198 protein-coding genes, 1 tRNA gene and 24 pseudogenes (1 of these 223 cut by a window edge) are annotated in these 229,960 nt (G+C 61.3%); 98 read left to right on the plus strand and 125 right to left on the minus strand.

The window, feature by feature from the left end; translation table 11 throughout:
* The first annotated feature begins 243 nt into the window (after positions 1–243).
* The 7 genes from IVB07_RS07560 to IVB07_RS07590 all read left to right on the plus strand — a co-directional run bounded on the left by IVB07_RS07560 (position 244) and on the right by IVB07_RS07590 (position 5,900).
* Entirely contained in the window at positions 244–1,206 is a 963-nt protein-coding gene (locus IVB07_RS07560) for a sulfonate ABC transporter substrate-binding protein (RefSeq protein WP_026232614.1), read from the plus strand.
* Between the two features lie 38 nt (positions 1,207–1,244).
* The gene (locus IVB07_RS07565; protein WP_018453876.1) at positions 1,245–2,198 is read left to right on the plus strand and encodes a sulfonate ABC transporter substrate-binding protein; all 954 of its coding nucleotides are present in this window, start codon (positions 1,245–1,247) and stop codon (positions 2,196–2,198) included.
* An 8-nt stretch (positions 2,199–2,206) separates the two neighbouring features.
* Positions 2,207–3,373 carry an FMNH2-dependent alkanesulfonate monooxygenase gene (gene ssuD, locus IVB07_RS07570; RefSeq protein WP_245288374.1) on the plus strand — a complete coding sequence of 389 codons (1,167 nt, stop codon included), beginning with the start codon at positions 2,207–2,209 and terminating at the stop codon, positions 3,371–3,373.
* Positions 3,370–4,176 (plus strand): aliphatic sulfonate ABC transporter permease SsuC, encoded by an 807-nt coding sequence (ssuC, locus tag IVB07_RS07575; protein WP_018453878.1) that lies wholly within the window; start codon positions 3,370–3,372, stop codon positions 4,174–4,176. The genes ssuD and ssuC overlap by 4 nt, the downstream gene beginning before the upstream one ends.
* Positions 4,177–4,196: 20 nt before the next feature.
* On the plus strand, positions 4,197–5,033 hold the full coding sequence (locus IVB07_RS07580) for an ATP-binding cassette domain-containing protein (protein ID WP_018453879.1): 837 nt from the start codon (positions 4,197–4,199) through the stop codon (positions 5,031–5,033).
* 31 nt (positions 5,034–5,064) lie between these two features.
* Positions 5,065–5,646: a flavin reductase family protein gene (locus IVB07_RS07585; protein ID WP_026232615.1), complete on the plus strand. Its 582-nt coding sequence runs from the start codon at positions 5,065–5,067 to the stop codon at positions 5,644–5,646.
* Between the two features lie 98 nt (positions 5,647–5,744).
* Positions 5,745–5,900 (plus strand): hypothetical protein, encoded by a 156-nt coding sequence (locus IVB07_RS07590; RefSeq protein ID WP_007596165.1) that lies wholly within the window; start codon positions 5,745–5,747, stop codon positions 5,898–5,900.
* Positions 5,901–5,930: 30 nt separating this feature from the next.
* Here the strand turns inward: IVB07_RS07590 and IVB07_RS07595 are convergent, their stop codons facing one another.
* The 10 genes from IVB07_RS07595 to IVB07_RS07640 all read right to left on the minus strand — a co-directional run bounded on the left by IVB07_RS07595 (position 5,931) and on the right by IVB07_RS07640 (position 17,092).
* Entirely contained in the window at positions 5,931–7,079 is a 1,149-nt protein-coding gene (locus tag IVB07_RS07595) for a M20 family metallopeptidase (RefSeq protein ID WP_085349193.1), read from the minus strand.
* 164 nt (positions 7,080–7,243) lie between these two features.
* Positions 7,244–8,494: a vanadium-dependent haloperoxidase gene (locus IVB07_RS07600; protein ID WP_247767536.1), complete on the minus strand. Its 1,251-nt coding sequence runs from the start codon at positions 8,492–8,494 to the stop codon at positions 7,244–7,246.
* A 290-nt stretch (positions 8,495–8,784) separates the two neighbouring features.
* Positions 8,785–10,170: a sigma-54 dependent transcriptional regulator gene (locus tag IVB07_RS07605; protein ID WP_026232617.1), complete on the minus strand. Its 1,386-nt coding sequence runs from the start codon at positions 10,168–10,170 to the stop codon at positions 8,785–8,787.
* Between the two features lie 44 nt (positions 10,171–10,214).
* Positions 10,215–10,565 (minus strand): flagellar motor switch protein FliN, encoded by a 351-nt coding sequence (fliN, locus tag IVB07_RS07610; protein WP_007596160.1) that lies wholly within the window; start codon positions 10,563–10,565, stop codon positions 10,215–10,217.
* Between the two features lie 3 nt (positions 10,566–10,568).
* Complete coding sequence (locus tag IVB07_RS07615; RefSeq protein WP_018453885.1) at positions 10,569–11,189, minus strand: FliH/SctL family protein; 621 nt, start codon at positions 11,187–11,189, stop codon at positions 10,569–10,571.
* Positions 11,189–12,280 carry a flagellar motor switch protein FliG gene (fliG, locus tag IVB07_RS07620; protein ID WP_018453886.1) on the minus strand — a complete coding sequence of 364 codons (1,092 nt, stop codon included), beginning with the start codon at positions 12,278–12,280 and terminating at the stop codon, positions 11,189–11,191. The genes IVB07_RS07615 and fliG overlap by 1 nt, the downstream gene beginning before the upstream one ends.
* Positions 12,281–12,297: 17 nt before the next feature.
* Entirely contained in the window at positions 12,298–13,905 is a 1,608-nt protein-coding gene (fliF, locus tag IVB07_RS07625; RefSeq protein ID WP_085349194.1) for a flagellar basal-body MS-ring/collar protein FliF, read from the minus strand.
* 192 nt (positions 13,906–14,097) lie between these two features.
* Positions 14,098–14,373 carry a DUF1153 domain-containing protein gene (locus IVB07_RS07630; RefSeq protein WP_002714638.1) on the minus strand — a complete coding sequence of 92 codons (276 nt, stop codon included), beginning with the start codon at positions 14,371–14,373 and terminating at the stop codon, positions 14,098–14,100.
* A 354-nt stretch (positions 14,374–14,727) separates the two neighbouring features.
* Positions 14,728–15,435, minus strand: a complete 708-nt coding sequence (locus tag IVB07_RS07635; protein ID WP_085349195.1) for a flagellar hook capping FlgD N-terminal domain-containing protein — start codon at positions 15,433–15,435, stop codon at positions 14,728–14,730.
* A gap of 13 nt (positions 15,436–15,448) precedes the next feature.
* Entirely contained in the window at positions 15,449–17,092 is a 1,644-nt protein-coding gene (locus IVB07_RS07640) for a flagellar hook-length control protein FliK (RefSeq protein ID WP_247767537.1), read from the minus strand.
* Between the two features lie 348 nt (positions 17,093–17,440).
* Here IVB07_RS07640 and mnmA point away from each other — a divergent pair, with 348 nt between their 5' ends.
* The 4 genes from mnmA (at position 17,441) to IVB07_RS07660 (ending at position 20,125) form a co-directional block, all read left to right on the plus strand.
* The gene (gene mnmA, locus IVB07_RS07645; protein WP_018453891.1) at positions 17,441–18,622 is read left to right on the plus strand and encodes a tRNA 2-thiouridine(34) synthase MnmA; all 1,182 of its coding nucleotides are present in this window, start codon (positions 17,441–17,443) and stop codon (positions 18,620–18,622) included.
* Positions 18,623–18,700: 78 nt separating this feature from the next.
* Entirely contained in the window at positions 18,701–19,339 is a 639-nt protein-coding gene (locus tag IVB07_RS07650) for a class I SAM-dependent methyltransferase (protein WP_018453892.1), read from the plus strand.
* 44 nt (positions 19,340–19,383) lie between these two features.
* The gene (locus tag IVB07_RS07655; protein WP_063994841.1) at positions 19,384–19,740 is read left to right on the plus strand and encodes a hypothetical protein; all 357 of its coding nucleotides are present in this window, start codon (positions 19,384–19,386) and stop codon (positions 19,738–19,740) included.
* A gap of 308 nt (positions 19,741–20,048) precedes the next feature.
* Positions 20,049–20,125: transfer RNA gene (locus tag IVB07_RS07660), tRNA-Met, on the plus strand.
* A gap of 1,307 nt (positions 20,126–21,432) precedes the next feature.
* Here IVB07_RS07660 and IVB07_RS07665 read toward each other — a convergent pair.
* A complete protein-coding gene (locus IVB07_RS07665; RefSeq protein WP_247767538.1) occupies positions 21,433–23,037 on the minus strand; it encodes an AAA family ATPase in 1,605 nt (534 codons plus the stop codon).
* Between the two features lie 357 nt (positions 23,038–23,394).
* Here IVB07_RS07665 and IVB07_RS07670 point away from each other — a divergent pair, with 357 nt between their 5' ends.
* The 4 genes from IVB07_RS07670 (at position 23,395) to IVB07_RS07685 (ending at position 27,443) form a co-directional block, all read left to right on the plus strand.
* Complete coding sequence (locus IVB07_RS07670; protein WP_247767539.1) at positions 23,395–23,685, plus strand: hypothetical protein; 291 nt, start codon at positions 23,395–23,397, stop codon at positions 23,683–23,685.
* A 128-nt stretch (positions 23,686–23,813) separates the two neighbouring features.
* Positions 23,814–25,067 (plus strand): hypothetical protein, encoded by a 1,254-nt coding sequence (locus IVB07_RS07675; protein WP_247767540.1) that lies wholly within the window; start codon positions 23,814–23,816, stop codon positions 25,065–25,067.
* A gap of 41 nt (positions 25,068–25,108) precedes the next feature.
* A complete protein-coding gene (locus IVB07_RS07680; RefSeq protein WP_247767541.1) occupies positions 25,109–26,944 on the plus strand; it encodes a Z1 domain-containing protein in 1,836 nt (611 codons plus the stop codon).
* 1 nt (position 26,945) lies between these two features.
* The gene (locus tag IVB07_RS07685) at positions 26,946–27,443 is read left to right on the plus strand and encodes a hypothetical protein (RefSeq protein ID WP_247767542.1); all 498 of its coding nucleotides are present in this window, start codon (positions 26,946–26,948) and stop codon (positions 27,441–27,443) included.
* Between the two features lie 81 nt (positions 27,444–27,524).
* Here the strand turns inward: IVB07_RS07685 and IVB07_RS07690 are convergent, their stop codons facing one another.
* A complete protein-coding gene (locus tag IVB07_RS07690) occupies positions 27,525–27,749 on the minus strand; it encodes a hypothetical protein (protein ID WP_247767543.1) in 225 nt (74 codons plus the stop codon).
* A 562-nt stretch (positions 27,750–28,311) separates the two neighbouring features.
* Between IVB07_RS07690 and IVB07_RS07695 the strand changes: the two genes are divergently transcribed.
* The 3 genes from IVB07_RS07695 to IVB07_RS07705 are packed head-to-tail and all read left to right on the plus strand — an operon-like array spanning position 28,312 to position 30,743.
* Positions 28,312–28,785 (plus strand): transposase, encoded by a 474-nt coding sequence (locus IVB07_RS07695; RefSeq protein ID WP_247564001.1) that lies wholly within the window; start codon positions 28,312–28,314, stop codon positions 28,783–28,785.
* Entirely contained in the window at positions 28,766–29,119 is a 354-nt protein-coding gene (gene tnpB / locus IVB07_RS07700; protein WP_148750250.1) for an IS66 family insertion sequence element accessory protein TnpB, read from the plus strand. Before IVB07_RS07695 ends, tnpB begins: the two co-directional genes overlap by 20 nt.
* A gap of 52 nt (positions 29,120–29,171) precedes the next feature.
* Complete coding sequence (locus tag IVB07_RS07705) at positions 29,172–30,743, plus strand: IS66 family transposase (protein ID WP_247384585.1); 1,572 nt, start codon at positions 29,172–29,174, stop codon at positions 30,741–30,743.
* A gap of 83 nt (positions 30,744–30,826) precedes the next feature.
* Here IVB07_RS07705 and IVB07_RS07710 read toward each other — a convergent pair whose 3' ends face one another.
* A complete protein-coding gene (locus IVB07_RS07710; RefSeq protein WP_247767544.1) occupies positions 30,827–31,747 on the minus strand; it encodes a site-specific integrase in 921 nt (306 codons plus the stop codon).
* 221 nt (positions 31,748–31,968) lie between these two features.
* Here IVB07_RS07710 and IVB07_RS07715 point away from each other — a divergent pair, with 221 nt between their 5' ends.
* Positions 31,969–32,355 carry a hypothetical protein gene (locus tag IVB07_RS07715; protein ID WP_247767545.1) on the plus strand — a complete coding sequence of 129 codons (387 nt, stop codon included), beginning with the start codon at positions 31,969–31,971 and terminating at the stop codon, positions 32,353–32,355.
* A 144-nt stretch (positions 32,356–32,499) separates the two neighbouring features.
* On the opposite strand, the gene IVB07_RS40620 is transcribed toward IVB07_RS07715, so the two are convergent.
* The 3 genes from IVB07_RS40620 to IVB07_RS40630 all read right to left on the minus strand — a co-directional run bounded on the left by IVB07_RS40620 (position 32,500) and on the right by IVB07_RS40630 (position 34,274).
* On the minus strand, positions 32,500–33,366 hold the full coding sequence (locus IVB07_RS40620; RefSeq protein ID WP_346659452.1) for a hypothetical protein: 867 nt from the start codon (positions 33,364–33,366) through the stop codon (positions 32,500–32,502).
* Positions 33,367–33,507: 141 nt separating this feature from the next.
* On the minus strand, positions 33,508–33,954 hold the full coding sequence (locus IVB07_RS40625) for an adenylate/guanylate cyclase domain-containing protein (protein WP_346659457.1): 447 nt from the start codon (positions 33,952–33,954) through the stop codon (positions 33,508–33,510).
* Positions 33,942–34,274, minus strand: a complete 333-nt coding sequence (locus IVB07_RS40630; protein ID WP_346659453.1) for a hypothetical protein — start codon at positions 34,272–34,274, stop codon at positions 33,942–33,944. The genes IVB07_RS40625 and IVB07_RS40630 overlap by 13 nt, the downstream gene beginning before the upstream one ends.
* A gap of 960 nt (positions 34,275–35,234) precedes the next feature.
* Between IVB07_RS40630 and IVB07_RS07725 the strand changes: the two genes are divergently transcribed.
* Positions 35,235–36,737: an MmgE/PrpD family protein gene (locus tag IVB07_RS07725; RefSeq protein WP_247767546.1), complete on the plus strand. Its 1,503-nt coding sequence runs from the start codon at positions 35,235–35,237 to the stop codon at positions 36,735–36,737.
* A 1,628-nt stretch (positions 36,738–38,365) separates the two neighbouring features.
* On the opposite strand, the gene IVB07_RS07730 is transcribed toward IVB07_RS07725, so the two are convergent.
* Positions 38,366–39,316 carry a helix-turn-helix domain-containing protein gene (locus IVB07_RS07730; RefSeq protein WP_247767547.1) on the minus strand — a complete coding sequence of 317 codons (951 nt, stop codon included), beginning with the start codon at positions 39,314–39,316 and terminating at the stop codon, positions 38,366–38,368.
* 77 nt (positions 39,317–39,393) lie between these two features.
* Between IVB07_RS07730 and IVB07_RS07735 the strand changes: the two genes are divergently transcribed.
* On the plus strand, positions 39,394–39,876 hold the full coding sequence (locus tag IVB07_RS07735) for a nuclear transport factor 2 family protein (protein WP_247767548.1): 483 nt from the start codon (positions 39,394–39,396) through the stop codon (positions 39,874–39,876).
* 236 nt (positions 39,877–40,112) lie between these two features.
* On the opposite strand, the pseudogene IVB07_RS07740 reads toward IVB07_RS07735, so the two are convergent.
* A pseudogene (locus tag IVB07_RS07740) lies at positions 40,113–40,625 on the minus strand (protocatechuate 3,4-dioxygenase); the annotation flags it as partial.
* A 75-nt stretch (positions 40,626–40,700) separates the two neighbouring features.
* Entirely contained in the window at positions 40,701–41,579 is an 879-nt protein-coding gene (locus IVB07_RS07745; RefSeq protein ID WP_247767792.1) for a tripartite tricarboxylate transporter substrate-binding protein, read from the minus strand.
* Positions 41,580–41,800: 221 nt separating this feature from the next.
* On the opposite strand from IVB07_RS07745, the gene IVB07_RS07750 reads away from it, so the two are divergent.
* Both IVB07_RS07750 and IVB07_RS07755 read left to right on the plus strand, forming a co-directional pair.
* The gene (locus tag IVB07_RS07750; RefSeq protein WP_247767549.1) at positions 41,801–42,736 is read left to right on the plus strand and encodes a LysR family transcriptional regulator; all 936 of its coding nucleotides are present in this window, start codon (positions 41,801–41,803) and stop codon (positions 42,734–42,736) included.
* Positions 42,737–43,577: 841 nt separating this feature from the next.
* Entirely contained in the window at positions 43,578–44,264 is a 687-nt protein-coding gene (locus IVB07_RS07755; protein WP_247767550.1) for a GDSL-type esterase/lipase family protein, read from the plus strand.
* Between the two features lie 220 nt (positions 44,265–44,484).
* Here the strand turns inward: IVB07_RS07755 and IVB07_RS07760 are convergent, their stop codons facing one another.
* Together IVB07_RS07760 and IVB07_RS07765 are read right to left on the minus strand one after the other, a co-directional pair.
* On the minus strand, positions 44,485–44,919 hold the full coding sequence (locus tag IVB07_RS07760; protein ID WP_247767551.1) for a nuclear transport factor 2 family protein: 435 nt from the start codon (positions 44,917–44,919) through the stop codon (positions 44,485–44,487).
* A 204-nt stretch (positions 44,920–45,123) separates the two neighbouring features.
* The gene (locus IVB07_RS07765) at positions 45,124–45,531 is read right to left on the minus strand and encodes a hypothetical protein (protein ID WP_247767552.1); all 408 of its coding nucleotides are present in this window, start codon (positions 45,529–45,531) and stop codon (positions 45,124–45,126) included.
* A 607-nt stretch (positions 45,532–46,138) separates the two neighbouring features.
* Here IVB07_RS07765 and IVB07_RS07770 point away from each other — a divergent pair.
* Positions 46,139–47,104: an ABC transporter substrate-binding protein gene (locus IVB07_RS07770; RefSeq protein ID WP_247767553.1), complete on the plus strand. Its 966-nt coding sequence runs from the start codon at positions 46,139–46,141 to the stop codon at positions 47,102–47,104.
* A 344-nt stretch (positions 47,105–47,448) separates the two neighbouring features.
* Positions 47,449–48,705 carry a serine hydrolase gene (locus tag IVB07_RS07775; protein ID WP_247767554.1) on the plus strand — a complete coding sequence of 419 codons (1,257 nt, stop codon included), beginning with the start codon at positions 47,449–47,451 and terminating at the stop codon, positions 48,703–48,705.
* Between the two features lie 1,067 nt (positions 48,706–49,772).
* Here IVB07_RS07775 and IVB07_RS07780 read toward each other — a convergent pair.
* The 7 genes from IVB07_RS07780 to IVB07_RS07810 all read right to left on the minus strand — a co-directional run bounded on the left by IVB07_RS07780 (position 49,773) and on the right by IVB07_RS07810 (position 54,524).
* Complete coding sequence (locus tag IVB07_RS07780; RefSeq protein ID WP_085357181.1) at positions 49,773–50,972, minus strand: IS91 family transposase; 1,200 nt, start codon at positions 50,970–50,972, stop codon at positions 49,773–49,775.
* Between the two features lie 12 nt (positions 50,973–50,984).
* Positions 50,985–51,860 carry a tyrosine-type recombinase/integrase gene (locus IVB07_RS07785; RefSeq protein WP_247390111.1) on the minus strand — a complete coding sequence of 292 codons (876 nt, stop codon included), beginning with the start codon at positions 51,858–51,860 and terminating at the stop codon, positions 50,985–50,987.
* 563 nt (positions 51,861–52,423) lie between these two features.
* Positions 52,424–52,705: a hypothetical protein gene (locus tag IVB07_RS07790; protein ID WP_247767555.1), complete on the minus strand. Its 282-nt coding sequence runs from the start codon at positions 52,703–52,705 to the stop codon at positions 52,424–52,426.
* A gap of 64 nt (positions 52,706–52,769) precedes the next feature.
* On the minus strand, positions 52,770–53,258 hold the full coding sequence (locus tag IVB07_RS07795; protein WP_247767556.1) for a hypothetical protein: 489 nt from the start codon (positions 53,256–53,258) through the stop codon (positions 52,770–52,772).
* An 85-nt stretch (positions 53,259–53,343) separates the two neighbouring features.
* On the minus strand, positions 53,344–53,754 hold the full coding sequence (locus IVB07_RS07800) for an HNH endonuclease (RefSeq protein WP_247767557.1): 411 nt from the start codon (positions 53,752–53,754) through the stop codon (positions 53,344–53,346).
* 111 nt (positions 53,755–53,865) lie between these two features.
* Entirely contained in the window at positions 53,866–54,336 is a 471-nt protein-coding gene (locus IVB07_RS07805) for a hypothetical protein (protein ID WP_247767558.1), read from the minus strand.
* A gap of 14 nt (positions 54,337–54,350) precedes the next feature.
* Positions 54,351–54,524, minus strand: coding sequence for a hypothetical protein (locus tag IVB07_RS07810; RefSeq protein ID WP_247767559.1), 174 nt, complete (start codon positions 54,522–54,524; stop codon positions 54,351–54,353).
* Between the two features lie 718 nt (positions 54,525–55,242).
* Between IVB07_RS07810 and IVB07_RS07815 the strand changes: the two genes are divergently transcribed.
* From IVB07_RS07815 to IVB07_RS07825, 3 genes are all read left to right on the plus strand, one after another.
* Positions 55,243–55,668 carry a cupin domain-containing protein gene (locus tag IVB07_RS07815; RefSeq protein WP_247767560.1) on the plus strand — a complete coding sequence of 142 codons (426 nt, stop codon included), beginning with the start codon at positions 55,243–55,245 and terminating at the stop codon, positions 55,666–55,668.
* Between the two features lie 790 nt (positions 55,669–56,458).
* Complete coding sequence (locus tag IVB07_RS07820; RefSeq protein ID WP_247767561.1) at positions 56,459–56,656, plus strand: hypothetical protein; 198 nt, start codon at positions 56,459–56,461, stop codon at positions 56,654–56,656.
* 34 nt (positions 56,657–56,690) lie between these two features.
* Positions 56,691–56,900, plus strand: a complete 210-nt coding sequence (locus tag IVB07_RS07825) for a hypothetical protein (protein ID WP_247767562.1) — start codon at positions 56,691–56,693, stop codon at positions 56,898–56,900.
* 27 nt (positions 56,901–56,927) lie between these two features.
* Here the strand turns inward: IVB07_RS07825 and IVB07_RS07830 are convergent, their stop codons facing one another.
* A complete protein-coding gene (locus IVB07_RS07830; protein WP_247767563.1) occupies positions 56,928–57,128 on the minus strand; it encodes a hypothetical protein in 201 nt (66 codons plus the stop codon).
* 864 nt (positions 57,129–57,992) lie between these two features.
* On the opposite strand from IVB07_RS07830, the gene IVB07_RS07835 reads away from it, so the two are divergent.
* Positions 57,993–59,549, plus strand: coding sequence for an ISL3 family transposase (locus tag IVB07_RS07835; protein WP_247356678.1), 1,557 nt, complete (start codon positions 57,993–57,995; stop codon positions 59,547–59,549).
* 122 nt (positions 59,550–59,671) lie between these two features.
* Here IVB07_RS07835 and ftsZ read toward each other — a convergent pair whose 3' ends face one another.
* The 3 genes and pseudogenes from ftsZ to IVB07_RS07850 all read right to left on the minus strand — a co-directional run.
* Complete coding sequence (gene ftsZ, locus IVB07_RS07840) at positions 59,672–60,931, minus strand: cell division protein FtsZ (protein ID WP_247767564.1); 1,260 nt, start codon at positions 60,929–60,931, stop codon at positions 59,672–59,674.
* A 52-nt stretch (positions 60,932–60,983) separates the two neighbouring features.
* Positions 60,984–61,490, minus strand: coding sequence for a hypothetical protein (locus IVB07_RS07845; RefSeq protein ID WP_247767565.1), 507 nt, complete (start codon positions 61,488–61,490; stop codon positions 60,984–60,986).
* A gap of 123 nt (positions 61,491–61,613) precedes the next feature.
* Positions 61,614–61,750, minus strand: a pseudogene (locus IVB07_RS07850) (DUF2235 domain-containing protein); the annotation flags it as partial.
* A gap of 199 nt (positions 61,751–61,949) precedes the next feature.
* Here IVB07_RS07850 and IVB07_RS07855 point away from each other — a divergent pair.
* Both IVB07_RS07855 and ccoS read left to right on the plus strand, forming a co-directional pair.
* The gene (locus tag IVB07_RS07855; protein WP_247767566.1) at positions 61,950–62,624 is read left to right on the plus strand and encodes a hypothetical protein; all 675 of its coding nucleotides are present in this window, start codon (positions 61,950–61,952) and stop codon (positions 62,622–62,624) included.
* A 279-nt stretch (positions 62,625–62,903) separates the two neighbouring features.
* A pseudogene (gene ccoS, locus IVB07_RS40635) lies at positions 62,904–63,011 on the plus strand (cbb3-type cytochrome oxidase assembly protein CcoS); the annotation flags it as partial.
* 409 nt (positions 63,012–63,420) lie between these two features.
* Here ccoS and IVB07_RS07865 read toward each other — a convergent pair.
* The 8 genes and pseudogenes from IVB07_RS07865 to IVB07_RS07900 form a co-directional block, all read right to left on the minus strand.
* Entirely contained in the window at positions 63,421–64,203 is a 783-nt protein-coding gene (locus tag IVB07_RS07865; RefSeq protein WP_247767567.1) for a hypothetical protein, read from the minus strand.
* Between the two features lie 408 nt (positions 64,204–64,611).
* Positions 64,612–64,845, minus strand: a complete 234-nt coding sequence (locus tag IVB07_RS07870; RefSeq protein WP_247767568.1) for a hypothetical protein — start codon at positions 64,843–64,845, stop codon at positions 64,612–64,614.
* A 414-nt stretch (positions 64,846–65,259) separates the two neighbouring features.
* Positions 65,260–67,425: a virulence-associated E family protein gene (locus IVB07_RS07875; protein ID WP_247767569.1), complete on the minus strand. Its 2,166-nt coding sequence runs from the start codon at positions 67,423–67,425 to the stop codon at positions 65,260–65,262.
* Positions 67,426–68,091: 666 nt separating this feature from the next.
* Positions 68,092–68,448: a hypothetical protein gene (locus tag IVB07_RS07880; protein WP_247767570.1), complete on the minus strand. Its 357-nt coding sequence runs from the start codon at positions 68,446–68,448 to the stop codon at positions 68,092–68,094.
* Positions 68,449–68,824: 376 nt separating this feature from the next.
* Positions 68,825–69,607 (minus strand): annotated as a pseudogene (locus IVB07_RS07885) (transposase); the annotation flags it as partial.
* A 1-nt stretch (position 69,608) separates the two neighbouring features.
* Positions 69,609–70,526 carry a hypothetical protein gene (locus tag IVB07_RS07890; RefSeq protein WP_247767571.1) on the minus strand — a complete coding sequence of 306 codons (918 nt, stop codon included), beginning with the start codon at positions 70,524–70,526 and terminating at the stop codon, positions 69,609–69,611.
* A 3-nt stretch (positions 70,527–70,529) separates the two neighbouring features.
* Positions 70,530–70,784, minus strand: a complete 255-nt coding sequence (locus IVB07_RS07895; RefSeq protein ID WP_247767572.1) for a hypothetical protein — start codon at positions 70,782–70,784, stop codon at positions 70,530–70,532.
* Positions 70,733–71,884 carry a tyrosine-type recombinase/integrase gene (locus IVB07_RS07900; RefSeq protein WP_247767573.1) on the minus strand — a complete coding sequence of 384 codons (1,152 nt, stop codon included), beginning with the start codon at positions 71,882–71,884 and terminating at the stop codon, positions 70,733–70,735. The genes IVB07_RS07895 and IVB07_RS07900 overlap by 52 nt, the downstream gene beginning before the upstream one ends.
* Positions 71,885–72,254: 370 nt before the next feature.
* On the opposite strand from IVB07_RS07900, the gene IVB07_RS07905 reads away from it, so the two are divergent.
* Entirely contained in the window at positions 72,255–72,602 is a 348-nt protein-coding gene (locus IVB07_RS07905; protein WP_247767574.1) for a hypothetical protein, read from the plus strand.
* 272 nt (positions 72,603–72,874) lie between these two features.
* Here the strand turns inward: IVB07_RS07905 and IVB07_RS07910 are convergent, their stop codons facing one another.
* Positions 72,875–73,087, minus strand: coding sequence for a hypothetical protein (locus tag IVB07_RS07910; protein WP_247490977.1), 213 nt, complete (start codon positions 73,085–73,087; stop codon positions 72,875–72,877).
* A 611-nt stretch (positions 73,088–73,698) separates the two neighbouring features.
* Between IVB07_RS07910 and IVB07_RS07915 the strand changes: the two genes are divergently transcribed.
* The 3 genes from IVB07_RS07915 to IVB07_RS07925 are packed head-to-tail and all read left to right on the plus strand — an operon-like array spanning position 73,699 to position 74,636.
* A complete protein-coding gene (locus IVB07_RS07915; RefSeq protein ID WP_247767575.1) occupies positions 73,699–74,127 on the plus strand; it encodes a hypothetical protein in 429 nt (142 codons plus the stop codon).
* Entirely contained in the window at positions 74,124–74,351 is a 228-nt protein-coding gene (locus tag IVB07_RS07920) for a hypothetical protein (RefSeq protein ID WP_247767576.1), read from the plus strand. Before IVB07_RS07915 ends, IVB07_RS07920 begins: the two co-directional genes overlap by 4 nt.
* 33 nt (positions 74,352–74,384) lie before the next feature.
* Positions 74,385–74,636: a hypothetical protein gene (locus tag IVB07_RS07925; RefSeq protein ID WP_247393189.1), complete on the plus strand. Its 252-nt coding sequence runs from the start codon at positions 74,385–74,387 to the stop codon at positions 74,634–74,636.
* A gap of 608 nt (positions 74,637–75,244) precedes the next feature.
* Here the strand turns inward: IVB07_RS07925 and IVB07_RS07930 are convergent.
* Both IVB07_RS07930 and IVB07_RS07935 read right to left on the minus strand, forming a co-directional pair.
* Positions 75,245–75,695: pseudogene (locus tag IVB07_RS07930) on the minus strand (LysR family transcriptional regulator); the annotation flags it as partial.
* A gap of 7 nt (positions 75,696–75,702) precedes the next feature.
* Positions 75,703–76,395 (minus strand): annotated as a pseudogene (locus IVB07_RS07935) (alpha/beta hydrolase); the annotation flags it as partial.
* On the opposite strand from IVB07_RS07935, the pseudogene IVB07_RS07940 reads away from it, so the two are divergent.
* A pseudogene (locus IVB07_RS07940) lies at positions 76,389–76,514 on the plus strand (DNA ligase); the annotation flags it as partial. The pseudogenes IVB07_RS07935 and IVB07_RS07940 overlap by 7 nt on opposite strands.
* A gap of 145 nt (positions 76,515–76,659) precedes the next feature.
* Positions 76,660–77,508 (plus strand): annotated as a pseudogene (locus IVB07_RS07945) (ISL3 family transposase); the annotation flags it as partial.
* A gap of 152 nt (positions 77,509–77,660) precedes the next feature.
* Here the strand turns inward: IVB07_RS07945 and IVB07_RS07950 are convergent.
* The 5 genes from IVB07_RS07950 to IVB07_RS07970 form a co-directional block, all read right to left on the minus strand.
* Entirely contained in the window at positions 77,661–77,966 is a 306-nt protein-coding gene (locus tag IVB07_RS07950; protein WP_247454021.1) for a hypothetical protein, read from the minus strand.
* Positions 77,967–78,192: 226 nt separating this feature from the next.
* Positions 78,193–79,104 (minus strand): aldo/keto reductase, encoded by a 912-nt coding sequence (locus tag IVB07_RS07955; protein ID WP_247454022.1) that lies wholly within the window; start codon positions 79,102–79,104, stop codon positions 78,193–78,195.
* An 81-nt stretch (positions 79,105–79,185) separates the two neighbouring features.
* The gene (locus IVB07_RS07960) at positions 79,186–79,893 is read right to left on the minus strand and encodes a carboxymuconolactone decarboxylase family protein (protein WP_247454024.1); all 708 of its coding nucleotides are present in this window, start codon (positions 79,891–79,893) and stop codon (positions 79,186–79,188) included.
* Between the two features lie 27 nt (positions 79,894–79,920).
* Positions 79,921–80,886: a hypothetical protein gene (locus IVB07_RS07965; RefSeq protein WP_247523677.1), complete on the minus strand. Its 966-nt coding sequence runs from the start codon at positions 80,884–80,886 to the stop codon at positions 79,921–79,923.
* An 80-nt stretch (positions 80,887–80,966) separates the two neighbouring features.
* Positions 80,967–81,233 (minus strand): hypothetical protein, encoded by a 267-nt coding sequence (locus tag IVB07_RS07970; RefSeq protein ID WP_247454027.1) that lies wholly within the window; start codon positions 81,231–81,233, stop codon positions 80,967–80,969.
* Between the two features lie 588 nt (positions 81,234–81,821).
* Here IVB07_RS07970 and IVB07_RS07975 point away from each other — a divergent pair.
* Positions 81,822–82,103, plus strand: coding sequence for a hypothetical protein (locus IVB07_RS07975; protein WP_247454029.1), 282 nt, complete (start codon positions 81,822–81,824; stop codon positions 82,101–82,103).
* 24 nt (positions 82,104–82,127) lie between these two features.
* Here IVB07_RS07975 and IVB07_RS07980 read toward each other — a convergent pair whose 3' ends face one another.
* The 4 genes and pseudogenes from IVB07_RS07980 to IVB07_RS07995 all read right to left on the minus strand — a co-directional run bounded on the left by IVB07_RS07980 (position 82,128) and on the right by IVB07_RS07995 (position 85,669).
* On the minus strand, positions 82,128–82,472 hold the full coding sequence (locus IVB07_RS07980) for a response regulator (protein WP_249802597.1): 345 nt from the start codon (positions 82,470–82,472) through the stop codon (positions 82,128–82,130).
* Between the two features lie 827 nt (positions 82,473–83,299).
* Positions 83,300–83,608 (minus strand): hypothetical protein, encoded by a 309-nt coding sequence (locus IVB07_RS07985; RefSeq protein WP_247454031.1) that lies wholly within the window; start codon positions 83,606–83,608, stop codon positions 83,300–83,302.
* A 124-nt stretch (positions 83,609–83,732) separates the two neighbouring features.
* Positions 83,733–84,880 (minus strand): annotated as a pseudogene (locus IVB07_RS07990) (PAS domain-containing sensor histidine kinase).
* Positions 84,881–85,669, minus strand: a complete 789-nt coding sequence (locus tag IVB07_RS07995; RefSeq protein ID WP_247767577.1) for an alpha/beta hydrolase — start codon at positions 85,667–85,669, stop codon at positions 84,881–84,883.
* Between the two features lie 1,247 nt (positions 85,670–86,916).
* Here IVB07_RS07995 and IVB07_RS08000 point away from each other — a divergent pair.
* Positions 86,917–87,126, plus strand: coding sequence for a hypothetical protein (locus tag IVB07_RS08000; RefSeq protein ID WP_247454037.1), 210 nt, complete (start codon positions 86,917–86,919; stop codon positions 87,124–87,126).
* Between the two features lie 97 nt (positions 87,127–87,223).
* On the opposite strand, the gene IVB07_RS08005 is transcribed toward IVB07_RS08000, so the two are convergent.
* The 3 genes and pseudogenes from IVB07_RS08005 to IVB07_RS08015 form a co-directional block, all read right to left on the minus strand.
* Positions 87,224–88,570 (minus strand): IS5 family transposase, encoded by a 1,347-nt coding sequence (locus IVB07_RS08005; protein WP_247767578.1) that lies wholly within the window; start codon positions 88,568–88,570, stop codon positions 87,224–87,226.
* A 166-nt stretch (positions 88,571–88,736) separates the two neighbouring features.
* Positions 88,737–89,935 (minus strand): annotated as a pseudogene (locus IVB07_RS08010) (PHB depolymerase family esterase).
* A gap of 4 nt (positions 89,936–89,939) precedes the next feature.
* The gene (locus IVB07_RS08015; RefSeq protein ID WP_247368081.1) at positions 89,940–90,359 is read right to left on the minus strand and encodes a CopG family transcriptional regulator; all 420 of its coding nucleotides are present in this window, start codon (positions 90,357–90,359) and stop codon (positions 89,940–89,942) included.
* Positions 90,360–90,506: 147 nt separating this feature from the next.
* Between IVB07_RS08015 and IVB07_RS08020 the strand changes: the two genes are divergently transcribed.
* Complete coding sequence (locus IVB07_RS08020; protein WP_247368084.1) at positions 90,507–90,689, plus strand: hypothetical protein; 183 nt, start codon at positions 90,507–90,509, stop codon at positions 90,687–90,689.
* 241 nt (positions 90,690–90,930) lie between these two features.
* On the opposite strand, the gene IVB07_RS08025 is transcribed toward IVB07_RS08020, so the two are convergent.
* The gene (locus IVB07_RS08025) at positions 90,931–91,161 is read right to left on the minus strand and encodes a hypothetical protein (RefSeq protein ID WP_247368085.1); all 231 of its coding nucleotides are present in this window, start codon (positions 91,159–91,161) and stop codon (positions 90,931–90,933) included.
* A gap of 725 nt (positions 91,162–91,886) precedes the next feature.
* Here IVB07_RS08025 and IVB07_RS08030 point away from each other — a divergent pair.
* The 3 genes from IVB07_RS08030 to IVB07_RS08040 all read left to right on the plus strand — a co-directional run bounded on the left by IVB07_RS08030 (position 91,887) and on the right by IVB07_RS08040 (position 94,634).
* Complete coding sequence (locus IVB07_RS08030) at positions 91,887–92,189, plus strand: hypothetical protein (protein ID WP_247368087.1); 303 nt, start codon at positions 91,887–91,889, stop codon at positions 92,187–92,189.
* Between the two features lie 124 nt (positions 92,190–92,313).
* A complete protein-coding gene (gene ligD, locus IVB07_RS08035) occupies positions 92,314–94,131 on the plus strand; it encodes a DNA ligase D (protein ID WP_247454039.1) in 1,818 nt (605 codons plus the stop codon).
* Positions 94,132–94,160: 29 nt separating this feature from the next.
* Positions 94,161–94,634: a hypothetical protein gene (locus IVB07_RS08040; protein WP_247490959.1), complete on the plus strand. Its 474-nt coding sequence runs from the start codon at positions 94,161–94,163 to the stop codon at positions 94,632–94,634.
* A gap of 142 nt (positions 94,635–94,776) precedes the next feature.
* Here the strand turns inward: IVB07_RS08040 and IVB07_RS08045 are convergent.
* The 3 genes and pseudogenes from IVB07_RS08045 to IVB07_RS08055 form a co-directional block, all read right to left on the minus strand.
* A pseudogene (locus IVB07_RS08045) lies at positions 94,777–95,171 on the minus strand (cupin domain-containing protein).
* 101 nt (positions 95,172–95,272) lie between these two features.
* A pseudogene (locus IVB07_RS08050) lies at positions 95,273–95,647 on the minus strand (carboxymuconolactone decarboxylase family protein); the annotation flags it as partial.
* Positions 95,648–96,007: 360 nt separating this feature from the next.
* Positions 96,008–96,739, minus strand: coding sequence for a Crp/Fnr family transcriptional regulator (locus IVB07_RS08055; RefSeq protein ID WP_247454042.1), 732 nt, complete (start codon positions 96,737–96,739; stop codon positions 96,008–96,010).
* 549 nt (positions 96,740–97,288) lie between these two features.
* On the opposite strand from IVB07_RS08055, the gene IVB07_RS08060 reads away from it, so the two are divergent.
* Positions 97,289–98,053, plus strand: coding sequence for a Crp/Fnr family transcriptional regulator (locus tag IVB07_RS08060; protein WP_247490956.1), 765 nt, complete (start codon positions 97,289–97,291; stop codon positions 98,051–98,053).
* Positions 98,053–98,427: a cupin domain-containing protein gene (locus IVB07_RS08065; RefSeq protein WP_247454054.1), complete on the plus strand. Its 375-nt coding sequence runs from the start codon at positions 98,053–98,055 to the stop codon at positions 98,425–98,427. Before IVB07_RS08060 ends, IVB07_RS08065 begins: the two co-directional genes overlap by 1 nt.
* 136 nt (positions 98,428–98,563) lie before the next feature.
* On the opposite strand, the gene IVB07_RS08070 is transcribed toward IVB07_RS08065, so the two are convergent.
* The 3 genes from IVB07_RS08070 to IVB07_RS08080 all read right to left on the minus strand — a co-directional run bounded on the left by IVB07_RS08070 (position 98,564) and on the right by IVB07_RS08080 (position 102,401).
* Entirely contained in the window at positions 98,564–100,120 is a 1,557-nt protein-coding gene (locus IVB07_RS08070) for an ISL3 family transposase (protein ID WP_247356678.1), read from the minus strand.
* 1,140 nt (positions 100,121–101,260) lie between these two features.
* Entirely contained in the window at positions 101,261–101,773 is a 513-nt protein-coding gene (locus IVB07_RS08075; RefSeq protein ID WP_247489735.1) for a septal ring lytic transglycosylase RlpA family protein, read from the minus strand.
* A 13-nt stretch (positions 101,774–101,786) separates the two neighbouring features.
* The gene (locus IVB07_RS08080) at positions 101,787–102,401 is read right to left on the minus strand and encodes a hypothetical protein (protein ID WP_247489737.1); all 615 of its coding nucleotides are present in this window, start codon (positions 102,399–102,401) and stop codon (positions 101,787–101,789) included.
* A 263-nt stretch (positions 102,402–102,664) separates the two neighbouring features.
* On the opposite strand from IVB07_RS08080, the gene IVB07_RS08085 reads away from it, so the two are divergent.
* From IVB07_RS08085 to IVB07_RS08095, 3 genes are read left to right on the plus strand one after another with little or no spacing between them, the layout of a single operon-like run.
* Entirely contained in the window at positions 102,665–103,186 is a 522-nt protein-coding gene (locus IVB07_RS08085) for a MarR family transcriptional regulator (protein WP_247489730.1), read from the plus strand.
* A 22-nt stretch (positions 103,187–103,208) separates the two neighbouring features.
* Entirely contained in the window at positions 103,209–104,183 is a 975-nt protein-coding gene (locus IVB07_RS08090) for a tripartite tricarboxylate transporter substrate binding protein (protein ID WP_247489728.1), read from the plus strand.
* Between the two features lie 55 nt (positions 104,184–104,238).
* Positions 104,239–105,243: an acetylserotonin O-methyltransferase gene (locus tag IVB07_RS08095; protein ID WP_247489726.1), complete on the plus strand. Its 1,005-nt coding sequence runs from the start codon at positions 104,239–104,241 to the stop codon at positions 105,241–105,243.
* A 754-nt stretch (positions 105,244–105,997) separates the two neighbouring features.
* On the opposite strand, the gene IVB07_RS08100 is transcribed toward IVB07_RS08095, so the two are convergent.
* Entirely contained in the window at positions 105,998–106,363 is a 366-nt protein-coding gene (locus IVB07_RS08100) for a response regulator (protein ID WP_247523338.1), read from the minus strand.
* Positions 106,356–108,537 (minus strand): annotated as a pseudogene (locus IVB07_RS08105) (PAS domain S-box protein). Before IVB07_RS08105 ends, IVB07_RS08100 begins: the two are co-directional and overlap by 8 nt.
* A gap of 222 nt (positions 108,538–108,759) precedes the next feature.
* Here IVB07_RS08105 and istA point away from each other — a divergent pair.
* Positions 108,760–110,301: an IS21 family transposase gene (gene istA / locus IVB07_RS08110; protein ID WP_247294116.1), complete on the plus strand. Its 1,542-nt coding sequence runs from the start codon at positions 108,760–108,762 to the stop codon at positions 110,299–110,301.
* A 19-nt stretch (positions 110,302–110,320) separates the two neighbouring features.
* Positions 110,321–111,082: an IS21-like element helper ATPase IstB gene (gene istB, locus IVB07_RS08115; protein ID WP_027515747.1), complete on the plus strand. Its 762-nt coding sequence runs from the start codon at positions 110,321–110,323 to the stop codon at positions 111,080–111,082.
* Between the two features lie 1,400 nt (positions 111,083–112,482).
* Here the strand turns inward: istB and IVB07_RS08120 are convergent.
* The 9 genes and pseudogenes from IVB07_RS08120 to IVB07_RS08160 form a co-directional block, all read right to left on the minus strand.
* Positions 112,483–112,758, minus strand: a pseudogene (locus IVB07_RS08120) (tail fiber domain-containing protein); the annotation flags it as partial.
* Between the two features lie 712 nt (positions 112,759–113,470).
* A pseudogene (locus tag IVB07_RS08125) lies at positions 113,471–114,482 on the minus strand (IS110 family transposase).
* An 845-nt stretch (positions 114,483–115,327) separates the two neighbouring features.
* Positions 115,328–115,699, minus strand: coding sequence for a hypothetical protein (locus IVB07_RS08130; protein ID WP_247488644.1), 372 nt, complete (start codon positions 115,697–115,699; stop codon positions 115,328–115,330).
* 50 nt (positions 115,700–115,749) lie between these two features.
* Positions 115,750–115,989: a hypothetical protein gene (locus IVB07_RS08135; RefSeq protein ID WP_247488646.1), complete on the minus strand. Its 240-nt coding sequence runs from the start codon at positions 115,987–115,989 to the stop codon at positions 115,750–115,752.
* Positions 115,986–116,207: pseudogene (locus IVB07_RS08140) on the minus strand (DUF1214 domain-containing protein); the annotation flags it as partial. The pseudogene IVB07_RS08140 and the gene IVB07_RS08135, both read right to left, overlap by 4 nt.
* A gap of 48 nt (positions 116,208–116,255) precedes the next feature.
* Positions 116,256–116,534 (minus strand): annotated as a pseudogene (locus tag IVB07_RS08145) (cell envelope protein); the annotation flags it as partial.
* Positions 116,535–116,640: 106 nt separating this feature from the next.
* Complete coding sequence (locus IVB07_RS08150) at positions 116,641–118,083, minus strand: DUF1254 domain-containing protein (protein WP_247523969.1); 1,443 nt, start codon at positions 118,081–118,083, stop codon at positions 116,641–116,643.
* A gap of 77 nt (positions 118,084–118,160) precedes the next feature.
* Positions 118,161–119,615, minus strand: a complete 1,455-nt coding sequence (locus IVB07_RS08155) for a DUF1254 domain-containing protein (protein WP_247767794.1) — start codon at positions 119,613–119,615, stop codon at positions 118,161–118,163.
* A 185-nt stretch (positions 119,616–119,800) separates the two neighbouring features.
* Positions 119,801–120,472, minus strand: a complete 672-nt coding sequence (locus tag IVB07_RS08160; RefSeq protein WP_247767795.1) for a hypothetical protein — start codon at positions 120,470–120,472, stop codon at positions 119,801–119,803.
* A 258-nt stretch (positions 120,473–120,730) separates the two neighbouring features.
* On the opposite strand from IVB07_RS08160, the gene IVB07_RS08165 reads away from it, so the two are divergent.
* The 4 genes from IVB07_RS08165 to IVB07_RS08180 all read left to right on the plus strand — a co-directional run bounded on the left by IVB07_RS08165 (position 120,731) and on the right by IVB07_RS08180 (position 125,725).
* On the plus strand, positions 120,731–121,267 hold the full coding sequence (locus IVB07_RS08165) for a hypothetical protein (RefSeq protein ID WP_247767579.1): 537 nt from the start codon (positions 120,731–120,733) through the stop codon (positions 121,265–121,267).
* A gap of 857 nt (positions 121,268–122,124) precedes the next feature.
* A complete protein-coding gene (locus tag IVB07_RS08170) occupies positions 122,125–123,087 on the plus strand; it encodes a hypothetical protein (protein ID WP_247767580.1) in 963 nt (320 codons plus the stop codon).
* A 363-nt stretch (positions 123,088–123,450) separates the two neighbouring features.
* Complete coding sequence (locus tag IVB07_RS08175) at positions 123,451–124,521, plus strand: transporter (RefSeq protein ID WP_247488652.1); 1,071 nt, start codon at positions 123,451–123,453, stop codon at positions 124,519–124,521.
* A 454-nt stretch (positions 124,522–124,975) separates the two neighbouring features.
* Positions 124,976–125,725, plus strand: a complete 750-nt coding sequence (locus tag IVB07_RS08180) for a hypothetical protein (RefSeq protein WP_247488653.1) — start codon at positions 124,976–124,978, stop codon at positions 125,723–125,725.
* A 383-nt stretch (positions 125,726–126,108) separates the two neighbouring features.
* Here IVB07_RS08180 and IVB07_RS08185 read toward each other — a convergent pair whose 3' ends face one another.
* Complete coding sequence (locus IVB07_RS08185; RefSeq protein WP_247296495.1) at positions 126,109–127,140, minus strand: IS110 family transposase; 1,032 nt, start codon at positions 127,138–127,140, stop codon at positions 126,109–126,111.
* 318 nt (positions 127,141–127,458) lie between these two features.
* A pseudogene (locus tag IVB07_RS08190) lies at positions 127,459–128,489 on the minus strand (IS110 family transposase).
* A gap of 214 nt (positions 128,490–128,703) precedes the next feature.
* On the opposite strand from IVB07_RS08190, the gene IVB07_RS08195 reads away from it, so the two are divergent.
* Complete coding sequence (locus tag IVB07_RS08195; RefSeq protein WP_247454925.1) at positions 128,704–129,729, plus strand: IS110 family transposase; 1,026 nt, start codon at positions 128,704–128,706, stop codon at positions 129,727–129,729.
* Positions 129,730–130,395: 666 nt separating this feature from the next.
* Positions 130,396–131,445: a cysteine synthase A gene (gene cysK / locus IVB07_RS08200; protein WP_247395172.1), complete on the plus strand. Its 1,050-nt coding sequence runs from the start codon at positions 130,396–130,398 to the stop codon at positions 131,443–131,445.
* Positions 131,446–131,943: 498 nt separating this feature from the next.
* Here cysK and IVB07_RS08205 read toward each other — a convergent pair whose 3' ends face one another.
* Positions 131,944–133,320: an FAD-binding oxidoreductase gene (locus tag IVB07_RS08205; protein WP_247454456.1), complete on the minus strand. Its 1,377-nt coding sequence runs from the start codon at positions 133,318–133,320 to the stop codon at positions 131,944–131,946.
* 107 nt (positions 133,321–133,427) lie between these two features.
* Between IVB07_RS08205 and IVB07_RS08210 the strand changes: the two genes are divergently transcribed.
* A complete protein-coding gene (locus tag IVB07_RS08210) occupies positions 133,428–134,336 on the plus strand; it encodes a LysR substrate-binding domain-containing protein (RefSeq protein ID WP_247395174.1) in 909 nt (302 codons plus the stop codon).
* Positions 134,337–134,696: 360 nt separating this feature from the next.
* Here IVB07_RS08210 and IVB07_RS08215 read toward each other — a convergent pair whose 3' ends face one another.
* Complete coding sequence (locus IVB07_RS08215) at positions 134,697–138,029, minus strand: adenylate/guanylate cyclase domain-containing protein (RefSeq protein ID WP_247767581.1); 3,333 nt, start codon at positions 138,027–138,029, stop codon at positions 134,697–134,699.
* A 727-nt stretch (positions 138,030–138,756) separates the two neighbouring features.
* Here IVB07_RS08215 and IVB07_RS08220 point away from each other — a divergent pair.
* Entirely contained in the window at positions 138,757–139,632 is an 876-nt protein-coding gene (locus tag IVB07_RS08220) for a site-specific integrase (RefSeq protein ID WP_247369502.1), read from the plus strand.
* Positions 139,633–139,645: 13 nt separating this feature from the next.
* Positions 139,646–140,845 carry an IS91 family transposase gene (locus IVB07_RS08225; protein WP_247369504.1) on the plus strand — a complete coding sequence of 400 codons (1,200 nt, stop codon included), beginning with the start codon at positions 139,646–139,648 and terminating at the stop codon, positions 140,843–140,845.
* Between the two features lie 765 nt (positions 140,846–141,610).
* Here IVB07_RS08225 and IVB07_RS08230 read toward each other — a convergent pair.
* The 3 genes from IVB07_RS08230 to modA all read right to left on the minus strand — a co-directional run bounded on the left by IVB07_RS08230 (position 141,611) and on the right by modA (position 144,792).
* Positions 141,611–142,771: an IS110 family transposase gene (locus IVB07_RS08230; RefSeq protein ID WP_247767582.1), complete on the minus strand. Its 1,161-nt coding sequence runs from the start codon at positions 142,769–142,771 to the stop codon at positions 141,611–141,613.
* Positions 142,772–142,985: 214 nt separating this feature from the next.
* Positions 142,986–143,948, minus strand: coding sequence for an SAM-dependent methyltransferase (locus tag IVB07_RS08235; RefSeq protein ID WP_247395181.1), 963 nt, complete (start codon positions 143,946–143,948; stop codon positions 142,986–142,988).
* 67 nt (positions 143,949–144,015) lie between these two features.
* Positions 144,016–144,792 (minus strand): molybdate ABC transporter substrate-binding protein, encoded by a 777-nt coding sequence (gene modA, locus IVB07_RS08240; RefSeq protein ID WP_247369508.1) that lies wholly within the window; start codon positions 144,790–144,792, stop codon positions 144,016–144,018.
* A gap of 233 nt (positions 144,793–145,025) precedes the next feature.
* Here modA and IVB07_RS08245 point away from each other — a divergent pair, with 233 nt between their 5' ends.
* Positions 145,026–145,856, plus strand: a complete 831-nt coding sequence (locus IVB07_RS08245; protein WP_247369510.1) for a helix-turn-helix domain-containing protein — start codon at positions 145,026–145,028, stop codon at positions 145,854–145,856.
* Between the two features lie 248 nt (positions 145,857–146,104).
* Here IVB07_RS08245 and IVB07_RS08250 read toward each other — a convergent pair whose 3' ends face one another.
* Entirely contained in the window at positions 146,105–147,544 is a 1,440-nt protein-coding gene (locus tag IVB07_RS08250) for an IS1182 family transposase (protein WP_247767583.1), read from the minus strand.
* 156 nt (positions 147,545–147,700) lie between these two features.
* Here IVB07_RS08250 and IVB07_RS08255 point away from each other — a divergent pair.
* Positions 147,701–148,742 (plus strand): annotated as a pseudogene (locus tag IVB07_RS08255) (IS110 family transposase).
* A gap of 420 nt (positions 148,743–149,162) precedes the next feature.
* On the opposite strand, the gene IVB07_RS08260 reads toward IVB07_RS08255, so the two are convergent.
* The 3 genes from IVB07_RS08260 to IVB07_RS08270 form a co-directional block, all read right to left on the minus strand.
* Positions 149,163–149,684: a substrate-binding domain-containing protein gene (locus IVB07_RS08260; RefSeq protein WP_247767584.1), complete on the minus strand. Its 522-nt coding sequence runs from the start codon at positions 149,682–149,684 to the stop codon at positions 149,163–149,165.
* A gap of 41 nt (positions 149,685–149,725) precedes the next feature.
* Positions 149,726–149,917: a hypothetical protein gene (locus IVB07_RS08265; RefSeq protein ID WP_247767585.1), complete on the minus strand. Its 192-nt coding sequence runs from the start codon at positions 149,915–149,917 to the stop codon at positions 149,726–149,728.
* Positions 149,918–150,182: 265 nt separating this feature from the next.
* Complete coding sequence (locus IVB07_RS08270) at positions 150,183–151,541, minus strand: IS5 family transposase (RefSeq protein ID WP_247489539.1); 1,359 nt, start codon at positions 151,539–151,541, stop codon at positions 150,183–150,185.
* A gap of 433 nt (positions 151,542–151,974) precedes the next feature.
* On the opposite strand from IVB07_RS08270, the pseudogene IVB07_RS08275 reads away from it, so the two are divergent.
* The 4 genes and pseudogenes from IVB07_RS08275 to IVB07_RS08290 form a co-directional block, all read left to right on the plus strand.
* Positions 151,975–152,160 (plus strand): annotated as a pseudogene (locus tag IVB07_RS08275) (type I secretion system permease/ATPase); the annotation flags it as partial.
* 16 nt (positions 152,161–152,176) lie between these two features.
* A complete protein-coding gene (locus IVB07_RS08280; RefSeq protein ID WP_247767586.1) occupies positions 152,177–154,345 on the plus strand; it encodes a cadherin-like domain-containing protein in 2,169 nt (722 codons plus the stop codon).
* Between the two features lie 41 nt (positions 154,346–154,386).
* Positions 154,387–155,703, plus strand: a complete 1,317-nt coding sequence (locus IVB07_RS08285) for an HlyD family type I secretion periplasmic adaptor subunit (RefSeq protein ID WP_247767587.1) — start codon at positions 154,387–154,389, stop codon at positions 155,701–155,703.
* Between the two features lie 22 nt (positions 155,704–155,725).
* Positions 155,726–156,772: a M23 family metallopeptidase gene (locus IVB07_RS08290; protein ID WP_247489550.1), complete on the plus strand. Its 1,047-nt coding sequence runs from the start codon at positions 155,726–155,728 to the stop codon at positions 156,770–156,772.
* A gap of 888 nt (positions 156,773–157,660) precedes the next feature.
* On the opposite strand, the pseudogene IVB07_RS08295 reads toward IVB07_RS08290, so the two are convergent.
* Together IVB07_RS08295 and IVB07_RS08300 are read right to left on the minus strand one after the other, a co-directional pair.
* Positions 157,661–157,849 (minus strand): annotated as a pseudogene (locus tag IVB07_RS08295) (glycosyltransferase family 4 protein); the annotation flags it as partial.
* 131 nt (positions 157,850–157,980) lie between these two features.
* Positions 157,981–158,190 (minus strand): hypothetical protein, encoded by a 210-nt coding sequence (locus tag IVB07_RS08300; RefSeq protein ID WP_247395276.1) that lies wholly within the window; start codon positions 158,188–158,190, stop codon positions 157,981–157,983.
* Between the two features lie 322 nt (positions 158,191–158,512).
* Between IVB07_RS08300 and IVB07_RS08305 the strand changes: the two genes are divergently transcribed.
* On the plus strand, positions 158,513–158,878 hold the full coding sequence (locus IVB07_RS08305) for a hypothetical protein (RefSeq protein ID WP_247767588.1): 366 nt from the start codon (positions 158,513–158,515) through the stop codon (positions 158,876–158,878).
* 635 nt (positions 158,879–159,513) lie between these two features.
* Here the strand turns inward: IVB07_RS08305 and IVB07_RS08310 are convergent.
* The 21 genes and pseudogenes from IVB07_RS08310 to IVB07_RS08410 form a co-directional block, all read right to left on the minus strand.
* Positions 159,514–160,434 (minus strand): ribokinase, encoded by a 921-nt coding sequence (locus tag IVB07_RS08310; RefSeq protein ID WP_247489556.1) that lies wholly within the window; start codon positions 160,432–160,434, stop codon positions 159,514–159,516.
* Between the two features lie 13 nt (positions 160,435–160,447).
* Entirely contained in the window at positions 160,448–160,894 is a 447-nt protein-coding gene (rpiB, locus tag IVB07_RS08315; RefSeq protein WP_247454134.1) for a ribose 5-phosphate isomerase B, read from the minus strand.
* Between the two features lie 67 nt (positions 160,895–160,961).
* Positions 160,962–161,756, minus strand: coding sequence for a transporter substrate-binding domain-containing protein (locus IVB07_RS08320; RefSeq protein ID WP_247454133.1), 795 nt, complete (start codon positions 161,754–161,756; stop codon positions 160,962–160,964).
* Positions 161,757–161,772: 16 nt separating this feature from the next.
* Positions 161,773–162,531: an amino acid ABC transporter ATP-binding protein gene (locus IVB07_RS08325; protein ID WP_247454130.1), complete on the minus strand. Its 759-nt coding sequence runs from the start codon at positions 162,529–162,531 to the stop codon at positions 161,773–161,775.
* A gap of 2 nt (positions 162,532–162,533) precedes the next feature.
* Positions 162,534–163,202, minus strand: coding sequence for an amino acid ABC transporter permease (locus IVB07_RS08330; protein ID WP_247454128.1), 669 nt, complete (start codon positions 163,200–163,202; stop codon positions 162,534–162,536).
* 7 nt (positions 163,203–163,209) lie between these two features.
* Positions 163,210–163,893, minus strand: coding sequence for an amino acid ABC transporter permease (locus tag IVB07_RS08335; RefSeq protein WP_247454126.1), 684 nt, complete (start codon positions 163,891–163,893; stop codon positions 163,210–163,212).
* Positions 163,894–163,903: 10 nt separating this feature from the next.
* Positions 163,904–164,803 (minus strand): NAD(P)-dependent oxidoreductase, encoded by a 900-nt coding sequence (locus IVB07_RS08340; protein WP_247767589.1) that lies wholly within the window; start codon positions 164,801–164,803, stop codon positions 163,904–163,906.
* 31 nt (positions 164,804–164,834) lie between these two features.
* Positions 164,835–165,575 (minus strand): FadR/GntR family transcriptional regulator, encoded by a 741-nt coding sequence (locus IVB07_RS08345; RefSeq protein ID WP_247395285.1) that lies wholly within the window; start codon positions 165,573–165,575, stop codon positions 164,835–164,837.
* 575 nt (positions 165,576–166,150) lie between these two features.
* Positions 166,151–166,561 (minus strand): hypothetical protein, encoded by a 411-nt coding sequence (locus tag IVB07_RS08350; RefSeq protein WP_247454123.1) that lies wholly within the window; start codon positions 166,559–166,561, stop codon positions 166,151–166,153.
* Positions 166,562–166,695: 134 nt separating this feature from the next.
* Complete coding sequence (locus IVB07_RS08355) at positions 166,696–167,109, minus strand: cyclophilin-like fold protein (protein ID WP_247454121.1); 414 nt, start codon at positions 167,107–167,109, stop codon at positions 166,696–166,698.
* Positions 167,110–167,163: 54 nt separating this feature from the next.
* Positions 167,164–167,917, minus strand: a pseudogene (locus tag IVB07_RS08360) (glucose 1-dehydrogenase).
* Between the two features lie 155 nt (positions 167,918–168,072).
* Positions 168,073–168,468: a cupin domain-containing protein gene (locus tag IVB07_RS08365; protein WP_247454138.1), complete on the minus strand. Its 396-nt coding sequence runs from the start codon at positions 168,466–168,468 to the stop codon at positions 168,073–168,075.
* Between the two features lie 101 nt (positions 168,469–168,569).
* Entirely contained in the window at positions 168,570–169,259 is a 690-nt protein-coding gene (locus tag IVB07_RS08370) for a carboxymuconolactone decarboxylase family protein (RefSeq protein ID WP_346659454.1), read from the minus strand.
* A gap of 89 nt (positions 169,260–169,348) precedes the next feature.
* Positions 169,349–170,557 (minus strand): arabinose transporter, encoded by a 1,209-nt coding sequence (locus IVB07_RS08375; RefSeq protein WP_247454116.1) that lies wholly within the window; start codon positions 170,555–170,557, stop codon positions 169,349–169,351.
* A gap of 17 nt (positions 170,558–170,574) precedes the next feature.
* On the minus strand, positions 170,575–171,591 hold the full coding sequence (locus IVB07_RS08380) for a zinc-dependent alcohol dehydrogenase family protein (RefSeq protein ID WP_247454114.1): 1,017 nt from the start codon (positions 171,589–171,591) through the stop codon (positions 170,575–170,577).
* Positions 171,592–171,696: 105 nt separating this feature from the next.
* Entirely contained in the window at positions 171,697–173,916 is a 2,220-nt protein-coding gene (paoC, locus tag IVB07_RS08385) for an aldehyde oxidoreductase molybdenum-binding subunit PaoC (RefSeq protein WP_247454111.1), read from the minus strand.
* Positions 173,913–174,866, minus strand: coding sequence for a xanthine dehydrogenase family protein subunit M (locus tag IVB07_RS08390; RefSeq protein ID WP_247409592.1), 954 nt, complete (start codon positions 174,864–174,866; stop codon positions 173,913–173,915). The genes paoC and IVB07_RS08390 overlap by 4 nt, the downstream gene beginning before the upstream one ends.
* On the minus strand, positions 174,863–175,495 hold the full coding sequence (paoA, locus tag IVB07_RS08395) for an aldehyde dehydrogenase iron-sulfur subunit PaoA (RefSeq protein ID WP_026233964.1): 633 nt from the start codon (positions 175,493–175,495) through the stop codon (positions 174,863–174,865). The genes IVB07_RS08390 and paoA overlap by 4 nt, the downstream gene beginning before the upstream one ends.
* A 125-nt stretch (positions 175,496–175,620) precedes the next feature.
* Complete coding sequence (locus IVB07_RS08400) at positions 175,621–176,856, minus strand: MFS transporter (protein ID WP_247395293.1); 1,236 nt, start codon at positions 176,854–176,856, stop codon at positions 175,621–175,623.
* A 149-nt stretch (positions 176,857–177,005) separates the two neighbouring features.
* Entirely contained in the window at positions 177,006–177,914 is a 909-nt protein-coding gene (locus IVB07_RS08405) for a LysR family transcriptional regulator (RefSeq protein WP_247454107.1), read from the minus strand.
* 746 nt (positions 177,915–178,660) lie between these two features.
* Positions 178,661–179,542: pseudogene (locus tag IVB07_RS08410) on the minus strand (helix-turn-helix domain-containing protein); the annotation flags it as partial.
* A gap of 407 nt (positions 179,543–179,949) precedes the next feature.
* Here IVB07_RS08410 and IVB07_RS08415 point away from each other — a divergent pair.
* Positions 179,950–180,219: a hypothetical protein gene (locus tag IVB07_RS08415; protein WP_018453910.1), complete on the plus strand. Its 270-nt coding sequence runs from the start codon at positions 179,950–179,952 to the stop codon at positions 180,217–180,219.
* A gap of 104 nt (positions 180,220–180,323) precedes the next feature.
* On the opposite strand, the gene IVB07_RS08420 is transcribed toward IVB07_RS08415, so the two are convergent.
* The 4 genes from IVB07_RS08420 to IVB07_RS08435 form a co-directional block, all read right to left on the minus strand.
* Complete coding sequence (locus tag IVB07_RS08420) at positions 180,324–181,052, minus strand: DUF72 domain-containing protein (protein WP_085393961.1); 729 nt, start codon at positions 181,050–181,052, stop codon at positions 180,324–180,326.
* 45 nt (positions 181,053–181,097) lie between these two features.
* Positions 181,098–182,027 carry a Ku protein gene (locus IVB07_RS08425; protein WP_018453912.1) on the minus strand — a complete coding sequence of 310 codons (930 nt, stop codon included), beginning with the start codon at positions 182,025–182,027 and terminating at the stop codon, positions 181,098–181,100.
* 968 nt (positions 182,028–182,995) lie between these two features.
* A complete protein-coding gene (locus tag IVB07_RS08430; RefSeq protein ID WP_085393960.1) occupies positions 182,996–183,895 on the minus strand; it encodes an SMP-30/gluconolactonase/LRE family protein in 900 nt (299 codons plus the stop codon).
* A gap of 58 nt (positions 183,896–183,953) precedes the next feature.
* Entirely contained in the window at positions 183,954–184,613 is a 660-nt protein-coding gene (locus IVB07_RS08435) for an FCD domain-containing protein (protein ID WP_085348502.1), read from the minus strand.
* A 226-nt stretch (positions 184,614–184,839) separates the two neighbouring features.
* Here IVB07_RS08435 and IVB07_RS08440 point away from each other — a divergent pair, with 226 nt between their 5' ends.
* The 7 genes from IVB07_RS08440 (at position 184,840) to IVB07_RS08470 (ending at position 189,860) form a co-directional block, all read left to right on the plus strand.
* Positions 184,840–185,856, plus strand: coding sequence for a TRAP transporter substrate-binding protein (locus IVB07_RS08440; RefSeq protein ID WP_018453915.1), 1,017 nt, complete (start codon positions 184,840–184,842; stop codon positions 185,854–185,856).
* Between the two features lie 76 nt (positions 185,857–185,932).
* Positions 185,933–186,442: a TRAP transporter small permease gene (locus IVB07_RS08445; protein WP_247401657.1), complete on the plus strand. Its 510-nt coding sequence runs from the start codon at positions 185,933–185,935 to the stop codon at positions 186,440–186,442.
* A 61-nt stretch (positions 186,443–186,503) separates the two neighbouring features.
* Positions 186,504–187,784, plus strand: a complete 1,281-nt coding sequence (locus IVB07_RS08450; protein WP_247401660.1) for a TRAP transporter large permease subunit — start codon at positions 186,504–186,506, stop codon at positions 187,782–187,784.
* 32 nt (positions 187,785–187,816) lie between these two features.
* Positions 187,817–188,311: a type II 3-dehydroquinate dehydratase gene (locus IVB07_RS08455; RefSeq protein WP_247401682.1), complete on the plus strand. Its 495-nt coding sequence runs from the start codon at positions 187,817–187,819 to the stop codon at positions 188,309–188,311.
* A gap of 14 nt (positions 188,312–188,325) precedes the next feature.
* Positions 188,326–188,982 carry a hypothetical protein gene (locus tag IVB07_RS08460; RefSeq protein WP_247401683.1) on the plus strand — a complete coding sequence of 219 codons (657 nt, stop codon included), beginning with the start codon at positions 188,326–188,328 and terminating at the stop codon, positions 188,980–188,982.
* A gap of 146 nt (positions 188,983–189,128) precedes the next feature.
* Positions 189,129–189,290, plus strand: coding sequence for a DUF2934 domain-containing protein (locus IVB07_RS08465; protein ID WP_007595988.1), 162 nt, complete (start codon positions 189,129–189,131; stop codon positions 189,288–189,290).
* A gap of 282 nt (positions 189,291–189,572) precedes the next feature.
* Complete coding sequence (locus tag IVB07_RS08470; protein WP_247767591.1) at positions 189,573–189,860, plus strand: DUF2934 domain-containing protein; 288 nt, start codon at positions 189,573–189,575, stop codon at positions 189,858–189,860.
* Between the two features lie 285 nt (positions 189,861–190,145).
* Here the strand turns inward: IVB07_RS08470 and IVB07_RS08475 are convergent, their stop codons facing one another.
* A complete protein-coding gene (locus tag IVB07_RS08475) occupies positions 190,146–190,877 on the minus strand; it encodes a DUF3750 domain-containing protein (protein WP_018453922.1) in 732 nt (243 codons plus the stop codon).
* A 121-nt stretch (positions 190,878–190,998) separates the two neighbouring features.
* On the opposite strand from IVB07_RS08475, the gene IVB07_RS08480 reads away from it, so the two are divergent.
* On the plus strand, positions 190,999–191,259 hold the full coding sequence (locus tag IVB07_RS08480; RefSeq protein ID WP_007595982.1) for a hypothetical protein: 261 nt from the start codon (positions 190,999–191,001) through the stop codon (positions 191,257–191,259).
* Between the two features lie 159 nt (positions 191,260–191,418).
* Here the strand turns inward: IVB07_RS08480 and IVB07_RS08485 are convergent, their stop codons facing one another.
* Complete coding sequence (locus tag IVB07_RS08485; protein ID WP_018453923.1) at positions 191,419–191,649, minus strand: hypothetical protein; 231 nt, start codon at positions 191,647–191,649, stop codon at positions 191,419–191,421.
* On the opposite strand from IVB07_RS08485, the gene IVB07_RS08490 reads away from it, so the two are divergent.
* Entirely contained in the window at positions 191,648–194,764 is a 3,117-nt protein-coding gene (locus IVB07_RS08490) for a DEAD/DEAH box helicase (protein ID WP_247767592.1), read from the plus strand. The two genes, IVB07_RS08485 and IVB07_RS08490, sit on opposite strands and share 2 nt — an antisense overlap.
* A 3-nt stretch (positions 194,765–194,767) precedes the next feature.
* On the opposite strand, the gene IVB07_RS08495 is transcribed toward IVB07_RS08490, so the two are convergent.
* The 4 genes from IVB07_RS08495 to IVB07_RS08510 form a co-directional block, all read right to left on the minus strand.
* Complete coding sequence (locus IVB07_RS08495; RefSeq protein ID WP_247767593.1) at positions 194,768–196,039, minus strand: DUF892 family protein; 1,272 nt, start codon at positions 196,037–196,039, stop codon at positions 194,768–194,770.
* A gap of 147 nt (positions 196,040–196,186) precedes the next feature.
* Positions 196,187–196,480 (minus strand): hypothetical protein, encoded by a 294-nt coding sequence (locus IVB07_RS08500; RefSeq protein ID WP_026232628.1) that lies wholly within the window; start codon positions 196,478–196,480, stop codon positions 196,187–196,189.
* 105 nt (positions 196,481–196,585) lie between these two features.
* Positions 196,586–198,823, minus strand: a complete 2,238-nt coding sequence (gene glgX / locus IVB07_RS08505) for a glycogen debranching protein GlgX (RefSeq protein WP_247767594.1) — start codon at positions 198,821–198,823, stop codon at positions 196,586–196,588.
* A gap of 43 nt (positions 198,824–198,866) precedes the next feature.
* Positions 198,867–199,124 (minus strand): DUF3606 domain-containing protein, encoded by a 258-nt coding sequence (locus tag IVB07_RS08510; RefSeq protein ID WP_018453928.1) that lies wholly within the window; start codon positions 199,122–199,124, stop codon positions 198,867–198,869.
* A 278-nt stretch (positions 199,125–199,402) separates the two neighbouring features.
* Between IVB07_RS08510 and treZ the strand changes: the two genes are divergently transcribed.
* The gene (gene treZ / locus IVB07_RS08515) at positions 199,403–201,214 is read left to right on the plus strand and encodes a malto-oligosyltrehalose trehalohydrolase (RefSeq protein WP_247767595.1); all 1,812 of its coding nucleotides are present in this window, start codon (positions 199,403–199,405) and stop codon (positions 201,212–201,214) included.
* Between the two features lie 63 nt (positions 201,215–201,277).
* Entirely contained in the window at positions 201,278–202,135 is an 858-nt protein-coding gene (locus IVB07_RS08520) for an SDR family oxidoreductase (RefSeq protein WP_247767596.1), read from the plus strand.
* A gap of 62 nt (positions 202,136–202,197) precedes the next feature.
* On the opposite strand, the gene IVB07_RS08525 is transcribed toward IVB07_RS08520, so the two are convergent.
* Positions 202,198–202,713 carry a ferritin-like domain-containing protein gene (locus tag IVB07_RS08525; protein ID WP_018453931.1) on the minus strand — a complete coding sequence of 172 codons (516 nt, stop codon included), beginning with the start codon at positions 202,711–202,713 and terminating at the stop codon, positions 202,198–202,200.
* An 86-nt stretch (positions 202,714–202,799) separates the two neighbouring features.
* On the opposite strand from IVB07_RS08525, the gene IVB07_RS08530 reads away from it, so the two are divergent.
* From IVB07_RS08530 to IVB07_RS08545, 4 genes are all read left to right on the plus strand, one after another.
* Entirely contained in the window at positions 202,800–202,994 is a 195-nt protein-coding gene (locus IVB07_RS08530) for a hypothetical protein (RefSeq protein ID WP_007614011.1), read from the plus strand.
* A 120-nt stretch (positions 202,995–203,114) separates the two neighbouring features.
* Positions 203,115–203,297 carry a hypothetical protein gene (locus IVB07_RS08535; protein ID WP_143273038.1) on the plus strand — a complete coding sequence of 61 codons (183 nt, stop codon included), beginning with the start codon at positions 203,115–203,117 and terminating at the stop codon, positions 203,295–203,297.
* Positions 203,297–203,509 (plus strand): hypothetical protein, encoded by a 213-nt coding sequence (locus IVB07_RS08540; RefSeq protein WP_143273036.1) that lies wholly within the window; start codon positions 203,297–203,299, stop codon positions 203,507–203,509. Before IVB07_RS08535 ends, IVB07_RS08540 begins: the two co-directional genes overlap by 1 nt.
* Positions 203,510–203,631: 122 nt before the next feature.
* Positions 203,632–203,817, plus strand: a complete 186-nt coding sequence (locus tag IVB07_RS08545; protein WP_018453934.1) for a hypothetical protein — start codon at positions 203,632–203,634, stop codon at positions 203,815–203,817.
* A gap of 47 nt (positions 203,818–203,864) precedes the next feature.
* Here IVB07_RS08545 and IVB07_RS08550 read toward each other — a convergent pair whose 3' ends face one another.
* Positions 203,865–205,652: a peptide ABC transporter substrate-binding protein gene (locus IVB07_RS08550; protein ID WP_247767597.1), complete on the minus strand. Its 1,788-nt coding sequence runs from the start codon at positions 205,650–205,652 to the stop codon at positions 203,865–203,867.
* 390 nt (positions 205,653–206,042) lie between these two features.
* On the opposite strand from IVB07_RS08550, the gene IVB07_RS08555 reads away from it, so the two are divergent.
* The 9 genes from IVB07_RS08555 (at position 206,043) to IVB07_RS08595 (ending at position 215,229) form a co-directional block, all read left to right on the plus strand.
* A complete protein-coding gene (locus IVB07_RS08555; protein ID WP_247767598.1) occupies positions 206,043–206,837 on the plus strand; it encodes a MetQ/NlpA family ABC transporter substrate-binding protein in 795 nt (264 codons plus the stop codon).
* A 136-nt stretch (positions 206,838–206,973) separates the two neighbouring features.
* On the plus strand, positions 206,974–208,008 hold the full coding sequence (locus IVB07_RS08560; protein WP_247767599.1) for a putative FMN-dependent luciferase-like monooxygenase: 1,035 nt from the start codon (positions 206,974–206,976) through the stop codon (positions 208,006–208,008).
* A gap of 47 nt (positions 208,009–208,055) precedes the next feature.
* Positions 208,056–208,682, plus strand: coding sequence for a CMD domain protein (locus tag IVB07_RS08565; protein ID WP_026232630.1), 627 nt, complete (start codon positions 208,056–208,058; stop codon positions 208,680–208,682).
* A 12-nt stretch (positions 208,683–208,694) separates the two neighbouring features.
* Positions 208,695–209,279 carry an alkylhydroperoxidase domain protein gene (locus tag IVB07_RS08570; protein ID WP_247767600.1) on the plus strand — a complete coding sequence of 195 codons (585 nt, stop codon included), beginning with the start codon at positions 208,695–208,697 and terminating at the stop codon, positions 209,277–209,279.
* Between the two features lie 60 nt (positions 209,280–209,339).
* Positions 209,340–210,497: an ABC transporter substrate-binding protein gene (locus tag IVB07_RS08575; protein ID WP_247767601.1), complete on the plus strand. Its 1,158-nt coding sequence runs from the start codon at positions 209,340–209,342 to the stop codon at positions 210,495–210,497.
* A 13-nt stretch (positions 210,498–210,510) separates the two neighbouring features.
* The gene (locus IVB07_RS08580) at positions 210,511–212,334 is read left to right on the plus strand and encodes an ABC transporter permease (RefSeq protein ID WP_247767602.1); all 1,824 of its coding nucleotides are present in this window, start codon (positions 210,511–210,513) and stop codon (positions 212,332–212,334) included.
* Entirely contained in the window at positions 212,334–213,176 is an 843-nt protein-coding gene (locus IVB07_RS08585; protein ID WP_247767603.1) for an ABC transporter ATP-binding protein, read from the plus strand. The genes IVB07_RS08580 and IVB07_RS08585 overlap by 1 nt, the downstream gene beginning before the upstream one ends.
* Entirely contained in the window at positions 213,173–213,913 is a 741-nt protein-coding gene (locus tag IVB07_RS08590; protein WP_085357560.1) for an ABC transporter ATP-binding protein, read from the plus strand. Before IVB07_RS08585 ends, IVB07_RS08590 begins: the two co-directional genes overlap by 4 nt.
* 284 nt (positions 213,914–214,197) lie before the next feature.
* A complete protein-coding gene (locus IVB07_RS08595; protein ID WP_247767796.1) occupies positions 214,198–215,229 on the plus strand; it encodes a HoxN/HupN/NixA family nickel/cobalt transporter in 1,032 nt (343 codons plus the stop codon).
* A 13-nt stretch (positions 215,230–215,242) separates the two neighbouring features.
* Here the strand turns inward: IVB07_RS08595 and IVB07_RS08600 are convergent, their stop codons facing one another.
* Positions 215,243–216,745, minus strand: coding sequence for an ATP-binding protein (locus IVB07_RS08600; protein WP_247366660.1), 1,503 nt, complete (start codon positions 216,743–216,745; stop codon positions 215,243–215,245).
* A 275-nt stretch (positions 216,746–217,020) separates the two neighbouring features.
* A complete protein-coding gene (locus tag IVB07_RS08605; protein ID WP_247767604.1) occupies positions 217,021–218,085 on the minus strand; it encodes a 2-dehydropantoate 2-reductase in 1,065 nt (354 codons plus the stop codon).
* An 850-nt stretch (positions 218,086–218,935) separates the two neighbouring features.
* Here IVB07_RS08605 and IVB07_RS08610 point away from each other — a divergent pair.
* Positions 218,936–220,018: an alpha/beta hydrolase gene (locus tag IVB07_RS08610; RefSeq protein WP_247337728.1), complete on the plus strand. Its 1,083-nt coding sequence runs from the start codon at positions 218,936–218,938 to the stop codon at positions 220,016–220,018.
* Positions 220,019–220,115: 97 nt separating this feature from the next.
* Here the strand turns inward: IVB07_RS08610 and IVB07_RS08615 are convergent, their stop codons facing one another.
* Positions 220,116–220,595 carry a MarR family transcriptional regulator gene (locus IVB07_RS08615; RefSeq protein ID WP_247337729.1) on the minus strand — a complete coding sequence of 160 codons (480 nt, stop codon included), beginning with the start codon at positions 220,593–220,595 and terminating at the stop codon, positions 220,116–220,118.
* Positions 220,596–221,100: 505 nt separating this feature from the next.
* Here IVB07_RS08615 and IVB07_RS08620 point away from each other — a divergent pair.
* Both IVB07_RS08620 and IVB07_RS08625 read left to right on the plus strand, forming a co-directional pair.
* A complete protein-coding gene (locus IVB07_RS08620) occupies positions 221,101–222,675 on the plus strand; it encodes a porin (protein WP_085348489.1) in 1,575 nt (524 codons plus the stop codon).
* 892 nt (positions 222,676–223,567) lie between these two features.
* Positions 223,568–224,003: pseudogene (locus tag IVB07_RS08625) on the plus strand (dienelactone hydrolase family protein); the annotation flags it as partial.
* On the opposite strand, the gene IVB07_RS08630 reads toward IVB07_RS08625, so the two are convergent.
* On the minus strand, positions 223,978–224,865 hold the full coding sequence (locus IVB07_RS08630; RefSeq protein ID WP_247370112.1) for an SDR family oxidoreductase: 888 nt from the start codon (positions 224,863–224,865) through the stop codon (positions 223,978–223,980). The pseudogene IVB07_RS08625 and the gene IVB07_RS08630 overlap by 26 nt on opposite strands.
* A 144-nt stretch (positions 224,866–225,009) precedes the next feature.
* On the opposite strand from IVB07_RS08630, the gene IVB07_RS08635 reads away from it, so the two are divergent.
* The gene (locus tag IVB07_RS08635) at positions 225,010–225,726 is read left to right on the plus strand and encodes an HAD family hydrolase (RefSeq protein WP_247403022.1); all 717 of its coding nucleotides are present in this window, start codon (positions 225,010–225,012) and stop codon (positions 225,724–225,726) included.
* A 68-nt stretch (positions 225,727–225,794) separates the two neighbouring features.
* On the opposite strand, the gene IVB07_RS08640 is transcribed toward IVB07_RS08635, so the two are convergent.
* Together IVB07_RS08640 and IVB07_RS08645 are read right to left on the minus strand one after the other, a co-directional pair.
* On the minus strand, positions 225,795–226,202 hold the full coding sequence (locus IVB07_RS08640; protein WP_018453996.1) for a nuclear transport factor 2 family protein: 408 nt from the start codon (positions 226,200–226,202) through the stop codon (positions 225,795–225,797).
* A gap of 99 nt (positions 226,203–226,301) precedes the next feature.
* Positions 226,302–227,771 (minus strand): mannitol dehydrogenase family protein, encoded by a 1,470-nt coding sequence (locus IVB07_RS08645; RefSeq protein WP_247767605.1) that lies wholly within the window; start codon positions 227,769–227,771, stop codon positions 226,302–226,304.
* Positions 227,772–227,916: 145 nt separating this feature from the next.
* On the opposite strand from IVB07_RS08645, the gene IVB07_RS08650 reads away from it, so the two are divergent.
* From IVB07_RS08650 to IVB07_RS08660, 3 genes are all read left to right on the plus strand, one after another.
* Complete coding sequence (locus IVB07_RS08650) at positions 227,917–228,726, plus strand: FadR/GntR family transcriptional regulator (RefSeq protein ID WP_026232647.1); 810 nt, start codon at positions 227,917–227,919, stop codon at positions 228,724–228,726.
* 105 nt (positions 228,727–228,831) lie between these two features.
* On the plus strand, positions 228,832–229,791 hold the full coding sequence (locus tag IVB07_RS08655; protein WP_018453999.1) for a sialic acid TRAP transporter substrate-binding protein SiaP: 960 nt from the start codon (positions 228,832–228,834) through the stop codon (positions 229,789–229,791).
* A gap of 136 nt (positions 229,792–229,927) precedes the next feature.
* Positions 229,928–229,960, plus strand: partial view of a TRAP transporter small permease gene (locus IVB07_RS08660; protein ID WP_247767606.1) — the 5' end (the start) only. Its footprint extends 546 nt past the window's final position; only the first 33 of its 579 coding nucleotides appear in the window; the start codon lies at positions 229,928–229,930; its stop codon lies beyond the right edge, outside the window.

Below are 229,960 nucleotides of genomic sequence, written 5' to 3' on the forward strand. Positions count from 1 at the left end.
TACTGTGCATGGGGTTGTTTTCGCGATTTTTAATTTCTCGGCTCGGTTGCGTGCGTTTTTCACATTCGCGTGCGGAAAAATATCCCCTGCGTTCGCTCCGTGGATCGAAAGATTAATCATGCGCTCCGCCACGTGCGCAGTGCATGCATCGCTATTTTTCCGCGCGTCTCGACACCTCCGATAAGCCGCCCCATCATTCCCGAGCACGAATGAAGGACGGCCGCACGCGGCCGGGAGTGTCGGATGCAACGTCGGGATTTTCTCAAACTATCCGTTGGAACTGCGGCAGCCGCCGCATTCGTTTCGCACGCCAACGCGCAAGCAACGTCACAAGGCGCGGTGAAGGACATTCGTGTCGGCTACCAGAAGACCGGCGTGCTGGTTATCACGCGTCAGCAGGCCGCCCTGGAAAAGCATTTCGCGCCCCTGGGCATCGACGTGAAATGGGTCGAGTTCTCGTCGGGGCCTCCGATGATGGAGGCAATGAATGTCGGTAGCATCGATTTCGGCGCGGTCGGCGACTCCCCGCCGGTGTTCGCCCAGGCCGCGGGCGCGGCGATCGTCTATGCCGCCGGCCAGCCCATCACCAACGGGCAGGGCATCCTGGTGCCGAAGGATTCGCCGATCCGCGGCATCGCCGACTTGAAAGGCAAGCGCGTCGGCTTCACCAAGGGCTCCAGCGCCCACAACATCGTGGTGCAGACGCTCGAGAAAGCCGGCCTGACCTATGCCGATATCACGCCGGTCTATCTGACGCCGCCGGATGCCGGGCCTGCCTTTGCCAATGGCAGCATCGAGGCCTGGGCGATCTGGGATCCGTATTTCGCGATCGGCGAGACCAAGCAGGGCGGCCGCATCCTGATCAATGCGCGCGAAGTCACCAAGACCAATTCCTTCTTCATCGCCAACCGCGAATTCGCCAGGAATCACGGCGCCATCCTGCAGCAGATCATCGATGTGACGACCGCGGCTGGTCAATGGGCCGAACAGCACCGCGACGAGGTCGCCAAATCGCTCGCCGCGGTCACCGGCGTTCCACTGGACATCCAGACCGTCGCCGCCAATCGCGCGAATTTCGTGGTCGGCCCGGTCACCGACGACATCGTCACGACCCAGCAGGGCGTCGCCGACCGCTTCCACAAGCTCGGCCTGATCCCGAAGCCGATCGTGATCCGCGACATCGTCTGGCGCAACCCGGCAGCCTGATCGTGCCAACCAGCCTTCCCATTCAAAAGGGTTTGAACATGAGGCGTATCATCCAGCGTCTGATCGCAGCCATCGTGCTGTCGATCGGCATCGTCGCCGCCGCGGTCGGCACCTCCTACGGACAGGACAAGGTCGTCCGCATCGGCTACCAGAAATACGGCAAGCTGGTGCTGCTCAAGAGCAAGGGCACGCTGGAGCCGAAGTTAGCTGCCGACGGCTACAAGGTGGTGTGGACCGAATTCCCCTCCGGCCCGCCGCTTCTCGAGGCGCTCAATATCGGCGCGATCGATTTCGGCAACACCGGCGAAGCCCCGCCGATCTTCGCGCAAGCCGCCGGCGCGCCGATCCAGTATGTCGCCTACGAGCCGCCGGCGCCGAAGGGCGAGGCGATCCTGGTGCCAAAAGACAGCCCGCTGAAATCGGTCGCCGACCTCAAAGGCAAGAAGGTCGCGCTCAACAAGGGCTCCAATGTCCACTACCTCCTGGTCAAGGCGCTGGAGAAAGCCGGCGTCAAATATTCCGAGATCGAGCCGGTGTTTCTCGCACCAGCCGATGCGCGCGCCGCTTTCGAGCGCGGCGCGGTCGATGCGTGGGTGATCTGGGATCCGTTCCAGGCCGCCGCGGAAGCCGCGACCGGCGCCCGCACGCTCGCCGACGGCACCGGCATCGTCGCCAACTACCAGTTCTATTTCTCCTCGAAGAAATTCCTCGAAACCAATCCGAGGATCGTCGACGCCGTGCTGGCCGAGCTGAGCGCGGTCGATGACTGGGCCAAGGGCGACATCCACGCAGTTGCCGAGCAGCTGGCGCCGTCCATCGGCCTGTCAGTCCCGGTGGTCGAGGTCGCGCTGAAGCGGCAATCCTACGGCATCAAGCCGCTGACCGATGCCGTCATCGCCAATCAGCAGCAGGTTGCGGACGCGTTCTTCGCGCTCAACCTGATTCCCAAATCCATCAAGATTTCCGACGTGGCCCGGAAGCCAGGATCATGAGCAAACAAATGAGCAAGCAAGCGAACGCCAACATCCTCTGGTTCCTGCCGACCCATGGCGACGGCCGCTATCTCGGCACCGGCATCGGCGGCCGCGAGGTCAATTTCAACTATCTGCGCCAGATCGCGCAGGCCGCCGACCAGCTCGGCTATTTCGGCGTGCTGCTGCCGACCGGGCGGTCTTGCGAGGATTCCTGGATCGTCGCCTCCTCGGTCGCGCCGTTCACCGAGCGGCTGCGCTATCTCGTGGCGGTCAAGCCCGGCCTGCAATCGCCGAGCGTGGCCGCGCGCATGACCGCGACGCTGGACCGCATCACCAACGGCCGGCTCCTGGTCAACGTCGTCACCGGCGGCGATCCCGTCGAGAACAAGGGCGACGGCATCTTCCTCGCCCATGACGAGCGCTACGAGGTCACCCGCGAGTTCCTCAACGTCTATGGCGAGCTGCTCGCCGGCAAGACCGTCAATGTCGAGGGCAAGCACATCCATGTCGAAGGCGGCAAGCTGCTGTTTCCGCCGGTTCAGTCGCCGCGTCCGCCGCTCTATTTCGGCGGTTCGTCGGATGCCGGTATCGACGTCGCCGTCGACACCGTCGACAAATATCTCACCTGGGGCGAGCCGCCGGCCTTAGTCGCCGAGAAGATCGCGAGGGTGAGGGAGGTCGCAGCAACTCGCGGTCGAAAACTATCCTTCGGCATCCGGCTCCACGTGATTGTCCGCGAGACCAATGACGCGGCCTGGCGTGCGGCGAATGAGCTGATCAAGCACGTCAGCGACGAAACCATTGCGACCGCGCAGAAGAACTTTGCGCGGATGGATTCGGTTGGCCAGCAGCGCATGGCGCAGCTTCACGGCGGCAAGCGCGACAAGCTCGAGATCGCGCCGAACCTGTGGGCCGGTGTCGGCCTCGTGCGCGGCGGCGCTGGCACGGCGCTGGTCGGCGACGCCCAGACGGTCGCGGCCCGCATTCGGGAGTATCAGGACATCGGCATCGATACCTTCATCATGTCGGGCTACCCGCATCTGGAAGAAGCCTATCGTTTCGCCGAGCTGGTGTTTCCGCTGCTCTCGCTGGAGCAGCCCAGCAACGTGACCAGGCTGCACTTCAACGGTGGTCCTTTTGGTGAAACGGTCGGCAGCGACTTCCGTCCGCAACAGAAGGTGTCGCAGTCATGAGTCTGATCGACAGCGTTTCACTTCCCCGCAGTTTGCGCCTGCCGCGCGTCGACGGCCTGATCCAGTGGATCGTGCCGCTCGCCATCATTGCGATCTGGCAGGTCGCCAGCGTCACCGGCTTCGTGCCGACGCGGGTGCTGCCGGCGCCGAGCGACGTGTTGCTTGCGGGCTGGAAGCTGCTGCTCTCCGGCGAGCTCGTTCGCAACATCTGGGTCTCGTTCTGGCGCGCCTCGATCGGCTTCCTGATCGGCGGCAGCATCGGCTTTGCCTTCGGCCTCGCCAATGGCCTGTCGCAGCTGTCGTCAAAGCTCACCGACACCACGCTGCAGATGGTGCGCAACGTGCCGCATCTGGCGCTGATCCCGCTGGTCATCCTGTGGTTCGGCATCGACGAGAGCGCGAAGCTGTTTTTGGTCGCGCTCGGCGTGTTCTTCCCGATCTACCTCAACACGCTGCACGGCATCCGCACCGTCGACCCGCAGCTGATCGAGATGGGGCGGATCTACGGCATGAGCGACGGCGAGCTGTTCCGCCGCGTGATCTTCCCGGGCGCGCTGCCCTCGATCTTCGTCGGCATCCGCTTCGCCCTCGGCATCATGTGGTTGACCCTGATCGTCGCGGAGACCATCGCGGCGTCCTCGGGGCTCGGCTACATGGCGATGCAGGCGCGCGAGTTCATGCTGATCGACGTCGTGGTGCTCTCGATCCTGATCTACGCGCTGCTCGGCAAGCTCGCCGACAGCGCCTCCCGCGTGCTGGAGCGCCTGACGCTCTCCTGGCACCCCGCTTATTGGAAACGCTGAGCAGACATACTGGGAATCACATGCAGACAGCCCTTCGTACCTCCCTTCCGGACACCGAACTCGCCAGCCGGGCCAATTTCGCGCCTCACGCCCGCGTCGTGCGCGAGGAGCGCCCGGTGCAGACCTCTGGCCTGCCGCTCAGCATCTGCGGCCTGCGCAAATCCTACGGCGACAACGAGGTGCTGCGTGGCATCGACCTGCAGATCCCCGCCGGCCAGTTCGTCGCCATCGTGGGCAAGAGCGGCTGCGGCAAGAGCACGCTGCTGCGCCTCATCGCCGGCCTGGAGAAGTTCGAAGCCGGCAGCATCTCGCTGGGCGACGCGGTGAAGCCCGAGGATATCCGCGTGATGTTCCAGGAGCCTCGGCTGTTGCCCTGGGCCCGCGTTCTCTCCAATGTCGAGGTCGGCCTTGGCCGCGATCGTCCATCCAGTGATGCGCATACACGCGCCGATAAGGCGTTGACCGAAGTCGGACTGACCGACAAGCGCGACCAGTGGCCCTCGGTGCTGTCGGGCGGCCAGAAGCAGCGCGTGGCGCTTGCCCGCGCGCTGGTCTCGCGCCCCCGCGTGCTCGCCTTCGACGAGCCGCTTGGCGCGCTGGACGCGTTGACCCGCATCTCGATGCAACGGTTGCTGGAGCGCGTCTGGCGCGACCAGGGCTTTACCGCGATCCTGGTGACCCACGATGTCGCCGAGGCGGTCGCGCTGGCCGACCGGGTGCTGGTGATCGAGGAAGGGCGGATCGCCCATGACGTCGTGGTTAACACGGCCCGGCCCCGCCAACGCGGTTCGGCCGAGCTCGCGGGTCTCGAAGGCTCGATCCTGAGCCACCTTTTGTCGGCGGACGATCGTACCTAGATAGACAGGGACCCCGCTTGGGGACGAAGCCATGAATGTAGTGCCCCGCGATCTCATGACCGAAAATGCCGTCTCCTCCGCCGATTTCCGCGGCGCCATGCGCCACCTTACCGGCGGCGTCAGCGTCATCACCGCCGGACGGGGCAAGGACATCACCGGCATGACCGTCACCTCGGTCAGCTCGTTCTCGGTCGATCCGCCGACGCTGATCGTCAGCATCAACCGCGACGCCTCCTCCTTCCCGCTGATCCGGCGCCACGGCGCCTTCGGCGTGAACATCCTCGCGGCCGATCAGCTCGACATCGCCGAGCGCTTTGCCGGCAAGGGCGGGCTCAAGGGTGCCGATCGTTTCGCGGGCGCCAGATGGGTGACGGCGGTCTCGGGTGTTCCGCTGCTGGTTGGCGCATTGTCCGCCGTCGATTGCGAGGTCGAAGAGATCTTCGAGCGCCATTCGCACGGGATCATCATCGGGCGTGTCAGAGACGTCAGGAATTCGACCCGCAACGCTGCGCTGGCCTATTGGCACGGCCAGTACGTGGCGGTGGATCAGGACGAAGACGCACTCCGGCTTGCGGACGTCAGCGTTCCCACCCAGGTACGGCGCGGCATTTGATCGCCGCCGGCGACAGGCCGTGCAGGCTGGCGTTTTCCTCCTCATCGCTCTAGAAGCGCTGCCTGAGCCTCCCGCCGGGACAGCAATGGAGCGCAATGATGAAACGCGTCGCGACCTGGGCCTTCTATGCGGTCGGCGCGCTCGCGATCGCCTATCTCGCGCTCTATGCCTATGCGATGTTCAGCGGCCATCCGATCGTGCCGGGCGACCCCATCCAGATCTTCCGCAGGCCGGATGCGCCGAGCTATTCGTGAGGTTTTCGCGGGCGGGCGCGGCACCTGTTTTTACCCCCGCAAGATCGCCAGCGCCAGCGCCTGTGCGCGCGGCACGATGCTGTCGAGCTCGAGATATTCCTCCGGCGAGTGCGCGAGCCCGCCGACCGGGCCGAGCCCGCAGATGGTCGGTGTCCCGACCGCGGCGGTGAAGCCGGAATCGGCGCAGCCGCCGGAGAACTCGCCCTGGAGCGTGGTGAGGCCGGCCTGCCTTGCGGCGGCCTGATAGTTCTCGAACAGCGCCCTTGAATCGGCGCTCTGTACCACCGGCACGAACTCGCCTTTGACCGTCAGCGTCGCGCTGGTGCCAGGAACGTAGGACGTCGCGATGATGGTCTCGATCGCGGCCATCACCCTCGCGCGGTCCGCCGGATCGACGTAGCGCAGGTCGATCTGTCCTTCGGCGTAAGGCGCCGTCGTGTTGACGGACTGCCCGCCCGAGACGAGGCCGACATTGAGCGTGATGCCCTTGTCGAGATCAGTCAGCGCGTGGATATGGACGATCTTGTGCGCGAGCTCGCCGATCGCGCTGACGCCGGCGGCGAAATTGGCGCCGGAATGCGCGGCTTTGCCGGTGATCGCGACATGCATGAAGATGCCGCCCTTGCGCCCCGTGACGATATTGCCGGTCGGGCGGCCCGGCTCGGAATTGAACACGGCGCGCGCGGCGCGCCCTTCGCGCTCGATCACCGGCCGCGAGGAGGGCGAGCCGATCTCCTCGTCCGAGGTGATCAGCAGCTTGATCGGGTGCGGGTTGCCGCCGAATTTGTGGAACGCGGTTGCGACGAATATGTTCATGACGACGCCGGACTTCATGTCGGCAACACCAGGACCATAGGCGCGCTTGTCTTGAATCGTGAACGGACGCCGCGCGGCCTCGCCCTTGCCGAACACGGTGTCGCGATGTCCCATCAACAGCACCGGCTTCTCGTTGCTGCCGGGCTTTGCGACTTCGGCATGGATGGCATCGCCGAATGTGGCATGGCTTTCGCGCCGGAACGGAATGCCATGCTCGGCGAAATGCCGCTCGAACCGCGCCCCGACCGCATCGACGCCTTCCTTGTCATACGACCCGGAATCGATGTTCACGACATCGCGCAGCAGGTCGATCATCGCCTGCCGCTGCGTCGCCAGCCAGTCCGTGATTTGAGCTTGAGACATGTTGACCCTCGCGTGGTTCTCACGCGGGTTATAGGGCCTAGCGCCGGTGTGACCTAGTCGGAGAACGCGGTGCGGCCATGTCGCCGGTCCACGGAATTGGACGCACCGTGCCTTCCACGTCGTCCCGGCTTTCGCCAGAACGAAGTTGAGCGTGTGGCAACCGGCTAACGCCTCGGCTCCGCCATCGCTTCCACGCCGCGAAGCTGCGTGGCGACGGTCAGCGCGCCGATCTTCCGGCCCATCTCCTTGCCGATCTCGGTCGAGAACCGATAGTGAAAGCCGGCCCAGATACGGGCGTTGGAGACTTCGTCGCTATAGTCCTGGAGCCGCGTCCATTTGCGGGTGACGCCTGGTGCCGTGGGGCTGGTCACCGAGAACTCGCCGAAATCTCCAACGATGGTCTGGAGCACGGTCGAAATCGCTGCCGACGTAATGCAGTAAGCACAGGGATATTCCGGATGCATCGGCGTGTCCCCCAGCGGCAGCCAGGATGCGTCGCGAGGCGTCGCTGCGTTCGATGTCAGGTCGGCGTTGCATATGGCCGTGATCGGCCGCCAGAAATTGTAGTGGTACTTCGCGTCGAAAACGGCGACGAAGGCGTCGTTGCCGGCAATTGAGGTCAGCGCGTACAGCCGGGCGCAGTCGACGAGATCCATGCCCTTGGCCGTTGCCGCCTGCCTCACGATCGGATTGTAGGTGCGGGCACCGACAAAGAACCAAAATCGACCGACCGTGGTTTGCTCGGGCGTCCGGATCACACTTGTTCGGCTGCCGACCTCGCGGATTTCGTTGACGTCCCGGGTCCACAGCTCTGAACCGAGCGCCGGCGGCGGGCCGGGGCGATACTGAGATCCGGACGTCATGACCCAGGGCGTCGTCGCGCCCGCGATCGAGAACAGCGGGACGGTCGTCGGAACGTAGGCACCCGCCGTTGTCAGGGGCCGGTAAGTTTCAAGGGCGGCGCTGCCATCGTTCTCACGAAGCGCGATGATCTGCATCGCGGCCTCCTTGCCGAGGCCGATGCCCGCGATCTTGGACTCGCCGTCGGCGATCGGCACCAGAGAACTCGTCAGCGCCGCATCCAGCTCCGGCTTGAGGTCCGGATAGAGCGACAGCAGCACGTCGTGAGCCGCAACTGCGGCCGCAGCTTCCCGCGACGTCGAACGATCCGCGGATAGGGCAAGCTTGTAAGGCGCGTACCGGCGATCGATCGCGTTGACCGCCTCGAACATCGCGACGTGCATCATAGACAAGGCACGGCTGTGGGGCGCTGGAAGGATTTGCTTTTCAGTGGCGATCGCGTCGGCCTTTGCATTCCAATCCATGATCACGTCGGCGCGCGCAAGCGGCGCCGACGCTGCGAGCAGCGTTACAATCAATGAGAGGCGGAAGATGGTCCACGACGAGTTCTTCATGGGATGCCCTTTCGATGTAAAGGACGTTTCGCGAGACCAATGCGGCTCTGCCCGACATCACGTCGCGCGGCTCGAGGACTTTAACCATCTTGTTGTGGTTTGATTGTGAACTGCTTCACGCGGCGGAAGAGTAGCTCCGAATGGGTCGGCGTGGCTTACCGTTCGCACTGAGTAATGGATCCTGACTTTCGCCGGAAGCCACGGATTGTGGTGACTGCTTTGCGTTCTTCTCAAAGAAAAATGCCCGGGACCAGCCCGGGCATTCGTTTCTCTCAGTCAGCGTAGAGCGCCTACGCCCCCACCATCGGCATGCGTGGATATTCACCCGGCGTTCCCGCTGGCGTGATCGGAATGCCGCCGTCGGAATATTCGTTGAGCTTGTTGCGCAGCGTACGGATCGAGATGCCCAGGATATTGGCGGCATGGGTCCGGTTGCCGAGGCAGTGCTTCAGCGTCTCCAGGATCAGGTCACGCTCGACGTCGGCGACGGTGCGGCCAACCAGGGCCCGCGTCACCTGCTCGGCGGCCATGGTGGCATGGGCCACGGCCGGCACGGTTTTGGCGAGGTCGAGGCGGTCGCCGTCGGGCGTGAGGATCGCATCGGCGCCGATCTCGTCGCCCTGCGCCATCAGGACTGACCGGTGCATGGTGTTTTCGAGTTCGCGGACGTTGCCCTGCCAGCGGTTGGTGGACAGCACCCGGCGCGCTTCCGCCGAGATCGGGCGCATCGGCACGCCATTGGCTTCGGCGTATTTCTTCACGAAGTGCTGGGCGAGCTCGAGAATGTCGGCGGGACGCTCGCGCAGCGGCGGGATCTTCAGGTTCACGACGTTGAGCCGGAACAAGAGGTCCTCGCGGAACGTGCCCTCGCGCACCGCGTCCACCAGGTTGCGGTTCGAGGTCGCGATGATGCGGATGTCCACCGGGACGGGCTTGGTGCCGCCGACACGGTCGATCACGCGCTCCTGGATGGCGCGGAGCAGTTTCGATTGCAGGCGGACGTCCATCTCCGAGATTTCGTCGAGCAGCAGCGTGCCGCCGGTTGCCTCCTCGAACTTGCCGATGCGGCGGGCGATCGCGCCGGTGAAGGCACCCTTCTCGTGGCCGAACAGCTCGGACTCCAGCAGATGCTCGGGGATCGCGGCGCAGTTGATCGAGATGAACGGGCGCTTGGCGCGGGCCGAGCGGGTGTGGACGTAGCGAGCCAGCACTTCCTTGCCTGTCCCGGATTCGCCGGTGATCATCACCGAAGCGTCCGAGCCTGCGATCTGCTGGGCGAGCTTGATCACCTTGGCCATCGCCTCGTCGCGATAGACCAGCTCGCGGGAATCGTTGGCGACGGCAGCCAGCACCGCCGCGATCAGTTCCGGGTCCGGCGGCAGCGGGATGTATTCCTTGGCGCCGGCGTGGATCGCGGCGACCGCGGCGCGGGCGTCGTTGGTGATGCCGCAGGCGACGATCGGCGCGTGGATGTGCTCGGCCTCGAGCCGCATCACGAGATCGCGGATGTCGAGGGCGACGTCGACCAGCAGCAGGTCGGCACCCTTGCCGCCGCGCAGCACGCGCATTGCCTGTTCGTTATCCTCGGCGTGGGTCACGGTGGCGCCGTTCGCCATCGCGATCTTGGTGGCGGTGGTGAGCTGGCCCTTCAATGTGCCAACGATGAGAAGCCGCATATCAGTCTCCTGTCCGTCTGGACGCGCTGCCGCGCGTCGTCGCTTTAGGCGCGTTCAGTCTTGATGATTTCGGTCATGGTCACGCCGAGCTTGTCCTCGACCAGGACCACTTCGCCGCGGGCGACCAGCTTGTTGTTGACATAGATGTCGATGGCCTCGCCGACGCGCCGGTCGAGCTCGAGCACGGTCCCGGGTCCGAGCTTCAACAGCTCGCTGACGTCCATCTTGGAGCGGCCGAGCACGGCCGAGACCTGCACCGGAACGTCGAACACGGCCTCGAGGTCGGCGGCGGCGCGCGTCGCGTATTCGTCCTCGTTGTAGCCGACGTCGGTGCCGGTAGGCGGCATCGGGCCGTTGAGATCGGGCAGCGGGACCTGTCCGTCAGTGTCGCTCATGGCTTAACTCCCCCTGCGGGACGCAACATAGCGTCCCACCATTTCGTCGATCTTGGCCGTGATGGCGGCGCGCTCCAGCACGACGCCGCCATCGGCCCATTCGATCCGGCAGTCGCCGGTGGCAATCTCGGGTTCGGCCAGAATCACCAGCCGGCCTTCGAAGCCGTTCTGCCTAGCCAGGCGCTCGATGTTCTCGCGCGCGGAATCGTAGAGCGCGTCGTTGATGCGGACGACGAGATGCGGCGTCGCGACCAGATGCGAGAAGCAGTCCTTGACCAGCGCGACGATCTCGCCGAGCGGCTCGGCGGCGACCAGATCGGCGCACAGCTTGCGCGCCACCGCGACCGCGACGTCGACCGCCTCGGTTTCCATCTTGGATTCGATGTTGCCGATGCCCGAAGCGATGCCGCGGATGGCGATGTTGATCTCTTCCATGGCGAGCGCGACACGGCGGTCGCTCTCGGCCTTGGCCTCGCGCTGGCCGGCGGCGAAGCCGTCCTGATAGGCGCGCGCCTCGGCTTCCGCGACCTTCTGGGCGATCTCGGCCGCGGTGGCGGCCTTCTCGCGCGTCCGGTCGGGCGCTGCAAAGTCGTTGTCGAACAGGAATTTTGCCGGAGCGGCCATCAATACACCAGCTCGTCGTCGGCGCGGTTCTTGGTCAGCATGATCTCGCCCTTGGCGGCGAGATCCTTGGCGAGGTTGACCAGCAGCGCCTGAGCCTCGTCGACGTCGCGCAGGCGGACCGGGCCCATCGCCGCCATGTCGTCCTGGAGCATTTTTGCCGCACGCGAGGACATGTTGCCGAAGAAGAAGTTGCGGACGTCCTCGTTGGCGCTCTTGAGCGCGACGCCGAGCTTGTCCTTGTCGACGTTGCGCATCAGGGTCTGGGCGGAGCCGGAATCCAGCTTCACGAGGTCGTCGAAGGTAAACATCAGCGCCTTGATCCGCTCGGCCGATTCGCGGTTGTCCTCTTCCAGCGAGGTGATGAAGCGCGTTTCGGTCTGGCGGTCGAAATTGTTGAAGATTTCCGCCATCACCTCGTGGGCGTCGCGTCGGCGGGTCTGTGACAAATTGGACATGAATTCGGTGCGCAGCGTCTTCTCCACGCTCTCGATCACCTCCTTCTGCACCGCCTCCATCTTCAGCATGCGGTTGACGACGTCGAGCGCCAGGTCCTCCGGGAAGATGCCGAGCACGCGCGCGGCGTGTTCCGGCTTCAGCTTCGACAGCACCACCGCGATGGTCTGCGGATATTCGTTCTTGAGATAGTTGGCGAGCACCTCTTCCTGCACGTTGGAGAGCTTCTCCCACATGTTGCGGCCGGCGGGGCCGCGGATTTCGTCCATGATGCCGTTGACGCGCTCGGGGGCCAGGTATTGCTGGAGCAGCCGTTCGGTGGCGTCGAAATTGCCCATCAGCGCGCCGGAGGCCGACATCCGCGAGACGAATTCGAGCAGCATGTCCTCCACGGTGTCGACCTCGACAGTGCCGAGCGTCGACATTTCCAGGGAGAGCTGGCGCACCTCGTCGTCGTCGAGCAGCGACCAGATCTTGCCGCCATATTGCTCGCCGAGCGCCAGCATCAGGATCGCGGCGCGCTTCGGCCCCGCCACCGCTTCGGTCTTCGCGCCTCCGCGGCTGCCCGCACGCTGACCGAGCGTGGAGATCACGCTGGTGATGTCGTTGGAATTGGCGTTTTGCAGGGCGGCGGCCATATCAGATCACTTCTCGATTATTTCGTGGGTTCGGTCAGCCATTGGCGGATGATGGCGACGGTCTCGTTGGGATTGCGCTCGGCGAGTTCGCCGACGCGATGGACGGATTGGGCATGGACCTGGCCCTGGACCGTGGCGACGTCGATCGCGCTCGCGGCGCCGCTCGGCAAGAGCGCCTGGCTGGCAGGCGCGGCCTCGTCGCTCGCCGGACCGGTGAGGGCGCCGGAGATGGCGGCTGCGACTTCGTCGGATGCCAGGATGCGCTTGACCAGCGGCCGGACCACCAGGAACAGCACGACCAGGCCGAGCAGCATCATCACGCCGAGCTCGACGAAGTACATGACGTCGTCCTTGGTGAACTGGAGCATGCCGAGTAAGCCGCTCGGCTCGGCGATCGGGGGGGTGGAGGGGGCATCGGCAAAGCGCAGATTGACCACCTCGACCTGATCGCCGCGCTTCTGGTCGAAGCCGATCGCCGAGCGCACCAGCGTGGCGATGCGGTCGAGCTGCTCCTTGGTGCGGTCCTGGTAGGCCAGATCGCCCTTCTCGTTCTTGGAGTAGATGCCGTCGACCAGCACCGCGACCGAGATGCGGTTGACCCGGCCGGCCTCGGTCACCTCGGTCTTGGTGGTGCGGGAGATCTCGTAATTGTTGGTCTCTTCGCTCTTCTTGCTCTGGTCCTTGGCCGCAACGCCGCCGTTCTGCTGGTTGCCCGGCAATTCGTTGTTGACGGTGACCTGGCCGTTGTTGTCGGCGGTCATGCTCTGCTCTTCGCGGGTCTGGCTCGAGCGCAGCACGCGGCCTTCGGGATCGTACTTGTCCGAGGTCTGGGTGACCTTGTTGAAGTCGAAATCGGCGGAGAGCTGGACCCGGGCGCGTCCCGTCCCCACCACGGAGGAGACGATGTCCTCGACCTGCTTGCGCATCCGCTTCTCGAAGGCGGTGCGGCGCTCGTCGCCGATCTGCTGGTCCGGATCGGTCTGGGCGCCGTCGGCGAGCAGCTGCCCGGTCTCGTCGACGATCGAGACCCGCTGCGGCTTCAGCCCGTTCACGGCCGAGGCGACGAGGTGGCGGATGGCGCGGATCTGCTGGGCTTCCAGCGCGCCGCGGACCCGCACCACGATCGAGGCCGACGGCTCCGGCGCCTCGCGCGAGAACAGCGGGCGCTCGGGCAGCACCAGATGGACGCGGGCGGCCTGGATGCGGTCGATGGCGCGGATGGTGCGGGCGAGCTCGCCTTCCAGCGCGCGGAGATGGTTGATGTTCTGGACGAAAGAGGTGGTGCCGAGCGCATCCGACTTGTCGAACACCTCGTAGCCGACGCCGCCGCCCTTGGGCAGGCCGCCCTCGGCGAGCTTCATCCGCAGCCGGGTGACCTTGTCCTTGGGCACCATGATGATGGTGCCCTCGTTGCGCAGCTCGAACTGGATGCCCTGACGCTCCAGGTCCTTGATGATGCCCGAGGAGTCCTCGACGCTGAGGTCGGTGAACAGCGTCGTCATCTGCGGCGTGGTGACGCGCATGATGACGAACGCGAAAAAGCCGACGAGCGCGGCGGTGACCGCGATCATCGCCCCGAACCGGGCGGCTCCGATACCCTTCAGAAAGTCCGCAAGACCTTGCAAGCAACCGCCCCGACAGATTCGGCTGCTTTCACAGGAAAGGCCGACTGGGCAATTATTGCCTAGGTGATGGTTTCGATATGGTTAACGAAGGTTAAGAGCTGCGACAAAAGTCGCGCCAAAACGGAGCATGAAAAAAATCGGCCTCGCAAGGCGAGGCCGATTTTCGTCAAAAGCCGCAGATTTCCGGATTGCCTACTGGCGATATTGTTGGATACGGGTGGTGCGAAGTCCCGCCAGACCATGCTGGTCGATCGAAAACTGCCAGGAGAGGAATTCGTCAACCGTCAGCGTGTAACGGCTGCAGGCCTCCTCGAGGGAGAGAAGACCGCCACGAACTGCGGCGACGACCTCGGCCTTGCGGCGGATGACCCAGCGTTTGGTGCCGGGTGCAGGCAGATCCGCAATCGTCAACGGACTACCGTCCGGCCCGATGACGTATTTTACCCTCGGGCGATGGGGTTCTGTCATGGCGTACTCACAAACTCTCAACCACTGAACTCACTCAGGAACCCTACGCGCGCCGGCTTAAAAATCCGCTAAGCCTAAGGCTTCAATACAATTCTCGTTGAAAATGGCTGGAACGCAGCCGACTCGGCCGGCGGGACGGTGCGTCCAGGCGGGCCGAAGGGGGTGTTCGTAAATACTTTACTAACAAACGAGGCCTGCGCGGGGTGTCGCAGAGCCTCAATTGTCGTCCTGGCGAACGCCAGGACCCATTACCCCAGGGAGGAGTCGCTACAACGACTCGGGGTTACTTCGTCGAACCAAACGACTTCGGTGGTTTCGCCAGGACGACACCGAATATCCAGCGGCATTCCGCCTTTAATTACTCGTCGTCGCGATGATGCTCTTGACCTGGCTCAGCGTGTAGCTGGCGCCGTCGATGGTCAGCAGCGGCGGCGACTGGGTCAGGTCGACGGACGACACCGTGCCCTGCACCTGCGCGGCGATGCCGACATTGTTGTTGGCGACGTCCTTGCCCGTGGCCGAGATCGTGTACTTGCCGTCGGGCCATTGCGTGCCGTCATTGCCCTGGCCGTTCCAGGTGAATGGAACGTCGGTGCCGGCGCCGGCGGTGTATTTGCCGGTGAATACGGTCTGGCCGCTGGCATTGGCGATGGTGATGTCGACGGTGGCGTCGCTGGGCACGTTGAGATGCCAGGTCGCCGACGAATTCGTCATGGTCCCGGTGGTGCCGTCGACCAGGGCGGTCTTGCCGACGAAGCCCAGCGCCTGGGTCGCCTGCGTGGTCTGCTGCAGCGTGACGAGCTGGGACAGCGAGTCGTTGGTCTTGAGCTGCTGCTCGACCCCGGCGAACTGCACCAGCTGCTGGGTGAACTGGTTGGTGTCGAGCGGATCGAGCGGGTTCTGGTTCTGCAGCTGCGTCGTCAGCAGCGTCAGGAAGGTCTGGAAATTGCCGGCGAGCGTCGCGCCGGTGGTCGAGCCCAGGCTCGGGTTCGACGAGGATTTCGGCAGGTCGGTCGTGCCCGAGACGACGGATGGGGCGGTGGCGGCATTCGTGGTGGTCATGATCGAATACTCCTCACACTCTGATGTCGACGCCGCTGCTCGATCCGAGCATGCGGCCGTAGCTGCGCCCGACCGGGGCCGCGGGAACTGCGTCCTCGTCGCTGACGATCAGCCGGCGGGCATTGCCGCCATTGTCGTTGTTCTGGCCGGAGTTCTGGCCCGATGAATTCTGGTCGCGCAGGCTGAAGGACAGCCCGTTGCTGCCGGTCTTGAGGCCGGCATCGTCGAGCGCGCGCTGCAATTGCGGCGCGTCCTGCCGCAGCATCTGCAGCGTCTCCGGCTTCTCGACGGTGAGATGCGAGGTGACCTGTCCGTTGCGGTCGACATTGATGCGGACGTCGATGCGGCCGAGGTCGAGCGGATCGAGGCTGATGTCGAACCGGGTCTTGCCCGCGCGTGCGGCGGCGGCAATTTCGATCGGCACGCCTGTGATCGGAATGGCCGTATTGGTGGCTGCGGTCGCCGTGAGCGTCGCGGTCGATGCGGTCGCGGCCGAAGTCGTATTGGTCAGCGACGCCTGCACGGCCGAGGCCGCCTGCGCGCCGGTGTCGGTGGTGGAGACAGCGGCCTGCGTGCCCGCATGGGCATGCGGTGCTGCCGTCGCCGGTGCCGCATCGGCGGTGCGGTCGGAAGTCCCAGCCTTGGCGTCGGTCGCGTTCGCGTCGATCGGCGGCTTGTCGGCGTGCGGATGCGCCGCGTTGGCGGACGCTGCCGTCGCCGAGGTCTGCGCGGCGTTGGCCTTGCCGGTGTCCTGGCCGATATTGGAGACGTCGCTGGCGCCTTGCGCAGTGACTGCGGCCTTGAACGAGGTTTTTGGCGTGCCCTGGTCGACGGCGGCGATCAGGCCGCCATTGGTCTTGGCATCGGCCGCGGTCGAATCGGTGGTCCCGGTCGCGGTATCGGCCAGCACTGCCGAGGTGTCGGCATCGACCTTGGCGCTTGCGGTCTTGGCGCTCTTGTCGCCCGGCGTCGCGGTATCGGTCTTGGTGCCGGCGATCTGCGCTGCGATGGATGCGCTGGCGGCGATGCCGGCGGCGGCAATCGTCAGCGGCGAGGAGGCGGAGCCGGCGGCTTGGTTTGCAGCCGCGTTGGAATCGACCGGCACGGCGACCACGAGTGCATTCGGATCGGGTACGGCGGCCTGCGTCGCGTCGACTTGCGCGGCGGCGGCGGTATCGACGGCGGCGGCGAGGCCATCGATGCCGCCGGCCTTGTCCGCATTGGTCTCGTCGGATTTGTCCGCAGATTTGTCGGCCGATTTGGCGTCGGACGCCTCCGGCTTGTCCTTGGTCTTGCTATCAGCCTTGGCCGCATCAGCCGTCGAGTCGTTCTTGGCGTCGCTCTTGGCGTCGTTCTTGATGTCGTTTTTGGCGGGCGCGGAATTGTTGGCGTCGTCGCTGGCCTTGCTCTGCGAGGACTGGTCGCTCGCTGAGCGATCGCGCGGGCTCTTGTCGGAGGCGGAGGACGAGGAATCGGTGCGGCGCGGGGAGTCCTGCACGGAGGACGCCGCGCTGTCGCTGATCGCCTGGGTGTTGCTGTCCACCAGCGAGCCAAAGGAGTCGTTGGACGTGTCTTTCGGCGCTTGCGACCGGGCAGGCTTTTGCTGCGCGCTTGGGACTTGCACGCTTGCCACGACATCTGACGTTCGACCGACCACAGGCAACCCCTTGGAAACATCTTCGCCATGAGAGGTAGCAAGGAGCGGGCCACCCTTGTGGATGGGAATTTTATCCAATCAAATCAATGCGTTGACGAATTCGCGCCCCGCCGCGGAGCCTCCCAAAGCCCCGCCATTTCTGCCTCCCCGGCAAGAATTGCCGTAAACCTTGCGGGGTCCGTGATTGCTTCACCGGAAGGCCGCCTATATTAAAGAGAGAGCTCTCAACCGCTTTCGACCGGGCAGGCCGCGCCCTTCGGGAACTCTCGGTTCCCGGGGATTGCCTTTGTCCCGCCGGAAGCACCCAGCGGATCGCCCAACGCCGCCGTCCACAACGCTTTAAGGCCCATGCTCAACAGTCTGGATCTCGAAGGCCGTCCTGAGGATACCAGGGTCGTCGTTGCCATGTCAGGCGGCGTCGATTCATCGACGACGGCTGCGCTTTTGAAGGCGGAAGGCTACGACGTTGTCGGCATCACGCTGCAGCTCTATGACCATGGTGCGGCGACCCATCGCAAGGGCGCCTGCTGCGCCGGCCAGGACATCCACGACGCCCGCGACGTCGCCGCCAAGCTCGGCATTCCCCATTACGTGCTCGACTACGAGGATCGCTTTCGCGAATCCGTCATCGACAATTTCGCCGACAGCTACGCGCTCGGCGAGACGCCGGTGCCGTGCATCGAGTGCAACCGCTCGGTCAAGTTCCGCGACCTCTTGAAGACCGCGCGCGAGCTCGGCGCCACCGCGCTTGCCACCGGCCATTACGTTGCCTCGCGCCGCCGCGACGACGGCTCGCGCGCGCTGGTGTGTGCCGCCGACGCCGATCGCGACCAGAGCTACTTCCTGTTCGCGACCACGCAGGAGCAGCTCGATTATCTGCGCTTTCCGCTCGGCGACATGACCAAGCCCGAGACGCGCGAGCTGGCGCGGCGCTTCGGTCTTGCCGTCGCCGACAAGCACGACAGCCAGGACATCTGCTTCGTGCCGACCGGGCGCTACACCGACATCATCACCCGCCTGCGGCCGAACGCGATGGACCCCGGCGACATCGTCGATCTCGACGGCCGCGTGCTCGGCCGGCACAACGGCATCGCCAATTTCACCATCGGCCAGCGCCGCGGCCTCGGCATCGCAGCCGCCGCGCCGCTGTTCGTGGTGCGGCTGGAGGCCGCCAACCGCCGCGTCGTCGTCGGCCCGCGCGAGGCGCTGAAGATGCACCGCATCGTGTTGCGCGACGTCAACTGGATCGGCGATGGCGACATCGACCGCGCCATCGGCAATGGCCTCGAAATGTTCGTGCGCGTGCGCTCGACCCGCGCGCCCCAGCCGGCGTGGCTGCGCGGCGCGAACGGCCATTACGAGGTCGAGCTCGTCGCCGGCGAAGAGGGCGTTTCGCCGGGACAGGCCTGCGTGTTCTACGACGCACCTGGCGGCCAGGCCCGCGTGCTCGGCGGCGGCTTCATTCAAAGCGCCGCCGCGAAGGCCGCAAGCAGCACGACGAGGCCGCTCGCAGAAGCGGTCCGCGGCTAAGCGCATGATCCGGAAAAGTGTGCAGCGGTTTTCCGAACAGATCATGCGCAAAATAAGAATCTAGGCAGGGCAGGGGGCATGGCAGCAGACATCTCGCGGGCCGGGGTCGAGAAGGCCTATGGCCGCTGGGCGCCGGTCTATGATCTCGTGTTCGGCAAGGTGTTCGACGCCGGCCGGCAGTCGACCATCGCCGAGGCCGATCGCATCGGCGGCCGCATCCTCGACGTCGGCGTCGGCACCGGGCTGTCGCTCTCCGACTATGCGCGCACCACGAAGATTTGCGGGGTCGACATCTCCGAGCCGATGCTGCGCAAGGCGCAATCGCGCGTGCGCGCGATGCGCTTGAGCAATGTCGAAGTACTCTCGGTGATGGACGCGAAGAACCTCGCCTTCCCCGAAAACTTCTTCGACGCGGTGGTCGCACAATACGTCATCACCGCGGTGCCCGATCCCGAAGGCACGCTCGACGAGTTCATGCGCGTCTTGAAGCCCGGCGGCGAGCTGATCCTGGTCAACCACATCGGGGCCGAAAAAGGTTTGCGCAAACTCTCCGAGCTCGCGTTTGCGCCGCTCGCCCGCCGCCTCGGCTGGCGCCCGGAATTTCCATGGCAGCGCCTGGTCGACTGGGCCGCAAAACACGGCGGCGTTACGCTGGCCGAGCGTCGCCCGATGCCGCCGATGGGCCACTTTTCGCTGATCCGCTACCTCAAATCGTGATCGGGGGTGCGGAACACGCGGGCTGACCCGCGCGTTTCCCTCCCATGCGCACGACATCAAACATCATTCTGGCCAGCCTCCTGATCGCCGCCTCCGGCAGCGCGATCGCGCAGGCTCCGCCCGCCCCGGCGACGCCGCCGCAAGCGACCGCGCCGCCATCCCCGCAGCATGCGACCAATTGCACGCCGCAGGACCGCCCGAACCGCTCGGCCGACGGCACCACCACCGGCCAGTCCCGGGAACCGCTCGGCGACAAATTGGCAAAATCGGACGGCGTGCTCTGCCCGCCCTCCGGCGTCGATCCCGAGATGCACGCCCCGGCGCCCAGCACGAACGGCGCCATGCCCGTCATCCCGCCCCCCGGCAGCCCCGGCGGCGACCCGACGGTGCGGCCGAAATAGCTCGTCGCGCCGAAGCCTTGGCGTAGGCGGAGCCTGTTCCGCATCCCAATCTCGTCGTCATGCCCGGGCTCGTCCCGGGCATCCACGTTCTTGTGGCCGGCCGGGATGGCCGGGACCAGCCCGGCCATGACGGATTCAGCGCCAAAAGGCCCAAATCCCCCGCCGACATGTCCCGCCGAAGCTTTAGCGAAGGCGGAAGCCTTGGCGAAGGTGGAAGCTTTGCCAAACTCGGATTGACAGCCCGCCGCCCCCTTCCTTATATGCCGCGCGTTCGCGAGGTCGGCTTGTTTCGGCCCTCGCGACCCTGTGGCGGGGTAGCTCAGCTGGTTAGAGCACGGGAATCATAATCCTGGGGTCGGGGGTTCGAGTCCCTCTCCCGCTACCAACAAAATCAATGACTTACCAAGAATGTTCGCAGCCTCAAGCAGTCGCTAGCGCCGCCGGGGTACACGTCTGGGTACACAGCCAAGACGATTCCGGCAAGGCAACAAGAGCGAGACTTCTGAATAGGTGCTCCTCACTGTGGAACAGGAGGTCGGTGGTTCGAGCCCACCCAACTGTACCAAGTTAAATCAATAGCTTAGGTCAAGCTGAGCTTGCTGCCATGCCCTTAAAAGTAACGGGTGAGGTAACAAACGAGCTGGTGCGAGTGGCCAGACCATCAACACTGAACGTCCCGGGGACACATTGGACGACACCCATTTCCAACGTTAGGCGGCCCCGCATCTGAGAGGTGCGGATCTTACGGGAGTCAGCCGCCAGCTTGAGGCCTCGTTTCTACCGCGGGTTCGAATCTCTCTCGCCCCGCCAGCCGACCAAAGTTTGCCCGCACTCCTATCGGTAAACGGGCTGAAAATCCGGCCATTTTCTTCCATTTTTCGTGCCGGAGAAGTTCGAGCGCTGGTCCGACCAGGCATTCGAGACGCCGGGAGAACCGAATTTTCTCCGATTCTTAGTACCCTTCGAATTGGTCTAGTACGCAATTTCTCCGGAAAGCTTAGCGGGGAGCCAGTTTGGGTTGCTCTCGCTCAACCAACGTCCGCGGCAGGTACGGTGCTCACTAAAGTTTACCCTTGTGAGCAAAACCATCGTGGGCGATGCCGCGATAGAGGCTGTCCGGGGCGAGGCCAAATTAGCGCAAGTGGGGCTATCCGATGAATGGGTGCATCTTGCACCCTGTCTGCCCCCGTGCGCGAAACGCCATTAGGATATGCACCCTCCCGACCTAGCAAGCCCAACCCAAAGCGCGTCCGGCAAGACCGAGCCACAAGGCGTGAGAGCCTAGGGAGAGAAACGGGAAGCGAGGAGGGCACCCCGCTGGGGGGAAACGCGGGCTAGCAGGGTACGATCGGTCTCTCAAAAGTTTGCCGGATTTTTAGAGCGGCTTACGTTGACTGTAGGCGGCAAGAGGAACGACAACATCCCCTAGTGATCGACCCGCCGTTGGCCTCCCGGTTGCGGTGGGGGCTTTTTGTGAAGTCTGCAAAAGCGGCGGTCGTTCCATGGTCATTGACCATGGCCAGATGCTGACCACTACTGCCAGTGCATCCCCAACAATTGCCCGACGATGCCTTGGTCCCACAGCGGCTTCTCGGCACATCGCCGAGGGCCTCCGTCGTCCGGTTTCGACAGTGTGTAACGGCAACATTTGGAAAATTTGTGTGGCGACTGGCTCCAGTTGATCACGGAGTCCTACACGCCAAAAATGTCCCTTTTCAACCCAGCATAAGTAGCCGTGTCTGGCGTGATCAATGGACAAAGGACATTTCGCGCAAATGCTTTCTGATCGTTTCCGATTTTTGTTAATCCCAGTATTTGCTTCGCTCTTGTGTAAATTAGTCCTGCAGCAGACTTAACGTCGTCGGGTGCTTTACCCTGCGCTTGCACGACAGAAAGAGCGTTTTTCTTTTCCGCCAGCAGCAATGGCACTTCTGCGGCTTTGCCGACGGATTGGCAGAGCGCGGTCAAAATCTCGTCATCGTATAAGTACGATTCAAGATGTCGCCGACCGAGTACCCTAATGCCCTCCGTCACCATCTGAGCCGCTTCACCTGGCGCATGATCGTCTCCATCAATTAATCTGCGCACCTTAATTCCAGCTACAATCATCGGAAAAGCTGCAAGGAATCCCATTCGATCTGACTTGACGTCATGGGAGTTGCCGCCCGCTATAAATTTCACGTCCGGCTTCTCATCAGCGAATATAGTCTCGTAGCATCTCGCATCATGCTCGGCATTTTTACCTGGAACGGCCCCAATTGGATTGCCTTCGCATACGACGATCTCTTGAGGAGCAACAAGGCCTGCCAAGTCATCTAGCGCAACCCGCAAAACCTTCTCCCAGAAAATGCGAGTAGGGCGAGACGGAGAAATAACAACCTTGCTATCAAAATCGTGACCATCGAAGTCAAGGAATGCAACCGTACCGGGCGCAAGCTCATAAATTTCCCGTGCCTTACGCATCATACCAATGGAATGAGTGGAAATCCAAAGTTGGCCGCTCTCCGGGACTAAGTTAAGTAGCTCTTGCAATAGTGCGCCCTGAAGTCGCGAATTCATATGGGCTTCAGGTTCATCAATGCAGTAAATTGCGTCGGGAAAGGCTGGGCGCTTCACGATAATATCGAGCAGCAAATCGAATGCTGCTTTTTCGCCACCAGAGAGATTCTTGTAATCGAACCCTGAAACAGTGCCTTTGTCGAACCTAAAAGTTCCCCCGGAGAGCGGGTTGCCAAGGCTCCTTAGCACGAGATCAGGAAATATGCGGTTTACCGAATCTCGAATTTCACCAACGACGCTTTCGCGAAATTCTCCAATGTTTGTTTCCGGCTTCGCATGCTCGAATACGTTTTGGAAGGCGTCAGACGTCAGCCTTCTATAGTTCATGGCAACAGCAGCATCTCCTTCGATCATTCGTCGGAATCGGATCTCATCGACCGCCGGACCCACTCTCTCAAGGCTATCGAAAGAGAATTCGGGATCGTTCCGATATGCGGAGCGGAAGTAGAGTATGCCAGGCCTCCAAGCAGAAGCTATGTCGTGAAAATAGACGGCGACGCAGTCCTTGAGTTCACGGCTAAGTGGATCGTCCATCAGTTTCCAATAATATTTCTTATCATCCATCCAGCTATTCTTAACATTCATCTGATAAAATAGATTCATGGCGTCGAAAACAGACGACTTGCCACAGCCATTTGGTCCGGCCAACACCACTAACCTTGCAGTCTTCGGGATATTTTCGATCTCTAAGTCCGTGAACCGCCGAAAATTGTTCGATCGAAATCCCTTAATTCTCACGGTCTAAATCCAATCGTTGATCGCTACGGAGCGGTATCGTCCGCGACACTTCGTGCAAGTCTATCGCCACTGATCCCGCGTGGCCGGACGGCCTTCAAATCAAGAGCTGCGAGCATAGACGATGTCGCGCCGAGAAGACCAGTGATTCGGCTTCGGCAACGGGCGCGTCTTTCGGTTCACTTTCGGTGGTCGATTGGCACGGTCGACGCCGGTGTCAGACGCAAACGCCCATCACCGGAGTCCACAGCAGCGTATCGCCTTGTCATTGCCTAACCGGTTAAACGGCGCTTTAGTGCAGCCTTCAACGGCACATCGCGGGGGGTGGGTATGCCTAGAGCGGAGGCTAGTGGGATCTCGTTGACCGAAACCGAGGCCATGATTGCCAAAGGTATGCTAGCCAGGGGCGATCGACAGCACGACATAGCGGCTTGGTTTGGGGTGAATGGTGGGCGTATCGCAGACATCTCGACAGGGAAGAAATTTCCCAACCTTCCCTCCGCGCCCGTGGAAAAACTTCCACCACCCGGGCCGTACCTTACCGGTCGCGATGCCCACGCCGCTATGATTGCGCTCGAAGCGGCGGCTGAGACCATCAATGCTGCGCTTGCGTTAATTCGAGAGCGGGCGGACGTCGCAAAAGCACGATAACCGCAAACGCTTCGGCTCAATGGGGATAAGCCGTGTTCAATCGTCAAGTCTACTTCGGACTTTATCCGGAAAGCTTGCTATTCTAGGTCGAATCGATACAACCACATATTGCCAATGGGGGAGACGCGGTGCTGCTCTTGCGCCGCTTTTTAATGAGCGAAAATAAACAAACAGTATTTGATACTCTCGGGCGGCATCCGATCCATCCGTTCCCGGCGCGGATGGCCCCAGGGATTGCGCTGAGCGCCCTTTCATCAGCTCAAAAGCCTATGCGCGTTTTAGATCCTATGATGGGTTCGGGAACGGTACTGGCCATGGCTCGAGCGCACGGCCACTACGCCACCGGCGTCGACGTCGACCCTCTAGCGGTTTTATTAGCTAAAGTATGGACAACAGCAACGGATCAGCAGGAGATAGTTGATGCGGGGGCAAACGCTTTAGCCAAGGCGAAATCGATCTTTGACAACGTCACGTATGGTTCTGCCTATCCATCGGACTGCAGCGCAGAGACGCGACAGTTTTTGCGGTATTGGTTTGACCAGTATGCGCGGCGGCAGCTGGCGGCCCTCGCGATTGTAATTGGGCGTGTGCGCCGTCAACCAATAAGAGATGCCCTGTGGGGAGCGTTTTCTCGCCTGATCATCACCAAAAGCAGCGGCGCATCGCTTGCAATGGACCTATCGCATAGCAGGCCGCACAAAGCGTTCCATCGAGCACCGGTAAAACCATTCGATGGCTTTCCGGCCGCTGTATCTCATGTTGCGAAAAACTGCGTTTCACCAGACGCCCAGAACCGGGGTCCGCAGCCCACCACAATTCTCGGTGACGCTCGGAAGTTGACCGCTGCATCGAACTCGTTCGATTTAGTGCTCACGTCGCCGCCGTACCTTAACGCGATCGATTACATACGATGCTCTAAGTTCTCACTCGTATGGATGGGTCACAACATTGACGAGCTGCGCGATACTAGGGCGGCGAGCGTTGGTTCTGAGCTCTCACATGCGGGCGCGTTGGACGATGAAGCTGTGAGAGCCGTGATTGCCGATCTAGGCCTAAAGCCAAAGCTTAGCGCCCGAAACAACGCGATTTTATCTCGCTATGTCTGGGATATGCGCGATTCGTTATCCGAAGTCTCCAGAGTGCTGAAAAAGCGTGGCGAAGCCATTTATGTAGTAGGCGATTCGACGGTGAGGGGGACCTTCGTTCGAAATTCCGAGATTGTACGGTCGGTTGCGGAGTTGAGCGGCCTCGCATTGGTGGCGCGGCGCACTCGGAACCTCCCGGCAAATCGAAGATACCTACCGCCACCCACGAAGGCATCGCTCCCCGCTCCCTTGGATACGAGGATGCGTCGTGAGGTGATCCTGACTTTCAAGAAGTAGCATCTCCGCCTTGGGTAGAACTTTCGAGGAAAGGGGCAGATATGGATTGGTCAAGAGTAGTCGGCAATGTTGGTACGAACCAATATCACGAGCGCATTCGCGCATTGAACGCCAAGGGTATGGTCACTTCGGAGATCGAAACGACGGTCGAACACGCCGTCGAAAACCTCTCCAAGGATACGAAATCGTTTGTCATCTTTGGCGAGCCGCAAAGCGGTAAAACCGAAATGATGATTGCCTTGAATGCGCGACTCTTAGATGAGAAATTTGATGTCATCATCAATCTTCTTACCGACAGTGTCGACCTTCTAAATCAGAACCTATCTCGTTTCCGAAGCGCCGGTTTAAGTCCGTCCCCAAAGCAATTCTCAGAGCTTCCCGACGACCCCAAGACGCTGGAGGGAAAGCAATGGGTTATCTTTTCAAAGAAGAATGCGCGGGATTTGGAGAAGCTCTCGGAGAGCCTTCGTTCTCTAAAGAAGCTGGTAGTGATCGATGATGAGGCTGACTACGCTTCACCAAATGGCAAGGTCAATCAGGATGACCGGACCCGCATCAACGAGCTAATTTACGACCTGCTCGGCGACGAGGGGCACTACATCGGCGTAACGGCCACTCCAGCGAGACTGGACCTCAATAACACGTTCGATAACGACACTTGGAAGTGGGTGAATTTCAAACCTCATGCGGCGTATGTAGGGCAGGAGTTTTTCTTCCCGCGAGATGGAAAGGCCGAGTACAAGCTATTTCTCTTCGCAGCAGATGAGGGGAATGAAAGGACTGAAATTAGAAACGCTGTGCTTCATTTCATGTGCGGCGTCGCTGAACAGTATCAGCGCGGGCTTGCAGAGAACTTTTCCATGCTTGTTCATACAAGCGGAAAGATCGATGAACATAACGAAGACGTAAAGGTCTTGCGGTCGACCATTGAGGTATTGACTGATCCCCAGAGCAAGAACTTCGCATCCTATTGCAAGCTGTTGGAAAAGTACGCTCCGCTTTACAATAAGGAGACTCCTCATTCGATTGTTGAGTTTGTGCTTCGAAACATCAACAAGCATCAGATCGTCATCGTTAATTCTAAGGGTAAAAAGCAAAGCGTTGCCGATGTCTTGCGCCCAACTAGCCTCTTCTCATTTGGTGTAGGCGGGAACATCATCTCCCGTGGGGTAACTTTTGAGAACCTGTTGTCTATGTATTTTACACGCAGTGTGAAGGGAAAATTTGCTCAAGATACGTACATTCAGCGGGCACGAATGTTTGGGTCACGCAACAAGTACAAAGAATCCTTTCAACTTTGGATACCAGCAGAGCTGATCGAGTCCTGGAACAAATGCTTTATGTTTCACAAGCTCGCAGTAGATGCGGTCCGATCGGGTAAAGGCGCTCCCGTGTGGTTGGCAGATCACAAGACGACCCCTACATCGCCAGCGTCGATCGATCGCTCTTCAGTAGATTTCGAGGATGGCGAGATGTCTTTCGGTATCTTTAGGCATGCAGAGAATGAGGCAGAAGCCATCATGCTCGAAGACGGCCTAACTGATATTGACAAGCTGCAGAAGCTTCACGGTGCGCTGCCCGCAGAATTGTTTCCGAGCTATGTTCTGGAATACATCAGCGAAGATGCCCGCCTTGAGGATGGGGCAATATGTTTTCATCCGGCAAGCGAGTTTGGCGCAAAGTCAAAGTCGTACACAGATGAAGAGATACGCACCATCCGCCGACGCAAAAGCATTTTCTCCAACAACGAATTTACACGGGGGCCTCGGCCCGGCGCACGCCACCACCTTAAAATCTATTACAACAGTTACGGAGACGCGCGGCTGTTTTACAAAATTAACGGCCATTCCGTGAAATTCATTCAGAATAGGCGGTAACATGCTCCCCGATTACGGCCGGTACTACGGAAGTGTGCTCACTCACATAGTCGATCACTATGGAAAAGCAGTTTCCATAGAAAAGCTCGCTGTGGGCGTTCAGGGGTTTTATCTGCTGAACGGGAAGTCGCCACTGTATATTAAGTTCAGCCGCAGTAGAAAAGGACCGTGGTCATTCAATTTTCGGCGTGATCACCAGACTGAGTACCAACATTTGGTCAAGAACTATGGCGACTGTATTACCGCACTCGTCTGCGGTAAGGACGGCATAGTCGCGCTCAATGACGTTCAAATGCGCCAAATCCTCGATCAAGATTTTGAGGAACAAGAAAGTGTGAGCGTTAGACGAAAGCTTAATCACATGTATTCGGTCAAGGGATCGAATGGAGAGCTTTCACAAAAGGTATCAAGAGATTCACTCATGTCCCATTTGGGCGCTCTTGTTGCGGACAGCAGTAATGGCACTGAAGAAAGAATGCTGGGCGAAACAGCAGCCTGAAGGACCGCAATCCCGTCGCTAAAATTTGCGACATTCGTTCAGCCTTTCGAGGTCGACGCGCCTTCTCGCGAACTTGCGTATTCATGCTGCCGCCGATGGCGTTGTGCCAGCGACGTTGTGTCGGGGGAATGAGGCCATCGCCTCGATCCGCTTCTTGAGGGTGACCTTGGTGTAATCGTCGCCCTTACTCTTAGCCGAATGCCCGCAAATTGCATCGAGCGTCAGATGGTCCAAGCCCGCTTCGTAGCCGTATGTCTTGAACGTATAACGCCACGCATGGTTGGGTTGAACTTTGGAAAGGAACAACGGCGCGAACCGCCTCTAGAATGCGCTTGTAAACGCCTTCCGCGGGGCCGGTCGTAGTGCCGGCTTCCGCGGCGAAACGGCATGGGCAATCTCCAGCCGGAAAGTTTTCTGATTACCAATCTGAGGGGGACGTTCGAACCGTTCCGGGCACGCCTTTAAGCTTCCAAGGCATGGAGTCCTCACCGGGATTCTCACCCGTGAGAATCTCTTGTCGATTCGCCAGCTACTGGGGCCCGGCGCTTCGGCCCGACGGGCTGCCAACACCACTCTGCGTTTCTCTCACTGAGGAGCGAATTAGTTTGGCCAAGTGTTAGCTCTATTTTCTAACATTCAGGAGCTAACTTTTATGTGGCGCGCGGTCTACCGGGGCTTGGGTTCATTACTCGCGGCGATGATGGGGTAAGTTTGTAACCCGCGTCACATGGGATGGGAAACGGGGAGGGGCGATCTTCTTCAGATTGTCCATTGCAGGCCAATTAGGTAAGCGCGAATTTCCCTGCACCTTTTGCTTTTGAGTGCTCTGATGCATGAGGTGTCCACCAAAATAGGTGGACACCTTGTGATGGCAGACGATGATCAGAAACTGCGGGTCAGGCTTGTTGGTCGGAACGGTCGCCGGCGCTACGAGGCGGCATCGAAGGAGCGTCTTGTCGCGAGTTGTCTTGAGCCTGGCGTTTCGGTATCGAGACTTGCGCTCGAACACGGGGTCAACGCGAACCTGCTTCGGAAATGGATCAAGAAGCACACCGCGACCAGGTCTCTCCCGCGGTCTCCCCCATCGGCGTTCATCCCGGTTCAACTTGAGGGGGCTTCCGATCGCGCCCTGTCGCGGGGGAGCAGCGTGGCGATGATGGGTTTGCCGGCGGCTTGCGATGAAGTGCGCGGGTCGGAACCCAAGGGGACTACAGCTTTTTGTTCTCCGGCCAAAGTGAGCGCGTCGCTGCCGAACGGCGTGAAGGTCGCGCTGGAATGCGGCGATGTGGATGCATTGACGGCGATCATCGGAGCCCTGGGCCATGTTCAGACTGGGCGGTGACCTGCAGGTCTATCTGCACCGTGAGCCGATCGACTTCCGGGCTGGCATCAACAGCCTTGCGGTTCTGGTCCAGGAGACGATGGCGCTCGATCCGTTCGCTCCGGCGGTTTTTGCGTTCTGCAATCGCCGTTGCGACCGGATGAAGTTGCTGTTCTTCGACCGGTCCGGCTTTGTGCTGGTCCTGAAGCGGCTGACCGAGGACAAGTTCCGATGGCCGCGCCGCCAGGAGGCGGTCGTCACGCTGACGACCGAGCAATTGCACTGGATCCTTGACGGCATCGATATCGATGCGATGGTCCGCCATCCGGTGCGGCAATATCAGGTTGCCGGCTGAGCTCTCGACTTGAGCGGTTGACGCGTCGGTACGGTTCAGATTCAAGAATCCGATGAATCGAACCGGCGAACCGAGTGTCGAAGCGCTGTTGGCGCGCATTGCTGCGCTGCAGGTGGAGAATCGTCAGCTCACGGAGCGCGTCGTCAGGCTCGAGGAAGAACTGGCGCTGGCACGCCTGCATCGTTTTGCGCCGCGCAGCGAAAAGCACGTCGACCGTCTGTTCAATGAAGCCGAGCAGGCCGCCGACGAGGATGATGCCGGCAGCGAAACGGACAATATCGCCGAACTTCCGGACACGGGCTTGCCACCCGTCGAAAGCACAACGGGAAAGAAGCGCGGCCGCAGACCGCTGCCGGCGAACCTGCCGCGTGAGCGGGTCGAGTATGACCTGCCCGACGATCAGAAGGCGTGTCCTTGCTGCCGTGGCCAGATGCATCGCATGGGCGAGACTGTCACCGAGCAACTTCATATCGAGGTGAAGGCGAAGGTTTTACAGAATGTGCGCTTCAAATATGGGTGCCGCCATTGCGATCGCACCGGGATCAATGCCCCTGTCGTGACCGCGCCGATGCCGACGCAGCCCTTGCCGGGCAGCGTTGCCACGGCCTCAACGCTGGCGTTCGCGCTGGTTCACAAATATGTCGATGGCACGCCGCTCTACCGTCTGGCGCAGGCCTTCGAACGCGCAGGTGTTCCTGTCAGCCGCGGCGCTTTGGGTCACTGGGTGATCGGCTCGAGCGAGAAGCATCTGCATCGCATCTCAGACGCCCTGAAGCTGCGGCTCAGACTGCAACCTCTCATCCATGGCGACGAGACGACGGTTCAGGTCCTGAAGGAGAAGGACAAAAAAGCCACCAGCACATCGTACATGTGGGCTTATCGCAGCGGCCAGGGCAGTCACGAGCCCATCGTTCTTCTGGATTATCAGCCGGGCCGCGGCCAGATCCACCCGCAGGCCTTCCTCGGCGATTACCGTGGCATCGTGATGAGTGACGGCTATACCGCATGGCGCACGCTGGAAGGGACCACCCACATTGGATGCATGGCCCACTCCCGACGGCGCTTTGTCGATGCCCTCAAGGCGAGGAAGAAGGGCGGCGGCCCGCCAGAGCAGGCGCTGCGGTTCTTCGAACAGCTTTACCGGGTTGAAAGGCAGGCGCGGGACGAAAAACCAGACAGAGGCGAAACGCCAGATCAATGCATTCGCCGCTTCCGCCAGCAACACAGCATTCCCGTCCTGAACGCCCTCAAGGAATGGCTCGATCAAATCGCCCCGAAGGTCTTGCCCGACAGCAAGCTTGGCGATGCCGTATCCTACACTCTGAACCAATGGTCATATCTGACGCGCTACACGCAAGACGGCAGGATGCCGATCGACAACAATCTCCTGGAGCGCGATATCAGAATCTTTGCCACTGGCAGAAAGAGCTGGCTGTTCAGCGACACCGTCGAGGGAGCCAGGGCCAGTGCCGTCGTCTACAGTCTGATGCTGACCTGCCGCGCCTCACGCGTCGAGCCGTTAGCCTGGTTGCGCCACGTGCTCACCGAATTGCCTCAGCGCGCCGACGACGCCGATATCACCGACCTGCTGCCCTTCAACTTCCCCAAAACCGCCGCTGCCTGAACGGGTCAGATGCCGCCCTCGATACGAAGGCCATCCGTCAAAAGCGCGGGCGTCATCGTGCGGAGAAAATCGCGCTTACCCAATTAGAGTAATCCCGCTCCGGCATGGTCTTTGAAGAGTTCACTATCGCGGATGTAACCTCGGAGCGTCTCAATGGATCTGTGGCGGCTCACATCCATCATCTTGAAAACGGAGGCGCCGTTCGCAGCGGCGGAGGTCAGAAAGCCGGATCGCAACGAATGCCCGGAAAGAGCGCTTGCATCTAAGCCGATCCTGCGGGCCATCTCTTTGATGATGCTAGCGACGGAGCGCGACGTCAGCCTGGCTTGACTGACCCGATCTCGCTTGTTGATCGGGCGAAATAGAGCGCCACTCTCTATTCCGGCGGCACTCAGCCATTCGCGCAACGCTCTCACCGGGCAAGCGACCGTGCCGCGCGTCACGGCGATCGTCGAGCCCTGGCCATTCTGGTCGGTCTTCGACCGTCGAATGATCACACGAAGACCCAACTCGACTTCTTCAATATCCGCGACATCCAGCGCCACTAGCTCGGAGCGGCGGAATGCCCCGGCAAAGCCAAGCAGGATCAAGGCGCGGTCCCGTTTTCCGCGAAGCGTATCAGGAGATACTGCGATCATCGCTTTGACGTCTTCCGCCATCGCCGGCGCCTTGCGGACCTTCGCCGAACCTACCGAACGACGAATGCCCCGGAGGGTCGCCTTGACGGCCTCCGCGTCCGTTGGCGTGGGAACGCCCGCCAGCTTGTGAAAGTAGCGGATCGCGGCGAGGCGCCTGCCCATCGTGGAAGGTCTTTTCCCGGCCTGGGCTTCGGCGGCCAAGAAAGCCGCCACTGTCTCGGCGGCGGCCGGAAGGCTAGGTGATAGGCCCTTGGCCTCGCACCAGGCCACAAACAGCCCGTGGTCAGTTTGGTAGGCCCTTCGGGTAGCTGGGGCCTTCTCGGCCGTCGCGTAGCCGATGGCTGCGTCTAAGTCCGGGCCAAGCATCCCGGGAAGGGAAGGGGATGGCCCAAGGACGGCAGGAAAAGGGGGCATGCAGAATACTTCCGATAAGGACAATTATCGGAAATTAAGATATACAACCATTACGTGCAGTGCCATAGCGCAGGTTTGCAAGGAACGTCAGCCATACCGCGCGGGCTTGCGAAGCGAACTATGAGTGGATCGTCTCGACTGAAGGATGGTGTAAGCGCCGGTGCATCGAGCTGATGGCCGGCAGGGCTGCCGAAGCAAAGCTGTTGGGCGACAGCGAGCCTGAGCCGCCGGTCGATGATCTCAGGAAAGCGCGCGAACTGGCCCCACTGTCCTGCAAGAGCGAGGAAGCAATCGAGACGTTCATCGCGCACTGCGATGTCGCCGCGCGTGATTTGCTGATGTTCTATGGTGATGTCGTGATGGTGCTGTCCATCGTATTGCGGATCAGGCGCACGCTGGACGACGCCGAGATTGATCGGATCATCTCGGATATGGAGGCGAAGAAGGTGTTGGCGGCTGAACGCAGGCGGCGCACGGAGGGGCGCAGGTGCGAGTTTGCGTCCGAGCGCTTTCGAGCCGAATGTAATCACACCAACGTCGCAGCCTCTGCCACATTCTGAACCAGATCGGTGCGGTAATCGGCGACATCAGTGATCAGAAGGCGCGGCGGATGTACCCGGCCTGACGATCTTAAAGGCCCCGGCGGGAATACGTCGGGGCCATTTAATTAGGAATTCATCAGCCGCTTCTGGGCCAACGCGAGGTCAGTCTTCGGGCACCCCAGCCATCAGCATTCCATCGCGGATGCGCTTGCTGCCGGCACGAAAGGTCGGGTCAATACTTAGGAAGAGCCCTTTCGTCCGGCGTACCGTAAAGTCTGGATCAAATGAAAACCCGGCCTGCGCAGCGGCTCGCGCTTCGTCTAGCGACCAGGAGAGGGCGAGTGCGGCAGCAAACTGGAAATGCGCAATTGGGAAATTTCGATTGGCTTCCAGAGACCGGCGCAACCACTCGACCGCTTCGGTGTCGGCACCAAGGATCATCTTCACAACGCCGAGCAAGTGCATCCACCGAAAAGCACTGATGTCGCGTGGGGAAAGTCGGAGCGCATGCCGGATATGAGCTTCGCTTTCCGGGCCTCGACCAATGAAGACCTTCGCAAATCCAAGCAACGCGTGCGCGTCGGCCAAATTGCGGTCGAGCTCCAGCGCTTGCTCGAATTCTCCGATTGCCTGCGCTGCGCGATTAGTGAACGCTCGCAAACCAGCCAAAACACCATGAGCCCGGGCGTGGCGCGGCGCCATCGACAAGACCTTGATAAGCGTCGCTTCCGCCTCAGCGAGGCGCGCGCCGCGGTCATCGAGCATGAAATTCGTCACGATTATTGTTTGTATCATGGCAATGCCAACTAGAGCTTCGATATTCTCCGGATCGAGCGCTAACGCCCGTTCGAAAAAGCGGCGAGCATGTGATAGGTACTTGGTTGTAAGTCCTTGATTTAAAAAATGACGACCCTGGAAACACAAATCTAGAGCATCGGGATGCGGAGAACGTTCGGCGCGCCGCGCCTCGGCTTCGACAAGCTGGGCGTCGAGCGCATTAGCAATTCGTGCGGTGACTTCATCCTGCATTTCGAATAGATCGGCGACAGGTTTGTCGAAACGATCCGTCCAAAGATGCGAGCCGGTTTCTGCGTCTACAAGCCGAACGTTGGCGCGAAGTCGATTTCCACCTCGCTGCACGAACCCTCAATCACGTAGTTCACGTTTAACTCACGACCGACCCGCTTTATCCTTGTAAGTGAATGCCGTGTGTCGGCCAATAACAAGTGAGCCGCTGATGTGCGACAAGTCTGTAGTCAAACTCTCGGTCACTCCGTCAACAAAGTAGTCGTGTGCGTGATCACCGCTGAGGTTAGCGAATGGCAGCACAACGATGGAAAGACGAGGCGACCAAGTCGAAGTCCATGCGCTGTCAGATGATGTCGCCGCGTCGGGTGAGCCACTCGTAGCAACCGTATAGACGCGGACCGGGCGCGTGATGTTCTTGAGGTGCTGCTCGCCCAGGTCCCCGAACTCCGTTCCCACCTTACCTTGCACTTGATCGTAGACAGAAGACGAGATGCAGATACCGTCCGGCTCTGCAATGCTCTCAAGCCGAGCGGCGATGTTGACGCCGTCGCCGAAGATGTCATGAGGCTCGACTATCAGGTCGCCAATATGATGCCCACGCGGAAGGCGATGCGTCTGTCTTCGACATCAACGGCTGTACGCTCCTTAGTGCCGGTCTGGAACTGAATAGCAGCTCGGACCGCTTTGACTGCGCTCGGAAACTCAGCCAAAAACCCGTCGCCGGTGTTCTTCACGATGCGACCGCCGTGCTCCGCGATAGCCGGATGAATAACATCCGTCAGTAGTGAGGTCAGACGTGCGTGCGTCGCCTCTTCGTCGTCGTGCATCAGCCGAGAATAGCCCGCCACATCAGCGGCCAATATTGCCGCCAATCTCCGTTCGATCCGGGCTGGGCGATCTTGCAACATACGACGGCCTCTCGGCTCAGAGTTATACGACAGATCAGCCAAGGTGCCTACTCAGGTTGATATGGTTTTGGCGCAGAGCCGAAGAGCGGTTCAGCTGCGTGATGTCCGCTGTCGCTGGTAAGCCGGACGCCGAGCTGCACTCGGCTCGACCGCTGCCGTTGACCCACAGCAGACCTCCGTGGCTTCACGACCCGCGCGTTGAGGCACTACCAGCCGCGCGGTGGATGAAGACGCATGCGCCAACGGCGATGATCGCAGTGCGCTGCAGCAATATTCCCAGCGTACACCTAGCAATCAAGTCTGGCGCCGGTATCGCTCCATTGCCGGCAGTGTATGCGGCCGCTGACGAAGAACTTGTCTGCGTGCTTGGTCCGTTGCCAGAATTGAACTATTCACTGTTCCGTCTTACACACACCGCGATCTTCGCAAGATACCCCGCGCAAATGTCGTTTTTGAGTTTTGCCTCAGCGAACTGAAGAGCGTTCTGATGCGCGGTGAGATGACAAAATGAGCGTACTTCGACTTCCGTTGTTGGCCCGTGGCTGCCTTTCGCGCAGAAGACTGAGGTGTCAGCTTTCGGGAGAAGAAGCCGAACAGTGCATTGAGCCTGGCTAAGGCAGCCTTTGACCCATCAGAGACATTCGCCACTACAGACACTGGGATGAAATCAGCGTAGCGTCCCCACATGGTCAAGCTATTTGCCTGACCGAGAGCTGCCCAAAAAGCGGCGACCTTCCGAAATCGCCGCTTACAAGAATTGGCAGCCTATTGCCGTCGGTAGGCACAAAACTATTCTCAAAAATTGATGTTGGTTTGAATTGCGAAGGCTGCGGCCAAGCAGTCGGCCTTCGCGCCAGACTTTTCGCGACTTCGTTCAAGTCTCTGTCGCTTGCGTCGGCGGGTGACCAACCCGCGCATCCTGGTCGCTATTGTTGCAGCAAATTAATATCGGAGGCATTCATGAAGCGACGTGACTTTCTGAGGCGAACCGCTGCCGGCATTTCCGCAAGCCTGCTTCTGGCGAACGTTCGGTCTGACGGCTATCGTTTCGTCGGTTCAGCGCTTGCCGCCGGCGAGGGCGATCGGCAGAAAGCCACCCTTGAACAGAAATTCGCCGAATTTGCCCTCTCCATCAAGTATGAAGCGCTGCCTGCGGACGTTATCGCCGCGGCCAAGCGGGTGCTTCTCGATACGCTCGGATGCGCATTCGGATCCGTAGGAAGCGAGCCCGCAAATATAGCCGAGAGGACCGTCCGCAAGACCTTCGGAGAGGGCAATACAGCCACCGTGATCGGCTATCCGCGCCCCGCTACGGTTGAAGGCGCATTGTTCGTCAACGGCCTCCTGGTCCGCTCCCTCGACCTCAACGATACCTATATCGGCACCGAGCCCCTTCATCCGAGCGAGCTGCTTCCGACGGCCATTGCGCTTTGCGAAGAGAATGGACGAAACGGCCGTGATCTCATGGAGGCGATGGTCGCTGGCTACGAGGCCAGCATGCGCGTCAATGACGCCATTTCCTTTATCGAGCGTGGTTTCCATCCTTTGTGTGCGGCCGCCTATGGCATCCCTCTGATTGCGGGCAAGATCTGGGGACTCCCCAGGGAAGCCATCGCCAACGCGGTTGGAATTTCGGGCGCCCGTGGCTTCACGAGTTTTGTTGTCAATAGTGGCGCGATCAGCATGATGAAAGCCATGGGACTTGCCGCTACTGCGGCTGACGGCGTTTTCGCGACACGGCTCGCCGCGCAGGGTTTTACGGGCCCGTCCGGCACGTTGGAATGGCTGGCGTCGAAAATGAAGCCCATCAAGGAGGGGTTTGCCGTTGACCTCGAGCTGGCGCGATACCGGCTACCGCGGGTGGCATTCAAACGCTTTCCCATTCAAATCGAGTTGCAAGCGGTGGCAGAAGGGGGTGCGGCGCTCTCCGCGAAGATCCGCGATCGCGTACAAGACATCCAGGCGATCACGGTTGAGACCTATCCCGGAATAATCGAGCGCGTCGCGGATCCCCCAAAATTCAAGCCGCAGACAAGGGGTACCGCAGATCACAGCCTTCCCGTCTGCCTTGCCATGGCTCTTCTAGACGGCGATGTGACGGCCAGCCAATTCGAGAAGGACCGCTGGCGTGCGCGGGACGTGATGGCGCTGGTGGAAAAGACGTCGGTGAAGACCGGAGAAGCACTGATGGCGAAATTCCCCAAGGGGCGCGGCGCAAGCATCGAACTTGTATTCACAGATGGTCAAGCCTTGCGCGAGACCGTGGAAGTTCCTGAAGGCGACGCGGAACGTCCGCTCTCAAGATCGTCGCTGGAACGCAAGTTCATGAACTTTGCGGTCCCTGTGGTTGGCAAGGCCGGCGCAGAGCGTGTCATGTCACTCGTCGATGGTCTCGAAGAGCTAAAGGATGTCCGGGAATTGACCCAAGCCCTCCGTGGAAGTGGAAAGCAAACTCCGATGTGAATTTGGATAGCAGCGATAAAATGCCGATGTCGGTTGTTGGCCCCACAGCGGACCTCGCTGTTCATGGAAAATTGAGTAATTGCCCGGTTCTTGGTTGACGGACTAACCAACTGCAACCAAGAAGGTGTGCCTCAGTGGAGGCGAGCCGAGCAGGGAACATGCCCGAATTTGGACGTAGGCAATACCGCGAGACTCACGCCGAAACATCCGACATGATGAAGTGGGTCATTTCCTCCGCGGTCGCGGTGCTGATAGCGGGCCTATTCCTCAGTTACCGATTGTTTATTCATCCCGGCAATCCAGATCCACTTTTGAATAAGCGGGGGTCATTTGCAGAGATGGTACAACGGAATGCGTTTAGCGCAGATCAACTGCTTGAGCATCCGTCCAGTAGCACCACGGTGGTTTTGATCCCTTTTGGCAAAAAAGTATACAAGGTGCCGCACAAACCTCGTGGATCTAGATCGGTCAGCTGTCGCCCCCAATCCTCTAACGACGACGTTCGAAATTCACGTCCTGCTCCCCGGCTTGACGCCTAGGAACGCGAACAATGGTGATGGATTTATTGAGCATCCATATCGCGACGGCTTCCATGATCAGCTGAGCGCAACGATCCGAGGAGGACAGGAAGAGTTGGATTTTCCGAGCGAAAGCGACAGTGGGAGAGTCGGTGTGAACAGAAAAGCCAAGGTCAGTTTCGAGAGGTCGAATCCGATTACAAGCTATGCCAGGCGGATTCCGATTTATTTATGAGAGGTACGACCGAGGGACCTCTGATTTTTGCCTGCAACAAGATCTCCGACAAGAATCCTTACTGCACTCTCGCCGAGCACACCGGCGCGGAATACGGCGTTCTGAATTTAGAATTTAGTCGCAAATACGTTTACCAAGCGGACGAGATTAGGAAGCGGTTTCGTGCGCTCCTCGATTCTTTCGCCGAGAACTAAGGCTGTTTTCGATAACGCCTCACAGGCGCGATGTGTGCCCGGCATGGAAGTACACACAGCAAGGCCTCTCTTCAAGACGGTCGGCTTAGTATTCGGGTTGTTCTGTCTTCTTATGACCTATGCTTCGGGCGTTCGTCTTTACGAACACATGCTCGGGGGCCGATCCATCCCACAGCACGGGGTAAGTCTTGTGTTGGACATCGGCGGGAATGTCCTCCTTTTAGGCATGAGTTGCTTCGGAGTGATTGCGCTACTGCTTATTGGCCGAAGGGGGTTGGACGGAGTTGTCGGAAACTGGCCATATGTCCTTCCTATCGTGTTGGTCGCTGTATTTTGCGCTGCGATGGCCGCTGCGTTCGGCGCCAGAAGGATGACCTGGGTTCTTCCTGCGGCCAGTTTGTTCGGCCTCGTCGGGTTATGGGTCGGATGGAGTGGTCTTAGACAGCATGGATTGCCCATCACTACCCGCGTCTCGGACATGTCTCTGATCCGAAGACCGAACGAGACCAATCACTGACAGGACATCCCGCAGCTATGCCCGCTTGTGGCCCGCTTGAGATCTTGTTATGGGCACTTAAGATGTCTGCTCATCGGGGCTGACCGGGAGTCATCGCGGGAGCATTACACCGACGCGATTGACGCTGAGCGGTCATTGGGCCCTTTCCGATTAACAGCCAGCTGTCAGTTTCGGACCACCTTGATTTTGTCGGACGTACGGCCTGGAAACTGCATTCGGAATTGTGACGGAGACATCTCCGCATGATGATGAAAAAATTTCACAAAGTTCGTCGCCTCGCCGAATCCGACGGCCTCCGCAATCGACTCGATGGGCCACGCAGTATACGCAATGAGTCGCTTTGCCTCGAGGATGACGCGCTCCTCGATCATCATCTTGGGCGGAACACCGCGAACGGCAACGCACGCGCGACGCAACGCCTTGGTTGAACAGCCTAGCCTGTCGGCATAGTCCTCGACACGCCGCGTCCGCATGAAGCGGGCCTCAAGGTCGGTCAGAAAATGCCGGACTGTCCGATGATAGCTCGAAATCAATAAGGATTCATGCCGATCCGAGCAGCGAGCGACCTGCAACAACAGGACGTGAAGCTGGTGCTGCAGGATGTTTGCGCAGATCGTCGAGCCATCACTCCGTTTATACTCATCAGTTATCGTCGCAAACCCGGCGTGAACGCGCTCGTACGAATCCGCATCGAGGTTGATCGCTCCACTTGGCGCCGCATGCTCGAGCGCCGAGCCCGGGACCAGCGGATGGTTCGCCGCTCCATCTGGCAGAACAAACTCGGGCGTAAAGAGAAGAACCGTCGCCTCCGCCTCGGCACCGGGCACGAACTGCTGCACCTGGCCGGGGCGAACATGGAGAAGCGTCCGCGCCGTGCAGCGCAAACGCTCGAAGTCGAGGAAATGCGTGGTCGCCCCCGATGAGAACAGCATCAAAAGATGAAAGGCAGGACGCTGCGGATGGTCGAAATGATCCGGCGGGACACGCCTGAACAGATCAGACAAGGAGAGCGGCTCGATTCCCAATTCTGGGAACCGACGATTGAAGTAGCAAACCCCTTCAATGGCTGGCAAGCCGACCTCGCGCCGCATTCGTCGCTGTCCGATTTTGATCATCGAACAGTAGCAAACTGACCTAGCTGTCCGCAATACGACGCGGCACGGTTTCCCGATGGAAAAGTGAGGACGTCACCATGTCGAACAAGCTGATCCGAACGATCGCCGCAACACTTGGTTTTATCGTGCTCGCGATCCTCGATGCGGCCGCGCCACGCGCCGAAACCGGCGCGGAGAGCGCGGCCATCGCAGCCGCCAATCACGTATTTGATCGGGCGTTATCTGCGCGCGATATCGCCGCGATGGACACGATCTGGGCGCACGAGCCAGATGTGATCGCGGTTCATCCCGCGAGCAAAGCACCGATTGTCGGCTGGGCCGCCGTGAGGAAGAGTTGGGAAGCGACGTTTGACCGTTTTGCCGATATCTCAGTATCGATGCAGGACCCGCAGATTCGCATCAAAGGAAACGTTGCCTGGGTCGTGGGTCTTGAGGAGGTTCGAGGCAAACTGAAAAACGGCGAGACTGCAGTCTTCACGGCATTGACCACGAACATGTTCGAGAACACCGGCGGCCGCTGGTTGATGGTGGTGCACACGACCTCGCGCGTTCCACAATAGTCCCTATGCGAGCCAGTTTCGGGGTCAGATCGCCGGGAATGGTGCAGGCTGAAAGCGAGTAAACCTACGACTGCGTCTGGCCCTTCGCGACCGCCCTTGCGGTGCCCGGTCTTGCCGAAGTTGAGGGTAGGCCGGCCCTGACTGCCCGCGGCCGAAACCGGCGCTGTTAATCCGATGCGGACATTCGGTCTTCCCCTAAACTCGTGAAGCTTCGAAGTATTACTGTTTAGCAGCCTCTAGCCCCTTGACAGCACGATATCGAAATTTAGCGCGCGGTGATCGCATCCGTCTTCCGAAGGAACGGGCTTTGCCACCAGCAAATCCGGACGTATCGCGGCGTTAAGCAGTCTGTCGCAGGCATTGAGCGGCTCGTCAGGAAAATACATCTGGGTGATCAGCCGCTCGAACCGACCGTGAATCTCGAAGTGAATGTGCGGCGGGCGCATCCAGTCCGGTCCTGCGGGATATGCGCCGGGCTTGACGGTCTTGATCCGATAAAACCCCTCGTCATCTGATCGAATGCCGACGCAACCCACGAAGCTGAAATCCAGCGGGGCGGGATTGGGGTCGTTGCCGTGCGCGTAACGACCGAAGGTGTTGGCTTGCCACACGATAATGGGGATATTGCGAACGGGTTCGCCATCAAGGTTGAGCACCCTTCCGGTGATCTGGATAATCTCTCCCTGGGCATGCCCTTCGATCCCTTTGACCGAGGTCAGGTCGTCTTGCGGGACCGCCGTGTGTCCCGTTGGGAAGTAGGGGGCCGAGAATCTGGTCTGGCGTTCGGTACCGGCGCGTGGCGCTTGAGTTGTTCATAACCCGCCTCAATCTTCTGGCGTAAAGCCGGAGGCCTGCACGATTGGTCCCCAATGGTCGAAATCGGATTTGATCAGTCGCGCAAATTCCTTCGGCGTTTCGCCGGCCGGATCCATGGCAAGCGTGGCCAAGGCCGTCTTGAAGGCGTCAGTATTCACCACCGCGCGGATCGCTTCATTGAGATGGTTCACCATTTCAGCCGGCGTATTTGCCGGAACAAAGACGCCAAACCACTCATTGGCCTCCAGCGCCGGGTATCCCGCCTCGCGAACCGTCGGCACATCGGGAATTCGTGACGATCGTTGCGGTCCGGTTGTCGCCAGTGACCTAATGGCGCCGGATTGCACATACGGAAGGGCGGTACCGATTGGATAGATCGTCGCAGCAATCCGGCCGCCGATCAGATCCTGGATGCCGCCCGGCCCGCCATAGGGCAGGTGCACCAATGCGAACTGGCCGGCCTTGGCTAGGCTCACGCCGGTGAAATGCAACATCGATCCGGCCGCCGCCGTGCCGTAGGTCGCCAGCTTGGGATTGGCCGCGCACCATGTCACGAAGTCAGCCAGCGTCCTGACTTCGGCCGGCACCATCGGGCCGACGGTGATCAGAAATGGAAAGGAGCAGACAGTCGTGACCGGAGCGAAATCCTTGAACGCGTCATAGCCAAGCGACTTGTAGACATGGGGGAATACGGCGACGCTGGAGGCGGGCGTCAGGATTATCGCCGTGCCATCAGGCGAACTGGTTTTCAGCGCGCCGAGTGCAAGCCGACCGCCGGCACCGGGGCGATTGTCGACGATGAAAGAAGATGAGTATCCCTTCATTCCATCGACCAGCATTCGGGCAATCACGTCGATCGCGCCGCCGGCGCCGAAGCCCACCAGCATGCGCGACGTGCTCTCGGCGGACGCGCTGCGGATTGCGTTGGGGAAAATGGCCGCGAGGCCGCCGGTGCACGCCAGCGCTATGAGTCTTCGCTTCGTGATCATGGGATCGTCCTCGTTTCCCGCCCGGCCCTCATCGAACCGCTGTCACTCTGGTCCACCGGGGTATTATCTGGTAGACTGAAAATTGCGGCATCCCTGTAACTCCAAGGTTAAGGCTCGCCATGGACTGGTCGGATCGAATTGGCCGCCGCATCAAGTTGCGCGACCTCCATATCCTGATGGCGATCGCCGATACCGGTAGCATGGCGAAGGCAGCCGCCAGGCTGGGAATTTCCCATCCCGCTGTCTCCAAAGCGATCTCCGAAATCGAAGGCGCGCTCGGCGTCCGATTGTTCGATCGCGGTTCGCAGGGCGCCGAGCTCACGTCCCATGGCGAGGTGCTGCTTCGCTGCGGCATCAATGTCTTCGACGAGATGCAGCAAGGGCTTCGCTCGCTTGAGCATTTGTCCGATCCAAACTCCGGCGAAGTGAGATTGGGGTGCACCGACATCATCCTGCATAGCCTGGTGCCGTCGATCGTGCGGGAATTTTCGACAAAACATCCCGGAGTCCAGCTCGATGTGAAATTGACCAATCCGGGCGAACATCAGATCCTGGAGCTACGTGAGCGAAGGATCGATTTGCTGATTACGAGAGCCACGGTACTGAAGGACGATTTCCATTCCGAAGTTTTGTTCGATGAGCCCCTTGTCTTTGTTGTGGGGACCCACGGTGAATTGGCGCGAAAGCGCCGAATCTCCCTCACGGACATCATCATGGGCAATTGGGTGTTGCCGCCCTATGACAGCGCCCCAGGCGCCATCGTCGGCGAGGTATTTCGAGCCAATGGTTTTTCACCACCGAAGCCACGGGTCAAAACTATCGCCATTCAGCTCACGGTATCGCTGATTGCAAGCGGACAATTCGTCGGAATTCTTCCCGCATCGGTAGCGGCACTGAGCGCGCACCGGGCCGCGTTAAAAGTTCTGCCGCTAAGAACCGCTGGTCCCCGGATTTCGGCCGAGATCGTATTCCTGAAAAATCGAACGCTCAGCCCCCCGGTTGAAGCCTTCATCAACTGTACGCGGGAAGTCGCGAAATCGCTTGTTCATGGCTGATATTGACCCGTAGCGTCGTTGTGCCGGTATGCAGCACGTCAGTTACCGAGCGATAGCAGTGTCGGCCCTGCGGATTATGGGTTCACAGCCTGGGTCAGGTGGTAGTTGGCCTGCTGTGGACAGGCCGAACAAAGCCTATGGAGAACGAGACCGCGCGACCGGCTCGGGGCGGAGGAATTTTGGTTAACGCTTCCCTGATACGGTGCTCATCGTCGCGGAACCGTATCGCGTACCGCGGCCATTGGTCATTGGTGTTGCATGCAAACCATCGAAATTACTGACCCGCGAGAGGCCAGACGCTGCCGCTATGCGCAATATCGGGGCGAAAAGGCGATAGTGATGTTGAATGGATTGCTCGTCGCGGGGATGGTCCGTTCGATAATGGAGGTGAAGTCAAGCAGCCCGACGCGGTGGACTGTCACCGTCGCACTGATAAGGTAATTCGAGAGTCCAAGGCATCAAGCTGTCACGCGGCGACCGGAAAGCCGTGCTTGCCCCTCGCGATGAGCACCGAGCCGCGCGAGAGCCGGGCGGTGGCCAGGGCAGGCGGTAATCGTGACGTTTTCGGTGCAGTGGAGCCGCTGGTGATCCTATATCCGGCGACCGAAGAAACTGAAGGGCCGATCCGGTGATGTCCGCTTTTCAGTGCAGACCGGAAGCGGCATTTCCCTGCCGTCAGGGCAGCTCGTGACCCAAACCGGACCATCAGGGGAGTCGCACTGTCTTATCTAGTTTCAACCTTTTCTTTGGCATCCTCCATCCCTGGGATTACAAGGCTAAAGCGGCGGGTCGTATCTAGAACTGAACTTGCAGACGCTTGCTCACCGAATAGGAGAGCACGATGAACTCGCAATCGAAAGGTTACGGCGCAATGGTTTCTCGCCGTGCTATGATTGTCTCCATAGCAGTTTGCCTAGTGTTGTCTCGCCTGACGAGCCAGAACGCTCGGGCAGAAGACAACGCGGTCAGAATTGTCGTGCTCGGGGATTCTCACACCGCCGGCAGCGGTATCGCTGTTGGCTATCGCTTTACCGATCAACTTGAATTTGCATTGAGGGCCAAGGGAAAAGCAGTCGTAGTTTTAAACGCCGGTGTTGTTCATGATACAGCTGTAAACGGCCTCACCAGATTGGATCGAGCGGTCCCAGACGGGACCCACGCGGTAATTTTGCAACTCGGCGGAACCGACATGTTGAGAGGTACCGATCCAAATGTCACTCGCGCAGCGCTCGCAGCGATTCTGCAAAACCTCCAAGCCCGGCGCATTGTCGCCCTCCTTTGCGGAGCGCGACCTCACACCAATTTCGGGCATGAGTACGAAAAAGCCTTTGCCGCAATGTTCGCTGGACTTGCCAGCGAGTACAATGTGCTGCTCTACGACGCTTTTGACGACGCGTTTGTCGACGATCCTCAGCTTAAGGCTCTCGGGGGCCTGCATCCGAATCCGGCTGGGCTCAAAGAGGTCGTCACGCGCATACTGCCAAAAGTCGAGGCTCTCATAGGACGCGTGAGCCTCGAAGACCGTTGATCCTCTAGTGCAGCGTCATTTCCGCTTCTCGGCCCTTAGCCGAAGGTCAATTGAGCGCGTGTCATGTCGGCTGTCAGGGGTAAACCGGACGTCAATCCAACTTGACGTCCACCGCTGCTTTTGGACCCAACCCGGACATATCGTGCACCGGAGACAAGTAGCCTTTTTTGGGTGTCCGGTAAGGCCGCCGCCTCGCCGGACCGATTAAGCTTCGACCGCTTTAGTTGAATGTTTGCAGCCTCAATTTGAGCGATCCGTCGGCTTGGCGTTCGAAGACATGCGTCGCTAAACCACTGAAGGGAGACGGCTCGCCCTCCTCCTTACCCGTGGCGCTCCACTTGGCTGTGCCGAAGACAACCTTATCGTCTCCGCCGGCGTCGATCATCTCCAACTTGTGATCCGTCACACCGCTCGCGAAGAGTCTGGCAAAGAACTTCTCGATCTCGGCCGGACCCGACGCGACCTGATGTGTGGGTGGCATCAATTTTGCCGTCGCAACATAGGAGGCGCCGATGGCTTTCTCGTCGTGCTTATTGAATGCGGCATCCCAGGCGGCGTAAGCCTTCTCCACGTCGCCCTTGGCGTCCGCGGCCAACGAAGTTCCCGGCGCACCGAGCAGACAAATGACTAGTGCTGATGTTAGAGCCAACTTCATAGGATACTCCTCTGTAGGATAACGCCTTTCCCGATTGATTAGATCATCACTCCCGGTCCTCTGCCGCAGCTGCGGTCCGCCAGTATGACGACACCGTCGCCGGTCGCGTTGTGGCTGCTATTAGTTCACTGCGGAAACCGACGCGATCGGCACCGTCCCGTGGGTCATTCGCTCCCACAATCGATTACTTACGAAGAACGAGCCTTAAGCCTTCAGGTCGGTGATCCGCATAATCGCGACCACGTTCCCATCATTGAACGCCTGCTCCTTTGTGTCCTTGTTGCAGGTCCAGACAAAATTCTTCTTGCCTATAAAGGTCTTTTCGTCCTGCTCAAGCCGAAGCTTTCCTTCGGTGATATGGCAGACCATGGCATTCATCATGGGAGGCCCCATGGTCTTCGATCCCGGCTGCATGATGATGTCGCGCATTGAGACCGTCTTAAAGCCCGGGATCAGCGATGGTGTGTCGCCATCATACTCGCGCACCACCACGCCCGGCCATGGAGTTGTGTCCTTGTAGCCCGTAGTCTGAGCGGCGGCGGGCTTTATCGTGGCCGCCGTAGCCGCTGCCAACCCGAATGCCAGTGCAGACCTTCGATCGATCTTGCTCATCGCTTTTCTCCTCTGCAATAAGCCGCCGCAAAAGCTGCGCGCGTGGAAATGTGAAGTCGTGGTGAGAAACCGAAAAGGGGCGGTCTCAGAGGGTAGGGCACCTGCCGATAGCGCTAGCACTTCTCGTTGGTCCCGAACGGCGACTTCGGCACATCCCGCTTCAAGGGCAATCACATTCTACGAGACTGGTGCACCCGTAGAAATGGGTGTTTCGCCCCCAAGAGGCATAATGCCTCAGCTTGTTTAGGGCCCGGAGAATCGTACTCGCTTTCGGCACATTCACACGGCGCCCGACTGAATACCCAAGTCAGTGTCGCTGACTGGTCCTACGGTGTGTGCGTGCTGGTCGCTGGGCATATTTCGCAGAGGCCCTGAGAAAGTGATGTAGTCGGCTGCTTTTTTGAGAAGTACGCGCACGATAAGTCATGACTTCTAACCCATCCAGTGGTGCGATTACGTGGCAACCTTGGCGCTCGTTTATAGGATGTCGGCACGTGACCCGAAGTTGCCGCTGCGCCGATGCCCTGCATCTCACAGCCGTGAGTGCACCAACTATCGAGACGTGATACTCTGTGTTCGATCGTCCTCGGGCTCCGATGAGGATCGAATGAAGCGGCGGGAGTTCATAGCCGGCACTGCGGTGCTGCTGGTTTCGCCAACACCTTTGCGGGCCCAAGGCGCGCCTCGCCGGATCGGCTTCTTGGGCGGATTCCTAGATTCTCAGGGTCGCAACGCGTGGCGCAATGGTTTGCGCGAGAAGGGCTGGATCGAAGGCAAGAACCTGCTCGTTGAATATCGATTTGCCGAAACTCCGGATCGCATGGCAACCCTAGCTGCGGAGTTGGTAGCGCTAACTCCCGATCTGGTAATTGCCCTCGGGCCGTCGCCAGCCCTTGCCCTTAAATCGGCAACTGCCACCGTTCCGATTGTATTCGTGGTTGTCGCCGATCCCGTGGGGCTCGGTCTCATCCAAAGCCTCGCGCGTCCAGGCGGTAACATCACCGGCCTTGCGAGCTGGGTGCCGGGAGATTGGACCGCCAAACAAATACAAATCCTCCAGGAACTGGTTCCTGGCGCGTCGACAATTGCGCTCTTGGTCAATCCGGGCAACCCCATGCACAGGCTGATGGTAGCCGAGGAGGCACCAAGCGCAGCGCGGAAGCTGGGCGTGGCTCTGCCGATAGTTGAGGCGACCACGGACGAGGAACTTGATATCGCCTTTGCCTCGGCCGCCGCCCAGCACGCCGATGCAATGATTGTCTTGGGCGATGTTCTGATCATTCGCCAAGCCCCGAGAGTTATCGCGCTCGCGGCGAAACATCATCTGCCCGCAATCCATTTCTTCCGACAATTCGCGGATGGCGGCTTGGTCGTCTACGGCCCCGATATATTCGATCTATTGCGTCGTGCTGGCAGCTACGTTGATAAGATCCTCAAAGGCATCAAGCCTCCCGAGTTGCCGGTCGAGCAGCCGACCAAATTCGAATTGGTTATCAACATGAAGACGGCCAAGGCGCTCGGCTTAACAGTGCCGTCCTCACTACTAATTCGCGCTGACGAGGTGATTGAATAGAGCTATCTCGCTGCGATGCAGGAGTCCGTTCATGGCCCATCGCTGCCGTCCACAGCGCGGCCGCTAACGTCCGCATTGGGGGTTACCGCCGTCATGCCTCTCGGAATTTGGGAAGGCAGCCGTGACTCAAAGCTGACCTCGCTCAAAAGCTGTAGGCCATTGACACAGCACGCTGCTTAGCTCAATGTTACTCACCGTAGCATTCGTGGTGAGGAGCAGTTGGCCCTCTCCAGCGATTTCGAGGTCGGATGGGCCAGGTTTGCGAACCGCGATTTTATCACTCTTGCAAGCGGCGCAGCGGTAGCTCCGATACCAGCGCCGGGAAAGTACTCTCGCGACGCTCTGTGCTGACCGGACTTGCGGCAACCTGGGTTGCGGCGTCGGCGAAATGGAGTTGGGCTGCTGAAATCGGTGGTGGTCCGTCCTTTTTCGCCGATGGCCCGGACGCCGAACTTTACGGCGCGGCCGAGAACTACCCGATCAAGGACCGGTGGAGGATCTTCCAGCCCGGCAATCCGGCCTCGCCAAAATACCGCGTCGGCGCATTCAGTCATTACGATGAGATATTCCCGACACGCCAGGTCGATCGCGCGGCCACATCCTGGCCATTCAAGCGAACGCCGGCGGATGTCAGCTACCAGTACAAGGGAAACCGCGCTTCGCTTGCGGATTATCTGTCGCGCAATCCGGTGACGGGCCTGTTGATCGCTAAGGACGACCGGATTCTGGTTGAGTGCTATCAGTACGGCCGCACTGATCGAGATCGGCTGATATCGCAGTCAATGGCAAAATCTATCACTGGCATGCTGATAGGGATCGCGACCGCGGAAGGCGCGATCAAGTCGATCGACGATGCTGCGGAGACCTATGTTCCCGGCTTGAAAGGCACGGAATACGGTGCAACGCCGATCCGCGCGCTGCTGCACATGTCGTCTGGCGTAAAGTTCGGTGAAGAGAACGATGAAGCGAAAGGCAGCGGAGACGACCTCGATCGCCTGTGGGGCGACACGGTGCGCAAACACTGGTTTTCCCAAAAAGGCACCGTTGCCAGCATCGCGCAATTCAACCAACGGATCGCGCCGCCGGGGACGCGATTCCATTACGCCAGTATCGAGACGGACGTGCTTGGTCTCGTGCTGCATTACGCGACCGGTCAATCAATGTGCGGCTATCTCCAGGAAAAAGTTTGGCAGCCGATCGGCACGGAAGCGGATGCCAAATGGCTAATTGATGCGGAAGGCCATGAGGTAGCGCACGGGTTCTTCAATGCGGTACTGCGCGATTACGCGCGGCTCGCCCGTTTGCTGGCCCACGACGGAGCGTGGGAAGGCAAACAGATAATACCTGCACAGTGGGTGATTGATGCGACCACGGTGCTTGCCTCCGAGACGTATCTGGCAAAAGCCGAGGGAGGGTTCGGGTACGGCTATCAGGTCTACCTGTTTCCCGGCAGCAGACGGCAATTCGCGCTCTTGGGGCACCTCGGGCAGCGCATCCTCGTTGATCCGCCCTCGAAGCTGGTCATGGTGCAGACCGCCGTCGATGAAAAGTCCCCCGAAATCTGGCGTCTGTGGTCGGCTGTGGTCGCGCAGTTCGGGTGACGCCACCTTTTCTCCCAGGGGAAGAGAGGTCCACTCCGCTCTCGACGTCGGAATAGAAAAGCCGAATGAGCTGCGAGGTCTGCTTCTGTGAAGGGTTTCGGATGCCGGCCCTATGACGGTGTTGCCGCGCACACGGGGCCGGCGTCCGAAAGCCTCCAAAGGAGGAAACCGCGCTGGGGGGACGTAGGACGTCGCGTCAAACAACCTTCAGACGATCAGGACGATCGCCTATGGGGATTTGATGTTTGGCGGCACCTGTACTTTCAATGGCTTGGCTATAGCAAAAATACCACACCACACAATCTAAACGTGAGCTCCTCGATATTCGAAGGCCATGAGGCTAACCGATCTCTGGTGGCTGGAAAGCCCCCAGAGCTATCAGAGCCGAAACTGTTTCGATCTGCTCGTCAAGAGCATCACCGCATTTGTAACTCTGCTTACGTCGAGATTCCGACTCGTCCAACTAGCGCGACGTTGCACACAATCGCGATCGAGGGTTCGAGTTGGCTCTTGTGCAATGGTTGGTGCTCCGCCACGCCTTCCAGATCAGCACGTCCTCAATCATCGAATCATCGTCAGCTACGGGCTAATTGCCCCGCTCGTCACGATGAGCTGTCGCCTATTGCTTCGCCGTGTCGCCAGCCGCGGCGTTCTACCGCGCGAGCGGTTTAGTCCTCTGGCGCCCTAGCTGACTTGCCTCGCGCAGCCCGTCGAGGACCGCTTGTGTGAAGGGTTTCGGATGCCGGCCGCATGATTGACGGCGCGGCACATTCGGGCGGCCGGCGTCCGAAAGCCTCCAAGGGAGGAAACCGCGCATGGTGGGCAGGACTGATGCGGCAGGCTCTATGGGGATTTGAGCGCTGCAGGCGAGTTTGGTGATGGAGTTCGAACCGGTGCAGCGCGCGGCACGACGCTGTCGCTATCATGGAATGGGCGGTGGACGTTGTCGAACGCGATCAATGATCGACGGATGGGCGACGACCGATGAGCGTTCGGGTGCGCTGCGCCGTGGCCGGTCGATGAGCGGCGGGCATGACGAACAGCTTTGCGGAATGGCCGATGCGCGGTCATGAGGTGTCGATCCTGATGGCGCTGATTGGCGCGGTCGATTGACGGTGCGGCATTGCACCTCGCTCAAAAACCTCGATGACGATCATGCGGCCGCCGCAGCATGGACACGGTGGCTTGCCGCTGTCGACGATGGTCTCGGTCGGTTCATCCTCACGATCGCTGACGGCGAGCAGTTCGCGCGCGCGTGCGACATTGTCGGCGCAGACGCCCCGTGCGAGCAGGCCGTAATGGCGGATGCGGTGAAGGCCTTTTGGCAGCACGTGGATGAGGAAGCGGCGGATGAACTCGTCTGTGGCGAGCGTCATCCGCTTTTGCCGGTCGCGGCCTTCGACCCGATAATCCTTCCATCTGAAGGTGACATCGTGCTGGTCGAGGGCGATCAGGCGGCTGTTGGCGATGGCGACGCGGTGAGTATAGCGCGACAGATAGGCCAGCACGGCTTGTGGTCCGCCGAACGGACGCTTGGCATAGACGACCCATTCCGTCTTGCGCGACGCTGCAAGCAATGCGGCGAATGACTGCGCTGCAGCGAGATGAGCGTCGTTGCCGAAGAAGCTCAGGCGCCCGGCCTGGTGGAGGGCGGCGAGGCGACCTAGGAACAGCCGCCGAAACAGGCGTGAGAGCACGCGCACCGGCAGGAAGAACCCCGGCCGGCAGGACACCCAGCGCTGTCCGTCGGGCGAGATGCCGCCGCCTGGCACGATCATATGCACATGCGGGTGGTGGGTCATGGCCGAGCCCCAGGTGTGCAGCACGGACGTGATACCGATCCTGGCGCCGAGATGCTTCGGATCTGCGGCGATCGTCAGCATCGTCTCGGCCGAGAGCTTGAACAGGAGATCGTAGATGATGGCCCTGTTCTGGTAGGCGATGTCGGCGATCCGGGCCGGCAGCGTGAACACGACGTGATAATATGGCACCGGCAGCAGCTCGGCTTGGCGATCGGCGAGCCACTGCTTCGCCGCGGCGCCCTGGCACTTCGGGCAGTGCCGGTTGCGGCAGGAGTTGTAGGCGATGGACGTGTAGGCGCAGTCCTCGCAGCGCGCGACATGGCCGCCGAGCGCCGCCGTGCGGCAGCTCTCGATCGCCGACATCACCTTCAACTGGTCGAGGCTGACACGGCCGGCATGGGCCTGCCGCCATGCCGGGCCACGGTCGCGGAAGATATCCGCAACCTCCAGAGCCGGACGAGACACGCCGGCCTCGCGTCAGCCGGGCGGCCGGGCCTCCTTCAGCTTGATCGCGATGTGCTCCAACGGGCTCATGACCTCGCTGATCGTCTTGGTGGCGACGCGGGTATAGAGCGCGGTCGTATCGAGCTTGGCGTGACCGAGCAGAACCTGGATCACGCGCACGTCGATGTTCTGCTCCAAGAGATGAGTGGCGAAGCTGTGCCGCAAGGTGTGCAGCGAGACCCGCTTGTTGATCTCCGCCATCTGGGCAGCGGCGTGGCAGGCGCGGTTGAGCTGGCGCGTGGTCATCGGCTGGGCCGGATCGCGGCCAGGGAAGAGCCAGCCCTGTGGCCGTGCCGCCTTCCACCAGGCGCGCAGCAGATCGAGCAGGTGTGGGGAGAGCATGACGTTACGGTCCTTGCCGCCCTTGCCCTGTTCGACCCGGATGATCATCCGCTTGCTGTCGATGTCGGAGATCTTGAGCGAGACGACCTCGTTGGCCCGCAGGCCGGCGCCATAGGCTACGCTGAGCGCCGCCTTGTACTTGAGCCCCGGTGCCGCATCGAGCAGGCGCGCCACTTCTTCCGGGCTCAGCACCACCGGCAGCTTGCGCGGCTCGTGAATGACGTGGGTGTGCTCGACGATCTCGTTGCGCTTGAGCGTAACCTTGAAGAAGAACCGCAGCGTCGAGACGGTCTGGTTGATAGTCGGCACGCCAACGCCGTTCGATGCCAGATGCAGCTGGTAGCGCCGCACGTCCTCAAAACTCGCCGTTTCCGGCGATCGCCCGAGGAATACCGCGAAGTTCTTGACCCTCTGCACATAGTCATGTTGGGTCTTCGGCGCGAACTTGCGGATCGTCATGTCTTCGATCATGCGCCGCCGCAACGGGCTCGTGGCCTCGTCGGTCATGGGGATGCTCCTGTCTTGGGTGAAGGTTGCGAACCCCTCATCTCAAGACAGGACGCCTCGTTGCGCTATCCTCTCAGCCGCGCTGCCGGCCGTCGTGCCTACCGCGCGAGCGGTTTAGTCCTGTGGCCCGTTCGAGACGTGCTAGCCCGGTCTGACCACGTCCGCTCATCCGCCTTGAACGGAAGTCATGGCCTCACGGGCAAGCCGACGCGAATGGCCCCAAGGCGAAGTGGTCCAATTGGACGTTGAGGTCCGCTGTTAGTTTCAGATCGGACCTGCCTTTCTGCTCACAGCTCCATTGCCGGGTGAGTGCGGTTCTTCACCTTGACCCAGTACTTGCTCCGAGCGGCCTGATAGGGCCGGTCGCGGCGTTTACACCAGCTCCTCAAGACCCATGTTGCAGGCCCCAAGCTCGCCACGTTCGCTCGTTCAGGCTATCTAGGGCTGATCCTTCAGTCGGTCCTTGAACTTGATGGTCGTGAACTCCCTCTTCCCACTGGGCAACCAGGGAGTGTGCATCTCGACATCCCCGTTGGGCAACTGGCGGCAGTTCTTCATGCCCCCTACAAAGTCTGACAGTCGCTCGCTAAGCGCTTACGCTCGGAGATGCTGACCTGCACCTTGGGGCGCACCGCGTGCTCCTCGCACGCGAACGTGTAATCGTCATACAGCTTGGCCCACTCATCCCGGACCTGCTCACAAATCTTCTCGGGTAGGGGATAGTTGACCGCCGCGATCAGTGCGCGGACGTGTAAACCACGAGGAACATGCTGCTCATCGCCTTCTCTCCATTGCCCCAGCAAGGGCCACCACCGCTCCCCTGTCATGCGGTGTTCGGCGTGCACTGCGTGTTGCTCTCGGAGGCAATGTGCAACAGAGGCTTGCATGTCTGTCGAGGCTCGATGTGCGCTATGTCCCATTCCGTGCGAGTAAAGGAATTATTTCGAGCATTCTGTTGTGAAAGCGTGTTTGCTGTCCCATGCCGGGAAATGGCACGACGTATCGTGCGGCGTTGCTCCCAGCCGCCTTTGCAGCCGCCTCAACAATGCTCTTGATACTGATGAGCATAGATACAATCGTGAGAGGCTGATACGCCGCAATTCGATCTCTTAGGCCGTCCATGGCAGCGAGGCATGTCGCCTTGCGTTCGGAAGCAGGCAATTTGTCCACGGGCGTGAGTACGAGGTCATCGAGGAACCAGCCGTATGCCTTGAACCGATCTAAAAACTCCCCCTCGGCCGGGCCGAGCGCTGCCTCTGTGGCGCGCTGCACGTGCCGTAGCATGGCATTGTTGCCAAAATAGAAAAAATCGCCGCTGGCTGGTGCGCTCTCACCGACGAACAGCGTGGTAATTCGGTCTGGCCGATAGCTCGCCCGGATAAACTCAACGTCCATCATTTTTTAGCCGCATCCCGAAAGCGTGGGCGTTTGATTGTGATCCGCGCAGCGCAGTGCTGCGACGGCTTTGACGAGCCGCGCGCGGCTAAGATTTGTGGGGCTGCACATTTCCAGCCTTCAAGGCATTGGCTCTACGTGTCGCAACAGCTTTGCGCGCGACCTCGCTGCGCAACTTTGCTGCGGCGTTTGCTGCTCGTGTGACAGCGGCCTTTTTGCCAGCGTCTTTCATGAAAGCGTTAGTTCGCTTACCCTTCATCTCTTGCCAGTGAGCGCGTTGTACCTTCAACGCGGCAAGCGAAAACAGACCAACGTCGTACATCCAGTGATGGTGATTGCACAGCCACGCGAGGTTTTCTGGATCGTTGTTTGAAGCCTCGTGATCGAGATGGGCAAGCTCCTGACCGATGGTCTGGCCGCACAAGCAGCAGCCCGGATAAGGATAGACGGTTTTCGCAATTTGCCTCGCTTCGTTTTGGTTCCGCATTCTCTTGATCATACGTAGCTCCCTCAGGAAAAGCTAAGCTATGTGCCGTACAGGATACCTTGGTATTGCAGCCGCGGCTTCATCGTGTGTGATGACCCGTTGGAAATTGCCGATCCGTTCGTTTTAAAGGGTATCTTCACCACAGAAGAGGACGGTGATCCAATCATGATGCGGATTGACAGTAGGTCGCGTGGAATACGTTTTTGAGAAGCACTCGGCTCTCAATGGATAAGCCTCAGGCTGCCCAAATCCAAATGTTTCGTACGCATGTTTGAATTCGACATGCACGGCCAAGACCCTGTCAGACCGAGAGCGTAGGAAGAAGATCGCGTCAGACTCGAAGCCTTTGCTACCTTCGATCCTGCAAGTGCAATGGGCGTCCCTTCCACACCAATAATTCGCCCAAAAAGGCTGCTTCATTTGGCTCCTCTGCCAACGCCTTTTACGTTGTTCATCGATGAGAATATCGGCGCCAAGATACTGAGCTTCGGCTGGCGTGCCGGTGATCAGCCAATCTCTGATCGTCTCTGAGGAAAAGACACCTTCTGCAATCGCGTCCAAGTATGGCAGGGCTTTTGACGAATATGCGGGCAAGGTGCCCCTCCCAATTATCGTTCGTGCTTGTCGGCAACTTCTCGCGCAGCCAAGCTAAGCTCCAGCTCTCTGATCTGCTCCATCAGCAGTTCTACGATTTCATCGTAGTCGGCTGGCGATAGCGAGTTCACGCCGCGAACGGCCATCTGGTCTCGGAGAATGGCCGCCATCAAGGCTTTGACGCTCATGCGTCCTCGTTGGGAAATGGATCGTCATAAAATCAATCTGAAGTAGATGCCAAAGATAACGGATGCGCAACGGCCGTAGAATTACGGACGCGTGCTGCACTGCGATGTTAGTCGGGGTAACCTCGACTCAGAAAGAGGCAGCGACGGCAATCCAACGGTCACTTCTTCAACAGTATTCTCATTGTTCGCGCCATTCGCCTCACCGATCCGGCGTGGCGGCCCAGTTCGGCGGCTATCTTCGTCGTGCCAACGCCCTGCCGGGCGAGCTTGACCAATCGCTGGACCTCGCGTTCAGCCCATTGCTTTGGCTTTTGTGTTTTCATGGTGCGGCGCTTACCTGCCGCCCTGCCTATCAGTCAGCCTGGTTGCCGACACTTGGGAAATTTACGGGTGGTCTCAGCTCGCCCAGGGGGCTAGCGGTGCGGCGGCTGTGGCGCTTCGCGAGATGGCGTGCGCGGCGTCCTGATACATTCCGCGAGCTCTATTAGGGACCGGATCGGCGCACGGTTTAGTTGGCATCGCGGGCGTAGGTCGGTCCGCTATCAAGGTAGATGGGACCTGCCGTATGCGAAACGGACCGCCGTTTATGATCCATGTCAGACATCATTGCCCAATAGACATGCCCAAGCTCCGGCCATAGGCTTTCCTGCTGATGTTTCGGTGCGGATGAGCCGAGCCGTCCCGCGATCTTTTCTATGGCGTCACGGAAGGCACGACAATGGCTGAACTTATCAAGGTTGGCGAAATGCAATTGCGGTTTCTGCGCACCAAGTATGATACCAGCGGGGCGCTTGATATGTTTGAGGTGGTGATCCCGCCCAACTCCCGCATGCCGGTCCCGCACCATCACCGTGACTGGGAAGAAACGATCTATGGTCTTGAGGGCGTCATCACCTGGACGGTCGCCGGCAAGCGCATCGAGATCAAGCCCGGAGACGATCTCTTCATCCCGCGCGGTGTTGTCCACGGGTTCGTCAACGAGACGCAGGCGAGTGCGAAAATGCTTTGCGTTCTCACGCCAGGCGTTCTCGGGCCGGAATTCTTCCGGGAAATGGCTGTAGCGATCGGCGGCCCTGCGCCTCCTGATCCTGCCCGGATGGGCGAAATCATGAAACGTCACGGCCTGATACCTGCGCCATTTTGATTAGGTGGGCTGGCTGCATTCGCGCTCTGCTCGCGAACTGCGTTATTTCTGAATGTCGCTTGTTGGCCCTGAGCCGAACAATGTACCAGCCGAACGCCGTGTCGGCTGTCCGCAGAAGATCGGACTCGGCACGCCACGGCCGCTCCCCCGGTCTCACTCGTAAGCTCAACTGACGAGCTGTCTCGGCAATACCATCACGATGTCGTCTCGCGCTCCAATATCTTTGAGGCAATGATGATATGTGCAGCGCAAATTCATCTTCGATCTTCGCGGCCGTGTCCTCGTCCTTGGTGTAGACGAACAGGATGTCCCCATACTTCATCGAACCGCGCGCCTGCGAACAAACGGTCGAACGTCCTTGCGCCGACGATCCCTCGTGCTATCGCTCGATCTTTTCCTTCATCGCCACGATCACGAGTTGAGCGCATCATCTGGCAAAGGCCGTCGCAACGCCTTCGCCTCTTTCCATGGTGCTCCCATCCAGACATCGCGTCGCGCCGTTAAGGAACTGGTTACTAGTCACTGTCACCATTTGCTGTATTAGGTCGTCACATACAGCAGCGCATTCCGAGAGAACGGTTCAATACTTCGACACGCCCGCTTGGCGGTCTCTTGAAGGAGAGGCCCAATGTTTAAGGGCTTCACGGTGGCAATTGTGGCGCTGATTAGCACGGCGCAGCTGGATCGATATCTAACCAACGGTCGGTACACCGACGCGGCCACGGATATGCTGCGGCAAATCAGGCACGCGTTCGGGTTTTAGATAATTCCTTTAGCGCGGAGGCGCGTGATGGACATCTCATGGGCTGATCTCGATACCGCTGAACAGCGCACCATTGCGATATTGGGAGCCGGACTTTCCATCGAACTCTGCGACCCTCTTGCCTTCCTGACGTTAAGCCGGCTCGGCCTAGTCATAGGGTCCCATTTGACGGCTGCCGGCCACAATCTGCGAAGGGATGCCGTGGTGAAGAGTGTCGCGGGCTAATCGTTGCGGGTGTTCATTGAGACTAGGATCGGGGATGCCAAGCGCAATCGAGCTTATTGTGGATGCTTACGTTAGCCTCAACGACAGGATAGCTCTCGACGATTTGCGCATACAGCGCCGGAAGCTGGCCGTGGACTTGAAGGCACGCACCGGCTTTGACTGCCGGACAACCATTCAGCAGATCGAGGAAGATATCATCGTGATCGAGGCTGGGCTGGCGCAGCTGGATGATGCGAAGACCTAACCACCCAAAGACCTTTTCGCGCTCGACCTATATCATCCGCTCCTTAGTGACCCGCAAACTGCGAATGTAATAGCCTTGTCCCTGAACGGCTGCCTTGATCTCGTCGCTGACTTTGAGAACTCGTTTTCTGCTCTTGCGCCACTTATTCTGAGAGCAAACTACGGGTATCGCCGTGCCTGTGCTTAGAACGAGAAAGTCGCGCTTATCATTGCGATAGACATCAAACACTTTCCGTCCCTGCTATTCGTATGAAGTACGCTATGAAAGTATGTTCAGCCCGTCTCGATTGATGAGCTTAGTATCTTGAATGCTTATGCGGGTGGTAAATCTGCAACGCCCGTGACTTTGCTTCCGCGGTCCAGTTCGGCAATCAAAGTCTCTTGCTTCAATAGGTGCTTCTCCACGCGAGAGCGACATGTCGCTCGGCCATAGCAAGGTGCCTCAGGAGCATGTTGCGGTTTATATCGTGGCATTGTGCAGTAGTGCGCGGAGCGGCCGGGTGATCCAGATCAGGAGCAAATCAGGCCCGGCAGTCGCAACCCTAAAACGACCACGGGCCTGAGCGCCAGCCAATATCATCACGGTATGAAACCCGGTCAGTCTTGCTGACACTGGGGGCGCGGGTCTGTTCGCTTCCCGACCTTCACCTGATCCGGAAAACTACGGGTGTCGTCCAGCGGAACGCTCCTCAGGCCGCCTCCCGCGGCCGCATCACCACGCCGCGATGACGCCGCAGCTCGGCCGCGCTTGCAACAACGACTTGAGGAAGCGAGCAGTAACACCCTGTCCTCGATCATCGAGCGGTCGATCGCCGCCGATACCGTCTTCCAACCTGCCAGAGGTAATTGTCCGGCGAAAACTCGCCAGTCGGATCGGCGCGCACGAGCAGGTGCCGCCATGACGGTTTCGGATGAACATCGCGGTAGAAAGCCCGGAAGTTGGCCCAGCGTGTAAATCGGCGTGGCGTCCCGACGCCGATCGGCGAGCTAAAGCATTGATCCAGCAAGCGGCGAAGGGGTTAATCTTGGGGTCTGACTCATTTCCGATGAAGTTTGCCGGGCGACTGTGGTTCTCAAACGGAGAATCAGCGCCATGCGGACGGGCTTTCAAATCTCATCGCTAGTACCGAGTGGTTTGGTGTTTGATGGTGTAAGTGACTCAATGGATTCGGTTATTCTGGCTGTTCGGTCAGAGGCTGCGGAGGCCCAATGCCCTTTGTGCGCGACAGCGTCGCGCCGAATCCATAGCCGATACATCCGGCACGTGGCTGATTTGCCGTCAGCGGGCAGAAGGGTGCGCCTCCGATTGCTCACGCGGCGCTTCACATGTGAGGTGCCGCATTGCCGCCGGCGGATCTTCGCGGAGCGGTTTGGAGAAGACATCGTCCCGCTTCGACGGCGCCGGACGGCACGGCTGGAATACATCGTCCATCACTTGGGGTTGGCGCTCGGCGGCCGGCCGGCGGCAAGCTTCGCCAAGCGGCTCATGCTGCCCGTCAGCAACGATACCTTGCTGCGGGTGGTCCGCCGGCGGACGGCGATGCCGACAGATCCATTGCTTGTTGTGGGCATCGATGACTGGGCGTTCCGGAGAAATCATCGATACGGGACGATCGTGTGCGATTTGGAGCGCCGGCGGATCGTTACCCTGCTGCCCGACCGGGAAACGGCGACCGTTCGGGCGTGGCTATCGAAGCACCCAGCGATCAACATTGTGTCGCGAGATCGCGGTGGTGGATACGGCGAGGCAGCAGCCAAGGCGCTGCCGAACGCCATCCAAGTCGCCGACCGCTGGCATCTGATGGAAAATGCGAGCGCGGCCTTCCTTGATGCGGTGCGCCGCTCCATGAACAGAATCCGAACCGCAATTGGAGCGACGACGATCAACCCGGAATTGCTGACCTGTGCGGAAAAGCTGCGCTATCAGGGCTATTTGCGGCGGCAGGACAGCCATGCCGTAATTACGGCTCTCGTCAGCGACGGTGTGTCGCTCAAGGAGATCGTCCGCCGCACAGGACATAGTCGCAATCTGGTTCGCCAAATTAGCCGCGGCGGCGGTACGGATATGTTCCGCACCCGTCAAAGCACCCTGGACGGGCATCTGCCGTTCCTGGACGCGCAGTGGTCAGGCGGCTGTCGCAACGGTGCCGAGCTCTGGCGCCGCTTGAAGGGACAAGGCTTCAAGGGATCGCTGCGCGTCGTGGCGGAATGGGCGACGCGACGGCGACGTGCCGAGACCATCAGCCATCAACAATTGCAGAAGGTCCCCGCCGCCAGGACGATAGCGCAGCTGATGACGACGAAGCGCGACCACCTAACCAAAGCCGAGACCGTCACGCTTGCGGTCATCGAACAAAACGTTCCTATGCTGGCCGATGCCCAAGCTCTCGTTGGCCGCTTCCACGCGATGATCCGAAAGAAGGCCGAGATGGAGCTCGAACCTTGGATTGATGACTCCAAGCGGAGCCTCATTGCCTCGTTCGCGAATGGCATTGCCAACGATAAGGGCGCGGTGCACGCGGCTATCACGCAACCATGGTCCAATGGCCAAGTGGAAGCTCAGATCACCAAGCTCAAGCTGGTCAAACGGCAAATGTACGGGCGCGCTAAGCTCGATCTCCTTCAGGCTAGGCTGATTGGCGCGCCATAAAAACAATCACGATCATCGAATATGCGTCAGAGCCAATCTTGAACGCTTGTTCACAATGGATCCCGGGCTCGCGACTTCGTCGCTCCTCGGGATGACGACCGTAACTCCCCTCCTGCGACCGTTCAGTTGGCGGCGCGGCGCAGGAAGGCCGGGATATCGAGAATAGCCTCATCGGGCGCATTGCGCGCAGCGGTGCGGCCGTAAGGATCGAGCGGCCGGTCGGCCGCGTGGCGCGCATATTCCGGAGCCGCCCTTGCCGGTTGCCCCACGGGCTGTCGCGCTTCGGAGCGGAGCGGCGGGCTTTCCACTTGCGGAAGGGGTGCACTGCGCTCGATGCGATCGGCGATGCGGCGGCCGTCGTTGCGCAGCCTGCCCGCGAGCTGGGCGATGGCGGTTTCCACCGGTTGCGCCTGAGACGCCGGGTCGAGATTATCGATTCCGGTGGCCACCACCGAGACGCGGACGATACCGTCGAGGCTATCGTCAAACGACGCGCCGACGATAATGTTGGCGTCCGGGTCGGCCTCGTCGCGAATGCGGGTCGCAGCTTCGTCGACTTCGTACAGCATGAGATCCTTGCCGCCGGTGATAGAGATGATGAGGCCACTGGCGCGCTTGATCGAGGGATTCTCGATCAATGGATTGGAAATCGCGGCCACAGCAGCGGCAAGCACGCGCTTCTCGCCGGAGGCCTCGCCCCGTCCCATCATGGCCTTGCCCTTCTCCTTCATGACGGAGAGGACGTCGGCAAAATCGAGATTAATCAGGCCTTCCTTGACGATGAGGTCGCTGATGCAGGCTACGCCGGAATAAAGCACCTGGTCGGCAAGGGCAAAGGCATCGGCGAACGTGGTCTTCTCGCTGGCCACCCGGAACAGATTCTGGTTCGGGATGATCAGCAGGGTGTCGACCGTCTTCAGCAACTCCTCGATGCCGGCTTCGGCAAAGCGCATGCGGCGCTGGCCCTCGAAGTAGAATGGCTTGGTGACCACGCCGATCGTGAGAATGCCGAGCTCGCGCGCGATCCTAGCGACGATGGGGGCAGCCCCGGTGCCGGTGCCGCCGCCCATGCCGGCCGTCACGAACACCATGTGTGCGCCAGTCAATTGATCGCGGATCGTATCGACCGCCTCTTCGGCTGCGGCGCGTCCCAATTCCGGCTGCGAGCCGGCGCCGAGGCCTGCGGTCACCTTTGTGCCGAGCTGGATGAGGCGCCTCGCCTTCGACATGGCCAGCGCCTGCGCGTCGGTATTGGCGACCACGAACTCGACCCCTTGCAGCCCGGCAGTGATCATGTTGTTGACCGCATTGCCGCCGGCGCCGCCGACCCCAAACACGACGATGCGGGCCTTCATTTCGTGGATATCGGTGGTGCCAGTCATTCTTCCCTCGTGATTGCTCCGGCAAGCCGGGGATGGAGATGAGGATCGAGTGCTACCTGCGAGTCGCGCGGTCTGCTTCCACGATCGCAGCGGCCAGATGTCCCAATCGACGCGCGGCTTGTCCCGCGATCGCGCCGCCGGCGTGGCGACCGTTCCGCAGAACCGCCACTTCGTCTTCCAGTAGTGCCGCCCACGCATTGGCGGCCGTCGTCTCGGCGGCCGCCTGCGTCAGCTCGACGGCGAGGCGATCGGCGCGCTCGCGCTCGAACACTGCCCTGTAGGCGGTTGCGACGGCCGCGAGCCGCGCGACCTCCGCCTTGAATGCCTCGATCTTAACTGCTTCGATCTGTGCCAGGAAGGCATCGATCGGGTCTACCCGGCGGCCGCGTCTTGGGCGGGGTGTGCACCGGAGCTCGGGGACATCAACGCTCAACAGGGCCTTGCCGTCCTCCGACTGCGAGCGCGGCAACCGGCGGCGTCTCGCAAGCGAACGCGCGGCCTCTCGGGAGATATGGAGGCGGGCACCCAGATCGGCATACGTCAACAACTCAACGTACATCGGCGCTTCTCCTGGAGCGAACCGGGAAGGCATTTCAAGCTAATGATGGCTGGACGATTACCGCAGGCTAGGCCGCGTTGGTTAATGGACGGTTAACGCGCGAGCGGCGCGGTTTACGAGTGCCGTCACCGTGCCGACCCCGGGATCGCAAGACACCATCAGCCGCGACGACGTCCTGTCCGTCTTGCGCTGGCAGAGATAGAGCTTGAGGACCTTGGAGATGTTTTCGGAGCTCTCGTGCCGGTGCCGTCACAGCAGATGACGAGGTATTTGGGCTCGGGTTTCGGTGCGTGCTCGGGATGCGCCTCCGGGTGATGCTACCGCGGCGATTATAGCGGAAATGGATGGCAGCGAGGAGACGAAGGCGGCGTCGCCGGCATGGTGCCCCGTGTATCATCTGTTGACATTAACCACTTGTTAACCATGCGGTCGGCTAATGTGGACGGGTGGGGGATCACCATGTCGGCCCATGTGACGCGACCGAAGTTGATGCCTGTTTCGGCCGATCCAGCCTTTCGGTCGCTCAACCGGCTGGCGGTTCGCGCCAAGGCCGTCCTACAGACCAAAACGGCTGTCCTACGGAGCAAAGCCATGTTCGGAAAGGACGATTTAGTGGACAATCTCAGCCGCGATCTTGATCGCGCGCGCGGAAGACGCGATGCACTCGCATCCGAAGCCACGACCCTGACGGCCCAGATCGCCGAAATTGAAGCCCGCCTTTCGGAGGAGAAGACCAGGCGGGAGCGTGATCGCGTTTTGGGCGAAATCGAAGCGATAAAATCCCGAATCAGGCAAGCTGCCGGCGCGTTTGCACCCGTCGTCGATGGTCTCTCCAAGGCGATTGAGTCGGCTGCTGCAGTTGTGCCCGAGGCTCGCGAGCTCAATAGTTTCCTGGTGTCGGTGGCGACCGAAATCGACAGTGTGCTCGATCCCCTGCTGCGCGAACTGGATCAGCGCGCTGATGCGGTGCGAGTCGGCCACGTAGCGCTGGACCTCCCGAGTTCGTCCAATGAAGCTCCCGTCGTGCTGCCGAAAGACGGCAACGAACGCCTGCTTCGCTTTCCAGCATGGCTGTCTCGCGACAAGGAGACGGACAAGGAAACAGCGGAGAGCCCGCGCAGCACGGCAGCGTGAACCTGGCGGGCGGCGTCGTCCTTGCGGCTTGTGACAATAGTCAACGACCAGGTTGCCTTAGGGCTTGTGGCCAGCATCGCGCGGCCGGGCGGCAACATCACAGGCGTCACCATCGGGACGGAATTGGAACTCATTGGAAAGCGTATCGAGCTACTGGTCGAGGCGATGCCGGGACTGTCCACCCTCGGTTACATTGTGTCGCGATCGTGCTGGGAAGACATGAGAGGTGCGGCAACGCGCGAGGCAGCCAAACGAGCGCGGGCTTGTACGGGTTCCTTTTGGTCGCTGAAGAGCCTTCAGTATGACAATCTTGATGGCGCGGCATGGCGAGCTATCGCCGATGATGAGTCGATGGGGAGTGCCCGTCGGAGAGGTTCGCTTAAATGAGTCGCGCAGGTTCTTGACGATTTATGGATTGGCCGCTTCTGGTGCCAAGCGGCTATTCGTGTAATGGGCGGTAATAGAACGGCGCTAATGCAAAGGCAGGCGAACGTAAGCCGCTGTTGATGGCCCGATCGATAGGGGGACGGGTCGATTGGCTCGCCATCGCTCCACGTCCGCTCGTTCCAGCTTTCGCAGAGCAGCGTGTCGGCCTGTTTCTCAACCTGAAAAACCTGTTCTGCTGCTCAGAGGGGAGATATTAGCTCTATAACTTCCGAGAAGAGCTGTTATCGGAAGTAATCATCTCGTCGTCTAGCTGTACCATGCATGGCCACGACCCTGTCACTTCGCAAACCTCACTCAGACCAAACACAGGTCGCCATCTGAGGGTAGGAGGTAGGGGATGTGTGCTGCATTAGTGCACTGACCATGGCCATGCCAATGACGGTTGCGGTTTTTTGGCTTGCGGCGGCGCCGGCTTCTGCGTCTGGGCGACATTGGCCGACTGACGCGGACGAGGCAATGGTATTTCGGGCATCACCTTTGGTTCTCCGGAGCTCACCTCAGGCATCGCCTTTGGCGCTGAGGCGTTTGCGATGACGTGGGCGAGTTGTTCCTGGCTCGCGTTGAGTTGCTCGGTGAGTGTCTGGCTTTCGCGCGCCATCTGGATCTGGGCCGCCTTGATCTGGTCGATGGTACTGTGGTTCCACGCCATCTCTTCCTGGCTCGCCTTGAGTTGGCCTGCGAGATTTTCATTGCGGCGGACCAATTGTTCTTGCCTCATTTCGAGCTGTTCCACCGTTTGCTTCAAGGCGGCTAAATCGCGCGCCATCGGTTGGAGCTGCTGCGCAATCTCGGAAGACACGGAAACGGAAGTCGGCGCGACGTCATTCGGCGCGGCTTGTACCGGAGGGGGCGGTACTGCGGCGACCATCATTGTCGAATCAACGGAGGATGACCATCGCCACCCGACGACAGTAATCGATGCTACAAATAGAGAACCGATGAAAGCCAAATAGCGCCAACCGGCTACTCGATGACCCGTGCCCGGCGGGGCGCGTGACGTCTTCATCCTGGTCGGTCGGGCCAAAGGGCCGACTCCCTTTTCGCGCGCCAAGCTCGCCAGGCTAGAAAAATGCTCCTCCAAGCTTTTCGTGATCTGCTCTTCCGCGAGCTTGTCGCCTAACGTGGAAGCCATTTGGCGCTCCATATGAAATGCAATAGCACCTGCCGGAGGGCGATCCGCGCATCTGCGCTACGGCGAGTTAACCTTCAACGAGACGCAGATGGTTTTGAGCCTGCGAAGTTTTCCCAGGGATGAGCATGCAGCTGCACGTCACGTTGTCTTTTTTGCCAGCTCACCTCAGAGCTATACTGGCGCTTTTAACGCAGCCGAGGAGGCGAAACTATGTTGTCGGCCGGAGAACTACGGAAGGAACCCTGACCGTTCGCCAGCGCGCTCCATGCGAGATCACGCCGGAGGGCAGTTCGTTAGATATGGCCACAGCATGCTGTAGAGGTTGGCTCTCGCTATAGAAGCAAGCTGGGAGATTACTTATTTCCGATGCTTCGCCGCCGAGGGCCCCTGCACAATGAGTACACAATCTCAGACAGTGCTAGCTTCCAGCCGACTCAAGATTGTGACAAGTGTGCTGAGCTCGTCGTCAGTTGCCCTCGTCAGATCATAGGATCCGATCGCGCCAGAATGCACCATTGCCTGAGGCGCCTTTCCAACCGCGCGGTCAAAGATCTCTCTGATCGCTCCGAGCTTGACGGCCTCACTTTCAGCCGCCATTGCCATTGCGCCGAGTTCTTCCATGGCCCGCGGGACGAACTGCATAGCTATCTCTTTCAGCTCGCGCGTGACCTTGTTCGGTGTGCCGGCTCTCCTTCCTCCGGTCTTGGGGCTTCCTGGCTTCCGTCCGCGCTTCGCGCCCATTCCTAAGCATTTCTACTTTTGAATTTCACCCGCCGGCCCGCGGCCAAATCTCATAATAATCATTCGCCTTGAGGATGCCACCCTTCGCGATTCAACCCAGGTCACGACTACGTCTTCTTACTGCACCTCCTGTACCCCTCGTTCCCGCCCAACTACATAAGTGGTTCACGAGGCACCTCCACCGTACGGTATCTTCTTTCAATTCCAGCTATATAAAAAGGGGGGTACGGGAGGTACAGCAAGCGAAGAACCTATCTGTTAAAGCTTTCTGGTGCGCCCACCCAGGGGGAACGGCCGAGCGCCAAGGGGGTATACTCAAAAGGGCGCGTCTTCGTAACAGGCTGACACAACATGCGGCGAACTCCTGGTCACCACGATGCGCTTCAGAGCGGTCGCCTTTGCATCGCCTCTCACGTATACGTGCTGCACCTTTCCCTCTAATCGAAGCTTCTTCCGTTCCCAACCCAGGGCGCGCATCGCTCTTCCAAATCGAGCGTTGTGTTCCTGCATTCGTTGGCCGGCGGGTAGGCCGATCACCGTCCACGCGTCGCTGGCGAGCAGCTTCCCCTCCATGTCGCCAAGCACGCCCGCGATCTGATCTATCCACGGCTCATCGATGGTGCGCTCGGCTTGCTCGGCGGCGGCTGCCTCCCAGAATTTCGGATCGAGCCGGATGCTCTCGTCCCGCGCCTCCAGTTCCGCTGCCTCTGCCCAGAGCTGGTCGCGGTCGCGCCTAAGTGCTGCAGTATCGAAGGCTATCACCTTCACCGGCCAGAAGCGCCGATTGCCTGTCAGATCGCGGAGATATTTGTGGTCGTTTGTAGAACCGAAGATGACACATTGACGGAGCAGCTCCGTGGTCATACGACCGTAGGCCAATCGCGCTCGATCAGTGCGCCGCGACAGGAACGCTTTCAGGTGCTCTACGTCGGCCTTGCGCATTCCGTTCAACTCTGCGGCCTCGATTATCCATCGGCCGCTGATGTGCTCGATCATCCTCTTGCTGTCAGCTCCCAGCGGAAGGTCATCGGAGAACCAATCCGGATTTACGGCCAGGATCTCAAGAGCCTTCGATTTTTCGGTTCCTTGTGTACCCTCGAGGATGGGCATCTCGTCGAACTTGCATCCGGGGGAACGAATCCGGCGCACTGCCGCGATCAGAACGAGCCGGCCGATCGCGCGGACGTACTCAGTATCGACGGCCCCAGCGTATGTCGTCAGCCATCTGTCGATCCGATCTACGCCGTCCCACTTCAAACCATCGAGATAATCCCTCACGGGATGGAATGAGTTCTGTCGGGCAGCGTCGCCGACCACAACCCAGAAAAAATCTTTCGGCGGGAGAAACTCGAAGCGTTCATCGATCGATAACCAGAGCCGCTCCATGGCGGCATCATCTAGTAGATCGAACCCTGGCAGACCCTTGATGATCATCCGACCATCGAACGAGTTGTAACGCAACGTGACCCCGAGGCTAATGAGCGCGGTTGAAATGTTCTTCTGGCTCCGACAAATTATCCTATTATTTTTGTCACGATCGAAGATCGTCTCTTCGGAAAGTTTATTGAGCACCTTCGCGATCTGACGCCTGACGTATGCTTCACCGCCGTTCTCGGCGACGTGCTCGTGGATGCCCTTGCCTGAATATATAGCATCGAGGCAGGCTACGATAATCGTATTCTTGTCGAGCTCAGCCCGCAATGCGTTAGCGATGAATGCAAAAAACAACTCGCTTCGGGACTGATACGGTCCCGCGCCAGATACATGGAGCATCGTCACCAGCCCACGCGGCATTTTTGTCGTGTTAGATCGACGGGTCTGCTTTTCTGTTTGTTTCTCAAGCGGAGCAGGGAAATCAGATAGTGTGTAGGATATTGTGTTGAACTCGACCAGTGACGACAGGCAGGCGGTCCTCCCGGCCTTCAGTTTCTTCTTGTTCGGCCAGTTGATCGTGCCTGGCAATCGAAGGAGGCGGTCTATGTTGTGGGTACCCTTGGGGGCGCCGAGTAGTTCCAGTAGAGCTCTGTTAGCGCTCTCTAATGCACGCACATCTTGAACCGGCTCGGTTAACCGATACAGAATCTGGAAGCCGTTGCCAGAGTCGACAATGGCCGTCGCTGTCGGAGCGAGTGCTTTTAAAATCGGAATGAACCGTACCTTGAAAGCTTCCGAGCTTTCCCCTTCGTCTGGGTCGGCGTCGACGTGAAGAAATTCCCCAGCGATGATGTCCTCCTTGCTAGGCTTCTTCATTGTGGCTTTGCGGACGGGATTGGCGGTGTAGTAGATATTCCTCCCCTCAATGTTCCGCGAGCGTATTAAACTACGCAGTGCCTCGCCCTCGTTTGCGGCAAAGGTATTAGTCAGGGTCTTGCCGTCAGGAACGATAGCCGTGACGACCCAGGGTCCGCCAGGACGAAGTCGCTCAAGAAAATCAACCGCCGCTTCGACGTCGGGCTCTGATGGAGGAATGGTGCCGTGCATCACCTTTCCTCCCCGCCAAGATCGATCTTCGGAAGGGTGGGGGTTCGCCGGGCGTCATCGAGCGGTAGCCTGGCCATCTGCCGGCGATCGTTCATGTAAGCTATGGCGAGCCGCCCGGTAGGGACTGGACTTCCACCTTGACCTTCCTTAGCGGGATCCTTGCGGCCTGCCAAAGCCGTGGCTTTGCGACCAACAGAGGTGCCTCCAGTAGCCAGCTGGGGGCGCCTTTCTTGTTCATGGGGGGTGACCATCTTGCCAACTCCGGTCATGCGCCGGAGGCGGAAATGACAATAGGCCGCTCCGGCGCTAGTTGTGCTAGCGCTGCGCTAGTTGAACTAGCGGGTGAGCGACCTGGCGTTTGGTATCCAGTCCGTGGCCCAGACTGGAGTTGCCCCCGTCCGGGGCCGCTGGTCGGTGCCGTTGCCACACGGCCTGCACTACCCAACTATACTGAACGCGTGTCGGGCTGGTTTTCGGGCTTTCGACAAAGGTCCATATCGTCCGCTTGATAAGCCAGCGCGGAAGCGATGGTGCCTAAAGCTAGAGGATCAAAGACGAGTCTCGTTGTCCAGATCAATTTTTCCGAGCGTCTGATCGTCCGATCGTCGCGCGTGTCGTTGCTGCTTGGAAGTCACGCTTGACAAACTTGTGACCGCCTCAACGCATCTATTTCTCTGAATAGTGAGCCTCATCTCCCGGCGTTGGCTCGCGCATCTCGGTTTTATTAGCGTCTTCCACCCGCCAGTTTCGCCTATCAGTATGGGCGTTCTCATCATGAGGCCGACGCCATACTGTGTGTCCGTTGAACTCCTGATGGAGCGCCCAGCCAAGCCCCTTCGGCCTCGGCTGAATTTCAACATTCCACGGTCCTTCCATTGTTTCGACAGTTTTGGTGTAGGTCTGCTCTACCTCACTGCCAATCAGGTCGACCGTCAGGCATGGCGGAAAGGACGGCTGCTCCTCAAACCTGAGATCGTTGCCAGTGGATTCGACGTGGTGAATGTAAAATCGTTTCAGGGGCATCACACTACCTTCTCGCGCCTTACAACGCGCGACCGCATCCAATCATCGACCTCGTTCAAATTGGTGTAATCGATGTTGTTGATTCGAGTTGGCTGCGGGAAATTGAGCGACGCGTCGCGTTGCCAGCGCCAAATGCACATCGCAGAGACGTCGAGGTAGCGGGCTAGCGCGGCGTTTCGTACCCATCGGGGTGTCGGCGGGCCACATCTGGGCGCCGAGACATCGGGCCTCGAATTCCTGCTCATCAATTGTTAGATCCTGTTCTAACAGAAGGAGCAATTCTAATAGCAAGTTCTCGGGGCACCAAAAACCTCACAACGGCAACTGTTTTTGTGCCGTTGCGGCGCTAGTCCTAGCATTACTTTGGCAGATTTATTCACGCCGCGGCTTTCCGCCGATTTGTCTTCTGCAGTATGGGCATCGCTGAGGTCGTGGTTGAACGATGAGATCGACGATGAGTTGGCGTACGGCCGGCAAGCTTGGCTGAGGTGGAGGTACCATCGGTTCTTTTTTTTCCGCCCGCTTGTGCGAGACGACGATGCCGGAGAAAGGCGTAAGCGATCATGGTCATGAGTGCGTGACGGTGGAGACCTTGCCTGGATCCCCCTGGAAGTGATCAAGCCCGAGTTCCTCCTTCAACTGCTGACGCGCCTGTTCGCGGATCATCGAGCCTTGATCGCGCCGAGGCCATATCCCGCGTCCGCCAGCACCCAGCCGAAGTGCACGCCTCTCGGCCAGCGCGATCTCTGGCTTGGATCGTGATGTTCGGTATTCGACCGGTACGCCGGCGCGCCTCAAACGTACCGTATCAGCAGTTCTCGGGGAGGAAGAGACGCAATGCGAGCATCACTGACACTTCACCCCGCGCAAGCGTCAGCGGCACCAGGGTGTGGCAATTCGCCGTTTTGCCGAGACTCGATGCATATTGCGCAGCGACACCAACCGAGCGTTCGCCCTTCTTCGGCATCGCCGTGTCGTCGATGACCAGCACCGCATCTTTGCCGCCGACCAGGCGATCCGCCTGACGAGCAATTCCGCCTGCAATGGCGCCGCATCCCAGAGGCCATCAGCGATGAAATGGTGCAACTGGTCATACTCGCCCGGTGCCAGCCGCGGCCGCCATCGGCTGGACGCTCTTGCGATTGCCCGGTCCAACGAGGCTAAGCCTTCTGGCGGCTTTTTCGCCGCCACGCCCTGAGCATCTCATCGTTGAACAGTCCATACTCTTCCAGCTCCCGGAAGTGCTCGACGCATGCATTAGCGCAGCTTCCTTTCTTGCGGGTTGCCATTTTGTAAAGTAGGTCGGCGGTCGTGAAGAATTGGCCGTCCTTAGTTCGTGACGGGAGTTGATTTGAATACCAGTGTGTTAGCTGAAAGGCATGTCGGGCCGTAACCATCTTTCTGGCAGCCGCGAACTTGGTACCACCGCTGGGCCGGACGTCGATCCTGGCGGCCAGCACCTCGCTCTTCTCGATGAGTCGACTGCAGTTGCGGAGAAATGTGCTCGGTGTCAGCCTCAGTGCCACATCATCGGGCAACTTGCTGATCTCGATGCACAACTTCCTCGCTGCCTTCGCGATCTGTGTCAGCCGCCTCTCGACCTCAGCGGGCCGTACTGTCGTTGGCTTGACCTGTCTGATCTTCCAGATGGCGAGGGCGATGTCGCGGCGGCATTCCTCCAGCACCTCTGGCGGCGGGCCGAGATGCTCGACCACGAGATCGATGTCATCGGCGGACACGACACCTTCTGGCGCTTCCGCGTTCGAGTCCGCATCCCAGAAGGCATAGAACGAATTCATGTCTTTAGGGCGCTTCGTGATCATCGCTGGCCCTGCTAGATCTGGGCGATCGACTTTGGCCCTGGCCCGCGTGCTCGTCTTGAATTTGGCTTCGTCGACGTGCGTGATCTTCAGATGAGGATTGTGCTTCTTGAGAAACTCGACCATATCCGCATATCGGTCCCACGCCTTTGATCCCTTGACGCGCGGGGGCGGCCAGGTCACCTCGACAATTTCCAGGTTGCCGCCGAAAGTGGGCTTACTTGGCATGGTGTGTCGCGGTGGCTTCGGTTTTGCCAAGGATCACGCCTCCTTGTCCGTCAGCCGACGCAGCGGCGTCACGATCGCCAGTCGCCTGGAGATCAGGCCCTCGACATGCGCAGCCCAACGCTCTAGCGCTGCCTTGCGCTCCAGCAGAAGCACGGCCCTGTTATAGACGCCCGCCACGCCGCCGCGGTGTCCGCTGATGTGATTGACCGCCTGCTCGATGACGTCCGGCCTGATGCCTAGCTCGGCATGCCGGTCACGGCGGTACGGCGAAGGTCGTGAAGCCCCCACTGCTGGATCGCGAAATTCTCGCCGCGGTCTTCTCTAGCGAGCTCTAGCATTTGACCTTCTACCTTTCGCTTGATCTTCGACCAGCCAGAGATCGGCGTGCTGCCAGTGGTGGTTAACACATAGGCCCCGAGCACCGGCTGCTCGACGATCAGAGCCATGGCGGCCGGGGGCAGCGGCACGATGTGCGGCATTTTATTTTTTGTCCTCTCCCTCGGAAGATGCCACTCCCCGTCCTTGCGCAACTCATCCCACCGCATGCCGCCAATTTCGCTGCGGCGCTGCCCCGTGAGCAGCATGATCTTCAGCGCGGCCTCGAACGCCCCCATACCCTCGCACGCATTCCAGAACCATTTGATTTCCTCATTGCTGAGGACCCTGTCGCGGGCAGATGGCAGGTGAGGCGGCGCGACAGTCTTGCAGGGATTGAATTCGACAAGCCTCTGGCGATGCGCCCACGTGAAGAGCGCGGACAGCGCAGCGCGAACGTGGCGGGCTCGATTCTCGTTTCCTACCTGCATCGCAAGCCAGATGTCGTGGCCATCTATGTCCCGCAGAGATCGCTCAGCCCACAACTCGGCCAGTCCGTGCTTAATCAACTGCGGCTCATCGTCTGGCGGGTAGGAGAGTCCGAGCCGCTTGGCGCGGTCGCGCCAGCCGCGCAGTCGCTTTCTGGCGTGCTCCTCTATGTATCGTCGGGCAATGGGCGCGAAGTGCTCCTTCTGCTTCTCCTCAATCTCGGCCAGCCTCCGGTGTCGCTCTGTCTTGTGGGTGGCGATCACATCCTGCTGAAGGCTGCGCTGGCGGCTTATCTCTGCGGCCAATTGTCTGGCAGCCCGCAGTGTCAGAGGCATGCCGATCGTCGGCTCGGCAGACATCTCGCCGCCGGTAAGGACTGGCCCGAGCGTAATCTTGCCGATCTTCCCGCCGGGGCGGCGAAACCTCATCTGCCACGACTTGTGGCCCGACCGCTGAATGATCAGGAATAGCCCTTGGCCTTGGCAGCCGAGGTCTCGAATGCGGCGCCGCTCCTTGCCAGGCTTGAGCTTGGAGACGGCAACGTCCGTGAGCAGGATAGCGGAAGCGGACTTGGGTTTGGTCATGGAAAGAGCTTGCTGGGGTACACATGGGGTGCACGGAAAGGGTCGTTAAGCTGAAATAGTAACAGGTTATAACTTCGGCTACCAGAAGCCAAACTCGGTAGCTTTATCAATTAGATAAGAAGAAAAAGATGTTAGGCAAGGTTTTGGCTTGTTAGGAGAGGGCAGGAGAATCATAATCCTGGGGTCGGGGGTTCGAGTCCCTCTCCCGCTACCAAAAATGCAATAAAGTCAATCGCTTATGGCCATGGGTCCTTCGGCGAAAAAACTCCGTAGCAAATCCGTAGCAAGCGTTCGGCGCTTATCTTTCGTGATCAGACGCACCGCTTAATAGCGTTGCCTCTCTGCCGCAGCGCACACGATCGTTCGTCTCATGAAAGTCTTCATCGCAGCCGACATCGACAGCGAGGTCGGGCCGCACGACTACGACGTTCCGGGGGGCCTGGACTTTGACGTCGCGGTGTGCGCCGGCGACGTCCACCACGCCCAGCGGGCGGTGGGCTGGCTAACCAACCAGCCGTCGCTGTGGAGTAAGTCGGTCCTCTTCGTCGTCACCACTCACCGCGTGCTCATCCACTACAAGGCCCGGATTGAGGCGGCGCATGCGTACGGGATCCAGCAGCAGCCGCGCTACGTCGACGAGGAATTGCGGAAGCGGTGGGCTGGCGTGATGACCGCTCGGGCTCAGCACCCCATGACCGCCGTTAACGCCAACGTGTAGGTGAACAACTCGCACTGACGCGGCTAATACCAAGAAGCCAGCAGGGAATCGATGGAAGAGATTCTTCCACAACTTCCTTCGCTATTGCGACCACGTGTGCGCCATCTACAGTGTCGTTCGAGAACACCAGCGGCGCGAAGCATCGGGAATATCGTCTTGGTTGCCGGGGCGCTACATCGCATCTCATTTAAGCCGAGCCACCGTACACCCCGGTCGATCCAAGAAGCAGATGCAATTTAAAAAGAACCCGCCGTGACGGCGGGTTCAAGCATTCAGCGGCTGCGGACCCAATCTCGCAGCTCGACAAGCCCGTCCATGAGCGAGCCATCGACCGCGCAGCCCTCTTCCCTTGCCTGGTTCAGATAGGCATCACAGATGACTTGGAGCTCTGTGCCCGTGGTTTGCCCGGTGACATCACCGCCCGGCGCAACCCACTCCCGCACAAACTCACCAACTTCCACTGGCTTCAAACCCTTCCGCTTCATTCGTCTTCTCCGAAAGCCATAGAACTGCCGAACTCTGTGTGACCACAGCAGTCTGCGTTTCATACAAGCTAAAGCTTGGACGCGGAGTTCTAATGGTGTTGATAACGGACCCGCGCGAACGCGGAAAAAAGCAAAACCTACCCGCGCGGAACGCGGAAAACACATGGCAGATGCGTACAACCGAAGCCACCTACTTAAGTTTTCTTGTAAACGGCTTCAAGCCTCACGGCAGCAATTGGTTAATGCCTTCGCGGGAGTGCAGGCGCGTGAAGGCTTTGTCTACCGTCCACGTGAATAAGACCCTAAAACAGCTGCGACGATGGTCTCCGCTTCGCCAAGCGATTGACCCATCCTGGACCGGCACGACGGCGCTTGCTGGGATGCAGGTAGTTAACATGGAAGTCGGCAAACTCCTTGAGGCATTGCCCCAAACGAAAAGCCATGCCCCCGAACCCGGACTCGACTCTGTGTTCTTGTTATAGGCGGTGCGAAATCGAGATCGCGGCCGTTCTCCACAGCAAAAGATTTTTGTCAAATTGACTAAATTTGTTTTTCGTTGTCTCGCCCCCGCGCGCCGGCATAATTCGCCAATGGATATTCGGGAGGTGGCGGTGACGGACTCGGACTTCGAGGCGGAAGAGCTCTACGACATGGCGTTCGACGGCACGGGCTGGGAGCGCGCATACCATGCGGCGATCGAACGGTTGGCGTTCGAGGCGGCGGCGAAGTGCGTCCATCCCTACGATCCGGACACGTTCGTGGATGCCGTCGCGGCCTCGATCTTCCATCCCGACGTCAGGACCGAGATTGTCCGTATCTTCATGGCGGGCATCCGCGATTTCATCAACGAACAACTCGACCTCGGGCTCGACATAGAGATGACGCGCTACGGAGGCGCCTTCGCACGCGGTGGTAGCGTCTACGGACGGATCGAGACCAATATTTCCGACGCGGAGCTCGTCGAGCGGATCCAGCGTTTGATGGTCGCGCGCTGCGGCGCCGTACCTGATTTCGCGTTGGATGCGCAGGACGCTTTTTGATCGAATGGTTGCTGGAGTGCATCGAGGTCGCCGAGAGCAGCAATGTCGACCACTATCCGGAGGGCGACTGCGCGATGGCGATTGCGGAGAGGCTCCAGGAGGACGGCCTCGTGCTCCAGTGCCTCCGCAAGGCGTTGCGCCATGCCGAAGTGGAGCGGCGCCTGGGCGATCCCGGCGTTGTCGCCTTCGAACAGAAGCATCGCGCGAGAGCGAAATACTTCTGAGCAGCAGAAAATCGAAACCACGATTTAAAGTACATGACCGATCATCCTTGCAAGGGCATGACCAGAGCCGCGACCCTCGCCTTCGAGGCCATCGCCATCAACCAGATTCCGCGCTGTTCGAAAGCGACCCTTCAGAAGCTGATCGATTGCGGGCTCATCGTGCGCCAGGACAAGCTTCTGCATTTCAACGACGGGCTGCCGCCGGTGAGAACGGAAGACTATTTCGTGCCCGTGGCGATCCACTATCAATGGTGCGTGTGGGGCCGCGAGCGGTTTCGCGAATAGGGCTATGAAACCAGTCGCGAACACAGCAAGCAAATGGGGCATCGGCGGGTCGCGTGGACGATCCGGTTTTCAAGGCGAAAATCAACGAGCTCAGGGCAGGGATAGTCGCTGCAGAGCGCGACCGCGACCGGGCCGCGAAAGCGGAGTTGGCACGGATGGATCTGCTCGAAGCGAGATCTTCCTGGGCAGAGGCGCGCGCATTCGCCCGCCGGCTCGAAAGCGCGTCCAGGCGACGAGCTCGTTCGCCTCAGACGCTTGATCATACAAAGGATCCGTACCGTGCTTGCCGAAGTTCGCTTTTCCTCCAACTCGATCGCAGTTGTGGTGGAGCTCCCGGGTAAGCCGCGCGAAACGCCATTCGGGCCGATGAGGTGGATGCGAACCATCGAAACCAAAACGGACGGGGACGTCGAGCGATTTTTCGAGACTGGGCAGGGAGCCTAACAAGCCGGGAGCGGGAAGCTATCTCTACCCCGCGGAGAGATTACCTGAGGCTGGATGAACGAGCGGCAGAGAGGGAGCGAATTCCCGATGTTGAAGATCAGAACCGCCAAAAACCGAAGATGAAGGATTCCGATGAACGACGTCGAGCGGCTGCCGCGCTCCCCGCCGACCCGCACCGCGACCATCGTCGAATCGGCGAGATGGCCGATGCGGAGCGCGACGTCGACACCCTCGTCGATCAGATTGACCGAACGGTCGAACATCAGGAGCTTTGCCGAGACCGTCGGATAGGCGTCGAGAAACGCATCGAGGATCGGTCGGAGCACCATCTCGCCCGACACCACGGGTGCGGTTATCGTCAGCAGGCCACGAGGCGCCGTGCGCGGTCCGGCCGCGATGTCGTCTGCCTCTTCCAACTCGGCGGCGACAGACCGCCACGTAGTGCTCGCCCTCTTCGCTGAGCCTGATCGATCGCGTCGTCCGGTGCAGCAGCTCGGCGCCGACCCGCTCCTCAAGGAAGGCGATGGCGCGGCTGACGGCCGCCGGGGAGCGGCCGATCTTGCGCCCCGCCGCCGCGAGGCTTCCCTCGTCCACCGCAAGGACGAACACGTTCATTGCATCCGTCTCCCTCCATGGTGATGGTGGGTACGGAGATCACGGGCGCCTGCGCCAGACGCGCCTCGTACGCGTCGTATTTCGCCTCGCCATCTGCGAGGCCTAGCCGCCAGCGGTAATTGTGGACCACGATCGCCACATGATCCGGATTGTCGAAGGCCTGAGCGCTGCGATCGAAGGTGGCATCGTCGAAGTGCCACTGGGGCGACGCGAGTTGCCAGATCAGCTTCGAGAAATCGTGGCGATACTTGTCGTACCCCTCGCGGCCGCGCTCGGTCGCGAAATAGATCTGGTACCACCATTGCAGCTCGGCCTTGGGCGGCAACGGCATCTTGCCGGCCTGCTGGCTGCCGATCAGATAGCCGCTCACCGAGACCGTCGCCTTGACCCGCTCCGGCCACAGCGCGGCGATGATGTTAGCGGTGCGCGCACCCCAGTCGAAGCCGGCAATGGTCGCCTTATCGATTTTCAGCGCGTCCATCAGCGCGACGATGTCTGCGGCGATGGCCGAGGGCTGTCCGTTCCGCATCGTCGCCTCCGACAGGAAGCGGGTAGTGCCGTAGCCGCGTAGATAGGGGACGATCACGCGATGCCCGGCGGCGGCGAGCAGCGGGGCGACGTCGATGAAAGCGTAAATATCGTAGGGCCAGCCGTGCAGCAGGATCACGGGCGGACCGTCGGCTGGGCCCGCCAAAGCGTATCGCGCACAAGGGTATCTGGGTCGAGCCGAAACTACTTGCCGAGATCGAGTACCGGGCCAAGTCGGCGGAGGGAAAAGTTCGCCATCCCTTCTTCAAGGGTCTGCGCGAGGACTTGTGAACAACGAATCTCGGCGGACTACTAACGCTCAGGCTGCCGCGGCTGCTGCACCCAGTTTGTCATTCGGCCTGCAATATTGGCTCTGACTCACTTTTGATGAAGTTCAAGCGTCGGCTCGCGTTGGTTTCACAAAGGAATCAATATGATGCAGCGAGCCCTACGTCCGTCGGCCTTGGTCCCTCGCGGATTTGACGTGGAAAGCGCCTTTTGTGATGGCGCTACGACCGTGATCACCATACGCGCCACGAGGGGGACGAGTCTCTGCCCCAGCTGCGGGACCAGTTCTGGGAGGATCCATAGCCGATATCAGAGGCGCCTAAATGATCTGCCGCTGGCGGGGCGGCAGGTTCGCCTGGTGGTCGTGGCGCGCCGCTTCCGCTGCGTTACTGTTCTGTGCGGTCGGCGTATTTTCACTGAGCGCTTCGACGACGGCGCTCTGGCACCGTGGGCGCGGCGAACGACCCGGCTCGATCTGATCGTCCATCACCTTGGCCTTGCCTTGGGTGGCCGCCCGGCGGCGAGTTTTGCCCGTCGACTTATGCTGCCCGTGAGCAACGACACATTGCTTCGGGTGGTTAGAAAGCGCGGGTGTCCGCCCTTTGCTGCGCCGAGCGTTATCGGCATCGACGATTGGGCCTGGCGGCGCAATCAGCGGTACGGAACGATTATCTGTGACCTCGAGCGGCGACGACCGATCACTCTCTTACCCGACAGAGAGCCAGCCACTGCGCAGGCCTGGCTCGCGGGGCAGCCACAAATCGCTGTGGTCGCGCGCGACCGCGGCGGTGGCTATGCCCTTGCTGTGGCCAAGGCACTCCCGCACGCCACCCAGGTCGCCGACCGTTGGCACCTCATGGAGAACGCCAGCCACGCCTTCCTGGATGCGGTTCGCAAATCCATGCGCCAGGTCCGGATCGCGGTCGGCTCCGCCACCATAAATCCCAACTTGTTGACCGCCGCCGAGCGCATTCAATATGAGGGCTATCTTCGGCGAGAAGACACCAACGCGGCTGCCGCCGAGGTGTTGGTTAGAAGAAAGATATGACAGCTGCTGCGGCGGGGTGACCAGCGCGGTGAGGAGGTACGGCGAGAGCGAATTGGCATTCACGGGGCCTGACACACGGTATTCGGCGGCGTTGTGGATGATCACGTCGAACTTTCCGAGCGCATTGATCTGCTCAGCGAGTGTGCCCGCGTCTGGTCGAGATGCCGGAGATCGCCGATTACCACCTCTTCCAGCCCCGGTAGGTCGCGTCGCACGTCGGCGGCGCGTTGGGCATTGCGGGCGTGGGCGACGACCGTGTGGCCGCGCTTCAAGAGGTAAGCGGCGGCAAGCTGGCCGGCTCCGGCGGTTGAACCGGTGATGAGCACGCGCTTCGGCTCGCCATCGAGTGGCTGAACGTTCTCGCCGATGTAGACAAGTTCGTCGGCAACCTCCTGCGTGTTGTACACATCGACACCGTAGAGGTCGCCCTACGGCTGGACGCTTTTGCGGGCTGACTCGGACGGCGTGGGGTAGCAGTGGACTTCTGCGGCAAGGGTTCAGCGCAACCGTTGGATGCGAGCGCGCCGGCACCAACCATGACACCGGAAACGAGGAGGGATCGTCGGGTAATTTCGGTTGTACTCATGCGTTGTCTGCTCATTATTCCTGGTGCCTCGGCACGCGGTCACGTGGCTAGACTTCGTCGATGACGAAGCCGAAGGACTCGAAGTCGATGCTGTCGATGTCGATGGTGTCGCCGGAATTTAGTGCGTCGATCCGGGCCAGCTCGTCATTCGTCAACTCGAAGTCGAACACGTCGAAGTTCTCGGCGATACGTCCCGGGTTGATGGACTTCGGGATGGCAGAGCGGCCCTGCTGGAGGTGCCAACGCAGGATCACCTGAGCGTTCGTTTTTCCGTGTTCCTCGCCGATGGAACGGATCGTCGGATCATTCAGCGGGTTGGAGGTCTCGCCGTTGTAGCTGCGGATCCCGCCGATTGGAGACCATGCCTGGGTGAGGATGCCGTGTGCGGCGTTCTTCGCCTGCAACTCGGCGCGGATGTTGTATGGGTGCAGCTCGATCTGGTTGACCGCCGGAACGATGTCAGTCTCTGCGAGCAGCGCATCGAGCCGGGCGGGCACGAGGTTGCTTACGCCGATGGCGCGAACGGCACAGTCAGCGAGGAGCTTCTCCAGCGCCTTGTAAGCCTCGACGTTCCGGTCGAACTTTGCGATCAGCGGTTGGTGAAGGAGCAGCAGGTCCAGCTGCTCGACGCCGAGCTTCTTGGCGCTCTTCTCGAACGCATGCAGCGCCTCCTCGTACCCATAATCAGAGACCCACACCTTGGTCTCAATGAACACCTCGTCGCGTGGAATTCCGGAACGACGAAGGCCCTCGCCGACCTCGCGCTCGTTGAAGTATGCGGCGGCGGTGTCGATGTGCCGATACCCTACTTCCAGTGCCGACTGGACCGCAGCGGCAGTCTCTTCTGGCGCGGACTGAAACACGCCGAAGCCGATGGCAGGCATTTGGATGCCGTTATTGAGGGTCAATTGAGGGGCGCTATTTGTCATGATCTTTCTTTCGTCTTTAACGGGCGGCATCAATGTCTCCTGGCACGCCGGTCGCCGGATTCCTTGGCACGATTGAATACCCCGGTATTAAAATGCACGCCGCGCGAAGTGTTATCCGGGCCGCTTTGCGAATACATCCTTGGCGACGTTGGCGGCATTCATTGCCATAGGCCAACCGGCGTAGAACCCAAGGTGAGTAATGACTTCAGCGACTTGCGCTTCGCTCATGCCGTTATCGATCGCCTTGTTGATGTGATAGGGAATCTGGGCCGAAAGATTGGCAGTGATCAGCGCAGTCATTGTTACAAGGCTGCGATCGCGCGGGCTCAGCGCTGGACGGAGCCACAAATCCCGGAACAGGACATGGGTCGTGTAGTCGGCGAGGGTTTTGAACGCAGGCCCGAGAAGTCCATCAACAATGGCGACGCGTGCCGCCTCGACCTGCTCATCGAGCGGAAGAAGTTCCACGTCCGCTTGTGCAAGTTGGCTGAGGTCGATTCCACGTTCGGCAAAGATCTTGGCCGCCACGCGGACGGCGGCGCCGCCATTGCCCCATCCAGAATAGAAGGAGAGCTGGGTTATCGTCTCCGAGATCTCGGTCGCGGTGACGCCGTTGTCGAGCGCCAGACCTATTTGGTGCGCAAGCTCATCGGTTTGCCCGCGCTGGATCATCGCAGCAACCGTCACGAGGCTGCGATCTCGCGGGGCCAGGACTTCGCGCGACCACAAATCGCCGACGACGGTTTCACGCGTATAGCGCGCGAGTCTGGGAGAGACGGCTTCGATCGTCTCCGTCTTAAGGGAAGTGGTGTTTGTCATAACCGGAGATTCCTTGGCTCAACGGCGTCACGCAAAGGAGACGCCGGAAATCGTCTGAAGATAGGCCATCAGGCGGTCCTGAGTGGCACCGTCATATGCGGCGGAGGCAGCTTTCCTCCGCTGGCGATGATGAAAATACTCGCCAGTCACCCTGGCTGTCGGCTCCTGGCTCACCGCGAGCCAGGCCTGTGTGTCCGCGCCGAGGTCGAGATTGTCGGGAGCGCCTGCCCCTCCCAACTTGGTCGGGACCCACCCCGGATCTACGGCATTGGCCATCACGTGCGTCCAGCGTGCCGCCACAGCCATCGTTAGGATGGTGTCGTGGAGCTTGGTATCCGAATAGGCTTGCGAGGCATTCCAGCGCCGATCGGCCCATTGTGCATCGTCGAGTTCGGGCCGCCCGCCGGTATGCATCCCGGAACTGAGATAGATCAGTCGGGCAGGTGGGATCATCAGGGCGGTCAGCACATACGGCGCAAGCACGTTGACCGCGAATATCCGTGCCAGCCCGTCTTCGGTCACAAAGCGCTCGCGGTCATGGTACCCCGTGGCCACGTTGTGAATGACGGCATCGAACCGGCCCATGGCGTTTGCCTGGCTCGCAACTGACTGCATCGCCGCCAGTGTCGAAAGATCGCCCTCGATGACGCTCTCACAGCCTGGTAGCGCCACGCGCGCGGCATCTGCCCGCGCCGCGGCCTTCTTCGGCTGCTTGGCAGCGCGTTGAGAACGGGACGCTGTCTTCTTCGCCCTTGCCGCTGCCACTCTCTTGTTGGCTCTCATAGGGGCAGGCCCGCGCTTCTTCCGAGCGAACAGCGGAGCTGGCGTGGCCGCAGCGTCGGTCGCTTCCGGAATGTAGACCTGTTCCTTTGTAGTTGCCGCCACCGCTTCGGGATCCGGCTTGAGCGCTGCCGCGGCTGCTGCCGAAGCGGTGTCCACGATTTCTGTAACCGTGTCCGAAATCCTATCGACTATCGACTTTTTCTTTGCCAAGTGAGCCTCCTGAGTGGATGAGAATACCTGCCGCTAGGTGCACACGAACGACAGAGCGTCGGGATCGGATACTGCATTCGTCATATGGAGGCGCTCGGATCGGCCGGGCTCGGCGGTGGTAGCCCATATTCCGCTGCCCGCTTGGCCGCGAGCTTTCGGTAGGCTTGTGCCTGGGTCAACAACTGGTCTTTGAAGCTGGTATCGGCCTCGTCCAAAGCCAACTGCTCGAGCTGGTGTGCTCGTTCGAGATATTCAGTTAATAGTTTCACGAAACGCGTGCTTTTTCGTTCGGTCTGGTGAGCTGACGCAGCGGTGCCGCGGCCGATTGTTTTGGCGCAGCCAGCCAATCGTCCATCTGGGCTGCCGCCTCAGCTTGCCGGCTTCGCCTGATCAGATTCTCTCGCTGGGTACCCGGCGGCGACTGCTTGGCCGCTTCCCGGCACTTGGCCCCCTCTTCAAGTAGCCGCTCGTGAAATGACTTCGCTTGAGTTATCCGGCGGCGACTTTGAGTCATGCGTGAGCATCCTTTGGAGGGTGCAACGCGCATTCTCCAGTCGTTTAACGCGCGACAGGAACTTACGTTCCAAAACACGGAACTGCTGCGGGAATCTAAAGCAGCATCCGCAGCCTCCATGAGAACCGCTCAATAATGACGCGGGGTTACCGATGGTAATCGCCTTCCGGCCTAGGGGTCTGGTGCAAAAGCTCAAGAGCTCCGCAGAGGAGTGCCTCGCTGCGGTCAAAAGCCCAGCTTCGTGACATCCATTCTTGAGCCGACAACACGCCGCTTTCTTTCGGATTTATAGATGCGACAATTGTGGTGAGCAGTCATGGAGGTCGGAGCAATGTTAAAGGTGCATGTAATTGGGTAAAGTGCCCTGGGGGCAGCGCATATGGTATCTGTACTTTTGGTCGAAGATGGACCGCTCATTCGCATGATGATTGCGGACATGCTGGCGGAGTTGGATCATAGCGTTGCTGGCGAGGCTAACGATCTGCAGAGGGGGCTTCTGCTCGCTTCTGCCCCATGCGTTTACGCCGCCATTCTCGACGTACAGTTGGAACAGATCGTTCTGAACCCATCGCAGAAGCCCTGCGAAGCAGGGGCATACCTTTTGCCTTCGAAAGCGGGTATGGCGCGGACGGGGTGCCCGAAGGATTTGCGGGTCATCCGGGCCTTCAAACCTTCAAAAGCCATTCCCTCTGAAAGAGCTTGAACGCTGTTTAGCGACTCTGCTGCCCTAACAAACGCCCGTAGTCTGTTCCATCACGCGCGCGAGGTCTTCTTCCGAGAACGGCTTCCTGAGCATCGGGAAGCCATCACGCCTTCGCTCGCGGCCCGATAGCTGGAGAACTTTGAGTGAGGGCCGAATGCGCATGGCGCGTTCAGCCAGTTCATGGCCGTCCATGCCGGGCATGTTGATGTCGGTGATCAAGATCGAAATGTTCTGCTGACGCGTCAATTTTTCCAGGGCTTCATCGCCGCTGTTTGCGCATACGACCTGGCAGCCAATGTCTTCGAGCATGCACGCGATCACGTCGAGCACGGCGGTGTCATCATCAACGACTAAAACTGTATGTCTCATTGAAAAAACCTCTGATTGCTTAACTTAGGTGAAGTTCGGAAGTTCCGACATTCGCTACTCCATCTATCCTGAGGGTTTTCGCCTAACGCCGTACCGGCGACATCCACCAAGAGGTCCTAACCCACGGCTGGTGCACTGGATTTGCCTACATTGAAGTTCGCATAGACCACGCTGGACTGTGCAACTCTAGTCCTGAGCTGATCTAGCCATGTCCGCAATCAAATAGGACCCATGTCGTGCGTGGTCCGTTACCTTGCCATCACTGTCCACGATTCCGGGGCGTCGGTGACTGAGAGACGCCAACGCATTCCCGCCTTTTGAGCCGGGAGAGCCTCGTGTGGCGACCGTTTAGCCGACAAACAGAAGAACTACTCGCTCGGGCTCAGCGGGCCGTCGACGACGCCATTCAAACGCGTCAAACCACGCGGCTCTTGCTTATGGATGCCAAGCAGCGCCGGCAAGCGGCTTTTCCTAACCAGCCTAGTGGGGTCCCAAAAGCCGTCGGAGTGAACTGTAGTGCCTTAACGGACGTATAAAGAGCATGGATCACGAAAGAGAAAAGGAAGTCACTCAGGACAAGTTGGCGCGATGCCTGCAGCTTGCGCGGGAGTTCCCCAGTGGTCCAACAGCAGAGATGATACGCGACCTCGAAGCAGAGCTTCGCGGACAACTCCGCACCTTGGAAGAAAAGATTAGGCGGACGGGGTGAGCGGCAGCTCTTAGACGGTAACCGCGTCCGCTCGTAGGCCTATCTGAGTCAGAAGTCATCTAGACAGTAGGTCGTGCAAAAGCGCAAACGTGATCCGCCGCAGCTTCCCAGCCGCGTTTCACGCCTGATGTGGCGAAGCATACCGTGTGCCGGGTTCTCGGCTTGGAGCCAGACCCGCTTGCGGGGTCGCCGCCGGTAGCGTTTGACGGTACTCGCCGTCGACCACGGCCAGTACCATTGAGGAATCGACGGGCGTGCGCGAGCGGTCGGGCGACTTGGCGGCAGGATTTTCGATGAGCAGCTCGTTCGAGTCGAGCGCTACAACAATCCGCTGAGGTGTCGCCATGCGCCGTTTCCGAAGCGCCGTCGAGGAGGTCACGCACCTTCCTAGATCGCTGAAACCGAACGGCTCGACGATCAGCTGCACTTCCTTGTCGAGCCCCCTGTAGTGGATGACCGCGTTGCGTATCCCGTCGTGAACAGAACCTTTCCGGGCGCTCAGCCTACGATGACACCTCCGCTGCAGGGGCCGCTCTTGCGGTGCGAGACCACTAGGGCCGAAGTGCCCCTTCGCCTTGCAGCGGCATACGGAAGGTGAACCTGGTCTCCGCTTCGGACGAAGCGACGTCAATCGAACCCCCGTGAGCTTTGGCAATCTCCGCAGCGATGTAGAGGCCCAGCCCTAGCCCTTGCGCCGGTCCGTGAGCCTCTCCCCGGTAGAACGGCTGAAACAGGCGTTTGCGAGCTTCCTCCGGAATGGCAGCGCCTGCGTTCGCCACAGAGAGTTCGAACATTTCTGCCTTGGCGCTCGCTTCGACGCGCACCGGCTCGTCCGGCGCGCCGTGGCTGATCGCGTTGCCGAGCAGGTTGGAGAACAACTGCGCGACGCGGGCTGGATCGCAAAACACGGGGGTTCGAGTTGAAAATGGGTTTCGATGTCACGCTCCGGATGCGCGGCTTTCAATTCCGCGACCACCTGGTCGAGAACGGGTTCGATGGCGGTGATGGCCTTGGACAGCGAGATGCCTCCGCCAAGCCGACCTCGAGCCAAATCCATGACGCTTTCGATCATCTTGGCCATGCGCCCCACGCTGCTCTGCATCATGGCCTCTAACCGCAGCGCGTCCTCCGGCGTCTTGGCCTTGAGCATCAGCCGCGCGCCAGCCGCGATCGATGCGAGTGGATTGCGCAGGTCATGGCCGAGGACGGCGATGAACTGCTCGCGCAGTTCGGCATTTTCGCGCTCCTGTCGCAGACGCTCTTCCAGAGCCGTCTTGAGCTCGTCGCTCTCGTTGCGCGCGTCGATCAGCCCGCGCTCGTAACGGCGCCGGTCTGCGGCCCGCATGATTGTCAGGCGCGTGAACAGGAGCGCATCAGCGTCGGTCCGCCGCTCACGCGCGTTGGCGATTGCCGGCAGCCGCGTTCCGGTTTTGGTCAGGAGATCGAGCGCGAACTCGTCGAAGAAGCCCTGCATGCGCAGCAGCGGCGCGACATGGGTCTCCAGGAATATGCGCCCCGCCATGTTGAGCAGCTCGCTAAGCCGCATCCCGGGAAGGTCATCGGGCTGGTAGCCCATCCAGCCCGCAAGGGTCCGATTGGCCCGATCGATGCGACCGTCCGGACGAACGGAGAGGTACCCGCAAGGCGCGTTCTCGTAGAGATCTTCGAAGTCGCTGTCGGCGGGATGATTGTTGTTCACTCAGACGAAATCTCGAATTGCGGCGACGACTTCGTCGGGCGCGCTGAGGTTGGGACAATGGCCGGTCGCCTTCAGCACGACCATTGTGCTGTTCGGGATGTTGCGGTGGACGTACGCACCCACTTGTTGCCCGGCGATGATGTCTTCGCTGCACTGGAGAATCAGCGTGCGCGCTTTGACCTTGGCCAAATCGGCCCGGTTGTCTGAGAGAAAGGTGACCCGGGCAAATTCCTTGGCGATGGCTGGGTCGGTACGGCAGAAGCTGTTGGTCAGTTCCTTGCCGAGTTCGGGACGGTCGGAGTTGCCCACGATGGCAGGCGCCATCTGCGCCGACCATCCCATGTGGTTCTCCTCCAGAAACGAAAGAAGCTCTTCGATCTGCTGAGCGCTGAACCCGCCGACGTAGTCGCTATCGTCGATGTAGCGCGCCGAAGGCCCGACCAGCACCAGGCTCTCGAACAGTGTCGGATCCTTGATCGCGGCAAGAACTCCGATCATCGCGCTCACGGAATGCCCCACGAATACGGCGTCCTTCAGGCGCAGCGAGCGCCCGATCTCGACGACGTCGTCGGCATAGCCGGACAGCGTCGAATATTTTTGACGGTCGTAGGCGGTGAGGTCCGAACGGCCAGCTCCCACGTGGTCGAACAGCACCGTGCTGAAATCGCGCTCGAACGCAGGCGCCACGAGGCGCCACATGTTCTGGTCGCACCCGAACCCGTGGGCAAACATCATGGCCCGCTCGCCGTGACCCCGGATCTGCACGTTGTTGCGGAATTCGATTGACACCGGGACCCACCCCCTTGCGCATGGCCCATTGTTCTCACACCCGTACCTTAGGTCAAACGGTGATCGGCGTATCCATCTTCTATTGCCGGGCTGACCCGCAGCGCAGGAGAAGTCTCGATATAGCCTCAGCCAACTGGGCGCCCGCGAAGGGTTTGGCCAGGAGGACGCTTCGGGGAACGCCATTCGCCGCCCAGCGATGCGCGCTATCGCCGGACACGCACAGGATCGCGCAACTTGGATCGTTCTCCCGCGCGAGACGGGCGAGCTCCCACCCATCCATCCTGGCGCGGCCCAAATTGATGTCGTGACGAGAGCACGCGGCAAAGGCCTCCCGCTGAGAAGGTTGGTTGCCTCCTCGCCAGATGCGGCGCTGAGTACGCCGTATCCTGCCTCCGCCAAGGTCTCCTCCAGCATCTCCCGCAGGAGATCTTCATCCTCGACCAGAAGAATTGTCGATCTTTCTGCGGGATCTTGGGAGTTGCTCAGGTGCATCTCGCATCTCTCATCGAAAAAGGGCACCCGTCCACAAGCAAACGTGCCACCCGCTCCAACATAGCAAAGGGCGAAGTGTTCACCTTTTCAGCCATCCGCGCCGAGCGACGATGCTGCTGCTGGTCGGCGTCGCTGCGTTGCTGGTGCAGCAACCGGAGCTAGTCGTGACCGGACTTCGGTGGTGAGCGGCCGTCCTTTCGCCTTCTGAGAAGTTAGGCCCGCAGGGGGCACTGCCCTCACGAATGAGAGGCGTTCAACCACACGGGCGCCTCGCGGGCCGCGAATGCGCGATCGTTTCTGAGCACGTCGCTGCGGAGGCCGGCAGAACAGGCAGGCGACGAAACAGACGCTGTCAATATTCGCATGGGAGCAAATCCCGGCTGGGGTCGATCGGCGCAAGAACGCCGAGGTCGCGGGGAAATCTCCTATTTCGCCGGCGGCCGTAGCGGGCTGTCCGCCCACTTACGGGCCGTCGGGTCCTGCAGCGGGTCGTCTCCGCAATTGGTGCAGACGTACCGCAGCTTCCCGTTGGTGATTTCGTCAGGCACAGCCTTCATCGGCTTGCCGCACGCCGGGCACGCCTTCCGAACCGGATAGGACACTTGCATCTGATTTTCCCCTGCGACGGCCAGTCTACGTCCGCCGCCATACCGATCTCAAGACGGTCGCGGAAAGTTGCAAGAGCGTGTCGTGTGCCTTCTTGACTCAACGACCGCGGGCTACTCAACTCGGGGCAGTGATGTTGTGGGTGCGTCATGGAGCAGGAATTCTATCAGGGTCTCGCGCAGCGGGTCCGTGTCATCGCCGAAAGGGCCGATCCGTTCACCCGACGTCGTCTGCTGGATCTCGCTAAGCGGTACGACGCCAAGAGCGGCCCTGGGCAATCTGGAGCAACTGAACGACCACTGCCGATCCCGCGCACCACGCAGCCGGCTTCCATCTTCTCCGAACCGGGCGAGGCCTGACCTCAGGCCTTCCCCGCCAGCCGGCTGCTCCGTCGCGTTCAGGAAAACTGGAGATCCGGCGATGTGAATTCAAGGCCGCGCCCTATGTCGTCGTCCGTTAAGAAGGCGAATTGAGCGGGGCTGGACCGGCCAGCACGCGGCATAGTCGGACCAGGAACAGGCACAAGAGTTCTCTGAGCCAGGCTAGGATGCGGCGGAAGTTGTGGCCGACGGCTGAGAGGATGACGTTGGCGGCGTCTCCGGCACGGCCTTTGAGGTAGCAGCGACCGAGGTGACCTTCGGTCTTCATGTGGCCGATGATGGGCTCGATGGCGGAGCGGCGGCGCAGCTCGCGCTTGATGACGCCGAAGACGCCGCGCTTTTGGCCGGAGATGAAGACGCGACGTGGATTTTGAGCATCGTGGCCGCGGTATCCCTTGTCGACATAGGCCCGCTCGATCGGACATCCGGTGAGCGTCTCGGTCCGGTCGATGACGTTCCGCAAGGTGTGACCGTCGTAGGGATTTTCGGGCAGCGAGCTGGCATGCAGTACGAACAGGCCGCCGGGAGCTCGGCGATTGTTGGTGACGATGGAGGCCTTCACGCCGAACTCGTAAGGGGCTGAGGCCTTGCCTTTGCCGATGCACTCCACCTCCGGGGCATGAAAGGAATAGAGCTTCCAGCCGCGCTGGCGCTGCTGCTGGGAGCGGATCTGGCTGGCTCGGCCAAGCGGAAGGGCGAATGCCTCCTCGAGGGCTGGCTGGCCCTCGATCTTGCGACGGATGTCGCGGATGATCCTGCCCAGCCGGCTGCGCAGGATACGCAACTGCCGCTGATGCCGCCCGAACTGTTTGGCATGGGCGTAGCGGCCCGCCATCATCGCAGCGGCCTTGGCCACGCGAGAATAGGATTGCCGGAGCCTGACGCTGTGCCTTCTCGCCAGGCGGTTGAGGCCCTGGATGGCCGCATGAAGCAGCTTGGCGTCGGTCGGGAAAGTGATGGCCTTCGGCTGCATCGTGGTGTCGACCGTGACGCGCTTGAGGTCCTGGCTGCGTAAGGCGCCGGCTTCGTGCGCCACCCGCAGGCTCTCGGCCAGCAGCAGCTCCAGCTTGTCGCCGAGCCGCTTGCGCCAATGGCTCAGGTCCGAGCGTTCGTGCGGGAAAGCGTGCCGGAAAAACTCTTCGCCGGTGAAGAACTGGAAATAAGGGTCGTGGACCCAGCGCTCGCACACCCCCTCATCGGACAGCCCGTAGATATGCTTGAGCAACAACAGCCCGATCATGAAGCGGGTCTCGATCCCGGGCCGGCCGTTCTCGCTGTAGAGCGGCGCGACCTCGCCGTCGATCCAGTCCCAATCGATCTTGCCGGCAAGCAGAACCAACTCGTGCTTCATGTTGATGATCTGGTCCAGCCGCGCCCGGAACAGATCGTTCGATCCCGTCGTCCTGTGCTTCTTCGGCCGCATCGTTCCCTCCGATGCACCACAGAATCATGGTCCGCAGGGAAAGGGAATCCAAAAGCGAAATTGCAGGGTTTGGCGGCTTCAACCTCCCATTCCCTGCAATCTCAAACCGCCTCGAATCCGAAAAAGAGACTCCTGCTCAATCGCTTAGAACCTTGTTCACGGACGACTATGTCCGTGTGAAGCTTGCCAGCGAATGCTCGAAAAAGAAGCGCAGCATCTCCCTGGTCGCGTCCGGCCCGCGCGGATCGGTGTAGGACCCGGCAGGACTGCCTCCCGACCAGGCATGGCCGGCCCCGTGAACGCTCCAGTGCTCGGACGTGCCCAAGCCACCTTCATCGGTGAGGATGGTGCGGGTATATGCGTGCCCCTCAGGTACTCGCCCGCGAAGAATTTCCGTCCTCAGGCTCGCATCTTCGCTCGGGCCACGGAGAATCCGGTCAGCATTGCTCGGATGCACCGTGGTGTCGCGATCGCCATGGAAGACGATGGTCGGCACCGATGCGCCAGCCGTCCCGATCGGTCCAGCGCTGCCCTGCCGCATAGCGGCCAGTGCGGACGGAAGGTCGCTGGCAGCCCCGCAGGGCAGGCCGGAGTGGACGCCGACGGCGGCATATAGGTCGGGGTACGTCGCACCCATGATGGCCGCGGCGGCCCCGCCGGCCGACAGGCCTGCGACGTAGACGCGCTTGGGATCGATAGGATGCTCCCGCATGATCTGGCGGGTGATGCCGGCGATCAGCGCAGGCTCGCCGCCATCCCGCCGCTGGTCTCCTGTGCGAAACCAGTTCCAGCATCTCGCATGGTTGGCTCCGCGTGGCTGCTCCGGATAGACAACGAAGCAATCCCGCTCGTCCGCCAGAAAATTCATCGGGTGCCGGCGGCGAAATCGTCGGGTGACTGGGTGCAGCCGTGAAGCATGACGATGAGGGGACGCGGTCCTCCATCAGCGCGGCTCGGGATGAACAGCTTGTAGGTCCGGCTGCCCGCCGCGTTGCTGAACGTGGCAGAGACGAACCTTGTGCGGTCCGGTGCAATATCCGCGTCGGACAGTGAAGCGCGCCCGACCGGACCTGGCATGCCGAAACCGGAAAGATCTTTCATGCCGCCGAAGGGCGGGGGGCCTTTGTGTCGTTTGGCAGGCGTGGCTTCTGTGGACGGTCCGCTCTCCTTCTCCTCGACGACATTGGCTTTCAGCTCGAGTGTCGGGGGCTCGAGCCTCGCACGCTCAACAGGCACAGCATCTCCCCTTGAGGCTGCGGGGCCGCCATCGCCGCGCAGCATTCGCTGCAATAGTGCAGTGGCTTCGACCAGTTGGCCGGCACGTGTGAGGCGGGTCGCTTCGCGGACCATGTCTGGATTCAGCATCGTTTCACCTCGTTCGGTCGGCGAGAGCGGCCTTGACCGCGGGGCTGGCATGAAGGGCTCCGAGCACTGAGACCGAGGCAATTGTGGCGCGGGCCAGCTCGGGCGTGACGTCTTGGCCGATGGTCGCAAGGCCCAGAACGTTGATGTGCAGCATCTCGCCGTCGCGCCGCGCCCTCTCGAGATCGACGCGGGCATAATTGCGCAGCCCCAGGTCCAGATTTTTACGGGCCGTCGACTGCTTGACCACATCCGCGTGCCGCTCGAGCTGGTTGCGGATCGCCGTCCGAATGAAATCGGTGCGGTTCGAATAAAACCCTTCCTGCACCATGAGGTCGACCTGGCCGAGGTCGACATAGCCAAGGTTGATCGTGATCTTCTCGGTATCGGGGTTTCGGGGTCGCAGTTCGCGTACATTGTCGTTCATCGGTACGCTGCGCTTCGGGATCGGATGTGCTGCCGTTCGCGAACTTCCTGGGGGTGGGACGAACCCTTCGTGCGGCCGTCAGGTCTACTTCCGCCTGAATCAAATCGAGGGCTCGCGTGCTATGATCGCGGTCCAGGAGGAAGATACATGTCCACTTCCAAGAAGCCGTTGGAACCCGATGATTTTCCGGTGACCGCCGAAGGACAAAAGATCAAGAAGCAAGACGGCGAGCCCATCGCCAGCACCGATCATCCAGAAATCGCTGCCGACTTGGCCTACCGCATCAACGACGACGAAGCGCGCCGCGAGGAGGACAAGTGGTCGGCCTGAGCGCCTTCTCTCGGCCGTCCAGCAGGGTATCGATCAGCTTCAGTCTGGCGGTCAGGGCCGCCCGCCGCTACGCGCAGCGCCCACACGTCACCATTGCTGCTTTCGTAAAGAACTCGCTCGGTCATACCGATCAATCGAACGGGCAATAATCCGTCCAGATTGGCCTAAGGCAGGTCCGAGCATCTGTGCCGATTTGCTCGCTCGCGACGAGCAGGGCGCGCTGCCGCAGCGCCCTGCACAGCTACTTCTGCCCGGACGGCGCCTGGGCGTTCGAGTTGCTCGGGTTATTGGCATTCTGCTTGTTGGCCTCATGATGTCCGATTGCGCAGCCGGCTACCGCCCCGAGCTTCCCATGGCCCGCCATGTGGCCGGCAACACCACCCACGATCGCGCCCTTGATGCATCCTTTGGCCTGCACTGGCGAGGCCAACGCAATTGCGAGCAGGCAGGCAGTGGCGACGATGGTTTTCATGATCGTTCTCCTCCGAAATGAAATCGCACCGATCATCAAGTCGGGGCGAGCATCGCCGTTCCGCGAGAAATTCAGGCTGAGCCATTCCAGTCCCTGCGGCCTACGCCACTCGGTGAGGCTCGTCCCCTTTCACTGCCCTCGCGCGTAGGAAACGTCCCACCTCATGGTGAGTGCACCGGGAGCATCTGAACTCGACCTCCACCTCCCGTGGGATGCTTTTGGGAAGGTTTGCGGCCATAGGCCATGCCCCGCAGTTCGGGCATTTTACCAGCAAGGTATCCGTTTCAAGCATGGTCGAGCTCTCCGCACCCGCGTGGCAACCGCACGAAACTGGAGACGTTCCTGCGCTTTGCGCCGGAGGGACAAGGCGCCGCTGGAGTGCCACCCGCCCGGCAGCAGACGAGGCAGGGACCGAATCTGCTCCAGCTCCCGGACCGAACGGGCGCTCCTGCGAGGGCTTGTAACGTTCGGCGGTCCGTCTACGATCCCGAAATGACAGAGCAAAAAGCTTGCCCGAAATGCGAGAGGACCATGGAGCAGGGCTTCATTCCTAGCCCGGGGCGTGGGCAGTTGCCTTGGTTTGCGGGAGTGCCGCCTGCCACGTACCGCGAGTCGTTCATGTTCGGCAGGAAGGCGCTTACCGTGACGACCTATCGGTGCTCGGCCTGCGGCTATCTGGAATCGTATGCGGAGGGATGATCGCCCGACGCTAAATTGAGTGCTTCATGGAAACGATTGCCACATCTACCGCCCTTGTGCTGGCGATGCTCGTGGCGCTGGCGTTCTATTCTCGCCTGAAAATAACAGGCCTGCAGCGGCGACTGGTCTCGCTGGAAAGAGTCGAAGCAAAGCTCGACTTGCTACTGAAACATGGCGGTCTGAGCTATCAGCCGCTGGGTGGTTCGACAGAAATAGAGGACGCGCTCAAAGCCGGCGAGAAGGTCCGCGCAGTTTCACTTTTCCGTGCCGCGAACGGCTGCACCTTGGCAGAAGCAAAGGCAGCGATTGAAAGGGCGCAGCGGCCGTAGCCAGCGTCCCGTCATCTGCCTCTGAAGCGCTTCGGCGCGCAGCGCCGAGGCCGGAACTGGACTTCGCGCCCGCGGTAGCGGACTCCGTGGACGGAACGAATCAGCGTGACGACGTTGAATCGGCATGTGTGCTGTGGCGTTGCGTCAGTCTCGTTCGGGAGTATCGCGTGTCCATGGCGCCGTCAAAGCTGCTATTCCTGGTTACATCGAGCCGTGTGATCCCACGTTGCGCGAGAATCCGCCGCGCGGCGAAGACTGGGTCTACGAGATCAAGGCCGACGGCTACCGCGCGCAGCTGCACCTGCGAGATGCGGACGCCAAGGTCTATTCACGCACCGGCCTGGACTGGACCGAACAATTCTCCTCGATCGCCGCGAGCGCAGACAAGCTCAAGGCAAACAGTGCAATCATCGACGGTGAGGCCGTGGTGTACGGCAGTGGCGGCCTGCCGGACTTCCAGCAGCTCAGGCGGGAGCTCGGCCCCAAGCGCAGCGAGCGTGTGCGCTACCACGCGTTCGATCTCCTGTATCTGGACGGCTATGACTTGCGGGGCGTCGCGTATGAGGATCGCAAGCGCCTGCTGCAGCGGCTTCTGAAGAACGCACCGGAAAGCTTCATTTACGTCGAGGCGCTTGCGGCCGACGGCAACGTGATCTTCGACAAAGGGTGCAAACTGGGTCTCGAAGGTCTGGTCGCCAAGCGGCTGGGCGACCCGTACCGCTCGGGTCGGCAGGAGAGCTGGGTCAAGCTCAAGTGCATGAAGAGCGAGACCTTTCCGATCGTCGCCTTCGTGGAGAAGCTTGGGGCGCGCCCGCGCAAGGTCGCCTCGCTCTACGTCGGCCGGCGCCAGAACGGCAAGCTGCTCTATGCCGGCAAGCTGCGTACCGGCTACAGCGAGACGACGGCGCGCGAATTACGCGAGCGGCTGGATCCGTTCATCCGCAAGACTTCTCCACTCGATATGGCGGTCAAAAAGCCGAAGGCGACCTGGGTTGAGCCGACTCTCGAGGTCGAGGTCCAATATGGCGCGCTGACCGATGATGGCCTGCTCCGCGAAGCTGTGTTCAAGGGTTTTCGCGACGATCTCGCATTGCGCAAGGTCAAGGCGCCGCGGTTGGTGCCCTCCGTGGCCGGCCGGCCGAAGCTGGGCGTCCCCCGAGAGAACATCCTGCAACTTCTGCCCGAAGCCGTTGCTCCATCGAAAGAAGAACTCGCAGACTATTGGACCAAGGCCTGGAAGAAGGCGCTGCCGCACCTCGGGCATCGTCCGCTGAAGCTCGTGCGCCACGTGCACGGCACGACCTTCTATCACAAGGGGCCGCTGCCGAAGGACATCCCGGCCGCCGTGCACCAGCTCCGTATTCAGAAGCGCGAGGGCGGCCAGGGAACGCGCCTGTGGGTCGACAGCCTGGATGGCTTCCTTGGTCTGGTCGGGATTGGGGCCGTCGAACTGCACCCGTGGAATGCGACCGTCGAGGACTTCGAACATGCCGACCTCATCGTGATCGACCTCGATCCCGGAGACGGCGTCGATTGGGATGCAGTCGTGGAGACCGCGCTCGATCTGCGCACGCTGATGAAGCGCGAGGGGTTCGAGACCTGGCCCAAGCTCACCGGCGGCAAAGGCATTCACCTGATGGCGCCACTGGATCAACCGGTGCTGCACGATAAGGCGCATCGGGTCGCGCATCAGCTGGTCTCCGCTCTCGCAGCGCGCCATCCAGACCGCTATCTCCTGTCCGCTCAGGCAAAGCGTCGCGATCGCATCTTCCTCGATTATCTGCGCAACGGCCGTGGGACCACCGCGATCGGCACCTATTCCCCGCGAGCCCGAAAGGGAATTCCGATCGCAGCGCCCGTGACCTGGAAGCGCATCGAGAGCGGGATCGCGCCGGACGCCTTCACCATCGACAGTCCGTTCCGCGCCAAACCGAGGAGGTGAGCCCTATGTCGGACGCATTCGATCGATGGGTGGAATGGCGCTACAAGCCTCCCGGCGACAGGCGCAGCATTCCGGCCGAACTCTACGCCGCGGTGACGTCGCTGCCTGAAGCCGATCGATCCGACCGGCAGAAGGTCAACGAGGTGGTACGCAGCCATGATGAAGTTCGCCGCGAGGGCAGGACCGTATGGCTCTACCTTGATGACTACGAGAACGGCGAGTCGCGCACGATGGGCGATCGCGGCTGGGTCAAGGTATTTGCATCTGGAGGTGCCGCCGACGCCTGGCTCCAGGACAATGACCCCGAAGGCGTTGCCTGGGAATACGAAGTGGAAGGCGGACCAGTCGAGGGATGGGTGTGGCTCTGCTTGCCCGATTCGGCGTCGAGAGCCACCGGTGAGCCCGATTGGATCAAGCTCTTTGCCTCGAAAGAGCGCGCGCAAAAATGGCTTGAGGGCAACGAGCCAAAGCGCGACATTTGGCAGTACCCGATTCAGGAGTGACACGCATGAGTGCGTTCGTTGACAGCTCCGTCTGGGTCGCTGCGGCCGCCAAGCGGGATGCTCAGAATGAGCGCGCCAAGTCGATCCTTCAGAGCATCGACCACTGGAGGCCGGTAAGCCCAGCGTTTTGATTGCCACTCAGTCACTTCCGGTACTGGTCGTCCCGGACCTTCTCCATCCATTCAACGTTCTTGCCGTTGAGAGTTTCCTGGATGGCGATGTGCGTCATGGCGGTCGTCGCCGATGCGCCGTGCCAGTGCTTCAGTCCGGGCGGAAACCACACGACGTCGCCTGCGCGAATTTCCTCGACCGAACCGCCTTCGCGCTGCACCCAACCGAGGCCGGCAGTGACGATCAGCGTCTGGCCAAGTGGGTGCGTGTGCCAACCAGTCCGCGCCCAGGCTCGAACCTGACATAGGCGCCGCTCGCGCGGGCCGGCTCCGGCGCCTGAAATAGCGGATCTACTCGTACCGAGCCGGTGAACCAGTCTTCGGGCCCCTTCTGTGAAGGGCGGGATCCGTTCCTCTTGATGTCGATGTCCATTTTGGTCTCCTTCCGTGTTGAAGCCGCGAGAACCAGCGGGTGGTGAATTCCGGCGACAGCGACGCTGCCGCCAATGAGGACGGCCCTGCGCTTGATCACGGTCGCTTCTCGATCACGTCCTTGACGACCGGCGCCGCCGAGAATGCGTTGGGCCTGCCGGCGTAAAAGGCGACATGGCCGAGCACCTCGCCGGCTTCCTCCCCCGTCAACCCGTTGTCCATGGCGCGGTTCAGATGATAGGTGATCTGCGCAACTTGACCGGCGGCGATCAGGGCGCTCACGGTTACCAGGCTTCGGTCGGGCGGAGCCAGCACCGGCCTGAGCCAGAGATCCCGGAACAGCACGTCGGTCCTGTACTGGACAAGGCTCGGTGTGATCTGCCCAAACTGCTCTTCGACGCGCGTTGCCCGCTGCTTCTCCGCCGCCTCGTCGAGCGGTAGCTGCGGCCCCGAGGCCGGCGGGAGTTGATCGACCCTGATGTTGCGGGTCGGGAACCCTACGGGCCAGCGAGAAACGGCGTGCAGCGCTTCCTGACTTTGGTGGCTGCGGTCAATTGGCTTTTCGTTGTAAGATGGCTCACGACGGATCCTTCGGAAGGTATGCTCTTGGCATCGCTCCCGCTTGCGAGATGTCACACGCTTTTGCCGAGTATGTAGCGAATCCGAGCGGCAGTTCGTTCATTGTGAACGGTTTGTCGATCAGTTCCACCCCGGGGTCAACCACCTCGTTGTGCACGACGGCGTTGCGCGTGTAGTCCGCCATGAAGAGTACCTTCCGCCGCCCCGCAACAGCCGTGATGCACGCCACGGTGATTGCAGACCGCAGAGCCGTCAGTATGGAGAAGCGTTGCCATTCTGGTGCAGGTACGCTGCATCAAATCCGCCCTCAATGAGGACTCTCTCGACGTCGATCAACTTGACCATCTTCTTCTGCAGATCGAGAACGCCATCCGCGCGGAAGCCCTGAAGAACGCGATTGACGTGTACGACGCTTAGCCCAAGCGCCTCGGCCAATTCAGATTGCGTAACAGGAAACTCAAACTCGTCATCGCCGACGAGTCCGACCGCAGCCAAACGCTCGCGCATTTCGGCGAGAAGATGCGCCATACGGGCCGGTGCTTGGCGCACTGCCACGTTGACGATCCACTCACGGAAGATTGCGGCGTCGATCAGCGTCTCGCACCAGAAAGCGCGCGCGACTGCGGGCCGCTGCTCGATCAGTGCCGAAAGAGCGGAATGGTCGACGAAGCCCAGTGTCGCGTTGGATATTGTCGCCAGATCATGATCCATGACACTGAGAAAAAGACTCTGTAGGTCCGGAATGTCTCCCGGGATGTGGAAGGACAGGATCTGACGCTTTCCGTTCTCGGCAATCTTCGACCGGCAGAGGAAGCCACTCAGGACCAAACAGCTACGTTTGGGGCAATCACCTTCCCGAACGACGTAAGTGTCCGCTGTAAGCTGCTTTACATCGACGGGCAGCGTCTTGATTGCGGCGGCGTCCTCGTCGGACAGCCGAGTGTTCGCACGCAATCGTCGGATCAGGATTTCTGTGGGATGCATGATGATTCTCCTGATGGCCGAAGGCAAGACCATCCGTTGGGGTCGGTTCACAGATGCCAGGAACACGTGATCCAAGTTGCATGGCCAGGTGCAATCGGACGCTACGACGAAAAGCTGAATGTCTCCGGAGTGAGGAACGAGTAATGGGTCCGAGCGGTCCTCAAACCCTCTTATTCACTTTAAGGAGTTGAAACGACCGTGCGATTGCTTCCTGGCTATACGCGACGAGTTCGGTCGTTGTCGAAAGCGTCTCCTTCGTGTGTTGAATACGTTCGGATGTACTCGTCGTGCAGCGCACAATTTCCCGCTTAAGGCGGTCCATGCGCGCGTAGAAAGCGCTATTTTGGCAAGTTTGATCCGATCCTGGGATGAACTCTGCCTGAATCAGGCTGCCTTGACCGTGAATGGTGGGATTCATTGGCGCCATCACCCGCACTATCGGACCAGGGCGCGAGCACGACACTAAACTAGATCAAGGTCACGACCGTGCAATTGAGGTACAGGAGGCACCAAAAGTGTCGTCCGGCGTTCTCCCCGTGGAGGAAACCCATGGACAGCCCGCTAATCAGGAAACTGGAGCAGTTCGCGCCGTTCAGTGACGAAGACCGTCAATTGCTGAACCGTATCAGCTGTGAGCGGCAGCGACAGTATGGTCCGGGACAGGACATCATAAGGGAGGGGGAGCACTCTTCTGATATCCACCTCGTCATCACCGGCCTGGCATGCCGCTACAAACACCTTGAAAATGGCGCCCGTCAGATCATGGCGTTCCTGGTGCCCGGCGATCCCTGCGATTCGGAAATCTTCATCCTTGATGAAATGGATCACAGCATCGGGACATTAACGCCAAGCCTCGTCGCATCCATCTCCGGCGAAATCATGAAGGATCTCCTTCTCAATCGACCGAGCATCGCGCTGGCGTTCTGGTGGAACACCTTGCAGGACGAAGGCGTCCTGCGTGAGCGCATCATCGATGTGGGCCGTCGCGACGCATATGCGCGGATCGCGTTTCTGACCTACGAGATATTCCTTCGGATGCGCGCCTTCGGAGTGGTGGACGACCAAAAGTTCGAATTTCCCGTGACTCAGACGGATCTGGCCGACGCGACCGGTCTCACACCAGTGTATGTCAACCGAATGCTGGGACGCCTCCGTCAGGAGAATCTGATCAGCATTGAGGGAAATACCTGGACGGTGTGTGATCCTGCCGGGCTGCGCAATGCGGCACGTTTCGAAAGCAATTATCTGCACCTCGATCGGGCAAAACGGGAGCCTGACAGCGAACCCGCCAGGCGAATGCGTGGGCTAATCTGATGTCTACTTTTCTGGATGCGCGGTCGTCTCCCGCTAAAGGCACTCCGATCAACCTGACGGAGATCGCGTCTGGTATGAGCTGGAGGGAAGCGTGCGAAACCTTGCGCGTTTGTTACAGATCCGAAGCGTCTTCTCTCAGCATACTGCCTCTTGACCGCGTTGAAAGCGGAGCAGCCGACGACGGTTCCGCTGATGCCATCTATATTATCGTTTCGGGCTACGGGATGTTGCGCTTGGACGGCAAAGAGATGGAATGCACGGCCGGCGATTTGCTGTTCATCCCGCGGGGCTACCCGCATCGCTTTGAACGTACGGATGGAGAGATCCGGATTTGGAAGATCAGTCTCGCCCAAGATTCTGCTGACAATCTCTAGCTCGCATAGCCGTCCCGCCGCCTTCAGTGCGCTCGGCCTACCGAGTTCCGGTAGTTGCGCATCGCATCGCTCACGCGTGGTTCTCCATCGGCTCCCAACATTGGCTCTGACGCATATTCGATGATCGTGATTGTTTTTATGGCGCGCCAATCAGCCTAGCCTGAAGGAGATCGAGCTTAGCGCGCCCGTACATTTGCCGTTTGACCAGCTTGAGCTTGGTGATCTGAGCTTCCACTTGGCCATTGGACCATGGTTGCGTGATAGCCGCGTGCACCGCGCCCTTATCGTTGGCAATGCCATTCGCGAACGAGGCAATGAGGCTCCGCTTGGAGTCATCAATCCAAGGTTCGAGCTCCATCTCGGCCTTCTTTCGGATCATCGCGTGGAAGCGGCCAACGAGAGCTTGGGCATCGGCCAGCATAGGAACGTTTTGTTCGATGACCGCAAGCGTGACGGTCTCGGCTTTGGTTAGGTGGTCGCGCTTCGTCGTCATCAGCTGCGCTATCGTCCTGGCGGCGGGGACCTTCTGCAATTGTTGATGGCTGATGGTCTCGGCACGTCGCCGTCGCGTCGCCCATTCCGCCACGACGCGCAGCGATCCCTTGAAGCCTTGTCCCTTCAAGCGGCGCCAGAGCTCGGCACCGTTGCGACAGCCGCCTGACCACTGCGCGTCCAGGAACGGCAGATGCCCGTCCAGGGTGCTTTGACGGGTGCGGAACATATCCGTACCGCCGCCGCGGCTAATTTGGCGAACCAGATTGCGACTATGTCCTGTGCGGCGGACGATCTCCTTGAGCGACACACCGTCGCTGACGAGAGCCGTAATTACGGCATGGCTGTCCTGCCGCCGCAAATAGCCCTGATAGCGCAGCTTTTCCGCACAGGTCAGCAATTCCGGGTTGATCGTCGTCGCTCCAATTGCGGTTCGGATTCTGTTCATGGAGCGGCGCACCGCATCAAGGAAGGCCGCGCTCGCATTTTCCATCAGATGCCAGCGGTCGGCGACTTGGATGGCGTTCGGCAGCGCCTTGGCTGCTGCCTCGCCGTATCCACCACCGCGATCTCGCGACACAATGTTGATCGCTGGGTGCTTCGATAGCCACGCCCGAACGGTCGCCGTTTCCCGGTCGGGCAGCAGGGTAACGATCCGCCGGCGCTCCAAATCGCACACGATCGTCCCGTATCGATGATTTCTCCGGAACGCCCAGTCATCGATGCCCACAACAAGCAATGGATCTGTCGGCATCGCCGTCCGCCGGCGGACCACCCGCAGCAAGGTATCGTTGCTGACGGGCAGCATGAGCCGCTTGGCGAAGCTTGCCGCCGGCCGGCCGCCGAGCGCCAACCCCAAGTGATGGACGATGTATTCCAGCCGTGCCGTCCGGCGCCGTCGAAGCGGGACGATGTCTTCTCCAAACCGCTCCGCGAAGATCCGCCGGCGGCAATGCGGCACCTCACATGTGAAGCGCCGCGTGAGCAATCGGAGGCGCACCCTTCTGCCCGCTGACGGCAAATCAGCCACGTGCCGGATGTATCGGCTATGGATTCGGCGCGACGCTGTCGCGCACAAAGGGCATTGGGCCTCCGCAGCCTCTGACCGAACAGCCAGAATAACCGAATCCATTGAGTCACTTACACCATCAAACACCAAACCACTCGGTACTAGCGATGAGATTTGAAAGCCCGTCCGCATGGCGCTGATTCTCCGTTTGAGAACCACAGTCGCCCGGCAAACTTCATCGGAAATGAGTCAGACCCAATTTTGGACGCCGATCCCCCGGCTTAGGGGGTCAATATTGCAGGCCGAATGACACTCGACCTGAGCAAATCTTGTCCGCCATGCCTCAATAAGCGGACCTCGTGGAGCGATGCTGCCACTTCGCCGAAGGGCCAGACTCGGTCCTGCAGGCTGTCCTTGCTGCAGTCCGGTCTTTACTCAGAAGCTGTTGTTCGGTCCGATCGAGGAGCCGCGCCGTCCCGTCATTTTCGAGAGGCGAGGCCCCTTGATCTATGCGAGTCGGCTTCCGTGGCCGAAAGATCCACGTTTCAGTTGCTGGCTCGGCCCATTTGGGTGCGAGAGTCGGCTACGACGAACTACTCTCGGGTAGGCACTATTTTCCACTCGGCGCGTTTCCCGTTGCAGTCGCCGTGGTCCCCGCTTGTTGCGGCTGCGGCGGCGGTGCCTTAGGAGCCGACGTCAGCATACGAATCTTCCATTGCCCATTCTCACGAACATCAACAGCAGTCCAAATAGCGGTTACTTCTAGGGGGCGCCTTTCTCACTCTTACCGGTAATGTGAGCTTCGCCAGTTGATAGGGCCATGTTTTCTGACAGCGGCTGAACTTCGGTCACCTTCACCTCGAGGCGACTAAGTCCAGCTTTGAAACCGTCTTCGTAAAACTTGGTATTATCGGGCTCAATTCCATTCTGAGTAACACGCAGGTAGTTCTTCGTATAAAGTTACGCCTGGGCGCGCTCGCGGGCTCCTTGCGCATGGATCATCGGGCCCATAATCCGGCCGCTCCAGACTACCTCTCCACACTTTTCGCGGAGGATTCCGCAGGTGCCTCGCCGATTGGTCGTTGCCCAATAGCAGAAGGCAAGTTGAATCCCGAGCGGCGAGTACCATGGTTTCGATGAAAGCTTGATGGGCAGGCGAGATCTCCGCGCTATCGTCTCATCATACAGGTAGCGAAGATGCGAGGCCGGGCCAAGTTCTGTGTAACGGCGAAGTCATCTTAGGCAGTCGCGACGTCATTCGTTTCAGGCCAAAAGCCGAATTTTGACGTAAGGGCTGGCGGTTGTTTGTTTTCGTAGGGCAATAGACCTCTGCTACAACACCTCAGCACGGACCTGAGCCACGCCACGTTCAGTTATCCCCAAGCTGCGCGCCGCGCCGAGCGAGAGGTCGAGGACGCGGCCACGGACCCAGGGTCCGCGGTCGGTGATACGAACCACCACTGACTTATTCGTCTCAAGATCAATGACCCGGACTCTCGTGCCGAACGGCAGACGGCGGTGCGCCGCGGTTAGTAGATTCCGATCAAACGATGAACCGCTCGCTGTCTTGCCTTTGGAATACGAATAGTAGGAGGCTTTTCCGGAAATGACTCGATTGTAAGATTGACCGCCTGAACGATCTTTCAACAGCTCTTCTCCGTTCGGAGGTTGCGCTTGTGGCTCCTCCTTCTTTATCTGATCGGGTCCTTCAGGAGCCGGCTCCGCGTGAGCCTTCGGAATGATGGACCATCTATCATTGAATGTTTGCCCGACAGCAGGGGGCGCATGAAGTCCCGTCCAAGTCGAGACTATTGCAATCACGATCTTTCCAGAAAGCGGACGCATGATCGACCTCGCTTCAAATCACAAAACAGAGAAAATAATGCAAACTCGCAAGGTGCGTTCCGGCACATCCGGGATTCATACGGTGATTAGGTGATTTCATACCGATGTTTTGAGCAATGTGCTGCAGGGCGGAACGTAGACGCAGTGCAGCAAGCAGATAGCCCGCTGGAACACTCAGGCGAGCGCCTCTAGAGCTTTCTGGCGAAGCGAGCGTCAACACCGCGTGTGCGTCCAGGCGTTGAACGGACCGCGACAATTCAGTGGGCGAGAGGCCGCGTAAGACGCTGCCCATGCTCCAGCCTCGCTCGCGCTGGATGCAAACGGACGAAAACGACCGGTTCGTCACGTTGGTCCGTGGTCGCCGCTCATGGGGATGTTGAAATCCCGCGGCAAGCTCCAGCTCGAGCTCAGTGATCCGCTCAAAGATGCGAGCAGCAATCGCCTCCGCCTCTCCGCGGATAAGGATCGATGCCCCTAAAGGATAGCTCGTCCCTGAGAACCTTCGCCACAAGCAATTGGATGGCCAGTGGATCAAAAATCCAAAAATCCTAAAATGACGATCCAACCGGAGCGTCGTGCCGCGCCATGAAGTCGATTTGAGATTGAGCTCGTTGTTGTTCGGTGACATCTTCACAACTGATGAGCCAGCCGCCATCGGATGTGGAGCGATGAGCGATCGAGACAACGCGTCCGTCGCTGAGCTGCTGGAGGTAGTGATGCGCCATGCCTCGATAAGCGGACGTCGTGAAGTGATGCTGCCAGTTCGCCGAAGGGCAACAAGCTGACTTCGTCGGCATTATCGCTGCCGCGGCTTGAAGGGCCGTCGCGGCTGGGGGATTTATCCGGTCTCAAATGACTTGATGCGGAGCTATCGCTCTGATAATAATAATTATGATGGTTGCAAAAGCTATTACATTGCGTGGATCCTCGGAGGTCGACCCGGCGCCACAGCCTTATCGCCTCGTTCCGGCATATCTGATCCGGCGGCTGCACATGATCTCGACCGCTGTCATCGCCGAAGAATTTGAAGAGGAGGACATGAGCGTCCCCGAATGGGCGGTCCTAACGATCATTGAAAACCATCCGGAGATAGATCAGAGCCGCCTTGCCGAAGTGGTCGCCGTCGACAAGACAAACACTGGCCGACTGGTGGATCAGCTCGAGGCAAAAGGGCTGGTCGAACGGCGGCCTAATGATTCAGACCGGCGCGTCTGGATGCTCCGCTGCACCCCTCTCGGTCACAGGATCAGAAAGCGGCTGCGTCCACGAGCGCTCGCCACTCAAGAGAGGCTGCTATCCTGCCTCGAACCGGCGGACCGCGAGCTGTTCATCGAGTTAATGTCCAGAGTGGTCAGGGCCAACGAGAAATATGTCCGCCCTGGCGCCGGACGTCGAAAGCGGAAGTCGCGCTGAACGCAATTCGGAAGGAGTAGGCATGAGCATCTTCGTTCGCTTCTTCGCTGCCGTCGGTCTTCTCCTCGCCATCTCCTGCTGGAGTTCCAAGCTCATGGCGGCCGACTGGCCTCACCGGACGGTCCGCTTGATTGCACCCGTGCCGGCTGGAAGTGGTTCTGACTTCAGCGCTCGACTGTTTGCCGAACGGCTTTCAGAACAGTGGGGACAGCCCGTCGTCGTGGAAAATCGGCCCGGCGCCGACGGAGTGATCGGGGTCTCTGCTTTTCTCAACACGGAGGATGATCACACCCTGCTTTATGCCATCTCCGCAGTATTTACTTTGCTTCCAATTACGCACGAGAAGTTACCCTATGATCCTGTGCGTGACTTGGTCCCGATTTGCCCCACGTCGGACGTTGTCTTAGCGATAGCGGTGACCGGAAAAAGATCGATCCGTTCGCTCGATGATCTGGTTCAAACAGCTCGCGCCGAACCGGGCAAGCTGAACTGGTCAAGCTCGCCGGGCCTTCCGCCGTTTGTTGTTGGCGGATTCCTCAAGAATGCAAAACTGGAGCTCGCCTTTGTGCCCTATAGGGACCTTGCTCCTGCACTACAGGACCTGGGTGAGGGGCGCATAGACGTCTTCGTTCATGCACTTAGCGTGACAATGCCGCAGGTGCAGTCAGGGAGAGCTCGGCTCCTGGCGGTAGCGAGTGACGCCCGCGCACCCCTTGTCCCTGATGTCCCCACGGTCGCGGAGGCTGGTTTCCCGGACCTTCGCATGGACGGTGTGGTTGGCTTATTCGGCAAGCGCGGAATTCCGCATACCTTGCGAGACCAGATTGCATCCGCCGTCAGCGCCGTCGCGAACGATCCTGCCATCAGGCAAAGGCTGGCTCACGTCGGACAGGCCGCTCATCCAGGGACGGCGGCCGAATTTGCAGCTTTGCTCGACGAACGCCGTCGCAGTCTTGCTGACCTCGCGAAAGCAATGAACTTCAAGCCGACCCAGTGATTTTCGCAGCATCCGGACCATGCCAAGCCAGAACCGTCACTCAAGGAGCGCATCCATGACAAGCGATCCTCGCCTCGACTTGCTGACTCTGATCAATGGCTTCCAGGTCACGAAGGCGATTAGTGTCGCAGCAAAGCTGCGGGTCGTCGAACATCTGAATGACGGCGCTCGATCGGTGGACGAGCTCGCGGTGCTGACGAAGAGCCATCCCGATTCGCTGTACCGGCTGTTGCGTGCGCTCGCCGCCATCGGTGTGTTCCGGGAGGAAGAAGGCAGATATTTTGCGCTCACCCCGGTCGGTGATTGCTTGCGTGCCGACTCCGCGACACCCGTCGGAGCCTGGGCGGAAGTGGTCGGAAGCCCCTATTATTGGCAAGCGTGGGGGCATCTGCTGCACAGCGTGCAAACGGGCGAGAACGCATTTCAACACTTGCACGGCAAAAGTGTCTGGCAATTCCGCGCAGAGTACCCCGAATACGGCGCGACCTTCGATCAGGCTATGGCGCAATTCTCACGGGACGGAGCCGACGCAGTGCTCCGCGGCTATGATTTCTCGCCGTTCAGTCACGTAGTCGACGTGGGTGGCGGGCGAGGCTCGATGTTGGCGGCCCTGCTATGCGCTCACCCTCACCTTGGCGGTACGCTGTTTGATCAACCCGACGTCGTCGCGGGAGCAAAGGCCGTTCTGGCAGAACGCGGCGTGCTCGACCGCTGCAAGATCGTGGGTGGAAGCTTCTTCGAATCGGTCCCTGAAGGCGGAGACGCCTATCTGATGCGGGTGGTCATTCACGATTGGGAAGACACGGAAGCTGCTGCTATCCTCACCGCTTGTCGGCGCGCGATGACCAAAGGCGCAAAGTTGCTTCTGATCGAACGGATTGTCGGACCTCCGAACGAAATGCCGGCAACCAAGTTCAGTGATTTGAACATGCTGGTCTCCCCCGGCGGGCGAGAGCGAACCCTTGAGGAGTTCGCGGAGCTCCTTGCCAACTCGGCCTTCGAGTTGACGCGGGTGTTTCCCGCTGGCATCCAGAATGTGATCGAAGCACAACCATGGTAGGCCTCGCGGCTTATCATTCGAGCCCAAGGACTGCGAGCCCGAACGTCTGCCTAAGGTCCAAACGTCCTCGGTCACGCTGAGATTGCTGCAAGGTCCGCAATGGGTCTTGGCCGTGTAAAAACACCCGTTCATGAAGACGATGGGAAGCGAGGACCGGTTCGGTCTCAGGCCGCGATTGCAGCCATCAGCGGCTTGGTCCCGACGATGTTCATGACCCGTCGCGTTGGTGGCCTGCCATTGGGTCATTATGGAAGAGATGAAGGCGATGGTAACTTCAACAGCGCCGTTCACCTCGGGAGTCCATATCGCGCGCAATGCCACCGCTCACGCAACCGGTCACACATGCGCCGAACTCCAACCACCAGGACCAGTTTTGCAAAGGCACATTCATCATGGCTGGTTGCCGGACGAGTCCATCCAATAGTTCGCGGAACAGCAATTCCGGGCAATTACCGTCAACCACGTTGACAAATGGGAGGAGCGCCCAGCGCCACAGTGCCTGGGCCGGAAATCCCTGCGCTGGTAACGGTGTAATTCGCGCTTTGGCCCTGACTGACCTTGGCTCAGAACGCCGCGACGGCCGCTTCCGGGAGGTGAGCCGACCAAATCATGCAAGCTGCCGATCTGCAGCATGCTATGATGGAGGTTGGCCGCGATCTGGGATCAAGTAGATAAATTGACGCAACCCGGTGACAGAGGCATTCCATGACGAAGGGCTTTTTCTTTCGTGAGAAACTTGCGGCGTTGCTGCGCTTTAGTTCGGCGCCAAAATGGTCCGCAACTGCTCCTTCAATTGGTCGATGGAAAACGGCTTGCCGATCGCCGGCGCATTCCTGAATTCCTCCTCCAGCGGCGGCCCGCCGTAGCCCGTGCTGAACAGGAAGGGAATTTTCCGTGCGCGCAGGATGCGCGCCACCGGGAAAACCAAATCGCCCGCAAGGTTGACATCGAGAAGCGCCACATCGAATGATGCCGCGGTGGCAAGTTCGCATGCCTTTGGCACGTGAGCGGCCGAGGCGACCACTTTCAGTCCTAGTTCCTCGAGCATGTCTTCGATCATGAGGGCCACCAGACCCTCATCTTCGACCAGGAGAGCCCTTGCGCCGGACAGCTCAACCATTGGACGCGGCAGCCGCTACGGGAAACACCATACGGCAGCGGGTGCCCTCCGGCTCGAACACCAGATCGAACTCGCCCGCGAGGTCATGCTCTAGGCACCGCTCCATCAGTCGCGTACCGAAGCCACGCCGCTTGGGCGGCAAAACCGGCGGACCGCCGCGTTCGCGCCACTCGCATTCCACCGCATTTTGCGACACTTCGTTTGGGCCAAGCCGCCAAGTGAAGGACACAGTCCCATCGGGCACCGAGAGTGCGCCGTACTTGGCGGCATTGGTCAGAAGCTCGTTCAGCACCATGGTGATGCTCAGTGCGCTGCGCGCGTCCAGATCGACGTGAGGCCCGTCTGTCACTACCCGTCCGCCTGACACCGGAGCGACGACGTCGTGGACCAGCTGTTCGAAAGGTGCGTCCTGCCAGTTTCGCTTGGTGAGCAGGTCATGCGCGCGGGCCAGTGCAAGCAACCGTCCAGTGAACGTCGGCAGAAATTCCTTCAGGTCGCCCGCGTGGCGAGCCGTCTGGTTCGCAAGCGACTGCACGGTGGCCAGTGTGTTCTTCACACGATGGTTCAGCTCGTCAATAAGGACCTTTTGGGCGTTCTCGGCGCGCTTGCGCTCGCTGATATCGACCAGCATGTTGATGGCGCCGACCAGATTGCCGGCCGCGTCGCACAACGGCGTCGGATAAGGAATAAATGGTACGCGTCTGCCGTCCGGTCGTTCGGCTACGGCTTCGGCACCGCGGACCTCACGGTTCTCGCGCAGCGCGATGGCCATCGGGCATTCGTTGTGTGGCAGTGGCGTGCCATCGGGCCAATAGAGCTTCCAGGTCACACACCACTCGTCGCCCGCTGCGGCGTTCTGCCCGCCATCTCGACCGCGGCCCGATTGAAGAAATTGATGCGGCCCTCGGCGTCCGTCGTGTAGATGGCTGCGGGCAACGCCTCGAGGAGATCGCGCATGCGCTGCTCGCCTTCGCGCAGGCGGTCCTCCAGCTGCTTGGTCGTGGTGACATCCTGGGCGACGCGCACGCCATAAAGGAAGCGGCCTGCCGAGTCCCGCACCGACGAACTGAAGATATCGAGATGGCGCACGGACCCGTCGGGCCGCAATGCCCGCTTGCGTACCGTGTAGTTCTCGATCTCGCCGCGGACCTGCCGCGCGTACAGCTCGGCATCCTCGGTCTGGTCGTCGGGATGGGTGTAGTCGAAGAAGGTCATCCGCAACAGCTCGTCGCGCGGGCGAGCGGTGATGCGGCAGAGGGAGTCATTCACCCGCAAGAGGCGGCCGTTCTCATCGATCTCTGAGATGCCGACGCTGGCGGCCTCATAAGTTGCTGCGAGCCTGGCTTCACTGGCTCGGCGTGCCTCTTCGGCAAAACAAAGTTCGGTGACATCTGTGGTGAAGCAGCGTGTGTTGACGAACTTGCCGTCCACAATGCGGCTGTTCGAGGTAATCAGAACATGCGTGACCGTGCCGTCGCGGGCGCGCAGCCGGGCAGGGTAGCGATGCAGCGGCTCACCGCATGAAAGACGCTGGAGAATATCGCCGATCACGGGACGCCGGCGTGGAACTCGGTGACATGACGCCCGATATACTCCTCGGGCCGGTATCCAAGCAGATCCAATTCGGCCTTATTGGCGCGAATGATAATTCCCTCGCCACTGACGATGTGAAGGCCCACCGCGCCGTTGTCGAAGAAATCCTCCAGGTCCTGAGTCTTCCGGAGGACTTCCTCCTCGATCTGCTTACGTCCGGTGATGTCCTGGAAGCAATTGATGGCGCCCTGGATCCTGCCAGAATGGTCGCGCAAAGCGCGGATGTTGACCAGGGCCGAGAAGCGAGAGCCATCCGGCCGCGCCATTATGACTTCGGCATTGCGCGTGGGCGTTCCCACACGGATCGCGGTGGCCATGGGACAGTCGGCATGGGCAAGCGGAGTTCCATCGAGCAGGTAGAGCTGATGTGAACCGCAGAAGCGCTCCTTCCCGGCAATATCAGGTGTTCGCCCCCACAATTCCACGGCTTCGGTGTTGTAGGCGGCAAGCAGTCCGTCCGCGTCACAGAGATAGACCGCTCCGGGGATGGCATCGAGCGCGGCGTGGCCGGCCGCAACCAGCGCCTCGAACTCCGTGGGCCGGTGGCGGGCGGAGAGCGGAAATTCTTCGACGTTTGACATAAGGCGCTCGGCTCTCGGGGGGCCGGAGGTGCGACGGCCTGCGGAATCCGGGGCAAAGCGGCCACCGATTCCGACGGAAGGCGGCCACCGATTCCGATCGAAAGCGGCCACCCGATCCGAACGAATGCGGCCACCCTGTTGATAGGGTGAGACGGGGGGCGTTGTCGGCAATCTGAACGGGGCAAGGTCCCTCCTTTTGCGGTTGACGCAATGGGAGGTCCGATGCCCGCCGAGAGATTGCCGATGCGGAAGATTCGAGAAGTTCTACGCCTGAAGTATGCTTGTGGGGTGAGCGATCGGGTGATCTCCCGATCGGTCGGGATCGGTCGCACGGCGATCGCGGAGTATGTCCGCCGGGCCGCGGTGATCGGCATCACCTGGCCGATCCCGGAGGAGCTCGACGACACAGCCCTGGAGCGCAAGCTGTTTGCGCCAGCCGGCTACAACCCGCCACGATCGAAGCCGCTTCCGGATTGGGGGCATGTCCATGCCGAGTTGCGCCGCCGCAGCGTAACGCTGGCACTGCTGTGGGAGGAATACCGCGGCCATCATCCCGACGGCTACGGCTACAGCCGGTTCTGCGACCTCTACGTCGAATGGCGCCACGGCATCACGGCGACCATGCGGCAGACCCACGCGGCCGGCGAAAAGCTGTTCGTGGACTTCGCCGGCGATACCATGCCGGTGTTCGACGGGCTCACCGGGGAGGTGCGCGCCGCCAAGATCTTCGTCGCGGTCATGGGAGCGTCGAATTACACCTTTGCCCAAGCCCGGTTCAGCGAGGCGCTGCCCGACTGGATCGGCGCCCATGTGGATGCGCTCACCTTCCTGGGCGGGGTGCCGAAGGCGCTCGTCTGCGACAATCTGAAGGCCGGGGTGACGGTGGTGAGCCGCTACGAGCCAGGCGTCAACCGGACCTACCAAGATCTTGCCGCCCATTACGGCACCACCATTATGCCGGCGCGGCCCCGCAAGCCGCGCGACAAGGCCAAGGTGGAGGCGGCGGTTCTTATCGTCCAGCGATGGATTTTGGCGCGGCTGCGCAACCGGCGCTTCTTCTCGCTCGCCGAGTTGAATGTTGCGATCCGCATCCTGGTCGACCAACTCAACGCCCGCCTGATGCGCAAGCTCGGTGCCAGCCGCCGCGAGTTCTTCGACACCATCGATCGTCCGGCCCTGATGCCGCTGCCGGCCGAGGCCTATCAGTACGCCGAATGGCGTCGTGCCCGTGTGGCGCCGGATTACCATGTCGAAGTTCAGGGACACTTCTACTCGGTGCCATCCCGCATGATCCGCCAGGTTGTCGAGGTTCGGGCCACCGAAGCCACCATCGAGGTGTTCCATCGCGGCACCCGCATCGCCAGCCATGCACGCTCGGGGGTGAAGCGCCGCCACACCACGATCCCCGAGCACATGCCGAGCGCGCATCGCCGATACGCCTTCTGGACGCCGGCGCGTCTGCTGGCCGCCGCTGAGAAAGTCGGTCCGTCCACAATCGCGCTGTGCGAGGCGATCATGCGGACAAAGCCGCATCCCGAGCAGGGCTTCCGATCCTGTCTCGGCATCCTGCGGTTGGAAAAGACCTATGGGACGCAACGTCTCGAAGCCGCTTGCCGCCGCGGGATCAGCATCGGCTCAGCGAGCTATCGGTCGATTGCCTCGATCCTCAAGACCGGCCTGGACAAGTCCTTCCTTCCCGACACCACCCCCGACGCCGATCCCATCCAGCACGGTAACATCCGTGGCCGCGGCTACTACCACTGACCAGCAACAAGGAGGCATTATGCTCAGCAATCATACCCACGAACGTCTCGCCGCTCTCGGGCTCGCCGGAATGGCCAAGGCCTTCGATGATCAGCAACGCCAACCGGACGTCACCGCGCTGACCTTCGAGCAGCGCCTCGGCCTGATGATCGATCGCGAAGCAACTGAGCGAGAGAACAAAAGGCTCATCGTACGCCTGAAGTTTGCCTCGCTACGGCAGGCCGCAATCGTCGAAGATGTCGATCTGCGCGCTCCGCGCGGCATCGACCGCGCCTTCTTTGCCAAGCTCGTCGATGGCGATTGGATCGGCCGCAAGCAAAATTTGCTCATCACCGGGCCGACCGGCGTCGGCAAGAGCTGGATCGCCTGCGCGCTCGGTCACAAGGCATGCCGCGATAATCGATCGGTCTTGTACCATCGCCTGCCAAGGCTGTTCGAAGCTCTTGCGCTCGCCCGCGGCGACGGACGCTATGCGCGGCTCCTCAAGACGTTATCGAGGGTCGATTTGCTCATCCTCGACGACTGGGGCCTCGCTCCGATTACCGGCGAGCAGCGTCGCGATCTCCTCGAAGTCGTCGACGATCGTCACCAGCGCGGATCGACCATCATCACCAGCCAGGTACCGATCGAAAATTGGCATGAGATCATCGCCGACCCGACCATCGCCGACGCCGTCCTCGACCGCCTCGTCCACAACGCTCACCGCCTCATCCTCAAAGGAGACAGCATGCGGAAAATAACTGCCCAACGCGCCAATCTTGACGCCGCGAAGAAAACCTGACCCAACTCCTCATGCCGGCAACGACACCCCGGCCGCCTTCGTCGGAACAGGTGGCCGCCTTCGATCGGAATGCATGGTCGCGTTCAATCGGAATCTCTGGCCGCAATCCCCGGAATCCGCAACGGCCCGATGCGACCCTCGCTAACTGAGATGAACATGGGGCGGACGCCCCTGCGGCCCGCCGAACCGTCCCCAACGTACGACGCACCATTTGGTTCCATAGTGGATCGCTGGATCCCGCTAAGGGCGCTTATCGGACGTCAGGTCGAGGCGGGCAGCGACTCGGCTAAGGGCCCACGGGACTAAACCGCTCGCGCGGTAGAACGCCGCGGCTGGCGACACGGCGAAGCAATAGGCGACAGCTCATCGTGACGAGCGGGGCAATTAGCCCGTAGCTGACGATGATTCGATGATTGAGGACGTGCTGATCTGGAAGGCGTGGCGGAGCACCAACCATTGCACAAGAGCCAACTCGAACCCTCGATCGCGATTGTGTGCAACGTCGCGCTAGTTGGACGAGTCGGAATCTCGACGTAAGCAGAGTTACAAATGCGGTGATGCTCTTGACGAGCAGATCGAAACAGTTTCGGCTCTGATAGCTCTGGGGGCTTTCCAGCCACCAGAGATCGGTTAGCCTCATGGCCTTCGAATATCGAGGAGCTCACGTTTAGATTGTGTGGTGTGGTATTTTTGCTATAGCCAAGCCATTGAAAGTACAGGTGCCGCCAAACATCAAATCCCCATAGGCGATCGTCCTGATCGTCTGAAGGTTGTTTGACGCGACGTCCTACGTCCCCCCAGCGCGGTTTCCTCCTTTGGAGGCTTTCGGACGCCGGCCCCGTGTGCGCGGCAACACCGTCATAGGGCCGGCATCCGAAACCCTTCACAGAAGGAGACATGGCCCCCGGTTAGCGGTCAGTCCGGAGTGTCACGGCTCGTTCCGATGGCGTGGAAAGTCTTTCCGCACCTCTCCGCCCTCCCTAATGTAGCAAGATCAAACTCGCGCCAAGTGCAACGCGATCTCAACGCCGCCTTCCAAGATCTGCTCCGCCTGGACAGTGTGGGACGGCTCGCGCGAACTGGAGGATCCCACCATGAGGCCGAAGATGGCGGTGGCGAAACGTCGTGGCAAACACGTTTGCGGCACATATACAGCGCCAGCGCGGCTCCGGACATGGAGGACAAACGGACCATCTTCAACGCTCCTGTGATCTTAGTTCATAAACGCTCAGGGGCGCGTGGCGCGAGCCCTGTCAGGATCGTTCCCAGCAAAGCCGGGCACTATCGCTGCGCGATAGCCCACTGAAGCGGGCGCCTTATGCGCTTGTTCGGAGCCGCGCATCAAAGATGCCGTGCCACCACGGCAACGGATTCTTGCGCCCTTTGCTTTTGTCCAAGCGTTACCGGTCGACTGGTGTGCCGGCTGGGACATGAGCGCCCGACGCGGTCCACTGGTCGTACGTCTGGAACTTCAGGCCGAGCTTGTCGTAGTAGACCCCCAGATAGCCGTCGCTGCCGCGCAGTACCGCTGCGGGCATGACTGTCTGGACTTCCTGCGCCATCACGCCGACATAGGCCTTGTCGCTGCCGTTGTAGCTGAAGCGGTAGAAGCCAAGGCCGTTATCGAGGTGGCCGAGAAGCGAGATGTCGTGCTTAAGCATCATGTCGGATCGCCGAACAACACGCCGGGTAGTACGTCGGGCAACACCTCGGACGGATGCTACGCCGCCGGGTCGGACGACGGCGCCGGGTCGGACGACGCAGCCGGCGCGGTAGACACCGGCGGCACAATAGACGACAGCAGTTGCCTCAGGTATCTCGACAGCCATGGTTGCCGAGAACGCGGTAATGCCGAGCGCGGCGAGTAGAAGTGAGCGCATCGTTTTTCTCCTTCGTTCAATTGTTGGCAGGTTGGCAGGGAGGCTTGCCCCAAACAATAGCATAGATTTTCGCCCGGCGAGCAACTGTCGTTCGGAGCAATGCCTGCCGCATAAAAATCGCATCCCACTTAGCCGCGGACAGCAGCGACGTCAGCCTTGGGTCCACAAGCCGCCCAACTGGCGCCCGGCTGCAAACTTCCGGTTTGTCCCTGTGAGCCGACATGTCGCGACACTCCGCGAACGGAAGCGATGGTGGACGGCTCCAGGTTGGAAGGAGAATCTTCACTTGCGGCGTTGGTCGGAGCAGCCACGTGTTCGGCCTTCTTGTGCGGTACTCATGACCGCTGGCCATATGCCCTCCGCGGATCAGGTCCCGATCAAAAGCACGCATTCGAAGATGGCATGGCCCATGTGGGTTGTCCTGATCGCCGGATCGACCGGCGCCGCATTGGTGCTGTTCGCCGTTCCAACCGTCACGTCACACCCGGATGACCGGCTGTGATCTCGTTCACGCCGTAAGAGCGGCGGGTTCCTTGTAGGGTTCGTTCCTGGCCATCATCGCCCATGCCATCCTGGCGAGCTTATTGGCGAGTGCGATGGCTGCGACCTTGGTGGGGCGCCGTGCCAACAACGCAGTGAGCCAAGGCCGATGGCTTGTGCCATGGATCTTGGCATAGCGGATCACGGCGCGTGCGCCCGCTGTGAACAGGCTGCGTAAATAGCGATCGCCTTGCTTGCTGATACTGCCAAGCTTGTCCTTGCCCCCACTCGAGTTCTGCTTCGGCACAAGCCCGACCCAGGCCGAGCAGTCCCGCCCCGATCGGAAGCCTTGGCATCGGCAACGCTCGCGACTAGCGCCGTTGTCAATGCTGGACCGACGCCAGGGATCGCATCCAGTCGCCTGCTCGTCGCGTTTGATCGATGCCAGGCAATAATGCGCCTATCAAACTCCAGGATCTGAGCCTTCAGTGCCCGCAACTGACTGCCGAGAGCCGCAAGACACGCGCGGGCCACCTCCGGGAGCCGGCGGTCAGCTGGATCGGCGACGACTTCCAACAGCTGTTCGACACCCCTGCGCCCGACGGGCGCAACAATCCCGAACTCGGCCAGATATGCGCGGATCGAGTTGATAACGGCAGTCTGCTGACGAATGAAGAGATGGCGCACGCGATGAAGCATCAGACAGCTCTGTTGTTCGATCGTCTTGGTCGGCACGAACCGCATGTTGGGCCTTGTGACCGCCTCACAAATAGCCTCCGCATCGGTGCTGTCGTTCTTCTGCCGCTTGACATAGGGCTTCACATAAGCTAGAGGCATCAATCGCACCGTATGCCCTAACGCCTGCAGCTCGCGGGACCAATGGTGCGATGAAGCGCAAGCCTCGATCCCAACTAGGCGCGGCGGTAACTTCTCAAACAAGGATAGCACGAAACGGCGCTCAGCTGACGGCGTATGACCACCTGGCCGGCTGCATCGACGCCATGCACTTGAAAGACCGACTTCGCGATATCCAGACCCATCGTTGAAATTGACTATAGGCTGCTCCTCCGAATCGTGGGAGCGCTTAAACAGCGCCCACTCCTTGGCACTCTCGTGCCCGTGGATGAGCCGTCCACTGTCTGTCCTCGGCTGGCCAAACACCGCAGAGGTCGAGTTTGCCATTCCATCGAAGCGCACAGTTTCTCTGCTGGTATCGCTTCGATCAGCCTCGAAGCAAAAATACTCCAGGACGCTGACCGACTGCACGCCATTGCTTGGATCGGCATTGCGCGTTGCCTCTATCTCGCCGGAACGCGCAGGGCAGCAATCTATGACTTTGAAGACCCAACAGCTGCCCGAAGGAAGCCTGATGATATTTCCTACGCGTTAGACCACTTCCAAACCAAGCTTTTCGGTCTCCCGGATAAATTCTGCACCGCTACAGGGCGCAAATTGGCGGCGCAACCTTCTGTCCGACTTCACAAATTGTACAGGGGTCTCTAGACGAAGTGGGCTGCGAGGTCCGCTACGGGTCCAAGGGCGGCGGTCCGCGTCGGAGGCGATGACTTCTGCTCTACTCCCGTCAACAGACCTCAACAGCATATTTTCAGGGCGCGGCCACGTCATTGACCAAGCGCATAAAAACCACTCAACGCCCGCTCAGCACCAGCGCCATGCACAGCAGCATGGCGTGCATGATGCCGGTTGCGGCGCGTGCAGCGGAAAGCGCTTGAGAGCGCCGGTATCTTTGGCCTCAATCACATCGTGATTACTGGTGAGATTCCTGACGCCAAAAATCGAGCTATCGACCGCAGGAATTCATTGTGGCTCAAATCCCGTCCGCCAAGGCGTTCCACCAACAACGCAGCCCCCGTTCTCGAGCGGATCACTGTGAATTTCGATCCTTACTTGCTCCCCTCAACCGTGTCGCAGTTGACGGCGACTTCAGCCAATCTGCCATTTGGATGCACGTAAGAAGATCAACATAGCTCTGGTCTACGATTGTGGCTTCACCTTCGCACCTATCACGAAGAGGCACGGATGCAGTGGCCCAAACCGTGTTGAGCTGCTTTTGTGCGGCCAACTCATCGCGCATGCAGTCGGCAAAGCTTTGAGGCAGGGCAAGCCCCATGGTCTTGTCGTCAGCCGTAGTGGCTCTGCAAAGCGCCTCTGCCTTCAGTTCGGGGACGCGATCCGAGACCGGCATCACAAATAAATGGGCTCCGAGGAGCGCTGCAGATAACGCCGCTATCTTCATTTTGACCTCCTTCAACGCCTACCGATTTAATTGCAACCAAAAGTACCGCGTTAGAACTGGCCTGCTTGAGCCGGAGGACTGGGCCAATCGAAGCGCAGGTTGTTCCTGTTGTTACGATCAAACAAGTCCTGCCTGCAGATGAAGGTGCTTCTGCAGCTATCCACGAGAGGTGTGGCCCGACGAACATCGGCGGCCATCGCGGCTTTCGTGAGCGGTGTCCTGGCGGGGGCGGCCGTCGCGAATACCACTTCAAGGCCGTAAAGTATGGTGACCAGGAAGATCTTTGTCATTGGACCGCCTGCCTCGATGGCAAGGGTGTGCCGTACGTGTAGATCGGATCGAGGAGAGCGAGATCGGCCTGCGCGTTCAGCCATTGTGTTTTGCCGTCATAGATCGTGACCGACCAGAATGCCTCGACCGGGAGAGGCCCTCCAGCAGGAAAGGTCAGTGTGTAACTATGCTCGGAGCCGTAGAGCGGGCCGCCGCTGGCAAGCGACTTGGTAAATGGGTAGACCTCCTCAACGGCGTCACTGCCATAGAGACCGCCCTTGGCGGGGGCGGTGTCTTTGTAGGTTGCGACATACGCCTCGTTTTTCAACTGATTGAAAGGCGCTTTGAACTGGCTCGAATTTCGATCCACGGAGAATTCGTACATCGCCGCGTAGTTCATTACGATCGGGAGGCCGTAGATGAAGCCTTCCTCGGGGATGGCCTTGGCCTCGCGGATGTCAGGCCATTCCGCCTTGGCCTGCGAACCCGCAGGGCCGGGCATCATTGTCGTGCCAGTGAGCGCAGATAGCGCTGCGCTACGAAGCAGATCGCGCGTTGTAATCACGTGAACACTCCTCTGTCTTAATCGCTTCGGCTGAGGCGCGTGTCGATCCTGGGTTCCGAGACAGCGGGATCACGACGATGGAGAGTCCGCGCTACCGCTCGACGTGCTAGTTCACCGCGAAGATCGCCGGCGGCTTCCAAGAGCCTTCGCCGGCGGGCAATATCGACGGTGCCTCGGTCTTCGGCCAGTAAAGTCGCATCACCAGATAGATCGGCCCCTTCGGTGCAGGCAGCCAATTGGCTTCCTTGTCGGCGCCCGGCGAGTTGTTCTGGATATACAGCGTCAGCGAACCGTCCGGGTTCGTTCTCATGGCCGGTATCATGGGGGAGTTGACCAGATATCGGTTGATCGGATTTTCGATCAGCAACTGCGTCTTGCCGTCGTACATTGTAAGTGACCAGAACGCATTTACGGGCGGCTGCTGACCCGACAGGAATGTCAGCGTGTAGCTACTTTTGCTGCCGTCGAGTGTCTTGCCATCGACGTCGACGCGCGTGAAGGGATACATCGCCTCCGCTGCGTCGTTGCCGTAAATGCCCGCCTTCGCGGCAACGGCACGTTTCAACCAGTCGCCATCGTAATGGGCGCTGTCGCCAGGCAGCGAACCGATCCGCCAGCCATTGACCGCCTTGCCGACATTGGCGACGGCTTCGTCGACCTTGCGTTCACCTTCTTTCATGCCCAAGCCGACCTCGAGCTTGTCCTCCAGCGATAGGTCCCTGAAGTTGAACGTTTTTCCTGGGCCAACGCCAATGCTTGCGAGCTTTGCGCGGATTTCATTTTCGTTCTCCTGGGCGGGGGCGAACTGCAGCGCGAAGTCGAGATACTCGAAGAAGTTCGTCTTCACGAGTTCCTTGTCGATCTTGGGGAAATCGATCACGGGCGCGGCGGTCGGTGCGGGCTGGTTGAGATAGGCCGACAGCGGCTGCGCCTTGTAGCCGGCCTGAACCTTCTTGACGTTGTCGAGGTCTTCCGGATTGAAAAGCTGAGTGCGGTAACCGGCCAGGGAAAACTGCGTTCCGGAGCGAAACACCTTCTTGATGCCGGGCGGCGTCGCGCCCTTCCAGTCCGGCCCGACCACCATGTAGTCGCCTGGCTGGCTGCCCGTCGCACGGTTTCCGATATAACCGTAATTGTAGGTATTGCCGTCGCAAAGCATGACTGAGTAGTAGCGTTTGGGATCGACCCCCGGAACCGAAATGACGATCGGCTCCGCCCGCAGGTCCATCCATACGAACGAATACGGCGTGTCGCTGTTCGGAGTTACGATGGCAGTGTCCTTGTAGGTGAATACGTTCGGCTCGTTCCTGATCTGATTGAAGGGAGCCTTGAATTGCCCGGAGTTGCGGTCGATGGCGTATTCATTCATGACCGCGTAATTCATCACGATCGGCAGGCCATAGATAAAGCCTGCCTCGGCAATGTCTTTTGCTTTGAGGAAGCCCGGTCGCGGGGCGCTTGTCTGCGCCTGTGCCAGGACGGAATTCGCCGTTGAGGCGGAGATTGCGGCCAGCGCCGCGGAACGAAGAAGATCGCGCTTCGTCAACATGATGTCAGCTCCTGTTTTGGGAGTGTTGTTGTTCGCGGTCGGTCGCCGGCGCCGAAGCCCCGACGTCCTGTCAACTTTCATTGGGCCGAAATGCCCACCGTCGTCTGCGCCTTCATGATCGGCGGCGGATTCCATTTACCGGTCAGCGCTTCCGACTTCGGCGCGTACAGCCGCATCGTCAGATTGAAAGCTCCCTGCGGCGCCGGAAGCCAATTGGCTTCGAGGTCCTTGCCAGGGCTCGCGTTCTGGAAATAGAGATCGAGCGATCCATCCGCGTTGTACTTGAACGGCATCCAGCTGCTGACCGCAAAACGGTTCAGCGTATTGCCGACCTGGAAACCATCCTGGTCGTAGAGCGTGATGGACCAGAACGCATTGACAGGGGGCGTGGCGCCCTTCTGGAATGTGACGGTGTATTTGTTTGCGCCATCAAGCGGCTTGCCGCTGTCGTCCGCGAGATTGAGCGGATAGATGGCATCCTCGACCACGTTCGCGCCGAGACCCTGCTGCGCGAGAATGGCGCGCTTCAGGTAATAGTTGCCATATACGCCCACCGTGTCGGTGTTCATCGCCCATCCGTTGGCAACGCGCGCCAGCGTCGGCAGCTTCCAGGCCATCAGTTTCTGCGCGTCCTGCGGTGCGGTTTCGAGCGCTCGCTGCAGGATTGGATCGAGCTTGCCGATGTCGAAGCTTTTGCCAGGCTCAATGCCGATTTGCTTCATCTGCGCGAGAATCGGATCGTCAGTGACATGAGGCGGATGCAGCTTGAGCAACTCGGCAGCATTAGCGAAATACACGCCCGCGGACATCGTATCGACCTGGGTCTTTGGCGGTGTCTTCATGTCGATGCTTGGGTCGGGCTTGAATTCGGCCGGCTTTGGCGTTTTGCCATACTCGGAAAGGAGCGTGACCTTGTAGCCGGCCTGGATCTTGTGAACCGCATCATAATCCGGCGGGCCGTCGGTCTTGGTCCGGCCGATCAGCCAGACGTAGGGGGTTGGCGCGTCGATGCGTTGAGTGTCTTTTGGAAGCTTGAACTCCTCTGCAAACTTGTCGCGCAGATCCGGCCTCCAGTTCGCGCGTGCCACCAGGAACGTCCCGGCCCTAGTGCCCGTCGTGCGCCAGCCGGGCGACGCAAAGACGTCGGTCCACATGTCGAGCATTGGCAGCAGGTAGTATCGCCCATTGGTATCCGGTGCTGAGATGACGACTGGCTCCTTGGTCATGTCCAGCCATGAGGCGGAATACAGCGTATCGAAGTTGGAGCGCACTACGCCTTTAAAATCCGCCGGAGGGTATTTACCCACATTGACGAACGTATTCATCGGCCCTTTGAAATTGCCCATGCCGTTGGTGAATTGCTTGCGAGAAACGTCCATCGACATGATGGAGTAGAAATAAACATAGGCGTCTACCGCGATTGCGTGCGCCTCCTGTTCGGTGATGGGTGCTGCCGATTGGGCCAGCGCCACGGGCGCTGTCGCGGCGCCAAGGCAAAGAGACAATGTTAGCGGCAAGATTCCTCGAAACATGTTGAACCTCGTTTTCTGAATCGTTGATCGTTGATTGACAGCTTCGTTCAATTCTCTTTGTCAAGGTCGGGCTCTTCCCGCCTCACCTGATGGTCGGCGTGACGTTTCCTTTGGTTAGCTGGTCGGCATCATTCGTTCGCCGCCTTTGGCCAACCGGCGCCGCGATCCCCCTCTCTTCATTCGTTTCAGTAACAGGGTGGATAGGGGTAATAACCGCAAGCCGGGCGGGCGTATGGGTGGTAGTACGCAGCCGCTCCGTATGCAGCGGCGCCTACGACGCCAGCATACATGGCGCCGCGAAACGCCGAACGACGTGCGACGCCGGCAAACGACATCGGCGTGAACGGCCGGCCGATAATGTCGATGAAGAGGGCGGCTCCACCGTCGGCGCCGGCGATATCTCCCTCCAGGGTCTGAACGTTGAACGTTAGCTTGTCGCCTTCGAGCTTCGGATTTTTCAGCACGACGACCGCGTCCTTCATCGAACCGTCCTTGCCGAACACGGACAAGGTCGCGTTCGGCGGGTTGTTGGTGAAACTGTCCGCGCCCGATCCCCATTCCGCGATTACGTCGGCAGTGGGCTGGTGCCCGGCGGACCGCACCGGCCGATCGGCGAAGATGATCGAGCTGGGTGTTACGCCAATTAAGGTGAGCGTGTCGCCCTGCAACGTCGCGCCACGCGAGTTGAGCACGAACAGCGAGGGCACGATCTCGGGTTTGGCCAGAGCAGATGGAGTACCGATTGTTTTCAGCGAAAGCGGCGCTGCCGCGCTCTGAGCAAGCGCTACTTCTGTGCCGTACAGCGCAGCGGTCACGGCGACACTTCCGACAATCAGATTCAGTTTTGTAATGCGCATGAAACCCATTCCTTTTTTTCCTTTTTTGCAGAAATTCGATCGGTCGACCTGGAAGCACCCGCGCGCGGGGGGCGCGAGAGGTCGCATTCAAAGAACATGCAACATCGGCTGCATTAAACGCCGCAGGGCGTGTGCAGGACTCGAATAAGGGGCGCTGGAACTAAAGGCTCGTCGAGCTTAACGTTGAAGGGCGATCTCGAAATGATGCATCGGCTACCTCCACGAGTATCACGTTAGCACAAACTATGAGAGCGAGTCATGGTCATAATTGTATGCCTATACGTTGTCGCGCTGTGGTTGGTGTTTTCGAAATTTCGGCTCGTGAAGTGGGGCTGGTTGTCCGGGACAATTTCGCTGCTGATTGGCGGGTTAGTCCTCGCAACATTTCTCGCGCTTTTTAATTATCTCACCCCGTTGGGCCGCGTGACGGTGACCGGCCGCGTGCTGGAAGTGACCCCGAATGTGACGGGACAAATTGTCGCAATCCCGGCCAAGCCGAACGTGGAGGGACAGCGTGTTGTTTCAGATCGACCGGGCCCCATTCCAGTACAAGGTCACGCAATTGCAGGCCTCGCTGGCCGCGGCAAAGCAGCAGACCAAAATTCTAAAGGCGAATTACGAGCAAGCGACAGCGAATGTCACCGGGCTCAGCGCGCAGAGTACAACGCGAAGCGCCTCGCCGACATACAAACGCTTGCGTCAGACGATGCGAACTCGCAATTGAAGGCGCAGGTCGACTCCGAGATCGGTGGCGTCAACACGTCGGTCCGCGCAAGTTCAGGCACAGCTCGATAACGCCAACTGGGAATTGTCACAGACGGGTGTGTGCGCCGGCGGAAGGCTATGTCACCGTTGTCGCATTGTCCGTGGGCGATCGGGCGCTGCAGGCACGCTCGGCGATGTCGTTCATCGTGGAAGATGACATCACGCTGGTCGGGATGTTCGCGCAGAACGGTTTCCAGGCGGTCAAGGAAGGCGCGCCGGTTGTTATCGTTTTCGACAACGTTCCAGGCCCCATCTATCATGCAAGGATCATCGGAATCCCGAGGGGATCGGCCAACGCCCGATCGCCGCGTCCGGGACGCTGGCGCCCACGAACGCGCTCGGTGGAACGACGGTGTACCCGGCGGTCATCTCCATACCGGACGAGATGAACCGGGAACTGCTTCTTTTGGGATGTCGGGAAGCGCTACCGCCTTTGCTGACAACGCCGGCGTCATCGGTCTTCTTGCCTCTATCCTGTGGGTCAGTTCGTATATTGCGCACCTGTGAAACTACTGACTAAATCGAGCCGGGCAGGATTGATGGCGCGCCATTGGTGATGGCCAGGTATCGGAGGATTAGGGTGCAAAATGCGGGACATTGCCTTCGACGTGTCTTGGATGTCAGCTCCTGGCCTGAGCCGAGACCCTGCCAAGCGCTCTCGTCTAAAACCGCGTCTGGCGCAAGGCGGCCATTGGGCCGGGCCCGGACAGGCGACTTTAGACTAGCCGGTTTGGCGCAAAGCGGGGCAGCCTTGTTCAAGTTGAGAATTCCGCCGAGGTGCTTATTCTTGGCTCTGGAAACTGCTATTGGGGGCGCGCTGCTGGCGTGGACCTAGAGTCAGCGAGTACATTGTGGTTTGAACATTTGCGCACTAAGTGGCGCGGTTCATGGCAGACGTGTTTCACCATCTGAAGCGGCCATGCGGTAAAGTCAGGTTTGTGTCGAACGCGGAGCCTGCATTGTTTTATCTTCAAACTACCGTAGCGGCTGCACTCGCCGCCGTGCTGATCTGTCCAGTGGCCAGCTCGTTGGCTGCAGATGCCGCCGATGACGGCGAGGCAAAGCCGGCTGTGCCGACGATGTACCTCGACCTTAGATTCTATTACGGGCAGATCCCGGCGGGATCCCTAGCGTTTGGTTTTGGCCACCCCTCATTCTTCAATGCAGTGCAGACGCTCTCTGGGCCGAACGGCGCGGCATTGCCGGCCAGCTTGCCAGCGGCGAAATCGGTAAACGTTGATCTTCCGTTCACTGTTGACGTCACCGATAACGTCTCGCTTTACGGCGGCGTCTCCGGCAGTTCAACGCAGTTTGGGGGCGGAGGATGGTCGTCATTTGACATTACGAGCTGGAATATCGGTTTACAAGCGGACCTCTATCAGCAGAACGGCGGTACCTTTCCGACTGTGACACTGCAATCCACCATCACCCAATCTATCCCCAATGGACCGCTGACCGCGATATCGTTCAACAACATCCTCGAGTTCGACTATGCGCTGAATGCCGACGAGACCAGGGGGGTGCTTGCGGGTATCCAGCACACGCGCGTCGATGTCAGTAATGCGGTGGTCAATGTCAGACCCAACACGATAGGCTATGTCGGCGCATACTACCAATGGCCGAACAATTGGAAGTTCACCGGACGTATTGGCGTCCAGTCGTTTGAGGGCGCACAGCTTCTGAACCTTGCGCCGATCCAGCCGTTCATCGAGCCAATTGTGCGCCTTGATCTCGATCGCATGGACGGCAATGACAACCGCCTGTTCGGAGTTACCGCCGAGATCATGTGGGTGCCGAAGCCTGCCTTCCAGCTAACGCTCAGAACGCCGCTTTACGCGGCACGCAATTAGTACGCGAGTCTTGATCGCTTAATGCATTTGGCCCTTCATGGCCCTAGGCAGTCGCAACAGTTAACGTTTGAAATGCTTGACGAACTTTGTCAGCGCGAGATCGGTGGGCAGGCGCAAGCCGCTCCGCTGATTCCAACTGCCGCCCACCGCCGGCTGAGCGCGGTCGCCGCCGCGAAATCGTCGTTGTCATTGATCCTGAGCAGCTTGCCTTGAGGATCGCAGCCGCGTCAGGACCCGAAGTAGCGGAGAGTGGGCGTGACTTTAGGGCAACATACAGCGTGAATCTGATGAGATTACTACCTTTGAGCGAGACATAGAACCGGCCATCGATACACTGTCATTCGTTAGCGGAGGGGCAGGCAGATGACGCAATGCGTATCCAAGCGCAAGTCTTGTGGTTTTGTTCGCGCAACGATTGGCCTGGCCGTGGCGTTTGCCGGCTTCTTGTCCGACGCTGCTTATGCCGACGAGGACGGCATCTCGTACTGGCTTCCGGGGCGTTTCGGCAGCCTCGCGGCAGTCCCTGCGATGCCGGGCTGGTCGATGGCCGAAGTCTATTATCACACCAGCGTATCCGCCTTCGGTAACGCAGCCGCAGCGAGAGAAATTCGCGTTGGCCGGATCCCCGCTAACGTCAATGTCGATTTAAATCTGCGTTTGAACGCTCAGGCGGACCTTGTCCTGCTCAACCCAACCTACACGTTTGCGACGCCGGTACTCGGGGGACAATTGGCAATTGGCATCACCGGCTTGTTTGGTCGGTCCGCCGCCACGCTTGACGGAACGCTGACGGCGGCGGTCGGGCCGTTTGTGACGACCCGCACGGGTACGCTCTCCGATTCAATCACCTCAGTTGGCGATTTATACCCGCAGGCAACACTGAAGTGGAATGCCGGCGCCCACAATTACATGACGTATTTGACGGGCGACATTCCTGTTGGCGCCTATTCTGCAAGCCGCCTTGCTAACCTCGGCATCGGTCATGGAGCCATCGACGGCGGCGGCGGCTATACCTACTTCGATGAGAAGTTGGGACACGAATTTTCGGCGGTCGCCGGGTTCACCTACAATTTCAAGAACACTGACACTCAATATCAGAACGGCATCGATTTTCACATCGATTGGGGTGCTTCGCAGTTTCTGTCGAAGCAGCTCTTCGTCGGATTGGTCGGCTACTACTATCAACAGATTACGGACGATTTTGGTCAGCCTCCGATCCTGGGTGGGTTCCGGTCGCGCGTGGTGAGTGTCGGTCCTCAGATCGGCTACCTGTTTCCTGTCGGTGATCTGCAGGGATATGTGAACCTGAAAGGCTATGGCGAGTTTGCCGCAGAAAATCGGCCGGCCGGCTGGAATACGTGGCTGACTTTCTCGCTTTCGCCAATGGCGCCGACCACCACCGTCGCCCCGTCGCGGCGGATCGTGACGAAGTAGTAGCATGCAGGCCGCTATCGACCCATTGGCTGGGCTGAAATGAAGGTGTAGCGCTGTGCGAAGCCACCACGGGCTTACTAGGCGAGCAAGAATCGAAGTCACGACGATGGATTCTTGTTTCGAGAACGCGGGCCGTTTTGTTCGTGGCATGTTAGCGGCCGAGGGGTGATGTATGTTGCCGTAATGGTTCGGGCTCCAGCTTAGGAGCGTTTATATTTACGTTGGGTCAATAGCGTCGGGTCCGCGCGCGAGCGCTTCCGGTCTGCCGAGAAAACGGGACTACTGGTGAACCGTCCGGGATTTCGAGTGGGGGCCAAGTGCGCTATCGAGGTCGATAGGCAATATGGCATCAGTAAGCTGAGCTCGCATATGGGGGACGCAGAGATACTCGCGGGGATCGTGAGGTGATCCCCAGAGCCGCATCGTCGCCAAAACAGCAGGAGCTGCATGGAGCATGTTTATTGCGGGGGTCGCGTTCGTGTTTATCTTCGGCGGAGCCTTGCTCGGAATTTTCCTGCGCAATGTCTTTCCCGAGCACCATCTCAATTCCGACACAAGGGATGTCGTTAGGGTAGGAACCGGTTTGATTGCGACGCTCTCGGCGCTTGTTCTTGGCCTTCTCATAGCCTCCGCGCAGAGCGCGCTGTATACGCAGAGCAACCAAATCAAGAATATTACCGCCAACGTCATTTTGCTCGATAACATGCTCGCGCGTTCAGGTGCCGATGCACAGCAAGTGCGTGCTTTGCTACGAAGTGCCGTGCAGAGTCTCGTGGATCGAATTTGGCGGGAACAAGATGGAGTTTCGACAAAAGCTGCGCCGTTCGAAGCCACAGCCCAGGCCGACCTCTTCTTCGACAGTTTGCTCAAGCTCACCCCGCACAATGACACTGAACGCATCACGCAGACCAAGGCCATTCAGCTCGGTATCGATTTGGCCCAAACACGGGTCCTTTTTGCACAATCGTCTTATTCCATCCCAGGGCCGTTCGAAAACGTACTTGTTTTTTGGCTTACGGCCACCTTCATCAGCTTCGGGTTGTTTGCGCGTCCAAACGTAATCATCGTGGTGACGCTGTTCGTCTGTGCGCTGTCGGCATCAACGGCAATTTTTCTCATAGTCGAGTTGAGCCATCCCTTTACTGGTCTGATGGCAATCTCGAGCGAACCGTTGCTGAGCGCGTTGGCCCCATTGGATCGGTAGCTTAAGGAACGCAACGATTTCCGCTTCGGAGTCAAGCGCGTCGGTTTGACCCTCTGCCGGTCACTTCCGGTCTCCCCCTAACTCCGGACGTACCGCAGCATCGCCCCGTATATGGACCCCGCCCGATTGCAACGACTGGCTTGATCAGGATCGACGGCCACAACTGCTGACGTATATCCGGCTTCTTGATGCGGCTGGACAACGTCTCCGCCGCGAGCCTCGATGGTTTTCGCCCGCTTCCACCTCAACGGCCCCGAGACATCGGCGCAAGCCGTGCCGGTCCACACATCAGGTTCGGGAAGCGACGGGGTGACCGTTTCGCCATCTCCTGCCATTTGTTGCAATTGCCGGTGAGACCTCCTTTCCTTGATTGCCGCTTCGCTTCAGGCCGCCTTCACCGAAAGCGCCGGCTCATAAGCCGCGCCGCCTGTGAGCATAGCCCACACGATCCGCGCGTTCTTGTTGGCAAGAGCCACGGCCGCGACATTGGGATGGCGCCGTTGCCGCATCTTGCCGAGCCATAGGCTTCGCGGATCCTGCTTGCCATTAGCACGGCTTAAAGCGGCGCGAGCTCCGTGAATCATCAGCGTCCGCAGGTATCGATCCCCCCGTTTGCTGATGCCGAACAAGCGGGCCCGCCCTCCACTGGATCGCTGCTTGGGTACCAGACCAAGCCAAGCCGCGAACTGTCGGCCGTTCTTGAAACAGCTTCTATCGCCCACGGCGGCGACCAAGGCTGTTGCTGTCACAGGTCCGACGCCTTCGATTTTGCCGAGCCGCTGGCACTGCTCACTCGTACGGAAGATTTCCCTTATCCGCCGGTCATAGGCTGCAATGCGGGTATCAAGCTCGGACAGCTCCTCTTGCAGTTCCCTCATGAGCGCTCGGAGCATCTCGCTGAGGTCGTCATTGATGTTTCCTACGATGACCGCGAGGCCACGCCGCAGCTGCGCGATGTCACGGGCAATGACAATCCCATGCTCGGACAGAAGACCGCGAATTTGATTGACGAGCCTGACTCGATCGGCGACCAGGCGCCGGCGAATGCGGTGGACGGCCTGTACCGCCAGCTGATCGGTTGATTTCGGTGGCACGAAGCGCATGGACGGACGACCGACCGCTTCGCAGATGGCTTCCGCATCGTTCTGGTCGTTTTTGTTCGACTTGACGTATGGTGTCACGAACTGAGGGCTGATTAGTCGGACCTGATGGCCAAGCTCCGTGAGCACGCGAGCCCAATAGTGTGCCCCGTTGGAAGCCTCCATGCCGACCAGGCAGGCCGGTAAATTGGCGAAAAAGCCGGCCACCGCATCGCGACGTAACCTCTTTCGCACAACGACTTTCCCGTGGTTGTCGACGCCGTGAACTTCGAAGACATACTTCGCCAGATCTAGACCTATCCGAACGACCTGCATAACATCCTCCTTCGCTGCAGTTGACGCTTGAGATTCCACCGCCGCAAGGGCGGGGTCCATACCATTGGCTCCGGGTTGGCAAGGAGAATCTTCACTTGCAGCCTTGGTCGGAGCAGCCATGTGTTCGGCCTTCTTGTGCGGTACTCATGACCGCTGGCCATAATGCCCTCCGCGGATCAGGTCCCGATCAAAAGCACGCATTCGAAGATGCCCTGGCCCATGTGGGTTGTCCTGATCGCCGGATCGACCGGCGCTGCATTAGTGCTGTTCGCCGTTCCAACCGTTACGTTACAGCCGGATGACCGGCTGTGATCTCGTTCACGCCGTAAAGCCGGCGGGTTCCTTGTAGGGTTCGTTCCTGGCCATCATCGCCCATGCCATCCTGGCGAGCTTATTGGCGAGTGCGATGGCTGCGACCTTGGTGGGGCGCCGTGCCAACAACGCAGTGAGCCAAGGCCGATGGCTTGTGCCATGGATCTTGGCATAGCGGATCACGGCGCGTGCGCCCGCTGTGAACAGGCTGCGTAAATAGCGATCGCCTTGCTTGCTGATACTGCCAAGCTTGTCCTTGCCCCCACTCGAGTTCTGCTTCGGCACAAGCCCGACCCAGGCCGAGCAGTCCCGCCCCGATCGGAAGCCTTGGCATCGGCAACGCTCGCGACTAGCGCCGTTGTCAATGCTGGACCGACGCCAGGGATCGCATCCAGTCGCCTGCTCGTCGCGTTTGATCGATGCCAGGCAATAATGCGCCTATCAAACTCCAGGATCTGAGCCTTCAGTGCCCGCAACTGACTGCCGAGAGCCGCAAGACACGCGCGGGCCACCTCCGGGAGCCGGCGGTCAGCTGGATCGGCGACGACTTCCAACAGCTGTTCGACACCCCTGCGCCCGACGGGCGCAACAATCCCGAACTCGGCCAGATATGCGCGGATCGAGTTGATAACGGCAGTCTGCTGACGAATGAAGAGATGGCGCACGCGATGAAGCATCAGACAGCTCTGTTGTTCGATCGTCTTGGTCGGCACGAACCGCATGTTGGGCCTTGTGACCGCCTCACAAATAGCCTCCGCATCGGTGCTGTCGTTCTTCTGCCGCTTGACATAGGGCTTCACATAGGCCGGTGGCATCAGTCGCACCGTATGCCCCAACGCCTGCAGCTCGCGGGACCAATGGTGCGATGAAGCGCAAGCCTCGATCCCGACTAGGCACGGCGGCAACTTCTCAAAGAAGGACAGCACGAAACGGCGCTTGAGCTGACGGCGTATGACCACCTGGCCGGCTGCATCGACGCCATGCACTTGAAAGACCGACTTCGCGATATCCAGACCCATCGTTGAAATTGACTGCATAGGCTGCTCCTCCGAATCGTGGGAGCCTTAAACGGCGCCCATTGTTTGGCACTCTCGTGCCCGTGGAGGAGCCGTCCACATGGGGTAATCGCGGGAGCGAGTCGCCCCTCAAGCCGGGTCAACCGACAATGGAAGCTGGTGGCTGTTCCCCGATAGGATGGAAATACGGGCTCACGACCGGACGCCGGGCCCAAGCATCGAATGGAGAACAGCCATGGAAGAATATATCGGTCTCGACGTGTCGATGAAAGAGACGTCAGTCTCGATCCGCCGAGCAGGTGAACGGATCTGGCGCGGCAAGTGCGCATCTGATCCCAGAATCATAGCCGAGCTCATCCGCAAGCGGGCGCCATCCGTGAAACGCGTCGTATTCGAGACCGGACCGCTGTCGGTGTGGTTCTATCATTCTCTGCGCGCCGAAGGCTTGCCGGCGATCTGCATCGATGCGCGCCATGCTAAAGCGGCGCTCGATATGGCGGCGAATAAGACGGACGCAAACGACGCCGATGGCCTGGCGCAACTCGCGGAAGTCGGCTTCTTTCGTGAGGTGCGTGTGAAGGGATTCGACAGCATGCTGACCCGCACGCTTGTCGCAGCGCGGACGCGGCTGGTCCGAATCACTACCGAGCTTTCCAACCAGATCCGCGGCGTCATGAAAACCTTCGGTCTGGTCGTTTCTGCCGGAAAGGGAAGCACCTTCGAGAAGAACGTCCGGAGCCTTCTTGCCGATCAGGACGGACTTGCATCGATCGTGCTTCCGATGCTGGAAGCCTGGCGTGGCATTCGCATCCGCGCCGCCGAACTCGGACGCCAGTTGGTCCAGGACGCGCGCCAGAGTGAGGCTTGCCGCATCCTTATGTCCATTCCCGGCATCGGTGCGATCACCGCAACCGCCTTCACAACAGCCATTGAGAGGCCGGACAACTTCAGGAAATCCCGATCTGTTGGCGCCTGGATCGGCCTGACAACGCGCCGCTACCAATCCGGAGAAGTCGATTATGACGGCCATATATCCCGACGGGGCGACCACCATTTGCGAGGGCTTCTGTACGAAGCGGCTGCGGTCATTCTGACGCGCAGCTCAACCGACAGCACTCTGCGCACGTGGGGTCTGAAGCTCCGGGAGAGGATTGGCTTCAAAAGAGCTGCCGTGGCCGTGGCGCGCAAACTGGCGGTTATAATGCATACGATGCTTAAGACTGGCGAACTCTTCAATCCGAATGCCGGAGCCACCGCATAAGCCCGATCGCGTTCAGAACCCGAACGCCCAAGGTGTCCCTGCCGAGACGTGAGCCGAGCCATTCCGCTGATGCTGTTGCACTGCTGACTCAGCAAAGTGCGTCGTCCACATTGAAGGCTCGTCCTGCGAAGCTCCCTCATGCGGCGGCTAATGCCGACCGCGAAGACAACCATGCACCCGGCAGTGTCCCCTGAACGAAATTATATGCTTGACGCCTCAGCAGCGATTAGACAACAGCATCAAAAGCGGCCAATCGGCTATCCGTCGTGGCGCCCATTTTTGTTTGAAAAAACTTGGTTCGCCTCTTCAAAGCGGCGGACGGCGCGCTCAAGATCGAACCGTCCTTCAGGAGGGTTTCCGGATCCCACTGGCTTCTATGCGTGGGGTCGAGAATCGCCCCCATACACATGAATCGCGCCCGTCAGGCGGGAATGCCAATGTGTGCCGCCTTGGTTTTGCATTTCGCCGAAGGCGCCTGAGTCGTCTCGTGACGAGCCGTTTCAGGTCATTTCCCCGACCCGAATCGATGCCGGCCCGGCCTGATGTCCGCGAAAGAAGCCGTATGCAAGCTCTGCCCGATTGCCGGAAAATTCAGTTCGGGTATGCTTTGCCGGTTAACCCGCGCCAGTTTGCTTTTCCCAGAATAAGTACGACACAGGAGGTAGCATGGGCCACAGATATCAAACCATCCTTGAGACGGTCGGCCATACACCCGTCGTGCGGATCAATCGTCTCGCTCCCACGGGAGTCAATTTGTTCGTGAAGGTTGAGGCCTTCAATCCGCTCGGCTCGGTCAAGGATCGGCTGGCTCTGGGCGTGATCGAAGCCGCAGAGAAATCCGGGGAGCTGAAACCTGGTCAAACCGTCATCGAGGCGACCAGCGGCAACACGGGAATTGGACTTGCGATGGTTTGCGCCGCCAAGGGGTACCCGCTGGTGGTCACAATGGCCGAGCCCTTCAGCATCGAGCGCCGCAAGCTCATGCGATTTCTGGGTGCGAAGGTCGTCGTGACGCCTGCGGCCGATCGGGCCATTGGAATGATCAACAAAACGATCGAGCTTGCCAAAACGCACGGCTGGTTCATGACGCGGCAATTCGAGAACGAAGCCAATCCCGACTTCCACTCCAAAACCACGGCGCTCGAGATTCTGGACGATTTCGCAGGAGAACGACTGGACTATTGGGTAACCGGTTACGGAACCGGCGGCACACTGAAGGGTGTTGCGCGGGTGCTCGCTAAGGAGCGCCCCGACACCAAGATCATCGTCTGCGAGCCCGAAGAAGCGCAGCTCTTGGGCAGCGGTATCGAGCAGCAGCGGAACCCGGATGGCACGCCGGCGGCGCCACATCCGGATTTCAAGCCACATCCAATGCAGGGCTGGACACCTGATTTCATTCCGAAGCTGACCGGGGACGCCGTTATGATGAAGGTCATCAATCAGATTCTGCCGATTCCCGGCCCCGATGCTATTCGATGCAGCAAGGAGCTTGCGACCAAGGAAGGCATCTTTGTCGGCATCACCTCGGGCGCAACCATGGCGGGTGCGCTGAAGGTCGCAGCCCAAGCAGAGAAGGGCGCAAATATTCTTTGCATGCTGCCTGACACCGGTGAACGTTATCTTAGCACACCACTCTTCGCGGATGTCTCTGCCGACATGAACGAGGAAGAGCTCAAGATATCGCGCTCCACGCCGACTGCCCAGTTCAAGCCATAGTTGTTCGGGACGCAATCCTGCACTGAATCAGCTGAAAGTGGACATCACCGCATGACTTGGTTGGATCAAAAAGCCGCCGTAGTACGGTGTCTGCGACATGTCCGGTGTACTGCTGATCGCGACTGAATGGCGGAGATCGTAGGACGCCTTGAATGGGCCAAACGCAGACATTTCGTGCTTTTCTCGCACAGATTGCTAACATGACACGGCGCTAGACCTTCGGTATCGCCCCTTAGCGAGAAAGCTCGAAATTTCGGAGGGTGAGAGGATGCCATCTTTCCGAAACCCCGCCGTTCAGTGAGTTCATTGATGCTGGCGACCACGATCTCGTCGGCTCGCTTTAAGTCGTCCATGCGAGCGGGTCGGCACACGACAGCCATTTTCGAGTCCTCCTTCGGGATCAGCACGCCAGACCAACTATAGAACCGGGCCGCAGCGTAGCGGCCTTCCACTGACATCCTGAACCAAGATGAGAGGGACGAAATGCCCTCACCTGGATCAGGCCAGCGGCCGGATGTTCTGATTCATGCGGAAGAAATTGTTCGGATCATACTTAGCCTTGATCTGCTGCAGACGCCGGTAGTTCGGTCCATATGCGGCAGCGACGGGATCGCCCACCTCGTCATCGTCGAGATAGTTGACATACCGACCGGAGGAGAAGAAGGGTCGCATGCCTTCGTAGGTTTCGCGTGCCCAGGAGATGCATTGCCTCGTATCGTCCGGCTGCATCCATTGCGCGAGTACCAGGAAGTTGTAGCCTTCTTGCCGATGCGGAAACGCCGTATCCCTTGCATCGACACGGGCCGCCGCGCCGTGGATGTGTTCGAGAAGCAGCTGCCCCATGGGCGTCGGGCAGCGCGCGAAACATTCGATCATGGTCGCAATCGCACCATCACTCAGCTCACTGAGGAAATTGGACTTCCAATAGTTGAGGGCGCCTCTGGGGTAGTTGGCATCGAGCATGCTGTTGAGCTGGCAATAGGGCATCGGCCCGATTGCGTCCACGATCGGAGCCCCGAATTGTTTCAGCGGCCGCACGGCTCGTTCGGCTTCCGCTGCCGGACCGCAATGGCTGGTGACCAAGGCAGCTACCTCTGCGCCGGACCCGTCGGGCGCGTGCGTCAGGGTTGCGAACAGCGTGTGCTCGTCCGGTAGCGATCGCGTGCTGGCCCGGAAGAATTCGAGCACGTCACGGGAGCGATCGATAGAGTAGACGATGGGGCCGCCGGTAATGATTGGCCCTACTGCATGAAGGTCGTATTCGAGACTGGTGGCAATCCCGAAGTTTCCGCCGCCGCCGCGGATGGCCCAGAACAGATCGGGTTCCTCTTGCTTGCTAACCTGCAAGACCTTGCCATCGGCGGTGACGAGTTCGACAGCGCGCAAATTATCCAATGCCAGGCCGTACTTGCCCATCAGCCAGCCGAGTCCTCCGCCGAGGGTCAATCCGGCGATACCCGTGGTCGAGACCACACCTCCGGTGACCGCGAGGCCGTGAAGTTGCGTCTCGCGATTGACATCGCCCCAAGTCGCCCCGCCCTGCGCGCGTACGGTTTTGCCGACAGCATCGACATGGACGCCCCTCATTGGGGACAGGTCGATCATTATCCCGCCGTCGATGGTCGCGCGTCCCGCGACGTTATGGCCGCCGCCACGAACCGCGACCTCGAGGCCGAGCTTGATCACAAGAGCGACGGCGTCCACGACGTCGGCCACACTGCGGCATCTGGCAATCAACGCTGGCCGTTTGTCGACCAACCCGTTGTGGACCTTTCTCGCCTCCTCGTAGCCCTCGTCCGTTGGCTTGAGCAGTTGTCCTCCGAAGGAGGCGCTAAGGTCGGCGGCGGCGCTCGCGACAGATGTGATGGACGACATGACACGGTCTCCTCAATTCAACCCGCTATATCTTCAATCGGCGGCCCTCTCGGAGCAAACCTGAAGAATTCAGGTGAAGATGAATTGGTTTCATCTAGACTAGCCGCATGCACAAGCTGCCGCCCCTGATCGAGCTCCGCGCTTTTGAAGCTGCCGCCCGCCATCTGAGCTTCAAGAAGGCCGCGGCAGAACTCGGCGTGACGCCAACCGCGATCAGCCATCAAATCGTGCTGCTTGAGCAGTATTGTGGCCGCGCTCTGTTTCGCCGCAGACCGCGACCTCTTTCGCTCACCGATGCCGGAGCGCGGCTGTTTCCCGCCATTCGCGGCGGCCTTGAGGTGTTTGCCGCCGCAATCGCGGCCGTCAGGCGGGATACCGACCAACAGCCTCTTCGGGTGACGACAACGAATGCTTTCGCCAGCCGCTGGCTCGTGCCCCGCCTGCCCGCGTGGCGGAAGTTGCATCCCGATGTGCCGCTGGAAGTCATCGGCACGGACACCGTGCTCGATCTGCACGCCGGCGATGGCGATGTCGCCATTCGTTATGCGACTAGCCGAGTACTGCCGACGGACGGGATCATCAATGATCTCTTCAGCGATACATTCTGGCCCGTCTGCAATCCACGTTTGCTTTCAACGGGACGCCTGAAGAGACCAGTCGACCTCGCAAACCACGTTTTGATTCACTCCTATTGGTCGCCGGCCGATCGTGAGCCGCCCACATGGCAGAGATGGTTTGCCGTGGCCCAGCGCAGGTGGCGCGAAGTGCCCCAATTCAAGGATATGCAGCACTTGAGTTTCCGGGAGGAACTGCACGCCATCGAGGCGGTGATCGCGGGGCAGGGAGTCGGGATTTTCAGTGATGTGCTCGTCGCACACGAACTCGCCGCCGGTACGCTCGTGAAAGCGTTCAAGTTGAGCTTGTCTGGCTATAGTTTCCATGTGGTCAGTAGGCCAAGCCATCCGCGCGCGAAGACCATCCGAACCTTCTCAGAGTGGTTGCAGTCAAATGCTTAATTCGCTTCTTCTGCGCCTTCGAAATGTTTGCTCGGCGTCAGAATGCGAAGAACTCAGCGTGGGCAAATCTCGTCCGCTGTGCCCGACTAAGCGGACCTCGATAAGGCGTGCGCCGATTTCGCTTCCGGGTTCATAAGCAGTCATTGCGAGTTTGGATCGGTTTTTGAATGCACCGACCCGCACTGAATGAAACGGTGCGAGCGAGAGCAAGTGCGGTGCGCGAGAGCCCGGTTGAGCGTTGGACCCGGGGTAGCCTGGATGACCCACATTGGCGCGGAGTCGTGGCGGCGCCAGCGTGGACCGGCGATGCGCAGATGCGGAGGAACAAATGTGAGCCGGCGAAGAGCTGAACAAACTGCATCACTTCAACCGATCGAGGAGCGCCTTTGCGTCTTTCAGGTCCGAAGTACCTAACCCCTCGGTGAACCAATTGTAAATTGGCGCGAGAATGTCGCGTGCCTTCCGTTCATGGTGTTCGGCTATTACCCGGGCTAACGCTGTGGCGGAACGGAGCTCAAAAAGTCTAGCTCCCTGCTGGCGGGCCGTTTCTATGGCCTTGGCCAGGCATTCTTCTACCATGTCAGTAGGTGCGCCCTCGCACTGAAACAACAAAGCGTCCAGCCGATCCATTTCCGCCGCGAGATAGTTTTCGCCAAAACTCGCGCAATGCGCTCGCGCGGCTGACAAATAGGACCGCGCCGCCACGGCGTGACCTTGCACGAGAAAACTCTCCGCCAAGCAGATCTCGGCGTGGGTAGTGTGCAGGACGGCTCCGGTTTCGTACCATCGCCTCACGCCCTGTCGCAGGAGATTCAGGCCGCCCTCGAAATCGCCGAGCTGATGAATTGCCCAGCCTTTGCATCGCTCACCGAGAGCCAGCCATTGGGGCATGCGGTGCTCGCGCGCCGTCTCAATGGCTTCCGATGCGAAGCGGGCCGTTGCCGCAGGCTCGTGCTGTGACTGAGAAACGTGCGCGGCAACGCCGAGCGCCCAGGCAAGGCTGTGCGCGTTATTTTGCTGGCGCGCATGCGCTACGGCCGCCTCAATCAGCCTCATCCCGGATTCGGGGAAACCCATCAAGATTTTTACCTGCCCGCCATAGGCTCGGCAAACCATACTTGGATGCTCGCCATAAATCGCGAATTCGCCCTCCGGAATTGTGTCGGCGATAGTCGCTCCCTGAGCAAGCATTTCGGCGGCCTCTCGGAATTCGCCTGCAATAAGTAGCGAGTAGCCAGATGCCCGATGCGCCACGGCGAGTTTTGCCGGATTCCCGTCTTCTTCTGCCAAGCCGACCAAGTCTCTTGCCAAAGCCGCCGTCCTCGGAAGCGGCTGGCGCATCAGGCTGGAATTCCATGCGATCCGTTGCGCGGCGAAGCGACTCTGCGACTCGTCGAGCTTGTCCGAAAGTTCCTTGGCCCGAACAGCACACTCCTCCAAACGTATCGACCCAAAGCCGTGGACCGCGATCAGGGATACCGCGAGAGCAAGCATCAGACCCAGCTCACGCTCATCGCGCTGATGGCTCGGCGGCAGCTTTCCCACTAAATCGAGCGCGCATCCGAAATGACCGACCGCCTCGTGATGAGCAGATCGGTCTGCGCTGCGCGCTCCGGCGCGTCTCCAAAACTCGATCGCGAGATCGACCAGGCCTGCCTGGGAGTAGTGATGAGCTAAAGTCTCTGGCTGCGCCCCGATCGTCTCCTGGAATTCTTGTTCGAGCACCTTGGCGATACGGGCATGCAACTCCTGGCGTTGACTGCGTAAAAGAGTGCCATAAGCCGTGTCCTGCACCAGGGCATGCTTGAACAGGTAGGTCGCACGCGGCGGCGCGCCCTGCCGGAACAGCAAGCCAGCCGCAATGAGACGGTCCAACGCCGATCCCAGCTCTGGTTCGCGCTGGCGCACCACCGAAGCCAGCAGGGCGTAGGAGAACTGGCGCCCGATCACCGCCCCGACCTGCGCCACCTCCTTGGCCGCGCCGAGCCGGTCGAGCCGCGCCATAAGCGACGCGTGCAGGCTTGCGGGGACCGCCAGCGCCGGGGGCGGAACCGCGCTGGCTGTCCGCCGCGCTTCGCCCTCGCCCTCCGACTCCATCACAGCCTTGGTCATTTCCTCCACGAAAAGGGGAATGCCGTCGGTGCGCTCGATGATATCCTGCCGGATGCTTGCCGGCAGACCCTTGTTGCCGACAAGATGCTCGATTATGGCATCGATGTCGCGCTGACCTAACCGATTGATGGTGAGGGCGGTCACGTAAGACCGGCCGATCCAGGGTGGATTGAATTCCGGCCGAAACGTCACGCTCAGCAACACGCGCAAGGTCGGAATCTGGTCCACCACCCGACCAAGCACTTCCAGACTCGTCGGGTCGATCCAGTGCACATCCTCGAAGATCATTAGCACCGGATTCGCTCGCACTAGCGTCTCTAGTTGGGCGGCGAGTGCTTCCAGCGTTCGTTGCCGGCGTTGCTGCGGTGTCAGCTCGATCACCGGATAGCGGTCATCGTTCGCGAGCGACAGCATCTCGGCAAAGAGTGCCGCGTCCTGGGCTGACGTCGAAGTCTGCGCGAGCAGTGCGTCGAGTTTGTCGAGCTTCGCTTGCGGGGAGTCGTCGTACGCGAGTCCGGCGGCACGTTCCATCTGGTGGATGAAGGGATAGAGCGCGCTGTCGGTATGCTGTGGAGAACAGAAATAGCGCAGGCGCGTGTGCGGCTCGCCGGCAAGGCGTTCCAAAAGCGCAACCGTGAGCCGCGATTTGCCAATGCCGGGCTCGCCCGAAAGCAACACGACTTGGCCTTCGCCGGCTTTTGTCTTCGACCAGCGCCGTAGCAGCAGTTCGAGTTCTTCTTCCCGCCCGATAAGTTCCGTCAGCCCGGTCGCGTGAAAAGCCTCGAAGCGGCTTTCAACTGAAGCCGGTCGCAGTGCCGCCCAGGCATTGGCAGGCACCGGTATGCCCTTCAGATCCTTTACTCCGAGGTCCTCAAGCTCGAATAGATTGCCGAGCAGCTTGCGGGTATTTTCGGCAATAACGACCGTGTTCGGTTCTGCAATGCCCTGCAAGCGTGCCGCATGGTTCGGCGTCTCGCCAACGATTGCCTGCTCCTGAGCAGAGCCCGACCCGATCAGGTCGCCGACCACTACTAGCCCGGTGGCAATGCCGACCCGCGTCTGCAGTACCGCCCCGGTCTTTTGATTACTTACGGCACTCACCAACTCCAGCCCCGCGCGTACCGCTCGCTCTGCGTCATCTTCGTGAGCCTGCGGGTAGCCGAAGTAGATCAGCACGCCGTCGCCCATGAACTTCGCCACGAACCCGCCGAAGCGGCTCACAGTTTCGGCGACGCAGTTCTGATACGCCGAAATTACTTCGCGCAGGTCCTCCGCGTCCATGCGGGCGGAGAGCGCCGTCGACCCCACAAGGTCCGAGAACATCACTGTGACTTGGCGGAACTCGGCGGTATCGTTCGGTTGAAGAGTTGCAGCAGTAGGCTTGGGTGTTCCGTTGTCGACGCCATCCAGTTCGGCTATCGCACGTAGCATCTTGCGGCGATGGCCGAGCAAGACCCCGAGGTCCTTAAGATCCTGATCCGTCAAATCGCGGAGCACGCTGAGGTCGACACCGTTTTCGGCAAAGCGTTCGGCGTACTCGGACATGCCGAGCTTTTTAAGCCAGTCCGCAACTTGCTGCATGGCGGCCTCGCGCGGATTGTTTGCCCCGACCCAGCTTCGGGACCGGGGCGACAGTTGGCGTGTCAATCCGCATACGCGCGGCCAGTTTACCGCCCAGGATGGCCGGCATTCAATCTACCAATGGAGCCATCAGGGGCCGAAATGACAAATCGGGTCGAACTGAGAAGAACTCGGTGCGAGCACCACGTTGTCGGCTTTGCCGATGAACGCGGACATTTTACCTAGCCGGCGGCATGTCTCAGAAGAGGCCAGAAGGCGACGCTCGACCCATAAAATGCGCCACAGAGTAGTTCCGACCTACCCAAAAAATCACCCTAAATTGATGACGCTGTTCCGTTGTATGCTGCTCTGCACACTCGGGAACGCCGCTTGTTAACAATCATTGATTCTTTGTTTTGTCAGTGAGCTTCGAACACGATCGCCTTATAGCCGATCGTCATTGAAGGCGTGAGGCTTCAGGATGTCGGCGAACGCCCACAGTCTTTCTTCGTCGAATGTCTCTTTGGGTCATTCGCGTCGGTTTGGCGCTCGGATGCAAACTTCCGGTCTACCCCTGTGAGCCGAAATAAAGCTGCAGCACGCCAACGGAAGCGATGGGCCAAAGGACTAAACCGCTCGCGCGGTAGGGCACTGCGGCGGGCGTCGGGGCCAATGGGATAGCGCAACGGGGCGTCCTGTCTTGAGATCGAGGGGTTTCGACAACCTCACTCAAGACAGGAGCATCCCCATGACCGACCAGGCCATGAGCCCGTTACGCCGGCGCATGATCGAAGACATGACGATCCGCAAGTTAGCGCCAAAGACCCAACAAGGCTACATCCGCACCATCAGGGATTTTGCTGCGTTCCTCGGCCGGTCGCCCGACACGGCGAGCTTTGAGGACGTCCGGCGCTTTCAGCTGCATCTGGCGGCGAACGGCGTGCACATCCCGATACTCAACCACACCGTGGCTGCATTGCGGTTCTTCTTCAGGGTCACACTGAGGCGTTCCGACATCATCGAGCACACGACGTTCCTCCACGAGCCCCGCAAGCTGCCGGTCGTGCTCAGCGCGGAGGAAGTGGCGCGGCTGCTCGATGCCGCGCCGGGCCTCAAGTACAAGGCGGCTCTGAGCGTGGCTTATGGCGCGGGTCTGCGCGCCGCCGAGGTGATCTCACTCAAGATTGGCGACATCGACAGCAAGCGCATGGTCATCCGCGTCGAACAAGGCAAAGGACGTAAAGACCGCTACGTGATGCTGTCTCCACATCTGCTTGAACTGCTGCGTGCCTGGTGGAAGGCTGCGCGACCGCAGGGCTGGCTGTTCCCGGGGCGCGACCGCGTGCAGCCGATGACGACGCGCCAGCTCAATCGCGCCTGTCATGCCGCAGCCCAAACAGCCGAGATCGACAAGCGCGTCTCGCTGCACACCTTGCGGCACAGCTTCGCCACCCATCTGCTTGAGCAGAACATCGACATCAGGGTGATCCAGGTGCTGCTCGGTCACGCCAAGCTCGATAGCACGGCACTCTATACCCGCGTCGCCACCAAGACGATCCAACAAGTCATAAGCCCGCTGGAGCATATCGCCCGCAAGGTCGAGAGGGCTGAGCCGCCCGCCTGACGCGAGGCTCCTCGTGTCGCGTCCATCGCTGGAGGTCGCGGACATCTTCCGCGGCCACGGCCCGGCATGGCGCCGGGCCAATGCCGGCCATGTCAGCCTCAGCCAGTTGAAGGTGATGTCGGCGATCGAGAACTGCCGCACGGCAGCTCTCGGCGGCCATGTCGCGCGCTGCGAGGACTGCGCCCATAGCCAGATCTCGTACAACTCCTGCCGCAACCGGCATTGCCCGAAGTGCCAAGGTGCCGCGGCAAAGAACTGGCTGGCCGCGCGCGAAGCCGATCTGTTGCCGGTGCCGTACTATCACGTGGTGTTCACGCTGCCGGCGGCCATCGCCGATATCGCCTACCAGAACAAGGCTGTGGTCTATGGCCTGCTGTTCAAGGCTTCGGCCGAGACGATGCTGACGATCGCCGCCGATCCGAAGCATCTGGGCGCCCGGATCGGCATCACCTCGGTTCTCCATACCTGGGGCTCGGCCATGACCCATCACCCGCACGTCCACATGATCGTGCCGGGCGGCGGCATCTCGCTCGACGGCGAGCGTTGGGTGGCGTGCCGGCCCGGCTTCTTCCTGCCAGTGCGCGTGCTCTCGCGCCTGTTCCGGCGGCTGTTCCTGGAGAAGCTGATCGTGGCCCACAAAGCCAGCCATCTGAAGTTCTTTGGTGATCATGCCGTTCTCGCCGACCCGCAGGCGTTCGCGGCATATCTGGCGCCGCTACGACGATCCGAATGGGTCGTCTATGCCAAGCGCCCGTTCGGCGGACCACAGGCCGTGCTGGCCTATCTGTCGCGCTATACCCACCGCGTCGCCATCGCCAACAGCAGGCTGATTGCGGTCGACGGGCACAGCGTCACCTTTCGATGGAAGGATTATCGCGCCGAAGGTCGCGACCGCCGGAAGGTCATGACACTGGCCACCGCCGAGTTCATCCGCAGATTCCTGATCCACGTGCTGCCGCAAGGCTTCCACCGCATCCGCCACTATGGGCTACTCGCCAGTGGCACGCGCGCCGACAATATCGCACGCGCGCGTGAGCTGCTCGCCGTTGCAATCCCTGACGGCCAGCCCACCGCTGCCGCCGCCGGTCAAACCAAGCCGAGTTGTCCATGCTGCGGCGGTCGCATGGTCCTCATTGAGGTCTTCGAGCGCGGTGCCACGCCGCGGTATCGGCCGACAGCTCCAACGATCGTGATCAGGGTCGACACCTCATGACCGCGTCTCTATCCGGCAAATCTGCTTGTCGTACTCGCCGGCTCTCCACCGGCCACGGAAAAGCGCGCCAAGACATAAAGCTGCCGCCCCAAATCGTTCGGCAGTTCACGACGTTCCACCCGACTCGCCGCTCATTCATGAGCCGCTTTACCGCAGGCGAACTTGCTGAACCGGCTCAGCTCCAATCACACACCTCAGCCGCGGCACTCAAATCCCCATAGCCCACGCCGCGCCACCTACGTGCCCACTCCCGCGGTTTCCTTGTATGGGCTTTTGTCAAGGAGGCGGCATTTCAAGAGGCGATAGGTCGGCGCATCTTTTTTCCTTCGTCACTTTCTTTGTTCGATCTGAGAGCCGTTTCTTCGTCCCGACCCGCACTTCGCTTGCGCTGGCGCGCGCAGAAGCTGTCAAGGTTGGCCGTCGCGCGAATCTTACGACAGGCTCCACCGTTGCCAGGCCACACCTTGACAGCTTCGAGCACGACGGCACGGTTGGTGCGATCGGGATGACGATCGGAGGGGAGCCCGCTTGCGGGCGCGATCAATCGCGCCACAACCTTGTATCCGGTGGGTCCAAGGACCCGAACCATGATGCAGTCGTGCGCATCGGCAGCGAAGCTCCGAAGCGGCGGACCCATTCTCCCTTTCGGCATTGAAGCCAAGGAAACGCGTCGGGACCCCGCCACCTCGAACCGTCATCGGCGATACCGTCACCAGCGGACGGACAAGGCCGAAACTGTTGGGTCTTCTTCAGTGACCTCCGTGTTTATGATGCCGGCCGCAGAACGACGCCGTCCGGCACTACGCCCTCCCGCACGAGCCGCCACAGGGCGATCAGTAGCTTGCGCGCCAAGGCCACGCTCATGGTCTTGCGCGCCCCGCGGGCGTTCTCGGTACGGCTTCGAAACCACTGCGCCAAGACGCTGTCCTTCTGGAACCTGAGAAATCGCCACGCCAATTCGATCATGCCCCGTCTCACTCGAGCATTGCCGGAACGGGTCAGCCCTTTCTCCCGGCGTTTTCTGCCGCTCTCGTCGGGCGAGCCGGTGAGGCCGGAATAACGCGCTACAGCCCGTCGGTCGCGCATGCTTCGCGACAGTACCTCCTGCACCAGCATGTCGGCGGTCTCGACACCAACCCCGATCACCCGCGCCAACAGCCGCACCATTGCGTGTGGTCCATCACTGGGCGCTTGCGTGAGACGCTCCAGGCGAGCGTCCTCGATCTGCCGTATCTGATCGCCGACGAGCCGCCGGCGCGCCATGTCGCGACGCAGCTCAGCCAGGGTGTTGGGCGGGATCGGCTCGCCCTCGGGGGAGCGCAAGCCGTCAAGGCGTTCGGAAGCTTTCTTCAGCTTGGGATTGAAGCCGCGGATGCCGAGCCGGATCAACGCCGCTTTCATTCGGTTGACGATCCGACTTTGTTCTCCGATGAGGCTCTCGCGCTCACGGTTGGGGCGCTTGGCATCTTCGTCCTTGATTGTCGGGATCGCGACCATCTTGCAGTGATCACGCTCGCCACGCAACCAGCCGAGAAAGCTGCGTTTGAGCAGTTCGGTGTCGAGACGATCGGTCTTGGCGCGCCGGTGCTCGCGCGATACCGCTACGCTCGATGCGTGAATGACATGCGCCTCGATGCCGCGCGCCCTGAGCCATCGGGCCAGCCAGAAACCGTCACGGCCGGCCTCGAAAGCGACCGCGATGCGTTCGATTCCGTATCCTTTCTTCTGCGCCTCTTCTCGCCAGCGATTGAGCAGTTTCAGCAAGGCGTTCTCGTCGACCTCAAGCTTCTTCGACGGCTGGCGTTCGACGCCAGGCACAATCCCCGCAACGAGCCAGCTCGACAGGCTCATCTCGATCACGGCGATCAGCGTGCCGTCCGGTTTGAGGGACGTGAGGGATCGGCTCAGGTCGTTCAACTTCTGCATGGGGTGCTCCATCGGTTCACATCAGCGCCGATGAATGCCATATCCTTACCTTCCTCACCGCCGCCGTCTGCTGCATAGCATCTCCCTTGGAGGTTTGCGGACGCCGGCCCCGTGCGCGCGGCGACACCCTCATGGGGCCGGCATCCGAAAACCTTCACAGAACCGGAAGTCGAAATTCGCCCGAACGGTGTTCCAGCTTGGCTTTGGCAATGGACTATCGATGCGCCCGCACAATGTGAGGACCAGGTCCGAACACGATATCTCGCCTCAGGACGCCGTAGTACCGCTCGGCTATTTCGGGAAGTCCTAGATCTTCTATCACATTAAAGCGCTCGCCTTGCAGCAGTTGCAGCAGTTCGATCGGATCAAAAAAGCTGAGCCAGGGTTCGCCCCGCGACGCTGCCCTTGCGGCAGTTGCCATGACGCTGGCGCGGCGCTCAGCAGGATAATTCTGGAATGGTTCGACGTAGTCGAAAGCCACGGCTGCCTGCGGCACCTCGGAAATAAACTTCAATGTGGAGGAGACCGCATCTTTAGTCAGATAAGGCACTACGCCAAGCCATTGAAAAAACGCCTGCTCGTTCAGTTTGAACCCCGCTTTTACTAACCCCTCCGCGAGGCTTTCTCGTTCAAAATCTACCGGTGCGAAAGCAAGCGACGGCGGCTCCGCGAGACCTGCGGTCCTTATCTGATCGCGTTTCCACATTTGTGTCGAAGGGTAGTCGACCTCGAAAGTGCGAACGCCGAGATGAGCATAGGGATTTCGCAGCGAGAAGGTATCGAGGCCTGCCCCCAGCACTACGACCTGTCGTACGCCGCATGCGATGCAATCGCCCATCGTGTCCTCGGAAAACCGGCTGCGCGCTGCGATAAATAAACGCCAGGGCCGTAGCGAGTCGTTTGCAGCGATCTCGTCTAAGGCAGCGGCTGTCTCTTGGTCTATTATCCTCGACGCTAATGGATCTTTGAAGATCGCTCCGCCTTCTAGCTTTTGATGAATGGCACGATAAGCAGCCGCACCCCGAGCGGTCTGACTAGCTTGTCCATCGCGCATAATGATCTGTCCCGAAAAGGGTGCACGGCTCATGGCATCGTTGCTGCTCAAATTCAGCACCCTCGATAAGGGACTCTTGATGTCCACCTCGTCAAGAGCGCCGCCCGGCAGGGCCTTCATCATTTGTCAACGGAGACAAGCCACCGCCGTGGATCACCAACCGAGGTGCATCTTTCCACGCTGCACGACGCTATTCGAAACCCTTTGCCTTCAGAACGGTCCGGCTGGCGGGCATGGACAGGAATGCGACCAGCGCTTGTGCGGCGTCAGCCTGACTGCTACCTGTAATGATGCCTGGGGCGAACTGGGTGTAATTCTGTATATCTGGGGGCAACGGGGCAATAAGTTCGACGGTTGGTTGAGCCAAGATTTCGCTTACTTGATTGAAGCCGATCTCGACTTCCCCGCTGGCCACGCTCGCATACAGTGTTCCAAGCGTTGACAGTCTTGTCTTGGCCTTCATCTCCCCAGCAATCCCCATTCGTTCGAGCAAGTTGGCCACGTAGATGCCACTGGCACCTCCTCCGGCCGGATCGGGATAAGCGATCGCTCTTGCGACCAGCATCGTGCGTTTAAAGGCGTCGGCCGAACTTATATCGGGCTTCGCGGCACCCTTGCGCACAAACGCGCCAACACCGACCTTCGCGATAACGATGCGGTTCCCGGCCACGATTCTGCCCTGCGCTTCAAGCCGGTCGACCGTTTGGACCGAACTCAAGATGATGTCGGCAGCCTCACCCTTTTGGACGCGGTCCGCAACAGCACCAGCGGTTCCGTAGTCGACCGTTACCTTGTGCCCCGAGGATTTCTCAAAATCCGGTATGAGGGCATCAATTGCGGGATGCAATGCAGAGGCAGATAGAAGCTTGACCTCGGCGGCTTTGGCGGCAGCTCCCACAGTGACGCCGAGCGATACCAGCCCAATTGCAACTCCCGCAGAGACACTTAGTAAGTTGCGCCGGTTCATGGCATTTCTCCCTTGGACGTCTTGTTTCGCTTTCGGGGAGATAGGCGACCATCTAATGATTAGCACGTAAGCCTACGTCGCCCCGGGTTCTTCGCGCAGAGTTTGCCGCAACGCGCCGCGACGCAATGGAAAAGCGCAGAGAATTTCCACATCGTGGACACTTGCGGGGAGCTGTGCCACGGTAAGGTTGGCACCTCACCGGGGAGCAATATCGTTTCTTCAAGGCGCATCCCATGACAGCTCGTGGCTCTCGCCATACCGCCGGCGCCGCATCCGTCGATTTGCCGGGCGGAACGCAAAGCATTCAGAGAGCAGTGGCTGTGTTGCGGATCCTGGCAACTGCCCGCGAGGCTGGCCTAGGACTCACCGAAATTGCGAAACAGGCGGAACTAACTCGCCCAACGACACATCGCATACTGAGCGTCTTGATTGCGGAAGGCATCGTTGAGAGGCGACAAGGCTCTCAACGATATCTGATTGGCGAGCAGATACCACTGCTGGCGCTTTCGCGGCGAATACGGGATCCCCTACTCGATATCGTTAGTCCTCATCTGCGGGCTGCCGTCCGTGAACTTGGTGACACCGGCTTTTTCACACGCTGGGTGGGACTTGAGACGGTCTGCGTCGCAAGGCAGCTCGGAACCTACCCTATCCAGGCCCTCGCTTGGGATGTCGGTGAACGCCGCCCCCTTGGCGTTTCCAACGCCGGAATTGCGATCCTATCCAGCATGCAAACCGACGCGGCGCGCGAAGTGCTCGCCAAAAACCGATCGCGTTTCTCTCGTTACGGCCTATCGACGGAAGCGATCTTGCAGGAGGTTGCGGTGGCCCGATCGAAGGGCTTTGCAGAACGCGCAATATCCCTCATTCCTGGCGCAAGCCCCGTATCCGTGATGATCCGGTCTTCTTTTGGCATAGCTCGTGGCGCTCTTACCATAACGCCAACACCGCGACGGCGCTCGCCCGAACGCACCGAGGAGATCGTAGCTTGCCTTCTCAGGCACGCCACGGCGGTTGAATTTGAACTCAGCAATGCGGCCACCCTGCGACCGCCGCGCCGTTAGCTTTGCGACAAAGGGAAGCCGGCTTCACCAATGGCAACGCCTAGAGTTATGGGAGGCATGTCGGCAATGGGTCTTGGTCGTGTAAAAACGCTGTTGCATGACGCGGACCGGCGCGGTCGAATTCAGGCTATCGCGGTCCGATCAATTTGGGCAAGTTTTACGGCCGCTCGACCAGAACTCATCCTGAGGCAATGTCGGGGCTCTTTTACGCGCCCCATGAACCGCAACGGCGCGCGGCAACGGCCGTATCACGCCCTCACCGCCGCCAGCAGCGGTTTCATCCCGACGATGTTCAGCACGCGTGTCAGATTGTAGCCGAGCACGCACAGCGCCATCTCGGTCGCAACTTTCGGCAGCGTCACGCACAAGAAGTGCGTCGCGCCCATGCGCATCTTCAGTGTGCCGAACGGATGCTCGACGGTCTCGCGGCGTGTGCGCATGGCGTTTGGATTCTTGTCGAGCCGCGCCTGAGCGCGTTCGAGAACGTCCTCGTGCACCCATCGCTTGATACGGCGTTGTGGGCTCGGCGTGCACTTCGATTTGAGTGGACAGGTTTTGCAGGCGTTCGTCCAATAGTTGCGCAGCTTCTGGCCGTCTTCGTCGTTGGTATAATAATATTTGAGTTTCTCACCGGCAGGGCAGCGATAAACATCCTCATTTGGCAGATAAGCAAAGTCCTGTTTGCCGAAGCGTCCCGAAGCCTTCGCACCCGATGTCATCAGCTTGGGCAAAGTCACCGTGATGCCAGATTGCTCGCACGTCACGATTTCTTCACCCTTGAAGTAGCCGCGATCGGCGACAACATCGAGCGTGTCGGCCTCAAGAACTGCTTTGGCTTGCCGGGCTATGTTTGCAAGTTGCGACCGGTCTGAGCCGCTTGTTGTCACCTCGTGCGCGACGATCAGATGGTTTTCTGTATCAACCGCCGTCTGCACGTTGTAGCCGACGACGCCAGAACCACGGCCGCTCGTGGCCATCGAACGGCTGTCGGGATCAGTGAACGATATCTGCTGATCGGGCGACGCCAGAACCTGTTTTTCAATCGCTGCGAGTTTCGCCATTTCAACGGTCAGATTTTTGAGCCGTTCTTTGATCCGCGTCTTTTTTAACTCCAGTGTTTCCGACGGCTCCTGCCGGTCGGCGGTATCGAGCTGAGCGAGATAGCGCGCAACACTCTCCTCCAATTGCGTGCGCCGCCGCTCGACTTTGCCGCGCGTGAAGTTCTTATCGCGATTATTGACTGCTTTGAATTTGCTGCCGTCGATCGCAACGCTGGTTGTCGCGAGCAAGCCCATCTTGCGGCACACCTCGACGAAGCGCGCGCAGACCTTTTTGATGCCGGGACCATTGTCCTTGCGGAAATCGGCAATCGTTTTGTGATCGGGCGCAAGCCTGGCGAGCAGCCACATCACTTCGACGTTGCGGCCAGCTTCACGCTCAAGCCGGCGGCTCGAGTGGACACGGTTGAGATAACCGTAAATGTAGAGCCCTAAGAGCGCGGCCGGATGATACGACGGCCTACCTGTGCCGGCAGGCTCAACGCCACCGAACCCAAGTTCAGCCAGATCGAGGGCTGCAACGAAGGCGTCGATCACGCGAACCGGATTGTCATCTGCAACCCAGTCGTCCAGGCATTCCAGCAACAAAGTAGATTGCCCGCGATCAGCTCCTTGAACAAAACGAGCCATGCCAGCCCCCGCCGATTCAGTGCGGGAATCATAGCAGGCACGGCGTTTTCACACATGGGATAATTCCGGGCTCGGAGCCATACTCAGGCTCTGCGAATCAGCTCTCCAGGACTCGACGAGGCCCACCCCAGGGCCTTGCAATGATGGAGAGAGGCAATGGAGCACTATGTCGGATTAGACGTGTCACTGAAACTGACCTCGATCTGCATCGTCGATCGGACAAGGAAAGGTCGAGCGCGAAGGGGTGGTTACGTCTGACCCGGAGGCGATCGCGACGTACATCAAATTGCACACGTCACACGTCGTTCGGATTGGACTTGAGACCGGAGCAACGTCGACATGGCTGTGGACCGAGCTGAATAAGATCGGGTTACCCGTTATCTGCATTGACGCCAGGCATGCGAAGGCGGTTCTGAAGATGCAGATCAACAAAAGCGACCGAAATGACGCTGCTGGCATTGCGCGCATCATGCAATGTGGTTGGTACAAGGAGGTTTGCGTCAAGGATCTCGACAGTCATGCGACCAAAGCCCTTCTTGTCAGTCGAGCTCTGCTCGTCAAGATCAAGCGGGATATCGAAAATCAAATCCGGGGGCTCCTCAAGAATCTTGGGCTCGTCATCGGACGAGCAAAGATGAATGTGTTTGCTGTGCGCGCCGCGCAGTTGGCCGAGGAACGGTCAGAGCTTTTTGCCGCTGTCGATCCATTGCTAAAGGCACGCGAGGCCGTCGAGCAACAGATTGCGGACCTTGACCGCAAGGTGCTGCGGCTGGCTCGCAACAATGCTCAGGTGCGACGGTTCATGACGGCTCCTGGCGTCGGCCCGGTCACGGCCCTTTGCTTCCTTGCGACGATCGATGACCCCGCTCGCTTCAAGAGGTCACGAAGCGTCGGAGCCTACGCAGGGCTAACGACTCGCCGATACGCATCCGGGGAGATTGACTGGACGGGCCGAATCTCGAAATGCGGCGATAAGATGCTGCGAAGTTACCTCTACGAGGCGGCCAATGTGCTGCTGACACGCGTAGCAAAATGGTCAGCACTCAAAGCGTGGGGTATTCGGCTTGCGAAACGAAGCGGCCTACGCAAAGCCAAGGTTGCGGTTGCCCGAAAACTTGCTGTCATTCTGCATCGGATGTGGATCGATGGTACCGAATTTAAATGGTCATCAAGGGATGCTGCTGATCAGCCTGCATAATGGATAACGAGTTCCCGCCGAACAGCGGGAGCGAACGTCCCTGCCGGGACGCTGGCGTTGGTGAGATCGCCCCTGGCTTTGCGGTGCTCGAGAGGGCAAAGCGCGCTTCACACATTGATCCGCTAACGTCATCTTACGCCATCATGCGGAGGGCACGCCCCTACCGCGGAGAGAACCATGGACCCGGCAAGGATGTTCAAGGAGAGCTTGACCTCACTCCCGGAATTAGAGAACAGCCAGGGTCAATCGCGTTGGTCTGCGCCTGAATCCGGCTCTTCAGGTCCACCCCCAGCACCGGACATGTCGCAGTACTGCGCCAACCTACGCGATGGGCCATCAGCCGACATGCACCAGCGGGTTAAGCAATCCGCTGTAGCAGCGTCTATTGAACGTCGTTGCCCCACGAAGCAGCTGATTGTTTCACCCCGGCGTCATACCTTTGCTCTTGATCACCGATATGGCGTCCGGCGTTTTCAGGTAGTCGACGAGCGCCTTCGCGGCTGCGGCTTCCTTCGTGGCCGCACCGAGCGCGGCCGTGAATACGACATCCTGCTGCAAGTCAGCAGGGAACGGGCCAACCACATCGAGGCCCGGCACCGTCAAGACGTTCATCAGGAACAGCGCGAGTTCGGCCTCTCCGTTGGCGACTACAGCGACGACCTGTGCGGGGGTCGGCTGCGCTTTCATCTTGGCTTTCATCTGTTCGGTGATGTTGAGGCGCTCGAATACTTTCGCTATTGAATAGCCGGTTGCGCTTTCCGGAATCGAGGCGACCGATTCCGCGTTAAGCAAGGCAGCTTTAAACACGTCGGGCGTGGAGATGTTGGGCTTCGGCGCACCGTCGCGAACCGCGACACCGAGGCCAACACGAGCTATGTCCAGCGTCGGCCCGGCTGCGAAGTGTGATCGCGCGGCGGCGTCCCTCATTACCTCGACCGGCACGACGCCGACATCGAACGGCTTGCCGGAGGTAGCTTCCTTGATCAGGTTCGGAGTGGTGCGAAGAAGATATCGAGCTTGTGACCTGAGGTTTGTTCGAACTTCGGCTTGAGACCCGCCCACACTGCTGTCATGGCGCCGCCGGCCAGAACCCTCAACTCAGCTGCGGTCGCCGCTGGTGACAGCATCATGCCGACCAAGATACCCACTGCCGCGAAGGAAAACACAGTCCTCATGAAACCTCTCCCGAGTATATGAACCCACGTTTGACGCACGTGGACGTTACGCTGCTCCTGGTCCACCGTCTAATGTCTCAGATGGGTCAAAGGCAGCCCTCGGCGGCTCCAAGTTCAACCCTCGGAAGCGGAACGGGCTAGGCCCAGAGAGGAAGTCAGCCACCGGCCATTTCCTGACTCCAAAGTGCGCCACGACCAACGCCCTTTTCAACTGGTTGGCACCACGGTAGCCTTTACCTCCGTGGCTGAGGAAAAAGGGGTGTACTCAGTCGTCCGTTAAGAAGCCGAATTGAGCGGGGGCGGACAGGCAAGCGTGATGCGATAGCTGGATCAGGAAGAGGCACAAGAGTTCTCTGAGCCAGGCGAGGATACGGCGGAAGTTGTGGCCGACTGCTGAGAGCACGACGTTGGCGGCGTCGCCGGCGCGGCCTTTGAGATAGCAGCGGCCAAGGTGACCTTCGGCCTTCAGATGTCCGATGATGGGCTCGATGGCGGAGCGGCGCCGGAGCTCGCGCTTGATGGCGCCGAACACGCCGCGCTTCTGGCCCGAAATGAAGACGCGACGGGGATTTTGCGTGTCGTGGCCGCGATATCCCTTGTCGACATAGGCCCGCTCGATCGGACAGCCGGTGAGCGCCTCGGTGCGGTCGATGACGTCCCGCAGGGTATGACCGTCGTAGGGATTATCGGGCAGCGACCTGGCGTGCAGTACGAACAGGCCACCGGGCGCCCGGCGGTTGTTGCTGACGATGGAGGCCTTCACGCCGAACTCGTAAGGGGCTGCGGCCTTGCCTTTGCCGATGCATTCCACCTCCGGGGCATGGAAGGAATAAAGCTTCCAGCCGCGCTGGCGCTGCTGCTGCGAGCGGATTTGCACGGCCCGGCCAAGCGGGAGGGCGAATGCCTCCTCCAGTGCCGGCTGGCCCTCGATCTTGCGGCGGATGTCGCGGATGATACGGCCGAGCCGGCTGCGCAGAATGCGCAACTGCCGCTGATGCCGGCTGAACTGTTTGGCATGGGCGTAGCGGCCCGCCATCATCGCGGCGGCCTTGGCCACACGAGAATAGGATTGCCGCAGCCTGACGGCGTGCCTTCTCGCCAGGCGGTTGAGCCCCTTGATAGCCGCATGAAGCAGCTTGGCATCGGTCGGAAAGGTGATGGCCTTCGGCTGCACCGTGGTGTCGACGGTGACGCGCTTGAGGTCCTGGCCGCGTAACGCGCCGGCCTCGTGCGCCACCCGCAGGCTCTCCGCCAGCAGCAGCTCCAACTTGTCGCCGAGCCGCTTGCGCCAATGGCTCAGGTCCGAGCGCTCGTGCGGGAAGGCATGCTGAAAGAACTCTTGCCCGGTGAAGAACTGGAAATACGGGTCGTGAACCCAGCGCTCGCAAACGCCCTCATCGGAAAGCCCGTAAGTGTGCTTGAGCAACAGCAGCCCGATCATGAACCGGGTCTCGATCCCGGGCCGGCCATTCTCGCTGTAGAGCGGCGCGACCTCGCCGTCGATCCAGTCCCAATCGATCTTGCCGGCGAGCTGAACCAGCTCGTGCTTCATGTTGATGATCTGGTCCAGCCGCGCCCGGAACAGATCGTTCGATCCCGTCGTCCTGTGCTTCTTCGGTCGCATCGGCCCCTCCGATGCACACAGAATCATGGTCCGCAGCAAAAGGGAATCCACAAACCAAAATTGCAAGGTTTGGGGGCCTCAAGCCCCCAATCCCTGCAATCTCAAATGCCGCCGCAACCGGAAAACTGACTCCTGCTCAATCGCTTAGAGCCTTGTTCACGGACGACTTTCTGATCTCGGGCCGAAGGCGCAGAAGTCCCGCTTGCTTGGGCCAGCGAGTAAGGTGACTCCAACTGGCTGCGGTATTGGTCTCCGTAAGACATTTGGTCCACTACCCGCGTGGGCCTTAGCATGAGGCGCTGCCCAGGTGATCCCACGTCAGCGCAGCGCGGTTCGCAGCGTGATATGGATTGTCATCCTTCAAGCGTGTTGGCCGGACTGGCGCATCCTCTGATACGCCATGACCGCGGACACGCGGTTGGTCGCGCGGGAGGCCATCGAAGGCGTCAAGGCGCGCGGCGGGATCGTCATCGTGATCGCGCACCGGCCGAAGGCGCTGGCGGCGGTGGACTACGTCGGCGTGGTGCAGGGCGGCAAGTTGGTCGCGTTCGGACCGAAGGACAAGGTGGTCGGCGCGCCGGCGGCGCCGATCCCGTTCCCCGCCGCAGCGACGGCTTGATCAGCGGGAGGTGGCCATGGACGATCGGCTGTCGTTGGGAATTCCGGACCGCAGCGCGCTCGACGCGCCGGCGCGCCGCTTCGCGCTCATCGAAGAGCGGTCGCGCGTCAGTTCCATCGTGCCCGCCATCCTGATCGCATCGTGGGGACTGCTGCTGAAACAGGTGTTCGGCGAAGGCAAGGAGGATGCGCCCCATCTGCCGAAGCCGGACTCTCCGGAAGCGGCAACGCAGCCGGAAGCGGATACGTCGGTCGCGCCGTCCATCGCCGTGGAGCGGAGCGCAGGATCGTCCGAACTCGTCCGTGCCTTCGGGCTGCACGCGGTATCGATGAACGAAGCGTTCGAAGCGGCAGTCGATCCGGACAGGCTCAGGTTCGACAGGACGGAAGGGCCGCGGCTGTCGCTGGTCCCGGCGAACCAGAACGCGCCGGCTCCCGCGCATCCGCTGCCGCGGGGGCAGACGGCACACCGGTCGCCGGCGGAGGCGGGGTGGGGGTGGTGGAGGTGGCGGAGGCGGAGGGTCTTCCGACGACCACACGGGCCCCATGTTGACGAGCCAAAAAAGCCGCCACCGACGATCAAGGACCCGCCCCCCGATCCGACGAAGCGGGTCAACCACGCCCCGGTGAGCGCCGGGGCGGTCGATCTCGGCAGCGGGCTCGTCAACGAAGCCTTCATCATCTCGCTCGGTCAGTTGCTGAATGGCGCCAGCGATCCGGACGGCGACCGGCTTTCGGTGCAGGCCCTCCAGGTCGATCACGGGTCGCTGCAGGCGTTGGGAGCGGACCGTTGGCTCTACACGCCGGAACACGACGATATCGGCCCGGTCCAGTTCAGCTACCGCATCTCCGACGGCACCGTCTCGATCGTCCAGGCGGCGCATGCGGATCTGCACGCCGCGCCCGACGAGGAGATACACGGTACCGAAGGCGACGATCTTCTGATCGGAACGCCTCTCATCGACGTGATCGACGCCGGCGCCGGCAATGACATCGTCTACGGCCGCGAAAGCGCCGATACGATCTACGGCGGCGAGGGCAATGACCGGCTGGTGGGCGGCGACGGTGACGACACCCTGTTCGGAGGCCCGGGCAACGACATCATCTTCGGCGGGGCGGGCAACGACACGCTGTTCGGCGAAGCCGGCGACGATACGCTCTACGGCGAGGACGGCAACGACCTCATCCTAGGTGGCGAGGGCGACGACTTTGCCTCCGGAGGGCGGGGCAACGACACGCTCATAGGCGGTCCCGGCAACGACACCCTCCATGGTGACGACGGGAACGACAGGATCGAGGGCGAGCAAGGCGACGACCATATCGACGGCGGCGCCGGCAAGGACGTGCTGCTGGGCGGGGCCGGCAACGACTGCATCGCAGGGGGCGCCGGCGACGACACGATCCATGGCGGGGAAGGGGACGACCACCTGGACGGCGGTGCCGGTAACGACACCGTCCGCGGAGACGCGGGAGACGACCACATCGCGGGCGGCGCGGGCGGCGATGATGTGGACGGCGGCGCCGGCGACGACGTGCTGGCGGGGGGCTCGGGCAACGACTGCATCGACGCCGGCTGCGGGGACGACGTGATCGTCCTCGGCGTCGAGGCGGGCCACGACGTCATTCACGGAGGTGACGGCGCGGACACGCTGGATCTGTCGCAGATCGTGTTCGACGAGAACGTCGACCTCCCCGACGGAATCGTCGAAATCTGCGACGGGCAGAGCGCACAGATCTTCGAGATCGAGAATGTCCAGGGCGGCCACGGACGCGACCGCCTGGTTGCCGACGCCCACGTGAATATCATGGAGGGCGGCGACGGCAACGACACCTTCGTCTTCCAGGACCTGGCTTCTCTGAAGAACGACGGCGGACCACGCGACCACATCGTGGACTTCAGCGTCGGCGACAAGCTCGATCTGTCCAGAGTCGGACAGGAACTCGACGATTTCTCGGGCAAGAGGCTGTTCTTCGCCGGGGCCGACCAGGCCACCTTCGACGAGGTCGGCGCCGTCACCTACCGCCATGAAGTCGTTTCGGACCAGGAGATCACGATCGTCTCGGGCCATCTCGACGGCGACGCGGAGCACGATTTCGAGATCGTGCTGGATGGTAACCTCGACCTCAACGAGAGCAATTTTGTTTTCACTGCCCCCCAGCAAACGAACGCGCACCACTTATCGTGAATCGGCGGACACGTGCCGGCTCTAACAACGGAGAATGAACGATGAACCTGAAGCCCACGGAACGGCCCGCGCGCGCTGCGAAGCAGTCGTTCGGGATCCGCTCGCGCGTGACCATGGTGGCCGTTCTCGCCATCGCCCTGATCGGCGGATGCGGCGGCTGGGCGGTGCACGCCGAGCTGACCGGTGCCGTGATCGCGCAAGGCAAGGTCGCAGTCAGGAAGCAGGTCAAGCTGATCCAGCACCGCGACGGTGGCGTCGTGGGCGAGATCCTGGTCGCCAATGGCGACGCCGTGAAGGTGGGCGATGTCCTCGTCAGACTAGACGAGACCCAGACCAAGGCGGAACTAGGCGTGCTCAAGGGGCAGCGCGCGGAGCTCGAGGGCCGAAGGGCGCGGCATCTGGCCGAGCGCGAAGGAGCCACGGCCATCAGGTTCGACTCCCGGTTCGAGCACGACCCGTTCACGGCGGAGATCGCGCGGGGCGAGATCCGGCTCTTCAACGAGAACTTGGCCGTGCGGGAGGCCAGGCGCGATCAGTTGTCGCTGCAGATCGCGCAGTTCGAGGAGCAGGTCCGCGGGCTGACCGCGCAGCAGGAGGCCAACGCCAATGAGCGCAAGATGGTCAAAGAGGATCTCGAGCGTCTGACGCCGCTCTACAACAAGGGTTTCATAGAAATCGGCAAGATCCGCACCATGGAGCGCGATCTCGTCAAGATCGACGGCCTCAAAGGCGAGATCGACGCCAACATCGCCCGCGTCAAGGGACAGATCAGCGAGTCGCGGATCAAGATCATCGAACTCGACCAGCAGGCGCGAACCGACGGTCAGCGGGACTTGCGCGACGTCGACGGAAAACTGGCGGAGCTTCAGGAACGGATCGTGGCGTCGCTGGACCGCCTGTCGCGCATCGTGATCCGTTCGCCTATCTCCGGCACCGTCAACGAGCTCGCCGTCAATTCGGTCAACGGCGTGATCGCCCCCAAAGAGACGCTCATGTCCATCGTGCCCGAAAGCGCCGACCTGGTCGTCGAAGCGAAGCTGTCTCCGACCGACATCGACCAGGCCACGACCGGGCAATCGGCGAGGCTCAGATTCTCCTCCTTCAACCAGCGGACCACGCCGGAAGTGGCGGGTACGGTCGAAACGATCGGGGCGGCGGCGACCCTGGACCAGGCCAGCGGCCAGACGTACTATCTCAGCACCATCGCGATAGCGGGTGGCCAAAGGCAAGTAGCCGGCAAGCCGATCGTGCCCGGCATGCCGGTTGAGGTTTTCCTAACCACCGGCGATAGGACGGCACTTTCCTACCTGATAAAGCCGTTCACGGATCAGATGATGAAATCCTTCCGGGAGGAGTAGAGTTCTGTTCCCTGCTGCGAAAATGTTCAAGCTCAAGTCCCATTGCGCGACGCACAGCCGATACCGGCTGGCGCCGGCGTTGATCATGATTCTATCGGCGGCAATCCAGCCGGCACGCGCGGACGACCAGTTGTCTCCCAACCTGGGACTGCCTGTCGACTGCCGCCTGGGCGTGGACTGCTTCGTGCAGCAGATGCCGGACGTCGATCCAGGCGACCAGGCGTTGGATCCGCTCTGCGGCAACGCCACGTACCAGGGGCACGACGGTTGGGACATTCGCATCCGCACGCTCAAGGATATCGATCGTCAAACGCCCGTGATCGCAACCGCCGAAGGAACCGTCGCGCGCGTGAGGGACGGCATTCCAGACCGCATCTACGATCGGGCACAAGATAAAGATACCGGGGGAAAGGAGTGCGGTAACGGCGTCCTTGTAGAGCATTCCGGGGGGCTGGCCTCACAATACTGCCACCTCAAGGAAGGCAGCATCGTCGTCCGGCCCGGAGCGCACGTGAAGAAAGGCGACCGCCTGGGGTCGATCGGGGCATCGGGCTTGGCCGAATTTCCCCATCTGCACTTGTCGGTCCGAAAGGATGGCAGGACGATCGAACCCCTGACGGGCCGGCCACTTGGAATCGGTCGAGAAACCTGCGGCGCAACCGGGGGAAGCCTGTTCGAACCGGCCGTCCGGGATGCACTTTCCCGTTCGGCTTCGGCGATCCTGCTGGTCGGGCTCGCCAACGCTCCGCCCGAGCTTCCGAGGCTCGTTCGCGAAGGTGAACCAGCCGTGCCCAATACGTCGCAACCGGTCATCGCTTGGGTCTGGGGGATCAACGTCGAGGGCGACAGCGTTTTCAGAATGCGCATCGTCGATCCGGACGGAAAAACGCTGATGCAAATCGAAACCAAACCGCTCGAAAGGCGGAAGGCGAACTACATCGCCTATGCCGGAGGGAAGCCCGCGCAACGAGCAGGGGAGTATGGACTGCAAGTCGAAATGGTCTCGGGTGGGAAGACGATCTCATCGGCCACCCGATCAATCCTGATCCGAAGCGAGGGCGAACGGTAGCTTGATACGCTGTGAAAGCTAAACTGCACCTGGAACTGCCGCCCAGAATTTCTTCGACCGCGGAATAATCCGGCGCTCGTGGTTTCTTGATTCTATGACGCCAGGAACGCGCAATGAGCCGCTCTTCACCCAGGACACCAGCGAGCCGATGGCTACCCGGAAATATCCGGATCATGGGGGTGAAGCTCGTGGCCCTCACGAATACGTTCAGGGGCTTTGTCGAACAGTTCGGCATTCGGCACGGCCCACGCAGCGAAAAGCTGCGAGGACCCATCCTTTGGCTGGGAGACCTGCACAAACGCAACGACGTGGGCCAAGGCCCCGCCAATCCCGCAGTTTCCGATACTTCGAGCGAAAAGCAGCGTTCACAGGCGCCATGATTGCCCGGCACCCGCCTGAGCTGAACAACAACTATCATTTGCAAACCAATTGATTGGTCTCTTCGAGAGAGCCCGGCTCGATGGGACCTGGGACTTGGGATTCTCTCGTTCATGAAGCATGTTTCGCAGGCGTCGCAATTGGTCGCGGGTCGACATGTGCGGTCTGCGGTCGTCGGAACGTTTCGCCGTGAGCACGATGAGTTTTAGATCGTCTTCCGGTGTCCAATGGTCGGTACCGGTGATTGCGGCGGACTAGTTGGTAAGCGCGCTGGGGCTCGGACCTTGGTCCTTTGACGTTCAAATCGAGGCCGCCCCGGTCGGCTTTGCCGGTATTCACCCCCAGCGGCCGCTTCCAAGTAAAAAGGCGGCGCGACCCGAGCCGCGCTTTGCGCTAAAAACTACGGTTCTGATGCTATGAAAATGACCGTTGTAAGGACCGTAGCTAGTGCCGCTCAGCTCAATAAATTGATGTTAGAACAACGGGGTTGACTAGACACCCCTTCCGCCCCAGCCGCAGCGCGCGCGGCCACACCGCCTGGAGCTTTCCTTTCGTCTTAGAGTCCGCGCTTGCGAACAGGGTGACGTCGTGTTCCGGTTCGACCAGTTCGTCCACCAGCCAGGCGATCACGCGCTCGGTGCCGCCGTAGAGCTTTGGAGGTACGCTCTCGGCCAACGGAGCAAGCTGGGCGATCCGCATCGGCTAGGCCCCCAACACGAACCGCACGACCGTCACGATCGTCCCAGAAATGAGCGACGAAATCGCGAGCAGCGTCCAATTGGGCCTCGTGCTTCCCCCTGCCACGCGCGCTGCGAGCGCCTTCACGGCCGTCAACATCCGTCTCGAGAAAGCCGCTGCAGGTAGGCTATTCCGAAGCCTGCGAGCTCTTCGGTATCGCTTGCGCGCGCTTCCGACCTGCTGTGGAGGTGACGCTCCAGCAGGCAGCGCCGGCTGTCGTGCGCATCGACCTCGGGGTGCCGCGTCCGATACACCGTCCAGGCGGTCTCCGCGGCGTTCTTCAAGACGACTTCGTCGACCATACTCACTCTCTCCAGAGACCGAACCCAGTCGCTGCCAACTCAAGGCGCTCCGGAAAGTTTCCGGATTTTCCCGACAGTAGACGAAGGGAGGAAGCTCAGGATGCTCTGACATGCGCCCGCGTACGTGCCGCACGCCGGCGCTGCAGGCGTTGGCTTCGGCCGGACCTTCTGGATGCAAGGTGGTAGTTGTCGGGGTTGCGGCGGTCGGCTCCGCACTGGAGCTTCGCGCGCCGTCTCTGGCGGCGAGGATTCCATGGCCCGCGCCGCCCGGGCAGCTGCAACCATTGCCTCTTTTTCCCGTTATCGGTAGGGCGCGAGCAATGTGCAAGGAATCTCGATGAAGAAGATCGCGATGTCGGCGCTGATGGTCGGCGCTCTTGGTCTATCCTCGGTGGCCACCATCTCTCCTGCCGAAGCGCACTGGCGAGGTGGCTGGGGACCGGGCATCGCTGGCGGTCTGCTGGCTGGCGCCGTAATCGGCGGGCTTGCCTCGTCGGCTTATGGATGGGGACCTGGCTACGGCTACGACGAGCCCTATCGCTGGGGCGGTGGTTACGCCACCACGACCTACTACACGGCGCCCGTGTCTTACGGCTACCGGTACCGCCGAGCCGTGCGGCCCGCTTACGCCTATTACCGCGGATCATATCCGGTCGTGCGACACCGCTGGCACCATCACCGCTGGTGACAGGCCCCGACAGCAACAAGCCGCGCTCGTCGAGGGCGCGGCTTTTCCTCGGTCAAGCGCTTACCACCACTCGCCGAGAAAGGGTTCGTGTGACCAAGGGCGGCTGACGGGCGTCCCACTTCCCCTAGCTTAAGGCCCTGCTCGTGGGCTTGTTTCGGAGTCGATGCCGTCGACACAGGATCTGTTGGCCTAGCGAAAGGATTGCTGTAGCCACGATCTCGACCACCACATCAGCAAGCCGTCGCCGGATCAGATCGCGTCAAAGACAACGTCCAAGCCGGCGCGTTCGTCCGTAAACGCTATCGAGCCGTCGCCAGCCTCCCTCCTCAATCTGCACCAAATCCACCTGATCCCATCCGAGCTATTCTCGTCCCTGATTGAAGCTGGCTCCGAGAGTGCGGCGGGGGCTGGGCGAGAACATCTGCTGGTCTGGACCGCGAACGAATGCCGTCGGGACGATCATCTAGCTCGGACCCATGGCGATATCGAGCTGACCGAAATCTGGACGCCGTGTGTTCTCAACGGCCCCTTGTTCAGAAAGGCTTCAAACGACAGGTGCTCTCGTCGGCGGAAGGCGATCACCCGCAAGTCAAGAATCCTGCTACCAGCCATCGTGCCTGAACGATCTCTGATGGTCAGGCGATCGACTTTACCGCACCTCTGACCGGCATTCCGTCCTGCGCCCCCTCTTTAAGGCAATTTAATGCGGCAGCCTCGCATCCAATTTCCAAAGACTTTTGCAACGGCACCATCTCACTTACCATAGACGCGAAAGCGCCGACGAAGGCATCGCCGGCCCCGGTCGTGTCGATGGGGGTGATGCAGGGTGCAGGCGCGCGGAGACAGCTGCCATCGGCGGTGAAGGCGAGCGCGCCTAGCGCGCCAGCGGTTACGATGCAGTTGAGGTCACCGGCCCTGGCAAGTTCGGCGGCTGCGGCGTCGTAATCGGACAGCGGGGCGAGGCCGATGGCCCTGGCGGCATCCAGAGCCTCATGCTCGTTGACCAGGAGATAATCGGTCACGGAGAGAAGCTGGACCACCATCTCGCGGGTCATCAACTCCGGCACGGGTGCGAGATTCCAGATGACGCTGCCGGAGGCGCATTTCGTCCTGCGTGCGGCCTCCAGGGCTTCTGCGAAAGGCACTTCCATCTGAAGCACCAAGATTGTGTCACGGCTGAATAGCGCGATGGGGAGGTCATCGGCGCTGGCGGTCGTGTTCGCGCCGCTTGCCACCGTAATTGCATTCTCACCGGCCTGATCGACCACGATGAAGGCACAGCCGGTCGGCTGGTCCGATCTGACGACGAGATCCGTGTCGACGCCGTTTGCTCGGAGATTCTCTACCGCTCTGTCGCCGAATCCGTCGCGTCCGATACGGCCCGCCATTCGGACGCGTCCCGGCCCGGCAATGCGCGCGGCAGCCACGCCCTGATTAGCGCCCTTGCCGCCGAAATGGGTCCGATAGGAGGGCGCGAGCACGGTGCGGCCGGGGCCCGGAATGACCGGGACACGGGCGACCAGATCGATGTTAAGCGATCCGAACACTAGGATCATGGCGGAGAAACCGTCAGCCTTGCTCGTCCAAGACTCGCAGCTTCTCGACGCGTCGGCGGAAATCCTCGTCGGTGGAGAACTCGGCGGAGAGATAGGACGAGACGAGATCGACGGCAAGCCACGCGCCGACGATCTGCGCGCCGATGCACATGACGTTGACGTCGTCATGCTCAACGCTCTGATGGGCTGAATGGATGTCGTGGCACACCGCGGCCCGAATGCCCTTCATCTTGTTGGCGGCGATCGAGGCGCCGACGCCGGTGCCGCAGACCATGATGCCACGCGCGGCTTCGCCCGAGGTCACCTTCCGAGCCACGGCGCGGGCGATGTCGGGGAAATCCACCGGCTTGTCGTCATAGGAGCCGACGTCGACGACGTCATGCCCGAGGCTGCGGATGTGGTCGATGACGGTTTGCTTGAGCGGCCAGCCGGCGTGGTCGGATCCGATGACGAGACGCATGTGATGCCCTTCTTGATTTTGCATGGGTCGTGGCAGCCGCGTGCGGCTGCCACGATTGTTTCCGGTCTTAGCTACGCATATCCGGCGGCAGCTCGACACCGTGGAATTTTTTGTAGATCGCATTGAGCTTGCCGTTCTTGACGTTCTCGGTGATCCAGGCGTTGAGCTTGTCCATCAGGCGCGGCTCACCCTTCTTCAGTCCGATGGCGAGGTCGAAGGTCGCCAGCGGAATCCGGGACTCGAACACGCGCGAGGGGTTCTTCACGCCGATCTGGTTGATGATCGTCGCGGACGAGGCGACGCAGTCGACCTGACCGGACACAGCCGCCGTGACCATGGTGGCGTCGTCATCGTAACGGGAGATCTTGAGGTCCTTGTCCTTCATGTTGGACAGGGTCGTGTCCTGCGTGGTGCCGCGCGAGACGCCGATCGACTTGTCCTTGAGGTCGGGCCAGTCCTTGACCGTCGATGATTTCAGGCAGCCGACGTCGGATTGCAGCGTCGCATAACGCTTGGTGAAATCGATCACCTTAGCGCGATCGGGCGTCACAGACAGCGTCGAGATGATGATGTCGGCCTTGCCGGTCAGGACGTTCGGGATACGGGTTGCGCCGGTGGTCTGGATGAACTCGAGCTCGAGTCCCCAGTCCTTGGCGAGCAGCTGCGCGACTTCGACGTCGGAGCCGGTCGGCTTCATGCTCGAGTCCATCATGCCCGAAGGTGGGATGGCGAGGTCGGTCGAGATGCGGATCTTCTTGGCCTGCGTGATATCGTCGAGCAAGTCGGCTGACGCCGGCGTCGCCGCCATCACGACGAGGCCACACAGCGCGGCGGCAGCTCCCAGCAATGTCTTGTTGGTCATTCCTAGTTCCTCCCTACTATGATTTTAAGTTTCCCGTGCCCACGAATTGCGTGAGTTCGGGGGTCGTCGGCGACGTCAGGATCGAGGCAGGTCCGGTTTCGTGAACCTTGCCGCGATGCATGAAGACGATTCGGTCGGCGATGCCTTTGGCAAAGCCCATCTCGTGGGTGACCATCACCATGGTCATGCCATCAGCCGCCAGCTGCTCGATCACCTTCAGCACTTCGCCGGTGAGTTCCGGATCGAGCGCGGATGTGACCTCGTCGAACAGCATCACTTTCGGCTGCATGGCGAGCGAGCGGGCGATTGCGGCGCGCTGCTGCTGGCCCCCGGAAAGCTGCTCCGGGTAGGCGTGAAGCTTCTCCTCGAGCCCGACCTGCGCCAGCACTTTTCGCGCAAGGTCTTTGGCCTGCGACGCTGTCATGCCCTTCACGGCAGAGGGCGCCAGCGTGATGTTCTGCTCGATCGTGAGATGCGGAAACAAATTGTAGCTCTGGAACACGATTCCGACGTCCTGGCGCAGCGCGCGAAGGTCGACGTCGGGACGATCGACCCGATGTCCGCAGACGACGATCTCGCCCCCGTCGACCTTCTCGAAGCGGTCGATGCAGCGCAGCGCCGTGCTCTTGCCGGAGCCGGAGCGGCCGATCAGCGCCAGCACCTCGCCGCGCTCGACGGCAAAACTGACACCATCGAGCACCCGCAGCGAGCCAAAGCTCTTCTGCACGTCGCGGAGCGACACAATCGGTTCGGAGGAGGAGGCGTTCTGCTGCATCTTCAGGCCGGTGCAAGGTGAAACTTGCCACGCCCCATGCGACGTTCCAGCTTCTGGCTGAACAACGACAGGGGATAGCACATGGTGAAATAGGCGACGGCGATGACGGCGTAGATGACGAACGGCTCGAAAAGCGAGTTGTTGACGATCTGGCCCGAGCGCATCAGCTCGACAAAGCCGACGACGGAAGCGAGCGAGGTGTTCTTGATGATCTGCACCATGAAGCCGACGGTGGGCGGCGTCGCGATGCGGATCGCCTGCGGCAGGATCACCTTCATCATGCGCTGGGTCCGGCTCAGCGCGAGGCCTTCGGCAGCCTCCCATTGCGGCTTCGGCACGGACTGGATGCAGCCACGCCAGATCTCGCCGAGATAAGCGGCGACATAGAGTGTCAGCGAGGCGCCGGCGGCCGTCAGTGAGGAGACCTTGAGGCCGATTGCTGCGAGGCCGAAATAGCCGAGGAAGAGGATGACCAGCAGCGGTGTGCCCTGGATGAGCTGGACATAGACGCCGCTGGCGATCCGCACCGATTTGAGCGGCGAGATGCGTGCCAGCGCAATCACGAAACCCACGATGCTGCCGCCGATCAGCGCAATCACGGATAGGCCAATGGTCCACAGCGCGCCCTGGCCGAGGAACATCAGATGGTTGATGTTGAGATGTCCGCCCATGGTCATCTCACAACGGTGTGCCGAGCCGGCGACGGCGCGGGAACAGCACGAGGCCGAGGCCCCAGAAGCCCGCGCGCATCACCAGCGACAGGATGATGTAGAGCACGGCGACGATGATGTAGGTCTCAAACGCACGATACGTGTCCGACTGGACGTAGTTGGCGACCGCAGTGAGCTCTTCGGTCGAGATCTGCGAGCAGACCGAGGAGGCCAGCATCAACAGCACGAACTGGCTCGTCAGCGCCGGATAGACCTTCTCGACCGCCGGCAGCAGGATGATGTGCCAGTAGATCTGCAGGCGTGACAGCGCCAGCCCTTCGGCGGCCTCGATCTGTCCGCGAGGGATCGCCTCGAAGCCGGCGCGCATGATCTCGGCGGTATAGGCGCCGACATTGATAGTCAACGCGGCCACCGCCACGGAGAAAGCCGAGAGTTTCAGTCCCAGGCTCGCGAGGCCGAAATAGACCAGGAAGATCTGCACCAGCAGGGGCGTGTTGCGGATTGATTCGACGTAGACCTTGCAGGCGCCGGCGATCAGCGCGCTGTGCGAGCCGCGGCCGACGGCTGCAAGCGTGCCGAACAGGGCGCCGAGCACGGTCGCGAAAACCGCCAACTCCAGCGTCAGCGCGGCGCCGGCGAGAAAGCTCGGCCAACGCTCCAGCACTGCGGGGAAGTCGAGTTGCACGCTCATTGTGTCAGGTTCAGCCGGTGGTCTGGTTGGTCATGCGGTCATAGACGCGGAATAGCGCCTGGTTGCCATTGTTGCCTTCGCCATGCGCGCGCGCGTCCACATATTGGCTGGTGACGAGCGCCGTGCCCGGCAGCGGCACGCTCAGCGCCTGCGCGTGCTCCTGCACCAGGCGAAGGTCCTTGAGCTGCAGATCGATCCGGAAGCCGGCGGAGACGTCACCGGCGATCATCGCGGGGCCGAGCTTGTCGAGCATCCAGGAGGCCGCGGAGCCTCCGAGCAGCACCCGGCGCAGCAGATTGAGATCGAGGCCCGAAGCGCGCCCGAGCGCGAGGGCCTCGCAGATGGCCTGGATGTTGATGCCGCAGATCAGCTGATTGCAGAGTTTGACGGTCTGCCCGGCGCCGGACGCGCCGACATGCGTGATGGTGGTGCCCATCGCTCGGAAGAACGGTTCGGCCTGCGCGAAGGCGCTCGCATCGCCACCGGCCATGATCGAGAGTGCGGCGTTCTTGGCGCCCAACGGCCCACCCGAGACCGGCGCGTCGATGAAGCTGACGCCAACTTTTTGCAGGTCGGCATGGATACGGCGGACCGCGACCGGCGAGATCGTGCTCATGTCGACGATCAGCTTGCCGGGCGGCGGCGACTTCAGCAGCCCATGCTCGCCGTAAACGGTCGCCTCGACATGGGGCGTGTCGGGTAGCATGGTGACGACGATGTCGGCGCCTTGCGCCGCATCGGCCGGGTTCTTGGCCCGGATCGCACCTTCCTTGACGATATCGGCTACGGCGGTCTCGTTGAGATCGAACGCGTGCACCGCGTGCCCCGCCTTCAGAAGGTTGCGCACCATCTCCACGCCCATCGTGCCGACGCCGATGAAGCCGACGCTGCCCTTGTCGTTCCGTCCCATGTTATTCGTCCGTTTCTTGGTTAGTCCGCGATCAGCGTGAGGCGCTGGTCTTGTCGGTATCGCCGACGACGGCCCGCCTGCGGTATTCGTCGCCGATGGCAAAATGCTTGCGCAGCGTCGCATCTGCTCGCTCAGGGTCGCGCGCGATGATCGCGTCGAAGATGCGCCGGTGGTCGTCGATGAGGTACGTCTTCATCGACGGGAAGGCCTGCACCAGCTTGCGGCGGCTGCGATGCGAATGCGTCAGCAGACCCGCCAGCGACCCGTGCAGGACCGTCAACGTCTCCGAATGCGAGGCCACGACGATGGCGCGATGGAATTCGAAGTCGGCCATGCCGCCCGCATCGGCCTCGTCGATGGTCTCCCCGATTTTCGCCAGTGCACGCTGCAGCCGTTCGAAATCGGCAATGTTGGCGCGCTCGCAGGCGAGGCGGATCGCCTGGCATTCGATCGCGACGCGCGCCTGCATGACGTCGTCAAGCATGTCCGCCTGGTGGGCGAGGGCGAAGGTGAAGAAGTCGTTCAGTACCGAGACGTCCGGCCGGGTCACCACAGTACCGATGCGGTCGCGGATCTCGACGATGCCGAGCACCGTGAGGGCACGCAGCGCCTCGCGAACGATCGGCCGGCTAACGCCTAGCAGGGTGGCGAGCTCGCGTTCCGAAACCAGGCGGTCGCCGGGCCTGAGCGAGCCCGCGAGCAGGCGTTCGCGCAGGAAGGCAAACACCTTCTCAAACCCTTTTTCGCCTTCGGCCGCGCGCTTAAGCTCCATCCCGATCTCTTTTGGTCTGATCTTGGTCAGACCAGTATGATGACAAGCTCACCTCGTCAACTCCTTTGATGTGGGTTATCCGTGGGATTCCGGGTTCATATGCAAAGTGACCGAGCTGGAGTCGTGTAGTGCGCGGCCCCCAGGCGTGTCTTGAAACGACGCCTCCTTGCGATCGTGCCCGACGGCTGACCGCGGAGCACTGCGGAAGGCACTCATCCAGATGGCCCTTGCTCCGCAGCATCGGGGGTAAGGCGATTTGACGGCAGGCCGCATCGCGGTAACCTGGATAGCAGCGTCGTTCCACTGAAGGGACATCCGCAGGGAACGGGCCCTCCATTCAAATGCGGGGTGCTGGGCGTGGTCGGGGTCGGCGGAGCGGTCGCGGCTTCCGTGCCTTGCCGGCTCTGTAATCCACCCCGTGCACAACTCGGCACCCCGATGACCGAATCGAAACGCGCCCGATCGGGTGGTATGGCCGCAAACAAGGTAACGGCGGTACGCGGGGGGCTGGGGGAAGCACTCGACAGTTCGGGACTATCAAGCCGCCGAGCCCACCTGGCGGCTTCTTTCTTTGATCAGGACGCTATCGCGCTCGCTCGCTCGCGCCTCGCGCCACCGTTCGCGGCGTTTGCGCCGGCACGGTCAGCGGGCTGCCGCAGCGCAGGAATTTGCTCCGCAGCGACTATCTCAGTCGGAGCTTCCTCGACCAAAGGCGCCTGCATCGGTTCGCTCGCAGCGGGGCGGGCTTCCATGAACTCGAGCACCGCCCGTCCCTTGGCAGTGATCTGCCATCCGCTGCTGCTGCGTCCGACCAGCCCGGGAAAGATGTCGAGATCGGGCACCCGTGCGGCGAGGCGCTTGGTCCGGTCCGCCCAATCGCGGCCGCTGGTCGCAAGGATGGCCATGTCGCGTTTGAGGTCCTCCATGACGGGGAAGCCATCCGGATAGCTCACCAGGATGTTGAGGACCGTCACCTGGAGGTTCACACCGCCTCGAGCTATCAGCGCCCCATGGCGGGCGTGCAGGAGAGGGCACCGCGATCAACGCGCCCAAGCCAATCCGGAGACACCTCGCCTTTGAAAGCGCCGAAATCGCTATGCGGTGCCCATTGTCCCCTAGCTTACCGTTTCTCGGCCTCGACGCGAACAGCGATCGGGCCGGGACGGTCGAAAACGGAGACATCCCCCGTCACGTTCCCGAGTATCACAATCCCGGGCTGTGGGACCCTCCCTTTGCCATAATAGATCACGAAGTGATCGGGTCCCCACAGCCCTAGTGTGCCCACGTCGAAATCCCGCTGACGCGAAACCTCCGGCAGCGGCGACGGAAGACTGCCTGTCTTCTCCTGGCGCAGGTGGTCGCTCATTTGAATCGTGAACGGCAGCATGCTCACAAACGAGCGCGCCGCGTTATTGTCGGAGAGCTCGGCGGTGACATTCCCCCAGTCCGATGAAATCCGGATACGTTCTTGGGCCATGGCGGGCTCCATTGAAGAAAACGCGAGAGCGGCTGCAGCGATCTGGAAATTGCGCATAGAGATTCGTCTGTCCTGACGTTGCGAGATTATTTTGCAGTCGCCGGGGGGCACCTAAAGCGACCAACCGCCGTCGACCACTATCGAGGCCCCGGTCACGAAGCCGCCGAGGTCCGAGCACATCCATAGTACGGCCTCCGCGATCTCCTCGGGCTTTCCGAGACGGCCTACCGGTTCCAGATCGATCGCCTTCTGAATGTCGCCCTCCGTGAAGCGGTCCATCATGGGCGTCGCTATGTTGCCGGGCAAAACAGCGTTCACGCGGATGTTCTGCTTGGCATAGTCGATTGCGGCGGACTTGGTCATGCCGATGATCGCATGCTTGGAAGCGGCATAGGAGGCACCGCCCGCGACACCGCGGATGCCGGCACCCGATGAGGTATTTACGACTACGCCGCCGCCTTGGCTCAACATCTGTGCGATCTCATGCTTCATGCAGATGAAGGTGCCACGAAGGTTTATGTTGAGAACGCGGTTCCACTCCTCCAACTCGATTTCATGAAGCGGCGCCGCTTTGTTCTCAACTCCAGCGTTGTTGAATGCGCAGTCGATGCGGCCGAAGGCCTTGACTGCCTTGGCCAGCGCCGATGCGACCTCTTCAGGCTTTGAGACATCACAGGTGACCGTCAGCACGTCTCCACCGACGGCCCTCACCTGCTCGGCAGTCTCCTGTAGCGCGGCCTCTCCTCTGTCCGTGATAGCAACGCGCGCGCCCTGCAGTGAAGGCTATAGCGGTCGCTCGGCCGATGCCGCTTGCGGCTCCAGTGATGAAAGCAGTCTTTCCTTCAAAGCGTTTTGAACCGGTCATTGCTGTCTACCTCCTGGAATTGGCTGTGTCGGGCTAGTTTGGTGGACGTAGAGTGGCTGAGAGGAAATCAAATCCTCCGTCGAACGGGATCAGCGCCCTCAAAAGCGGACTCAACCCTGGCAAGCCGGAATCCGACCGCTTCGGTCGCCGCTCGATCACTTGCGGTATTGTTCGTCCCGGACCTTCTCCATCCATTCAACATTCTTGCCGTCGAGAGATTCCTGGATGGCGATGTGCGTCATGGCGGTCGTCGCCGATGCGCCGTGCCAATGCTTCAGTCCCGGCGGAAACCACACGACATCGCCTGCGCGAATTTCCTCGACCGAACCGCCCTCGCGCTGCACCCAGCCAAGGCCGGCGGTGACGATCAGCGTCTGGCCAAGCGGGTGCGTGTGCCAAGCGGTCCGCGCCTCAGGCTCGAACGTGACATAGGCGCCGCTCACCCGGGCCGGTTCTGGCGCCTGAAATAGCGGATCGATGCGCACCGTCCCGGTGAACCAGTCCTGAGGCCCCTTTTGTGAAGGGCGGGCGCCGTTTCTCTTGATGTCGATGTCCATTTCCGTCTCCTTCTGTGTTCCAGCCGCGAACACCAGCGGGTGGTGAATGTCGGCGATGGCGACGCTGCCAACAATGAGGACGGCCCTGCGCGTGATCACGGACGCTTCTCGATGACGTCCTTGATGACCGGCGCCGCGGAAAACGCGTTGGGCCAGCCGGCGTAGAAGGCGAGATGGCCGAGCACCTCGCCGGCTTCCTCCCGCGTCAACCCGTTGTCCATGGCGCGGTTCAGATGATAGGTGATCTGCGCGACCTGACCGGTCGAGATGAGAGCGCTCACGGTGACCAGGCTTCGGTCGCGCGGAGCCAGCGCCGGCCTGAGCCACAGATCCCGGAACAGCACGTCGGTCGTGTACTGGACAAGGCTGGGCGTGATCTGCCCGAACTGCTCCGCGACGAGCGTCGTCCGCTGCTTCTCCCGCGCCTCGTCGAGCTGTAGCTGCGGCCGCGACGCCGGCGGGAGCTGATCGGGCCCGACGTTGCGGCTCTCGAAGACTGCCTTCGCCGCCGGGATCGCATCCATCGCGTTAGCCCAGCCGGTGTAGAAGGCCAAATGCGTGATTATCTCCGATATCTCCGAGGGCTTCACGCCATTCTCCAGCGAGAGAGCTAGATAGTACGGCAGCTCCACCGTCTTATTTCGGGCGATGAGCGCCGCGACCGTGACGATGCTGCGGTCCCGAGCTGAGAGACCCGGCCGGTTCCAGAGATCGCACTGGACAAATTTTTGCGCGTAGCCTTCGAGGGCAGGCGCAACCGCGCGGACATCTTCCGGCTTTGACATGGTCTTTGCTCCTTCGGTGGATTCCTGTCCCGCGACGGCGGAGCCGCCAGCAAACAGGCAAAATGAAACCATGGCCGCTGCGAGCATTCTCATTGCGAGGATCCTTCCAGATTTGACGGGTGCGCGATCAGCCACGAAGCGACGAGTGCCGCGCAGAGGACGGTGCCACCGCTAACGAGAAACACGAGGTTCAACCGAGCGCCGGCTGCGATCAATCCGAGAGCAGGGCTGGCGAGGCCTTGGGCAAGATCGAGAAACGCAGTGTAGGCGCCCATCGCCAGGCCGCGACTGTGTGCCGGAACGCGGCGGACCGCTTCGACGCCGAACCCGGGATAGACCAGCGAGAAGCCGAAGCCGGTCAGTGCGGCGCCAAGCAACGCCATCTCGGGCCGGGAGGACATCCAGATCAGTGCCTGACCCGCGGCTTCGATGACCGTGCACACCAGCGCGACCTTGGCGCCGCCGAGCTTGTCGGCCACATGGCTGAAGAAGATCCGGGCCGTGATGAAGGCAACCGCATAGGCAGTGTAGGCGAGCCATCCGTTCTCCCATCCGTGGTTCGCGAACAGCAAGGCGACGAACGTGGTCACGGCTCCGAATCCCACGCTGCCCAGAGCCGAGCCGAGGCCCGGTACCCAGACGGCGCCGATCACTTCGACGAACGAGAAGCGGGCGTGGTGCGTGGGGGCAACGGCGGGAAGCCGCGCAACAAGCATCAAGGGAGCAAGAGGCGCTGCGGCGGTCGCGGCAGCGATGGCAGCGAAGCCGTACTTCGTGTACAGGGCAGAGCCAGCAGGCGCGCCGATCGCGAAGGCCGCGAACATCGCCATGCCTATCCACGCAATGACCTTGCCCGTGCTGCCGGCATCGACGAGCGCCAGCCCCCAGCTCACCGCGGCTGTGATGATGAAGCTCTCGGCGCCGCCCAGAAGTCCTCGCCCCAGCAGCAGTAACGCCACGGAGACCCCGGGAACCGAAGTAAAATAAAGCGAAACGAGGTACAGCAACCCCGACGCAGCGGCAGCGACCAGCCCAACGACCACGCCGCGCTTGGCTCCTTTGCTGTCCGAAAAGTTGCCCGCCCACGGCCGCGAGACCAGAGACGCCGCGAACTGACTGCCGGCGACCAGGCCGACCACGAACGTTCCCTGACCCAAGCCGTCATGGACGTGAAGCGGAAGGACGGGCATCGCGATGCCGATGACGAGGAAAGCGACGAAGACCACCCCCATGATCGGCAGCAGAGTAGCGGGGAGGCTCTGCGCCACGGGCGGCGTTGGGAGTGTTGTTACCGACATGCAAGGACGCCCTCCGCTCACACCGTGAGCATCGTCTTGATCGCACGCCGTTCGTCCATTGCGCGGTAGCCTTCCGCGACCTCGGCCAGAGGCAGCGTGAGATCGAACACCTTGCCAGGCTTGATCCTGCCCTTCAGAACGCGATCCATCAGATCGGGCAGGAAGCGACGGACCGGGGCGGGTCCGCCCAGCATTCGACGTTGCGCGAAGAACATCGCCTGGCCGTCGAAGGTCACGCCATGAGGTACCCCGACGTAACTGATCGAGCCGCCGGGACGCACGGAATCGATGGCTTGGGTCATGGATTCCTGCTTGCCGACGCACTCCAGAACCGAATCCGCACCGATGCCGGCCGTGAGCTCTTTCACTCGCTGGATGCCGGGTCCCCCCCGTTCTGCCACGATGTCGGTCGCCCCGAAGCCGCGTGCCAGTTCCTGGCGGCTCTTGTGCCGGCTCATGGCGATGATGCGTTCTGCCCCCATCTCCTTCGCTGCCAGCACCCCCATGAGTCCCACTGCGCCGTCGCCGACGACGGCCACCGTCGAGCCTGCTCGGACGTTGGCGGCGTCCGCGGCGTACCAGCCCGTCCCGAGAACATCGGACGTCGCCAGCAAGTGCGGGACCAAGTCCTGGTCCGGCACTTCGGCGGTGGCGACGAGCGTTCCGTCGGCGAGCGGCACTCGCGCGTACGGCGCCTGCGCGCCCGTCACGAATTCGCGCTGCACGCAGGAGGAGTGAAAGCCGAACTTGCAGTGCGGGCAGGTATTGTCGGACAGGCAGAACGAGCCGACGACGAACTGCCCAGGGCGGACGGTTCTGACCTCGCTGCCGATTTCGACGACGATGCCGCAGTATTCGTGACCCATGTGAGCCGGACCATCCGTCGGCTGCAATCCGCGATACGGCCACAAGTCTGACCCGCAGATGCAGGTGGCCGACAACTTTATGATGGCATCCGTCGGCTTGACGAGTTTCGGGTCGTCGACTTGTTCGCAACGGACGTCGCCCGCCCCGTACATGACTGTGGCAAGCATGACTGTTCTCCGTCAGGTTGGTGAAAGATGCTCGATGCGCAACACGAACTTGCCTTAGTTACCAGCGGTTGTGACCGCCGAGACCGATGCGGACGGCAGCACAAATCAAGAAACCGCCGGCAAGCGATCCAGGTGTTTATCCAGGGTCACCGGGTATTCACGGACACGGACGCCGGTTGCGTTGTAAACTGCGTTGGCAATTGCGGCGGCAACTCCGCATATGCCGAGTTCGGCCACGCCCTTCGCCTTCATGGGCGAGACCTTGTCGTCAGCCTCGTCGAGGAAAATCACTTCCTGATGCGGTATGTCGGCATGAACCGGCACTTCATAACCGGCCAAGTCGTGGTTCACGAAGAACCCGCGCCGCTTGTCGACCGCGAGTTCCTCCATCAAGGCGGCTCCCGCGCCCATGGTCATGGCTCCGACGACCTGGCTGCGCGCGGTTAGCGGATTCAGGATTCGGCCGGCTGCGCACACCGCGAGCATGCGGCGGATTCGGATCTCGCCAGTGAAGCTATCGACGGCAGCCTCGACGAAGTGGGCACCGAAGGTCGACTGCTGGTAGCTCTTGTCGAGGCCGCCCCATTCCATCTTGTCCTCGCCGAGCAGATCTCCTTGGCGGACGGCGTCCGCAAGCTTCGCAGAACGATTGCCGCTAAGCACATGCCCATCCGAGAACGTAGCGTCCGCCGAGTTGAAGCCGAGCCGCTGCGCAACGGCTTCCCGAAGCTTTACGCATGCCGCGTAAACGCCCGAAGTCGAACAGTTCGCGCCGAACTGTCCTCCGGATCCGGACGAAACAGGGAAAGAGGAATCGCCAAGCCGAACCACGACCTTGTCGAGGTCGACCCCCATCATCTCGGCGGCCGTCTGCGCGATGATCGTATAGCTGCCGGTGCCGATGTCGGTCATGTCCGTTTCGACGACAACCACCCCGTCCGTTCCCAGACGAACGCGCGCCCCCGAAGGAATCAGCAAATTGTTGCGGAACGCGGCTGCTGTGCCCATGCCCACCAGCCATTGTCCGTCCCGCACCGCGCCCGGAGACGCGCTTCGGCGCTGCCAGCCGAACCGCTCGGCGCCCTCGCGCAGGCAGCGCACCAGATTGCGCTGAGAAAACGGACGGTCCGGCTTCTCGGGGTCGACCCGGGTGTCGTTCCGCACGCGTAGCTCGACCGGGTCCAGACCAAGCTTCTCGGCCAATTCGTCCATTGCGATCTCGAGCGCCATCATGCCTGGCGCCTCGCCAGGAGCGCGCATCGCGTTCCCTTCCGGCAGATCCAAGACGGCGAGGCGCATCGCTGTCAGGCGATTGGCGCCGGCATATAGCAATCTCGTCTGATTGGTTGCCGTCTCCGGTTGACCGTCAGGAAGATCTCCGGAGCCGCTCTCGTGCGCCATGGCGACGATGCGTCCATCAGGGCCCGCCCCGATCCTGATACGCTGCCGGGTGGCGGGGCGGTGTGTGGTGTTATTGGGAATGAGCGCCCGCTGCAATGCGACTTTCACCGGACGGCCGGCGGCCTTCGCTGCCAGCGCGGCCATCACCGCATCCGAGCGCAGGAACAGCTTGCCGCCGAAGCCGCCTCCTATGTACGGCGACACGAAGCGGACGTTCTCTTTGGGGATGCCGATGGTGGTCGCGAGATCCGTCCTGCCCCAGTCGATCATCTGGTTCGACGTCCACACCGTGAGCTTGTCGCCGTTCCAGGCCGCGATCGAGGCGTGAGGCTCCATCATCGAATGGCTCTGGTCGGGGGTCGTGTAGAACTCGTCCAGCTTCACCGGCGCCTGAGCAAAGGCCGGCTCGAAGTCGCCGACGCGACTTTCGGGTGGCCCCTGTTTCTCGGGACTGTTCGGGTCCTTCGCAAGGGGTGCGGCCTTCAGCGCCTCTTCGAGATCGAAGCTGCCTTCAGAGGGCGTGTATTCGATCCATAGCAGCCCGGCTGCCGCCGTCGCCTGTTCGAACGTTTCCGCGACAACCACCGCGACCGCCTGATGGTAGTGGTCGATCTCGGGACCGCCGAGCAGCTTTGCCGTGTTGAATTTTCCCTTGCCGAGCTTGCCGGCGCTCTCGGCCGTGACGATGGCGATGACGCCAGGCTCGCGCTGCGCCTCCGCCAGGTTCATGCTCTTGATGCGTCCCTTGGCGATCGCCGACCCCACGATGACACCGTAGGCCGGATTGGTCACGACGTCGTGGTGCTCATATGCGTAGGTCGCTTTCCCGGTGGTCTTCAAGGGGCCATCGATGCGGGGATGGGCGCGACCGACGACACGCAAGCGGTCGATGGGGTTGGTTTCGGCGGGTCTGTCGAACTTCATCGCTGCCTCATTTCGTTCATGGCGGCGGCCACGGTCCGCTCGACCAACGGTAATTTGAACGCGCTGGCGTTGGTGGGTTTTGCATCGGCGAGCAACCCTGCGGAGAAGGGCTTTGCACCTTTAGGAAGCTCGGCTTCGGCGGCTTCGACCCGCCACGGCTTGTGGGCGATGCCGCCGACGGCTACCCGCCCGGTCCCGTCGCGCTGCAGGATTGCAGCGACGGAGACCAGCGCGAAGGCGTAGGACGCGCGGTCGCGCACCTTCCTGTAGATGTGCGTTCCGCCGACGGGTGGCGGCAACGTCACCGCGGTGATCAGTTCACCTGGGGTGAGCGTCGTCTCGATGTGAGGCGTATCTCCGGGCAGGCGATGGAATTCTGCGATCGGAATCTTGCGCGTCTGCCCTTTGTCGTCGACCGTCTCGATCTGAGCGTCTAGGACTCTCATGGCGACGGCCATATCGGAGGGGTTGGTCGCGATACATGCTTCGCTCGATCCGATGACCGCCAGTTGTCGGCTGACGCCTTCGATCGCTGCGCAACCGGAGCCGGGGCTTCGCTTGTTGCAAGGCTGATTGGTGTCGTAGAAATAGGGGCAGCGCGTGCGCTGGAGCAGATTGCCGGCGGTCGTCGCCTTGTTGCGGAGCTGGCCCGAGGCGCCGGCGAGCAGCGCCCGGCTGAGGACACCATAGTCGCGCCTGATGCGCATGTCGGCGGCGAGCGTTGTGTTCCTGACCGACGCGCCGATCCGGATTCCGCCGCCCTCGGTATTCTCGATCTTGTCGAGACCGAGACCATTGACATCGATGAGATGACGGGGCGTCTCGATCTCGAGCTTCATCAGGTCGAGAAGATTGGTGCCGCCCGCGATGAACTTCGCACCTCTCGTTTGCTGGGCCTTTGCGGCCGCTTCTTGAGACGAAGCGGCTCGTTCATAGGTGAATTCCTTCATGTGCTGCTCCCGGCGACCTCGGCGATTGCCTCGGCGATGTTGGAGTAGGCACCGCACCGGCAGATGTTGCCGCTCATGCGTTCGCGCAACTCGGTATTCGTCAGTTCAGGTGAAGCGGTCAGGTCGCCGCTGACGTGGCTCGGGATTCCCGACTTGATCTCGTCGAGCACCGCCACCGCCGAGCAGATCTGCCCGGGCGTGCAGTACCCGCACTGGTAGCCGTCGTGTTTGACGAAGGCCGCCTGCATGGGATGAAGGCGCTCCGGCTGACCCAATCCTTCGATCGTGGTGATCCTGTCGCCTTGGTGCATGACCGCAAGCGTAAGACAGGAATTGATGCGCACTCCGTTCACGATCACGGTGCACGCCCCGCATTGGCCCTGGTCGCAGCCCTTCTTTGTTCCGGTCAGACGGAGATGCTCGCGCAAGGCATCGAGAAGCGTCGTGCGGGTGTCCAGTTGAAGGCTGCACGGCTTCCCGTTCACCTCGAAGGCGACAGCGGCTTGCGGCGCTTTCCGACTCGCCGCTTGCGATTGCGCCGGTGCGCCCGGGACGACGCCGATCATGGCTGTGGCCGTACTGGCGGCGAGAAGACGCCGCCTCGAAACTTCCAGTTCGGATTTTGGCATGTCTTCACCGCTTCGTTCCTGGTGGGTTGGCCCGGGTGCGGTCGCAGGCGCGGTTCCGCTGCCGATCAATTCCCAAACTGTACGCAAGTTCTTGCGAGCGGTTCGAATGCCACGATGAATGTTTCTCATGTATGCAAAGCCGGGCGATCAACAGCGGCCTCATCCTTGGGCGATCGGCAACTTGCACGCCATGCCCAGTAGGCCAAGAGCGAAGAGGCACAAAGGATAGTGGCGCTAACGCTGAAGGTGCTTTGGTAGCCGCTGCCGTCGTAGAAGAAGCCGCCGATAGTGGCCCCCAAAGTGATCGCCAACTGGATGATGGCGACCATGAGCCCTCCGCCACGTTCGGCATCGTCGGGCAGCATCTTGCTTAGCCAGGTCCACCAGCCGACGGGCGCGGCTGTGCCGATCAACCCCCACCCGGCGAGCAGTGCCGCGACGGCCGGCACCGCCCCTCCGAACAAGATGAGTCCGGTTGCAATCAGCGCCATGAACAGCGGCATCGCGATCAGAAGACCGTAGAGCCTGTTCTTCAGGAGCAGACCGATGAAGGAGGTCCCCAGGAGACCGGCGATGCCCATGATCAGCAGCAGCGAGGAAAGCGTGGATACGCTCACGTGAGTGACCGCTTCAAGGAATGGGCGCACGTAGGTGAACAGCGCGAACTGCCCCATGAAGAAGAACGCGACTGCGATCATCCCAAGGCCGACCTTCGGCAAGCGAAGGATTCCGAACACGGAGCCCCTGCGGCTGTCGTCCGCGGCTGGCATCGAGGGGAGCGTGAGAAATTGCCAGGCCAGCGCGAGCGCGGCGAGCGGAACGACTGAAAAGAAGGCTCCGCGCCAGCCGATGTACTGACCGAGAAAGCTTCCCAACGGCGCGGCAATCGTCGTGGCCAACGCATTTCCGCCGTTGAAGATGGCCAGCGCCCGCGGGACCTGAGTTTCGGGAACGAGGCGCATCGCGGTAGCGGCCGACATCGACCAGAAGCCGCCGATGACGATCCCGATCAGCGCCCGCCCCGCCATGAAGATGGCCTCGTTCGGCGCGAGCGCGACAATCAGGCCCGACGCCACCATAACGACCGTGAGAGACAGCAGGACGGTCCGCCGGTCGATGCCGCGGGTCGCCCGCGAAATGAGCAGGCTCGCAAGAACGGCGAATATGCCGGAGACTGCGATGGCCTGGCCCGCTTGACCTTCGGTAATGTGGAGGTCCGCTGCGATCGGCGTCAGGAGACTGACGGGCATGAATTCGGACGCGATCAGCGTCGCGACGCAGAGAGTGAGGGCGAAGACCGCGCCCCATGCCGGCGCTTCTCGCTGGACGGCACCGTCCTCGAAAGTGGTTTCGCTTGTCATTCTAGCCTCGGAAACAAACTGCTCCGCACCCGGTCGGCCGGGTCCGGGCGGCGATCGGCCGCCGTTCTCAGATAGTTCCGCGCGAGGCCCGACAGCAGACTGGCGCTGTCGGATGTTCCGTTGAGAAGGATTCATCGATCGGAGGGGCCTCAGAGGCCTAGCGGTCGCAATTCCCGGACGAGATCGATGAAGAGCCGGAGCGCCGCCGGAACCTGCCGTCGGCTCGAGTAGTAGATGTGGAAGCCAGGCCCGAGGGGCGCCCACTGCTCCAACACAGTGCGCAGCGTGCCGTCCCGCAGGTCCTTGCGCACCATCGGCTCGGCCACGTACATGAGCCCCGCCCCGTCTCGGACGGCGACCAATCCGATCTGCCCTTGATCAACAGTCATCCCGCCCGGAACATTGATCTCGATCTTCTCGTCGCCGCGTTCAAACTCCCAGCGATAGATGCTCTCGTCCCCGATCCTGATCTTCACGCAGCGGTGAGATTGCAGGTCACCTGGATTCACCGGAGTGCCCATGCGGTCGAGGTAGGAAGGAGCCCCGACGACGAGCCAGGGGATATCGGCGGACAGACGCTGCGCGACCATGTCCTGCGGCACTGTGCCTCCGTACCGGATACCCGCGTCGTACCCGTTTTCGATGACGTCGATCATACGGTTGTTGACCGAGAACTCGATCTCGACCTCCGGGTACCGTTCCAGGAACGTGGCCATCACGGGTCCAACGAGAAACTCGGCAGCTTCCGTCGGTACGCTCAACCGCACCCGACCCATCGGCACGTCGCGAAAGCGGTTGAGAACGTCCAGGGCGCTGCCGATCTCGTCGAAGGGCTGCGCAAGCGCTGACTGCAACGCCTCGCCCGCGGCGGTAAGCGTTACGCTGCGGCTTGTCCGGTTGAGCAGTCGAACCCCAAGGCGCTCCTCCAGGCTGCGGAGCGCGTGGCTTAGAGCGGAGGCTCCGATGCCGAGTTCGATCGCGGCGCGTCGGAAATTCCGGTGCTTGGCAATCTCCAGAAAATAGGAGAGGTCGGCGAGGTCCGAGCGACGAAGCTGCATCTCAAGCGCGTGTGTCCGACGGCTGCCCGACTGCCGGGCGAGCAAGGGTCGAGGTTGGCCTATTGTCCGGCGGAGTCAACAATGCTCGGCGGCCGAGGCGCGGAATTGGACTTTCCCGGACTGACAGACGGGTGCTCACCGCAGTCCTTACAGCCCCCTATGGTCTCGCCCGCGCCGCCCGCGGGCGTTCCGGCTGCCGCCCGAGATGACGTCGGTGAGGTGCTAGATCGACGGCGGGGGCGGGACAGTTATGCATCGCAAAAATGGTCGGACGGGAAAGGCCCCGAACTGCCCCGACATCGCCGGACGTTGACGACCTTTTCAGCGGATCAGGTGGTACACACGGGTGGTCACAAAACTCGGCCGGGCTTTTTAGGAATCCTTGTTTTCTGCGGGTTTTGGCGCATTCTCGTCATTGGGGGAGAGATTCCCACTCTCTCCGCTGAGGTAAGATCCATTGAGGTGACGCGTTCGACGCGCGCGTAGCACCGGCAGGTGATCCGGAGCTCGCGGTCGATCACGCACCCTCGATGTGGATGTCCCCAGCGGGAGTCAGTCGCTGGGCGTGCAAGTCGCAGCGAGTCGTCAGCCAGCGGCCACTGCGGAGAACCCCCGTGTCGCCGCACACGTCACAGGTGCAGGCGTTGCGGGCCTCTGCCAAGTCTATCGCGTCCTCAACCAAGGCGCTCGCTTCCGGAGACAGCCGGCCGGTCCAGTACATGCGGACGGAACCGTACTTCGCCTTGATCGAGGGCCTCGTGCGGGCGTTCGGAGTTGAACTCGCGGACGAAGGCATCGAAGCGTTCCTGCTGCTGCAAGCTATTGCCGCCCGGCGGCCGGGTGGTTTCCTTTTTGAGGGTGAGGTGCATGCGCTCATGACGGCCGTTCTGTTGCGGGTGGCCCGGCTTGATGCGTTCGATTGCAATACCAAGTCGGAGCCACCACACCGAGAGCTTGGAGAGGTTGAACAAGGCGTTGGGACTGGCGAAGGGCACGCCGTTGTCGGAGCGAATGGCGAGCGGCAGGCCGCGCTCGAGGAACAAACGCTCGAAGGCAGTAATTACAGGGTCTTCACGCGTTGAATCGAGCGCTTCGCACAACAACAGGAAGCGCGAGGCATGATCGGTAACGGTGAGCGGATAGCAGTAGCGGCCATTGCCGAGCTTGAACTCGCCCTTGAAGTCGGTGCATCACAAATCATTGGGTCCGGTACCCGTGGACAGCGGCGTGCCGCGCGCGCGGTGGCGCGGCCCGCCGCCACGCTTGACCAGGCCATGGCGATCGAGCACCGCATGGATGGTGCTTTTGGCCGGAATCCTGACATCGCCATCGAGCCGCCGGACCAGCAGTTCGCGGATCTTGCGCGCGCCCCAGTGCGGTTTCTCGGCTTTGAGGCGGACAATCAGACCCTCGATTTGCTCCGGGAGCTGATTGGCATAGCGTACCGGCCGTCTGGACCGATCGCTCAGGGCGGCCAGCCCCTGCTCTTTGTAGCGATCGAAAATCTTATAGCCGGTCTTGCGGGATACGCCGAACTCCCGGCACACATCCGTCATGGCTTCCCCATCCAGAAGCCTGGCCACAAAGCGAAGGCGTTCTTCCATGACCGAACTCGCTTTCCACGGCATCCACACCTCCCGCAGAACAAAAGCGGAAAGTGTAACCCATGTGTCCGGTACGTTTTGTCACCTATGTCTCGGGCCGCTCAAGGCACTTCCTGCTAACCTGCGATCCTCGGACTCTCTTGGTACCACATTAGTCCCACCAATTCGCAAGCTGGCGAGCATGAAGCTACGCGCTGCGGAGGGGAAGACGGCGGGGTACATTTAGCGGTTTAGCGCCCGGAGTCGAAGCGTGGCCGCTTCTCAGCGGGCAGAACCCTACGGCTGAGCCGTGCTGCAGCCGACGCGATTGTGCCAGAGCCGCGGAACACGGGGACAAACCTCAGCTCTGCCGATTGCGAATCCCTGCTGCGTGCTAACCGCTCGGAACGAAAAGACGGGCCAAAGGATTCGTCCGGGCAGGAGCAAGCTCGATGCTGATGACGAAGGAAAGACGGCCGGCGATCCGAACGCTGCGCGGCTGGGCGCTCAGCGTGCTGCAGGAGGCGGGCGCCATCCACGAATGCGAGGAGCACGGCTGGGCGAAGGACCGGGCCGACCCGCATGCACGCGAGCACGCATTGGATATAGCCAGGCAGGAGCCACCCGAGGGCTTATCTCCGGATCAGGCCGTCGGGCAAGTGCGCGAGGTTTTGCATTCGATCGGCGATACGTGCCCGGAGTGCCCGCCACGTCCCGATTAAGTCCCCTGCGCTGTCGCGCCGCTCGAATGGCGTGCGAGCCTCAAACGCCTTTGGCAAACTTGGACGACGTAACGGATATCAGCGGACTATTGCCAAAAGGCCCTTCAAGCGAGCAAGTCTAGTGCGTTCTCGATCGCTGCGCCGGCTGCGGTGTTGTCGAAGATGCACCAGGTCTCACTAGATGACGACGCAGCACCGAGCCGCAGCTTCAGCGATCGCAGGAACGCCCCGTCGTACGCGGAGTAGTAAATGCGCGGCGCTCCATGCAATCGAAAATAGCGCAGACTAGGCCACCCGCCCGGCAGGTCGGCATCGGGCCCCCGCGCCGGATCCGCGGCGACACGGGCAATCCGACGTTCCCCGAGCCAGGCGCCGACCTCGGGCGTAAACCAGCTGACGTGACGCGGCTCGCACGCGAGAGCGGCTGAGGTCTTTTCCTGCAGCGCGCGGAACAGGAACTCCGCATCGGACTCAACGAACATTTTGCGAGGCGCAAACTGAACGAGCAAAACCCCGAGCTTCGCACCAAGTCCGGCGCTCTCTTCGATGAACCGATCGAGTTCACCCTGCGCAAGCTGTGACGAGTGAGTAACAGACTTCGGCACCTTTACCGAAAAGCGGAAATCATCTGGCGTCGCGTTCGCCCATTTCTCATAGGTCGAACGCCGGTGCGGCTTATGAAATGATGAGTTGATCTCGGTGGCGTTCAACACCCGCGCGTAGCGTTCAAGCTGGCTACCTACCCCGCCAACTCTTTCCTTGCAGACTCGCGGAACATTCCATCCCGCTGTGCCGAGCCGCAGCTCAGCCTTGACATGCGCGGCCTCTTCCATGTCAGTCCGAAACTGCCATCGGGTATCACCGGATGTTTCACAATCTCACGCCGACTTCCGCCGCGTCCCTGCTGTCGGCTTCTTCGCCGCCGCTTCCTTAGCCAGCTTCTTACCGGCGATCGGCATCAGCATCTCCTTCTGAGCCGCGGCAGCCTTCTTCGTCTTCTTGGCAGGCTTTTTCGGAGCCTCGGTCTTTGCTGCCGCCCCGCCGACGCTCTTGCGTAGCGCGTCCATCAGATCGACGACGTTCTCGCCTTTCGGCCGATCCTTCGGCACGATCGGCTTGCCGGTGCGCTTCTGGTTGATGAGCTCGATCAGCGCGCTTTCATAATGGTCCTCGAACTTCTCCGGCTCGAATGATCCCGCCTTCTGGTTCACGATGTGCCTGGCCAGATCGAGCATGTCCTTCGTCACTTTGACGTCCTGGATCTCGTCGAAGTATTCCTGCTCGCTACGAACCTCGTAGGGATACCGCAGCAAGGTGCCGACCAGACCCTTGTCCATCGGCTCGAGCGCAATGATGTGCTCTCGGTTGGTGAGCACCACGCGCCCGATCGCAACCTTGTTCATCTCGCGGATGGTCTCGCGGATGACCGCGAAGGCGTCGTGGCCGACTTTTCCGTCCGGACGGATGTAGTAGGGGCGAATTAGGTAGCGCGGATCGATCTCGGCCTTGTCTACGAACTCATCGATCTCGATGGTCCGCGTGGATTCCAGCGCGATCTCCTCAAGCTCCTCCTTGGTCACCTCGATGAACTGGTCCTTCTCGAGCTGGTAGCCCTTAACGATGTCCTCGTTGGGCACCTCGTCGCCGGTGTCGGCGTCGACTTTCAGGTACTTGATCCGATGACCGGTCTGACGGTTGAGCTGGTTGAAGGAGATCTTCTCGCTCTCCGACGTAGCTGGGTAGAGCGCCACGGGACAGGTGACCAACGAGAGACGCAAAAAGCCTTTCCAGTTCGCGCGGGGGGCCATGGTACGCAAAACTCCATAAGGGGACTTGGACTCAAGACGAACGGCGCGACACAGTTCCGACACCGCCCGCAGGTGTCCACCGCAAATTGATGCCAGATCCCGGTCAAGCGCCCGGAATAGATGGCGGGCAGTCTTAACCCAACGAACAAAATAAGAACGTGTATCGGTGACGCAATCCCTGGCACTCCGCGGTGATTAGACCTCTGTGGAAAACGGCCAATCCCTTGCTCTAGGGAAGCGGCAACCCAGCCCGTCGGGCAACACACCCTTCTCCCGTCAATCCCTCTCCGCAAAAATATTCCACTTTACCGAAATTCGGAAACGGCGTATGTGTCGCTCATCCCGGCTCATCCTTGAGGGGCGATCTCGTTGTCGTCTTGATTGCGAGCCGGGCTTGCGATGGACGCGGCAGCGTCGGTACGAGATGGTGCGGGCAGGGCGGGTAGACCCTGTGAGCCCGCAACCGCGTGCGGACGAGCGGCGCTGCTAGGCTTCGTCTCGCCTGTAAGTTTTCGGCTTCGTCGACAGGGCTGGAAAAACTGCGGCGAAATGGCGGGCCGTGCGTACGGCAAAACCGTGTGGTCCTGGCCGTCGTTGCTACGGTCAAGCTTTCGCGGAGGTGTGTGCGAGCCCAACCGGGCAGACAGCATCATCCAAATTCGCGAGGCGAGGGAGGCCAAAGAGAACTCGGCTCCCGGGAGAGCACGGCATAAGCCGTCCAACCGTCGCGCAGGGAAGGCCGAGTGATTGGCTACACCTGTATGCTGCTGTGCGGTTTTCCTGCGTGTGCTTTTCGCGCAGCGGACCGCGGGTGCCAGCCGGCACCCGGCCTTCCCTGCGCCCTCTTGGATATGAGGGCGGAGTGACGAAGCAAAGCTCGGGCGAAACGCGCCGCGAGAACGAGAAATCATGTCCGCTGTTTGAATGCCTGGTCGCGTCATGTGCCGCGACGTCTCGGTGGCAGGCGCTCAGGATGAATTGCCGAAGCGGTGTTCTGGAAGTCCCTGTGCGATGCCATCGATGGCCAGAACATGACCCGCCTGGGGTTCGCGGCCCAGTTGCTCGCGATCAAGAAACTTTCTCGCCGTCGTCACGAACAGGGTCTTCAGATCGGCTCCGCCGAAGCATACGCAGGTCGGATTGGTCGCCGGCACCCGAATGACGGTATCGATCCGGCCGTCCGGCCGATAACGCACCACCCGGCCGCCGGAGAAGAATGCGGTCCACAGTCCGCCCGCAATGTCGATGCACGCGCCGTCGGGCCTCTCGCCGGAGGCGCTGTAATCCGCGAACAACCGTCTGTTGCTAATCACGCCGTTATCGAGATCGAAGTCGAATTGCCAGGTGCGGTATCGCCTCGTATCCGTGAAATAGAGCGTGCGATTGTCGGGTGAGAACGCAATTCCGTTCGTCACGATGACGTCGCCGAACATGCGCACCGTCCGGCCGTCCGCCTCCACCCGATACAGCGCTCCGTTCGGCCGATGCAGCTGGTTGTCCATGGTGCCGATCCATAGCCGGCCCCGCGCGTCGACGCGCCCGTCGTTCAGGCGATTGTCGGGGCCGCTTTCGACCTCGCAGAGCTGACCTGGAGGATCGTCATCGGACGCGCGGCGATAAAGCCCCAGATCCTGCGCGAGCAGGTGGGAGCCATCTGCCGTCAAGGCCTGACTGCCGAGGAAGTTGCACGCGTACGGAACAACCTGATGCGCGCCGGTCGCCGGATCGAAGGATTGATGCAGCCGCCGGTCGATGTCGACCCACCACAGCTTGCGGGAGCGGTCGCACCACAATGGCGTCTCGCCGAGGATGTCGCCTGCGGCGACCGCGGTCTCGACCCGATATGCGGGAATCATGTCAGGAGTCATCCCGAAATCCGATTGCAGCGACGAGCGCTGTCTCCGAACGACGTCAGGCCGCGGACGATCAATCCTCGTTCCAGGAGGCGAGGGCGTGCGCGACGCACCCGTTGATGTGATCGGTGAGCACGGTTTTGGCGCTTTTGATGTCGCGCTTGAGGGCGCATTCGAGCAGCGCCTTGTGCTGGTTGATCGTCTCTGCGCCGCGGTAGCGCAGCGCATAGCGGAAATATTTGTCGAACACGATCGCGTGGGTCTGCATCAGCTCGCGCGAACCGCAATTCGAGATGAGAGCCTGGTGGAATTCGCCGTCGTAGCGTTTGCGCAGCTCGGGATCGTCCCCCTCCTTGAGGACGGTGCGTTCGGTGGCCGCCAGCTTGTGATGCGCGGACACCACGCGGCCCTCCCACTCGACGTCGCCGGCACGAAACGACTCGGCCATTGCATGCTGCTCCAGCAGGATGCGCAGGCCGGCGAGTTCACGCAGGTTCTGGATGGATATCGGCGCCACCTCGAAGCCGCGCTGGCCCTCCGCGACCACGAATCCCTCCGAGGTCAGCCGATTGAGGATCTCGCGCAGCGTGGAGATGCTGACGCCGTAGTCCTCCTTCATGGCGTCGAGCTTGAGACGTCCGGACGGCGTCAGCACGCCGAAAATGATGTCGGATCGAATCCGCTGATAACCGCTGTCGCCCGCCGACAAAGGGCGCCCCTCGAGTGACGTCATGCTCTCCGATCCCGCAATATGCGCGCAACGCCCGTGGTGGGCGGCCGAACCATCAATGTTACCAGCAATATAGCAGACGCCTACCAACAGACGTAATCAAAAATATCGGATGAATTGCGATTTATCATTTGACCAAAAAATGTAGTTATGTTTTTTGATTGACCTGAGGGTGCAGAAAAGAATGGCTGAAGCCGCCGTCGTGCCCCGATCGAACAGGGAGGTCAAAATGAGCTTGTTGGTACGGGCGCTGTCTGCGACGGCGATCTGCGTGGCGCTGACGGTCGGTGCATCCGCTGAGGACATTCAGGAGCGCACGATCAGGTGGGGACACCTGAACAACACCGATCACCCCGTCAGCGCGGGGGTGCAGAAATTTGCGGAGATCCTGCTGGCGAAGAGCGGGGGCAAGATGAAGATTCGTGAGTTCGCGGCCTCGCAGCTCGGCAACGAGCTGCAGCAGCAATCCGCGCTGCGCGGCGGCACGCAGGAAATGCTGTCGGCCTCGACGACGTCGCTCGCAACCGTCGTGCCGGAGTTCGGCCTCATCGACTTTCCATTCATCGTGAAGACCATCGAGCAGGCGGATGCTCTCGGGACCGGCAAGTTCGGCACGTCGATGCTCGATACGTTGCCGTCGAAGGGGCTGATCGGTCTGGGCTATTGGGGCCTCGGCTTCCGCAACGTCACCAACAGCACGCGGCCGATCACCAAGGTCGAGGATTTCAACGGCCTCAAGCTCCGCGTCATTCCGAACCCGGTCTATCTCGAGACCTTCGGATCCTTCAAGGCCAATCCCGTTCCGATGGCCTTCGGCGAACTCTATTCGGCGTTGGAGACGCGCACCGTCGATGGCGAGGAGAACCCCTTCACGGTCATTCTCTCCAACAAGTTCTACGAAGTGCAAAAATACGTTTCCGCCACCAATCACACCTTCACCCTGAACATTATTCTGGTGAGCAAGGCGTTTTGGGACAAGCTCTCGCCGACCGAGCAGCGCCTGATGCGCGAGGCGTATGAGGAAAGCCGAGGCTATCAAAAGGAGCAGACCCGCCTTCAGACCGAAAAGGCCCTCTCTGAATTACAGGCGAAGGGCATGCAGTACAACACCGTCGCGCCGGAAGAGCTCGATCGCATGCGCAAGACGGCGCAGCCGGTCGTCGACAAGATTGCCGCCAATCTCAAGCCGGAGGCGGTCAAGCTGTTCAACGACGAGCTCGATCGCATCCGCAAGGACGTGAAATAGTCGACCTCGTCAGCATGCAAGAGGCAGAGCCGGCCAGTGGGCCGGCTCTGAACCCGACTTTGCCCGGACGGCACGCATGGCGCGAATTCTCGACCTCTATTGCACCCTGCTGAAGGGCATCATCGCCGCATGTCTTGCGGTGATGGTGGTGCTGGTTTTCGGCAACGTTGTCCTGCGCTACGGCTTCAACTCCGGTATTGCGATTTCCGAGGAGCTGTCGCGCTGGCTCCTGGTCTGGCTGACTTTCCTCGGTGCGGTCGTGGCAATGCGTGAGCACGCCCATCTCGGCGTCGATAGCCTTGTGCGGATGCTGCCGGCTTACGGCAAACGCATCTGCTTCATCGTCAGCTACGTCCTGATGCTGTTCGCCGACTGGCTTCTGCTCTCGGGAAGTTGGCGGCAGACGATCATCAATATCGACGACCGCGCCCCGGCGACCGGCCTGTCGCTCGGCATCTTCTATGGCGTGGGCGTGATCTTCGGCGTTTCGGCCGGAGTGATCCTTCTCTACGACCTGTTCCGCGTCATGTCCGGACAGGCCAGCGAAGCCGACATGGTAGCCGTCAGGGAATCGGAGGAGCACTGATGCTGTCTCCTCGTATCGTGCCGCCCGGCGCTCACATCCTGGAAATCACCGGGATCACGCCATGACGATCGCCGTCTTCACCTTCTCGCTGCTCGGCGCCATGGCGCTGGGCATGCCGATCGCCTTTGCGCTGATCGTCTGCGGCGTGGCCTTGATGAGCACGATCGACATGTTCGACGCCCAGATCGTGGCGCAGAACGTCATCAACGGCGCGGACAGCTTTCCGCTGATGGCCATTCCATTCTTCATGCTCGCCGGCGAGGTCATGAACAAGGGCGGTCTGGCCAAGCGAATCGTCAACGTTGCGCTCGTCGCGGTCGGGCATTTTCGCGGCGGACTTGGTTACGTGACGATCCTCGCGTCCTGCATCCTTGCGTCGCTCTCGGGCTCCGCGGCAGCCGACGCTGCGGCTCTGGCCGCCCTGCTGGTGCCGATGATGGTGGCGGCGGGCCACAAGAAATCCTACGCGGCGGGTCTGGTGGCGGCCGGCGGCATCATCGCGCCCGTGATTCCGCCCAGCATCGGGTTCGTCATCTTCGGTGTCGCCGCGGGGGTGTCGATCTCGAAACTGTTTCTGGCGGGGATCGTCCCCGGGATGTTGCTCGGGGCAGGGCTCTGCCTGGCCTGGTGGTGGGTGGTGCGCCGTGAGAACCTGACGCCCCCGCCAAGAGCATCGCTCTCGGAAATGGTGAAAGCGGTGGTCGACGGCTTCTGGGCATTGATGCTGCCGGTCATCATCGTGGTCGGCCTGCGCTTCGGCATCTTCACGCCGACGGAAGCCGCAGTCGTCGTCGCCGTCTATTCGCTTTTCGTCGCGACCTGCATCTATCGGGAATTGAAGCTGTCGCAGCTTTACGAGGTGTTCGTCTCCTCTGCGCTGACGACGAGTATCGTGATGTTTCTCGTGGCAGCGGCGCTGGTATCGTCCTGGCTCATCACTGTGTCCGAGATTTCGACACAGATCGTTACCCTGCTGAAGCCCTTCATGGGCAACAACACGCTCCTGATGCTTGCGATCATGGTCGTGGTGGTGATCGTCGGGACGGCCCTCGACATGACGCCGACCATCCTCATCCTCACGCCGATCCTGATGCCGATCGTCAAGGCGGCGGGCATCGATCCCGTCTACTTTGGTGTTCTCTTCATCATCAATAATGCCATCGGCCTGATCACGCCACCGGTCGGTATCGTGCTGAATGTGGTTTGCGGCGTCTCCAGGATCAGCATGGAGGATATCATCAAGGGCGTCTGGCCCTTCTTGATCGCGCAACTGATCGTCCTGTTCGCGATGGTGCTATTCCCGGGACTGGTGACGATCCCGGCCAAGTGGTTCAGCGGCTAGAGGCGTCGGCAACAAAAGAAGGACAAGCGAAAATGGCCGCAAGGATCATGATCCTCAACGGACCCAATCTCAATTTCCTCGGCATCCGCGAGCCCCACATCTACGGCTCGACGACGCTCGATGAGATCGAGGCGAGCTGCCGCGCGCTGGCCGACCAGCTCGGCGTTTCGATGTCGTTCCATCAATCGAACATGGAGGGCGAACTCGTCAGCCTGATCCAGTCCGCCCATGGCAACGCGGACGCCATCATCATGAATCCCGCGGCCTATTCATTCACCTCGATCGCGCTGATCGATGCGCTGAAGATTTTCGAGGGTGTGAAGATCGAGGTGCACATCTCGAACATCCACGCGCGGGACGAGTTGCACCGCCACTCGATCACGTCGAGTGCTTGCACGGCGGTCATTTGCGGCCTGGGTCCCTATGGTTATCTCGCCGCGATGCTCGCGGCGGTCCAACGGCTGGGCCAATTGCCTGAGGCCATCGCACCGGCTCTGCACGGGCTTGCGGCCGGCGGCAAGGCGTAGGCATGGAGGGCGGGATGCGCGGCACGGGATTTCTCGCCATCTGGAGCGACGTCGAGGCTCACGACCTGACCGACTACCGGCACTGGCTGACGCGCGAGCACACGACCGAGCGCGTGACGACGAAGGGCTTCCTGGCATCGCGTGTCTTCCGCGCGGCAAGGGACGACATCAGCCGCTTCTTCATTCTGTATGAGCTGGAGACGCCGGAGGTCCTCGACGGCGAGGCCTATCTGGCGCGCCTCAACGCACCGACGCCGTGGTCCCAGCGTATCATGCCGAAGCTCGGCAATTTCATGCGGGGCGGGGGCGTCATGATCGCGCGGGCAGGGCGGGGCGAGGGCGCATCGATCGTGGCGCTCCGGATCGAGACATTGCCGAAATATCCCCAAGGTCTGGCTCAGGCGCTCGTTGCGTGCGACGGGGTTGCCGCGGTGCAGATCGGCGCGACCGACGAGGCGCGGACATCGGTGCCGACCGCTGAGAAGGGCATGCGGAAGAACGAGGGGTTCTTCGCGGGGCTTTTGCTGATCGAGGCGCTCGACGTCGCCTCGTTGCAGGCTGCCTTGCAGCGGGCGAGCGAGCTTGCGCCCGACGTCATGGCCGGGGCGAGCGAGCCGGAAGTCTATCAAAGCATCTTTGCGCTCGACGCCCGCATCGCGGATTTCGGCTGATGGCAACGTCTCGCTAGGAACTCTTGCGCACCATCGAGGCTTGACTCAGCGGGCCAGCGTCGCCGCCGATTTGCTGGCCTGCACGGCCCCGCCTCCAAGCCCCCATACCCCCCAGGGTGGGGCCGTGTCTCTTCGCAGGAGATGCAATGCCGGAGCCGACCGATCACGACATCAGAGAACGCGCGCACCGCCTGTGGGAACAGGCGGGCAAGCCGGAAGGCCGCGAGGAAGAGTTCTGGCACGCGGCCGAGCAGGAGTTGCGCAACGAGGACAAGTCGAACCCCATGCGGACGCCGGATACGCTGTGACCAACAAGAGATGCCCATTCTGCTATGGTCTGGGATGGGTCTGCGAAAACCACCCGCTCCGCGCCTGGAGTGAGGAACTGGGCGGCTGCCGCTGCGGTGCGGGCATGCCCTGCACCTGCAACACGACGGAAGATCCCGAAACAAGGGCGGTGATCGTCGAAGCGGACACGACGTGGCATTGAAGGACCTGGCATTGAAGGCGGAACAGAGCCTTCCAGCAGGAATTGAGGATGTGAGCAGCACGGGCTGCGACGCAGGCCCGTGGCTACGGCGGGGTTTGCGGTGGACGAGCGGCAAAAGATAGAGCACCAGATCGAACTCGCAACGCGAGCGGCTGCGCTCGTCAAAGACGAAACCACCGTCGAGCGATTCAGGAGCTTCGCCGAGGAGCTGAAGCAAAAGCTTCTTCGCATGATGCGGCGCGGCAAGGTGCGAGCGCGCGCGTACGAGCTCTGGGAGCAAGCCGGTCACCCGGCCGATCGCGATGTGGAGTTCTGGGTCGAAGCGGAACGGCAGATCGAACAAGAGCGCGATCAGCGGAAGCTCTCGGATCCGCCAGAGAAACGATAGAAGCTGGCGCTTCCGGTAGCCACCTCGGCAGCGAACAAGGTTCGTCCGCGCGTTCGCCGGACAGAGAAAAAGCCGCCGAGTTCTTCACCCTGGCGGCCTCAAAAGTTCGTAGCTGTTGGTCGCCTCTCCAGCCTGGTGCGTACCGCCGTTACCTTGTTTGCGGCCATGCAAGTTCAGTCTAGGCCAAGGCGCTCGATTCTGCTGTGACCTGAAGCACACATTGGAAGGACGATGTCGGGAAGCTTGGGAGGTGACCGACGTTGACGGGACTGCTCCGTCATCGCGTTACGCGCCAGCCGCGACACCCAGGCGGCCTATGCCGGGAAGCTTCAGCGCGGGGCGGCGGATGTCGAGGCCGAGCACCGCGCCGAGGAAATTGATCTCGACCCCTTCGACCCAGCCGATGGTCATGCCGAGATAGCCCGACAGCGAGGCGTAGAGCCCGGTGCCGGACGCCGTGATGCCGGCCCAGCGTCCGCTGTAGGGAAAGTCCTTGCCGATAGCGGTCGGCGGCAGCACGGCACGCAGCTCGGGAACAGCATCCAGCGCCGCCTGCACGAAGGTGTTGGAATTCGGTCCCGGCCAGGCGCTGTAGTCGCCATAGGCGCGGAACTTGTAATTCTCGATGACGGCACGGATCTTCGGAATCAGCGCTTCGGCCCGCGCGCCATCGACGGCGACCACCGTTTCCGGGAGGGCTCCGAACCAGCGGCCGTCGGGCGGAAAGCCGTTGCTGCGAACAGGGTCGCCCCAGGCCGTGTAGTCGTATCGGCTATAGGTTGTGGCGCCCTTCTCCTTGACGACGATCCAGGTGTGGACGGCAAAAATACTGCGCCAGCGCACGGTGCGCGCGGCGAACACTCGGATCAGCGCATCCGGATTGGCCGATGCGGGCGGCAGCAGGCCGGCGCTGGAGCGATCCGCCGTCTGCCAATTGCCGCGGCCGTCGCCGCGCAAATAATAGCGGCCGGCCGACACGCCGATCGGCAGGAAGATCAGCAGCAGGAACAGAATCAAGGATTTCCTCAAGGGCAAACGGCGATCAGGCGGGACGATGCCACCAATATAGTTCGCAAGGCACGCCGCGCCAGCGCTCTCCTGCTCTTGCATTCGGGTGGTGCGGCCATATGTTGCCTCCATGAGGAAGTTGTCGCTCGTCGAGGACCAGGCCATCCAAGCGCGAATCGCGTACATCGCGGGCGCCGAGATTTTCGATCGCCTCTTCGCCGGCATCCGGTTCGACGAAATCGACGGCAATCTGCTGTTTGCCATTGCCAGCGACGAAGACTGCGCGGCCGAGATCGAGGACGAGTTCTCGCACCAGCTCGCTGTGGTCGCCACGCACATCCTCGCGCAGAGCGTGGACGTGGTCGTGGTGCTGCCGAAGGTTCTGCAATAGCCGCCTGCCCGTTAGCCTTCTGCCCGTTCAGGCCGCTTGCCTTTGCCCCCTGTCTCTGCTTTTCAACGCAATTGCAAAATTGTAATGACGTCAGTGGGCGCTCAAGCCCGAGGCGCGTTATCGACGGAGCTCGACGGGAGGGCTCGTCGTCGCTCGCCTCTATTTGCGAAACAAAGTTGGATACACATTGGCGCCCACCAGCAAAGCCCGGGCCACGACCGGCGCGATAAAGACAAAAAGCAAGAGCTCGACAAGCGTAGGCTCGATAAGCAAGAGCGCGAAGAGCACGAGTTCGAAAAGCAAGAGGTCGAAAAGTACCAGCTCGACAAGCAAGCGCCCGGACAAGAGCGCCTCGCGTTCCGCGGTCGCCTCCTCATCGCCGCTCGGCATGCTGGCGCTGCATCTGCTCGAGCAGTGGGAGAAGTCCGGCCGCGACGGCCTCGTCTTCCTCTGCGACGACGAGAGTAGGGCGGAGCGGCTGGGCGGCGTGATCCACGCCCTCGATCTCTCGGTCGACGTGCTGGTGTTTCCGCGCCTGAACACGCTGCCCTTCGACGGCCTCGAGCCCTCCCGCGAGATCGCGGGCCGGCGCAGCTCGGTGCTGCGGCGTCTCGCCAAGACAAAGAAGCCCGTCTTCCTGGTGTCCACCGCGGAAGCCATCATGGAACGGCTGCCGCTGCCGGCGAGCTGGTCGCGGTCGAGCCTCACGCTGAAGGTGGGCGCGCCCTATTCCGAGACCGAGCTGGAGACGCGGCTGGAAGCTCTCGGCTACGATCTCGACGAAGAGGCGGAGTATCCGGGCGGTGTCCTGTTCCATGGCAAGACGTTCGAAGTGTTTCCCGCCGGCGCACTCGCTCCCTTCCGGATCGAGCATTCCGGCGACACGATCCGCAAGATCGTCGCGGTTGATCCTATCGAGCACGAGGTCGTCTACGAGACCCCGGAATTGATCATAGATCCCATGTCCGAGCGGATCGCTCTGGGAGCTACGCGCGGACAGCGGGCGACACTGCCTGATTATTGCAGCCGCGCGCGATGGATCGCGGATGCCGGGGTATCGGCTCACGCCGAGAGCTGGCTGGGCACGATCGAGGACGCTGCCGGCCGCAGGGATGCGGAACGCGAATATCTGGGGCAGGCGGACTGGAAGCAGCTGAAGAAGCGCATCAGCGTGCTGCCGCGCAAGACGGCCTTCATCTCGACGCCGGAGTTCTCGAAGCTGGCCTCGCCTCGCAAGGCGCTTCGCGCCTTCGTCGCCGACATGCAGCGCGGCGGATCGCGGCTGCTGTTCGTCGCGGCCGTCGAGGACGACCTTCGCGCGATGGAGCGCATGAGCGGCATCAAGGCGGAGCGCCTGGCCGATTGGAGCGAGGTGACGAAGGCACGGAGCCGCGAAGGCGCGCTGCTGGCCGATTTCGACGCGGGGTTCATTGGCGCCGGCCGCAAGCCGCTCGTCGTCGTGACCGCGTCCGACGTGCTCGGCAGCCGAGCCCATCATCCGCAGCCGATGGCGCGCGCCTGGAATCCGGCTTTCGATTATCCCGACGTGCCGGAAAAGGGCGCCGCTATCGTCCATCTGCAACGCGGGCTCGCCGTGCTCGATGGCTTGCAGACCCTGGATATGGGCAAGGGATCGCGACGCGAGATGATCAGGCTCAAATTCGCGGGCGACAATGCCGTGCTCGTACCGCCCTCCGATCTTGCCGTGATCTGGCCTTATGCCGGCGAGCCCGGCAAGCTGACGCTGGACAAGGCGGACGGTAGCAGCTGGTGGGCGCGGCGCACCGAGGCGGAAGCGGAAATCCAGGTCGCCGCCAAGGCGCTCGCCAAACACATCAGCCAGCGCCTCCGCCGTCGTGCACCGAAACTGGTGCCGCCGGGGCCAGCTTACGAAAAATTCGTCGCGCGGTTCCCCTATTTCACAACAGTGGACCAGGCCCAGGCGATTCAAGACGTCCTCGACGATCTTGCGGCGGGCCATCCCATGGACAGGGTGATCTGCGGTGACGTCGGCTTCGGCAAGACCGAGGTCGCGCTGCGGGCGGCGGCCGCAGTGGCGCTGTCCGGCAAGCAGGTGGCGATCGCGGCGCCGACGACCGTGCTGGCGCGGCAGCATGTCGAAACCTTCCGCAAGCGATTCGGCCCTCTCGGCATCGAGGTGGGAAGCCTGTCGCGGGCCAGTTCAGGCCCGGAGACGCGAGAGACCAAGGAGGGGCTGCGGCGCGGCACGCTGAAAGTCGTGGTCGGCACGCAGGCGCTTGCGGCAAAGGACGTGAAGTTCGCCGAACTCGGCCTCGTCATCATCGACGAAGAGCAGCATTTCGGGGCGGCCGAGAAGGCGAAGCTTTCAGGCCTCGCCAAGGGGGCCCATTCGCTGTGGATGAGCGCCACGCCGATCCCGCGCACGCTCGCGGCGGGTCTTGCCGGCTTCAGGGACCTCAGCGTGATCGCCTCGCCGCCGGTTCATCGCCTTCCCATCGTGACCAGGATCGCGCCGCTGTCCGATGCTGCCATTGCCGCAGCGCTGCTCCGTGAGCGCAGGCGGCACGGTCAGAGCTTCCTGATCTGCCCACGCATCCAGGATCTGGAGCCGATGCTGGCGCGGGTGCAATCGGTGGCGCCGGAGCTGCGCATCGTCTGTCTTCACGGCAGACTGCCCGTGGACGAGATCGACGATCGCATGATGAGTTTCGTCGATGGCGAGGCGGATGTGCTGCTGGCGACCAATATCGTGGAAAGCGGTCTCGATATTCCGCGCGCGAACACCATCGTGGTGTGCTGGCCCGAAAAGTTCGGGCTTGCGCAGCTGCATCAGCTCAGGGGACGGGTGGGACGCGGCGGCACGCGCGCTTTTGCTCATCTGCTGACGGAATCGACCTCGGAGCAGTCCGAGAAGCGCCTGGCGGTACTGGAGGAGTTCAGCAAGCCCGGGGCCGGCTTTGCGATCAGCGAGCGCGACCTCGACCTCAGGGGCGCCGGCGATCTGTTCTCGGAACAGCAGTCCGGGCATGTCCAGGTGTTCGGACCGGTGCTCTACAGTCATCTGCTGAAGCGCGCGTCCGAGCGAGGCAGCGATACCGGGGCCGATCTGTGGGTGCCCGATCTCAATATGCCGCTCGCCGACATGCTGCCTGAAGGCTACGTGCAATCCGAGGCGGTCCGGCTCGAGATCTATGGGCGCGCTGCCAGGTGCCGGAGCGACGACGATCTGGAAGATCTGGAAGAGGAGATCTCGCGTCGTTTCGGCAGGCTGCCGCCGGAGGCCCGCGACTTCTTCGCCTCCGCCAGGCTGCGGATCGATTGCAAGCAGCGCGGTATCGTCAGGCTCGATGTCGGGCCCGAGGCCGTCGCCGCGACGTTCCTGCCGGGGCGACTACGGAAATCGAGGGCGAAGTCGCAGACGGGGGCGCTGCAGCGCGACGGCGACCGCGTTGTTCACGCCGGCCGCCGCGACCAGGATCCGTTCAGCCGGGTCGAGGAGTTTCTCGACCTGCTGGACGGCTAGGGATCATTCGGTCTGCTCGACTGCCGCCGGCATTTTCGCCACCGACATCAGCGAGCGAGCCACCTGGTTGAGAAGCTGATCGGCGTTCTCCTCCTCGGCGAGCGATTTCGACAGCAGGGCGACAATGGCACTGTGGCGAAGCTGCTGGGCGAGGTTGCGCGCCGTGGTGTAGCCCGCGATCTCGTAATGCTCGACGCGCTGCGCTGCGCCGATCAGGGCGAGGTCGGCCGCCGCGTCCTCCTTGTCCTCGCCCTCGGCCATGATCTCCTGGCCTTCCTCGACGAGGCCCATCATGCCCTTGCAGGGCTTGGCGCGGGGGGATTTGCCGAGCATTTCGAAGCATTCGTTGATGCGCTCGACCTGCGCTTCGGTCTCGGCGAGGTGCTGCTCGAACAGCTCGCGCAACTGATCGAAGCGGGCGGCCTCCGCCATCTTGGGAAGCGCCTTGGTCAATTGCTTCTCGGCATGCAGGATATCGCGCAGCTCGTTGATGAGCAGATCGCCGAGACCCGCTTCGTCCGCGGGCGGCGAGCTCTCGGTGACGATGGCCGAGGCCGGACCCGGTTCGCCCGCCTGGATCGCCGGCGACTCCGTGAACACCCAGTCGCCGCCCTCGTTCCACGGGCCGCGCGTGTCGATCTCGCCATGGTCGCCGGCGCCGGTGGAATCGTTGAAGAACTGGTCCACGAGGCCGGGCGTCGGCGCGATGCGGCCGATGCTGAACGCTGGCTTGCCCATGCTCTCGAGCGCGAGCGCGAACGCCTTCATGTGCGTGATCTCGCGGGTCATCAGGAACTGCAGCGCGTCCTTGCTGCCGGCGTCGTCGCAGAAATTGATCAGCCGCTCGTAGACGATCTTGGCCCGCGCCTCCGCGGCGATGTTGCTGCGCAGATCGACGTCAAGCTCGCCGGTGATCTTCAGATAGTCGGCGGTCCAGGCATTGCCCTGGGAGTTGAAGAGATTGACGCCGCCGCCGCCGGCGATGGCGATGAGGGGATCGGCTTCGGCCGCCTGGCGGTCGAACTTCGACGGCTTGAGATGCATCCGCGCCAGCGTGCCGACCACTTCCAGATGGCTGAGCTCTTCGGTGCCGATGTCCATCAGCAGGTCCTTGCGATCGGGATCCTCGCAGTTCACCCCCTGGATCGAGTACTGCATCGCGGCGGCGAGCTCGCCATTGGCGCCGCCGAACTGCTCCAGCAGCATGTTGCCGAAGCGGGGATCCGGCTCGTCGACGCGAACGGTGAACATCAGCTTCTTGACGTGGTGATACATGGTGGGGACTCTCGTATTGGAAGGACAGGAAAGAGGATGTCTTCCGAACGGGCGGCTTTAGCGTTCGTTCCTCGCGAAACGACCTGCGCCGATGATATCGGGCGCAGGTCGTTCGAAGTCGATCGGCAGGATTGTGGGCGTATTCGTTTAGCGTTGGTCCGGACGCTTGGCGGGCGGCCCATTCTTGTTGCCTGGCGCGCCCTGAATATTCGACGGGTCCTGCGACTGCACGGCGGTGTTGCCAGTGGAGCTCGTCGAACTCGATCCAACGGTCTCACCAGGCTTTGCGGCCGGCCCGTTCTTGTTGCCGGGCTGCCCGGCAATGCCGGCACCCGAATTCTGCGCGCTCGGCGCGGACGAAACGTCAGGCTTGCTGGCCTGCGCCCAGGCTGCTCCAGGCAGCGCGAGAGCGGCGAGGATAACGGCACCTGTGAACTTCATCTCGGTGTTCTCCGACTGATGCCCCATCTACTCGAACGCCGATAACCTGCGTGCGTTCCCTGTCGTCATCAACTCGAAAGCGTCGGCTCACCGTGTCACGACCAACTACCCCGGCAGCGGCGCCTCCACGACGTCCAGCAGCGCGCCGAGGCCCTGGCGCAGGCGGCGCGTGGCGATGGTTTCGGTGGCGAGACCGAACACCACGAGGGATCGCCCCGTCATCGCATAAACGTGCCCGAACTCGAATGCGGGCATTTGCCCCTCCGGTTGATTGGTGTCGATCAACCCGATCCAGCTGCGTCCCTCGGCGACTGCGGGCAAGGTGAAATTCACGACGTCGTAATGGGCGTTGTAGATCAGCAGCATGGTTGCGTCCGAGCCGCGGCGCTTGATCCCGGTCTCCTGGGCGCGGCCGTCGAGCAGCAGGCCGAAACATTTGGCGTTACCGTCCTGCCACTGGTCCGTCGTCATTTCCTCCCCGGACGGCGCGAGCCACGTCACGTCCTTCACGTCCAGCTCTTCATTGTGGGAGCCGACCAGGAAGCGGCTGCGGTAAAGAATCGGAAATGCCTTACGCGTGGCGATCAGCTTGCGCGTGAATTCGCGAAGGCTGCGGCCATTTGCGGTGATGCGGAGCCAGTCGAGCCATGTGATCTCGTTGTCTTGGGCGTACGCGTTGTTGTTGCCGTGTTGGGTGTGTCCGAATTCGTCGCCTGCAAGCAGCATAGGCGTGCCGTGCGACAACAGCATGGTCGCCAGCAGATTGCGCTTTTGGCGCTCGCGCAGCGCCGTGATGTCCGGATCGTCCGTCGGTCCCTCGGCGCCGCAATTCCAGGAATGATTGTTGCTGTGGCCGTCGCGATTATCCTCACCATTGGCTTCGTTGTGCTTGTCGTTGTACGAGACGAGGTCATTGAGATTGAAGCCGTCATGGGCTGTGACGAAGTTGACGCTGGCCCATGGCCGGCGGCCGCGCTTGTTGAAGAGATCGCCGGATCCGGACACGCGCTTGGCGAAGTCCGCGATCGATCCCTCATCGCCCTTCCAGAAGGCGCGCACGGTGTCCCTGAACTTGTCGTTCCACTCCGCCCATCCCGGCGGAAACTGACCGACCTGATAGCCGCCCGGACCGATGTCCCAGGGCTCGGCGATCAGCTTGACGCTGGAAAGCACGGGGTCCTGCCGGCAGGCATCGAGGAAGCCGCCGCCTTCATCGAACCCGTAAGGTTCGCGCGCCAGGATGGTGGCGAGATCGAAGCGGAAACCGTCGACCCGCATCTCGGTCGCCCAGTAGCGCAGGGAATCCGCGACCAGTTGCAGCACGCGTGGATGCGACAGGTTCACCGTGTTCCCGGTACCGGTGTCGTTGATGTAGTAGCGCTGCTGGTCCGGCAGCAGGCGGTAATAGCTGGCGTTGTCGATGCCCTTGAACGAGAGGGTTGGGCCGAGCTCGTTTCCTTCAGCGGTGTGATTGTAGACGACGTCGAGGATGACCTCGATGCCATGGGCGTGGAACTGGTTGACCATGGCCTTGAATTCGTTCGCGAACGGCGTCCTGAGGTAACGCGGCTCCGGCGCGAAGAAGGCAAGGGAGTTGTAGCCCCAGTAATTGCGCAAGCCTTTCTCGACCAGATAGCTGTCGTCAACGAAGGCATGGATCGGCAACAATTCTGCACTGGTAATGCCAAGCGAGCGCAGGTAGGCCGGAACTTCCGAGTGCGCGAGACCGGAGAACGTGCCGCGGTCTGCGTCGGGCACCAGCGGATGCAACTGGGTAAACCCCTTGACGTGCATCTCGTAGACGATCGTCCGCTCCCACGGCACTTCCGGCTTGCGCGCGGCGCCCCAGGTGAAGGCCGGGTCGATGACACGGCATTTCTGCATCAAGGGCGCGCTGTCGCGTTCGTCGTAGGAGAGATCCTTGTCGGCATGGTCGAGCTGGTAGCCGAACAGCTCCGGTCCCCAGCGCAACCGGCCGACCAGCTGCTTGGCGTAGGGATCGAGCACGAGCTTGTTGGGATTGAAGCGGTGTCCAGCGTCGGGTTCGTAGGGGCCATGGACGCGGTAGCCATAGACGGTGCCGGGGCGGGCCGAGGGCAAATAGCCGTGCCAGACTTCGTCGGTATATTCGGGGAGTTCGATCCGCTCCAGTTCGGTTTCGCCGCTGTCGTCGAACAGGCAGAGTTCGACCTTGGTGGCATGGGCTGAAAACAGCGCGAAATTGACGCCGAGCCCGTCCCAGGTGGCGCCGAGCGGAAACGGCTTGCCCTCGCTGATGCGGGAGCGGCGCAGGCTCGAGGCCGCCCGCGTCAGGGTGTCGTCTGAATGTACCGTTTGATCCATCGCTGCCCCCGAATAGCCCCTGAAGAATTTGGTGAGGTTGCCGTCACTTCCGCGTCGCCTGCTCGCCGACGGTCGCAGAAGTAATCACCGCGACAGGAGGCACATCGTCCGGCTTCGGCAGCGTGGTTGCCCTTTGCAGCGCCGCCTCCTTGCTGATAGCCGCAATCGAGTTGCCAATCCGCTCGACGATGCTGGTCAGCTCTGCGTCGGATAGTCCGAGACGCTTTCTGACGAGGCGCACCTGAGTACGGTCGGCCAGGTCGAGCTTGTTGCGGATCGGCTGTGGCTTCGAGCGGCGCATGACGAAAACTCCCGTGTGGAGTTGCAACCGTCGCCCCGGCGATTCCGTTCCCTGTTTGCAACTTGATCTTCCCCAAGCCATCGTCGCCGCACCTCGGCCCAAAAGTGCACACAACGCACATGGCGCATCGGTGTGGCGCCGGCCTGAGGAACGAATGCCCACATCTCGGCTTCTCCCGTTGAGCATGCTCAAGCGATCGTAAAATCGAGCCTCGCGAAGCGTGCCGTAACTTCCAGCCATGCACGCAAAGGCGGCCAGGTTTGAGTCACAGTTTGGGAATGGCTGGGCCAGCGCGACACCACGGCCCTCGATGCCTCGACCACGGGGTCTGCTTCAATCTGTGGGCGCCGACGGCGCAATCGGTCGAATTGCTCGAAGCCGGCCGGCCGCCACTCCGGATGATGCGCGACCACGATGGCTGGTACCAGGCGTTGAGTCCCGCCGCGCATGTCGGCACGCGCTATCAGTTCAGGATCAACGAAGACCTGGTCGTTCCCGATCCCGCCTCGTTCTTCCAGCCGGACGACGTCGGGGCCCCGAGCGAGGTGGTGGACACTGCGGCGTTCCGAGACTCGGTGCTCTATCCCGGCCGCCCTTGGGCGGAGGCCGTGATCTACGAGTTGCACGTCGGCACCTTCAGTGAGGAGGGCACCTATGCCGGCGTCGAGAAGAAGTTGCCCTATCTGCGCGATCTCGGCATTACCGCAATCGAGCTGATGCCGCTCAATGATGTCCCCGGCCGGCACAATTGGGGCTATGACGGCGTGCTGCTGAATGCGCCGAATGCGCGCTACGGCAGGCCGGAAGACCTCAAGCGGCTGTTACGCGCGGCGCATGCCCTCGACATCATGGTCTATCTCGATGTTGTCTATAACCATTTCGGACCGCAGCTGAACTATCTGCACCTCTATGCGGAAAGTTTCTTTACCGCGCGCCACAGCACCGGCTGGGGCCCTGCCGTCAACCTCGAGGGACACGACGGTGCGTTCGTGCGCGAGTTCCTGATCGAGAACGCGTTGATGTGGCTGCGCGACTACGGGTTCGACGGCTTGCGGCTCGACGCCGTTCACGCCCTGAAGGACGATTCCGACCGCCATTTCCTGATCGAGCTTGCCGAGACGGTTCGCAGTCAGCTGCCGGACCGGCGCGTGCATCTGATGCTGGAGAACGAGGCCAATCAGGCCCGCCTGCTCGACCGTGCTCAGGGGCGAACCCGGCTCTATGACGCGCAATGGGGCGATGATTTTCACAACGCGCTCCACGTCCTGTTGTCGGGCGAGGACGAAGGCTATTATCGCGCGTTCGCAGACAGGCCGCTTGAACATCTCGCGCGAGCGCTCACCGAGGGCTTTGCCTACCAGGGCGAAATCTTTCCGCTGCATGACGAACCGCGCGGCGAGCCGAGCGCGCATCTGCCGCCTGATGCCACCATCTTCTTCGCCCAGAACCACGACCAGATCGGCAACCGCGCGCTCGGGGAGCGGCTTTCCGCGCTGGTCGGTCCGGAGAAGCTGGACCAGGCCATGGCACTGGTTCTCTTGAACCCGCATATTCCCCTGTTGTTCATGGGTGAGGAAGCCGCGGCCGAGACGCCATTCCTGTTTTTCGCAGACTGGTCCGGCGAAGCTGCCGAGCTGACGCGGGAAGGGCGGCGCAAGGAGTTCGCGCACTTCAAGGCGTTCTCGACGCCCGGCATGCGCGCCAGGATTCCGGATCCGTGCGATGAAAAAACCTTCGGGGCATCGAAGCTCGACTGGGCCGGCATCGACCGCTCTCCCGCCAGCGCCAGGTTTCGCGGCCTCACAGCCCGATTGCTGAAGATAAGGCGCGAGAAGATCGTTCCGCTGATCAAACGGGGTTTCGTTTCGGCTCATTGCAGGTTGCTGGGGGAGAACCAGCGTAAGGGCGGCCTGGATGCCCGTTGGCGGACGCAGAAGGGAGACATCTTGCAGATTCTTGCCAATTTCGCCGACCACGAACTGCCCATGCCGGCGCTGGTCGCGGGCGAGAGCCTATGGCGATTGGGCGCCGCCGACGCGCCAGCGCTGTTGCCGAGCGACATCATCGTGCGGCTTGGCCACGAGGCGTGATGGAACCGCGAGGAACGCTTCCGAAAGCTTTCCGTTAGCGGAGTAAATCCCTGGAGCCACTCCATGACCGAATATCCAAAGCCGCCTTATCCGTCCCAGCAGCAATCGATGCCCGGTTCGACCCGCGCGATGAATCCACGACCGGATCACGGCGAAGAGAGTTACAAGGGCTCCGGGCGACTGTCCGGAAAGAAGGCAATCATCACCGGTGGCGACAGTGGCATCGGCCGCGCGGTCGCGATCGCCTATGCCCGGGAAGGTGCCGACATCGTCATCGCCTATTTGAACGAGGACGAGGATGCCGCTGAGGTCAAGACGCTGGTGGAGCGCGAGGGACGCAAGGTCGTCCTGATCCCCGGCGACATCCGCAATCCCGATCATTGTCGCGCGATCATCCAGCGCACCGTCGAGGCGTTCGGCGCAATAGACATCCTCGTCAACAACGCGGCGCATCAGGACACGTTCAAGGAGATCGCTGATATCAGCGACGAGGAATGGCAGCGGACGTTCGAGACCAACATTCACGCCATGTTCTATCTCACCAAGGCTGCGGTCCCCCACATGCGCCCGGGAGCGGCGATCATCAACACCGCGTCGGTGAACTCCGACATGCCGAATCCGACCCTGCTGGCCTATGCCACGACCAAGGGCGCCATTCAGAATTTTACCGGCGGGCTCGCCCAGATGCTGGCGGCGAAGGGCATTCGCGTCAACGCGGTCGCCCCGGGTCCGATCTGGACGCCGCTGATCCCGTCGACGATGCCGGAGGACAAGGTCAAGAACTTCGGCAAGCAGGTGCCGATGCAACGGGCCGGCCAACCGGCCGAACTCGCGACCGCGTATGTCATGCTCGCCGATCCGCTCTCGAGCTACACGTCGGGAGCGACCCTGGCGGTCACCGGCGGCAAGCCGTTTATCTAAGCGATCGTGCAACGGGAACGTGGCGACCCGCGAGCAGGACCGCCACGTTCAGTACGTCTCGATCAAGCCGCGCTGGACGCCTTGGCATTGACGCCCTTGCGAAGCGCCACGGTGTTCAGCTTGGTGTTGGCGGCCTTCTCTTCGTTCAGGTTCGTCGTGAGGAAGCGCACGATGTCGTCGTGCCCGAGTTCCTCCGCCCATGCGATCAGCGTGCCGTAGCGGCACATCTCATAATGCTCGACGGCCTGTGCGTTGGCCACGATCGCGGCATCGAGCACGGCCTTGTCCTCGATTTCGCCCGCGGTCTCATCGGCCTCCTTGATGAGGCCGTCGATGGCGGGACAGTGTGTCCCGCTGGGCTCCTTGCCGAGCTTCGCGAATGCCTTGCCGAGCCTGTCGACCTGCTTGTTGGTCTCCTCCAGATGGGCTTTCAAGCCGGCGGCAAGGTCCCTGTTTGTCGCCTTCTCGATCATCTTCGGCAGAGCCTTGAGGATCTGCTGTTCCGCGTAATAGATATCCTGCAGGCCGTGCAGCAGCAGGTCTTCCATCGATTTGATGTCCTTGGTGAAGAATCCCATAAACGACGTCTCCTTTGACAATGATGGAACTGGAACGCTGCACAGCCCTAGCTGTTCCATTCCCGTGATCAGATCAGGAGAGCCGAATGAGCGATGGTGCGGATCATCTTGCGGGCCTGCTCGGACGAGCGGCGATGGACGTGTGGGGTGACATGCCCCGCGACATCCAGGAAGCGCTGTTCGAGACCGCCATGAAGGGGCGTCCTGCGGAGCGGGAAGAGCTCGCGCGGCTGCTGCACGAGCGGCATCCCCGTACGCTTCATCCGGCACGGCCTGGCTGAGCCGCGGCAGGAACGATTGTGTCAGAAGCCGATTTGTAAAATGGGCGAGGCGCGGTGAATGGGATTGACGAAGCCCGTGAGCCGTAGCTCGCCCAGGATCAAATCGGTGAGTCGATCGGCGTGACTGAAATGATGATCGGAAAATGGTACGACCCGATCTCCCAGCGATGGATCGTGCCTCGCGAGGAACGTCCGGTGGCGGACTATTCGCAGTCCAACCCGGAGAAGGGGCCGGAAAGCAGCGCATCGCGCGAGGCGCAGCGGATCTGGGACCTGTTGGTCGATTGCTGCGCGCGCGGTTGATGTCCGAGCCGCACCATCATTCGCTTCTACTTGGCAATTCAGAGAGTGATGACATAGACCGCGAAGGCAATGATGAGCGCCAGGCTTACGACGGCGGTGCTGATCAATATCTTGCCCATGGCGCGTCCGTGCTGTCTCGCCGCGTCAATGTAACAGCCGCCATTTTCGTTCCGGAGCGGCAGGTGAAGGTGGCTCCCACTGTTCACATGTGAACAAAGGGTGTCGGCACCAAATGGCGTGAACTATATCATTTGATACAGACATGGCTGCGCTCGCACTTATCATCGGCAATCCGGAAAGGCACCGCATGGTGCCATGAGATGGAGACCCGATCGTGCTCAGGCGGCGTCGCGTTCAGCAAACCACCACTCTGCAAGAACGGCTTGCGGAGTTCACCAGGACCATCCGTGAAAAGGCCGAGGCGTTGCCCGACGGCAAGGAGCGGGATGAGCTGATGAAACGGCTCAGAAGCGCCGACGCGGCGTCAAACCTCGACCGTCAATTCGCCGGCAGGGATTGAGCTGGTGGTCTGCGGAGGCGGAGTTTGCGCGTTCAGCCTCTCCGGCGTCAGCTGCGATACCAACTCGCCAGATTCCAGGTCGTGACGTCCCATCCCGACATGTCGACCATGAGGTTGTTGACCCCTGCGTTGACGATGTTGCGGGATAGAAGCGGCAGGAACACGTTGGCCTCGCAAAAAGTTTCGTCGACCTTGATCAGCAGCGCGGCCCGCTTGACCGGATCAAGCTCGTTCTGCGCAGACTTGTAGGCCTTGTCGGCCTCGGGATCGGACCAGCGCGAGACGTTGCGGCCGAGCCATTTGTTCTCCTTGTTGGAGATCTCCCAGGAGACGCACTGGTTCAGGAAGCGCTCCGGGTCGGGCTGCGGCTGCGTGGTGTTGTACATCTCCATGTCGGCATAGAACTTGGAGTAGGTGTCGGGGTTGCCGACGTCGGACGAGAAGAACACCGATGCCGTGACCGCCTTGATTTCGATCTCGATCCCGGCCTTCTGGCAGGCCTGCTTGATGATGGCCTGCGTCTTCTGACGCGGCGCATTGGTCGAGGTCTGGAAGACGAATTTGAGCTTCTTGCCGTCTTTCTCGCGGATGCCGTCCGCGGCCTTGGCCCAGCCGGCCTCGTCGAGGATCTTGTTCGCCTTGTCGACGTCGAACTCGTATTTCAGCTTCGGCGACTTGAACTGTTTGGGCGCGTTGACGAAGCTCGCGGTGGCGACGCCGCCGCGCCCGTAAATGAATTTCTGAATCGACTCGCGGTCGATCAGCAGATTGATCGCGCGGCGAACGGCGGGATCGGACAGCGTCGGGTGCTTGGTCTTGGGGCTTGAGCGCTCGCCGTCCACCTCGGTCCAGGGGTCCGTCGTGTTGAGGATGATGAATTCGACGTTGCCTGATGGCGTGACGTCGAGCTTGCCCTTGCCGCTGGCCTCCATGCGTTTGAGGACCTCCTCCTCCACCTGCATGTTCCAGGCATAGTCGTATTCGCCAGTCTGCAGCACGGCGCGAGCCGCGGACACCGCATCGCCACCGCCCTTGATCTCGAGCGTGTCGAAATGCGGCTGGTTCTTGACGTGATAGTCGGGATTGCGTTCGGCCCGGATCAGGTCACCCGGCTTGAACTCGACGAATTTGTAGGGACCAGTGCCGACCGGCTTCAGATTGCCGGGCGCTTCGCGCGACTTCGCGCCGACATAGTCGCCGAAATGATGTTTCGGCAGGATCGGACCGACCGAGCCGACGAAGGGATCGGCCCAGAACGGCGTCGGCGCCTTGAACAGCACCTTGACGGTGTGGTCGTCGATCTTCTCGACCGTGATGTCTTTGTAAGACCCCGTAGTGTACGCCGCCGTGGCGAGATCCGAGGCGTATTGCCAGGTGAACACGACGTCGTCGGCGGTGAAGGGCTTGCCGTCATGCCATCTCACGCCCTGCTTCAGTTTCCAGGTCACGCTCAGGCCGTCCGGCGAAAGGCCGCCGTTCTGCTTGGACGGAGCCTCGGCCGCGAGGCAGGGGACGAGGTTGCCGTCCTTGTCCCAGCCGGCGAGCGGCTCGAAGAAGACGCGCGAGGCGATCTGGTCCTTGGTCCCGAGCGCGAAATGCGGATTGAGCAGTGTAGGGGCCTGCCAGAGCAGGATCTTGAGTGGGCCGCCGCCGCCGGCCTTGGTCGGCTTGTAGGGCAGGGTGGCGTCCGCCATCGCCACGTCGTTCCAGACCAGGATCTGGCTCGCGACAGGCGCCGCGATCCCGATCGCAGCCATCGTCTGCATGAACGAGCGTCGCGACAGGGTGCCCTGCTGCACCTCAGTGATGGACTTGCGGATTTCGTTCTCGTTCATCGGATGATCCCCCACTTCAAGGACAAGTCGTCACCGGCCAAGGCCCATCATGTTTGATCATGGGCGAGGCGGCAATGCCACCAAGGTCAGAAAACCCTGCGGCGAAATGACGAATGTGCGGGGAGAGGTCTGACGCCCGGATGGAGCCGAGCGCAACCAGGATAAGTCCAGCCGCGCTGGCGGCGCCCCGGATTGCGCATCGCTCCATCGGGCTACGGGCAACGTTCCGTGGGTTTTGTCGTGACGCGTCTCACGCTTGCGCAGATGCATTCGTTCCCCGCATGCCGTCGAACGGAGAAGCGTCGTCCGCGTCAATCGGTCAATATGGATTTACATTTCATTGATTTCGCGCCGCGGAGAAGCGAATACGGTTCCAATCATTGCCGAGTCATGGAGACCAAGATGTCATTCTGTTCCACCCTGATCCTTGCGACCGTGCTCGCCGTCTGGTCGGCCGCCGCTTCAGGCGAGACCATCAAGATCGGCGTGACGCCGGGGCCGCACGCCCAGATCTTCGAGGCGGTGAAGCCGATCGCCGCCAAGCAGGGTCTCGACATCCAGCTCATCGAATTCTCCGACTACGTCGTGCCGAACGCAGCGCTCGATGCCGGTGAGATCCAGGCCAATTCGTTCCAGAACCAACCATATTTGGACAATCAGAAGGCGGACCGTGGCTACAAGATCGAAGCCGTCGGCCTGACCGTGAATTTCCCGATCGGCGTCTATTCCAAGAAGCACAAGGCCTTCGCCGATATCCCCGAGGGCGGCAAGGTCTCGATCCCGAACGATCCGACCAATGGCGGCCGCGTGTTGCTGCTGCTGCGAGACAAGGGCGCGATCAACCTGAAGGACGGCACGGGTTTCAAGCCGACGGTGCTTGATATCACCGAGAATCCCAAGAAGCTGAAGTTCATCGAGGTCGACGCGGCGCAGGCGCCGCGCGCGCTCGACGACGTCGATGCCGCCGCGATCAACACCAATTATGCAACCCAGGCTGGCCTCGATCCCGTCAAGGATCCGATCCTGCGCGAGGACCCGAAGGGTCCCTACGTCAATCTCATCGCCGTTCGCACGGTCGACAAGGAAAAGCCCTGGGTCAAGATCCTGGTGGACAGCTATCACACGGCGGAGGTCAAGGAGTTCGTCCTGACCAAGTTCAAGGGCGCCGTGCTGCCGAGCTGGTAGGCAGTCTGCCCAGCCAGTGTCCAGCTCAGGGCGATCCCGGCGGGCAGCCTTGCGTACTAGCCCTGCGCAATGCCCGCTTGTCTGGAGCTGCGGCAACCGACATCATCGGGGCCCATCCTCGCCCGACAGGGGTCGTATGAAACGCTTAGCAAATCTGAAACGCCTGGGGTTTTTCACACGGCTTCTCGACGAGGCCCCGCCGGCCGACCGATATCGCTTCGCCGCCGAGCAGATCGTGCGCGCCGAGACGGCGGGCCTCGATTCCGCGTGGATCGCGCAGCACCATTTCCACGAGCGCGAGGGCGGCCTGCCGTCACCCTTCACCTTTCTTGGTTACGTCGCAGCCCAAACCTCGCGCATCCGGCTCGGCACCGGCATCGTCACCTTGCCGCTTGAGAATGCGGTACGCGTGGCTGAGGACGCCGCGGTGCTCGATCTGCTCTGCAATGGTCGCTTCGAGCTCGGTGTCGGCACTGGCGGCAATCCCTCCGCCTTTGCCGCCTTCGGCCTCGACAGTGCCCAGCGCAACGAGATCTTTGCGCGCAATCTGGAAATCGTCCGCACGGCGCTGGTGGGCAAGCCGCTCGACGGTGGCGACACGCTCTATCCGCAGCGGCCGCAATTGGACAACCGGATCTGGCAGGCGACGTTCTCTGTGGCGGGCGGCGCGCGTGCCGGCAAGGCGGGCGACGGCCTGTTGCTGTCGCGCACCCAGCCTCGAACCAAGGAGGCGCCGAAGGCAACGCTGGCCGAGATTCAGAATCCGGTGATCGATGCCTATCTCGAAGCACTGCCGCCGGGACGCGAGCCCCGCATCATGGCCTCGCGCACCGTCTTCGTCGCCGACGACCGCGCTGAGGCGATGCGCCTTGCCGATATCGGGCTGCGGCGCGCGCTGCCCCAATTCCTCAAGGGCGGCCACGCCAAGCCGGGCGAGACGCTCGAGGAGATGATCGCGGCGTTCGACACCCATGTCGGCGCGGCCGACGACGTCATCGCTTCGCTCCGCGCCGACGCCACGCTGGAGCGGGTGACCGATCTCGTCTTCCAGGCGCATTCGGTCGATGCCCCGCATCCCCACATTCTGCGCTCGATCGAGCTGGTCGCGGAGAAGGTCGCGCCGGCGCTGGGCTGGGCGCGGACGGCGCCCGACGTGGCGCTGGCGGGATAGTCGGAATGAACGGAATCGCGTTGCACGAGGCTGCAAGAGGCTGAATGATGGCTACGAAAGATATCATCGACACGCTCGCCGGGATCGAACCGGGTTCGGCTCTGGACGGCATTCGGGCCAAGCGCATCCAGGCGCGCGACAATGCGCAGAAGAGCTATCTCTCGCTGTTCGAGCCGATCGACGCCGGCGATGTCTCGCTGGTGGAGCGCGCCGCGGTCGCGCTCTTCGTGATCGGGCTTCACCGCGAGCCCACGATGGCCGGCTTCTATCGGGCGAAGTTAGCTGCGACCGCCGATGGCGCGCGCCTGGTCGAAGCTGTCGATGTCGAAATCGCGCGGGGCGAGACCTCGGGCCCCTACGGTGCCTTTCCAGCCGGCCCCCTGTCTGTCGAAAACAAGGCCGGCTTGATCTACCGCGTCAGCGCGGAGCGCAAGCCCGATCTCGGGGACCGGCTCGCTGCGGCGTTCGAACATGCGCATCTGCTGGTGTTCCGCCCGCGCGATGCGGCCGCCGCCGACATGAAGGCTCTGCTCGCCGCCGGTTGGTCGAACACCGGAATCGTCACGTTCTCTCAGCTCGTTGCGTTCCTGTCGTTCCAGGTGCGCGTCGTCACCGGACTGCGCGTGCTCGGTGCCTCGCTCGGGCGCACCACGAACGCCGCGGCCGGCGCGTAAGGAGGCTGCATCATGAGCGCTGCAAACAATGTCAATCCGCCCGCCGTCTTCACCCAGGATGAACTGGGTTGGGTGTCGTGGATCGATCCGCTGCCCGAAGCCGAGCTGACCGAGCGGCATTTCGCCGGCCTCGTCGATCGCTCTCGTTCCAAGTCCGAATATTTCCGCCTGCTGGTGCGCGATCCCGAGGTGCTGGAGGCCCGCACCAAGACCGACAAGGACATCTTCTACAACGTCGCCGACGGCCTGCCGCGCGCCGAACGCGAGCTCGCGGCGGCTGCGACCTCGCGCTACAACGGCTGCATCTACTGCGCCTCCGTGCATGCGCGGTTCGCCAGCACTTATTCCAAGCGCCGCGACGATGTGCAGCGCCTCCTCGACGAGGGCGTCGGCGCCGATCTCGGCGAGCGCTGGAATGCGGTCGTCAAGGCCTCGGTGGCGTTGGCTGCGACGCCGATCGCGTTCAGCCCCGACAATATCGATGAGCTGCGCCGCGCCGGTCTCGACGATGCCGAGATCGTCGACGTCATCAACGGCGCGTCGTTCTTCAACTGGGCGAACCGGCTGATGCTGTCGCTTGGCGAGCCCTCGAAATAGCCAATCTCACCGGCATGGAAATTGCTAGTTGTTTCAACGCCTGACAGGATGGAGCCGTCCATGAGCAACATCGATCGTCGTACCCTGGTCAAGGGCTCGCTTGCCGCCATGATGGCGGGGGCAGCCTTCTCGCGCGCCGCGCTTGCGCAATCGTCCGAACCGATTTTGCTGGGCGTCAGTGGTCCGTTGACCGGGCCGAACGCACAATATGGCACGCAGTGGAAGCAGGGCTTCGATCTCGCGCTCGACGAGATCCAGGCAGCGGGCGGCATCAACGGCCGCAAGCTCGCCTATAATTTCGAGGACAGCCAGAGCGACCCGCGCCAGTCGGTGGCGATCGCCCAGAAGTTCGTCTCCGATCCCAGGATTGTCATGGAGCTCGGCGACTTCTCCAGCCCCGCATCGATGGCGGCCTCGCCGATCTATCAGCGCGGCGGGCTGGTGCAGTTCGGATTCACAAATTCGCATCCCGATTTCACCAAGGGCGGCGACTTCATGTGGAGCACCTCGGTCAGTCAGGCCGACGAGCAGCCGCTGCTGGCGTCCTATGCCGTCAAGCGTCTCGGCCTGAAGAAGCTCGCCGTGCTGCACCTCAACACCGATTGGGGCCGCACCAGCCGCGACTATTTCGTCAAGGCCGCGAAGGAGCACGGCGCCGAAATCGCGGTGACCGAAGGCTACATCGCGGAGGAGCGCGACTTCCGCTCCACGCTGGTGCGGGTCCGCGACGCCAATCCTGACGGGCTGATCCTGATCTCCTATTATTCCGACGGTGCGCTGATCGCGCGCCAGGCGCGCCAGGTTGGGCTGAAGCAGGTGATCTGCGCCGCGAGCTCGGTCTACTCGCCGAAATTCCTGGAGCTCGGCGGCGAGGCCGTCGAGGATGTTCATGTCGGCACGCGCTACTTCCCGGAAGACCCGCGCCCCGAGGTGCAGACGTTCATCGCCGGCTTCAAGAAGAAATACAACGGGGTGGAGCCCGACGCGTTCAACGCCTACGCCTATGACGCGATGAACATGGCGGCCGCCGTGGTGAGGATCGGCGGCGCCGACCGGCGCGCGATCCGCGACGCCTTCACGAAAGTGAAGGACGTCTCGAGCGTGATCTTCGGCAAAGCGACGTTCGACGTCGAGAGCCGGCGCGTCAAGGGCGCCATGAATGCGGAGCTCGTCGTGCGCAAGGGCCAGTTCGCCCTCTGGGACGGCAAGCCGACCTGAGGGGATCTCCTGCGTGTCTTCCTGGCTCGACTACACGATCAACGGGCTGATCGTCGGTAACGTCTACGCCCTCGTTGCGGTCGGGCTCGCGCTGATCTTCGGCGTCAGCCGGCTGATCAACTTTGCGCAAGGATCGATCTACCTCGTCGGCGCCTATATCGGCTGGGTCGCGGTGGTGCAGCTGCATACGCCACTGCCGCTCACCATCATTCTGGTCGCGGTGGCGGCGGCGCTGGTCGGCTTGATCATCGAGCGGTTCGGCCTGCGCCCGCTGCAGAACTCGGTGCGCATCGCACCGCTGCTGGCGACCATCGGCATCAGCTTCGTGCTCGATCAGCTCGTGATGCTGACTTTTTCGCCCAATCCGCGCGCATTGCCGAGCCAGTTGCCGGATGTCCGCTTCCAGATCGGCGGCGGCACGATCGGCCCGCTCGATCTGCTCATCGCCGGTGTCGGCCTCACCACCGCGTTGCTGCTGTTCGTGTTCCTGCGCTACAGCAAGCTCGGCTGGGCCGTGCGTGCCACCGCGCAGGACCGCGACGCCGCGATGCAGATGGGCGTCGACGTCAACCGCGTCAATCAGGCCGTGTTCGGCATTGCGGCTGCGCTCGGCGGCGTCTCCGGCCTGCTGGTCGGTATGTACTATAACCAGATCGACACCGCGATGAGCCTGCAGGCTACGCTCAAGGGCGTCGTCGCCGAAGTCGTCGGCGGTGCCGGCAATGTGCCGGGTGCGGTGATCGGCAGCCTGCTGCTGGGATTGGTGGAGAGCTACGGCGTTGCCGTGTTCGGCACCAGCTACCGCAACCTGTTCGCGTTCCTGCTGCTGGTCGTGGTGCTCGTGCTGCGCCCGAACGGTCTGTTCGCCAGCGCGCGGCAGGCGCCGCCCGAGCCGCTCACCGGCACTTTCATCGCGCCGAGCCGCCCGGTCTGGATTCCGCGCTGGGCTCTGCTGATCGCTGCCGTCGTCTTCGCGATCCTGCCGCTGTTGCCCGTGTCGTTCTACGTGCTCCAGACCCTGATCAACGCCTGGCTGCTCGGCATGCTCGCGCTGAGCCTCACCCTTGTTGCAGGCACGATTGGTCAGGTCTCGCTGGGACACGCCGCGCTGCTCGCGATCGGCGCCTACACCTCCGCGCTGCTGTCGCTCACGTTCGCTGTCCCGGTCGGCCTTGCCATCATCGGCGGCGGCCTGATGAGTGCTGCGCTGGGCACGGCGCTGATCTCGCCGTCGTTCCGGCTGCGCGGACATTATGTGTCAATCGCGACGCTCGCGATCGGCGAGATCGTCTCGCTGGTGATCCTGAATTGGGAGAGCGTCACGCGCGGGCCGATCGGCATCTCCGGCATCCCGCCGCTGTCGCTGTTTGGCTATGAGCTGGTCAGCCCGATTTCGATCTACTGGTTCAGCTTCATCGTGATGGTCGTGCTGGCGCTGCTGCAGGGACGCCTGCTCGGCTCGCATCTCGGCCGCAGCTTTCGCGCCATCCGCGACGACGACATCGCCGCGCGGGCCTATGGCCTCAGCCTGAATCGCTACAAATCGCTGGCCTTCATCTTCGGCGGCTTTGCCGCGGGGGTCAGCGGCGGCATCGCCGCGCATCTCTATTCCTATATCAACCACGAGACCTTCAACACGCAGCAATCCATCCTGGCGCTGACCGTCGTCATCCTCGGCGGTCTCGGCAATGTCGTCGGGGCGATTCTCGGGGCGGTCGCGCTGGTCGGCCTGCCGGAAGTGTTCCGCATCGCGGCGGAGTATCGCATCCTGATCTACGGCATCGTGCTGCTGCTGCTGGTGCGGTTCAGGCCGCAGGGCCTTTTGGGGACGGTGTGATGATGGACGCACACACGGCGATGCTGTCCCTGCGCGGGCTCACGCGGCGCTTCGGCGGCCTCACCGCCGTCGACGCCATCGATCTCGATCTCGCCAAAGGCGAGCTGATCAGCATCATCGGCCCGAACGGGGCGGGCAAGACAACGCTGTTCAATCTCGTGACCGGGCTTGACCTTCCGGACGCCGGGACGGTTCGCTTCGAAGGTCAGGACATCACAGGTTTCTCGCCGGAACGCCTGGCGGCCGCAGGCATCGCGCGGACGTTCCAGCTCGGCCGCGTCTTCGGCAATCTCAGCGTGATGGACAACGTCCTGATCGGTGCGCATACGCGCTTGCGCGCGGTGAAACCGGCAGTGCCGGTGATCGGCCCGCTGCTGGAATTGGGTCTGGCGCTGCTGCGCCCCGCCAGCGTCAAGGCGGAGGAAGAGCGGCTGCGCGAGGAGGTGAAGGTCATTCTCGCGCGCTTCGGCGAGCGGTTGCTGCCGCGTATCGATCAGCCGGCCTACAGCCTCTCTTACGCCAACCGCCGCCGCGTCGAGATCGCGCGCGCGCTCGCCTTGAAGCCGCGCCTGCTGCTGCTGGACGAGCCGACCGCCGGCATGAATCCGACCGAGACCACGGAGATGCAGGGGCTCGTCGCCGAGCTGAAAGCCGAAGGGCTGACGATCTTGCTGATCGAGCACAAGCTCGAAATGGTGATGCGCCTCTCCGATCGCGTCATCGTCATGGACGAGGGCAAGAAAATCGCGGAAGGCCCGGGCGAAGCGGTGCGCGGTGATCCCAAGGTGATCGAGGCCTATCTCGGCCACGGCCTGACGACGAAGCAGGAGAGCGCGGCATGACGAACCCGCCTCCCGATGCGCTGCTCGCGATCACCGACGTCAATACCTTCTATGGTCAGGCCCAGGTGCATTTCGACCTGTCGATATCAGTTCCGCGCGGCCACATCGTCTGCCTGCTCGGCGGCAATGCCAGCGGCAAATCGACCACGATGAAGATCATTCTAGGCCTCGTGAAGCCGCGCTCGGGCGACGTGACGTTCGACGGCACTTCGCTACTGGGACTTACCACGCCGCAGATCGTCCGCCGCGGCATCGCCTCGGTGCCGGAGGCACGGCGGCTGTTCGCCGACATGAGCGTCCGCGAGAACATTTTGATGGGCGCCTTCGTGCGCGACGACCGCGAGGCGATCGCGCAGGATCTCGACAAGATGCTCACGCTGTTCCCGAAGCTCGGCCAACGGCTGTCGCAGCGCGCCGGCTCGCTCTCGGGCGGCGAGCAGCAGATGGTCGCGATGGCGCGGGCGCTGATGAGCCGTCCCCGGATGATCGTGATGGACGAGCCGACCATGGGCCTGTCGCCGCTTTACGTCGACCGCGTGCTGGAGCTGATCCGCACCATCAACCAGGAGGGCGTCTCGGTCTTCATGGTCGAGCAGAACGCCAGCCTCGCGCTCGAGATCGCGCACGAGGCCTATGTGCTCCAGACCGGCAAGATCGTTCTCTCCGGCTCCGCCCGCGCGCTGAAGGACGATCCCCGCATCCGCGATGCCTATCTCGGCGGCTCCGAGGCGGCGTAGCGCCATCTCGGCCTGCATGGTTCGAGACGCCCGCCCTTGGCGGGCGCCTCACCGTGAGGGTCTGGCGATCTCGCGGCGAAGCAAGACCTCATCCTAAAGGAGCCCGCGCAGCGGGCGTCCCGAAGGACGCCGCAAGCACTGCTGCAGAACCGTGCCGCCCCTCCGGGATTGCACTGGTCAGTATGACCACCTTATGAAAGGATCATACCGCTCGTGCGATGGGTCGTGCAGCGGACGGAATGATTGGCGTGACGAAATTATCTTTGCGGGCGGTCGACCCCGGAATGATGCTGCTGTTCGGCGGGTTGATCGCGGCCAACATCGGGGCGTGGGCTTGGGCGTTCGCGGCGTTCGGTGACCGGCCGACGGTGATGGCGACCGCGCTGCTTGCCTGGGTGTTCGGCCTGCGCCACGCCGTGGATGCCGACCACATCGCGGCCATCGACAACGTCGTGCGCAAGCTGATGCAGGCCGGCGATGCGCCGCGCAGCGTTGGTCTCTATTTCGCGCTTGGTCATTCCACCGTGGTTGTGGTCGCGACCATGCTGCTCGCGCTGGGCTTGGTGAGCCTTGGCGGCGACAGCCTGCTCAAGGACGTCGGCGGTTTCATCGGCACGTCGGTGTCGGCGCTGTTCCTGCTGGTGATCGCGGCCATCAACCTGGTCATCTTCGCCGGCCTGTGGCGGACGTTCCGGATCGCGCGCGCGCAAGGCATCCACGACGCCGCGCAGCTTGATGCGCTGCTCGCCAGCCGCGGATTGCTGGCGCGGCTGCTCGGCCCGATGTTCCGCCTGGTGACCAAGCCGGCGCATATGTACCCGCTCGGCTTCCTGTTCGGCCTCGGCTTCGACACCGCCACCGAGATCGGCCTGCTCAGCATCTCCGCCAGCGAATACGCGCTTGGTGCATCGCTGGCCGACGTCATGGTCTTTCCCGCGCTGTTCGCATCAGGCATGGCGCTGGTCGATACCGCCGATTCCGCGCTGATGGTCAGCGCTTATCGTTGGGCCTTCGTCGATCCCTTACGGAAGCTCTGGTACAACCTCACGATCACGGGTGCCTCGGTCGCGGTGGCGCTGTTGATCGGCGGCATTGAGGCGCTTGGCCTGATCGGGGATCGGCTCGGCCTGTCTGGCGGTGTGTGGACGCTGGTCGACGGCCTCAACGATTCGCTCGCGAACGTCGGCTTCGCCGTGATCGCGCTGTTCGCGATTGCATGGCTGGTTTCGGTCGTGCTCTATCGCAGGCTATTCGCGCTCGAGCGGCGGCGCACGCCTGATGTGCTGGTGGGCGCCGATGCTACCGAGACAGCGTGAGTCAATCGTGGGCTCAAGCCGAAGCTGCGCTCTCCGCCGGCAGGTCGTCGGCATTGGGATCGCCCGGCGCGGTGGCCCAGGCCAATTCCACCAGCGTCACGAACCGGCGGCCGGCGCCGTCGAGCTGGCAGACGATCAGGCCCTGCTCTTCCATGTAGCCGAGCAGGCGCTGAGCCCGGCGCAGCGAATGCGAGCCGTAGGCGCGGGCGATCGCGGCGTCGCCGGGGCAGGGCCAGCCTTCTTTCGCCGCGCGCGCGATCATCATGAACACGCCCTGCATGTCGTCGGGCAGGATCGAGGCGCGCAGCGACACGTCCTGCCAGGCGTCGTCCTCGGCATGCTCGGCGCCGAGCCCGGCGCGTGCGCGTGTCAGCATGCGGCGGAATTCGGTGAGGTCGGGCACCGCCGAGCCGAGGCCCTCGATGCGGCAGCGGACCACGAACTCCTGGTACAGCACGCCCACCGCGCGGAAACCGGCATCGGGCGCGGCGAGCACGGCACGAAGGGTCCGATCCACGCGTTCGCGCCGTTCAGCGAGCTCTTCGGCACTAATCGGGACCTCGATTATTTCGGGGCCGAGCTCCGGTGCGGCAGCCTTCGCGGCGCGGAGCTGCTCGAGCAGATCGGGCGCGGGCCGGCGCTGCGGCCGGCTGGCATCGGGCGGCGGCGCGGCCAGGATCACGGCGCGCATATTTTCGAGTGCGGCTTCGGGCATCGGCATCAGCCGCGGCGTGGAATTGCGCGGCTGGGTTTCGGTCGCGCCGATGTTCAAACGCAGCGGCCGGCGTGACAGCGCGGGGCCGAGCGCCATGAATTGTCCGCGTTCGAGATCGCGAAACGATTCGGCCTGCCGCCGCTCCATGCCGAGCAGGTCGGCGGCGCGCGCCATGTCGATGTCGAGGAAGGTGCGGCCCATCAGGAAGTTGGACGCTTCCGCCGCGACGTTCTTGGCGAGCTTCGCCAGCCGCTGGGTCGCGATGATCCCGGCAAGCCCGCGCTTGCGGCCACGGCACATCAGATTGGTCATGGCGCCGAGCGAAAGCTTTCGCGCTTCGTCAGAGACTTCGCCCGCGACCGCAGGCGCAAACAGCTGCGCCTCGTCGACGACCACCAGCATCGGGTACCAATGGTCGCGGTCCACGTCGAACAGCCCGCCGAGGAAGGCCGCGGCGCGGCGCATCTGGTTCTCGGCGTCGAGCCCTTCGAGGTTGAGCACGGTGGAGACGCGATGCAGCCGCGCGCGCTCGCCGGCAACCTGAAGGCCGCGTTCGGTGTGATCCTCGGCCTCGATCACGAGATGGCCGAAATGCTCCGCCAGGGAGACGAAATCGCCTTCGGGATCGATGATCGCCTGCTGCACCCAGGGTGCGCTCTGCTCCAGCAGCCGCCGCAGCAGATGTGATTTTCCGGAACCCGAATTGCCTTGCACCAGGAGGCGGGTCGCCAGCAGTTCCTCGAGGTCCATGGCCGCCGCGGCGCCCGCCGTGGTCTGCCCCATCTCGATCGCAACCGTCATGCCCGACTCAAGTCCCATCATTCGCGGACAGGGGCTTATCAATCCGGCCGTGGCGCGTCGAGCACCATGGCGTAAATCATGCGTTGTTGCCCACGGCGGATTTCAGGCGCGATTCGATTGCCGTAGAAGTGCGGGCCGATAGGGCGCTTGCGGACCGGCGTCCTGGGGTATCACTTGCGCGAGTTCCCCCCTTGATGTGCGAAACCGCCATTGCACCGTGCGCTTGGCATGCGCCCAGCCAATGATGGGTGCGGGGCAAAGGGGATCGCGGCCCGTTACAGCGCGCCCGATCCGCCCTGCACGATCTTCTCGTTGAGCTTCAGGTCCACGGTCTCGACCGTGCGGTCGATCTCTGCATTGGGCGCGCCGAGCTGATGCGAGATCAGCTTGACCAGCAGGTCGACGCGCTCGATGAAGGGTGCGCCGCCGGCCACCGCGCGCGCGGCCGATGACGGCTTCAGCAGGCTCTCGGCAGCCTTGGCGTATTTCGCGAACGGCACCTGGTCCTGCGGATCGGCGCCGAGACGCCGGGCGATGGCGTCGACATGCTCATAGATCGTCTGCGAACGCGCGAGATCGCCGTGCACGGCGTGGCGGATCGACTGCGGCTCGTGCGGCGTGATGCAGCGGTAGTTGCCGGTCAGCAGCATCGACCATTTCGCCAGCGGCACGAACAGGGAATCGAACACCTTCAGCTTCACCGGCACGTCGTGGCCGTCGAGGGTCACCGCGTCGATGTCGGCTTCGAGCTCGCGCAGCACCTTGTTGTGCTTCTCGTCGCCGAACACGGAGGCCTTGAAATTCGTGGGCAGGCCGACGTGCAGCACGTTCGCAGCCTCTTCCGGCGGACGGAACGCCTGCGGGTCGGGCGAGCACAGCGTCACCAGCCCGGGCTCGAAGCGCTCCCACACCTGCGCATTGGTGTAGGCCTCCTCAAGATCCATGTCCGCGAGCGAGGGGATCCGCTTCAGATAGGGCAGCGGCGGCATGTTCATGATGGACAGGCACGGCAGCTTCGCCGCGGCGATCCTGACCATGAGAACGCGCACCGTGTGGTTGGTGTATTGCGGCTCCTGCATCGCAAGGCCGACCATGTCGTAACGCGACAAGTCCACATTGGCCGGCGTCACGGCGTCGAGCTTGCCGGGCAGGTCGCGCGAGAAGATGGCGCGGTGAACAGCCTCGTCATGCAACTTGATGCGCACCTCGGTCCCCTCGCGGTTGATCAGCTCCGCGGTCTTGGTGCGGCAGACCAGGGTCACGTTGTGCCCCGCCATCAGCAGCTTCGTGCCCAGCAGGGAGCCGTAGGAAGCCCCAAGAATCAGGATGTTACGCGCCATGTCTCGTCCCTTTGACAATTGTGATTTTTGAGCCCGGCCGTCATCCGCGGGCGAGTTTGGCGGGCATGTAAGGCAAAGTGCGTGAGGATGGCAACTGGGATAATGGATACAAGGCGCGGATCAGCGGGCGGCCCGCCGTGTTGCTTGACGCCAAAGCAAGACGACGCCAAACCGGCGGCGGTTGTGCAGGGTCGTTGAGTTGCTCAAATAACTGGCTTACCGAAGTAAGAAATGTTGCACATCTCGATCGCCCAAGCTCTCCCAGAACGCGATCATACCTCGTCACGTCTCGCGCGCCGGGTGCGGATGAGCGACTTCGAGGATTTTGTCGCGCCGGTTTTCCTGCGACATTGACTAGCGGAAAGTCCTTTGGCGAAGGCCGTCGGCATCGATCAGGCGGTAACCCGCCGCATTTTTTATCGCTGGCGTGATTGGTGGCGCGCCGGATCAGCGTCATGAGGAATCATGATGGAAGCCGACACAGGCGATGCCTTCTCCCTCGTTAAATGAGCTCCAATTTTAGTCGTCCACCGCAACAAAAAACTGCAAACGCGGGACAGCAAAAAATGGCAGAGTGGTGCGGGCCTAAACTGTGTATCAGCAACGGAGCTGAGACGTGACGATTGAGTTGGAGTCGGCGTGCGACTTGTTTTGCGACCGGTTCGTTCGGACTGTAGTCCGTCCGGTCCAGTGCCCCCGCCCGCGAAGGGAAAACGGAACGATCATCGGGACGGCAGACGCAAGCGCGATCACGCACGCGTGCCATCGCATCGAGCAGACATGCAGGGCGTTGCGCTGACAGCGCTGCGCCGAGTCCAAGCAACCGCCGACGCGCCGTTCGGGGACGGACATGGAAGATGATCATTGGCCTCACGGCACGTGCGACGGCGCCGGTCGAAGCCTGGCGTGCTTGCGAAAACGTGCGTCCCATTTTTTTGAAAGCTTGTCCGTCGGGGAACTCGTGCGCGAGGCGCACAGGCATCGGTGGATTTCGGAGTGGTTGAGGATCTCAGGCGAGTACCGGATATTCGCCGAATCGGCGCGCGTAACCAGTTCAGCTCAGATCGTGCGGGAAGCGTGGCTGTGCTCGCTGACGGCCCTTGAAGTCGCGAGGAACCTGTCTTGGCCCGGAGATCCCGGGGGTACCGACCTCGTAGACAAGGTCAGACTCTGCCTCCGGGGCTTCGAGGAGGACGCCGGTTCGGCGATCGAGCGTGTGGAGATCGACTGCTTTGATCAAGGCTCGCTTGCGGGCTACTTTCTGCCGGCGTTCCCCGATCGGTCTTTCGCACCCGCGGTTATCTGCGTCAGCGACGAGGACATCACCCTCGGCTCGATGATGAGCAGGCTGTTGCCGGCTTCAGGGCGACGGAACGTGTCACTCCTGCTCGTTGATGCCGGCGATTCATCCGGTCGTAGCCCCTTCAAGCCGGCGCATATTCTTCAATGCTGGCTGGATTACCTGGAAGCTCGTCCGGACGTCGATTCGCAGCAGATCGCGGTCTACGGCGAGGGGGCGGCCGCCAGTCACGCATCCCGTCTTGCCCTCGTGGATCGCAGAATGGCTGCCGCCGTGTGCGACGGCGGCATTGCGACGCCGGTCATGCGCCGGGCATCGCTGCGCTGGATGATCGGCGTCGAGCAGGCGGTCCGTGACGGGCCCTCGACGGGTTCGTTGCTGCCGTTGTGTCGGATACCTTGCCCGCTTCTGATGGTCGTCGGCAGCCGCTCAATGGTTTGGGAGGAGGATGCTCTCGAACTGCAAGCCGGCTATCGGCAGGCCGGAGCCGATTGCGCGACCGTCGTGCCGAACTGCATTCCGTACCCTCTGGGGGAGGTCGAGAATTTCATCGCGGTGGACGATTTCATTTTCGAATGGCTCGACAGCAAACTTGGAATTGCCCGCCAGCTGGATTCCGTGACCTACCTCTAAGGCGCCAAGAGATTGGGGGAAGGCGAGAAAAGATTGGGAAGGCGAGGAGAGATTGGGGATGAATCGAGGCGCGCGTTCCGCGCCTGACGTCAGGGAGTCAGGAAGCGTCGATGGCCAGCAACCGTGCGGCCAGCCGGGCATTCTTGGCAATCGTTGCGAGCGCGGCATTCAGATCGGCCAAGGTCGTCTCGTCGAGCTCGTTGAACATGGTCGAGTTCAAGGCGAGCTTTCTCTTCGACAGTTTTTCGATCTCCGTCGTTGCTTTCGCCGTCAGCGACATCAGGACGTAGCGTGCGTCGTCTGCGGCCGGCCGTCGCGACAGGAAGCCGCCCTTTTCGAGACTCTTGGTCTGGTTGGTGACGAAGGCGGGGTGGACGCGCAGCTTGTTCGCGATGTCGATTCCCGCGACACCTCGCCCCTGGTCCAGTTCGGTGATGGCCATCAGGATCAGCCACTGCGGCTCGGTAATGCCCAGCAGTCCGGCCCAGCTGGTGTGGATGTCCTCCAGCTGGGAATGAATTTCGACGACGTTCCAGATGAAGTCCGTAATCGCCCTGTCGAGTTTCTTCTCGATCATGTGGCTCCCTCCCCGTTTATCCCTTGCCTATCCTTAATGGGATATCTTGGAAGCGTCTCGAAAATCGCGCGTCGACCAAAGGGGAGATACCGCGCGGAAGAAATCGTAGGCTCAATTATTACTTGCAAAGAACAATTAATTTTATTATCTACTATCGCACTCTATTTCGCTGCTCTTGACCCACGCGACGGACAGCGATGCGAGACCTCCAAGAAGCCCTCGGGATGCCCCCCGAGGGCTTTTCTGGTTTTTCTATAGTGATCTTCCGGCGTAATATCGCCGCTGTTGCCCTCAAGCCACATCGCGACCTGAAGTGTCGATTCATCAAAGCAATGAATTGAGACCATTGTTTTTATAAACTATATGTGAAGCCGCGACGGAGGGGGCACCTCGCTGTCGTTTCAGTCCGAACCTTCGGTGCGGGCCTGAATTGAACGGAAATTGAGAGGGTAAAGCGGCGTCCACCGAGGACCCGAGCCCCCTGAACCGACCTGGAGGTTTACTGATGAAGTTGACGAAGACACTCTTTCTCGGCTCGGCTGCCGGCCTGATGGCCGCCTCCGGGGCGTTCGCTGCCGATCTTCCCGTGAAGGCCAAGGCGGTCGAATACGTGAAGATCTGCTCGCTGTACGGCGCCGGTTTCTACTACATCCCCGGCACCGACACCTGCATTAAGCTGGGTGGTTACCTGCGGGCCGATGCGAACCTCAACACCAATTCGGACTTCAACCCGAACCAGAGCGGTGTTGCCGGTGCACGCAACCGCCTGATGAACTACTACACCTTCCGCGCTCGTGAAGACCTCAACATCGACACCCGCACCGCGACCGAATACGGCGTGGTCCGCACGTTCTTCGACGGCGTCTTTACCTGGACGACCGGCAACTATTCGGGCACCGGTTCGGCAACGGGTGGCACCCAGTACAGCGGTACGCTCGGTCTCAACGCTGCGGGCACAGGCCTCGTCGGTTCGGGTAGCGGCAACGTCAACGGCACCGACGGCAATACCTCGGCCGGTGCGCTCGGCGTATACTACGCCTTCATCCAGTTCGCCGGCTTCACGATGGGTAAGGCCGTGTCGCAGTTCGACGCGCCCTGGACCAACTATCCCGGCAACATCACCGACAACCTCGTCGGCGGCAGCGGCACCGTTACCGGCGTCACCCAGTTCACATACACCGCCGACTTCGGCCAGGGCGTCACGGCATCGTTCTCCGCTGAAGATGCGACGGCCTACTATCAGGCCGGCAACCTCAACATGACCGGCGCGACCGCAGGTGGCATCATCGGCGGTTCGTACGGCACCAACGCCCTCGGCGGCTCGCGTTCGCCGAACCTCGTCGGTCAGCTGCGTGTCGATCAGGCCTGGGGTCTCTTCCAGGCGTCAGTGGCTGCGCATGACAACCATGTCGCCTATTACGGCGCGACCGAAGCCACCGGCCATCCCGACGACAAATGGGGTTGGGCTGTTCAGCTCGCTTTGTCGATCAAGAACATCCCGACCGGCGCGGGTGACACGATCAACATCCAGGGCGTCTACACCGACGGCGCGACCCGCTACAACTTCCAGAACCTGTCGGGCAGCAGCTACTCGCTGTTCGGTAGCTCGGGTGTTGCCTACCAGAGCGTTGGCTTCGCCAATGCTCCTGACACGGTGTACGTGACCGGTAGCTCGCAGGAAACCGTCAAGACCTGGGGCTTCCGTGGCGCTTACACCCACAACTGGGATCCCAACTGGAACTCCTCGCTGTACGGTGCTTACGCTCAGGCCCAGTTCGGCACGCTGGCCAAGACCACCATCTGCGGCGCCGGCGGCGGCGCCGGTGTGTTCGGAGCCCTGGCAGGTGTGACGGGTTGCAACCCGGACTTCGCGATCGGCCAGCTAGGTGTCGTCACCCGGTGGACCCCGGTCAAGAACCTGACCTTCTCGGCGGACGTGTCCTGGACCCATCTCGACCAGAAATATTCTGGTACGGTTGGCGCCTCCCCGAGCGTCGCGACCGCCAAGCCGACCGCGGCCTACGAGCTGAAGGATCAGGACTCGGTCGCCATGATCCTCCGCGCTCAGCGCAACTGGTAAAATCTATCGAAACACATGAACGAACACCCGGCGGGAAACCGCCGGGTGTTTTTTTGCGCAAGGCAGATGATAGGGCGGCGAAGCCCCGGTGCCCGGATGGAGCGCAAGCGTGATCCGGGGGCTGCTCGCGCTGCGTCTGGCACCTTCCCGGATCACGCTTCGCTTCATCCGGGCTACGGGACCGCGCCTGTGTCGCCCCCGTGTCAATCCGCTCTCACAAAAAATATTCCGCTTTACCGAAATTCGGAAATGGCGTATGTGTCGTCCATCCCGGCTCATCCTTGAGGGGCGATCTTGTGGTCGTCATGTTCGCGAGCCGGGCTTGCGGTGGACGCGGCAGCGTTCGGGTGCGAGAGGCCAAGGGCAGGGCGGATTGCTCTCCGTGAGAAGGCTGCGTGCCGACGAGCGGCGCTGCTAGGCTTCGTCTCGTCTGTAAGTTTCCGGCTCCGTCGACAGGGCTGGAAAAACTGCGGCGAAATGGCGAGCCGTGCGTACGGCAAAACCGTGTGGTCCTGGCCGTCGTTGCTACGGTCAAGCCCTGGCGAATGCGGCATCCGCGTCAACCGGCGCGGTGCCGGTGACTTTCGTTGGGACGAGGGAGGCCAGAACGAACTCGGCTCCCGGGAGAGCACGGCATAAGCCGTCCAACCATCGCGCAGGGAAGGCCGAGTGATTGGCTACACCTGTATGCTGCTGTCCGGTTTCCTTGCGCTACATTTTCGCGCAGCGGACCGCGGGTGCCAGCCGGCACCCGGTCTTCCCTGCGCCCTCTTGGCTTTGAGGGTGGAATGACCAGGCAAAGCTCGGGCGAAACGCCGCGAGGACGCGAAGGCGTGTCTACGGCTACACACTCCCTGTCATCGCCCGGCTTGACCGGGCGATCCAGTATTCCGCGACGGTGGCGTGGGCGGGATCGCAAGGCGGCGACACCGGTAAGCTCGGCATCATCGGCTTCTGCCGCGGCGGACGCACCGTCTGGGAATATGCCGCTCACAGGGGCAGCCTCAAGGCCGGCGTCGCCTTCTACGGTCCGCCGGTCGATCCAGCCAATCGGCCGTGGCCGAAGAGCCCGATGCAGCTCGCGCCCGAGATGAAGGCACCGGTGCTCGGCCTCTATGGCGGCGCCGATACCGGCATTCCCGTCGCCCAGGTCGAGCAGCTCAAGACAGCCTTGGAGCAGAACAAGAAGACGGCCGAGTTTCAAGATCTATCCGGAAGCGCCGCATGGCTTCCATGCCGACTACCGCGGCAGCTATCGCAAGGACGCAGCAGAAGATGCCTGGAAGCAGGCCCAGGCCTGGTTCAAGAAGTATGGCGTGTTGAGCTGACGCTTGATCCTGATCCTCCTTCCCCCGCTTGCCACAACGCATCCAGGGCGTGGCGGTAGGTCGGATAAGCAAGCGTGACGCCGAGCTCGCACTTCATTTTCGCGTTGGAGACGCGGGCGCTGCTCGCATAGAAGCTGCGGGCCATCGCCGACATCTCGGCGGTCTCGAACGGCTCTTCCGGCGGCGGTGCAACATTCATCAGCTTCGCCGCGTAAGCGATCACCTCCTGCGGCGGCGCCGGCTCGTCGTCGCAGACGTTCCACGTGCCGCCGCTCGGGTGATGAATCGCAGCCATGATCGCGCTCGCGATGTCGTCGACGTGGATGCGGTTGAACACCTGTCCCGGCTTGATGATGCGCCGCGCCGTTCCAGCGCGCAGCGTCACCAGCGCGTTACGGCCGGGGCCATAGATACCCGCAAGCCGCAGGATCGCGGCGTCGCCACCGGTCGTGTCGGTCCATGCCTGTTCCGCCGCGACCCGCATGCGCGTCCGGTCGAGGTCCGCCTTCGGCGGCGTGCTCTCGTCGACCCAGCCGCCGGCGTGATCACCATATACGCCGATCGTGGACAAATAGACGATCTTGCGGTCGCCGCCCGCCGCCAGCAGGCCGGAGAAGGCCGCGATTGCGGGATCGCCGGCACTGCCGGGCGGGATCGAAACGAGAAGGACATCCGCGTCCCTCATGCGTTCGATCGTCTCGCGTGCCGGACTGCTGCCGGAGAAAGCATGCACCTCGACGCCGGCGAGAGCGCCCCGCTGCGCGGGATCGCGCACCGTGCCGGCGATATGCGAGAAGCGGCCACCGAACAGGCGGACGAAGTGCCGCGCACTGTAGCCGAGGCCAAGGATAAAGAGCCGCATACATCTTCCTTGCAGGTCGGAGTTCCCGTTCGCGCCGCAGCGCGCCTCCGCTCATAAGAGATTTTTGGGTCCGGCAAAAGATATTGCAATTTGTCTCGCCCGCCTGTGCAGGCGATGGTCGCTCACCGGAGGGACGCATCGATCATGCAGGCAGAAGCGCCAGCCATCATGCTATCTGACGCGGCTGAGCTAGTCCGCCGCGCCGCCGCGCTGATCTTCGACGTCGACGGCACCTTGGCTGAGACCGAAGAGCTGCATCGGCAAGCCTTCAACCATGCCTTCGCCCGCCACGGTCTCGATTGGCAATGGGATCGGGCCGTCTACAAGGACCTGCTGCGGGTCACGGGCGGCAAGGAACGCATTCGCGCCCACCATGAAAGGCTGAGGATCGCCGCGCCATTATCGGATGTGGACATCGCGGAACTCCACCGCATCAAGACCGCGCATTATGCCGAACTGGTCCAAACCGGCTGCTGCCCCTTACGGCCCGGGGTGACGGATCTCCTCGTCGCTGCCAAGGCGCGCCGCCAGCGGCTCGCGATCGCGACGACCACGTCGCACGCCAACATCGACGCGCTGCTGTCGCGCGCCCTGGGAAAGGGCTGGGCCGCGGATTTTGATGCGATCGTCGCCGGGGATGACGTGCAGCACAAAAAGCCTGCGCCGGATGTCTATGTCGAGACCCTGGCGCGGCTGAAGCTCAACGCGTCCGACTGCGTCGCGATCGAGGATTCCGCTAACGGCCTGACCGCAGCTTCGCGGGCGAACATTCCCGTGCTCATCACCAGAAGCATGTTCTTCCGGGACGACGATTTTAGCCAGGCGCGGGTCGTGCTGGATGATCTGTCGGGGCTCGGGTGAGGCGGCAAAACAAAAAAACTGAAAAACAACCCTATGCACAGTAGAATGTGCCTGCGGGCCGGGCGCCCTCAATGGACGCGGTGGCTCGCTCTATCGTCCTCAGCTTGCTCGACAATCTGCGCGATCGGGCTGGACTGGTGGTGCACCAGGCGCCAGTCGTCGCCGACGCGCCGAAAGTGGTTGGCCGCAGCCAATGCCGTGCCGTCGACGATCTCGATGCAGAGCACGCGCGCGCTGTCGCCATCGACGATGGCCTGCGGTTCCGCGCAGACGATCTGCGGCCGCTCCGGACTCTGCAGGATGTCGCGCCAGCTTCCGATCACCGTGGCCCGGCCGATGATGGCCGGCCAGCCGGGATGAATGCAGGAAATGGCGTCATCGTCCGCCCACATCCGCTCCATTTCGTCGAAATCGCCGGTCGAAAAGGCGGCGTAGAACGCTGCGTTCGCGGCGATCACCTTGCTGTCCTTTGCCATGCCTCTCGGGTGGGGCAATGACAGGCAAAAATCAAGCAAGACTTCCGTCGACTTTCCGTCGATCTGGACCGCAATGCAGCATCGCTGCCCGTTTTGTGGTCACGCCGAGACCAGAATCTCCACCGCACGCCGCGCGCCATCCTTGTAGAGCCGGCCGAGCGCAGCGGTCACGGCTTCGCGCAGGCGCGGCTCGGCGCCCAAGGGCCCGAACACTTTTCCGACGCCGAGCAGCGCGGGTGCCAATCGTTCGGCGACGGGACCTGCCTCGCGCGCCAAGCCGGCGAACTCGGCTGCGAGCGGATCGCGCACGTCGATGGTGCGGCCCTTCTCGTCAAGGCCGCTGACGTAGCGCATCCAGCCGGCCACCGCGAGCGCATGCGTCGCGATCGGCAGGTTCCTGGCGAGACGATCCTGGATCGCGCCGAGCAGGCGCTGCGGCAGCTTTTGCGAGCCGTCCATCGCGATCTGCCAGGTGCGGTGATGCAGTGCCGGATTGGCGAAGCGCTTGAGCAGTGCGGCGCGATAGGCGGCCAGATCTGCGCCTGATGGCATCGTCAATGTCACCGCGGCCTCTTCCATCACCTGCGCGGCGAGGCGCGCGAAATGCGGATCCAGCATGGTGTCGGCGATGGTCTCGTAGCCTGCGAGATAGCCGAGATAGGCCAGCGCCGAATGGCTGGCGTTGAGCAGCCGCAGCTTCATCAGCTCGAACGGCTTGACGTCGTTCACCAGTTCGACGCCCGCGGCGGCAAGATCGGGCCGGCCGGCCGTAAAGCGATCCTCGACCACCCATTGCGTGAAGGGCTCGGTCATGACGGGCCATGCATCGCGTAAACCGAGCGCCGATGAAACCGCATCGCGGTCACTATCCGTCGTCTCCGGCACGATCCGGTCGACCATGGTCGAGGGGAAGGCCACCGTATCCGCGATCCACTTGCCGAGATCCTTCGAGCGCAGCGCGGCGAATTGCGTCACGATCCGCTGTACGGTGTGGCCGTTGGCGGCGAGGTTGTCGCAGCTCAGCACGGTAAAGGGCAGGGCGCCCAGCGCCCGCCGGCGCGCCAGCGCGGCGACGATGAAGCCGGGAGCCGAGCGCGGCGCGTCGAAATTGTTGAGGTCGTGCACGACATCAGGATGCCGTTCGTCGAGATCGCCGGTCTGCGGCGTGTGGCAATAGCCCTTCTCGGTGACGGTGAGGGAGACGATGCGAATGGCGGGATCGGCCATTCGCTCGACCAATCGTGCCGGGCTTTCGCGCGCGACCACGCTGTCGAGCAGCGCACCGATGATGCGGTGTTCGGTGCCTTCGGCTGCACGGATGGCAACCGTATAGAGATGATCCTGCGGGGCGAGGGCATCGCGTGTATCAGGGCTGCGCAAGCTCGCGCCGACGATGCCCCACGACGTCGCGCCGGCGCCAAGACAATCGTCGATGACGACGGCCTGGTGGGCGCGATGAAACGCGCCAAGGCCGAGATGCACGATGCCAGAGGTGACGCGCGAACGGTTGTAGGCCGGGCGGCGGATGCCGGGTGGCAGCCGGTCGAGATTGGCGCGGCCGAGGCGCATGTCGTCTCTCCCCTTGTTTGGCCGCTGCTTGACATGGCGCCCGTCCTCGGTCAATGCTTGCGGTCAATTGGTAAGACCAATTTTCCAAAATTGGCGGGCCGCGGGCAGCGAGAGCTGCCGGCATGACCCTTTCGGGAGGACCAGCGTGCCGCTGGAAGCTGTGGAGGCGAGACGGCTTTATCGCCAAGTCGCCGATCAATTGCGAAGCCTGATCGACAGCGGTGAGTACGCGGTCGGCAGCCGCTTGCCGACCGAGCGCGAACTCGCCGAGCAGCTCAAGATATCCAGGCCGACGGTGCGCGAAGCCCTGATCGCGCTCGAAGTCGAGGGCCGCCTTCGTATCCGCGTCGGTTCCGGCATCTATGTGATCGAGCCTGCGGCGGTTGCGGCGACCGCGCCTGCTTCCGTCATCGAGGGCCCGTTCGAGCTGTTGCGTGCCCGCGAGTTCCTGGAAAGCGCCATCGCCGAAGAAGCCGCGCGCGTGGCGACGAAGGACGACCTTGCCCGCATCGATGCGTCCCTTGTCGCGATGGAGAATGTAGAACACCCCGGCGAAGCCTCGATGGTCCACGACCGCGCCTTCCACGTCGCGATCGCCGGAAGCCTCGGCAATGCCGTTCTGGTGCGCGTGGTCGGCGAGTTGTTCGACCAGCGCCTCAATCCCTATTTCGCGCAGCTTGCGCATTATTTCGAGAGCCCGGGCACGTGGCGCACTGCACTCGACGAGCATCGCGCGGTGCGCGACGCGATCGCGGCGCATGATTCCGGGGCCGCGCGCGAAGCCATGCGCGATCATCTCGCGAGATCCCAGGAGCGCTTTGCGCAGAACTTCGGAGCCGAGAGCGCGGCAGGACCGTCCTCCGGGCGCGCGGCGCGATCGACGGCAAAACCGACAAAACCGGAACGTGCGCCGAAGAAGAAGCGAGCTGCGAGCAGCAGCGCGCGACCGCGATGAGATCGTGCGGCCCGCACCCGCGTTTGGGGGCGGGCGGACAAGAAGCGGATTTAAAAGAAGCAGACTTGAAAAATGGAGGAAAAGTCAGTGTTGAAAAAGATGACAATGGTGCTGGCGGTCTCGGCCGCGGCGATGATTGCTACGGCTGGCGCCGGCATGGCGCAGACCAAGCTCAAATGGGCCCATGTCTACGAGACCTCGGAGCCCTTCCACACTGCTTCGGTCTGGGCCGCGCAGGAGATCGGCAAGCGCACCAACGGGCGCTATGCGATCGACGTCTATCCAGCGTCGCAGCTCGGCAAGGAGGCCGACATCAACCAGGGCCTTTCGCTCGGTTCGGTCGACATCATCATCTCCGGCTCGAGCTTCGCGGCCAAGAGCTTTCCGCCGATCGGCGTGACCTATTATCCCTACACCTTCCGCGATGCCGATCATCTGCTCGCCTACACCAAGAGCGACATCTTCAAGGAGCTCACCAAGGGTTATGAGGACAAGAGCGGCCACCACATCGTCGCGGTGACCTATTACGGCGTGCGCCAGACCTCGTCGAACAAGCCGATCAAGACCTGTGCCGACCTCAAGGGTCTGAAGATGCGCGTGCCCGATGTGCCCGCCTATCTCGCCATGCCGCGCGCCTGCGGCGCCAACACCGCGCCGATCGCGTTCGCCGAAGTCTATCTGGCGCTCCAGAACGGTACCGTCGAAGCCCAGGAGAATCCGCTCACCACGATCGAGGCCAAGAAGTTCTACGAGGTGCAGAAGCACATCGTGCTGACCGGCCACATCGTCGACCATCTCAACACGGTGGTGGCCGGTGCGCTTTGGAAGAAGCTCAGCGACGAGGACAAGAAGACCTTCACCGACGTCGCGCAGGAGGCCGCCGCCAAGGCGACCGCGGAGATCAAGCAGAACGAGGCCAAGCTGGTCGCCTTCTTCAAGGAGAAGGGCCTGACCGTCACCGAGGTCGACAAGAGCGAGTTCCGCGACACCGTGCTGAAGAACGTCGCGTTCGAGACCTTCGGCTACCGCAAGGCCGACTGGGAACGCATTCAGGCGGTGAAGTAATGACGTAGTCGCCATCCCGGGGCGGTCCGCTGGACCGAACTACGGTGTGCAATTGCGCACCTGAAAATCTCGCGGTTCCGGGTCTGGTGCTGACGCACCATCCCGGAACGACGTGATCAGTTTGAGGAGCACACCCATGTCCACCGCCGAAACGCACCGGCAGATCACC

It is taken from the genome of Bradyrhizobium sp. 172 (genome assembly GCF_023101065.1).
In the GTDB taxonomy this organism is placed as follows: domain Bacteria; phylum Pseudomonadota; class Alphaproteobacteria; order Rhizobiales; family Xanthobacteraceae; genus Bradyrhizobium; species Bradyrhizobium canariense_D.

Bases quoted from the DNA above. Each gene is read 5' to 3' on its own strand.
- IVB07_RS07560 (WP_026232614.1), top strand. From the start codon at position 244: ATGCAACGTCGGGATTTTCTCAAACTATCCGTTGGAACTGCGGCAGCC.
- IVB07_RS07565 (WP_018453876.1), top strand. From the start codon at position 1,245: ATGAGGCGTATCATCCAGCGTCTGATCGCAGCCATCGTGCTGTCGATC.
- ssuD (WP_245288374.1), top strand. From the start codon at position 2,207: ATGAGCAAGCAAGCGAACGCCAACATCCTCTGGTTCCTGCCGACCCAT.
- ssuC (WP_018453878.1), top strand. From the start codon at position 3,370: ATGAGTCTGATCGACAGCGTTTCACTTCCCCGCAGTTTGCGCCTGCCG.
- IVB07_RS07580 (WP_018453879.1), top strand. From the start codon at position 4,197: ATGCAGACAGCCCTTCGTACCTCCCTTCCGGACACCGAACTCGCCAGC.
- IVB07_RS07585 (WP_026232615.1), top strand. From the start codon at position 5,065: ATGAATGTAGTGCCCCGCGATCTCATGACCGAAAATGCCGTCTCCTCC.
- IVB07_RS07590 (WP_007596165.1), top strand. From the start codon at position 5,745: ATGAAACGCGTCGCGACCTGGGCCTTCTATGCGGTCGGCGCGCTCGCG.
- IVB07_RS07595 (WP_085349193.1), bottom strand. From the start codon at position 7,079: ATGTCTCAAGCTCAAATCACGGACTGGCTGGCGACGCAGCGGCAGGCG.
- IVB07_RS07600 (WP_247767536.1), bottom strand. From the start codon at position 8,494: ATGAAGAACTCGTCGTGGACCATCTTCCGCCTCTCATTGATTGTAACG.
- IVB07_RS07605 (WP_026232617.1), bottom strand. From the start codon at position 10,170: ATGCGGCTTCTCATCGTTGGCACATTGAAGGGCCAGCTCACCACCGCC.
- fliN (WP_007596160.1), bottom strand. From the start codon at position 10,565: ATGAGCGACACTGACGGACAGGTCCCGCTGCCCGATCTCAACGGCCCG.
- IVB07_RS07615 (WP_018453885.1), bottom strand. From the start codon at position 11,189: ATGGCCGCTCCGGCAAAATTCCTGTTCGACAACGACTTTGCAGCGCCC.
- fliG (WP_018453886.1), bottom strand. From the start codon at position 12,280: ATGGCCGCCGCCCTGCAAAACGCCAATTCCAACGACATCACCAGCGTG.
- IVB07_RS07630 (WP_002714638.1), bottom strand. From the start codon at position 14,373: ATGACAGAACCCCATCGCCCGAGGGTAAAATACGTCATCGGGCCGGAC.
- IVB07_RS07635 (WP_085349195.1), bottom strand. From the start codon at position 15,435: ATGACCACCACGAATGCCGCCACCGCCCCATCCGTCGTCTCGGGCACG.
- mnmA (WP_018453891.1), top strand. From the start codon at position 17,441: ATGCTCAACAGTCTGGATCTCGAAGGCCGTCCTGAGGATACCAGGGTC.
- IVB07_RS07650 (WP_018453892.1), top strand. From the start codon at position 18,701: ATGGCAGCAGACATCTCGCGGGCCGGGGTCGAGAAGGCCTATGGCCGC.
- IVB07_RS07655 (WP_063994841.1), top strand. From the start codon at position 19,384: ATGCGCACGACATCAAACATCATTCTGGCCAGCCTCCTGATCGCCGCC.
- IVB07_RS07680 (WP_247767541.1), top strand. From the start codon at position 25,109: ATGGATTGGTCAAGAGTAGTCGGCAATGTTGGTACGAACCAATATCAC.
- IVB07_RS07685 (WP_247767542.1), top strand. From the start codon at position 26,946: ATGCTCCCCGATTACGGCCGGTACTACGGAAGTGTGCTCACTCACATA.
- IVB07_RS07695 (WP_247564001.1), top strand. From the start codon at position 28,312: ATGGCAGACGATGATCAGAAACTGCGGGTCAGGCTTGTTGGTCGGAAC.
- tnpB (WP_148750250.1), top strand. From the start codon at position 28,766: ATGTTCAGACTGGGCGGTGACCTGCAGGTCTATCTGCACCGTGAGCCG.
- IVB07_RS07705 (WP_247384585.1), top strand. From the start codon at position 29,172: ATGAATCGAACCGGCGAACCGAGTGTCGAAGCGCTGTTGGCGCGCATT.
- IVB07_RS07710 (WP_247767544.1), bottom strand. From the start codon at position 31,747: ATGCTTGGCCCGGACTTAGACGCAGCCATCGGCTACGCGACGGCCGAG.
- IVB07_RS07715 (WP_247767545.1), top strand. From the start codon at position 31,969: ATGGCCGGCAGGGCTGCCGAAGCAAAGCTGTTGGGCGACAGCGAGCCT.
- IVB07_RS40620 (WP_346659452.1), bottom strand. From the start codon at position 33,366: ATGCAGGATGAAGTCACCGCACGAATTGCTAATGCGCTCGACGCCCAG.
- IVB07_RS40630 (WP_346659453.1), bottom strand. From the start codon at position 34,274: ATGTTGCAAGATCGCCCAGCCCGGATCGAACGGAGATTGGCGGCAATA.
- IVB07_RS07725 (WP_247767546.1), top strand. From the start codon at position 35,235: ATGAAGCGACGTGACTTTCTGAGGCGAACCGCTGCCGGCATTTCCGCA.
- IVB07_RS07730 (WP_247767547.1), bottom strand. From the start codon at position 39,316: ATGATCAAAATCGGACAGCGACGAATGCGGCGCGAGGTCGGCTTGCCA.
- IVB07_RS07735 (WP_247767548.1), top strand. From the start codon at position 39,394: ATGTCGAACAAGCTGATCCGAACGATCGCCGCAACACTTGGTTTTATC.
- IVB07_RS07745 (WP_247767792.1), bottom strand. From the start codon at position 41,579: ATGCTGGTGGGCTTCGGCGCCGGCGGCGCGATCGACGTGATTGCCCGA.
- IVB07_RS07750 (WP_247767549.1), top strand. From the start codon at position 41,801: ATGGACTGGTCGGATCGAATTGGCCGCCGCATCAAGTTGCGCGACCTC.
- IVB07_RS07755 (WP_247767550.1), top strand. From the start codon at position 43,578: ATGAACTCGCAATCGAAAGGTTACGGCGCAATGGTTTCTCGCCGTGCT.
- IVB07_RS07760 (WP_247767551.1), bottom strand. From the start codon at position 44,919: ATGAAGTTGGCTCTAACATCAGCACTAGTCATTTGTCTGCTCGGTGCG.
- IVB07_RS07765 (WP_247767552.1), bottom strand. From the start codon at position 45,531: ATGAGCAAGATCGATCGAAGGTCTGCACTGGCATTCGGGTTGGCAGCG.
- IVB07_RS07770 (WP_247767553.1), top strand. From the start codon at position 46,139: ATGAAGCGGCGGGAGTTCATAGCCGGCACTGCGGTGCTGCTGGTTTCG.
- IVB07_RS07785 (WP_247390111.1), bottom strand. From the start codon at position 51,860: ATGACCGACGAGGCCACGAGCCCGTTGCGGCGGCGCATGATCGAAGAC.
- IVB07_RS07795 (WP_247767556.1), bottom strand. From the start codon at position 53,258: ATGATGGACGTTGAGTTTATCCGGGCGAGCTATCGGCCAGACCGAATT.
- IVB07_RS07800 (WP_247767557.1), bottom strand. From the start codon at position 53,754: ATGATCAAGAGAATGCGGAACCAAAACGAAGCGAGGCAAATTGCGAAA.
- IVB07_RS07810 (WP_247767559.1), bottom strand. From the start codon at position 54,524: ATGAGCGTCAAAGCCTTGATGGCGGCCATTCTCCGAGACCAGATGGCC.
- IVB07_RS07815 (WP_247767560.1), top strand. From the start codon at position 55,243: ATGGCTGAACTTATCAAGGTTGGCGAAATGCAATTGCGGTTTCTGCGC.
- IVB07_RS07820 (WP_247767561.1), top strand. From the start codon at position 56,459: ATGGACATCTCATGGGCTGATCTCGATACCGCTGAACAGCGCACCATT.
- IVB07_RS07825 (WP_247767562.1), top strand. From the start codon at position 56,691: ATGCCAAGCGCAATCGAGCTTATTGTGGATGCTTACGTTAGCCTCAAC.
- IVB07_RS07835 (WP_247356678.1), top strand. From the start codon at position 57,993: ATGCGGACGGGCTTTCAAATCTCATCGCTAGTACCGAGTGGTTTGGTG.
- ftsZ (WP_247767564.1), bottom strand. From the start codon at position 60,931: ATGACTGGCACCACCGATATCCACGAAATGAAGGCCCGCATCGTCGTG.
- IVB07_RS07845 (WP_247767565.1), bottom strand. From the start codon at position 61,490: ATGTACGTTGAGTTGTTGACGTATGCCGATCTGGGTGCCCGCCTCCAT.
- IVB07_RS07855 (WP_247767566.1), top strand. From the start codon at position 61,950: ATGTCGGCCCATGTGACGCGACCGAAGTTGATGCCTGTTTCGGCCGAT.
- IVB07_RS07865 (WP_247767567.1), bottom strand. From the start codon at position 64,203: ATGGCTTCCACGTTAGGCGACAAGCTCGCGGAAGAGCAGATCACGAAA.
- IVB07_RS07870 (WP_247767568.1), bottom strand. From the start codon at position 64,845: ATGCAGTTCGTCCCGCGGGCCATGGAAGAACTCGGCGCAATGGCAATG.
- IVB07_RS07875 (WP_247767569.1), bottom strand. From the start codon at position 67,425: ATGCACGGCACCATTCCTCCATCAGAGCCCGACGTCGAAGCGGCGGTT.
- IVB07_RS07880 (WP_247767570.1), bottom strand. From the start codon at position 68,448: ATGCCCCTGAAACGATTTTACATTCACCACGTCGAATCCACTGGCAAC.
- IVB07_RS07900 (WP_247767573.1), bottom strand. From the start codon at position 71,884: ATGACCAAACCCAAGTCCGCTTCCGCTATCCTGCTCACGGACGTTGCC.
- IVB07_RS07905 (WP_247767574.1), top strand. From the start codon at position 72,255: ATGAAAGTCTTCATCGCAGCCGACATCGACAGCGAGGTCGGGCCGCAC.
- IVB07_RS07910 (WP_247490977.1), bottom strand. From the start codon at position 73,087: ATGAAGCGGAAGGGTTTGAAGCCAGTGGAAGTTGGTGAGTTTGTGCGG.
- IVB07_RS07925 (WP_247393189.1), top strand. From the start codon at position 74,385: ATGACCGATCATCCTTGCAAGGGCATGACCAGAGCCGCGACCCTCGCC.
- IVB07_RS07955 (WP_247454022.1), bottom strand. From the start codon at position 79,104: ATGCCGCCCGTTAAAGACGAAAGAAAGATCATGACAAATAGCGCCCCT.
- IVB07_RS07960 (WP_247454024.1), bottom strand. From the start codon at position 79,893: ATGACAAACACCACTTCCCTTAAGACGGAGACGATCGAAGCCGTCTCT.
- IVB07_RS07975 (WP_247454029.1), top strand. From the start codon at position 81,822: ATGATGATTGCGGACATGCTGGCGGAGTTGGATCATAGCGTTGCTGGC.
- IVB07_RS07980 (WP_249802597.1), bottom strand. From the start codon at position 82,472: ATGAGACATACAGTTTTAGTCGTTGATGATGACACCGCCGTGCTCGAC.
- IVB07_RS08000 (WP_247454037.1), top strand. From the start codon at position 86,917: ATGGAGCAGGAATTCTATCAGGGTCTCGCGCAGCGGGTCCGTGTCATC.
- IVB07_RS08005 (WP_247767578.1), bottom strand. From the start codon at position 88,570: ATGCGGCCGAAGAAGCACAGGACGACGGGATCGAACGATCTGTTCCGG.
- IVB07_RS08015 (WP_247368081.1), bottom strand. From the start codon at position 90,359: ATGAACGACAATGTACGCGAACTGCGACCCCGAAACCCCGATACCGAG.
- IVB07_RS08020 (WP_247368084.1), top strand. From the start codon at position 90,507: ATGTCCACTTCCAAGAAGCCGTTGGAACCCGATGATTTTCCGGTGACC.
- IVB07_RS08025 (WP_247368085.1), bottom strand. From the start codon at position 91,161: ATGAAAACCATCGTCGCCACTGCCTGCCTGCTCGCAATTGCGTTGGCC.
- IVB07_RS08030 (WP_247368087.1), top strand. From the start codon at position 91,887: ATGGAAACGATTGCCACATCTACCGCCCTTGTGCTGGCGATGCTCGTG.
- ligD (WP_247454039.1), top strand. From the start codon at position 92,314: ATGTGTGCTGTGGCGTTGCGTCAGTCTCGTTCGGGAGTATCGCGTGTC.
- IVB07_RS08055 (WP_247454042.1), bottom strand. From the start codon at position 96,739: ATGCATCCCACAGAAATCCTGATCCGACGATTGCGTGCGAACACTCGG.
- IVB07_RS08060 (WP_247490956.1), top strand. From the start codon at position 97,289: ATGGACAGCCCGCTAATCAGGAAACTGGAGCAGTTCGCGCCGTTCAGT.
- IVB07_RS08065 (WP_247454054.1), top strand. From the start codon at position 98,053: ATGTCTACTTTTCTGGATGCGCGGTCGTCTCCCGCTAAAGGCACTCCG.
- IVB07_RS08070 (WP_247356678.1), bottom strand. From the start codon at position 100,120: ATGCGGACGGGCTTTCAAATCTCATCGCTAGTACCGAGTGGTTTGGTG.
- IVB07_RS08075 (WP_247489735.1), bottom strand. From the start codon at position 101,773: ATGCGTCCGCTTTCTGGAAAGATCGTGATTGCAATAGTCTCGACTTGG.
- IVB07_RS08080 (WP_247489737.1), bottom strand. From the start codon at position 102,401: ATGTCACCGAACAACAACGAGCTCAATCTCAAATCGACTTCATGGCGC.
- IVB07_RS08085 (WP_247489730.1), top strand. From the start codon at position 102,665: ATGATGGTTGCAAAAGCTATTACATTGCGTGGATCCTCGGAGGTCGAC.
- IVB07_RS08090 (WP_247489728.1), top strand. From the start codon at position 103,209: ATGAGCATCTTCGTTCGCTTCTTCGCTGCCGTCGGTCTTCTCCTCGCC.
- IVB07_RS08095 (WP_247489726.1), top strand. From the start codon at position 104,239: ATGACAAGCGATCCTCGCCTCGACTTGCTGACTCTGATCAATGGCTTC.
- IVB07_RS08100 (WP_247523338.1), bottom strand. From the start codon at position 106,363: ATGGTTGAGCTGTCCGGCGCAAGGGCTCTCCTGGTCGAAGATGAGGGT.
- istA (WP_247294116.1), top strand. From the start codon at position 108,760: ATGCCCGCCGAGAGATTGCCGATGCGGAAGATTCGAGAAGTTCTACGC.
- istB (WP_027515747.1), top strand. From the start codon at position 110,321: ATGCTCAGCAATCATACCCACGAACGTCTCGCCGCTCTCGGGCTCGCC.
- IVB07_RS08130 (WP_247488644.1), bottom strand. From the start codon at position 115,699: ATGAAGATAGCGGCGTTATCTGCAGCGCTCCTCGGAGCCCATTTATTT.
- IVB07_RS08135 (WP_247488646.1), bottom strand. From the start codon at position 115,989: ATGACAAAGATCTTCCTGGTCACCATACTTTACGGCCTTGAAGTGGTA.
- IVB07_RS08150 (WP_247523969.1), bottom strand. From the start codon at position 118,083: ATGTTGACGAAGCGCGATCTTCTTCGTTCCGCGGCGCTGGCCGCAATC.
- IVB07_RS08155 (WP_247767794.1), bottom strand. From the start codon at position 119,615: ATGTTTCGAGGAATCTTGCCGCTAACATTGTCTCTTTGCCTTGGCGCC.
- IVB07_RS08160 (WP_247767795.1), bottom strand. From the start codon at position 120,472: ATGCGCATTACAAAACTGAATCTGATTGTCGGAAGTGTCGCCGTGACC.
- IVB07_RS08165 (WP_247767579.1), top strand. From the start codon at position 120,731: ATGGTCATAATTGTATGCCTATACGTTGTCGCGCTGTGGTTGGTGTTT.
- IVB07_RS08170 (WP_247767580.1), top strand. From the start codon at position 122,125: ATGGCAGACGTGTTTCACCATCTGAAGCGGCCATGCGGTAAAGTCAGG.
- IVB07_RS08175 (WP_247488652.1), top strand. From the start codon at position 123,451: ATGACGCAATGCGTATCCAAGCGCAAGTCTTGTGGTTTTGTTCGCGCA.
- IVB07_RS08180 (WP_247488653.1), top strand. From the start codon at position 124,976: ATGTTTATTGCGGGGGTCGCGTTCGTGTTTATCTTCGGCGGAGCCTTG.
- IVB07_RS08185 (WP_247296495.1), bottom strand. From the start codon at position 127,140: ATGCAGGTCGTTCGGATAGGTCTAGATCTGGCGAAGTATGTCTTCGAA.
- IVB07_RS08195 (WP_247454925.1), top strand. From the start codon at position 128,704: ATGGAAGAATATATCGGTCTCGACGTGTCGATGAAAGAGACGTCAGTC.
- cysK (WP_247395172.1), top strand. From the start codon at position 130,396: ATGGGCCACAGATATCAAACCATCCTTGAGACGGTCGGCCATACACCC.
- IVB07_RS08205 (WP_247454456.1), bottom strand. From the start codon at position 133,320: ATGTCGTCCATCACATCTGTCGCGAGCGCCGCCGCCGACCTTAGCGCC.
- IVB07_RS08210 (WP_247395174.1), top strand. From the start codon at position 133,428: ATGCACAAGCTGCCGCCCCTGATCGAGCTCCGCGCTTTTGAAGCTGCC.
- IVB07_RS08215 (WP_247767581.1), bottom strand. From the start codon at position 138,029: ATGCAGCAAGTTGCGGACTGGCTTAAAAAGCTCGGCATGTCCGAGTAC.
- IVB07_RS08220 (WP_247369502.1), top strand. From the start codon at position 138,757: ATGACCGACCAGGCCATGAGCCCGTTACGCCGGCGCATGATCGAAGAC.
- IVB07_RS08230 (WP_247767582.1), bottom strand. From the start codon at position 142,771: ATGCAGAAGTTGAACGACCTGAGCCGATCCCTCACGTCCCTCAAACCG.
- IVB07_RS08235 (WP_247395181.1), bottom strand. From the start codon at position 143,948: ATGATGAAGGCCCTGCCGGGCGGCGCTCTTGACGAGGTGGACATCAAG.
- modA (WP_247369508.1), bottom strand. From the start codon at position 144,792: ATGAACCGGCGCAACTTACTAAGTGTCTCTGCGGGAGTTGCAATTGGG.
- IVB07_RS08245 (WP_247369510.1), top strand. From the start codon at position 145,026: ATGACAGCTCGTGGCTCTCGCCATACCGCCGGCGCCGCATCCGTCGAT.
- IVB07_RS08250 (WP_247767583.1), bottom strand. From the start codon at position 147,544: ATGGCTCGTTTTGTTCAAGGAGCTGATCGCGGGCAATCTACTTTGTTG.
- IVB07_RS08265 (WP_247767585.1), bottom strand. From the start codon at position 149,917: ATGAGGACTGTGTTTTCCTTCGCGGCAGTGGGTATCTTGGTCGGCATG.
- IVB07_RS08270 (WP_247489539.1), bottom strand. From the start codon at position 151,541: ATGCGACCGAAGAAGCACAGGACGACGGGATCGAACGATCTGTTCCGG.
- IVB07_RS08280 (WP_247767586.1), top strand. From the start codon at position 152,177: ATGGACGATCGGCTGTCGTTGGGAATTCCGGACCGCAGCGCGCTCGAC.
- IVB07_RS08285 (WP_247767587.1), top strand. From the start codon at position 154,387: ATGAACCTGAAGCCCACGGAACGGCCCGCGCGCGCTGCGAAGCAGTCG.
- IVB07_RS08290 (WP_247489550.1), top strand. From the start codon at position 155,726: ATGTTCAAGCTCAAGTCCCATTGCGCGACGCACAGCCGATACCGGCTG.
- IVB07_RS08300 (WP_247395276.1), bottom strand. From the start codon at position 158,190: ATGGTCGACGAAGTCGTCTTGAAGAACGCCGCGGAGACCGCCTGGACG.
- IVB07_RS08310 (WP_247489556.1), bottom strand. From the start codon at position 160,434: ATGATCCTAGTGTTCGGATCGCTTAACATCGATCTGGTCGCCCGTGTC.
- rpiB (WP_247454134.1), bottom strand. From the start codon at position 160,894: ATGCGTCTCGTCATCGGATCCGACCACGCCGGCTGGCCGCTCAAGCAA.
- IVB07_RS08320 (WP_247454133.1), bottom strand. From the start codon at position 161,756: ATGACCAACAAGACATTGCTGGGAGCTGCCGCCGCGCTGTGTGGCCTC.
- IVB07_RS08325 (WP_247454130.1), bottom strand. From the start codon at position 162,531: ATGCAGCAGAACGCCTCCTCCTCCGAACCGATTGTGTCGCTCCGCGAC.
- IVB07_RS08330 (WP_247454128.1), bottom strand. From the start codon at position 163,202: ATGGGCGGACATCTCAACATCAACCATCTGATGTTCCTCGGCCAGGGC.
- IVB07_RS08335 (WP_247454126.1), bottom strand. From the start codon at position 163,893: ATGAGCGTGCAACTCGACTTCCCCGCAGTGCTGGAGCGTTGGCCGAGC.
- IVB07_RS08340 (WP_247767589.1), bottom strand. From the start codon at position 164,803: ATGGGACGGAACGACAAGGGCAGCGTCGGCTTCATCGGCGTCGGCACG.
- IVB07_RS08345 (WP_247395285.1), bottom strand. From the start codon at position 165,575: ATGGAGCTTAAGCGCGCGGCCGAAGGCGAAAAAGGGTTTGAGAAGGTG.
- IVB07_RS08355 (WP_247454121.1), bottom strand. From the start codon at position 167,109: ATGCGCAATTTCCAGATCGCTGCAGCCGCTCTCGCGTTTTCTTCAATG.
- IVB07_RS08370 (WP_346659454.1), bottom strand. From the start codon at position 169,259: ATGTCAAAGCCGGAAGATGTCCGCGCGGTTGCGCCTGCCCTCGAAGGC.
- IVB07_RS08375 (WP_247454116.1), bottom strand. From the start codon at position 170,557: ATGTCGGTAACAACACTCCCAACGCCGCCCGTGGCGCAGAGCCTCCCC.
- IVB07_RS08380 (WP_247454114.1), bottom strand. From the start codon at position 171,591: ATGCTTGCCACAGTCATGTACGGGGCGGGCGACGTCCGTTGCGAACAA.
- paoC (WP_247454111.1), bottom strand. From the start codon at position 173,916: ATGAAGTTCGACAGACCCGCCGAAACCAACCCCATCGACCGCTTGCGT.
- IVB07_RS08390 (WP_247409592.1), bottom strand. From the start codon at position 174,866: ATGAAGGAATTCACCTATGAACGAGCCGCTTCGTCTCAAGAAGCGGCC.
- paoA (WP_026233964.1), bottom strand. From the start codon at position 175,495: ATGCCAAAATCCGAACTGGAAGTTTCGAGGCGGCGTCTTCTCGCCGCC.
- IVB07_RS08400 (WP_247395293.1), bottom strand. From the start codon at position 176,856: ATGACAAGCGAAACCACTTTCGAGGACGGTGCCGTCCAGCGAGAAGCG.
- IVB07_RS08405 (WP_247454107.1), bottom strand. From the start codon at position 177,914: ATGCAGCTTCGTCGCTCGGACCTCGCCGACCTCTCCTATTTTCTGGAG.
- IVB07_RS08415 (WP_018453910.1), top strand. From the start codon at position 179,950: ATGCTGATGACGAAGGAAAGACGGCCGGCGATCCGAACGCTGCGCGGC.
- IVB07_RS08420 (WP_085393961.1), bottom strand. From the start codon at position 181,052: ATGGAAGAGGCCGCGCATGTCAAGGCTGAGCTGCGGCTCGGCACAGCG.
- IVB07_RS08425 (WP_018453912.1), bottom strand. From the start codon at position 182,027: ATGGCCCCCCGCGCGAACTGGAAAGGCTTTTTGCGTCTCTCGTTGGTC.
- IVB07_RS08430 (WP_085393960.1), bottom strand. From the start codon at position 183,895: ATGACTCCTGACATGATTCCCGCATATCGGGTCGAGACCGCGGTCGCC.
- IVB07_RS08435 (WP_085348502.1), bottom strand. From the start codon at position 184,613: ATGACGTCACTCGAGGGGCGCCCTTTGTCGGCGGGCGACAGCGGTTAT.
- IVB07_RS08440 (WP_018453915.1), top strand. From the start codon at position 184,840: ATGAGCTTGTTGGTACGGGCGCTGTCTGCGACGGCGATCTGCGTGGCG.
- IVB07_RS08445 (WP_247401657.1), top strand. From the start codon at position 185,933: ATGGCGCGAATTCTCGACCTCTATTGCACCCTGCTGAAGGGCATCATC.
- IVB07_RS08450 (WP_247401660.1), top strand. From the start codon at position 186,504: ATGACGATCGCCGTCTTCACCTTCTCGCTGCTCGGCGCCATGGCGCTG.
- IVB07_RS08455 (WP_247401682.1), top strand. From the start codon at position 187,817: ATGGCCGCAAGGATCATGATCCTCAACGGACCCAATCTCAATTTCCTC.
- IVB07_RS08460 (WP_247401683.1), top strand. From the start codon at position 188,326: ATGCGCGGCACGGGATTTCTCGCCATCTGGAGCGACGTCGAGGCTCAC.
- IVB07_RS08465 (WP_007595988.1), top strand. From the start codon at position 189,129: ATGCCGGAGCCGACCGATCACGACATCAGAGAACGCGCGCACCGCCTG.
- IVB07_RS08480 (WP_007595982.1), top strand. From the start codon at position 190,999: ATGAGGAAGTTGTCGCTCGTCGAGGACCAGGCCATCCAAGCGCGAATC.
- IVB07_RS08490 (WP_247767592.1), top strand. From the start codon at position 191,648: ATGCTGGCGCTGCATCTGCTCGAGCAGTGGGAGAAGTCCGGCCGCGAC.
- IVB07_RS08485 (WP_018453923.1), bottom strand. From the start codon at position 191,649: ATGCCGAGCGGCGATGAGGAGGCGACCGCGGAACGCGAGGCGCTCTTG.
- IVB07_RS08495 (WP_247767593.1), bottom strand. From the start codon at position 196,039: ATGTATCACCACGTCAAGAAGCTGATGTTCACCGTTCGCGTCGACGAG.
- IVB07_RS08500 (WP_026232628.1), bottom strand. From the start codon at position 196,480: ATGAAGTTCACAGGTGCCGTTATCCTCGCCGCTCTCGCGCTGCCTGGA.
- glgX (WP_247767594.1), bottom strand. From the start codon at position 198,823: ATGGATCAAACGGTACATTCAGACGACACCCTGACGCGGGCGGCCTCG.
- IVB07_RS08510 (WP_018453928.1), bottom strand. From the start codon at position 199,124: ATGCGCCGCTCGAAGCCACAGCCGATCCGCAACAAGCTCGACCTGGCC.
- treZ (WP_247767595.1), top strand. From the start codon at position 199,403: ATGGCTGGGCCAGCGCGACACCACGGCCCTCGATGCCTCGACCACGGG.
- IVB07_RS08520 (WP_247767596.1), top strand. From the start codon at position 201,278: ATGACCGAATATCCAAAGCCGCCTTATCCGTCCCAGCAGCAATCGATG.
- IVB07_RS08525 (WP_018453931.1), bottom strand. From the start codon at position 202,713: ATGGGATTCTTCACCAAGGACATCAAATCGATGGAAGACCTGCTGCTG.
- IVB07_RS08530 (WP_007614011.1), top strand. From the start codon at position 202,800: ATGAGCGATGGTGCGGATCATCTTGCGGGCCTGCTCGGACGAGCGGCG.
- IVB07_RS08540 (WP_143273036.1), top strand. From the start codon at position 203,297: ATGTCCGAGCCGCACCATCATTCGCTTCTACTTGGCAATTCAGAGAGT.
- IVB07_RS08550 (WP_247767597.1), bottom strand. From the start codon at position 205,652: ATGAACGAGAACGAAATCCGCAAGTCCATCACTGAGGTGCAGCAGGGC.
- IVB07_RS08555 (WP_247767598.1), top strand. From the start codon at position 206,043: ATGGAGACCAAGATGTCATTCTGTTCCACCCTGATCCTTGCGACCGTG.
- IVB07_RS08560 (WP_247767599.1), top strand. From the start codon at position 206,974: ATGAAACGCTTAGCAAATCTGAAACGCCTGGGGTTTTTCACACGGCTT.
- IVB07_RS08565 (WP_026232630.1), top strand. From the start codon at position 208,056: ATGGCTACGAAAGATATCATCGACACGCTCGCCGGGATCGAACCGGGT.
- IVB07_RS08570 (WP_247767600.1), top strand. From the start codon at position 208,695: ATGAGCGCTGCAAACAATGTCAATCCGCCCGCCGTCTTCACCCAGGAT.
- IVB07_RS08575 (WP_247767601.1), top strand. From the start codon at position 209,340: ATGAGCAACATCGATCGTCGTACCCTGGTCAAGGGCTCGCTTGCCGCC.
- IVB07_RS08585 (WP_247767603.1), top strand. From the start codon at position 212,334: ATGATGGACGCACACACGGCGATGCTGTCCCTGCGCGGGCTCACGCGG.
- IVB07_RS08590 (WP_085357560.1), top strand. From the start codon at position 213,173: ATGACGAACCCGCCTCCCGATGCGCTGCTCGCGATCACCGACGTCAAT.
- IVB07_RS08595 (WP_247767796.1), top strand. From the start codon at position 214,198: ATGATGCTGCTGTTCGGCGGGTTGATCGCGGCCAACATCGGGGCGTGG.
- IVB07_RS08600 (WP_247366660.1), bottom strand. From the start codon at position 216,745: ATGACGGTTGCGATCGAGATGGGGCAGACCACGGCGGGCGCCGCGGCG.
- IVB07_RS08605 (WP_247767604.1), bottom strand. From the start codon at position 218,085: ATGGCGCGTAACATCCTGATTCTTGGGGCTTCCTACGGCTCCCTGCTG.
- IVB07_RS08610 (WP_247337728.1), top strand. From the start codon at position 218,936: ATGGAAGATGATCATTGGCCTCACGGCACGTGCGACGGCGCCGGTCGA.
- IVB07_RS08615 (WP_247337729.1), bottom strand. From the start codon at position 220,595: ATGATCGAGAAGAAACTCGACAGGGCGATTACGGACTTCATCTGGAAC.
- IVB07_RS08620 (WP_085348489.1), top strand. From the start codon at position 221,101: ATGAAGTTGACGAAGACACTCTTTCTCGGCTCGGCTGCCGGCCTGATG.
- IVB07_RS08630 (WP_247370112.1), bottom strand. From the start codon at position 224,865: ATGCGGCTCTTTATCCTTGGCCTCGGCTACAGTGCGCGGCACTTCGTC.
- IVB07_RS08635 (WP_247403022.1), top strand. From the start codon at position 225,010: ATGCAGGCAGAAGCGCCAGCCATCATGCTATCTGACGCGGCTGAGCTA.
- IVB07_RS08640 (WP_018453996.1), bottom strand. From the start codon at position 226,202: ATGGCAAAGGACAGCAAGGTGATCGCCGCGAACGCAGCGTTCTACGCC.
- IVB07_RS08645 (WP_247767605.1), bottom strand. From the start codon at position 227,771: ATGCGCCTCGGCCGCGCCAATCTCGACCGGCTGCCACCCGGCATCCGC.
- IVB07_RS08655 (WP_018453999.1), top strand. From the start codon at position 228,832: ATGGTGCTGGCGGTCTCGGCCGCGGCGATGATTGCTACGGCTGGCGCC.